This window comes from Pontibacter chinhatensis, assembly GCF_900113285.1.
In the GTDB taxonomy this organism is placed as follows: domain Bacteria; phylum Bacteroidota; class Bacteroidia; order Cytophagales; family Hymenobacteraceae; genus Pontibacter; species Pontibacter chinhatensis.
Genome location: NZ_FOOT01000004.1, coordinates 1 through 230,686 on the forward strand (window position 1 = coordinate 1; position 230,686 = coordinate 230,686).

At 52.3% G+C, this 230,686-nt stretch carries 194 protein-coding genes, 1 tRNA gene and 1 pseudogene (1 of these 196 cut by a window edge); 98 read left to right on the forward strand and 98 right to left on the reverse strand.

Annotated elements, in window-relative coordinates; translation table 11 throughout:
• Positions 1 to 464: 464 nt before the first annotated feature.
• Together BM040_RS12005 and gcvT are read right to left on the reverse strand one after the other, a co-directional pair.
• Positions 465 to 1,193, reverse strand: coding sequence for a 2-phosphosulfolactate phosphatase (locus tag BM040_RS12005; protein ID WP_092101524.1), 729 nt, complete (start codon positions 1,191 to 1,193; stop codon positions 465 to 467).
• A 97-nt stretch (positions 1,194 to 1,290) separates the two neighbouring features.
• Positions 1,291 to 2,379 (reverse strand): glycine cleavage system aminomethyltransferase GcvT, encoded by a 1,089-nt coding sequence (gcvT, locus tag BM040_RS12010; RefSeq protein ID WP_092101527.1) that lies wholly within the window; start codon positions 2,377 to 2,379, stop codon positions 1,291 to 1,293.
• A gap of 335 nt (positions 2,380 to 2,714) precedes the next feature.
• Here gcvT and BM040_RS12015 point away from each other — a divergent pair, with 335 nt between their 5' ends.
• Positions 2,715 to 4,217 carry a sensor histidine kinase gene (locus BM040_RS12015; RefSeq protein ID WP_092101529.1) on the forward strand — a complete coding sequence of 501 codons (1,503 nt, stop codon included), beginning with the start codon at positions 2,715 to 2,717 and terminating at the stop codon, positions 4,215 to 4,217.
• Positions 4,218 to 4,240: 23 nt separating this feature from the next.
• Complete coding sequence (locus tag BM040_RS12020; RefSeq protein WP_092101532.1) at positions 4,241 to 4,675, forward strand: response regulator; 435 nt, start codon at positions 4,241 to 4,243, stop codon at positions 4,673 to 4,675.
• A gap of 151 nt (positions 4,676 to 4,826) precedes the next feature.
• Here BM040_RS12020 and BM040_RS12025 read toward each other — a convergent pair whose 3' ends face one another.
• The 23 genes and pseudogenes from BM040_RS12025 to lon all read right to left on the reverse strand — a co-directional run bounded on the left by BM040_RS12025 (position 4,827) and on the right by lon (position 33,929).
• Positions 4,827 to 5,417, reverse strand: coding sequence for a ribonuclease HII (locus tag BM040_RS12025; protein WP_092101534.1), 591 nt, complete (start codon positions 5,415 to 5,417; stop codon positions 4,827 to 4,829).
• An 85-nt stretch (positions 5,418 to 5,502) separates the two neighbouring features.
• On the reverse strand, positions 5,503 to 7,089 hold the full coding sequence (locus BM040_RS12030) for a RagB/SusD family nutrient uptake outer membrane protein (RefSeq protein WP_245756199.1): 1,587 nt from the start codon (positions 7,087 to 7,089) through the stop codon (positions 5,503 to 5,505).
• Positions 7,090 to 7,107: 18 nt separating this feature from the next.
• The gene (locus tag BM040_RS12035) at positions 7,108 to 10,236 is read right to left on the reverse strand and encodes a SusC/RagA family TonB-linked outer membrane protein (protein WP_245756200.1); all 3,129 of its coding nucleotides are present in this window, start codon (positions 10,234 to 10,236) and stop codon (positions 7,108 to 7,110) included.
• A 624-nt stretch (positions 10,237 to 10,860) separates the two neighbouring features.
• A protein-coding gene (gene prfB, locus BM040_RS12040; RefSeq protein WP_139217801.1) for a peptide chain release factor 2 occupies positions 10,861 to 11,938 on the reverse strand; the annotation gives its coding sequence in 2 pieces (ribosomal slippage) (positions 10,861 to 11,877 and positions 11,879 to 11,938; 1,077 coding nt in all).
• A 92-nt stretch (positions 11,939 to 12,030) separates the two neighbouring features.
• On the reverse strand, positions 12,031 to 13,104 hold the full coding sequence (locus BM040_RS12045) for a branched-chain amino acid aminotransferase (RefSeq protein WP_092101538.1): 1,074 nt from the start codon (positions 13,102 to 13,104) through the stop codon (positions 12,031 to 12,033).
• 42 nt (positions 13,105 to 13,146) lie between these two features.
• Positions 13,147 to 13,698: a cob(I)yrinic acid a,c-diamide adenosyltransferase gene (locus tag BM040_RS12050; RefSeq protein WP_092101540.1), complete on the reverse strand. Its 552-nt coding sequence runs from the start codon at positions 13,696 to 13,698 to the stop codon at positions 13,147 to 13,149.
• 141 nt (positions 13,699 to 13,839) lie between these two features.
• Positions 13,840 to 14,568, reverse strand: coding sequence for an ABC transporter ATP-binding protein (locus tag BM040_RS12055; protein WP_092101542.1), 729 nt, complete (start codon positions 14,566 to 14,568; stop codon positions 13,840 to 13,842).
• Positions 14,569 to 14,578: 10 nt separating this feature from the next.
• A complete protein-coding gene (locus BM040_RS12060) occupies positions 14,579 to 17,617 on the reverse strand; it encodes a tetratricopeptide repeat protein (protein ID WP_092101544.1) in 3,039 nt (1,012 codons plus the stop codon).
• Positions 17,618 to 17,633: 16 nt separating this feature from the next.
• Positions 17,634 to 17,921 (reverse strand): Asp-tRNA(Asn)/Glu-tRNA(Gln) amidotransferase subunit GatC, encoded by a 288-nt coding sequence (gene gatC / locus BM040_RS12065; RefSeq protein ID WP_092101546.1) that lies wholly within the window; start codon positions 17,919 to 17,921, stop codon positions 17,634 to 17,636.
• Positions 17,863 to 18,669 (reverse strand): lysophospholipid acyltransferase family protein, encoded by an 807-nt coding sequence (locus BM040_RS12070; RefSeq protein ID WP_092101548.1) that lies wholly within the window; start codon positions 18,667 to 18,669, stop codon positions 17,863 to 17,865. Before BM040_RS12070 ends, gatC begins: the two co-directional genes overlap by 59 nt.
• Before the next feature lie 99 nt (positions 18,670 to 18,768).
• Positions 18,769 to 19,332, reverse strand: a complete 564-nt coding sequence (locus tag BM040_RS12075; protein ID WP_092101550.1) for an NUDIX domain-containing protein — start codon at positions 19,330 to 19,332, stop codon at positions 18,769 to 18,771.
• A gap of 103 nt (positions 19,333 to 19,435) precedes the next feature.
• Entirely contained in the window at positions 19,436 to 19,765 is a 330-nt protein-coding gene (locus BM040_RS12080; RefSeq protein ID WP_092101552.1) for a DUF1801 domain-containing protein, read from the reverse strand.
• A gap of 115 nt (positions 19,766 to 19,880) precedes the next feature.
• Entirely contained in the window at positions 19,881 to 20,261 is a 381-nt protein-coding gene (locus tag BM040_RS12085; RefSeq protein WP_092101554.1) for a RidA family protein, read from the reverse strand.
• Positions 20,262 to 20,334: 73 nt separating this feature from the next.
• Entirely contained in the window at positions 20,335 to 20,850 is a 516-nt protein-coding gene (locus tag BM040_RS12090; RefSeq protein WP_092101556.1) for a hypothetical protein, read from the reverse strand.
• A gap of 207 nt (positions 20,851 to 21,057) precedes the next feature.
• Positions 21,058 to 22,956 carry an acetate--CoA ligase gene (acs, locus tag BM040_RS21920; RefSeq protein WP_217646783.1) on the reverse strand — a complete coding sequence of 633 codons (1,899 nt, stop codon included), beginning with the start codon at positions 22,954 to 22,956 and terminating at the stop codon, positions 21,058 to 21,060.
• 78 nt (positions 22,957 to 23,034) lie between these two features.
• Positions 23,035 to 24,927: pseudogene (locus BM040_RS21925) on the reverse strand (propionyl-CoA synthetase); the annotation flags it as partial.
• A gap of 97 nt (positions 24,928 to 25,024) precedes the next feature.
• Positions 25,025 to 26,716: a sodium:solute symporter family protein gene (locus BM040_RS12100; protein ID WP_092101561.1), complete on the reverse strand. Its 1,692-nt coding sequence runs from the start codon at positions 26,714 to 26,716 to the stop codon at positions 25,025 to 25,027.
• Positions 26,717 to 26,743: 27 nt separating this feature from the next.
• Entirely contained in the window at positions 26,744 to 27,007 is a 264-nt protein-coding gene (locus BM040_RS12105) for a DUF4212 domain-containing protein (protein WP_092101563.1), read from the reverse strand.
• 275 nt (positions 27,008 to 27,282) lie between these two features.
• Positions 27,283 to 28,011, reverse strand: coding sequence for an SDR family NAD(P)-dependent oxidoreductase (locus tag BM040_RS12110; RefSeq protein WP_092101565.1), 729 nt, complete (start codon positions 28,009 to 28,011; stop codon positions 27,283 to 27,285).
• Positions 28,012 to 28,086: 75 nt separating this feature from the next.
• Positions 28,087 to 28,530: a hypothetical protein gene (locus tag BM040_RS12115; RefSeq protein WP_092101567.1), complete on the reverse strand. Its 444-nt coding sequence runs from the start codon at positions 28,528 to 28,530 to the stop codon at positions 28,087 to 28,089.
• 325 nt (positions 28,531 to 28,855) lie between these two features.
• On the reverse strand, positions 28,856 to 30,250 hold the full coding sequence (hslU, locus tag BM040_RS12120) for an ATP-dependent protease ATPase subunit HslU (protein ID WP_092101569.1): 1,395 nt from the start codon (positions 30,248 to 30,250) through the stop codon (positions 28,856 to 28,858).
• A 69-nt stretch (positions 30,251 to 30,319) separates the two neighbouring features.
• Entirely contained in the window at positions 30,320 to 31,363 is a 1,044-nt protein-coding gene (gene porQ, locus BM040_RS12125; RefSeq protein WP_092101570.1) for a type IX secretion system protein PorQ, read from the reverse strand.
• Positions 31,364 to 31,445: 82 nt separating this feature from the next.
• Positions 31,446 to 33,929 carry an endopeptidase La gene (gene lon, locus BM040_RS12130; RefSeq protein WP_092101572.1) on the reverse strand — a complete coding sequence of 828 codons (2,484 nt, stop codon included), beginning with the start codon at positions 33,927 to 33,929 and terminating at the stop codon, positions 31,446 to 31,448.
• Positions 33,930 to 34,153: 224 nt separating this feature from the next.
• Between lon and BM040_RS12135 the strand changes: the two genes are divergently transcribed.
• Positions 34,154 to 36,127 carry an OmpA family protein gene (locus BM040_RS12135; RefSeq protein ID WP_092102843.1) on the forward strand — a complete coding sequence of 658 codons (1,974 nt, stop codon included), beginning with the start codon at positions 34,154 to 34,156 and terminating at the stop codon, positions 36,125 to 36,127.
• Positions 36,128 to 36,545: 418 nt separating this feature from the next.
• A complete protein-coding gene (locus tag BM040_RS12145) occupies positions 36,546 to 37,304 on the forward strand; it encodes a DUF4184 family protein (RefSeq protein WP_092101577.1) in 759 nt (252 codons plus the stop codon).
• 106 nt (positions 37,305 to 37,410) lie between these two features.
• Here BM040_RS12145 and BM040_RS12150 read toward each other — a convergent pair whose 3' ends face one another.
• From BM040_RS12150 to BM040_RS12170, 5 genes are all read right to left on the reverse strand, one after another.
• Entirely contained in the window at positions 37,411 to 38,598 is a 1,188-nt protein-coding gene (locus BM040_RS12150; protein ID WP_092101579.1) for a LysM peptidoglycan-binding domain-containing protein, read from the reverse strand.
• 14 nt (positions 38,599 to 38,612) lie between these two features.
• The gene (gene rseP, locus BM040_RS12155) at positions 38,613 to 39,926 is read right to left on the reverse strand and encodes an RIP metalloprotease RseP (RefSeq protein ID WP_092101581.1); all 1,314 of its coding nucleotides are present in this window, start codon (positions 39,924 to 39,926) and stop codon (positions 38,613 to 38,615) included.
• A gap of 59 nt (positions 39,927 to 39,985) precedes the next feature.
• A complete protein-coding gene (locus tag BM040_RS12160; protein WP_092101585.1) occupies positions 39,986 to 41,137 on the reverse strand; it encodes a 1-deoxy-D-xylulose-5-phosphate reductoisomerase in 1,152 nt (383 codons plus the stop codon).
• 1 nt (position 41,138) lies between these two features.
• Positions 41,139 to 41,321 carry a hypothetical protein gene (locus BM040_RS12165; RefSeq protein ID WP_092101588.1) on the reverse strand — a complete coding sequence of 61 codons (183 nt, stop codon included), beginning with the start codon at positions 41,319 to 41,321 and terminating at the stop codon, positions 41,139 to 41,141.
• Between the two features lie 537 nt (positions 41,322 to 41,858).
• Positions 41,859 to 43,361, reverse strand: a complete 1,503-nt coding sequence (locus BM040_RS12170) for a GH3 auxin-responsive promoter family protein (protein WP_092101591.1) — start codon at positions 43,359 to 43,361, stop codon at positions 41,859 to 41,861.
• A gap of 166 nt (positions 43,362 to 43,527) precedes the next feature.
• On the opposite strand from BM040_RS12170, the gene BM040_RS12175 reads away from it, so the two are divergent.
• Positions 43,528 to 43,962, forward strand: coding sequence for an OsmC family peroxiredoxin (locus BM040_RS12175; protein WP_092101593.1), 435 nt, complete (start codon positions 43,528 to 43,530; stop codon positions 43,960 to 43,962).
• Between the two features lie 60 nt (positions 43,963 to 44,022).
• Positions 44,023 to 44,532, forward strand: coding sequence for a hypothetical protein (locus tag BM040_RS12180; RefSeq protein WP_092101596.1), 510 nt, complete (start codon positions 44,023 to 44,025; stop codon positions 44,530 to 44,532).
• 91 nt (positions 44,533 to 44,623) lie between these two features.
• Here BM040_RS12180 and dnaA read toward each other — a convergent pair whose 3' ends face one another.
• The 3 genes from dnaA to BM040_RS12195 all read right to left on the reverse strand — a co-directional run bounded on the left by dnaA (position 44,624) and on the right by BM040_RS12195 (position 47,857).
• Positions 44,624 to 46,048, reverse strand: a complete 1,425-nt coding sequence (gene dnaA / locus BM040_RS12185) for a chromosomal replication initiator protein DnaA (protein WP_092101600.1) — start codon at positions 46,046 to 46,048, stop codon at positions 44,624 to 44,626.
• Between the two features lie 107 nt (positions 46,049 to 46,155).
• On the reverse strand, positions 46,156 to 47,088 hold the full coding sequence (locus tag BM040_RS12190) for a bifunctional metallophosphatase/5'-nucleotidase (protein WP_092101603.1): 933 nt from the start codon (positions 47,086 to 47,088) through the stop codon (positions 46,156 to 46,158).
• A gap of 13 nt (positions 47,089 to 47,101) precedes the next feature.
• A complete protein-coding gene (locus tag BM040_RS12195) occupies positions 47,102 to 47,857 on the reverse strand; it encodes a 5'-nucleotidase C-terminal domain-containing protein (protein ID WP_245756201.1) in 756 nt (251 codons plus the stop codon).
• A gap of 185 nt (positions 47,858 to 48,042) precedes the next feature.
• Here BM040_RS12195 and BM040_RS12200 point away from each other — a divergent pair, with 185 nt between their 5' ends.
• From BM040_RS12200 to BM040_RS12255, 12 genes are all read left to right on the forward strand, one after another.
• Positions 48,043 to 49,464: a T9SS type A sorting domain-containing protein gene (locus BM040_RS12200; RefSeq protein ID WP_139217802.1), complete on the forward strand. Its 1,422-nt coding sequence runs from the start codon at positions 48,043 to 48,045 to the stop codon at positions 49,462 to 49,464.
• 85 nt (positions 49,465 to 49,549) lie between these two features.
• Entirely contained in the window at positions 49,550 to 50,347 is a 798-nt protein-coding gene (locus BM040_RS12205) for a hypothetical protein (protein ID WP_139217803.1), read from the forward strand.
• A gap of 99 nt (positions 50,348 to 50,446) precedes the next feature.
• Entirely contained in the window at positions 50,447 to 50,827 is a 381-nt protein-coding gene (locus BM040_RS12210; protein WP_092101613.1) for a YkvA family protein, read from the forward strand.
• An 86-nt stretch (positions 50,828 to 50,913) separates the two neighbouring features.
• On the forward strand, positions 50,914 to 52,764 hold the full coding sequence (locus BM040_RS12215) for a methylmalonyl-CoA mutase subunit beta (protein WP_092101616.1): 1,851 nt from the start codon (positions 50,914 to 50,916) through the stop codon (positions 52,762 to 52,764).
• A 21-nt stretch (positions 52,765 to 52,785) separates the two neighbouring features.
• On the forward strand, positions 52,786 to 53,196 hold the full coding sequence (locus BM040_RS12220) for a YybH family protein (RefSeq protein WP_092101620.1): 411 nt from the start codon (positions 52,786 to 52,788) through the stop codon (positions 53,194 to 53,196).
• Between the two features lie 145 nt (positions 53,197 to 53,341).
• Positions 53,342 to 53,848 carry a GNAT family N-acetyltransferase gene (locus BM040_RS12225; RefSeq protein ID WP_092101623.1) on the forward strand — a complete coding sequence of 169 codons (507 nt, stop codon included), beginning with the start codon at positions 53,342 to 53,344 and terminating at the stop codon, positions 53,846 to 53,848.
• A gap of 79 nt (positions 53,849 to 53,927) precedes the next feature.
• Positions 53,928 to 56,081 carry a methylmalonyl-CoA mutase gene (scpA, locus tag BM040_RS12230; RefSeq protein WP_092101626.1) on the forward strand — a complete coding sequence of 718 codons (2,154 nt, stop codon included), beginning with the start codon at positions 53,928 to 53,930 and terminating at the stop codon, positions 56,079 to 56,081.
• 228 nt (positions 56,082 to 56,309) lie between these two features.
• Positions 56,310 to 56,852, forward strand: a complete 543-nt coding sequence (locus tag BM040_RS12235; RefSeq protein WP_092101631.1) for an REP-associated tyrosine transposase — start codon at positions 56,310 to 56,312, stop codon at positions 56,850 to 56,852.
• A 118-nt stretch (positions 56,853 to 56,970) separates the two neighbouring features.
• On the forward strand, positions 56,971 to 57,366 hold the full coding sequence (locus BM040_RS12240) for a hypothetical protein (protein ID WP_092101636.1): 396 nt from the start codon (positions 56,971 to 56,973) through the stop codon (positions 57,364 to 57,366).
• Positions 57,367 to 57,432: 66 nt separating this feature from the next.
• Positions 57,433 to 59,052, forward strand: a complete 1,620-nt coding sequence (gene treF / locus BM040_RS12245) for an alpha,alpha-trehalase TreF (RefSeq protein ID WP_092101641.1) — start codon at positions 57,433 to 57,435, stop codon at positions 59,050 to 59,052.
• A 153-nt stretch (positions 59,053 to 59,205) separates the two neighbouring features.
• Complete coding sequence (locus BM040_RS12250) at positions 59,206 to 59,436, forward strand: hypothetical protein (RefSeq protein ID WP_139217804.1); 231 nt, start codon at positions 59,206 to 59,208, stop codon at positions 59,434 to 59,436.
• Positions 59,437 to 59,580: 144 nt separating this feature from the next.
• Positions 59,581 to 60,705, forward strand: a complete 1,125-nt coding sequence (locus tag BM040_RS12255; RefSeq protein WP_092101648.1) for a WD40 repeat domain-containing protein — start codon at positions 59,581 to 59,583, stop codon at positions 60,703 to 60,705.
• A gap of 85 nt (positions 60,706 to 60,790) precedes the next feature.
• Here BM040_RS12255 and BM040_RS12260 read toward each other — a convergent pair whose 3' ends face one another.
• Positions 60,791 to 62,176: a DUF5723 family protein gene (locus BM040_RS12260; RefSeq protein ID WP_092101653.1), complete on the reverse strand. Its 1,386-nt coding sequence runs from the start codon at positions 62,174 to 62,176 to the stop codon at positions 60,791 to 60,793.
• Positions 62,177 to 62,423: 247 nt separating this feature from the next.
• Between BM040_RS12260 and meaB the strand changes: the two genes are divergently transcribed.
• Positions 62,424 to 63,404, forward strand: coding sequence for a methylmalonyl Co-A mutase-associated GTPase MeaB (gene meaB / locus BM040_RS12265; RefSeq protein WP_092101658.1), 981 nt, complete (start codon positions 62,424 to 62,426; stop codon positions 63,402 to 63,404).
• A 681-nt stretch (positions 63,405 to 64,085) separates the two neighbouring features.
• Here the strand turns inward: meaB and folB are convergent.
• From folB to BM040_RS12280, 3 genes are read right to left on the reverse strand one after another with little or no spacing between them, the layout of a single operon-like run.
• Positions 64,086 to 64,442, reverse strand: a complete 357-nt coding sequence (gene folB / locus BM040_RS12270) for a dihydroneopterin aldolase (RefSeq protein WP_092101661.1) — start codon at positions 64,440 to 64,442, stop codon at positions 64,086 to 64,088.
• Positions 64,443 to 64,454: 12 nt separating this feature from the next.
• Complete coding sequence (locus tag BM040_RS12275) at positions 64,455 to 65,426, reverse strand: DivIVA domain-containing protein (RefSeq protein WP_092101664.1); 972 nt, start codon at positions 65,424 to 65,426, stop codon at positions 64,455 to 64,457.
• A gap of 3 nt (positions 65,427 to 65,429) precedes the next feature.
• Positions 65,430 to 66,350 (reverse strand): WD40 repeat domain-containing protein, encoded by a 921-nt coding sequence (locus tag BM040_RS12280; RefSeq protein ID WP_092101667.1) that lies wholly within the window; start codon positions 66,348 to 66,350, stop codon positions 65,430 to 65,432.
• Positions 66,351 to 66,453: 103 nt separating this feature from the next.
• Between BM040_RS12280 and BM040_RS12285 the strand changes: the two genes are divergently transcribed.
• Both BM040_RS12285 and BM040_RS12290 read left to right on the forward strand, forming a co-directional pair.
• Complete coding sequence (locus tag BM040_RS12285; protein WP_092101670.1) at positions 66,454 to 67,095, forward strand: 4'-phosphopantetheinyl transferase superfamily protein; 642 nt, start codon at positions 66,454 to 66,456, stop codon at positions 67,093 to 67,095.
• A 24-nt stretch (positions 67,096 to 67,119) separates the two neighbouring features.
• Entirely contained in the window at positions 67,120 to 67,695 is a 576-nt protein-coding gene (locus tag BM040_RS12290; RefSeq protein WP_092101672.1) for a redoxin domain-containing protein, read from the forward strand.
• 84 nt (positions 67,696 to 67,779) lie between these two features.
• Here BM040_RS12290 and BM040_RS12295 read toward each other — a convergent pair whose 3' ends face one another.
• From BM040_RS12295 to BM040_RS12315, 5 genes are all read right to left on the reverse strand, one after another.
• Positions 67,780 to 68,412, reverse strand: coding sequence for a class I SAM-dependent methyltransferase (locus tag BM040_RS12295; RefSeq protein ID WP_092101675.1), 633 nt, complete (start codon positions 68,410 to 68,412; stop codon positions 67,780 to 67,782).
• A gap of 8 nt (positions 68,413 to 68,420) precedes the next feature.
• Positions 68,421 to 69,284, reverse strand: coding sequence for a transglutaminase-like domain-containing protein (locus BM040_RS12300; RefSeq protein WP_092101678.1), 864 nt, complete (start codon positions 69,282 to 69,284; stop codon positions 68,421 to 68,423).
• Between the two features lie 147 nt (positions 69,285 to 69,431).
• On the reverse strand, positions 69,432 to 71,060 hold the full coding sequence (locus BM040_RS12305) for an acyl-CoA carboxylase subunit beta (RefSeq protein WP_092101681.1): 1,629 nt from the start codon (positions 71,058 to 71,060) through the stop codon (positions 69,432 to 69,434).
• Between the two features lie 107 nt (positions 71,061 to 71,167).
• A complete protein-coding gene (locus tag BM040_RS12310; protein ID WP_092101684.1) occupies positions 71,168 to 72,250 on the reverse strand; it encodes an MlaD family protein in 1,083 nt (360 codons plus the stop codon).
• Between the two features lie 11 nt (positions 72,251 to 72,261).
• Positions 72,262 to 73,044, reverse strand: coding sequence for an N-acetylmuramoyl-L-alanine amidase family protein (locus BM040_RS12315; protein WP_092101687.1), 783 nt, complete (start codon positions 73,042 to 73,044; stop codon positions 72,262 to 72,264).
• 73 nt (positions 73,045 to 73,117) lie between these two features.
• On the opposite strand from BM040_RS12315, the gene BM040_RS12320 reads away from it, so the two are divergent.
• From BM040_RS12320 to BM040_RS12365, 10 genes are all read left to right on the forward strand, one after another.
• Positions 73,118 to 75,835 (forward strand): putative LPS assembly protein LptD, encoded by a 2,718-nt coding sequence (locus BM040_RS12320; RefSeq protein ID WP_092101690.1) that lies wholly within the window; start codon positions 73,118 to 73,120, stop codon positions 75,833 to 75,835.
• Between the two features lie 77 nt (positions 75,836 to 75,912).
• Positions 75,913 to 76,731 carry a 3-methyl-2-oxobutanoate hydroxymethyltransferase gene (panB, locus tag BM040_RS12325; protein WP_092101693.1) on the forward strand — a complete coding sequence of 273 codons (819 nt, stop codon included), beginning with the start codon at positions 75,913 to 75,915 and terminating at the stop codon, positions 76,729 to 76,731.
• A gap of 159 nt (positions 76,732 to 76,890) precedes the next feature.
• Positions 76,891 to 77,571: an RluA family pseudouridine synthase gene (locus BM040_RS12330; protein ID WP_092101696.1), complete on the forward strand. Its 681-nt coding sequence runs from the start codon at positions 76,891 to 76,893 to the stop codon at positions 77,569 to 77,571.
• A 168-nt stretch (positions 77,572 to 77,739) separates the two neighbouring features.
• Entirely contained in the window at positions 77,740 to 78,510 is a 771-nt protein-coding gene (locus tag BM040_RS12335) for an acyl-CoA desaturase (RefSeq protein ID WP_092101699.1), read from the forward strand.
• 875 nt (positions 78,511 to 79,385) lie between these two features.
• Complete coding sequence (locus tag BM040_RS12340) at positions 79,386 to 79,925, forward strand: 30S ribosomal protein S16 (RefSeq protein WP_092101702.1); 540 nt, start codon at positions 79,386 to 79,388, stop codon at positions 79,923 to 79,925.
• Between the two features lie 11 nt (positions 79,926 to 79,936).
• Positions 79,937 to 80,515, forward strand: a complete 579-nt coding sequence (gene rimM / locus BM040_RS12345; RefSeq protein WP_092101705.1) for a ribosome maturation factor RimM — start codon at positions 79,937 to 79,939, stop codon at positions 80,513 to 80,515.
• Positions 80,515 to 81,195, forward strand: coding sequence for a tRNA (guanosine(37)-N1)-methyltransferase TrmD (gene trmD / locus BM040_RS12350; protein ID WP_092101708.1), 681 nt, complete (start codon positions 80,515 to 80,517; stop codon positions 81,193 to 81,195). Before rimM ends, trmD begins: the two co-directional genes overlap by 1 nt.
• A gap of 171 nt (positions 81,196 to 81,366) precedes the next feature.
• Positions 81,367 to 81,720, forward strand: coding sequence for a 50S ribosomal protein L19 (gene rplS / locus BM040_RS12355; protein ID WP_092101711.1), 354 nt, complete (start codon positions 81,367 to 81,369; stop codon positions 81,718 to 81,720).
• Positions 81,721 to 81,849: 129 nt separating this feature from the next.
• A complete protein-coding gene (locus BM040_RS12360) occupies positions 81,850 to 82,428 on the forward strand; it encodes an inorganic diphosphatase (protein WP_092101714.1) in 579 nt (192 codons plus the stop codon).
• A 99-nt stretch (positions 82,429 to 82,527) separates the two neighbouring features.
• Positions 82,528 to 82,881 (forward strand): hypothetical protein, encoded by a 354-nt coding sequence (locus BM040_RS12365; protein ID WP_092101716.1) that lies wholly within the window; start codon positions 82,528 to 82,530, stop codon positions 82,879 to 82,881.
• 139 nt (positions 82,882 to 83,020) lie between these two features.
• On the opposite strand, the gene BM040_RS12370 is transcribed toward BM040_RS12365, so the two are convergent.
• Both BM040_RS12370 and BM040_RS12375 read right to left on the reverse strand, forming a co-directional pair.
• Positions 83,021 to 83,488 carry a hypothetical protein gene (locus BM040_RS12370; RefSeq protein WP_092101719.1) on the reverse strand — a complete coding sequence of 156 codons (468 nt, stop codon included), beginning with the start codon at positions 83,486 to 83,488 and terminating at the stop codon, positions 83,021 to 83,023.
• Between the two features lie 53 nt (positions 83,489 to 83,541).
• On the reverse strand, positions 83,542 to 84,246 hold the full coding sequence (locus BM040_RS12375) for a DNA repair ATPase (RefSeq protein ID WP_245756202.1): 705 nt from the start codon (positions 84,244 to 84,246) through the stop codon (positions 83,542 to 83,544).
• Between the two features lie 212 nt (positions 84,247 to 84,458).
• On the opposite strand from BM040_RS12375, the gene BM040_RS12380 reads away from it, so the two are divergent.
• The 3 genes from BM040_RS12380 (at position 84,459) to BM040_RS12390 (ending at position 86,555) form a co-directional block, all read left to right on the forward strand.
• A complete protein-coding gene (locus BM040_RS12380; protein ID WP_092102852.1) occupies positions 84,459 to 84,866 on the forward strand; it encodes a 6-pyruvoyl trahydropterin synthase family protein in 408 nt (135 codons plus the stop codon).
• Positions 84,829 to 85,524, forward strand: a complete 696-nt coding sequence (gene folE / locus BM040_RS12385; RefSeq protein ID WP_394333084.1) for a GTP cyclohydrolase I FolE — start codon at positions 84,829 to 84,831, stop codon at positions 85,522 to 85,524. Before BM040_RS12380 ends, folE begins: the two co-directional genes overlap by 38 nt.
• Before the next feature lie 113 nt (positions 85,525 to 85,637).
• Positions 85,638 to 86,555, forward strand: a complete 918-nt coding sequence (locus BM040_RS12390; RefSeq protein WP_092101725.1) for a TIGR01777 family oxidoreductase — start codon at positions 85,638 to 85,640, stop codon at positions 86,553 to 86,555.
• A 75-nt stretch (positions 86,556 to 86,630) separates the two neighbouring features.
• On the opposite strand, the gene BM040_RS12395 is transcribed toward BM040_RS12390, so the two are convergent.
• Positions 86,631 to 88,973: a penicillin-binding protein 1A gene (locus BM040_RS12395; protein ID WP_245756203.1), complete on the reverse strand. Its 2,343-nt coding sequence runs from the start codon at positions 88,971 to 88,973 to the stop codon at positions 86,631 to 86,633.
• 339 nt (positions 88,974 to 89,312) lie between these two features.
• Here BM040_RS12395 and BM040_RS12400 point away from each other — a divergent pair, with 339 nt between their 5' ends.
• The 4 genes from BM040_RS12400 (at position 89,313) to BM040_RS12415 (ending at position 92,311) form a co-directional block, all read left to right on the forward strand.
• Positions 89,313 to 89,954 carry a hypothetical protein gene (locus BM040_RS12400; protein WP_245756204.1) on the forward strand — a complete coding sequence of 214 codons (642 nt, stop codon included), beginning with the start codon at positions 89,313 to 89,315 and terminating at the stop codon, positions 89,952 to 89,954.
• A 119-nt stretch (positions 89,955 to 90,073) separates the two neighbouring features.
• A complete protein-coding gene (locus BM040_RS12405; RefSeq protein ID WP_092101730.1) occupies positions 90,074 to 90,862 on the forward strand; it encodes a hypothetical protein in 789 nt (262 codons plus the stop codon).
• 16 nt (positions 90,863 to 90,878) lie between these two features.
• A complete protein-coding gene (locus BM040_RS12410) occupies positions 90,879 to 91,796 on the forward strand; it encodes a UbiA family prenyltransferase (protein WP_092101733.1) in 918 nt (305 codons plus the stop codon).
• A gap of 41 nt (positions 91,797 to 91,837) precedes the next feature.
• Positions 91,838 to 92,311 carry a DUF6789 family protein gene (locus BM040_RS12415; RefSeq protein WP_092101736.1) on the forward strand — a complete coding sequence of 158 codons (474 nt, stop codon included), beginning with the start codon at positions 91,838 to 91,840 and terminating at the stop codon, positions 92,309 to 92,311.
• 441 nt (positions 92,312 to 92,752) lie between these two features.
• Here the strand turns inward: BM040_RS12415 and BM040_RS21765 are convergent, their stop codons facing one another.
• Together BM040_RS21765 and rho are read right to left on the reverse strand one after the other, a co-directional pair.
• Entirely contained in the window at positions 92,753 to 92,890 is a 138-nt protein-coding gene (locus BM040_RS21765) for a hypothetical protein (RefSeq protein ID WP_175491055.1), read from the reverse strand.
• Between the two features lie 166 nt (positions 92,891 to 93,056).
• Positions 93,057 to 94,796 (reverse strand): transcription termination factor Rho, encoded by a 1,740-nt coding sequence (rho, locus tag BM040_RS12420; RefSeq protein WP_092101739.1) that lies wholly within the window; start codon positions 94,794 to 94,796, stop codon positions 93,057 to 93,059.
• Between the two features lie 287 nt (positions 94,797 to 95,083).
• Between rho and serS the strand changes: the two genes are divergently transcribed.
• Positions 95,084 to 96,358, forward strand: coding sequence for a serine--tRNA ligase (gene serS / locus BM040_RS12425; protein ID WP_092101742.1), 1,275 nt, complete (start codon positions 95,084 to 95,086; stop codon positions 96,356 to 96,358).
• Between the two features lie 104 nt (positions 96,359 to 96,462).
• On the opposite strand, the gene BM040_RS12430 is transcribed toward serS, so the two are convergent.
• The 4 genes from BM040_RS12430 to polX form a co-directional block, all read right to left on the reverse strand.
• Positions 96,463 to 96,816, reverse strand: a complete 354-nt coding sequence (locus BM040_RS12430) for a hypothetical protein (protein ID WP_245756205.1) — start codon at positions 96,814 to 96,816, stop codon at positions 96,463 to 96,465.
• 60 nt (positions 96,817 to 96,876) lie between these two features.
• Positions 96,877 to 97,479 carry a hypothetical protein gene (locus BM040_RS12435; RefSeq protein ID WP_139217805.1) on the reverse strand — a complete coding sequence of 201 codons (603 nt, stop codon included), beginning with the start codon at positions 97,477 to 97,479 and terminating at the stop codon, positions 96,877 to 96,879.
• A gap of 11 nt (positions 97,480 to 97,490) precedes the next feature.
• Positions 97,491 to 98,474 carry a glycosyltransferase family 9 protein gene (locus BM040_RS12440; protein WP_092101751.1) on the reverse strand — a complete coding sequence of 328 codons (984 nt, stop codon included), beginning with the start codon at positions 98,472 to 98,474 and terminating at the stop codon, positions 97,491 to 97,493.
• Positions 98,475 to 98,665: 191 nt separating this feature from the next.
• The gene (gene polX / locus BM040_RS12445; protein ID WP_092102858.1) at positions 98,666 to 100,369 is read right to left on the reverse strand and encodes a DNA polymerase/3'-5' exonuclease PolX; all 1,704 of its coding nucleotides are present in this window, start codon (positions 100,367 to 100,369) and stop codon (positions 98,666 to 98,668) included.
• 186 nt (positions 100,370 to 100,555) lie between these two features.
• Here polX and BM040_RS12450 point away from each other — a divergent pair, with 186 nt between their 5' ends.
• The 6 genes from BM040_RS12450 (at position 100,556) to BM040_RS12475 (ending at position 105,225) form a co-directional block, all read left to right on the forward strand.
• Positions 100,556 to 100,948, forward strand: coding sequence for a hypothetical protein (locus BM040_RS12450; protein WP_092101754.1), 393 nt, complete (start codon positions 100,556 to 100,558; stop codon positions 100,946 to 100,948).
• 119 nt (positions 100,949 to 101,067) lie between these two features.
• Positions 101,068 to 101,472 (forward strand): hypothetical protein, encoded by a 405-nt coding sequence (locus BM040_RS12455; protein WP_092101757.1) that lies wholly within the window; start codon positions 101,068 to 101,070, stop codon positions 101,470 to 101,472.
• A 62-nt stretch (positions 101,473 to 101,534) separates the two neighbouring features.
• Positions 101,535 to 101,945, forward strand: coding sequence for an EVE domain-containing protein (locus BM040_RS12460; RefSeq protein ID WP_092101760.1), 411 nt, complete (start codon positions 101,535 to 101,537; stop codon positions 101,943 to 101,945).
• A gap of 110 nt (positions 101,946 to 102,055) precedes the next feature.
• Complete coding sequence (locus BM040_RS12465; protein WP_139217806.1) at positions 102,056 to 103,546, forward strand: hypothetical protein; 1,491 nt, start codon at positions 102,056 to 102,058, stop codon at positions 103,544 to 103,546.
• 194 nt (positions 103,547 to 103,740) lie between these two features.
• Positions 103,741 to 104,289, forward strand: a complete 549-nt coding sequence (pyrR, locus tag BM040_RS12470; protein ID WP_092101766.1) for a bifunctional pyr operon transcriptional regulator/uracil phosphoribosyltransferase PyrR — start codon at positions 103,741 to 103,743, stop codon at positions 104,287 to 104,289.
• A gap of 12 nt (positions 104,290 to 104,301) precedes the next feature.
• Positions 104,302 to 105,225 carry an aspartate carbamoyltransferase catalytic subunit gene (locus BM040_RS12475; RefSeq protein ID WP_092101769.1) on the forward strand — a complete coding sequence of 308 codons (924 nt, stop codon included), beginning with the start codon at positions 104,302 to 104,304 and terminating at the stop codon, positions 105,223 to 105,225.
• 937 nt (positions 105,226 to 106,162) lie between these two features.
• On the opposite strand, the gene BM040_RS22125 is transcribed toward BM040_RS12475, so the two are convergent.
• The 4 genes from BM040_RS22125 to BM040_RS12495 form a co-directional block, all read right to left on the reverse strand.
• Positions 106,163 to 107,644 (reverse strand): OmpA family protein, encoded by a 1,482-nt coding sequence (locus BM040_RS22125; protein WP_175491056.1) that lies wholly within the window; start codon positions 107,642 to 107,644, stop codon positions 106,163 to 106,165.
• 378 nt (positions 107,645 to 108,022) lie between these two features.
• A complete protein-coding gene (locus tag BM040_RS12485; protein WP_092101774.1) occupies positions 108,023 to 109,315 on the reverse strand; it encodes an aminopeptidase P N-terminal domain-containing protein in 1,293 nt (430 codons plus the stop codon).
• A gap of 125 nt (positions 109,316 to 109,440) precedes the next feature.
• Complete coding sequence (locus BM040_RS12490) at positions 109,441 to 109,974, reverse strand: hypothetical protein (RefSeq protein ID WP_092101777.1); 534 nt, start codon at positions 109,972 to 109,974, stop codon at positions 109,441 to 109,443.
• 17 nt (positions 109,975 to 109,991) lie between these two features.
• Positions 109,992 to 110,996 carry a glycosyltransferase family 9 protein gene (locus tag BM040_RS12495; protein WP_092101780.1) on the reverse strand — a complete coding sequence of 335 codons (1,005 nt, stop codon included), beginning with the start codon at positions 110,994 to 110,996 and terminating at the stop codon, positions 109,992 to 109,994.
• A gap of 204 nt (positions 110,997 to 111,200) precedes the next feature.
• Between BM040_RS12495 and BM040_RS12500 the strand changes: the two genes are divergently transcribed.
• From BM040_RS12500 to BM040_RS12520, 5 genes are all read left to right on the forward strand, one after another.
• Positions 111,201 to 111,944 (forward strand): hypothetical protein, encoded by a 744-nt coding sequence (locus BM040_RS12500; protein ID WP_092101783.1) that lies wholly within the window; start codon positions 111,201 to 111,203, stop codon positions 111,942 to 111,944.
• Positions 111,945 to 112,067: 123 nt separating this feature from the next.
• Positions 112,068 to 112,493: a hypothetical protein gene (locus tag BM040_RS12505; protein WP_092101786.1), complete on the forward strand. Its 426-nt coding sequence runs from the start codon at positions 112,068 to 112,070 to the stop codon at positions 112,491 to 112,493.
• A gap of 974 nt (positions 112,494 to 113,467) precedes the next feature.
• Positions 113,468 to 114,700 carry a M16 family metallopeptidase gene (locus tag BM040_RS12510; RefSeq protein ID WP_092101790.1) on the forward strand — a complete coding sequence of 411 codons (1,233 nt, stop codon included), beginning with the start codon at positions 113,468 to 113,470 and terminating at the stop codon, positions 114,698 to 114,700.
• Positions 114,701 to 114,780: 80 nt separating this feature from the next.
• Positions 114,781 to 115,425 (forward strand): O-methyltransferase, encoded by a 645-nt coding sequence (locus tag BM040_RS12515; RefSeq protein WP_092101793.1) that lies wholly within the window; start codon positions 114,781 to 114,783, stop codon positions 115,423 to 115,425.
• Between the two features lie 308 nt (positions 115,426 to 115,733).
• Positions 115,734 to 118,031: a LysM peptidoglycan-binding domain-containing protein gene (locus BM040_RS12520; protein ID WP_092101796.1), complete on the forward strand. Its 2,298-nt coding sequence runs from the start codon at positions 115,734 to 115,736 to the stop codon at positions 118,029 to 118,031.
• An 882-nt stretch (positions 118,032 to 118,913) separates the two neighbouring features.
• Here BM040_RS12520 and BM040_RS12525 read toward each other — a convergent pair.
• Entirely contained in the window at positions 118,914 to 120,236 is a 1,323-nt protein-coding gene (locus BM040_RS12525; protein WP_217646780.1) for an MFS transporter, read from the reverse strand.
• Positions 120,237 to 120,516: 280 nt separating this feature from the next.
• Between BM040_RS12525 and dnaE the strand changes: the two genes are divergently transcribed.
• From dnaE to trxA, 3 genes are all read left to right on the forward strand, one after another.
• Entirely contained in the window at positions 120,517 to 124,140 is a 3,624-nt protein-coding gene (gene dnaE, locus BM040_RS12530) for a DNA polymerase III subunit alpha (protein WP_092101802.1), read from the forward strand.
• Positions 124,141 to 124,448: 308 nt separating this feature from the next.
• Positions 124,449 to 124,994 (forward strand): REP-associated tyrosine transposase, encoded by a 546-nt coding sequence (locus BM040_RS12535; RefSeq protein WP_092101805.1) that lies wholly within the window; start codon positions 124,449 to 124,451, stop codon positions 124,992 to 124,994.
• Between the two features lie 221 nt (positions 124,995 to 125,215).
• Entirely contained in the window at positions 125,216 to 125,581 is a 366-nt protein-coding gene (trxA, locus tag BM040_RS12540; protein WP_342749965.1) for a thioredoxin, read from the forward strand.
• Between the two features lie 66 nt (positions 125,582 to 125,647).
• Here trxA and BM040_RS12545 read toward each other — a convergent pair whose 3' ends face one another.
• From BM040_RS12545 to BM040_RS12555, 3 genes are all read right to left on the reverse strand, one after another.
• Positions 125,648 to 126,316, reverse strand: coding sequence for a hypothetical protein (locus BM040_RS12545; RefSeq protein WP_092101811.1), 669 nt, complete (start codon positions 126,314 to 126,316; stop codon positions 125,648 to 125,650).
• An 85-nt stretch (positions 126,317 to 126,401) separates the two neighbouring features.
• Entirely contained in the window at positions 126,402 to 126,911 is a 510-nt protein-coding gene (locus tag BM040_RS12550) for a DUF421 domain-containing protein (protein WP_245756206.1), read from the reverse strand.
• A 42-nt stretch (positions 126,912 to 126,953) separates the two neighbouring features.
• The gene (locus BM040_RS12555) at positions 126,954 to 128,885 is read right to left on the reverse strand and encodes a hypothetical protein (protein WP_092101817.1); all 1,932 of its coding nucleotides are present in this window, start codon (positions 128,883 to 128,885) and stop codon (positions 126,954 to 126,956) included.
• A 127-nt stretch (positions 128,886 to 129,012) separates the two neighbouring features.
• On the opposite strand from BM040_RS12555, the gene BM040_RS12560 reads away from it, so the two are divergent.
• Both BM040_RS12560 and BM040_RS12565 read left to right on the forward strand, forming a co-directional pair.
• Positions 129,013 to 129,423 (forward strand): DUF5329 family protein, encoded by a 411-nt coding sequence (locus tag BM040_RS12560; protein ID WP_092101820.1) that lies wholly within the window; start codon positions 129,013 to 129,015, stop codon positions 129,421 to 129,423.
• 76 nt (positions 129,424 to 129,499) lie between these two features.
• Positions 129,500 to 129,868: a SpoIIAA family protein gene (locus BM040_RS12565; RefSeq protein WP_092101823.1), complete on the forward strand. Its 369-nt coding sequence runs from the start codon at positions 129,500 to 129,502 to the stop codon at positions 129,866 to 129,868.
• A gap of 800 nt (positions 129,869 to 130,668) precedes the next feature.
• Here BM040_RS12565 and BM040_RS12575 read toward each other — a convergent pair.
• Positions 130,669 to 131,700: an isoaspartyl peptidase/L-asparaginase family protein gene (locus BM040_RS12575; RefSeq protein ID WP_092101829.1), complete on the reverse strand. Its 1,032-nt coding sequence runs from the start codon at positions 131,698 to 131,700 to the stop codon at positions 130,669 to 130,671.
• 434 nt (positions 131,701 to 132,134) lie between these two features.
• Between BM040_RS12575 and BM040_RS12585 the strand changes: the two genes are divergently transcribed.
• Positions 132,135 to 132,845, forward strand: a complete 711-nt coding sequence (locus BM040_RS12585) for an OmpA/MotB family protein (RefSeq protein WP_092101835.1) — start codon at positions 132,135 to 132,137, stop codon at positions 132,843 to 132,845.
• A gap of 153 nt (positions 132,846 to 132,998) precedes the next feature.
• Here BM040_RS12585 and BM040_RS12590 read toward each other — a convergent pair whose 3' ends face one another.
• Positions 132,999 to 133,541: a DUF6141 family protein gene (locus BM040_RS12590; protein ID WP_245756207.1), complete on the reverse strand. Its 543-nt coding sequence runs from the start codon at positions 133,539 to 133,541 to the stop codon at positions 132,999 to 133,001.
• 134 nt (positions 133,542 to 133,675) lie between these two features.
• Positions 133,676 to 134,815: a cystathionine gamma-synthase gene (locus BM040_RS12595; RefSeq protein ID WP_092101838.1), complete on the reverse strand. Its 1,140-nt coding sequence runs from the start codon at positions 134,813 to 134,815 to the stop codon at positions 133,676 to 133,678.
• A gap of 211 nt (positions 134,816 to 135,026) precedes the next feature.
• Here BM040_RS12595 and BM040_RS12600 point away from each other — a divergent pair, with 211 nt between their 5' ends.
• The 13 genes from BM040_RS12600 to BM040_RS12660 all read left to right on the forward strand — a co-directional run bounded on the left by BM040_RS12600 (position 135,027) and on the right by BM040_RS12660 (position 151,372).
• Positions 135,027 to 135,749, forward strand: coding sequence for a TVP38/TMEM64 family protein (locus BM040_RS12600; RefSeq protein WP_092101841.1), 723 nt, complete (start codon positions 135,027 to 135,029; stop codon positions 135,747 to 135,749).
• A 64-nt stretch (positions 135,750 to 135,813) separates the two neighbouring features.
• Positions 135,814 to 135,887, forward strand: a tRNA-Arg gene (locus BM040_RS12605).
• An 872-nt stretch (positions 135,888 to 136,759) separates the two neighbouring features.
• A complete protein-coding gene (locus BM040_RS22160) occupies positions 136,760 to 137,059 on the forward strand; it encodes a DUF6660 family protein (RefSeq protein ID WP_394333085.1) in 300 nt (99 codons plus the stop codon).
• Between the two features lie 85 nt (positions 137,060 to 137,144).
• The gene (locus tag BM040_RS12610; RefSeq protein ID WP_092101844.1) at positions 137,145 to 139,331 is read left to right on the forward strand and encodes a TonB-dependent receptor; all 2,187 of its coding nucleotides are present in this window, start codon (positions 137,145 to 137,147) and stop codon (positions 139,329 to 139,331) included.
• An 8-nt stretch (positions 139,332 to 139,339) separates the two neighbouring features.
• Positions 139,340 to 140,134: a cation efflux transmembrane domain-containing protein gene (locus BM040_RS12615; protein ID WP_092101847.1), complete on the forward strand. Its 795-nt coding sequence runs from the start codon at positions 139,340 to 139,342 to the stop codon at positions 140,132 to 140,134.
• Between the two features lie 230 nt (positions 140,135 to 140,364).
• Positions 140,365 to 140,682, forward strand: a complete 318-nt coding sequence (locus tag BM040_RS12620; protein WP_092101850.1) for a DUF6660 family protein — start codon at positions 140,365 to 140,367, stop codon at positions 140,680 to 140,682.
• A gap of 109 nt (positions 140,683 to 140,791) precedes the next feature.
• Positions 140,792 to 145,180 (forward strand): CusA/CzcA family heavy metal efflux RND transporter, encoded by a 4,389-nt coding sequence (locus BM040_RS12625; protein WP_092101853.1) that lies wholly within the window; start codon positions 140,792 to 140,794, stop codon positions 145,178 to 145,180.
• Between the two features lie 50 nt (positions 145,181 to 145,230).
• The gene (locus BM040_RS12630; protein ID WP_175491057.1) at positions 145,231 to 146,403 is read left to right on the forward strand and encodes an efflux RND transporter periplasmic adaptor subunit; all 1,173 of its coding nucleotides are present in this window, start codon (positions 145,231 to 145,233) and stop codon (positions 146,401 to 146,403) included.
• A gap of 10 nt (positions 146,404 to 146,413) precedes the next feature.
• Positions 146,414 to 146,824, forward strand: a complete 411-nt coding sequence (locus BM040_RS12635) for a Fur family transcriptional regulator (RefSeq protein ID WP_092101859.1) — start codon at positions 146,414 to 146,416, stop codon at positions 146,822 to 146,824.
• A gap of 62 nt (positions 146,825 to 146,886) precedes the next feature.
• Positions 146,887 to 147,252: a DUF3703 domain-containing protein gene (locus BM040_RS12640; protein ID WP_092102864.1), complete on the forward strand. Its 366-nt coding sequence runs from the start codon at positions 146,887 to 146,889 to the stop codon at positions 147,250 to 147,252.
• Between the two features lie 19 nt (positions 147,253 to 147,271).
• Entirely contained in the window at positions 147,272 to 149,299 is a 2,028-nt protein-coding gene (locus BM040_RS12645) for a heavy metal translocating P-type ATPase (protein WP_092101862.1), read from the forward strand.
• Positions 149,300 to 150,137: 838 nt separating this feature from the next.
• Complete coding sequence (locus BM040_RS12655; RefSeq protein ID WP_092101868.1) at positions 150,138 to 150,944, forward strand: winged helix-turn-helix transcriptional regulator; 807 nt, start codon at positions 150,138 to 150,140, stop codon at positions 150,942 to 150,944.
• Positions 150,945 to 151,030: 86 nt separating this feature from the next.
• The gene (locus BM040_RS12660; RefSeq protein ID WP_092101877.1) at positions 151,031 to 151,372 is read left to right on the forward strand and encodes a helix-turn-helix domain-containing protein; all 342 of its coding nucleotides are present in this window, start codon (positions 151,031 to 151,033) and stop codon (positions 151,370 to 151,372) included.
• 67 nt (positions 151,373 to 151,439) lie between these two features.
• On the opposite strand, the gene BM040_RS12665 is transcribed toward BM040_RS12660, so the two are convergent.
• Positions 151,440 to 152,372, reverse strand: coding sequence for a hypothetical protein (locus BM040_RS12665; RefSeq protein ID WP_139217807.1), 933 nt, complete (start codon positions 152,370 to 152,372; stop codon positions 151,440 to 151,442).
• Between the two features lie 1,717 nt (positions 152,373 to 154,089).
• On the opposite strand from BM040_RS12665, the gene BM040_RS12670 reads away from it, so the two are divergent.
• Positions 154,090 to 154,287, forward strand: a complete 198-nt coding sequence (locus BM040_RS12670) for a hypothetical protein (RefSeq protein WP_092101883.1) — start codon at positions 154,090 to 154,092, stop codon at positions 154,285 to 154,287.
• Positions 154,288 to 154,504: 217 nt separating this feature from the next.
• Here the strand turns inward: BM040_RS12670 and BM040_RS12675 are convergent, their stop codons facing one another.
• From BM040_RS12675 to BM040_RS12695, 5 genes are all read right to left on the reverse strand, one after another.
• Positions 154,505 to 155,044 (reverse strand): hypothetical protein, encoded by a 540-nt coding sequence (locus BM040_RS12675; protein WP_092101886.1) that lies wholly within the window; start codon positions 155,042 to 155,044, stop codon positions 154,505 to 154,507.
• 58 nt (positions 155,045 to 155,102) lie between these two features.
• Positions 155,103 to 156,650: an IS1182 family transposase gene (locus tag BM040_RS12680; RefSeq protein WP_092101889.1), complete on the reverse strand. Its 1,548-nt coding sequence runs from the start codon at positions 156,648 to 156,650 to the stop codon at positions 155,103 to 155,105.
• Positions 156,651 to 156,801: 151 nt separating this feature from the next.
• A complete protein-coding gene (locus BM040_RS12685) occupies positions 156,802 to 157,401 on the reverse strand; it encodes a hypothetical protein (protein ID WP_092101892.1) in 600 nt (199 codons plus the stop codon).
• Positions 157,402 to 157,482: 81 nt separating this feature from the next.
• Positions 157,483 to 158,490 (reverse strand): S41 family peptidase, encoded by a 1,008-nt coding sequence (locus BM040_RS12690; RefSeq protein ID WP_175491058.1) that lies wholly within the window; start codon positions 158,488 to 158,490, stop codon positions 157,483 to 157,485.
• Between the two features lie 89 nt (positions 158,491 to 158,579).
• On the reverse strand, positions 158,580 to 159,326 hold the full coding sequence (locus tag BM040_RS12695; protein ID WP_092101898.1) for a hypothetical protein: 747 nt from the start codon (positions 159,324 to 159,326) through the stop codon (positions 158,580 to 158,582).
• 1,054 nt (positions 159,327 to 160,380) lie between these two features.
• Here BM040_RS12695 and BM040_RS12705 point away from each other — a divergent pair.
• A complete protein-coding gene (locus BM040_RS12705; protein ID WP_139217808.1) occupies positions 160,381 to 160,926 on the forward strand; it encodes a hypothetical protein in 546 nt (181 codons plus the stop codon).
• 207 nt (positions 160,927 to 161,133) lie between these two features.
• Positions 161,134 to 162,417, forward strand: coding sequence for a hypothetical protein (locus BM040_RS12710; RefSeq protein ID WP_092101904.1), 1,284 nt, complete (start codon positions 161,134 to 161,136; stop codon positions 162,415 to 162,417).
• 237 nt (positions 162,418 to 162,654) lie between these two features.
• Here the strand turns inward: BM040_RS12710 and BM040_RS12715 are convergent, their stop codons facing one another.
• The 6 genes from BM040_RS12715 to BM040_RS12740 all read right to left on the reverse strand — a co-directional run bounded on the left by BM040_RS12715 (position 162,655) and on the right by BM040_RS12740 (position 173,937).
• Positions 162,655 to 165,045: a glycoside hydrolase family 95 protein gene (locus tag BM040_RS12715; RefSeq protein ID WP_092101907.1), complete on the reverse strand. Its 2,391-nt coding sequence runs from the start codon at positions 165,043 to 165,045 to the stop codon at positions 162,655 to 162,657.
• A gap of 196 nt (positions 165,046 to 165,241) precedes the next feature.
• Positions 165,242 to 166,402 carry a glycoside hydrolase family 27 protein gene (locus tag BM040_RS12720; RefSeq protein ID WP_217646781.1) on the reverse strand — a complete coding sequence of 387 codons (1,161 nt, stop codon included), beginning with the start codon at positions 166,400 to 166,402 and terminating at the stop codon, positions 165,242 to 165,244.
• 190 nt (positions 166,403 to 166,592) lie between these two features.
• On the reverse strand, positions 166,593 to 167,441 hold the full coding sequence (locus BM040_RS12725; RefSeq protein WP_092101910.1) for a DUF5018-related domain-containing protein: 849 nt from the start codon (positions 167,439 to 167,441) through the stop codon (positions 166,593 to 166,595).
• A gap of 29 nt (positions 167,442 to 167,470) precedes the next feature.
• A complete protein-coding gene (locus tag BM040_RS12730) occupies positions 167,471 to 169,342 on the reverse strand; it encodes a RagB/SusD family nutrient uptake outer membrane protein (protein ID WP_175491059.1) in 1,872 nt (623 codons plus the stop codon).
• A 29-nt stretch (positions 169,343 to 169,371) separates the two neighbouring features.
• A complete protein-coding gene (locus tag BM040_RS12735) occupies positions 169,372 to 172,644 on the reverse strand; it encodes a SusC/RagA family TonB-linked outer membrane protein (protein WP_175491060.1) in 3,273 nt (1,090 codons plus the stop codon).
• A 264-nt stretch (positions 172,645 to 172,908) separates the two neighbouring features.
• The gene (locus BM040_RS12740; protein WP_092101919.1) at positions 172,909 to 173,937 is read right to left on the reverse strand and encodes a FecR family protein; all 1,029 of its coding nucleotides are present in this window, start codon (positions 173,935 to 173,937) and stop codon (positions 172,909 to 172,911) included.
• Between the two features lie 209 nt (positions 173,938 to 174,146).
• On the opposite strand from BM040_RS12740, the gene BM040_RS12745 reads away from it, so the two are divergent.
• Positions 174,147 to 174,707: an RNA polymerase sigma-70 factor gene (locus tag BM040_RS12745; protein ID WP_092101922.1), complete on the forward strand. Its 561-nt coding sequence runs from the start codon at positions 174,147 to 174,149 to the stop codon at positions 174,705 to 174,707.
• A 797-nt stretch (positions 174,708 to 175,504) separates the two neighbouring features.
• Here BM040_RS12745 and BM040_RS12750 read toward each other — a convergent pair.
• Both BM040_RS12750 and BM040_RS12755 read right to left on the reverse strand, forming a co-directional pair.
• Positions 175,505 to 175,990, reverse strand: a complete 486-nt coding sequence (locus BM040_RS12750) for an META domain-containing protein (protein ID WP_092101925.1) — start codon at positions 175,988 to 175,990, stop codon at positions 175,505 to 175,507.
• Between the two features lie 68 nt (positions 175,991 to 176,058).
• Positions 176,059 to 176,949 carry a DMT family transporter gene (locus BM040_RS12755; RefSeq protein WP_092101928.1) on the reverse strand — a complete coding sequence of 297 codons (891 nt, stop codon included), beginning with the start codon at positions 176,947 to 176,949 and terminating at the stop codon, positions 176,059 to 176,061.
• Between the two features lie 569 nt (positions 176,950 to 177,518).
• Here BM040_RS12755 and BM040_RS22130 point away from each other — a divergent pair.
• Positions 177,519 to 178,103: an antitoxin Xre/MbcA/ParS toxin-binding domain-containing protein gene (locus tag BM040_RS22130; protein ID WP_175491061.1), complete on the forward strand. Its 585-nt coding sequence runs from the start codon at positions 177,519 to 177,521 to the stop codon at positions 178,101 to 178,103.
• Positions 178,104 to 178,136: 33 nt separating this feature from the next.
• Here BM040_RS22130 and BM040_RS12765 read toward each other — a convergent pair whose 3' ends face one another.
• Positions 178,137 to 178,856, reverse strand: coding sequence for a recombinase family protein (locus BM040_RS12765; RefSeq protein ID WP_175491062.1), 720 nt, complete (start codon positions 178,854 to 178,856; stop codon positions 178,137 to 178,139).
• A 636-nt stretch (positions 178,857 to 179,492) separates the two neighbouring features.
• On the opposite strand from BM040_RS12765, the gene BM040_RS12770 reads away from it, so the two are divergent.
• From BM040_RS12770 to BM040_RS12785, 4 genes are all read left to right on the forward strand, one after another.
• Entirely contained in the window at positions 179,493 to 179,741 is a 249-nt protein-coding gene (locus BM040_RS12770; RefSeq protein WP_092101934.1) for a type II toxin-antitoxin system HicA family toxin, read from the forward strand.
• 59 nt (positions 179,742 to 179,800) lie between these two features.
• Entirely contained in the window at positions 179,801 to 180,142 is a 342-nt protein-coding gene (locus BM040_RS12775) for a type II toxin-antitoxin system HicB family antitoxin (RefSeq protein WP_092101937.1), read from the forward strand.
• 595 nt (positions 180,143 to 180,737) lie between these two features.
• The gene (locus BM040_RS12780) at positions 180,738 to 181,136 is read left to right on the forward strand and encodes a KilA-N domain-containing protein (RefSeq protein WP_092101939.1); all 399 of its coding nucleotides are present in this window, start codon (positions 180,738 to 180,740) and stop codon (positions 181,134 to 181,136) included.
• Between the two features lie 181 nt (positions 181,137 to 181,317).
• On the forward strand, positions 181,318 to 181,731 hold the full coding sequence (locus BM040_RS12785; protein ID WP_092101942.1) for a KilA-N domain-containing protein: 414 nt from the start codon (positions 181,318 to 181,320) through the stop codon (positions 181,729 to 181,731).
• 159 nt (positions 181,732 to 181,890) lie between these two features.
• On the opposite strand, the gene BM040_RS12790 is transcribed toward BM040_RS12785, so the two are convergent.
• Positions 181,891 to 183,159 (reverse strand): tyrosine-type recombinase/integrase, encoded by a 1,269-nt coding sequence (locus tag BM040_RS12790; protein ID WP_092102870.1) that lies wholly within the window; start codon positions 183,157 to 183,159, stop codon positions 181,891 to 181,893.
• Positions 183,160 to 183,664: 505 nt separating this feature from the next.
• Between BM040_RS12790 and BM040_RS12800 the strand changes: the two genes are divergently transcribed.
• Positions 183,665 to 185,353, forward strand: coding sequence for a mechanosensitive ion channel family protein (locus BM040_RS12800; RefSeq protein WP_245756208.1), 1,689 nt, complete (start codon positions 183,665 to 183,667; stop codon positions 185,351 to 185,353).
• Positions 185,354 to 185,458: 105 nt separating this feature from the next.
• On the forward strand, positions 185,459 to 186,217 hold the full coding sequence (locus BM040_RS12805) for a DUF2490 domain-containing protein (RefSeq protein WP_092101947.1): 759 nt from the start codon (positions 185,459 to 185,461) through the stop codon (positions 186,215 to 186,217).
• 71 nt (positions 186,218 to 186,288) lie between these two features.
• On the opposite strand, the gene BM040_RS12810 is transcribed toward BM040_RS12805, so the two are convergent.
• Entirely contained in the window at positions 186,289 to 186,633 is a 345-nt protein-coding gene (locus BM040_RS12810) for a hypothetical protein (RefSeq protein ID WP_092101950.1), read from the reverse strand.
• Positions 186,634 to 186,963: 330 nt separating this feature from the next.
• Here BM040_RS12810 and BM040_RS12815 point away from each other — a divergent pair, with 330 nt between their 5' ends.
• Complete coding sequence (locus BM040_RS12815) at positions 186,964 to 187,377, forward strand: BrxA/BrxB family bacilliredoxin (protein ID WP_092101952.1); 414 nt, start codon at positions 186,964 to 186,966, stop codon at positions 187,375 to 187,377.
• A gap of 83 nt (positions 187,378 to 187,460) precedes the next feature.
• Here BM040_RS12815 and purD read toward each other — a convergent pair whose 3' ends face one another.
• Positions 187,461 to 188,753, reverse strand: a complete 1,293-nt coding sequence (purD, locus tag BM040_RS12820; protein WP_092101955.1) for a phosphoribosylamine--glycine ligase — start codon at positions 188,751 to 188,753, stop codon at positions 187,461 to 187,463.
• Positions 188,754 to 189,055: 302 nt separating this feature from the next.
• Positions 189,056 to 191,236, reverse strand: coding sequence for a DNA helicase RecQ (gene recQ / locus BM040_RS12825; protein WP_092101958.1), 2,181 nt, complete (start codon positions 191,234 to 191,236; stop codon positions 189,056 to 189,058).
• A gap of 65 nt (positions 191,237 to 191,301) precedes the next feature.
• Here recQ and BM040_RS12830 point away from each other — a divergent pair, with 65 nt between their 5' ends.
• Positions 191,302 to 192,273, forward strand: coding sequence for a KpsF/GutQ family sugar-phosphate isomerase (locus BM040_RS12830; RefSeq protein ID WP_092101961.1), 972 nt, complete (start codon positions 191,302 to 191,304; stop codon positions 192,271 to 192,273).
• Position 192,274: 1 nt separating this feature from the next.
• On the forward strand, positions 192,275 to 193,351 hold the full coding sequence (locus BM040_RS12835; protein WP_092101964.1) for a mannose-1-phosphate guanylyltransferase: 1,077 nt from the start codon (positions 192,275 to 192,277) through the stop codon (positions 193,349 to 193,351).
• Positions 193,352 to 193,577: 226 nt separating this feature from the next.
• Here the strand turns inward: BM040_RS12835 and rlmB are convergent, their stop codons facing one another.
• From rlmB to BM040_RS12860, 5 genes are all read right to left on the reverse strand, one after another.
• Positions 193,578 to 194,420 (reverse strand): 23S rRNA (guanosine(2251)-2'-O)-methyltransferase RlmB, encoded by an 843-nt coding sequence (gene rlmB / locus BM040_RS12840; protein WP_092101967.1) that lies wholly within the window; start codon positions 194,418 to 194,420, stop codon positions 193,578 to 193,580.
• Positions 194,393 to 195,628: a GWxTD domain-containing protein gene (locus tag BM040_RS12845; protein WP_245756209.1), complete on the reverse strand. Its 1,236-nt coding sequence runs from the start codon at positions 195,626 to 195,628 to the stop codon at positions 194,393 to 194,395. The genes rlmB and BM040_RS12845 overlap by 28 nt, the downstream gene beginning before the upstream one ends.
• A gap of 95 nt (positions 195,629 to 195,723) precedes the next feature.
• The gene (locus BM040_RS12850) at positions 195,724 to 198,672 is read right to left on the reverse strand and encodes a glycosyltransferase family 117 protein (protein WP_092101973.1); all 2,949 of its coding nucleotides are present in this window, start codon (positions 198,670 to 198,672) and stop codon (positions 195,724 to 195,726) included.
• 127 nt (positions 198,673 to 198,799) lie between these two features.
• Positions 198,800 to 199,342 carry a T9SS type A sorting domain-containing protein gene (locus BM040_RS12855; protein ID WP_245756210.1) on the reverse strand — a complete coding sequence of 181 codons (543 nt, stop codon included), beginning with the start codon at positions 199,340 to 199,342 and terminating at the stop codon, positions 198,800 to 198,802.
• A 331-nt stretch (positions 199,343 to 199,673) separates the two neighbouring features.
• On the reverse strand, positions 199,674 to 200,423 hold the full coding sequence (locus BM040_RS12860) for a biotin--[acetyl-CoA-carboxylase] ligase (protein WP_092102879.1): 750 nt from the start codon (positions 200,421 to 200,423) through the stop codon (positions 199,674 to 199,676).
• Between the two features lie 51 nt (positions 200,424 to 200,474).
• Here BM040_RS12860 and rsfS point away from each other — a divergent pair, with 51 nt between their 5' ends.
• The 5 genes from rsfS (at position 200,475) to BM040_RS12885 (ending at position 205,290) form a co-directional block, all read left to right on the forward strand.
• Entirely contained in the window at positions 200,475 to 200,849 is a 375-nt protein-coding gene (gene rsfS / locus BM040_RS12865; protein WP_092101979.1) for a ribosome silencing factor, read from the forward strand.
• A 72-nt stretch (positions 200,850 to 200,921) separates the two neighbouring features.
• Entirely contained in the window at positions 200,922 to 203,051 is a 2,130-nt protein-coding gene (gene ftsH / locus BM040_RS12870; RefSeq protein ID WP_092101982.1) for an ATP-dependent zinc metalloprotease FtsH, read from the forward strand.
• A gap of 11 nt (positions 203,052 to 203,062) precedes the next feature.
• Complete coding sequence (locus tag BM040_RS12875; protein ID WP_092101985.1) at positions 203,063 to 203,716, forward strand: LutC/YkgG family protein; 654 nt, start codon at positions 203,063 to 203,065, stop codon at positions 203,714 to 203,716.
• The gene (locus BM040_RS12880) at positions 203,700 to 204,470 is read left to right on the forward strand and encodes a UDP-2,3-diacylglucosamine diphosphatase (RefSeq protein WP_092101988.1); all 771 of its coding nucleotides are present in this window, start codon (positions 203,700 to 203,702) and stop codon (positions 204,468 to 204,470) included. The genes BM040_RS12875 and BM040_RS12880 overlap by 17 nt, the downstream gene beginning before the upstream one ends.
• The gene (locus tag BM040_RS12885) at positions 204,460 to 205,290 is read left to right on the forward strand and encodes a hypothetical protein (protein WP_245756211.1); all 831 of its coding nucleotides are present in this window, start codon (positions 204,460 to 204,462) and stop codon (positions 205,288 to 205,290) included. The genes BM040_RS12880 and BM040_RS12885 overlap by 11 nt, the downstream gene beginning before the upstream one ends.
• Before the next feature lies 1 nt (position 205,291).
• On the opposite strand, the gene BM040_RS12890 is transcribed toward BM040_RS12885, so the two are convergent.
• From BM040_RS12890 to BM040_RS12905, 4 genes are all read right to left on the reverse strand, one after another.
• Complete coding sequence (locus BM040_RS12890) at positions 205,292 to 205,621, reverse strand: DMT family transporter (RefSeq protein WP_317040179.1); 330 nt, start codon at positions 205,619 to 205,621, stop codon at positions 205,292 to 205,294.
• 50 nt (positions 205,622 to 205,671) lie between these two features.
• Positions 205,672 to 206,550, reverse strand: coding sequence for a GNAT family N-acetyltransferase (locus tag BM040_RS12895; RefSeq protein ID WP_092101991.1), 879 nt, complete (start codon positions 206,548 to 206,550; stop codon positions 205,672 to 205,674).
• Positions 206,551 to 206,647: 97 nt separating this feature from the next.
• Complete coding sequence (locus tag BM040_RS12900; RefSeq protein WP_092101993.1) at positions 206,648 to 207,682, reverse strand: polysialyltransferase family glycosyltransferase; 1,035 nt, start codon at positions 207,680 to 207,682, stop codon at positions 206,648 to 206,650.
• Positions 207,682 to 209,103 (reverse strand): lipopolysaccharide biosynthesis protein, encoded by a 1,422-nt coding sequence (locus tag BM040_RS12905; protein ID WP_092101996.1) that lies wholly within the window; start codon positions 209,101 to 209,103, stop codon positions 207,682 to 207,684. The genes BM040_RS12900 and BM040_RS12905 overlap by 1 nt, the downstream gene beginning before the upstream one ends.
• A gap of 349 nt (positions 209,104 to 209,452) precedes the next feature.
• Here BM040_RS12905 and ricT point away from each other — a divergent pair, with 349 nt between their 5' ends.
• From ricT to BM040_RS12920, 3 genes are all read left to right on the forward strand, one after another.
• Positions 209,453 to 210,859 (forward strand): regulatory iron-sulfur-containing complex subunit RicT, encoded by a 1,407-nt coding sequence (ricT, locus tag BM040_RS12910; RefSeq protein ID WP_092101999.1) that lies wholly within the window; start codon positions 209,453 to 209,455, stop codon positions 210,857 to 210,859.
• Complete coding sequence (locus tag BM040_RS12915; RefSeq protein WP_092102002.1) at positions 210,852 to 211,334, forward strand: gliding motility lipoprotein GldH; 483 nt, start codon at positions 210,852 to 210,854, stop codon at positions 211,332 to 211,334. The genes ricT and BM040_RS12915 overlap by 8 nt, the downstream gene beginning before the upstream one ends.
• Before the next feature lie 184 nt (positions 211,335 to 211,518).
• Positions 211,519 to 212,616 carry an endonuclease/exonuclease/phosphatase family protein gene (locus BM040_RS12920; RefSeq protein ID WP_092102005.1) on the forward strand — a complete coding sequence of 366 codons (1,098 nt, stop codon included), beginning with the start codon at positions 211,519 to 211,521 and terminating at the stop codon, positions 212,614 to 212,616.
• A gap of 70 nt (positions 212,617 to 212,686) precedes the next feature.
• Here BM040_RS12920 and BM040_RS12925 read toward each other — a convergent pair whose 3' ends face one another.
• Together BM040_RS12925 and BM040_RS12930 are read right to left on the reverse strand one after the other, a co-directional pair.
• Entirely contained in the window at positions 212,687 to 212,878 is a 192-nt protein-coding gene (locus tag BM040_RS12925; protein WP_092102008.1) for a cold-shock protein, read from the reverse strand.
• Between the two features lie 474 nt (positions 212,879 to 213,352).
• On the reverse strand, positions 213,353 to 213,622 hold the full coding sequence (locus tag BM040_RS12930; RefSeq protein ID WP_092102010.1) for a hypothetical protein: 270 nt from the start codon (positions 213,620 to 213,622) through the stop codon (positions 213,353 to 213,355).
• Here BM040_RS12930 and BM040_RS12935 point away from each other — a divergent pair.
• Positions 213,621 to 215,132: a hypothetical protein gene (locus BM040_RS12935; RefSeq protein WP_092102013.1), complete on the forward strand. Its 1,512-nt coding sequence runs from the start codon at positions 213,621 to 213,623 to the stop codon at positions 215,130 to 215,132. The genes BM040_RS12930 and BM040_RS12935 overlap by 2 nt on opposite strands.
• A 94-nt stretch (positions 215,133 to 215,226) precedes the next feature.
• Here the strand turns inward: BM040_RS12935 and BM040_RS12940 are convergent, their stop codons facing one another.
• On the reverse strand, positions 215,227 to 216,102 hold the full coding sequence (locus tag BM040_RS12940) for an SDR family oxidoreductase (protein ID WP_092102016.1): 876 nt from the start codon (positions 216,100 to 216,102) through the stop codon (positions 215,227 to 215,229).
• 99 nt (positions 216,103 to 216,201) lie between these two features.
• Entirely contained in the window at positions 216,202 to 217,044 is an 843-nt protein-coding gene (locus BM040_RS12945; protein WP_092102019.1) for a hypothetical protein, read from the reverse strand.
• Positions 217,045 to 217,546: 502 nt separating this feature from the next.
• Here BM040_RS12945 and BM040_RS12950 point away from each other — a divergent pair.
• On the forward strand, positions 217,547 to 218,482 hold the full coding sequence (locus tag BM040_RS12950) for a toxin-antitoxin system YwqK family antitoxin (RefSeq protein WP_092102023.1): 936 nt from the start codon (positions 217,547 to 217,549) through the stop codon (positions 218,480 to 218,482).
• On the opposite strand, the gene BM040_RS12955 is transcribed toward BM040_RS12950, so the two are convergent.
• Positions 218,460 to 222,419, reverse strand: coding sequence for an AAA domain-containing protein (locus BM040_RS12955; RefSeq protein ID WP_092102026.1), 3,960 nt, complete (start codon positions 222,417 to 222,419; stop codon positions 218,460 to 218,462). The genes BM040_RS12950 and BM040_RS12955 overlap by 23 nt on opposite strands.
• A gap of 135 nt (positions 222,420 to 222,554) precedes the next feature.
• Between BM040_RS12955 and BM040_RS12960 the strand changes: the two genes are divergently transcribed.
• From BM040_RS12960 to BM040_RS12980, 5 genes are all read left to right on the forward strand, one after another.
• On the forward strand, positions 222,555 to 223,322 hold the full coding sequence (locus BM040_RS12960; RefSeq protein ID WP_092102029.1) for a hypothetical protein: 768 nt from the start codon (positions 222,555 to 222,557) through the stop codon (positions 223,320 to 223,322).
• Positions 223,323 to 223,476: 154 nt separating this feature from the next.
• Positions 223,477 to 224,565 (forward strand): alpha/beta fold hydrolase, encoded by a 1,089-nt coding sequence (locus BM040_RS12965; RefSeq protein WP_245756212.1) that lies wholly within the window; start codon positions 223,477 to 223,479, stop codon positions 224,563 to 224,565.
• A gap of 52 nt (positions 224,566 to 224,617) precedes the next feature.
• Entirely contained in the window at positions 224,618 to 225,097 is a 480-nt protein-coding gene (locus tag BM040_RS12970) for an NUDIX hydrolase (protein ID WP_092102032.1), read from the forward strand.
• A gap of 44 nt (positions 225,098 to 225,141) precedes the next feature.
• On the forward strand, positions 225,142 to 225,981 hold the full coding sequence (locus tag BM040_RS12975; protein WP_092102035.1) for a class I SAM-dependent methyltransferase: 840 nt from the start codon (positions 225,142 to 225,144) through the stop codon (positions 225,979 to 225,981).
• 1,060 nt (positions 225,982 to 227,041) lie between these two features.
• Positions 227,042 to 227,923, forward strand: coding sequence for a hypothetical protein (locus tag BM040_RS12980; RefSeq protein WP_092102038.1), 882 nt, complete (start codon positions 227,042 to 227,044; stop codon positions 227,921 to 227,923).
• A gap of 71 nt (positions 227,924 to 227,994) precedes the next feature.
• Here the strand turns inward: BM040_RS12980 and BM040_RS12985 are convergent, their stop codons facing one another.
• The 3 genes in view from BM040_RS12985 to BM040_RS12990 are tightly spaced (at most 9 nt apart) and all read right to left on the reverse strand, a layout consistent with a single transcriptional unit that may run on beyond the window.
• A complete protein-coding gene (locus BM040_RS12985; protein ID WP_092102041.1) occupies positions 227,995 to 228,927 on the reverse strand; it encodes a ComEA family DNA-binding protein in 933 nt (310 codons plus the stop codon).
• Between the two features lie 9 nt (positions 228,928 to 228,936).
• Positions 228,937 to 229,095 carry a hypothetical protein gene (locus BM040_RS21775; RefSeq protein ID WP_175491064.1) on the reverse strand — a complete coding sequence of 53 codons (159 nt, stop codon included), beginning with the start codon at positions 229,093 to 229,095 and terminating at the stop codon, positions 228,937 to 228,939.
• Positions 229,096 to 229,101: 6 nt separating this feature from the next.
• Positions 229,102 to 230,686, reverse strand: partial view of a sodium-dependent transporter gene (locus BM040_RS12990; RefSeq protein WP_092102044.1) — the 3' portion only. Its footprint extends 68 nt past the window's final position; the window shows 1,585 of its 1,653 coding nt (coding positions 69–1,653); the start codon falls outside the window, past its right edge — the gene reads right to left on this strand; the stop codon is at positions 229,102 to 229,104.

Genomic DNA, 230,686 nt, shown 5'->3' on the forward strand with positions numbered 1-230,686 from the left:
TTTTTCATCTTATGTAAGAGTTAAGTGTGAATTAAAAGGTAGCTCTTATCCGCTGCTTTTTAAAACCCTTTACCAAAGGTTTAGTGCAACAAAGTGCATAATTTAGGCTCGGCTACGCCTCACTCATAGCCTGTACTAAACGAAGCCTGCCAAAGTATAAATTGTTTGTTGACATCATCAACAACGGCGGGAATGGTGAGAAGAGGTTTTAACTATACTTTATACTTTAGCCATGGCTAAAGTATAAAGCACTGCTAACCTATACTTTTCTGCTCCGCAGAAAGCAAGTTGTAAACTTGCCTCATGCATAGCCACAAGTTATGCTAGCGCCAAACTTGCGGCAGGCACAGCAAAGTATAAAATGAGAGCGGCTGGCACTTTATGTAGTGCCAGCCGCTCTCATTTTATACTTCAGAAAGTTAACTCTCTAACTTCCCAACTTTTTAACTCAACTCCTCAACTCTCTAACTCTCTAGCTCTCTAACTCTCATCAGGTCCACCAGCCTGTCGTGGCGCCAAACGGGCAGCACATCGTACACGTCGTGGCGGAGGCAGAACTCGATGTCTTTGTGGATCTCCAGGTGCTCGAGGCGGCGTACATGCGAGGACTGGCGCAGAAACTCCACCAAATCCTGCTTAGCCGTTTGGTATAAGTACAGCGCAGCCAGGGCACTGTCGTGTTCGTAGCCGAAGGCATCATTCAGTCGCTCTACCAGGGCACCGGCAAACAGGGTATCCTCCAGGTTAAACTGGCCTTTCCAACCGGCACAAACCACCAGCACATCCAGGTTCAGCTCCCTGAGGTGATTGGCTACCGCCTGCAGGTTTAGGAAAGCACCTACTACTATCTCCTCTGCCGCCTCCGACAGCCGGATGGCACGCGTACCGTTCGTAGTCGTGATCGCAATATCGCGCCCCGCCACGTTTCCGTTCATATAAGCGAATGGAGAATTGCCCAAGTCAAAGCCCTCCGCTTTAATGCCGTTACGCTCCGCAGCCGTTAGGCAACCGCGCCCGGCAAATCCACGGCATTCCTCCAGCTCCATTACCGGGAAGATATGAGAAGCCCCCTCCGCAAAGGCTGTTACCATGGTTGAGGTAGCCCGCAGCACATCCACGGCCACCACGGCCTTTCCCTTCAGATCATACAAGTGCAGCAGCTCCGGGCTGAAGCACACATCTATACTTGGCATTATTTAATTGCTGATAGTTAAACTACTGGATTACTGGTTGTTAATTGGTGTCCGGTAATGCGAACAACAATCAATAACCAGCAATCAACAATAAGTATTACTTTTTAACGAAAGGCAGCTTTACCACTTGCGCCTTCATGTCTTTGTTGCGCACGCGGATGCTGATCTCGGTGCCTACCTTGCTGTAGTCTTTGGCCACGTAGCCCAGCCCGATGCCCTTGCCGAGCGATGGCGACATGGTGCCGGAGGTCACTTCCCCTATCTTCTCACCTTCAGCGTTCACGATCTCGTAGTGCGCGCGCGGAATGGCTTTCTCCAGCATCTCAAACCCAATCAGTTTGCGGTTTACGCCCTGCTCTTTCTGCGCCTTCAGGTTCTCAGCGTTCACAAATTCTTTATCAAACTTCGTGATCCAGCCTAGGCCAGCCTCCAGTGGAGAAGTCGTATCGTCGATGTCGTTGCCGTAGAGGCAGAAGCCCATCTCCAGACGCAGTGTGTCGCGGGCACCCAGACCAATTGGCTTAATGCCATGCGCCTTGCCAGCCTCCATAATCGCGTCGAACACCTTGCGGGCATCCTCGTTTTTCACGTAGATCTCGAAACCGCCCGCGCCTGTATAGCCTGTTGCAGACACCAGCACATCCGGCACACCGGCAAACTCGCCGCGCTCAAAAGTATAGTAAGCCATGCCAGCCAGGTCAATCTTGGTCAGCGGTTGCAGCGCCTCGATGGTTTTAGGACCCTGCACGGCAAACAGGGAGGTTTCATCAGAGATATTTACCATCTCCGCGCCCTCGGTGTTATACTTGCTTATCCAGTTCCAGTCTTTCTCGATGTTAGAGGCATTTACCACCAGCAGGTACTCTTCCTCGGCCATGCGGTACACCAAAAGGTCGTCTACGATGCCGCCCTCCTCGTTTGGCAGGCAGGAATACTGTATTTTTCCGTTCGCTAATTTTGAGGCATCGTTCGTGGTTACGCGCTGGATCAGGTCCAGGGCTTTCGGGCCACGAAGTATAAACTCGCCCATATGCGACACGTCGAAGATACCCACTGCCTCGCGCACCGTCTTATGTTCTTCTATATCTGATGAGTAGCGCACAGGCATGTTATAGCCGGCAAAAGGCACCATTTTAGCGCCCAGCGCCTCGTGCACATCATTTAAAGCGATTTTCTTAAGTTCCATATCAGATTGAGCTATTCATTATTATATGGCAAAATTAAGTATTTTTCGGCCTCATCCTAAATTAATCCCCTGCCGCTGGCGAGGTTTGCCGCCTGTGGAATAATTGGACCATCGTTGTAACCATTACCTGCAGCTTTCGTATGAGCTTAGACCAGAATAATAGCCAAAGGAAATATATGTTTACCCAGATACATTTTGCCAACACTGCTGGCCCAGCCCCGCTGTGCCGCCCTCTAAGCTCCCTATCTCCTGATTTGTCTACGCTACTGCAGGCTTAACGACTGTCAACTCTTCCTTCACAGGAGCCAGCCAACTTATAGCCTCAGCCCTTACACATGAAACTATCTGTAAAATTATTTGCCGGATTCCTGCTGATTTCGGTGCTCTTTACAGCCGTAGCCATTGTTAACTTCCGCTTGTCGGAGGCCGTTATCGAGAACTCGAAATGGGTGTCGCGCTCGCAGATTGTAGTGCGTAACTCTGCCGCGCTCCAGCGAAATATCATCGACATGGAAACCGGCCTGAGGGGCTTCCTGCTAAACGGTAACGAGACTTTTCTGAAGCCGTACTGGCAGGCCCGCGATCAAATGCCGAGCCTGATGCAGGAAACGCGCAACTTCGTAACCAACCTGCCTGACCAGCAAAAGAAGCTGGATGAGATAGCCGAACTGCAGCAGCGGCTGGAAAAGGATTTCGCGACGCCACTCATCCAGATGAAACGCTCCCATCAGGACACGATCATGACGGACCGGGAGCTGGACCTGCAACTGGAGGAGCTGGTACTGGGCGAGCAAATGGTGATGGACTCCATCCGGGCTGCCTTCCGTGCCTTTAACGCCATCGAGTACCAGGTGCGGGCCGACCGGAGCGAGCGCCTGAACAAAAGTATAAACAATACCCGCCAGCTTTCCACCATACTTACCATCCTTTCTGTGATCATCGGCCTGAGCTGGGCATACTACATCACCCGCCTCATCAGTAACCGCATCATGAAGATGGTAACGCTGGCCGAGCAAATTTCCAGGGGCGACTATAAAACCCAGATTGTGGATACGGGCCAGGACGAGCTGAGCCGCCTGTCGCACTCCCTGAACCGCATGTCGGCCACCATCGATGAGACCTTTACCGAGCTGGATCAAAAGAACAAGGAGCTGGATCAGTTTGCCTACGTGGTGTCGCATGACCTTAAAGCCCCCTTGCGTGGTATTGAGGTGGCATCGCGCTGGGTGGAGGAGGACATGGGAAGCCAGCTGCCCGATAATATAAAGGAATACCTGAAGATGATGCGCGCCCGTGTGCACCGGATGGAGAACCTTATCAACGGCATTCTGGCCCTCTCCCGCATTGGGCGCACCAGCCAGGCAAAGGAGCAGGTAGATACGAATGAGCTGCTGGCGGAAGTTGTGGAGCTGCTCTCGCCGCCGCCGGGCTTCAGTATAGATGTGCAGCGTAACTTACCCACCCTCCATACCGTTCGAATACAGTTACAGCAGGTCTTCAGCAACCTGATCAGCAACGCTATCAAATATCACGATAAGGAGAATGGGAAAATTACAGTTCGGCACCACGAAACAGAGGAGTTTCACGTTTTCTCTGTAACCGATGACGGCCCCGGCATAGACCCGGAGTACCATGCACGGATATTCGTGATATTTCAGACGCTGCAGGAACGGGATGCCTTGGAGAGCACCGGCGTAGGTCTAAGTATAGTAAAGAAGATTGTTGAGCTGCAAGGGGGAACCGTGTGGGTAACTTCGGAACCAGGTTCGGGATCTACTTTTACTTTTACGTGGCCGAAACATACTGTAATTGAACAAGAAATTAGTAGCTTTGTCTAATACTCTGAAGGGTTTAAAGTATAATGAGCGAGAAAGAAGTTAATATCCTGCTAGTAGAGGATGACTACCTGGATACGATGAATGTAGAGCGGGAGCTGAAGAAGATTGGCGTGAATCACCCGGTATTTGAGGCACGCAACGGCAAGGAAGCCTTGAACCTGCTGCGCGGCGTAGGTGTTCCCAAAATTTCGCCGCCCCCGAGCGTTATACTCCTGGATATAAACATGCCCAAGATGAACGGCCTGGAATTTCTGACCGAGTTACGCCACGACCCGGAGTTCAGCCATATCCCTGTCTTTATCATGACCACCTCCAACGAGGAAACTGACCGCTTGGCCGCGCAGAGACTCAACGTGTCGGGCTATATCGTTAAACCCCTTTCCTTCGACAGCTTCGAGCGCAGCGACTCTTCCCTCGACAGCTTCAGCCTTTTCCTGGACCTGATCAAGCTTAAGTAAGCACCTGCTTTCTTAGTAAATAAGTATAAAAGCCGCTGAGCATCTGCTGTTCAGCGGCTTTTATACTTTCGTATACTTTAAGACATCTTTATACTTCACTCCGGGTGAGCATTTATACTTTGTAGCAAGTATAAACGCAGAGCAAGTATAACTACTGCGGTTGCTTTGGCAATAGTGTAAAAGATTGCCGGTGATGTACCGTTGCGCCGTGGCTGGAGATACCCAGCCGATGCGACTTAGTAGGGTAGCCTGCATTTTGTTCCCAACCGTAATGCGGGTGTTCCTGCGCCAGGCGGCTCATCAGGTCGTCGCGGTGGGTTTTGGCCAGCACGGAGGCTGCCGCGATAGACAGGTAGCTGGAATCGCCCTTCACAATGCAGGCGTAAGGTATTTGGTTGTATGGCTTAAAGCGGTTCCCATCCACCAGCAGGTACTCCGGCTGCTGCGGCAACGCCTCCAGGGCACGGTGCATGGCCAGGTAAGTGGCGTTCAGGATATTCACCTCATCTATCTCAGCTACGGAGGCCTCCCCTATGGCCCAAGCCACGGCATCGCGGGTAATCTCGCCGCGCAGCTGCTCCCGAAGTTTTTTTGTGAGTCTCTTAGAGTCGGTGAGGAGTTGGTGCTGGTAACTAGGCGGAAGTATAACAGCTGCCGCCACCACCGGACCGGCCAGGCAGCCTCTCCCCACCTCGTCTACGCCTGCCTCTAACGTGTAGCCACTGTAATTTGGTAATAGCATTTGTATAAACTTTGGCACAAGTATAAAAAGAAAAGCCCGCCAGTCAAACGACCGGCGGGCTTTAAGGTTAAACTCTCACTTTAAACTAGTATCCAGGGTTCTGCTGAGCAGCTAGCACCGGGTTGGAGCTTATCTCTGAAACAGGGATAGGCCAAATGAAGCGGAAGTCCTCGTATGGGATGAAAGGTATAGCAGAAGTATCTACAGCTTTGCCAGTACCCGCCTCATACTGCGGGATGTGGTTAGAAGAGGACGGTACCTTAGCAGGTATACCAGCCGGTCCGAACTTACCTTCTTTGGCCAGACGGTGGATGTCCTTCCAGCGGATGCCTTCACCCAGGAACTCGATACGACGCTCATTAACAATAGCCTGTGTTAAAGCATCACCTGACAGGCCAGAATAAACCTCATCAGTAGCGCGGCCACGAACTGCATTCAACAGGTCAAGTGCTCTGTCGCTGTTACCTAGTCTTGATTCAGCCTCGGCTACGTTCAGCAGCACTTCTGCATAGCGCACTATCGGAGACCAGTCTGTTTGGGTCTGGGCATCTCTGTACTTGTTAGTGAAGATAGCACGAGCAGTTTTTACTGTGTTCTCACGACGGATATCCTCTGCTGGCCAGAAAGTAGCGTTCCAGATAATCGGGCTAATTGCTACCAGGGCACGGCCACCAGTGTTGGCATTGTACATCTGGCCCAGGGAGCCGTTCACACTGGCGTTATCATTGGACGTGTTCATAAATGAGAAGATGGACTCTGTGTTGCTTGAAGCGGCAGATCCCCACATGCCGTTCGGAGAAGCTGTTAAGGCATAACCACCAATTGGGCTTGTGAACTCCTCGTCACCAGAAATCAGCTTGTCGCCTTCAGCAATTACCCCTGCCCAATCCTGCATGTGCAGTTTCACACGAGACTTAAGGGCAATAGCAGCACCTTTGGTAGCTCTCGAGATCTTGGCACCGGCAGCACGGGTTTCAGGCAGGTTCTGCTCTGCGTAGTCCAGGTCAGCCAGGATGGCAGTATAACCTTCCTTCACCGTGTTTCTACCCTGCTGGCTTGCCTCTTCCACACGCGCAGGCGTGTTCACAGGGATTGTTCTGATTGGAACACCTGGGTGTGAAGCATCCGGGGTATGGTTATAAGGACGGGCAAAGTGCACTAACAACTCATGGTTAGAAAGGGCACGCAGCATACGAACCTCACCCAGGTAGGCATTACCTACTTCGGCAGTAATCAGGCCATCTTTCACAGCCTTCTCAACGCCTTCAATTACAATGTTTGCCTTGTTGATTACAGAATACAGTGTCTCGAACTGATAGACGTTATTGGCAGAGGCTGCATTGTAGGTAGAGCCGTATGTGATGGCATAGAACGCCTCCAGGTTCAGCATGTCCTCACCACGCATATCCCCCTGCTCTACGTGAGCAGCACCAAACGGATAACCACGCACAGCACCACCAGCATAGAAACCGCTTTGAGCAGCATCATATACACCGGCTACGGCAAGTTCTACACGCTCAGGCGTAGTAAAGGCACTCGCTTCAGTAAGGCGATCAAACGGATCCAGCTCAACTGTTTCCTTCTCGCAGGAAGTCAGCATCAGCGAAAAGCAAATCGCCGGGGCAAAGAGCGCTAACTTCAGTTTATTTTTTATGAATGATTTATTTTTCATTTTCAGGAAATTAAAGAATTAGAAGCCAAGGTTCAAGCCAACTGTAAATACACGCTGCTGCGGCTGGCCGTTCCAATCAACACCGAGGTTGTTGTTGTTCAGGTTAGTGTAGGTTTCAGGGTCAAGGCCAGTATACTTCGTGAACACGAAAGCGTTCTGCAACTGCGCGTACACTCTCAGGCGGTCAATGCTCAGACGCTCAGTGATTGTCTTAGGCAGTGTGTAACCAACAGCCAGGTTGCTCACTTTCAGGAAGTCGCCGTTCTCTACGAAACGAGAAGAAGACTCGCCGTTCGTGTTGATAAAGTTACCGTAGTTAGCACCTGCAGCCAGTCTTGGAGTCTGACCATCGCCTGGGTTCTCAGCAGACTGCCATCTGCCAAGGATTTCGGTACTGTTGTTCTCGAAAGCCATTGTCAACAGGTCCTGACGGGTACGGTTCATGATCTTGTTGCCACCAGAGAAACGCACGAACACGTTCGCATCGAAGTTGCCCAGCTTAAAGTTGTTGTCCAAACCACCAAACCACTTAGGCAGTGTAGTTCCTAAGATAACCTTGTCAGCTGAAGACAGAGAAGATTGTGCGCCAAGAGCGGTTGGGTTAGCAGGGTCATAGCCATAGTACACACCTGCTGAGCCACCGTTGCCAGTGATGTTGCCTTGCACAAGCGTACCATCAGCTTTGCGGTAGATTGGGTTACCGTTTGCTTTATTTACACCCTCATACTGGTAGCCGTAGATAGAGTTGATAGACTCTCCCTCGCGGTGAATAGTGTATTCATAGATAATGTCGTTGCCATCAACCAGTTCTTTCACTTCGTTACGCTGGGTAGAGAAGTTGAAGTTGGAGTTCCAACTGAAGTTTGACTTATCGATTACTGTACCAGAGATGGAGAACTCAATACCGCTGTTGTGTACGCGACCGATGTTGCGGGTGATAGAGTTGTTTGGCACACCCAGTGATGGAGGGGTTGGTGCAGCAAGAACAACGTCAGAGTTATCCTTAATCCAGTAAGCAAGCTCCAGGTTCAAACGGCCGTCGAACAAGCCCACGTCAACACCAACGTCAGTGATTTTCTGAGCTTCCCAACGCAGGTCAGGGTTACCCGTGTTGCTGAAAGCGATACCATTGAAAGATCCGTACTGAGCTGATGCAAATGAACCCAGGTAAGGATAGTTACCACCAGTGATACCGCTGTTACCTACCTCGGCAAAGCTACCGCGGATTCTCAGGTCAGAGATGAAGCTAAGAGCAGAAGAGTTCTTGAAGAATTCTTCCTCAGAGATTCTCCAAGCAGCAGATACGCCAGGGAAGTAACCCCAACGGTTTTCAGGAGAGAGCTTGGAAAGGCCGTCAGCACGCATAGAAGCACCAACATAGTACTTACCAGCATAGTTGTAGTTGAAGCGGGCCAGGTAAGATGCCAGACCGTTTTCGCCGATACCACCGAAAGCAAATTGGTTAGCAAAGGTACCACTCACCAGGTTCTCGTTGAAGAAGCGGTCAGAAAGTCCAGTACCTTGCGCCTGGAAGAAGCTGCTTCTATACTTGTTGTATTCCTGCACTGCCGTCACATCCAGATTGTGTACTTCGTTGAACGACTTGTTGTAGCTCAGGATGTTTTGCCAGTTCCAGGCTTTAATTGGAGAGTAAGCCTGTGAAACTATACCACCAGAACCCTGGCCGTCACCGTGCCGTGGGTCGTTGAACAGGTAGTCGTCTACCAGCGTTAAGTCGGCACCCAGCTGCGTTCTGAAACGCAGGTTGTCCACCAATTTGAAATCCAAGTATACGTTACCCAAACCACGGTAAGTAGTAGCCTTACGGATGTTGTTGTCAAGCACAAAACGGATGTTCGGAATACCGTTGGCGATAATACCGGAGTTAGGACCGCGGCCCAGTGCTCTTGGCTCGCTAAAGTCGATGTTGTACCCGGTTGGGTGCTCTGGGTTGAATACTGGCACGTTAGGGTGCATACGGATAACACCGAAGATGTTACCAGACAGGTTGTTAGATCCAGTAAGTGGACCTTCGTTGATCTGGTTAGTTAAACCAGCCTGCAAACCGAAATCCAGGAACTTGGTTACTTTAGTAGACAGGTTTGTACGTACTGAGTAACGCTCCAGGCTGTTGGCACGGCCGATACCTTCTTGGTTAGAATAACCTAAAGAGAAGTAGTAGTTAGTCTTGTCTGTACCACCGCTTGCAGAGAAAGCATGGCTGTGCTGGAAAGCAGTACGGAATACTTCTTTGTTCCAGTCAGTGTCCCACTCACCCATCTTGGCAGGCGAAGTTTGGCCAAGATTAGCATATTTCTCGTTTGTGATGTCAACGAACTGCTGCGCGTTCAGCAGGTCATGCAGCTCGATAGCCTTCGCTGTACCAGCCCAGCCATCATAAGAGAACTTAGCCTGACCAGATTTACCTTTCTTAGTAGTGATAAGGATTACACCGTTAGAAGCACGTGAACCGTAAACAGCTGTTGCGGCACCGTCCTTCAGAATTTCGAAAGACTCGATGTCGTTAGGGTTGATGTCAGCAAGTGCGTTTGAAGGCGTAAAGCCACCCAGGTTTCCTGAAGTAGCAGGCACACCGTCGATTACGATAAGTGGCTGAGTGCTAGAAGAGATGGAGTTAACACCACGGATGTTGATTTTTGGAGGCGCACCCAGGATACCGGAAGGCTGTGTAATCTGCACACCGGCAGCACGGCCGGCCAGCTGCTGATCGAAAGATGGCGTTGCCAGGTTTGCCAACGCGTCACCTTTTACAGTGGCAATGGAGCTGGTAACGTCTTTCTTCTGCTGTGTACCGTAACCTACTACTACAACCTCATCCAGAAGCTTCTGGTCTGTGCTCAGGCCAATGTTAACTACGCTTGAGTTACCAATCGCTCTTTCTGCAGTTTCGTAGCCAATAAATCGGAACACGAGCGTATTCCCCCCTTCCGGCACGTTGATAGAGTAAGATCCATCAGCGCCTGTGGTGGTACCCACAGTAGTGCCTTTCACAATCACCGCCACGCCTGGCAGCCCTTGCGATGTGCTCTGGTCCGTAACCGTACCAGACACCGTTCTGCTTTGGGCATAGGCATGCTGCAGCAGCGCCAGCACCATCACAAAACTCATTAGTAATAGTTTTCTCATTTGTTGTTAGAATTAAGGTGAATAGAATTGGTTGTTTTAAGTTTTTAGTTCATATAATAAAGGTTAGACAAAGCTCTGCCAGGCTCATAAAAAATGAGCTTTTAAATCTTATGCACAGCACCAGCGCTACTTTACCAAAGCAGCCTGCCGGCATAGGAAACAGTTAAGTGATATGATTTTTTAAAGCAATGTGCCGCGAAAGACACCAGCTGCTCTTTGTTAAGAATTAAGTTACTAACCTATCCAGCCACTGGCCTTTGTGAGATGAATTAAGGGATAGTTACTTATTCTGCTCCAATAATAGGTAGATAAATATTTAAAAACAACAGTCCCCAAACAAACTTATTTGATGTCAAAACACAGTATTTTAGGCTTTTACGCCTCCCAAGTTCCAGCCTAAATTCTTACAAGTACAATTTAAAAACACCTACAATGTGCCCTAAAATGATTCTGGAACCATTTTTTCCAAATTTGAACTATTCAGTGTTACAACGCAGATATATGCAGGTTGGTAATTCTCATCAGCTTTTGCACTGAAACCTTTTCTACAAAATTTCGTTGGGAGCCGAAAAAAAAAACGAGGCACCTGGGAGAGGTGCCTCGTTTCAGCCTTATTTAGTTATGCTATACCTGCATCAGGTAAGCTTTTATGTAATCGTCTAGGTCGCCATCCAGCACGTTCTGTACATCCGTACGCTCCACCCCCGTGCGCACATCCTTTACCAGCTTGTAAGGGTGCAGCACGTAGTTGCGGATCTGCGATCCAAAATCAATCCGTTTCTTGGTGCTCTCGATGCGGTCGCGTTCGGCATTGCGCTTGTCAAGTTCCATCTGGTAGAGCCTGGAGCGGAGCATGCGCAGGGCGTGCTCCTTGTTCATAAGCTGCGAGCGCTCTATCTGGCACTCTATCACAATGCCTGTTGGCTTGTGCTTCAGGCGAACGGCCGTCTCTACTTTGTTTACGTTCTGCCCGCCGGCACCACCTGAGCGGAAGGTATCCCACTCAATGTCGCCCTGGTTCACCTCTACCTGAATCGTGTCATCCACTACCGGGTAGGCAAACACGGAGGCAAACGAAGTATGGCGGCGGCCACCGGAGTCGAACGGAGAGATGCGCACCAGGCGGTGCACCCCTATTTCAGACTTCAGGTAGCCGTAGGCAAAGTCGCCGGTTATCTCCAGCGTGGCCGATTTTATACCGGCTCCGTCGCCGGCCTGGTAGCTCACCTGCTTCACGCTAAAGTCATGCGACTCGGCCCACATAATGTACATGCGCATTAGAATCTCAGCCCAATCCTGGCTTTCGGTGCCGCCTGCCCCGGCGTTTATCTCCAGTATAGCGCTCAGCTGGTCTTCTTCGCCGCTCAGCATGCGCTTAAACTCCAGTGCTTCCACAGCCTCCTCGGCCTTCTTCAGCTCCTGCTGTATGTCCTCCTCCGACACATCACCTTCCTTGAAGAAATCGAAAAGCACCTCAAAGTCCGACACGGTTTTCTCCACCTCCTCATAGTGGTCGGTCCATACTTTCACAGATTTGATTTCCTTGAGCACCTTCTCGGCCTCCTTCGGATCGTCCCAGAAATCAGGGGCGGTGGTTTGGGCCTCTGTCTCCTTTACCTGCTCTTTCTTGGCATCGTAGTCAAAGATACCTCCTCAAGGCCCCTACTCTGGCCTTTAACTCTTTTACTTGCTCAATTGTCATTAGCGTGTTGGTTATACTTTCTTTAAACGTGAGATGCTGAAGTATAAACGGCCACGCCCATACTTCAGCATCCTCTTTTTATACTTTATACTTTAAAGGCTGATGCGATGCACCCAGTGATGCGTGTCAGGTGCCTGCCCTGTCTTTATCTTGTCAAGTTCTGCGGCGACGTGGTTTGAGATTTTCCTATCTTCTATCGCGGGCAGATCCATGTCCAGGCCGTTATGGTGGATGGTGGCAATTTGCGCGATGGTGGCAGCCGTGCCAGTGCCAAACGCCTCCTGCAGCTTGCCGGCCTTGTGCGCCTCCTCCAACTCATCTACCGATACCTTGCGTTCCTCCACTGTGTAGCCCAGGTCTCTGGCTACTTGTAGTACGCTGTCGCGGGTAATGCCGGCAAGGATGGTGGTGCTAACAGGCGGCGTTACCAGCTTTCCGTCCAGCACGAACATCAGGTTCATGGTGCCTGACTCCTCTATATACTTATGCTCTTTGGCATCGGTCCAGATGAGCTGGTGGTAGCCGCGCTCCTGCATCTGGCGGGCAGGGTAAAGCGCAGCGCCATAGTTGCCTGCCGCCTTGGCATATCCGGCCCCACCCTCTACTGAACGTACATAGTGCGGCTCGATAGCTACCCTGAGCGGTTGCCCGTAGTAGGCCCCGACAGGGCAGGTGAAAATGGCAAAGCGGTAGCTCGACGATGGGCGCACGCCGATAAACTCATCGGTTGCGAACATGAACGGGCGGATGTACAACGCACAGCCGGCGGTGGGCGGAACCCAGGCGGCATCCAGGCGCAGCAACTGCTCCAGCCCCTGCATGAAAATATCCTCCGTAAGCGCCGGCATGCACATGCGCTCGGCAGACTTGTTCAGGCGATGGAAGTTATCCAATGGCCGGAACAGCAGGATATCACCGTTGGCATCCCGGTAGGCCTTCATCCCCTCGAAAATAGACTGGCCATAGTGCAGTGACGAGGTGGCAGGGCTCAACGACATATTGCCGTATGGGCGGATGTGCGGGTTTTCCCACTTTCCTTCTTTGTAATCGGCCACCAGCATATGGTCCGAGAAAATCTTACCGAACTCGATGTTGTTATAGTCCAGTTCAGCGATGCGTGAGTTCTCCACGCACTGTGCCGGTATCGTGAGCATATCCAGTGACATTTTAAGTTAGTTTTTAATCCAGTTAGGTGTATGGTACGGTAGCTATAGTCTTGGCTTCCAGGCAATCTCCTCGGCTCCCAGCTCCTGAGACATTACGCGGCAAAGGGCAAAGAGGTAATCCGACAGCCTGTTTAAATATTTTATCACCAGGTCATCTACCGGCGACTCTTCCTGCAGGCCAATGGCCAGGCGCTCGGCGCGGCGGCACACGCAGCGGGCAACGTGGCAGAAGGAAACCGACTGGTGCCCGCCCGGAAGTATAAATGCACGCAGTGGCGGCACGGCAGCAGTATACTTGTCTATTTCCTGCTCCAGCAGCACCACATCTTCCTCATGCAAGTCTGGGGTAACCATTTTGGTATGCTTGTCCGGATCTGTGGCCAGTGTGGAGCCGATGGTAAACAACCTGTCCTGTATCTCTTTCAGAATATCGGCCCTGGACCTGTTCACTTCCTGGTCACGCACCAGCCCGATGTAGGAGTTCAGCTCATCCACCGTGCCGTATACTTCAATACGCAAGTGCGACTTCGGGACCCTGGTGCCACCAATCAGTGCGGTGGTGCCTTTATCGCCTGTCTTGGTGTAGATCTTCATGTAAAGCTTTAGAGAGTTGAGGAGTTAAAGAGTTGTAAAGACGCAATGCCTTGCGTCTATGGAGTTAGAAAGTTAAAAGGTTAAAAGTTAGAAAGTTTTGACCTAACCACTATAACCAGTAACAGTTAACTAACATCCAATTTAATGTTGTTGCTCTGCCTGCATACGGGCTGCAGTGGTTACGTCAGGGTTTAGCGTGTCGGACTCTACCAGGCCGTCGCGGAGACGCACAATGCGGTGGGCGTACCGGGCAATGTCCTCCTCGTGCGTTACCATGATAATGGTATTGCCTTTGGCGTGCAGGTTCTCGAAGAGCTCCATGATCTCGTAAGAGGTTTTGGTGTCGAGGTTACCGGTCGGCTCGTCGGCAAGTATAATGCTGGGGTCGTTAATAAGCGCTCTGGCAATGGCCACACGCTGCCGCTGGCCACCCGACAACTCATTAGGCTTGTGCTTGCCGCGGGTGCCCAGGCCCACGCTCTCCAGCGCCTTTTGTGCCCGCTCCTCGCGCTCGCTTTTGCTATATCCCGCGTAAATCAGCGGTAGCGCCACATTCTCCAGCGACGACTGGCGCGGCAGCAGGTTAAAGGTCTGAAATACGAAACCGATCTCCTTGTTACGCACCTCCGCCAGCTCGTTGTCCGTCATGTTGCTCACATCCTGCCCGTTCAGGATATAAGTACCGCCGGTGGGTGTATCCAGGCAGCCGATGATGTTCATGAACGTGGACTTGCCGGAACCCGAGGGGCCCATGAAAGCGACATACTCTCCCTTGTTTATACTAATGGACACAGATTTAAGGGCATTGATTGTCTCAGCGCCCATGCGGTATACTTTCGAGATGTCGTGGGTTTCAATTATGATGCTCATACAGCCTTTATCATAGTTGCCAGTTTTCGACGCGGTTCTCCACTTCCTGGCGTTTTTGTTCAAGTTCTTCTATAAATGTAGCATATTCAGCGGGAGGAAGCAAGTCCCGGAGCGTTTCTGCAGCCTGGTTGGCGTAAGAAACCAGACCTTGCTCTACGCTTTCCAAAGCATAGGCTTTGTACAATTGGGCGGCATACGGGTTATAGGTGATGCCATCCAACAAAATATTGTATGCTTTGTCACCGTCGGGGTCCTGTTTCTTGAAGAAGTTAGCGGCGGCCAGCAGGGTCTCCTCGTCGTAGGCCAGCATTTTCACGGCCTGATCGTAGCGGGTAGCAGCCTCTTCCGTGCGGTCCCTAACCTCGGCAACGCGCGCCTTAAAGTATAAGCCCATGCGTTTATCGCGGTCGTTCAGGTGCAGGCGGTCCATTCTGTTGAGCAGCACATCATACTTCTCGGTGTAAAGCCACAGCTTTAGCTGCAGCAGGTTCAGGGCTGAGCGCAGCTCTCCCTCAGGCCGCAGCATGTCGCCTGCTTCTTTGATAGCATCGTAAGCCAGCTTCCACCTTCTCTTGTTGAGCAGGTACTCCACACGGGTCACCAGGGCGTGCCGCTTTAGGTCTTTCTCCTGTATGGAGTTAACCATTGTGTTTACCTGTTCCAGGGTAAGCGTAGGCAGGTAAGTAAGAAGATACTGCAGCTTTTCCTTGTCTGTTGCTTGCACCAGCACCGTATCCAAATCCTGGCGCAGCAGGATGGCTATACTCTGTGCCACTGCAATCGCGGCCTCGTTCTCGGTATAGGCCACCTCCTCCAGCGCCCCTACAGCTGCTTCCGGCTGATGTGCCATGGCCAGTGCATAGCCATGCGCCAGGTAAGCCTGTGTATACCCGTGGTCTTTTGCCTGCTTAAAGTAGGAGGCCGCCGCACGGTAGTTCTTCTCCTCCATCATCCAGAGGGCAAGGGTGTTGTAGTAATAGCCACTCTGGTTCTCCATCTGCAGGGCCAGGTTCTCCACCAGGCGCCTTCCTTCACGCGGCAGGCCGTTGTAGTGGTGTACCAGTCCCTTCAGGAAGGTTAGATCGCTGAAAAATAGCTGATTGCCCGGTGCAGCTAAGTAATCGTTTATGTGTTTCAGGCGGGCTGTGTCTCCCTTGCTCAGGCTGCTGATGGTCTGGTTGTAAAAAAGGGTGAAGTCCTCCACCTGTTCCAGCGAGTCGGGCATAAAGCGCTCCCTGTCCTGCGGCTCCAGGCCGAGCAGTTGGCGCAGCACAGCCTGGTTGCTGCGCAGTGTTTTATACTTCCCTTTCCTGGACTCCTCCAGCACTAGTTTCGCCGGCTCCAGCATCGCTTGGCGGGTGTAGTAGGCCAGGCGGTTGCTGCGTACTACCTCATTGCCCGGGCCGTACTCCTGCGCCAGGTTAAAGTAGTACTCGGTGCTGTCCTGCACACTGGTCTGGGTGTATAGCAGGGCCAGGTTGTTGTAAATCTCAGAACTCTCCGGAAACCTCTCGGCCCCCTGCTGCAGCACATACAGCTTCTCAAAGAAGTATTGCTTCTCGTCATAGAGGTTGGCTAGCCGGATGTATAGCTTGGGGTTAGGCCTGCGGTCGATGGCCTCCTTCAGGAGCAGGATTTCCTGGTTGCGCTGATTTTCCTGCCTGTACATGGAGGCCAGGCTGTAGTTTGCCTTCACGTTGCCGTTGTCGTACACGTTGCTCTCCTCGTAAAAGCGCTTGGCCAGGATGTTGTTGCCGGAAGCACGGTACAAATCGCCGATATAGCTATAGTAGCCTGCCTGCATCTGAAAGTATGAGCGGTACTGGGTGCGCATGATCAGGATCACGCAAATCACCAGGCTCATGATAAAGAAGGAGAAAAGCGAGAAGGTCCTGGGCTCATACACCACCTTGTACACCTGCAGGCGCTGCTCCAGCAGTCGCCCGAAGTTAAGCATCACATAGGCGAAAAAGCCAAAGCCAAAGGCCAGGTGCGTGTACACGATCAGGTTGCGGTAAAGCAGCGCGAGCGAGTCGTTGGCCGTAGCAAAGGCGTAGCCTATGCTCAGAAAAGCAAGTATGGCAAACACCAGGTATAAAACTGCGCCTGTGGGCCTGAACGGGAAGAGCTTGCCGTAGAACGCCTCGCGCTGCCGCATGCCCCAGAAACCGGCTACCGTGGAGAGTAGCAGGATAACGTATGGGTTGATTGGAATCAGCTCTGCGTCGAGGTAGCCCAGGTGGCGCAGGTACAACAGCACCAGGGTAAGCAAGTATAAAATGCTGATAAGTATAAACTGCCACATGCTGAAGCGGCGCTCCGGCGACTTGGCCTGGGTGTTTATCCAGAGCAGGGCGTTTACGTTCTCAAAGCTCACCCACAGCATAAAAATAACCGTGGCCGCAAGCAGCCCCAGCGAGCTGTAGCTAACCAGGTGCAGCGTGATCAGCTCCGGTGTAAAATCGGCCTCGGTGTAAATAAGCAGCCCCAGCACCGCGACCACGCCCAGCATGGCCAGTACCCGTAGGCCAAAGCCCGTGTTGGGCAGGAAGGCCTGAAAGGCGTAGCTGCCCAGCGCAAAGAGCACAATGCTTACCAACAGGGTGGTTTGGCCAGCACCGCCAAAGATCTCGAGCAAGTCGAAGTTAAAGGTTGCCAGGAACAGCATGAGCAGCAGAATGCCCGCAAAGTAGGGCAGCTGCCGCATGGTGCTGATGGCCGCCGTGTAAAAGGCCAGGCTCACGCCCAGTATAAGCAACAAGATGCCCGCTGCCGCCGTGTTGGCCTCGGGCAGGGCCACGTCGTACTGCTCCAGCAGCAGGTACCCATCGGCCGAGAGCGTGAACCCCTCCAGCAGCGCCGGCACCTCGCTTACTGGTACCGGAACCACCTGCAGGTCGGTTAGCTTATCCCAGGCAAACAGGGAGCTATCGCCGGTGAAGAAGTAGTACACCCCCAGCGCCAGCGCCAGCACACCCAGCAGCAGTAAAAAAAGATAGGGATACCTGGTGTGCGTATCCCATTTCTCCCAAAACTTTATCTTACTCATATGTTAAGCCTGCGATTTACTCCAGCACTTTTGGCACACGGAAATAATCGGAGTCTTTTTTGGGTGCGTTCTGTAAGGCTTCCTCGTGGGTGATGGTGTTGCGGGGCTCGTCCTCGCGCAGCACGTTCACCTCCTCCGACATATGGATAAGCGGGGCCACGTGCTCGGTGTCGAGCTGGCGCAGCTGGTCTACCCAGTTGAGGATCTTATTCAGGTCCTGCAGCACCTCCTGCTCCTTTTCCTCGTTAAACTCCAGCCTTGCTAAGTGCGCTATCTTGCGGATGGTTTGAATATCTGTTGACATGTACTTTAGTATGTTTCGAAATTTCAGCCTGAATAATATTAAATACCTGCTCTTTTAGCCGTGGCAGGTCTTCCATCGTCATGCCCTTGGTCTCAATTGGCTCGTGCAGCACGATCTTGAGCGGGTGCCAGCGCACTTTCAACTTGCCGTCCAGGTCAGGCAGGAAGTGCTGGTTATAAGGCATGGTTACCGGCACCACGGGCACCTGTTTCTCAATTGCCAGTTTAAAGGGACCGTCCTTAAAGGCCATTAGCTTCTCGCCAGCGGTTTTCGGGATAGTGCCTTCCGGGAAAATAGCCAGGCTACGCCCCTCCTCCAGCGTTTTTGCCGACTTTATATAGCTTTTGGCACTGCTGATGGCGCTTCTGCGGTCTACGGATATGTATAGTTTCTCATACACCTTGCCCCACAGCGGCACCTTACACAAATCGGCCTTACCCACAAAGTTAAGAAATCCGGGAATGGCGTGCAGCATGACCGGGATATCGAGGTACGAGCTATGGTTTGGGGCGAAAATGTAGCGTTGCTTCGGGTTGTGCCTGAAGTGCCACTCTACCTGCAACGGCACTAGAAACATGCGCAGCGAGGTGGAGGACCAGAACCTGTTGATGCCATGCAGCCTCCTGTACCACTGCTCCCGGCGCATCAGCACGGCCTGCAGCGGATAGGTAACCACGAAAGGAAGCACAAACCAGGTAACGCACCAGGTAGTATAAATCCGATGTGATAGATATTTTATGGCCTTCATCTGCTCAAATGTAAGTATAATCCCTCGGTTTGCCGCCGCACGGCGTGCCTGTATAACGCAGAAATTTCCTGCTTTTATACTTTGGCAAAGTATAAAGGGCTACAGCCGGCCCTGCTGCTGCAGCAGAAACGCTGCTTTCAGGATTCCGGCCACGCTAATGGCATCCGTTATTTCGTTATTGGTGGCCATGCGCACCGCCTCCTGAAAGGGCACCTTTTTGATGTGCAGCACCTCAGTTTCTTCAAAAGCAGTTTCGCCGGCGGTTAGTTCCTCGGCCAGAAAAACAAAGCCTTCTTCATCGGTTACAGAGTTGGAAGTATGTAGCCGGCAGATATTCGTCCACTTGGCGGCCGTGAAACCGGTTTCCTCCTTCAGCTCGCGTTTGGCCGACTCCAGGATGTCGTTCTCCACCAGTCCGCCGCCCATGGGTATCTCCCAGCTATACTCGTGCAGGGGGTAGCGGTACTGGCCGATCAGATAAGTATAGCCTTCGTTATCGATGGGTATAATACCGATGGCTTTGTTTTTCATGCTTACCACGCCGTAGATGCCTTCGCTGCCGCCGGGGGTAAGTACTTTGTCTTCGCGTAGTTTAATCCAGGGATTCTGGTATACTTCCCGGCTGGATAGGGTGGTCCAGGGGTTATGTGTTTCGTCGATCATAGCTTAATATGTTGCCAGTGCAAAGATAGGAAAGATGCGGGTCTTCAGGCTACCTTGGCCTGGCTGTATAATTGTTCCTGTAGCTTTTAGAACTCCAGCTGCACTAAGCCGAAGCCGCTTTAAACCACTCCCGCAGCAGATCCTTATCGATAGCTGCTGCAGATTTGAGCTTAATGTGGCGCATATCCTTGCCTGTGCCTTCCAGCAGGTTGTGCTTGTCGGTTAGTTTATCTAACTGGAAGAAGCCCAGCGTCACGTAGGCTTTGGCTGTTTTGAGGTAGGCAAAGTCTTTCGCTGCTTTGAAAACAGGCCGGCTCCACTTAAATTCCTCTACCACATTTGGCACACTTTCGTGGATGAGTTGGCGTACCGCCTCCATGATCTCCTGGTGCTTTCCGGCATTGGTGATGTATTCTGTTACCTGTGGGTTCATGAAGTATAGTTTATACTTTGGTTTGGTGAAGTAACAAGACGTATAGCTTTAAAACTACAGAAATTATACTTTATACTTACTCGTAGCTACATACAAGTAAGTATAAAGTATAAAATTAGCCCTTACGGGCTATCATCTCCATCTCTACCTGCGCGCCCAGCGGCAGCGAGGCCACGCCGATGGTGGTGCGGGCAGGGTATGGCTCAGAAAACTGGGTCTTGTATACTTCGTTCATGGCGCTGAAATTGCCCATATCGGTCAAAAACACATTTACTTTCACCACATGCTCCGGCGTAAGCCCGGCCGCGGCCAGCACCTGGAAGAGGTTTTTAAAGCACTGCTCCGTCTGGACGCTGATGTTTCCCTCCACCAGTTTACCGGTTGTGGCATCTATCGGCGTTTGCCCGGACAGGAAAACCAACTCGCCGGCCTCCACGGCATGGGAATATGGGCCTACAGCTACGGCGCCTTCGGCGGTAAATGCTTTTCTGGGCATGGTAGAACTTTGAGGTTAAATAAACGTGAGTCTTAAGATAGCATTATTTCCGGGTTAAGCGGTGAGAAGTAAGTTACAATTTGCTTTCCTCCAGGTCTTTTTTCAGGCTCGCGATCTTCAGCCTTTTATTTGTCAACAGGTACCGCAGGTCGGCTTCATTATCAATCATCAGCTGCCTGTGGTAGTAGTTGATATGCTCCAGCACCGCAAAAGCATTGGCGCAAACCGCCCAGATCATCAGATTATCAGGTATGGTTCTCCAGTCTGTGATGGATAGCTGCAGGAGGAGCACCAAAGGCATCAGCCCGATTAAAACGATGTTCACGCGCTTGGATTTCCTGAAAAACTGAAGGCTTTTTACCTGGCTGAATGTTTTGCCGCTTAACCGGTGCAGCTTGAGTTTCCAATAGTGCTGGCCCTGCAGCAGGATGACGATGCACACCAGAAGCCCGTAGATCAGCAAAAGGATATCTGCCAGGGCGTAATGATACAGCAAGTAAACCACCAGCAGGGGAAACGTAACCAAAGCGTGGAACTTCTCGAGAGGGTAATACCAGCTTAGCCGCTTAATTAATGCTTTTTTACTCATGCTAAAGGGGAAGGAACAATTGCCAATTCAGCGCGTTTTTGCTTACCGGCGTCCACATATACTTTCGCACTAACCGCACTGTACCGGCAAATATAACCCCAAGCTATTGTATTGCTATACTTCCAGGCACATATAAAAAGCATGCAGTCCTACAGCCGGAGCCGCAGAACTGCATGCCTTCCATCATACTTTCCGGAGGTTACTCTTCTACAACGCCCCAGCCTTGATTTCATCCACCACATCCGGGTCGAGCAGCGTGGACGTGTCGCCCAGGTTGGACGTTTCGCCTTCGGCTATTTTGCGCAGGATGCGGCGCATGATCTTGCCAGAACGCGTCTTAGGCAAACCGCTGACGATCTGAATCTTGTCCGGCTTGGCGATCTTACCGATCTTCTCCACCACCGTCTCGATGATCTCAGCACGCAGGTACTCCTCTTTCTCCGGAATTTCCTTGCAGATCACAAACGCGTAGATGCCCTGCCCTTTCACATCGTGTGGGTAGCCCACCACAGCCGACTCTACCACGTGCTCGTTGTGGTTGATAGCCTCTTCGATCTCAGCAGTTCCGAAGCGGTGGCCGGACACGTTGATCACGTCGTCCACACGGCCGATGATGCGGTACAGCCCGTTCTCATCGCGCTTGGCACCGTCACCGGTAAAGTATAAACCTTTGTAGGTAGAGAAGTAGCTCAAACGGCAGCGCTCGTGGTCGCCGTAGGTGGTGCGAATCATACCCGGCCATGGGAACTTCATGCACAGGTAACCCTCTACCCCATTCTCGGCGATTTCGTTGCCTTCGCTGTCTACCAGTATCGGCTGAATACCAGGCAAAGGCAGCGCGGCATGGCTCGGCTTCATAGGCGTTACGCCGGCAAGGGTCGAGATCATGATGCCACCGGTTTCGGTCTGCCACCAGGTATCCACCACCGGGCAGCGCTCCTTACCTACGTGGGTATGGTACCAGTGCCAGGCCTCCTCGTTTATCGGCTCACCCACCGAGCCCAGCACCTTCAGGGAGTCGAGGCTATAGGAAAGCACATCGTCAATATCACCGGCCATCAGCGAACGGATAGCTGTTGGGGCCGTGTAGAAAATCGTCACGCCATACTTGTCGCACACCTGCCAGAAACGACCGTTGTCCGGATAGGTTGGCACGCCCTCAAACATCAGCGTGGTGGCGCCGCTCAGCAGCGGACCGTAGAGCAGGTAGGTATGGCCCGTCACCCAGCCAATGTCGGCCGTACACCAGTAGATGTCGCTTTCCTGGTACTGGAACACGTTCATGAAGCTATACTGCGCATAGACCATATAACCGCCGCAGGTATGCACCACGCCCTTCGGTTTACCCGTAGAGCCAGAAGTATAAAGTATAAAGAGCATGTCCTCGGCATCCATTTCTTCGGCAGGGCAGTCTTTGCTTACCGTCTTCACCTCATCATGGAACCACACGTCGCGGCCCTCCACCATGTTCACGGCCCAACCCAAACGCTCCACCACAATCACGCGCTGCACCGATGGGCAGTTCTCCAAGGCCTCGTCCACCACGCGCTTCACAGGAATCTGCTTGGCGCCGCGGTTCAAACCATCAGAGGTCAGTACCATGGTAGCCTGCGCATCGTTAATGCGGTCGGCCATACTTACTGCCGAGAAACCGGCAAAGATCACCGAATGGGTCGCGCCAATGCGGGCGCAGGCCAGCACCGCGATCGCCAGCTCCGGAATCATCGGCATGTAGATACAGATGCGGTCGCCTTTCTTGGCGCCGTTTTTCTTCAGCACGTTGGCAAACTGGCATACTTTCTCGTGCAGCTCGCGGTATGTATAGCGGATAAAGCGTTCTTTCGGGTCGTTGGGCTCCCAAATCAGGGCCAGCTTGTTGCCGCGTGTTTTCAGGTGGCGGTCGAGGCAGTTCTCTGTGATGTTCATTTTACCGCCCTGGAACCACTTCACGTTTGGCTCGTCAAAGTTCCAATCCAGCACCTTGTCCCACTTCTTGCGCCAGGTAAAGGTGTCGGCTATGTCAGCCCAAAACCCCTCGGGGTCCTCTGTGCTGCGTTTGTAGGCCTCCTGGTACTCCTCGTAGGACTTAAGTTGATAATTCGTCATGGCAAGATTTAATTCTTGGTTAGATAGTGTTTTAAGGTTTATAAAAGCATTCCCAACTCGCCTGCTCTTCAGGCGGTCGCGTATCTCGGTCAGTATGGCCGGGTCGTCAATCGTAGACGGCACAGCGTACGGGGTGCCATCGGCGATGTGGCGCAGGATGCGCCTGAGTATTTTGCCGGAGCGCGTCTTGGGCAGGCGCTGCACTTGCAGCACCGTCCTGAAGTAGGCCACCGCCCCAATCTTCTCCCGCACCAGCGCCACCAGCTCTTTCTCCAGCTCCTGCTCCGGAATAGTCTGTCCGTCTTTGAGTACCACCAGCCCCACAGGCCGCTGCCCTCGCAGTTCGTCCCCTATTCCAATCACGGCACATTCGGCCACGGCAGGGTGCGAGGAGACCATCTCCTCCATTTCGCCGGTCGAAAGCCTATGGCCCGACACATTAATCACATCGTCGATGCGGCCCATAATGTATACGTAGCCGTCCTCGTCGATGTAGCCGCCGTCGCCGGTCATGTAGTAGCCGGGGAAGCGCTCCAGGTAGGACTTGCGGAACCGCTCGTCGTCCTCCCACAGCGTGGGGAGGCAGCCCGGCGGCAAAGGCAGCTTCACGGCCACAATGCCCTCCTGGCCCGGGATGAGTTGTTGCCCCTCCTCGTTGAGGATGTGCACCTTGTAGCCGCTCACGGGTTTTCCTGCCGACCCCGGTTTAGCCGGGAAAGGCTCTATGCCCATCATGGTCGCCACCATCGGCCAGCCCGATTCGGTTTGCCACCAGTGGTCAATAACTGGCACTTGCAGTAGGTCCTTGGCCCAGTAGTAGGTGGCCGGATCACAACGCTCACCAGCTAAAAATAGGTATTTTAATGAAGGAGTGCCGTATTTTTTCTTAAAATGTCCGTCCGGGTCTTCTTTTTTGATAGCCCGGAAAGCGGTTGGCGCCGTGAACAGTACTTTTACCTCATGCTCCTGGATAATACGCCAGAAAGTACCGGCGTCGGGCGTGCGCACGGGCTTGCCCTCGAAAAGGATGGAGGTGCAGCCGTGGATAAGCGGCGCGTATACCAGGTAAGAATGCCCCACAGCCCAGCCCACATCCGACGCTGCCCAGAACACATCGCCCGGGTCCACGTCGTACACTGCCTTCATGCTATACTTTAGCGCCACGGCATGGCCTCCGTTGTCGCGCACGATGCCCTTGGGTTTGCCGGTAGTGCCCGAAGTATAAAGCATGTACAGCGGGTCGGTGGCATCCACGGGTACGCATGCGGCTGGCTCGGCCTGCTCCAGAAGCTCCATGTAGTCCAGGTCGCGGCCCGGCTGCAGCGCGGCCTGCACCTGCGGGCGCTGCAGGATGATGGTATGGTCCGGCTGGTGCGTGCTGCTGGCCAGTGCCTTGTCCAGCAAAGGCTTGTAGGGAATCACGTTGGAAAACTCGATGCCGCAGGAGGCGGAGATAACAACCTTGGGCTTGGCATCGTCAATGCGGACGCTTAACTCATGCGGCGCAAAGCCCCCGAACACCACTGAATGGATAGCTCCCAGCCGTGCGCAGGCCAGCATCGCCACTACCGCCTCAGGTATCACCGGCATATAAATTACCACGGTATCGCCTTTGCCAATGCCCAGGTTTTGCAGCGCCCCGGCAAAGCGGGCTACCAAATCGCGCAGCTCGGCATACGTATACTTGCGGAGCACCCCCGTTACCGGCGAGTCGTAGATGAGGGCGTGCTGCCCCGCACGGCCGTTCTCGACATGGTAGTCCAAGGCCAGGTAGGCGGTGTTAAGCTTGCCGCCCTTGAACCAGCGGTAGAAGCCCTTTTCATCGGTACTCAGGACTTGCTCAGGTTTCTCGTACCAGGCAATCTGCTCGGCCTGCTCGCCCCAGAAGCTTTCCGGGTCGGCTATACTTCGGGCATACTCCCGGGCATAGCTTTTTGGTTTTCGTTGTGAGGTTTTCATAGTTCCAGCCATCTCAATTTCTGTTTAAGCATCAAGGTTCATCCCATTCATCAAAACGCATAAAAGGAGCCTTTGGGATATGCCAACCTGCCTGCCGCATCAAAAATTATCAGTGGTGCGCCACCGCAGCACCTGACCCTCTCGGAACGCGGATGTCTTCTATCAATTCCTGAATATGCATCGGCGGTGGCGGCGTCATGCGCGATACCAAAAAGGAGACGATGAAGTTAAACAGCATCCCCAGCGTGCCGATGCCTTCGGGAGAGATGCCCATCCACCAGTTTTCCGGCAGGTTCGCCTCCGGGTTGATGAACTTAAAGTAGGAGATGTAGGAAATGGTGAAGGCAAGCCCTACCACCATGCCCCAGATAGCTCCCTGCTTATTCATACGCGTAGAGAAGATGCCCATGATGATGACCGGAAAAAAAGAGGCCGCCGCCAGACCAAAGGCAAAGGCCACCACCTCGGCCACAAAACCGGGTGGATAAACCCCGAAGTAGCCGGCCACCACCACCGCCAGCATCGCGGCCAGACGTGCCGCCACCAGTTCGCGCTTCTCCGAAATTCCGGGCATAAACGACTTTTTGAGCAAGTCGTGGGAGATGGAGGTGGAGATAACCAGCAACAGACCGGCCGCCGTGGAAAGGGCGGCTGCCAGGCCTCCGGCTGCCACCAGGGCAATCACCCAATTGGGCAGGTTGGCAATTTCCGGGTTAGCCAGCACCATGATGTCTTTGTCAATGGTCAGTTCGTTGGCCTCCGGGTGGTTGACATACTGCACATGGCCGTCGCCGTTTTTATCATCGATGCTGATGAGTCCGGTTTTTTGCCAGTTCTGCACCCACTGCGGCATTTCAGCTACAGGGCGGTTGCTGATGTTGTTGAGCATGTTGTAGAGGCCGAAAGCGCCGATTGCCGGAGCTGTGGTGTAAAGTATGGCAATAAACGCCAGCGCATACCCGGCAGATTTCCGGGCATCCCTTACCTTAGGTACGGTAAAGAAGCGCACAATCACGTGGGGCAACCCGGCAGTGCCCACCATCAGCGCTGCGGTGATAAAAAATACATCGATGGTTGACTTGGTACCGCTCGTGTAGGGGGCAAAGCCCAATTCACCGAGCATGCCATCCAGCTTCTGCAGCAAGGGTGTTCCGTCTTCCAGCGTGCCCCCTAAGCCGAGCTGCGGAATCGGGTGACCGGTGAGCATGACGGAGATAAAGATAGCTGGCACCATGTAGGCAAAAATCAGCACACAGTACTGTGCCACCTGAGTATAGGTAATGCCTTTCATGCCGCCCAGTACGGCATAAAACAGCACAATCACCATCCCGATAATCACCCCCGTCTCTATCTGCACCTCCAAAAAGCGGGAGAACACGATGCCCACGCCGCGCATCTGCCCTGCCACGTAGGTAAACGAAACAAAGATGGCACAAACCACCGCCACCAGGCGGGCTGTTTTGGAGTAATAACGCTCGCCCACAAAATCGGGCACGGTAAATTTGCCGAACTTGCGTAGGTACGGAGCCAGCAGCAAGGCCAGCAGTACGTAGCCGCCCGTCCAGCCCATCAGGTACACCGAACCGTCGTAGCCCATAAACGAAATCAGGCCGGCCATGGAGATAAAGGAGGCCGCGCTCATCCAGTCGGCGGCGGTGGCCATACCGTTTGCCAGCGGGCTCACCCCGCCCCCGGCCACGTAAAATTCTTTCGTAGATCCGGCACGCGACCAGATGGCAATGCCAATGTACAAGGCAAACGTGAGGCCTACAATCAGGTAGGTCCAGGCTAAAATACTCATGGGAATTATGTTTAAGGTGAGATGGGATTAGTCTTCGTGCACGTCAAACTCGCGGTCGAGCCTGTTCATCAGCCACACATAAGCGAAGATAATCAGCATGAAAAAGTAAATAGACCCTTGCTGTGCAAACCAGAAACCCAGCTTAAAGCTGCCCAGCGTAAACTGGTTCAGCTCCTCGACCAACAGTATCCCGAACAGGTAGGATACGGCAAACCATATCCCAAGCAGGAAGAGTAAGATGCGGAGATTTCGTTTCCAGTAGGCCTGCAGCTTTTGTCTTTTATTATTCATCTTTTAGCGGTTAGAAGTGTGTAGGCAGTGTTTTGTGTGTTCGGGTTGATGCTCCTGCCTATACTTTGGCAGGTCACCTTCTCCATGCCTCTGCAAACCTGTATCCTGTATAAGGTGGACTTAGGTTTAAGTATAGCATTAAGAAATTAGTGAATTTGAAATATAAGAAAAAGCTTTTATACTTCAACCTCTGCACTTTAACGATCGCAGGTATTAGAATAAAAAAGGCTCTGCCATGTAGCAGAGCCTGAATAAGGAGTATGTCTGAAACCGGATTACATGTCCCGCACTGATACCACCACGTCGTTATACTTGCCCGTGTTGTGGAGGAAGTCTTTGATCTTTAAAGCAACTTCTTCCGGAGAGGCCAGCTCGTTATTGGCTTTGTACTGCCGGAACTTCTCTACCGTGCTGAAGCGGCCGGCGTCGCTGGAGCGTATCTGGCCCTGCATCTGCGTATCCACCACGCCCGGCGAGAGAGCGTATACTTTCACGCCGGTGCCGCGCTTGTCCTGCTCCAGTTGCACGGTGTGGGAGAGCATGTCAATAGCGGCCTTGGAGGCGCAGTAGCTCGCCCAACCGTCCACAGGATACTTGCCAGCGCCCGAGCTGATGTTGACAACGACTTTCTGCGCCTGCTGCTCCTGGTATACTTCCAGAAAGGTGTTCATCAGCATGGCAGGCACAATCACGTTAACGTCGAACACAAACTGAAAGCGCTCGTTGGGCATGCCCTCCCCTACATACCCTATATCGCCCAGCACGCCAGCGTTGTTAATTAGCACAAGCTTCTCGGCGTCCGGGTAAGGCAGGAATATCTTCTGCAGGTTGTGTTCCACGGCAGGGATATCGGAGAAATCGAGGGGCTGGTGGCGGTAGTTCGGGTGCTTGATGCTGCAGCTGCGCGATACGCCCACCACGCGGTTATTCTCGTCTTTCAGCAGCTCTTCGGCCAGCGCCTTGCCTATGCCCTTGCTGGCCCCGGTGATGATGTAGATGTTCAAAATTAGAAAGTTAGAAGGTTAAAAAGTTAGAAAGTTGGAGTTAGAGGTACGGAGGTGGTTTGGTTTAAGGTTGCCCTAATGTTGTATGGGCTCTCTATCCCGAAGTTCATTGAATAAGTTCTCTATAGTTCGTTCTCCAAGTTTTTCGTCAAGCAAATCATCCATCTCAAGATTGTAGCATTTATGAAATGGTGAGTAAACATCTCCAGTGTAAATAACATCTATACCGAAGTCCTCCTCAAGCTGCCTGTAGAAGTTATACGGGAAACCGTTGGGATGCTCCTCTACAGCATCATTACTAAAGTACATCCTAATTACTCCTCTTTCGAAGTCTACTTTAGCCTTCCTCTCAGCTTCACCACAGGTTTTAACAGAAAGATTGAAGTTTCTCGCCTCCTTCCAATCAGCAGGGTGAGATCTTTCATCTACTATCCAGTAAGTCAGTATTGTTGCAAACAGCAGCAGTATCACCAATGCTACTACCACAGGCAGCCTTTCATCTATACTTTTCTGGGTCATCCGTTAAACTTTATACTTTCTTAAAGTATAAAATTGCCGCCAAAACAAAAAGCCAGCGCCTCTGCCTTTGCAGAAACGCTGGCTCTGAAAGTATACCCAAAGTATAAACTTGTTCAAAAGCGAGTCTGGAGACTCGCGGCACACCGGGCGGCACCGGTTGGATACCGGCGCCAGTGGCACCTTTTATACTTGGGCACGAAAGTAAATCCGCCCCAACTATAGTTTATACTTTCTAACCTTCTAACTTTTTAACTTTCTAACTCCAGAGACGCAAAGTATGACGTCTCCACAACTCTCTAACTCCTCAACTCCCAAAATCTCTAACTTAAAGTATATACTGACTCAGGTCGCGATTTTTCACCATGTCGGCCAGCTTTTCCTGCACCATTTCACGGGTAACCACGATGCGGGCGTTTGCACCAATTTTGTCTGGCACGTCGAAGAGGATGTCGTTAAGCAGGCGGCTCATCACGGTGTGCAGACGGCGGGCACCGATGTTCTCCACCTCCGTGTTCACCTCATAGGCAATAGAGGCGATTTCATCCAAGGCCTCGTCGTTAAAGGTCAGCTCCACGTTTTCAGCCGACATCAGGGCCTCGTACTGTTTGGTTAGCGCGTTTTTCGGGAACTTGAGGATCTGGTAGAAATCGTCTTTGGTCAGGCTGCTCAGCTCCACACGAATCGGGAAGCGGCCCTGCAACTCCGGAATCAGGTCGGACGGCTTGGCTACGTGGAAAGCACCGGCCGCAATAAACAGAATATGGTCGGTATTGATGACGCCATACTTGGTGTTCACCGTGGAACCCTCTACAATCGGCAAGAGGTCACGCTGCACGCCCTCGCGGCTCACATCAGGGCCTCCACCGCCTTTGTTGCTGGCGCTGGCTACTTTGTCAATCTCATCGATAAAGATCACGCCCGAGTTCTCTGCCTTAAAAATGGCCTCTTCCTTCACCTCGTCCATGTCAATCAGCTTAGAGGCTTCTTCCTCCAGCAGGATCTTGCGTGCTTCGGCGATGGTAACTTTGCGCTTCTTGGTTTTCTTAGGCATCATGCCGCTGATCATCTCCTGGATGTTCATCATGGAGGCCTCGTCCATACCTGGTCCCATTACGCCTACGCCTGGCATGGCGCTTTGCTGCACCCGAATCTCAATCTTGCGGTCTTCCAGCTCCCCGTTGCGGATCTTCTCACGGAATTTGTCGCGGGTGCGTTCGTTGAGCTCGTAGTCGTTGTCTGGCATGGCGTTCGGGTCAGCCGTGGTGGTGTAGGACGGGGTGGCGCGGCCTTGGATTGGCGGAATCAGCGCGTCAAGTATGATATCCTCTACAACCTCAGCGGCTTTCTGCTTCACCTCCTCCTTCTTCCTGGTCTTCACCATGTTCACCGACTGCTCTACCAGGTCGCGCACCATACTTTCCACGTCGCGGCCCACGTAGCCCACTTCGGTAAACTTAGAGGCCTCTACCTTGGTGAAAGGCGCATCGGCAATTTTGGCCAGGCGGCGGGCAATCTCGGTTTTACCTACACCAGTGGCTCCTATCATCAGGATATTGTTTGGTACGATGTCAGCCTGTATACTTTTGTCGGCGTTCATGCGGCGCCAGCGGTTGCGCAGCGCGATAGCTACGTTGCGCTTGGCGTCTTTCTGTCCGATGATGTATTTATCCAGCTCCGCCACAATCTGGGCTGGTGTTAAGGATGCAATATTATCTAACATGTCTTCTTCTTGTGTTTATACTTTAAAAACCGGCTCCGGCTTATAACAAGCCGCTACGCCATGGGTTTTTCAACTATTCTTCTTTCTCAAAAAGGCGCCGGTGTTCGTTGCCAGGGTGATGTAGTGCGTGGCCCCCGAGGGGTGAAAAAAGGCGCTGCCGTAGTTCAGTTCGAAGTTACGCACCCGCACCATGGCCCCCACGGAGAAACCTGCTCCCCCTGCTTTAGTATCTAAACGTAGTTCTTTGCGTCGGAGGTGATTGTAGCCGGCCCGCAGCTGAAAATTTTTGCTCAACACAAACTCCGCACCCACCACAAAGTGCCGTGCAATCTTGTCGCCCAGCTTCTTTTCCTCCTCTATTTCGTTGCCGTTGGCATCCAGCTTTCCGGGTGCATTCGGGTCCAGGTACACGATGTCGAACTGGTAGAGCCGGTGCGCCGTGAGCGAGAGTCGCACGGGCATGTGCTCGGGCTTATAGCTCACCCCCAGTTGTGCGTCCCAGGGCATCTGCTGCCGCTCGCCGCTGTCGAAGGGCTTAATCTGGTAGCCCACGTTCTTAAACGCCAGCCCCACCGTAAAGTCCTGCTCCGGGTGCCGAAACACCGCCCCCGCATCAGCCAAAATGCCCACTGCCTGGTCGCCGGCTATACTGGACACGGCCACTTTCGCCGTGGCACCTATCGTAAAGGCCTCCATTTCGCGGGAGTGCGTCAGCGCCAGCGCATAGTCGTTCACGTTAAAGGTGCCCAGCTCCAGTCCCGTAGGGTCGCGCTGCACAAAGTCCCCGTAGTGGAGGTAATTTATACTTGCCGCCCAGCGCCCCAGCTTCTCGGAGTTAAAAGCATACACCGCATGGCTCTGCTTGATATCAGCCAGATAGCCCACATAACTCAGGCTCACCTGCCCGTCCATCTCCTGGTTCAGCAGTGCCGGGTTAGCCGTTACCATGTTCACGTCGTGGGCGCCTGCCGTTACGTTCACCCCGCCCAAAGCTGCCTGCTTGGCACTGGCCGGAAGCTCCAGAAACGGGAAACCCCGCTGGCCGCCCACCTGCGCCTGCGCCGTGAGCGACAGGCTCACCAGAGAGCAAAGTATAAAGGCGGCTTTTTTCATACTTAGTTTTGAGTGAGCGAATGAGTGATTGAGTGAATAATATGTAGAGTGTCTGTTATCATTCGCTCATTCGCTCAGTCACTCATTCAGCATTTTTCTCCTCCCGCACCACCAGCTTCAGTGGGTGCTTCACTTTTTCTTTCAGTAGGGCGATTTTCACGACTTCATCCACACGGTCTACATAGTGAATGTGCAGCCCCTTGATGTACTGCTCCGGAATCTCGTTGATGTCCTTGCGGTTCTTCTGGCTAAGGATAATATCGCTGATGCCGGCGCGCTTGGCTGCCAGAATTTTCTCTTTGATACCGCCAACCGGCAGCACTTTGCCGCGCAGCGTTATCTCGCCAGTCATCGCCAATCTGGATTTTACCTTGCGCTGGGTAAACACCGAGGCAATGGACGTAAATATTGCAATACCTGCCGACGGGCCGTCTTTTGGCACAGCGCCCTCCGGGAAGTGAATGTGCAGATCATACTGGTCGAAGAGGCGGTAGTCGATGTCCAGCAGTTCGGCGTGCGCTTTTAAGTAGGAAATCGCCGTCATTGCCGATTCCTTCATCACATCGCCCAGCTGACCGGAAAGCGTTAGCTTGCCCTTGCCGCGGCTAAGTATACTTTCGATGAAGAGGATATCCCCGCCCACCGAGGTCCAGGCCAAGCCTGTCACTACGCCAGCGGTGTCGATGTCCTGGTAAATCTCCTTGTCGAAAATCTCCGAGCCCAGAATCTTGGTCACATCCTCCGGCTTGATGGCAGGGGTAAACTTCTCCTCCATCGCCTTTTGTTTGGCGGTGTTGCGCACCAGCTGTCCAATCTTCCGCTCCAGGTTCCGCACCCCAGACTCGCGGGTATAATCCTCGATTACCTTATGGAGGGTAGTTTTCGACACCTTCACATCTTCTGGCTCCAGCCCGTGCTCAGCAACCTGCTTGGGTACCAGGTGGCGCCTGGCAATCTCGGTCTTCTCCTCCAAAGTATAGCCGGTCAGCTCAATGATCTCCATGCGGTCGCGCAGGGCGGGCTGTATGGTTTCCAGGGAGTTGGCGGTGGCAATGAACAGCACCTTCGACAGGTCGTACTCCACGTCCAGGTAGTTGTCCATAAAGGTATGGTTCTGCTCCGGGTCCAGCACCTCCAGCAAGGCCGAAGAAGGGTCGCCACGAAAATCAGAGGCCAGTTTATCGATCTCGTCAAGTATAATCACCGGGTTAGAGGAGCCCGTTTTCTTGATTTGGCTGATAATCTTGCCCGGCATGGCACCCACGTAGGTGCGGCGGTGCCCGCGAATCTCGGCCTCATCGCGCACCCCGCCCAGCGACATGCGCACGTAGTTGCGGCCCAAGGCTTTGGCAATGGAACGGCCCAGCGAGGTTTTACCCACGCCCGGAGGTCCGTACAGGCACAGAATAGGCGCCTTCATGTCGTTTTTGAGCTTGAGCACGGCCAGGTACTCCAGAATGCGCTCCTTCACCTTCTCCAGCCCGTAATGGTCGGCGTCGAGGATCTTTTTGGTGCGCTTCAGGTTGAAATTATCTTTGGTGTACTCGTTCCAGGGCAGATCCAGCAGGAACTCCAGGTAGTTTACCGCCACCGGGTACTCCGCGGCCTGCGGGTTGAGGCGGGCAAGTTTGTCTATTTCTTTCTTGAAATGCTGCGCCACCGGCTCCGGCCACTTTTTCTTGGCGGCACGCTCACGGAAGCGCTCAATCTCCTGGTCGGGCCCCTCCTGCCCCAGCTCGTCCTGCAATACCTTTATCTGCTGGCGCAGGAAGTAATCACGCTGCTGCTGATCCAGGTCGGTGTGTACTTTGGAGTGGATCTCCTGCTTTAGTTCGAGCAGCTGTATTTCGCGCAGCATGAGCTCCAGCAGCTGGGTGCCACGCTCCTTGCTGTCGTTTACTTCCAGCAGCTCCTGTTTCTGGGCCACCTCCACGTTCAGGTTGCTCGACAGGAAGTGTGTCAGGAAGCTTGGGCTATCGATGTTGTCGAGCGCCACCTGCGCCTCCTGCGGTATTTCCGGGTTCAGCTTCAGCATCTTGGCCGCCGCATCCTTGAGCGAGTGTACCAGCGCCTTCACCTCGCGGCTCTGCTTGTCCATCGGGGTCTCCTCGCAAAGGCTAACCTTAGCGGTTAAGAAAGGATCCTCCTGGGTAACTTCGTCTATTTTGAAGCGGCTCTGGCCCTGTATGATGATGGTCGTGTTGCCGTCGGGCAGCACCAGCATCTTGAGTATCTTGGCCACAGTGCCTACGCCGTACAGGTCTTCGGCCGTTGGATCGTCAGAGTTCGTATTTTTCTGCGCCACCACCCCTATCACGCTGCCGCTGCTGTGTGCCTTGCGCACCAGCTTGACAGATTTTTTGCGGCTTACCGTAATCGGCAGCACCACCCCCGGAAACAGCACCGTGTTGCGCACCGCCAGAATCGGCAGCTCGTCGGGCAGGTTTACGGATTTGATATCGTCCTCTATTTCAGCGGTTATCACAGGTATTAGCTCCATGCCGTCGTCATCTGAAGCGCTACTGAGAAGTAAGTTTTGAAGAAAATGCTTTAGTGTTTGGTTCATATGTAGATCAGTGCCAATTTGGCAGGAAAACGCATCAGTCCCCCCGTTTCCCTGCGTTGCTGATATTGTTCAAGTCTTGTGCCAAGGGTGCCGCCCTGCTGATTTGTCTGCCTTTAAGCGGGGTATTAGTCTTCCCGCAAAAAAATAGCACTATCCAACTGCACTATTACAATAATATAGCGCAAAATAAATATCTTTGAGCGTTGGGCAAAATTACATCGCTGATGAAACGCTTGTTCCTGTTGGTATATCTCCTGCTCACGTTCCTGCTGCCTGCGGTTGTGCAGGCACAGCAAATCACCAATGTAGAGCCCGAGGCTATTACTGAGGCAAAAATCCAGGTTTCAGAGCTTCAGCCAACCTCCGAGTTGCACCTCGATTTCCCCAATTTAAACAAAATCCCTTATTATCACGACCGTAAAAAGCTCTCGCTTATCAACCGGCTGGAGAAACGCAGGCAGTATGCCAAGGTGCTTCCGCTGCTGGAGGAGTATGTGCATAACTTTGGGGTAGAGAATTTTTACAAGGACACCGAACTGCTGTGGCGCCTGGGCCAACTGCTGGAGCGCCAGGGCAACACAGAAAAAGCCAAGGCCCTTTACCGCCTCGTGCTCAAGCACCACCGCTCCAACGTACGCAGCATCATGTCTTACTACGACTCGCTGGAGCAGAATACCAAAGACTATTACGTGCCGCTGGACTATTATTACGAGCTGGTGGAGTATAGAAAATCCATTGCCACGTTTAAGCCGCCGCAAGGGGTATACCTGAACATGGGCTACGCCATCAACTCGCCCTACGCCGACTACGGCCCTACCCTGAACGACGAGAACGAACTGCTCATTTTCACCTCCAAGCGCAATGTGGTGGGGCTGCATAACCGAGCCAACGAGGATTTATACTTCAGCAAGCAGAACAACGGCTTCTGGGAGGAGGCGCAGTCGTTTGGCAAACCCATTAACAGCATTTACAACGAGGGCTCTGCCTGCCTGAGCCGCGACGGTAAGACGCTATACTTTGCCCGCTGCGAGGCGCCCGACAGCTACGGCAACTGCGATATTTATGTGGCCACGCGCCAGGAGGACGGCAGTTGGGGCCAGATCCGTAACCTGGGCCAGAACGTGAACAGCCCCGCCTGGGACTCGCAACCCACCCTCTCCCAAAACGAGGACACGTTATACTTTGCCTCCGACAGGCTGGGCGGTTTCGGCCTCTCCGACATCTACTTTACCCATAAAACCAAGTCCGGCAACTGGGCACCGGCGCAGAACCTGGGGCCGGTTATCAATACCCGCGAGAGTGAGGTAAGCCCTTTTCTGCACCCCAAGTTTCAGGTTTTATACTTTAGCTCGCGCGGGCAGCTCAACCACTTCGGCGACTTCGACATCTACAAAACGTACCAGTCGGGCGGGCACTGGCAAGAGCCGCGCAACATTGGCCCTTTGGTGAACGGCCGTGGCAGCGAGTATTATTTCACCATCGATGCCGCCTCGCGGAACCTGTACTATGCCCGCTCGGAAGCCAACGACATCCAGAACCTGGATTTATACTCCTTCCCGCTGCCCATGGAGGCCCACCCGCTGGCCGTCACCAAGGTGGAGGGCACGCTGCTGGACTCGGTTACGAACAAGCCGCTTTCCGCTGTTGTGTCGGTGATTGACCTGGACAATGGCATTGAGATCTCGAGCAAGTATGTGCGCCCGGACGGCTCGTTTGAGTTCAACCTTATCGACAATACCCGCTACATGATCCTTATCCAGAGCCCGGATTTCTTCACAATTGAGCGGGAGTTGGAGCTGCGCGGCGACACCTCGATCGACTTCATGACATCAGTGATTGACTACAGCATTCCGCTGGTGTTCAAGAACATTGAGTTCGACCCGATGCAGTCGGATATTACGCCGGAGATGGAGCCTATCCTGGATGAAGTAGCCTACTTCCTGATTGACCACCCTACTTACCTGCTGGAGATTGCGGGCCATACCGACAGCGCCGGAGATGCGGAGTTTAACCAAGTGCTCTCGCAGGACCGTGCGGATGCCATCAAACGCTACATCGAGCGCAAGGTAAACATCGGCAGCGACCGCATTGAGGCCATTGGCTACGGCAGCAGCAAGCCTATCCGGGAGGAGCAAACTGAGGAAGACCGCCGCATTAACCGCCGCGTGGAGTTCAAGATCATCAAGCTGAGGCAGTAAGCTGTCTCTGTTTGTGTAGTTATACTTTGACTGAAACGCTAAAGTATAACGGCCATACTTTATACTTAAAATAAGATGATAGAGGATATTTTCTCAGGCTTTTCGTTGCTCGAACGTCTAGGAGCCGCTACGCGCTGGCTATACTATTTTCTGCATAGTGCGCTTACCGGCAGCAAGCGCCGGAAGTATGGCGAATTCTACGAAGGCAAAAAGGCTGGAGATTTTCCAGGAAGACCCACAATGCCATCTATAACAACGTAGTTGGTACGCTAGCCCTGCTTGTTATCATCGTTGTGCTGGTGTTCCTCTCCGACAACTGTTGTGCTGGTGTTCCTCTCCGACAACTTTTATTGAAAGTATAAAAGTGAGCCTCATTTCCAGAATTTGCGTTAGCTTGTAGGGGAACACCAGAAGTCCTATGCCCTTTACAGCCGCCCACCCTGCAATCATACTTCCGCTGCTGCGCCGCCGCTGGCTTTCTGCCACCGCCCTGGTAATGGGCAGCATCGCCCCTGACTTCGAGTACTTTTTCCGCCTGGAGACGCTGAGCCGCATCAGCCATACTTTACCCGGTCTGCTGCTGTTTAACCTGCCCGTCACGCTGCTCCTGTGCCTGCTCTTCCATACGTTTGTGCGGAACCAGGCCATCCGGTACCTGCCGCCATACTTTAAGCAACGGGCACTGGCTATAAACTACCCGGCAAACTGGCTGCACTACCTGCGCAGTAACTGGTTGGTGATCGTTGCATCGGCCCTGATTGGATCATTCTCTCACCTGTTCTGGGACAGCTTCACCCATCAAGGTTTATACTTTGTGAACCTGTTTCCCATCCTGTCAGAATCCATCGCCATACCCTTTACCAGCGAGGAAATAGCATTGCACCGCGTGGTGCAGCACGTCAGCACCTTAGTAGGAACTATACTTATACTTTGGTACGTGCACCTGCTGCCCGCAAAGCCCTTGCCCGAAGAGGAAATGGATGCATGGCTCTGGTTCTGGCTCCTGATTGGCACCATGGGATACTTCTTCCTGCTGTTTAACCTGATGGTGCGGAGGCACCTAGAACGGAAGCCCGGCCATATGATCGTTACCCTGATTAGCGGCTGGCTACTTACGCTTCTGCTATACGGCCTGGTGGCCTGGTTGCAGCGGCAGCTGAGAATGAGAAAAGGCTGAGCCCCTCAACAGGAACCCAGCCTCTTTATACTTTATACTTTATACTTTATACTTTATACTTTATACTTTATACTTTATACTTTATACTTTATACTTGTAATTGGCTTTACTTACGCGCCGTTGGCAGGTCGGAGAGCACGCGCTTGGCCATATTAGGCATACTGTCGCGCACAATGCGGTTCACGTCGTTGATGTTGGACTCGTAAGGCACCTTTACTTTGTTGCCCGATACCAGTTCCCCTTTGCTGTCGTAGATGCTGTAGTGTACTGTAAAATCGCGCTGGTAGTTCTGGGCGGCTCGATCCAGGCAGTTTTCGTAGATGGTCTGCACCTCAAACTGGTTAATGAAAACGTAGTAATCGATGCCGTACTGGTTGTTAAAGTAGCTGAAGAAGTTAGGGTCCTTCACCGTTACGCCGAAATGCTTGTTCGGGTCCTGGGCTACAGGCAGCACCGCAGGCTGTCCTTTTATCCCCAGTTTTCCCTTCTGCTCTTTCACCCAGTTCAACATGCCGCTTTTGTCCTCCTTAACGGCAGGTTGATGGTTAAACCTGCTTTGCTTGTTATCGGCATAGGCATAGTTGAGTGATTTGTAGAGGCGGCTCAGTTCGCTCACGCTGTCGCGGTACACGCCCCCCAGCAGATGGATGGTTTCGTAGCCATCCGGTGCCATCATGGCGTTCAGGCGACCACGGAACACGTGGCGCACGTTCTGCAGCGGTATCCTGGACTGGCGCGCAATCTCCATGTCGGCATCGGAGAAGTATAAATGCGGGTCGAAAGGCACCACCAGGATGCGGCTCTTGGTTTTATAGGCCGCCGTTGTTGGCCCGGGAGCCGGTGAGGCAGAGGTACTTTCCGCCGCTTTCTGAGGAGCAGCTGTTCTGGCAGGTTGTGCCGCGTTGCTGGCCGCCTTAGCCGGTGTGGCCTGAGGCGCAGGACCTTGTGCCGCAGGAGCCGCCTTAGCCACGGCAGGCTTAGCCTGTGCAGCAGTGGCCGCTGGCTTGGCAGCTACCTTCTTTCTTATACTTGGGTTAGAGAGGTACAGGGTCTGCCCGATCTGCAGTTTATGCTCGTTCCAGGATTGCAGCGAGTCTATCGGGATGTTGAAGCGGCGGGAGAGGCTATAGTAGGTATCTCCTTGCTGTACCTGGTAAACGCTGTCGCTTTGGGCAGCGACAGCGTTCAGGTTTATATTTTCCAGGTCAGCTAAAGGTGCAGCCGAGACCTGGTTTAGTGCAATAAAAACAAAAAGGATTAAGTTTGCTAAAGCTACGCGTACGATGAAATTCATGAGAAAAATCTTTGTTAGAAGATTATCTTAAATACATCGTTAAAGATAGCGAATGCCATTAAGCCTAACAATAAAACCATACCTACTTTCTGGGCATTTTCCAAAAAGTTATCAGACGGCTTGCGACCGCTGATCATCTCATAGGTCAGAAAAACCACGTGGCCACCATCCAGCGCCGGAATCGGCAGGAAGTTCATAAAGGCCAGCACCATCGACAGCATCCCCGTAATGCTCCAGAACTTGTACCAGTTAAAAGTATCGCCGAAGATTTGCGCAATGCCTATCGGGCCGCTCAGGGACTTGGAGGCCGAAACCTCGCCGCGGAAGATTTTCCCGAAGCCTTTCAGGTTAGCAGTAATCACACTAAAGGCCTGGTTAGTGCCAATCGGAATGGACTCACCCAGGGAATATTCTTTGGTGGCAGTCTGCAGGAGCGGCACCGCCTGGAAGCCAATCGTACCGTCTTCGCTCACATTCGCCCGCAGTTTTACCAGCTTGTTGTCGCGCTCCACCGTCATGGTAACGGCTTTGCCAGCATTGGCTTTCAGCGCCTCCTGAAACTCATGGAAAAACTTCACGGATTCCCCGTTCACCATCGTAATGAAGTCGTCCTGCTTTAGGCCAGCCTTGGAAGCAGCACTGCCGCCCACTACCTGGCCCACCTTAAAGGGCGTGCGCGGTTCTACAAAAAACACCTGGCTTTTGTTATCCGCCAGCTTATCCATCAGGTTAACGGGCACTTTGAGGTCTACCAGCTGGCCGTTTCGCTCCACGGTGTAGTAGGAGTTGTTGCCCAGCAGGGCATCCATAGAGCGGATATCCTCGAAGCGCTCGAGCTCTTTTCCGTTCACGGCCACCACTTTATCCCCTGTCTGGAAGCCGATTTCCTGGCCAAGCTCATTGGCTACCACGCCATACTTTACTTCTTTGGCCGGGATGTACTGCTCGCCATAGGAATAGGTTAGGGCGATGAAGATGACGATACCTGTGATCACGTTCACAATAATGCCGCCCATCATTACAATGAGGCGCTGCCAGGCCGGCTTTGCGCGGAATTCCCAGGGCTTGGGCTCCTCTTTCAGGGCTTCCGTGTCCATCGACTCATCCACCATGCCCGATATCTTCACGAATCCGCCCAGCGGGATCAGGCCCAGCATATACTCTGTTTCACCTATTTTTTTGCCGAAAATCTTCGGAGGGAAGCCTATTGCATACTTTTCCACACGCATGCCGAACCACTTGGCGGTCAGCATGTGTCCTAATTCGTGTAATCCAACTAAGATTGTAAGGCCCAGTATCAGCTGGCCCACCATGATCAATATATCCATCTAATAAGAAAAGTTTCTGTTTTTATAGCGCTGCCGTCAGGTGCAACAGGAAGTATAAGTTACTTGTTCAACAATAATGTGGCCAGTTTTCGTGCCTCCTCATCTGTGTTAACATAGTCATCATAAGAAGGATTCGCAATATACGCAACTTTCGTCATACAGCTTTCGATGATGTCGGACATCTGCAGAAAACCCACCTCATCACGCAAGAACGCACTGACCGCCACCTCGTTAGCTGCATTTAGAATACAAGGCATGTTGCCGCCGCGCTCCATGGCATCGAAGGCCAGTTGCAGGTTGCGGAAGGTCTTCAGGTCGGGCTGCTCAAAGGTCAGTTGGGGATAGTCGAGAAAGCTGAACCTGGGGAAATCGGACCGGAGGCGCTGCGGGTAGCCGAGCGCGTACTGGATCGGCAGCTTCATGTCGGGCAGACCGAGTTGCGCCTTAATGGAGCCATCCTCGAACTGCACCAGCGAGTGAATGATGGATTGCGGGTGCACCACCACCTCTATCTGATCGTTTCTTAGCCCGAACAGCCACTTGGCCTCGATGACCTCCAGGCCTTTGTTCATAAGGGAGGCTGAGTCGATAGTGATTTTAGCGCCCATGTCCCAGTTCGGGTGCTTTAGGGCCTGCGCCTTGGTAACACTGGCCAGCTCCGCGGCTGTTTTTCCGCGGAAAGGCCCACCCGAGGCTGTTAGGATGATTTTCTCGATCGGGTTATGGAATTCGCCGGCCAGGCACTGGAAAATAGCGCTGTGCTCTGAGTCCACAGGGTAAATGTTCACGCCTTTCTCCCGGGCAAGGTTGGTGATTAGTTGGCCCGCCACCACTAGCGTTTCCTTGTTGGCCAAGGCAATCTGCTTCCCTGCCTTGATGGCATGGATGGTTGGCAGCAAACCGGCATAGCCCACCATAGCGGTGAGCACCATGTCCACGGTACCCATCTCTACTACGGAGCAAATGGCCTTGGCGCCGGCGTATACTTTGATATCCTCGTGCTGCAGCGCTTCCTGCACCTGCTCATACAGGTCTTCGCGGGCAATGACGACTACGTTTGGCTTAAACTCCAGCGCCTGCCGGATGAGCAGGTCGGCGTTGCTGTGGGCGGTGATGACCTCCAACTCAAAGCTCTCCGGGTTTGCCCGAATCACGTCGAGTGCCTGCACGCCGATGGAGCCTGTGGAGCCAAGTATGGCGATTCTTTTCATTTTATGTTTTTTGCGTCCGAGCAGCCTTTTCTGATGCCCGCTTTATACTTTGCTGTTTGCTGTTCCGGACATCCGTGTCTGGAACCTTTCTGCTGCGGATTTCAAAATCCGTGATAGTTATACTTTTATACTTGCTGCTATACTTTAGCTGGCGCAAGTGTCCGCTTGTGCCGATATACTTCATCCCTGTCGCTGGCGCGGATTTGCAGCCCGTGCATACCTATATTGTTGGGTTTGTAACCTAACTGGCATGAAAAGCCAGACCTTATACTTCGGCTATACTTTATACTTTGCTAGCTTATACTTCTATGGCCACTGCTTCTCGCAACCGGAACCAGGCTATTCTTATTAGCTACCGTTCCTCCTCCAGCCCCACAAACCTACTGTTTCATCTCCAGCTTTGGAGCTCTCAAGCCCGAGAGGGCTCGCCTTCGGGCATCGCGCTGCTTTCGCTTCCTTTGCTCCTGCGTCGCAATGCCTCGCTGCCGCTCGTCACCGGAACCTCTCGAGGCGCTCAACCCAAAGGCTGGGAAAGAATCTATAGCCTCAGCTTTTTGTCATCTCGACCTTCGGGAGAGATCTGAAGAGAATTCCAGCCAGATCTCTCGCGCTGCTCGAGATGACAGTATAAGTTACACAGCTCCCTCCCCTGTTTTTAGGGGAGGGTTGGGGTGGGGTTTATACTTAGCCAGAAGTATAACTGCCGGCTGTAGAACTCTCCTTACCCTTCCCTACTCACCTCCAGCAGGCCGTCTGCCAGCTTTCGGTCGTTGCTTAGCCGGGGCACCTTGTTCTGGCCGCCCAGCTTTCCCTGCGACTTCATGTATTTCTGGAAGCTGCCCTTTGGTAGTGAGGTCAGCTTCAGTCGCTTCAGAATATTGCCTGTAATCAGGTCGTCATAGTAGGAGTTGAGTTTGCGCAGCTGCCTATCCAATTCCTCGGCAAAGGCGTCCGGGGTGTGTGGCTTTTGCGAGAACTCCACCAGCCACTCGTGGTACGAGGCGCCCTGGTCCTGGCTCACGTAAGGGGCCACGGTAAACTCGATCAATTCCACCTCCTTAAACTTCTGCATGGCCGCTTTCATTGCCTTTTCCACCTCCTCGCCGATTACGTGCTCCCCAAAAGCCGAGATGTAATGCTTAATCCGGCCGCTCACCACCAGCTTATAAGGTTTTACGGACACAAACTTCACCGTATCGCCGATGGAGTAACTCCAGAGGCCGGCGTTGCTGCTGATCACCAGCGCATAGTTCACGCCCGTCTCCACCTGGTCAATAGTCAGGCGGGTGGGGTTTTCGCTGAAATACTCGCTGGTCGGAATAAACTCATAGAAGATGCCCGAGTTGAGCAGCAACAGAAGTCCCGGGTCTGTCTGGCTGTTCTGATAGGCAAAAAAGCCCTCCGAAGCGGGGAACGTTTCAATCGAGTCCACCTGCCGGCCAATAGACTCGAACAGCTTTTTGCGGTACGGCTCAAAATTCACGCCGCCGTACACAAACAGTTTAAAATTCGGAAAAATGTCCTTTATCTGCTTGCCAGTCTGACGGGTCAGCTTATCGAAGTACATCTGCACCCAAGGCGGAATACCCGAGATCAGCGTCATGTTCTGGTCTATGGTTTCCTCAATGATCTGGTCCAACTTGGTTTCCCAATCCTCAATGCAGTTGGTGCGGTAGCTGGGCAGTTGGGTGGTGCGCAGGTACCCCGGCACATGGTGGTTGGCAATCCCTGACAGGCGGCCTGTCTTGATCCCCCCTACCTCTTCCAACTCCGGACTGCCCGACAGAAAAATCAGCTTGCCATCCAGAAAAGCAGAGTTACCGGTTTCGTGGATGTAGGCCAACAGGGCGTCGCGGGCACCGTTAATGTGGTTGGAAATAGAGTCGGAGGAAATGGGAATGTACTTTGTGCCGGAAGTGGTGCCGGAGGTTTTGGCCAAGTACAGCGGCTTTCCCGGCCACAGCACATTTGGCTCCCCCTGCTTTACCCGGTTAAAGTAGGATGCCAATCCCTCGTAATCCCGTACCGGAACGGCTTTTACATAATCGGAGTGCGTTTTTATACTGGCAAAGTGATGGTCTTGTCCAAACTTAGTATCCTTCGCCTTGCTTATAATCTTATGAAATATGGCCTGCTGCGCCTCGGCTGAATGCTCTATCCAGATTTGGTTCTGCCGGTGCACATAAGCCGCAAAAGGCTTACTCAACAACGCTCTAACACCCATACTTTCTGTTTTAGTAGGGAGTAAAGATAACCAGATAATGCTGCATTACCACAACCTAAAGGCAAGAATAGCGTGCTCCGGCTTAATTTAACACCATATAAACCTAAATACAGAAAACCAGTATGAATGACACAGAAACACTTAAAACTATAAATATTTACGAATCATGAGAAAACACAGAGCAGAAGCACGCTGGACCAAAGGCCTCAAAAACGGCGAAGGAGAGGTAAAATCAGCAACTGGTTCCTTCCAATCAAAGTATAGCTTTGCCTCCCGTTTCGGCGACAGCACCAGCGCCACCTCTCCCGAGGAACTGATCGGGGCCGCGCACTCTGGTTGCTACTCCATGTTCCTGAGCGCCTTGCTGGAAAAGGAGAACCTGACGCCGGAGTATGTGCACACACAGGCTGAGGTAACGCTTGGAGAGCAGGACGGCGCCCCGACCATCCTCAAGATCGAGCTCAACACCGAGGTGAAAGCGGACGGCCTTGACAACGACAAACTGCAGCAGCTGGCGCAGGACGCCAAAAAAGGCTGCCCGGTTTCCAAAGCCCTAAACGCCGTACCTGAAATCACGCTACAGGCCACGCTTAAAGAATAAATTTATTATCTTGCGGAGAGGCCGTGCCTGGCCACTTATGTTTCACGAAAAAACCCTGTGATGGCAATATCCGGTAGTAGCGCCCGATCGTCGTTGATTGTGCAGCTTAGCCCCACGCGCAATGCGAAACTTTCTTTTACAGTGCAGCTCATACTTACTCTGCTCTGGATGGCCTGGGCCGCTATGCTCCTTTTCTCTGCTGACCGCACCTATGAACAGAACTACCTGTACTATGCTTTCTTCGGGTTAGCGCTGATTTTCTTTGTCTATGTGATGCTGCAGAACACCTCCATATTCGGGGTGCAGTCTTATATTGAGGTTACGCCGCAGTACATTGTGCAAAAGTTTGGGGTTTTCCGCACCAAGCAAATCCTGCAGATACCTGATATCAAGGCCGTGCACATTTCTCCGCTGGCCCTGCGCTTTACGCTGAAAGATGGACAGCAAGTATACTTGGACCTGAAGCAGGTGCGCAAGAAGCGTGACCTGGCCCAAATCAAGAACAAGATAAGGGATTTGGCCGAGGCCCATCAGTTCGAACTGACCGATAACGTAGCCAACAACGTGTAACCCCGTCCGGCGAAGTATAAAAAAGCGGCGGCCATACTTTCCGAAAGTATGGCCGCCGCTTTTTTATATAGATGTATAGTTACCTCATGCGTTATCCGGCTTTGGATTTAAATTTCTTCTGCAACTCCTGAATGCTGGCCTTAAACTTTTTGTCTGTGTCGATCAGGTCGGAAACGGTTTGCACGGAGTGGATCACGGTACTGTGGTCGCGGCCGCCGAAGTGGTAACCGATAGACTTAAGCGAGTGGCTGGTAAACTCCTTGGCAAAGTACATGGCCACCTGGCGGGCTGTTACAATCTCTTTCTTGCGCGTCTTGGCTTTTAGCGAGTCCAGGCTTACCTGGAAGTACTCGGCCACGGTTTTCTGGATGAAGTCGAGGTTCACCTCTGTCTCCACATCCTCAATAATATGCTTCAGGGCCTGCTTGGCAAGCTCCAGGTCAATTTCTTTTCTGTTAAGCGATGACTGCGCGATGAGCGAGATCAGCACGCCTTCCAGTTCACGCACGTTCGTGTCCACGCTGTAAGCCAGGTACTCCACCACATTGTCCGGGATGTCGATGCCGTCGCTCTGCATCTTTTTGTGGATGATGGCCATACGCGTTTCAAAGTCTGGGCTCTGCAGGTCGGCCGTCAGTCCCCACTTAAAGCGCGACAGCAGGCGCTCCTCCAGCCCCTTCAGGTCGCGTGGCGGGCAGTCGGAGGTCATCACGATCTGCTTGCCCGACTGGTGCAGGTGGTTGAAGATGTGGAAGAACATCTCCTGCGTTTTTTCCTTGCCACTCAAAAACTGCACGTCGTCGATGATGAGGATGTCCACGAGCAGGTAGAAGTTGGCAAAGTCCTGCACGTTGTTCGTCTTCAAAGACTCGATGAACTGGTTCACGAACTTCTCGGAAGAAACGTAGAGGACAAACTTCTCAGGGTTGCTGTTCTTGATCTGGTTGCCGATGGCCTGCACCAGGTGCGTTTTGCCCAATCCCACACCGCCGTAAATCATGAGCGGGTTAAAGGAAGTAGTGCCCGGCTTGTTAGCCACCGCATAGCCTGCCGAGCGCGCCAGGCGGTTACAGTCACCCTCAATGTAGTTTTCAAAAGTATAAGCTCCGTTCAGCTGCGAGTTGAGGAAGTTGCGGTCAATCGTCTTTGACTCGAACGGGCTCTTGATGAAGTTCTGCTCCGGGCGGTAAGAGTTAACCACGGCCGCCGGAATCTTTTTGGTGGGGATGTTCACCGTCTGAGGCTTGTTCACCTCATTGCCCCTGTCCACGATAATAGAGTACTCCAGGCGCCCCTCGCTGCCCAGTTCCTGGTAAATAACCTTCTTTAGTAACTGCACATAATGCTCCTCCAGCCACTCATAGAAGAACTGGCTGGGCACTTGTATGGTCAACACGCTGTCGCGCAACGACACAGGCTTAATTGGCTCAAACCAAGTCTTAAAACTTTGCTCGCCAATGTTTTCCTTGATCGCCTGCAGACAGTTATGCCATACAGTTGAACAGTCTTTGATCATCCAATTTTCCAAATCTACATAAGAATTGCTGCGTGTAACAAACGGCGCCTCGTACTGGCGGGGGGTTACAAATTTGCTTAATAATCTGTAAACAAAAAATTATTTTTTCACGAAGCTGTTACAGGTCTGCTGATGGGCAGAAGTGCCGTTTTCAGACTTGTTTTTTGCATTGTTTTTTTGCTGAAAGTAAAATCGAGCCGCCCCAGGAAAATACCCGACCAGCCCACCTGATTCACAAGCGTTTCGTGGCCAGAGGCATGGCGCACGAGCTCCGGCGCATCCAGGAAAGTATGGGTGTGCCCTCCCAGAATCAGGTCGATGCCCTCTACCGCTTGGGCCAGTGTTACGTCGCTCACCTTGCCATCCTCATATTTGTAACCCAAGTGTGAAAGACACACCACCATGTTACACTTCTGATTCTGGCGCAGCTCCTGCACCATCTCACGGGCAGTAGCCACGGGATCCAGGTAGGCTGTCTCGCCATACTGCTTTTTGCCCACCAAGCCTTCCAGCTCAATTCCTAACCCAAACACGCCGATGCGCACCCCCTGCTTCTGAAAGACCTTGTAAGGCGCAAAGCGATTTTGAAGTATAGTTTTGCTGAAGTCGTAGTTGGCGCTCAGGAACGGGAACCGGGCGTGCGGCAGCATTTTCTCCAGCCCCTCCAGGCCGTTGTCGAAGTCGTGGTTGCCCAGCGTGGCCGCGTCATACTTCATCTGGCTCATGAGCTTATACTCCAGCTCCCCTCCGAAGAAGTTAAAGTAGGGTGTGCCCTGCCAGATGTCGCCGCAATCGAAGAGCAGCACGTTTGGCTCCTCTTTGCGGATTTGCTCGATCAGCGTGGCGCGTCGGGCCATGCCACCCATGCCGCCATACTTTCTGCCATCGTCCGGGAAGGGGTCGATGCGTGAGTGCTGGTCGTTGGTGTGCAGGATGGTGAGGTTTATACTTTGCGCCGCCTCTGCCGAAAAAGGAACGCCCATCAGACTGATGCCAGCCGCCCCTACTGCCGTGGTTTTCAGAAAATCTCTTCTTCTCATTTTTAAAGTATGCTTAAGGGAGAACGGTCACGCGTTGGGTGGTGTCGGCCGTTACAGGCTTGCCGGCCGCCGTGAGCTGGCGGATCTGCAGCAGGATGACATCACGAAGCAGCAGGCCAAGTCGTTCGGTTTGCATTGCCTCTTTCAGCATGTGCAGGTTGTCGCCTCCCCCGGCCAGGTAATCGGAAGTGACTAACGTATAAGTCTGGTTTGCATCGAAGGGTTTGCCCTTGATTCTGATGTCAGTGGCCTTGCCGTTTTGCACGGTATAGGTGGCGTTGCCGATGGGGGCAAACTTTTTCTCGGCGGCATAGTCGAAGAGTTGCTGCACGGTCTCGCCTTTGAGCGTCAGCACCACCAGCTCATTTTCGAAAGGCATGAGTTCAAACACGTTGCCGGTGGTAATATTGCCTTCGGGCAGCGGCACGCGCAGGCCGCCATTGGTGGTCAGCGAGAGGTCGATAGGTTTGCCGTAGATCGGCTCGGCTTGCGCCAGTTGCAGGTCCACCACAAAGTTGCCCAGCGGCGACTCATAGTCTCCCTTGCCCAGCGCGGCAGGGGCTTTGCCTACTACCTCCGACATTTTCAGGGTTACTTCCTTGCGGTAAGGGGCAATCTGCGCCTCCAGTTGCGGGTCGGCGGAAAGGGTTTTATCTACCGGCACATCGGTAGTGCCCAAGGTGGGCGAGGCTGCCCAGGGGCGCTGGCATCCGGCTATACTCAGCGAGAGCGCCAGCACCGCCAGGCCCTTAGAAAAGTGCTTGTTCATACTTTAATTCAGTAGCTGGCCCCAAAGGTACCAGCCTCCCCAACATGAACCAAGCTGCATGGGTTCGGCACAAGCAAGCGTGATGGTAAAACCTTGATTAAAATCTTATAAATATTCCAATATTATCCTTACATATCTCGTTTATACTATGTAACTTGATCCGCAACTCCAAATTTCCTCCGCTCATGAAAACAAAATTGTTACTCAGCGTCTTAGCTATCCTACTCCTGCCCGTAATGGCACAGGCCACACACATCAAAAGCGGCTACATCAGCTACACCAGGGATGCAGAAAATCCAAGAAAATTTGACTTTACCTTAACGGTTTATACCCACCATTTCTCGTCGGCCGAGGACCCGGAGGTGAGCATGTTTATGGGGGATGGCAATAAGGTAGTTGTCCCCCGCGTTTCGGTTACAAAGTATAGCTCAGATCTTGACGTAGAACTCTTTCAGTGGAGTTATACTTATGACACGCCAGGCCTTTATACCGTAGCCTGGATTGGCGAAAACAGAGACCACAACATTCTTAACATCCAGGGCTCCTCGGACATCTACAGCTTCTATGTCTCTACCACCGTTAACGTAAACCCGCTGAATCCCAACCGCCATGGCATCCAACTAGCTGGCATTCCCATCTTAGATGGGTATGCGGGCCAGCCAATAAAGCACAATTTCGCTGCGTTCGACGCCGACAACAACAAGCTCACCTACAAACTTGTCACGCCTAAAAAAGCTTCTTATGAGTATATTGGGATAGGCATCAACGCTCCACGAGTAGTTGACATTCCGGGCTTCCGCATACCAGATGGGCTGACGATTAACGAGCACGGAGAGTTGAACTGGAATGCGCCTGCCTCTGCCGGCAGGTATACCATTGCAGTAGAGATTACAGAGCACTGGAATGGGGTTGCGCAGGGAACTACCCTAGTGGATATATCCATTATCATAGCAGACCCGGAACAAAACCTGCAACCGCAACTGGAACTCCTTAATAAAGCACAGCTTGCCCTAGACGAAAAAGGGGCTTTAAGGCTGATGCCTGGCCAAACGTTAAAGCTAAACTATTTTATGCGCCGCCACCTTGGCAACGATTTTCCTGTAAAAACGAAGTTATACAGCGAGCTTGACACTCTGGAACTGACTCCCATCCACATAACTACCCGTGATTCAGCCGGTGGTTGGGCAATTACCGTTGCCATTACACCGGGAGAAGCATTAGTACGGGAGCAGGCTTACATACTTGCCATGTCAGCTTTACTACTATCCCCCCTAGGGGGCTACTACTACAAAAACAACACTGATTGGGAATTTACTTACGTCTATGTCGGAAATGCCCAACCCACCGCTGCTGACGATGAGCTGAAAAAGGCCGGGTTTATACTTTACCCTAACCCCGTAGCCGATAAATTTGTGGTGGAAGCCCCGGATATGCCCGGTATGTTTGTGCACCTGTATGATGCTACCGGTAAAAGGGCGGGCGCCCTGAGGCTACAGCCAGGAAAGAACCACTTCACAAAGCCAGCCTCCCTTTCCAATGGCCTATACTTTTATACCATCTACAGCCGCCACAAGCCCGTGGGGACTGGTAAGATGGTTGTGAGGTAGCTGGATGTATACTTTAGGTGAAAAAGTTTGCGCCTTACATATAATTTTCATACTTTTTACCTCTGTATCTTCTAAAAATACTACTATGATAAAAACTGGAATCTCCTTTTGTGCTGCCGCGGTCGCTCTTCTTCTGGTGTCAGGTAGCGCCGAGGCGCAATCTATACTTTCAGGCAAGGGCACTTCCATGCCGGCTTACATTGGTGATCTGGCCACTAACGTTGGCACCGGCTACGGCCAGTACCGCCAGGTGCGAACCGATGCCCTGGAAGTATTGGCACCGGCAACGGTAGGCAATGCCTACCTGACGGACAACTGGACGTCCGGAGAGTTGTTCATTACCCAAAACCGCCTGCTGGAGGCCGAGAGCTTTAAGTATGATATCGAGAACAACCTGTTTCTGCTTAACTCCGACAAAGTCGCTGAACCAACGCTGGACCAGCTCAGGGTAATTAACAGCAGTTTGGTAGATGCCTTTAAAATAGCGGACCCTATACTTGGGGAGAGGCTTTTTATCAACGCCATCAACGCTAGCCTTACCTTAAAGGGACAGCCCCTTATTGGCTATGTGGAGGTGCTCGTCAGTGACAACGGCATGAGCCTTTTCCGTAAAACGGAAATCGAAACCATCCGTGCCAACTATAACGTGGCTTTTAACGCAGGCGATAAGCACGACCGTCTCGTGAAGCGGGAAACATACTTTGTAAAACAGCCGAACCAGCTGGAGCTGCTGGAAATATCGAAAAGCAAAAAGCAGAACTTAAGCTATTTCTCCCATAACCAGGCTGCCGTACAGGACTTCGTTAAAAAGAATAACATTGACTTTAACCGGGCGCCGGATCTGGTGCGGTTAGTCAGTTACTATAACTCCTTAGCTAAATAAGCCCGCAGCAATGGCAGCCTCTGGGGCTGCCATTGCTGTTTTAGGAATATAGCGTGTGCTTTCCCGTATAACCCAGTAGCCGCAGTCTTTTAATGACCTATGCTACAAAAATGGAAAGCGTTTGTGCGCCGGCTGAAGGAGGACATTTATACCCTATACTTTGCCGCCAAAGATCCGCGCATGCCCTTTAGGGCGAAGGTGGTAGTCGTGCTGACGGTGGCCTACGCCTTCAGCCCCATCGACCTGATCCCCGACTTCATTCCCCTGCTCGGCTACCTCGACGACCTGGTGCTGCTGCCGCTGGGCATCTGGCTCTCCATTAAGCTGATTCCCAAAGAACTGCTCCTATACTACCGCCAGAAGGCTAGGGAACAAGTTCACCGGCATAAGCCCAACTATATCATGGCCGGGGTTATTGTGATTATCTGGCTGTTGGTGGGCTACTTGTTTTACCAGGCCTACATAGAGCAGCTGGAATAAGTATAGACCGGAACGGATATAGCCGCCGGCACGCCATACTTCGTAAAGTATAATAAATTATCTTTACAAGAAATTAGAGCTAAAGCATGACGACTGACGAGCAGCAAAACCAACAGCCCTTGTTTACGGAGTTCAGCCCTGCCTCCAAAGCTGATTGGGAACTGAAAGCACGCGAAGACCTGCGCGATACCCCCCTCGAGAGCCTGACCTGGCATACCTACGAGGGCATCGATATAAAACCCTACTACGCCAAAGAAGATATTGCCGACCTGCCGTTTACCAGCCAGAACCCCGGTGATTTCCCGTTTCTGCGCGGCGACAAAACCGGCAGCAACAGCTGGCTGAATGTGCAGCAGGTAGAGGCCCATGGCAACGGCAAGCATGCCATCGACAAGGCGCTGGATGCCTTACATCGTGGTGCCGATGGCATTTACTTTGTGGTGCACCAACAGGAGCTGTTCGACGTAGCACACTTGGTTCGCCAGATAGACCTGGGCAAGTATAGCGTTAGCTATGCGGTAAAGGAACAGCCGGATTGCTTTCTGCAGCGGCTGTATGCGGAGCTGGAGCGTTGCAATGTGTCGCCCCTCAACCTGAGAGGCTTCCTCAACTTCGACCCCATCTCGGTACAAAGCAAAATCGACCCCGAGGAAAGCAGGGACATCATCAAGATACTGGACCTGACCAAAGATAGCCCGGACTTTTACGGCATCACCGTCAACGGCACCAGCTTCAGCAGCATCGGCGCTTCCATTACCCAGGAGATTGCCTATACGCTGAGCGCTGCCGTGGCCTATGCAGACCGGCTGACCACCGCCGGCCAGCCGCTGGAGTCGGTGCTGCGCAACATGCAGTTTGTGATGGCTTCGGGCACCAACTATTTCTTCGAGATTGCCAAGCTGCGTGCCCTGCGCCTACTGTGGGCTGCCGTAGTAGAAGCCTATAAAGCGGAACCGGCACTGGCCGCCAGCCTACGCATCCACAGCACGACCTCCAGCTGGTACCAAACCACACTCGACCCCTATGTGAACATGCTGCGCACCACCACCGAGGCCATGTCGGCCGTAATCGCCGGCTGCGACTCGCTGACGGTAACGCCCTTTGATAGCACCTTTAAAGCGTCAGACGAATTCTCGGAGCGCATCGCCCGCAACGTCTCCATCATATTGAAGGAGGAGGCTTACCTGGACAAAGCCATCGACCCGGCTGCCGGCTCTTATTACCTGGAGTCGCTGACCGCGGCGCTGGCCCAGCGGGCCTGGGAGCTGTTTCAGGAGGTAGAAAGTATGGGTGGCTTTGAAAAAGCTTACGGCGAAGGGTTTATACTTGGCGCTGTCACCGAGGTGAGCCGCCGCAAGTTCCGCAATATCGCCACCGGCCGCGAGGTGCTGGTGGGCACCAACAAGTACCCGAATCCGAAAGAAAGCCTTAGCTTCGACCCGGAGGAGCTCATTCAGAGCGCCGCCTTTGATACGACCCGCGGCGCCTACCCTACCGAAGTGATGCGTATGGCCACCGAGCTGCACCTGCGCAAGCGCCAGCGCCGCCCGAAGGCTATTGTGGCCGTGATTGGCGGCAGCGAGAAGCGCCAGGTAAACGCCTCTTTTGCCCAGGAGTTCTTCAGCTGCGCCGGCTTCGAGACGACGCAGGAGCACTTTGCTACGGTGGAAGAAGCTTCCGACAAGCTAAGCAACACGGCAGCAGAGGTGGTGGTGGTTTCTTCCCCGGAGGCGGCCTACATCCGGGAGTTTGGGCCACGCATCCGCAACCACCACGCCAAGCCAACCCTTATACTTGCCCAGGACCCGCAGCACATGAAAGACGAGATGCTGGCCAACGGCTACAACGAGTTCATCTTCGAGGACTGCGACATGTCGACGATACTGCAGCTGGTGCAGCGGCGCCTGGCCCAGGACGAGGACCAAAAAAATGCTTAATCATACTTGCTTATACTTCTGATGACTACTGCTACCACCCTCCCTGCTTTTGCCATGCCCAAAGGCGATGCCGTGCAAGCCGTTAAACAAGCGCTGGAAGGCCAGATTTCCGCGTGGAACAAAGGCGACCTGGAAACAGCCATGACTTTCTACTGGAATTCTCCGGAAATGCTCTGGATTAGCAAAAACGGCATTGAGAAGGGCTACCAGGAAGTATTCGAGATGTTCCTGCAGGATTTCCAGGACCGCAGCCAGATGGGCGTGTATACCTACGAGCCGCTGCACATCGAGCAGGTATCAGCGGAGGCGGTATACTTTGTTTTCCGCTGGAAGATTGAACTGGAGGGCAAGCGGCTGATGGGCGGGGTGTCCTCGCAAGTATGGAAAAACATCGCTGGGCGCTGGGTTGTTACCTCAGAACACGCGAGCTGATACAATGACTGAATTAGTGAATGAGTGGTTGAGTGAATCAAGGCACTTCATCACTTATTCCAAACTATAAACACAATGCTTTGGATTGAGCGTATGAATTGAAAAAGATTCACTCATTCACTCAACCACTCATTCAAAATTAAACATGCAACTGAGTGACCTTACGTTCCGAACGGAACTGAAACCAGGTGACCTTGGCTACATCACGTACCGCCACGGTGCCATTTACAAAGAAGAATGCAATTATGGGCTGGAGTTTGAGAGCTACGTAGCCCACGGCCTTTACGAATTCTACAGCCAGTACGACCCCAAAAAAGACCGGGTATGGCTGGCAGAGCACGAGGGCAGGATTGTAGGAAGCATTGGCCTGATGCACCGGCCCGGAAACGCGGCCCAACTACGGTTCTTTTTACTCGAGCCGGAGTATAGGGGCATCGGCCTAGGCAAGAAACTGATGAAACTGTGCATGGATTTTTACAAAGAGAAAGGCTATACTTCCGCCTACCTCTGGACCACCCATGAGCAGGAGCCGGCCATTGCCCTGTACGAGCGCTACGGATTCAAACTAACGGAGGAGAAGCCTTCCGAAGCCTTTGGCAAACCTCTGATAGAACAACGCTACGACCTGGTTACTGATACCAAAAGCACGTAAAACAGACATAAGAGTGATGAAGAAGTGGCAAGCCTGACTTATTCACTCATTCACTCAATCACTCATTCAAAATTAAACTATGAAGCCTGACTTCTCAAGTATAGACATCAGCAAGGTAGCTGCCGCCGCGCACGGCCCTAAGGCCCCGGCCACAGCCAAAGTATGGAAAACGCCGGAGCGGATAAAAGTGAAGAGCTTTTATACTTCGGAGGATGCCGCCCACTTTGAGCACCTGGACTTTGCCGCCGGTCTGCCGCCCTATCTGCGCGGACCCTACAGCACCATGTACGTGCAAAAGCCCTGGACCATCCGCCAGTATGCCGGCTTCTCAACCGCTGAGGAAAGTAACGCCTTCTACCGCCGCAACCTGGCGGGCGGGCAAAAAGGCCTTTCGGTAGCCTTCGACCTGGCCACCCACCGCGGCTACGACTCCGACCACCCGCGTGTGGTAGGCGATGTGGGCAAGGCCGGTGTGGCCATCGATTCGGTGGAGGACATGAAGATTCTCTTCGACCAGATTCCGCTGGATGAGATGTCGGTGTCGATGACGATGAACGGGGCCGTGTTGCCGATTATGGCCTTTTACATTGTGGCCGCCGAAGAGCAGGGTGTAAAGCCGGAGCAGCTAAGCGGCACCATCCAGAACGACATCCTGAAGGAGTTCATGGTGCGCAACACCTACATCTACCCGCCGGAGCCCAGTATGAAAATCATTGCCGACATCTTTGCCTATACTTCCCAAAAGATGCCGCGCTTCAACTCCATCTCCATCTCGGGTTACCATATGCAGGAGGCCGGCGCCACTGCCGACATTGAGCTGGCTTATACCCTGGCGGATGGCTTGGAGTACGTGCGTACTGGTTTGCAGGCAGGCATGGACATCGATGATTTCGCGCCACGCCTGTCCTTCTTCTGGGCCATCGGCATGAATCATTTTATGGAGATTGCCAAGATGCGCGCCGCCCGTATGCTGTGGGCCAAGATGCTCAAGCAGTTCAACCCGAAGAATCCGAAATCACTGGCTTTAAGAACGCATTGTCAGACTTCCGGCTGGAGCTTAACCGAGCAGGACCCGTTCAACAACGTGACCCGCACCTGCGTGGAGGCCCTGGCCGCTGCCCTGGGCGGCACGCAAAGCTTGCATACCAATGCGTTAGATGAAGCCATTGCCCTGCCAACCGACTTTTCGGCCCGCATTGCCCGTAACACGCAGATTTACCTGCAGCAGGAAACCAATATCACCAAAGTGGTAGACCCGTGGGGAGGCTCGTATTACGTGGAGGCGCTGACGCATGAGTTGGCGCACAAAGCCTGGGCCCTGATTGAGGAAGTGGAAGAACTGGGCGGCATGGCCAAAGCCATCGAGACAGGTCTGCCAAAAATGCGCATCGAGGAAGCGGCTGCCCGCAAACAAGCCCGCATCGACTCGGGCAAGGACATCATTGTGGGGGTGAACAAGTATAAACCCGAGCAGGAGCAGGAAATCGAAATTCTCGATATCGACAACACGGCCGTACGCGAAGCCCAGTTGCGCCGATTGGCAAGTATAAAACAGACCCGAGACGCAGCGGCGGTAGCCAAGGCACTCGACGCTTTAACCGCAGCCGCACAATCCGGGCAGGAGAACCTATTAGAGTTGGCCGTGGAGGCAGCCCGCCACCGCGCCACCTTGGGTGAGATTTCCGATGCCCTGGAGAAAGTATACGGCAGACACAAAGCAGTAATCAGAGCCATATCAGGAGTGTATTCAGCAGAAATAACCGACGACGAGAACTTCGAGCGCGCCAAGGCCATGGCCGACCAGTTTGAGGCACTCGAAGGCCGCCGGCCACGCATCATGGTCGCCAAGATGGGCCAGGACGGCCACGACCGCGGCTCCAAAGTAATCGCCACCTCCTTTGCCGACCTCGGCTTCGACGTGGACATCGGCCCGCTGTTCCAGACCCCTGCCGAAGTAGCCATGCAGGCCGCCGAAAACGACGTGCACGTGGTGGGCGTATCCTCGCTGGCAGCCGGCCACAAAACGCTGGTACCGCAACTCATTGAAGAACTCCGCAAACTGGGCCGGGAAGATATTCTGGTGATTGTGGGTGGTGTGATTCCAGCCCAGGATTACGATTTCCTCTACCAGGCCGGTGCCGTAGGCGTTTTTGGCCCGGGCACCATCATTTCAGTGGCTGCGCAGAATATTCTGGAGAAGTTAATTGCCGGAGTTAAAGAGTTGGGGAGTTAGAACGTTTAGGAGTTAAAAGTATACATCCGCAGTTGATTTGGTTCAACTGCGGATTTTTTTGTTACTAGCGCGGAGCTTGGCTCCGTGACAAAGTATAAAAGCGAATCTGTGATTCGCGTGCTACTTAAAAAGTAATGCGAATCACAGATTCGCTTTTATACATAGGCACGGAAGAGACTTCCGCACCAGGTTTGAAACTATAAATTCATACTTTTCGTGCTTTAAGGCATGAGCGAAAAGTATAAAACCAACGATGCAGCTGGTATCTACTTTATCACCATATCAGTTGTGCAGTGGGCAGATGTGTTTACACGCCGGGAGTATTGCGAGATAATCTGCAACAGCCTAAGTTACTGCCAAAAAGAGAAGAATCTAACCCTCTACGCCTGGTGCATCATGACAAATCACGTACACCTAATCTGCTCCTCTTCTACTTTAGCGAACACCATCAGGGATTTTAAAAAGTATACAGCCAAAGAGCTCTATAAAGCTATTCAGCAAAACCCACAGGAAAGCAGGAAAACCTGGCTTTGTTGGCTAATCAAATCAGCAGGTGAGTTAAGCAGCAAGCACGAAGAGTATAAACTCTGGCAGCCAGGATACCACCCCATACTTCTGCACAACAACTACCTAGTGGATCAGAAACTTGACTATTTACATAGAAACCCAGTTACAGCAGGTTTTGTGGAGGAGCCGGTGCATTGGTTCTACAGCAGCGCAAAAGATTACGCTGGGGATAAAGGGCGGCTTTCCATCACCTTCATCCAATAAGGCTTTATCTGGCGCGGAAGTTACTTTCGTGCCTCGCCTATAAAAGCGAATCAGATTCGCCCACTAAACAATCCCCTCCCCCGCTGGTTTATACCAGCAGAATTATTTACTTCACCCCATGAAATTAAAACACATCCTCATTGCCCTCTCCCTTGCCCTCCTAGGCTGGTTCATTTACGATACCATGTCCATACCCAGTGTAGATGATTTGGAAGGCGATTTTAAAGAGGTAGCTTTTTACCGCAATGAGAACAATACCGGACCCGTTATCCGGGTGTACGCCGTTACAGTGGACGATACGCTGTGGGAGCAGATGCAGACCTACGGGGATTACATGCCACACACCAAGTATGGCAACACCAAAGTATACTTCTTCCTGAAAGACAAGCCCTTCCCCACGGAGGTACAGCCTGGTGAGAGCAACTTTGAGGCACGATTCCAAGAATTTGCTGTAGCCAAATATGAAAAAGATGCTATGAGCCAGGTTTCGTTTGTGCGTTACCCGTTCGAGTAGTATACTTGCCGCCACGCTTCTAGATTACGTATGAGTAATGAATCACTCATATATTTCAGAAAGCGTATGAAGTATACTTTTAGCACTTTAACTTTTAGCCTTCTGTTACTACTACCGTTTACCTTTGTGGTACAGCCGCTGCGGGCGCAGCAGCTGTACAGGCCAGAGCAGGAGTTAGGCGAGCTGTTTGAGCAGGTGCAGCTGCAGCATGTGTTTCCGGACTCCAAAACTTTTCCGGATGCCGTGCCGCTGGCGCCGCCTGCGCAGATTCTGGAGGCTTACCGGCAGCAGCAAAACCAGCCTGGCTTTAGCCTGGAGGCGTTTGTGAAGGCATATTTCCTGCTGCCCTCCCAGCCAGAGACCGGCTTTACCTCTGATACAAGCCTTTCGGTAACACAGCACATAGAGCGCCTGTGGCCTGTGCTGACCCGCGAACCCGGTGCCGACGGTGGTTCCCTGATTCCGTTGCCGAAGAAGTATATCGTGCCGGGAGGCCGCTTCCGCGAGATTTATTACTGGGATAGCTTCTTTACCATGCTTGGCCTGCAGGCCAGCGGCGAAACGGAGCTCATCCAAAGTATGGTCGATAACTTCACGCACCTCATTAACACGGTTGGCCACATCCCCAACGGCAACCGCACCTATTACCTGAGCCGCTCGCAGCCGCCGTTCTACGCGCTCATGCTGCGGGTGCTGGCGCAGCAAAAAGGGCGCGAGGTACTCAAAACCTACGCCCCTGCTCTACGCAAGGAGTATGATTTCTGGATGGACGGTGCTGACCAGCTATCAGCCGCAAACCCGACGCACCGCCGTGTAGTGCGCCTGCCCGATGGCAGCATCCTGAACCGCTACTGGGACGATGCGCCGGAGCCACGGCCGGAGTCTTACCGCGAGGATGTGGAACTGGCGCAGGAGTCGGGAAGAAACCCCGAGGAAGTATACCGCCACATCCGGGCCGCCGCCGAGTCGGGCTGGGACTTTAGCAGCCGCTGGTTTGCCGACGCCCAGAACCTGAGCACCATCCATACCACCGATATCATTCCCGTAGACCTGAACGCGCTGCTCTACCACGTGGAACTGACGCTACAGGAGATGGCCGTGCTAAACGGCAATAGAAAGGAAGCTAGGGAATTTGAGCGCCGCGCCAAAGCCCGCCGCGACGCGCTGCTAACGTATACCTGGAGCGAGGAAGCAGGCTTCTTCTACGACTATGATTTCGTGAAAGGCACTACCACCAACATTCCGTCGCTGGCTGCCGTGTTCCCGCTATACTTTTCCATGGTTAATAGAAGGCAGGCTGATGCCGTAGCCCAAAAGCTGGAGGAGGATTTTCTGCATGCAGGAGGGCTGGTTTCCACACTGCACCGCACCGGCCAACAGTGGGATGCGCCAAATGGCTGGGCGCCGCTGCAGTGGATGAGCATCCAAGCCCTGCGCAACTACAGGCACGACAGGCTGGCCGACACCGTTGCTAGGCGCTGGGTAACCCTGAATGAAGCGGTATTCCACAACACGGGCAAGCTAATGGAGAAGTATAACGTGGTAGACATGGGGCTGCAAGCAGGCGGCGGTGAGTACCCCAACCAGGACGGCTTCGGCTGGACGAACGGGGTGCTGCTCAAGCTACTCTCCCTAGACCCGCAACTGCTGGAGACAGAAACTTTGGAACTGGAAACACAACATTGATTTCAAATACAGGTCTGATTTTATACTTATAGAGACGCAAAAAACTGCGTCTCTATTTTTGTTTATACCTCTAGCTTATGAGCAGACAAACTTTTCAGAAACCAGAACAAAGACTAAAAACGTACAATCAGGAAGTACAAAACGATGAAAACGATGAAAACTAAACCTATAAAACTAGCCTCTGCCATTTTTGCGGGCACCTTGTTCTTCCTGGCCTCATGCGAGACCGGAGCCAATAACACCGAAATGCCGCCTGAGTCCACACAAGGAAATACACAGGAAACAGGCGCTCCCATTGATGGGGACAAACCCGGCACAGGCGATGACTCTACCAACGTAAACGATGTGCTGGCAGGCGAAGACACTGCCTCTGCCACGCAGTAGTAAAGTATAAACAGGAAAAAGAAAGCAGGTTAGCGCCTGCTTTTTTTGTTTGTGGCCAGTGTCATACTTCTTTTTTGAGCAGGAAGATTTTGGTTGGCACTCCTTTTGTACTTTACGCTGCCGTAAGACGTTTATCAAGGTGATATGATTAGACTAAGACTCTTTGCAGCAACTGCTCTGCTTGCCCTCGGCAGCTTCACCGCACAGGCACAGGGCGAGCGGAACAACTGGTACTTCGGCAAGGGGGCCGGCATCATGTTTAAGGGGGATTCTGCCATCGCCACTAACAGCAGGCTCTTTACCGAAGAAGGTAGCGCCACCATCTCCGATGCCGACGGCAAGCTACTTTTCTACACCAACGGCATCACCGTCTGGAACGGCGAACACCGCGTCATGCCGAACGGCAACGGGCTGATGGGCGGCAAGTCCTCCACGCAGTCGGCGCTTATACTTCCCAAACCCGGCAGCAGCACCATCTACTATATCTTCACCACCGATATCCAGGCGCAATCCGATGGCCTGCGCTACACAGTGGTAGACATGAGCAAACAGGAGGGTAAAGGCGACATCACCTCGCGCAACAACTTCCTGATTGCCCCGGCCACCGAGAAACTAACCGCCGTGCGCCACAGCAACAACAAAGACTGGTGGGTGATAGCGCACCGCTGGAACAGCAACGGCTACATGGCATTTCTGGTGAACGAGGAAGGCGTGGCGACCAGGCCTGTTTTGAGTCAGGTGGGCACCGTGCATGGCGGCCCCAACCGAAAGGCAATCGGTTACCTGAACGCCTCCCCGGATGGCACCAAGCTGGCCTCCGCCCTTTGGGACGCAGACAGTAACTTCGAAATCCTGAACTTCGACCGCAGTACCGGCCAGGTTTCCAACCCTATTCTTTTAAAAGGCTTTGAGGAGGCCTATGGAGTTGTTTTCTCGCCGGATGGCAGCAAGCTGTACGGCACGGCCAACGGCATAGGTGGTGGCAAAGCGCAGGTAGTGCAGTTCGACCTGAAGGCCGGTAGCCCAGAGGCCGTCGCTAAATCGGCCGTGGTGGTGGGTACTTCCAAGAGCCCGCGCATCGGGGCGCTGCAAGTGGGGCCGGATGGCAAAATTTATGTGGCCCGCCAGGACAACTATTATCTGGGCGTAATAAACAACCCGAACGCCAAAGGCGAGGCTGCTAACTATGTGGACGACGGTTTCCATTTAGGCAAGCAGAAGAGCGACTTGGGCCTGCCTAACTTCCCGCAGGGTATCAGCAAAAAGTAAGGTATAAAGTATAAACTGACAAAGAGCCAGCTCCTGCGAAGTATGCAGCGGCTGGCCCTTTTTATTCAATGACTGATTCTATACTTTAAAGTCTGCCCAACTTAAAGCGAAGGAAGGCAAAAGCCATGGAAGCACCTGGATTTTCGTCGGAAAGCGGACCCATAATATCTTTGGTGCTCAGGCCAAACTCATAGATTGGGGTTACAAAGGCAACGCCAAGCGGCAAATTCATTTTATCGCCCATACCGGCAGAAACCCCAGTGCTAAGGCGCAAGTTTCTAGTCGCCATCACGTCGATGCCTACGCCGAGAAAGTCTTGAGAAATATTGCCTGGCGCATCATTCAGGGCATGTACATAGTCCAGGCCCAGCTCCACATCCCGGGTTACATTCAGGCCGGCACCTAACCGCAGGCGGGTCGGTAGGTTAGTCTTCAATTCCTCCTGAGGAGCAAATTCCATCGACGTATTTACCAGCTGCTCGGCCATGTCCAGGGCGCTCTCAAAGCTGTTGCTTTCCTTGCTTTCCAGCTCCGAAAGTATAAATCCCTTATCCTGGCCAGCCATCAAATTCTCTGTCCACCGGATTGAACCTATATCCGTAACCGACACGGCTAACTTCACCTTCTTGGCCAGTTCGGCAGAAAGGCCAATATCGAAGCCATGCCCTGTGCCAACCGGCGTCAGCTCCTTCCGGATGTCGAGCAGTGTAGACAGGGGATTTGCAAAATAGTCGTCATTATCGACTGCCAGCGTTGGCGAAATGGCACCATAGGCGTTCACCTGCCCGTTCTTCACACTGAAGTCGCCAAGCGCCAGGCCCTGCACATAGCGGTAGCCTAGACCACCAGAAATAGAGACGCCGGAGAGGTCAACAATGGTGCGTCCGAAAGCGACATTCCATTCCTGCACCCAGGATGCCTTCAGCTCGGTTCCATCGAAAATATCGGCTACGTACACCAATTCATTCTCTCCGGTCTCTTTCGCAATAGCAGCATTTTGTCCTAAAAACAGGAGCTCTGAAAAGTTCTTGTTAAAGCCTGCGTACCCCAGCATGCGCTGCCGGTTGCTGAAGGCAAAGCCTCCAATTTTCGGGAAGTGCACCGATACGGCAAACGTATTCAACTCTCCCCCCAGGTTCAGCACATCGTCCGAGGTAAATGCCTGGGCATAGCTCTTCCTTTGTGCTAAGCTCTCGCCAGCAGGCTCTGCTTTCGCTCTAAAATCCCGGATCTTATCCTTTGTAAAGGCTTGTGAGCTGATTCCGAACCCTCCTTCCAGAAAAGTGAACGATAGCCGATGGCTGCTGCGGCCAAGGTTAGCAGGGTTAACCCCGATGGTCTGGTAGTCGCTGGCAAAGGTATTTACCACACCACCTCGCCCTGAGGCGCTTGTGTTACTGTACTCTGTTTGTGCAAATACTGAAACGTGTAGAGTTAGGCTTAGGAGGGCCAGCATCCAGATTTTTTTCATAGATGGGAAACTGGTAAAATTAGAAATATGCAAATCTGTTATAAAGAAAATGTGATTGCAGAACCAACCTAAAACTTTCCGAATAGGTTCAGAGTCAAGCCTGTTTGTTTTAACATCGTTCAGAAAAACTGCAGCCGGAATGGACTCATTTATACTTCATGGCCTATCATACTTCTGAAACTGGCGCAGCAACCTTTAAATAGTAACTTTGTAGAAGAGTATAATCTGCAACCAAACCCTTAGCTCCTTGGCCAAACGTTTTAGCTCCGAGACCTATGTAAAAGGCATTTTGGCCGGCGACCGCGTCATGCTCAGCCGCGCCATCACGCTGGTAGAAAGCCGCCTGGCCGCTGACCAGGAACTGGCGCAGCAGGTGGTCAGCCAGGTGCTGCCGCATGCCGGCAAGTCCGTGCGGATAGGCATAACCGGCGTGCCGGGTGTGGGCAAGAGCACCTTTATTGAGGCCTTCGGCAACTACCTAATCAAGGAGCAGGGCAAGAAGCTGGCAGTGCTGGCCATAGATCCGACCAGCCAGCGCTCCGGGGGCAGCATCCTCGGGGATAAAACCCGCATGGACTCGCTTGCTACCAACCCACAGGCCTTTATCCGGCCATCCCCGGCGGGCAAGTCGTTGGGAGGCGTGAGCCGCAGCACCCGCGAGAGCATAATACTTTGCGAGGCGGCAGGCTTTGACGCCGTTATTGTGGAGACGGTGGGTGTCGGGCAATCGGAAACGGCCGTGCACGCCATGGTAGACTTTTTCCTGCTGCTGATGCTGGCCGGTGCCGGCGACGAGCTGCAAGGCATAAAACGCGGCATCATGGAAATGGCCGATGCCATTGCTATCACCAAAGCCGATGGCGAGAACGTGGGTAAAGCCAGCGCCGCCCGCGCCGAATACCAGAGCGCCCTGCACCTCTACCCGCTGGGTGCTTCGGGTTGGTCGCCCAAGGTCAGCACCTGCTCCGCCCTCCAAAACACCGGCCTCGACACCATCTGGCAAACGATAGCCGATTACCTGCAGCTTACCCAAAGCAACGGCTACTTCGACAAAAAGCGCCACGACCAGAACCTGCAGTGGATGTACGAAGCCATTCGCCAGGGCCTGGAGGATAACTTCTATGCCCATGAGCAGGTAAAGCAGCAGCTGCCAGGTATAGCTGAACAGGTAAAAAGCGGCCAGAAATCGGCCTTCGCCGCTGCGGCGGAATTGCTGAGGTTGGTGTAGGAGTTACCGGCTTATTTTAAAGTATAACTTCTTCCTTTAAAAAGTTTGCGGCACTAAATCCAACCACCCCCTACCCTCAGAGCTACGCTCGCTACCTTCGAACTCTCGTTCTCGGTAGTCCAAGGAGGGGAACTCTGTCATTGCTTTGGCTGAAGTGTAGGCTTCATAGCCTTGGTTCTCGTGCGGACAGGTCACGACCTTTCCCTACAAGTATAAACCCACCCCTAGCCCCTCCCAAGAGGGGAATTGTCCGCAGGCGATTCACATCCCCCTACGCCCTTCGAAGGGGGACTTTGGCTAAAGCTGCAACAGCAGCGGCTATCGGACTGCTTCCCAGCCTTTGGGTTGAGCGCCTTGTACATGTTGCGGTGCCGAACGAAGTGAGGCAGCCGGAGCAGAGCGGAGGCAGCTTCAGGCACACCGCGCGATGCCCGAAGGCGAGGCCTCCCGGCCTAGGAGGGCAGAAAGTATGAAATGCAACGATAGCTCGTGTAAACCTGGAGGATGAACGGAAGCTAGTAAAGATAGCTTGATTCGAGTTGAGGTAAGCTGTGGCTATGAAAGTATAAACCGAAAGATAAAAGTATGGCTTTCTAAGCCAGCACGGGTACATACTATAAAACAAAAGCAGCCAGCCCATTTCTGAACCAGCTGCTTTCAAATCAATAAGTAACTCTTTAATTATCGCGCCTCCTCCAGGCTCACTTTTGCCCATTTGCAAATGCCGCCCAGCGGAGGATTGAACTTGTACACGTTCACTTTTACTAACTGCACAAACGGAAACCGCTCATACACCTTGTCGATGATGCGGTGGCCCAGGTGCTCCAGCAGGCGCGCCGGAGTTTTCATCTCCTCCAGCACCAGCGCGTACAGCACCTCGTAGTTTACCGTCTCGCCCAGGTTATCGGATTCAGCGGCGCGGCGCAGGTCGGTGTTGATGATCAGGTCGATGCCATACTTGTTGCCGATCTTCTGCTCCTCGTCGTAGTAGCCGTGGAAGGCAAAGAACTCCATGCCCTCCAGTGCAATCTGCCCCATCTCCCGCGCTTATTAGCCTATCTCGTCGAAGAAAGAACCGCCGGCAGCAGGCTTTACTGCAGCGCCATTGGCAACGAAAGAGTTACGCGATGGCTCAGTCAGCGGCGGCTGGATCTCTGGCTTATCGGGCTGCACCGGCTGAATTTCCGGTACCGGCCGCTCAATATCCGGGGCAGGCACGCGGCCCGGGTAGTCCGGCTCTGGCTGCGGTATCTCCGGCGACGGCACGTTCGGTACGATAGGCTCAGAAGGGCTTGGCACTTCTGGCTTAGGCTGTGTTACGTCCGGGGCCGGGTCTCCGATGGTGTCTGCTACAATGGCAACAGGTGCGTTGGCTGCCGTAGACTCTGGCAACTGTATTGTGTTGTTATTTGATGCTTTATCCATATCTCTCAGGTTTCGGAGCAGCTCCGAGGCACTTACCTCGGTGTTGGCTGCTTTTGAGAGAATACTGTGTGTGCCGGCTTTAGGTTTTGATCTGGCCTTCTCCGCGTTCTCCAGCGTCTCGGTGGCCAAGTTGCGCAGGTCGCGCACCAGGTGGTCGAGGTGGTTCTCCATCTGGCGGCACTCCTGGTCGAGCTGCTTTACCTGCTGCTGCATCTCGGCAATCACCTGTGCCGACTGGCGCTGGGCTTCCTCCAGCATCTGGCGTGCCTCGTTGCGCACACGGGCCATCAGTTCATCGGCCTTCAGCTCCGACTCGCGGGCCTGCAGCTCAGCAGACTTTTTAGCCTGCTCCAGGATGCTGTTGCCGGTATCCTCGGCCGTTTTTAAAGTCTTGTATAGCGATGACTCCACCTCGCGCAGCTTCTGGGTTTCGCGGTGGGCGGCTTCCAGCTTCAGGCGCAGGTCTTTGTTCTCATCCTGCAGCTTCTCCCACTGCTGCGAGAGCGTCAGCAAAAACGCATTTACCTCATCCTTGTCTAGTCCTCTGAATGCTTTCTCAAACGTTTTTTGCCTGATCTCTAACGGTGTAATCTTCATAACTCAAAAATTTATATCCCAAACCGAAATGGTGCGGTCATCGCTACACGAAACTAACTGATTCTGGTGAGCTGACCAAAATAATTTATTTACCGAGGTGCCGTGTCCGCCATGTCGCACTTTATCAATCACTTTCAGCAACTTAAAAGTATGGGCATCCCACACCTTTATGGATTTATCCATGCTGCAGGTGGCAAAGTAATCGCCGCTGGGGCTGTAGGTGATGTGGTTGATGGCATACATGTGCGCTATTACATATCCCTTCTCGGTATAATTCTTCCCGGCGTTCCATACCCGTAGGTGGGCGTCGCGGCCAGCGCTCAGCAGCAGTTTCCCGTCCGGCGAGAAGGCCACAGAAAACACCGAGTTGGTATGCGATGCCAGTTCATACTTGAGCTCCATACTTTGGGCGTCGAAGATGCGTATTTTATGATCGCTGTAGCCCACGGCAAGCTCGTGGCTATACTTGTTGTAGGCCAGGGTGCGGGCGCTCTTGTCGGTTTTGCGGATGATAGTCTGCAGCTCAAAGGTTTCCAGGTCCAGCACGGCTACCCCGCCGCTTCCCAGGCCCACGTATACTCTGCCCTCTTCCGGAACAGCTTTGATATCAAAAATGGCCACCTTAGGCAGCGGCACCGATTTAAGTATACTTTTGCTCGCAAGGTCTATCACCTGCACCCCTTCCTGGTTTTGCCCGATAAGCAGCAGGTTCCGCTGCGGCACGTGGTGCAGCGCGTACACCGAGGCGCTTACCCGCGCCACCAATTCGCCGTTTTCAGGAGCCGTAAGGTCCCAGGCTACCACCATCCCGTCGCCGGCAGCAGAGAAAAACAGGTGCTCCTCGCCGGCCGGCACCAGCGTGTACACGCTGTCGCGGTGCCCGGTAAGGGTTGCCAGTTTCGCTACCTGAACTTTACTCGCCATAATGTCTGTTTCTGGTGTTAGATAAATTTAGCCTAAATTTACGATAATTAACCTGAATGGCCCGGGCATACTTTCCTAACGCCCTGTTTATACTTTATTGCCTATGCCGCTGCTATACGCTAAACAACTGAACCCACACACCCGCCTGGGCATTTGGGAGTTAGCCGAGCCGGCAGAGGAACTAAGGGCAGCCTTGCCAGCACATGTGGCCGTGGAAGCCGGTCTGGAGCAGGTGCACCCCAAACGGCAGCTGGAGTGGCTGGCAAGCCGGGCGCTGGCTTATAAGCTTTTGCAAGAGTTCAGCACCCACCCACTCCAGCTGCTGCGCAACCAGCACGGCAAGCCCTACTTTCCGGATTCAGGCCTTCAGGTATCCATTTCTCACTCGCCCAAACTGGCGGCCGTTATACTCTCCGATAAGTATGAGGTTGGCATAGATATTGAATTGATATCTGCAAAGGCGTTGCGGGTACAGGACAAGTTTTTGACTGATGCGGAGAAAAGCCATACGTTGGCCAATGAGCAAAACACTTGCCTTTACTGGAGCGCAAAGGAAACACTGTACAAACTATACAGCCGTAAGCAATTGATTTTTAAGGATAACCTGGAAGTAAAACCAGCTCCTGACCCAAATTTACTGTTGGGCCGTGTGAAAACTGAAAATTTTTCTAAATTGTACCGTATTAACTTCGAGTTGCTCCAGAGCCATGTGCTGACTTACTGCATAGACGACAGTGCAACCTGATCCCGCCACCTAAACACAAAAGACATGAAACAGTTATTCACGCTTGCCACCGCCTTACTCGTCTCTGTGGGAGTTTATGCCCAAGGGTATAAGGTGGGCGACAAAGTAGCCGATTTTACGCTGCAGGGCGCCAATAACCAAAGCGTCACCCTCAGTGAGTTGGCCAACGCCAAAACCGTGGTGCTGGTGTTTACCAACAACCAATGCCCCTACGCCAAGCTTTACGAAAACCGCCTGGTAACGCTGGCCAGCAACTACAACGCAAAGGGCACGCAGTTTATCTTCATTAACCCTGGTGCCGGCGACGCAGGCGAAACCCTGCAGGACATGGCGAGCCGGAAGTATAGCCCTTACCTGGCCGATGTGGGGCAGAAGGTAAGTAGCCAGTTTGGAGCCACTAAAACCCCCGAGGTGTTTGTGCTGCACAACACCGGTGAGGAGTTTATCCTGAAGTATAAAGGCGCCATTGACGATAACCCGCAGATGGAGAGCGGTGTGAAGAACTTTTACCTGCGCAATGTGCTGGACGAAGTAATAGCAAACCATCCAGTGTCCACCAGCGACAAACGTGCCACCGGCTGTCTTATCAAGAAATACTAAAGTATAACAGCAGCATAAAACACAGCGGCCGCCCCTGAAGGATAGGGGCGGCCGCTGTGTTTTATGCGTTAAAGTATAAACCGGCTATACTTTCTTGCAGCAGGTCGCCAGGTAAAATTTGAGAGCCGGTTTGCCAGGCTTGTTTTTCATGGGCTCCTCAACCTCCGTGACCTTCGCCAAGCCATACTTCCCAAACTCCTGCTTTACCGAATCTGCATTGTAGAAGAACATCTTCACGCCTTCCATGATCTCAAAGCGGTTCCGACTCACTTGTCTGCCTGTGCTATAGTTAGGCGATTTCGTTGAAACTGCCGAGAAAACCATGTACCCTCCTGGCCTAAGCTGATTATAGCAATCGTTCAGCAGCTTTCTTCTCTCCCTTTGATTGAGCAGATGGATGAGTGCGTGGCAAAAGATACCGTCATAGAGCACCGCATCGTAGGGCATGTCGGTTACAGAGCCGTGGTGGATTTTTATACTTTCTCCGTAGTGGGTTTTAGCCAGATCTATTGCCGTTCGGGAAATCTCTATGCCACTCACGTCCATCCCGCTTTCCCGGAACAACTGTGCATTCCGGCCATACCCCATCCCTGGAACAAGTATACGCTGGAGCTGCTTCTCCTGGAAAAGGTCCTTTGCCGCCAACGCGGATTCGCTGGGCTCAAAACCCCACATCGTCTGTTTCTCCACAAAACTTGACTCCCAGAACTCCGCCATCTTCCGGTTTATAAGGTTTCTCTCTGGTTAGGCTGCTCCTCGTCCGAGATAATTTCCAGCAGCTTGGTCACTTCGGTGGCCTTCTCCGGATCATCCATTTTCTCGAACGAGAAGGCCAGGTTCCGCAGTGCCCGCTTGATGATGTCGAGGTTGCTGCAGGGCTCGTAGAAAATATCGACCGGGTTCAGGTTCAGTTGCAGGATGTAGCTGTCTATGTCGGCCTTGGAAAGTATAAGTCCCTTGTTGTACACGTTGATGTAGAACTGCAGCCCGTTCATTTTATAGGTAAGTATAAACAGGTTGGGCAGGTTTACGCCATACACGGGCATGTTCAGGCGTTGCGCCAGCGTCATGTAAATAACGCATAAGGTCAGCGGGTTACCGCGCTTGCTCTCCAGCACCAGGTGCAGCATAGAGTTAGCCGGCGAATGAAAGTTCTTGGTGTTGGCCGAGAAGCGCTTCTCCCGGAACAGCACGTTATTCAGCGCCTTCACCTGGTCGTAAGGGTGCATATCATCCTTCATCTGCGTCCAGGCATCAAAGTAGAGCTGGTCCATGGTTTTACCGATGCTCGCAAAGTCCACATCCGGGTACAGGTAGGAGTTCACCAGGAACATCCCCTCCAGCAGGTTCTCCGCACCAGCATCCCTCCACTCCAGCAAGCGCTTTTGCAGCGCCTCAAACTGCAGGTTGTGTATCAGGTCCTCTATCTTCTTCTGAAGGCTGGAGTTCAGGGTTTCCTCCCACTCCTCTTCCAAAAAAGGGATAATCCCCTCGCCTAAATAAGCAATCTGCTTCTCCACATGCGACACTACCTCGAAATCACTATCATCCAACAGTGAGATCAGTGCCTTTATTTCTCCCTTTGTCACTACAAAAATATTCGGTAAGTAAGCTAATCAACATCACAGCAGATCAGGCTGCAACATGCCTCTCAGAGGCTTTCATGAAGATAACACACCTGATCTGCTTTATAATTCATTCCTGGTGCTTCACCACGATTTCATTTCCAACCAACCTCACGTCTGTATAACGCCTACATTGTAGGGTTTTTCGATGGGGGCGTGGTTGGCCGCCTCAATGCCCATCGAGATCACCTTGCGCGTCTCCAGTGGATCGATGATACCGTCTACCCACAGGCGGGCAGCAGCATAGTAGGGCGATAGCTCCTCGTTATACTTGTTGGTGATGCGCTCCAGCAGTTCCTGTTCTGCCTCCGGAGTAATCTCCTCCCCTTTTGCTTTCATGGCTGATACCTGAATCTGCAGCAAGGTATTGGCCGCGGCCGCCCCGCTCATCACGGCCAGCTGGGCCGTAGGCCAGGAATAGATCAGGCGCGGGTCGTAGGCTTTGCCGCACATGGCGTAATTGCCGGCCCCGTAACTGTTGCCGATAAGGATCGTGAACTTGGGCACCACCGAGTTGGCCATGGCATTTACCATTTTAGCGCCGTCTTTTATAATACCGCCGTGCTCCGCCTTGCTGCCCACCATAAACCCGGACACGTCCTGGAGGAACAACAGCGGAATCTTCTTTTGGTTGCAGTTCATGATAAAACGAGCCGCCTTGTCGGCAGAGTCGGAGTAGATCACGCCGCCCATCTGCATCTCGCCTTTCTTGCTTTTCACGATCTTGCGCTGGTTGGCCACAATGCCCACCGCCCAGCCGTCGATGCGGGCCAGGCCGCAGATAAGCGTCTGGCCGTAGAGGTCTTTATAGGGCTCGAACTCCGAGTTATCCACCAAGCGCAGGATGATGTCCATCATGTCGTAGGGCTTCACGCGGTCGGCCGGAAGTATACCGTAGATCTCCTGCGGGTTCAGCTTTGGCGCGGCGGGCTCCACCCGGCTAAAACCAGCCTTTGGGTTGTCGCCTAGTTTGTCGAAAATGGTGCGGATATGGTCCAGCGCCTCCTTATCGTCCTTGCATTTATAATCCGTAACGCCGGAAATCTCGCAATGGGTGGTGGCGCCGCCCAGCGTCTCGTTGTCTATACTTTCGCCGATGGCGGATTTTACCAGGTAGGAGCCCGCCAGGAAAACCGAGCCGGTTCCCTCCACAATCAGGGCCTCATCACTCATGATGGGCAGGTAAGCGCCCCCGGCCACGCAGCTGCCCATGATGGCGGCAATCTGCACGATACCCATCGAGCTCATGACGGCGTTGTTGCGGAACATGCGGCCAAAGTGCTCTTTATCAGGGAAAATCTCGTTTTGCATCGGCAGAAACACGCCGGCACTATCCACCAGGTACACGATGGGCAGTCTGTTTCCGATGGAGATCTCCTGGGCGCGCAGGTTTTTCTTGGCCGTGATCGGGAACCAGGCACCGGCTTTTACGGTAGCATCGTTGGCCACCACCACGCACTGGCGGCCTTTGATGTAACCGATGCCGGTCACCACCCCGCCACTGGGGCAGCCGCCTTCTTCCTCATACATGCCTTCACCGGCAAAAGCACCGATTTCCAGAAACTCGCTGCCTTCATCCAGCAGGTAGGCAATGCGCTCGCGGGCTGTCATCTTGCCTTTCTGGTGCTCCTTCTCGATGCGTTTCTGGCCACCGCCCAGGTATACTTTCTTCAGTTTGCTCTGCAGCTGAAAGACCTGCTGCTTCAGGGAGTCCTCGTTCTTATTGAATTCAATGTCCATCCAGGGTTAGATTAGTTTTTAGGGGTTTAAGGGAAGTATAAAATGCGAAAATCCGCCCATAAAAGCGGATTTTACAAATATATAAATTTCAAAAATAGCGCACGGCATTAATCTCTTATACTGTCGGCCCCGGTTGCGCCCTTGCCTGTACTTGTTTCTGGCACAGGCACATACACCGTATCCGGCACGGTTCTAAACTCCTGCGGGTGCCTGTCCTGCAGCTCTTTTACTTCTTCCAGGGTAATTACACGGCCTGTCTCGTCTACTTTATACTTGTCTTTGCGGCCAAACACAGAGAAACTCACATAGCGCTTGGGGTAGGCCTGAATGTCGCGCAGCAGCAGGTTCAGCGCCTCCGTGGAGCGGTTCATGTTCTCATACAGCTGCTCGTCGTGCATGAGCTTACCCAGCGATCCATCAGGGGAGTTCAGCTTGGCCACAGCCGACTGAAGTTCCGTTACAGCCAGGTTGGCATTATCTACCAGCTTGATTATCTCTACCTGCTTCAGCGTATCGGTTATCTCCACCATGTTGCTGCTCAGATGGTTCAGGTTGCGCTGCGTTTGCTTCAGGGCTGTTGTCAGCTCGCTCACGTTGCGCGTTATCTGATTGATGTTATTTTGGTTGGCATTGAGCATCTCATACAGGGCGGCCGTACTCTTGTTGGTATTCTCCAGAATCTCCTGGATGTTGCCCTTGGTCTCTGCGTCGAGCAGGCGGTTCACACGGGCCAGCGTGGTGTCCACTTTGTCAATGATGGGCACCGTTTTGGTGGAGATCATCTCCGTGATGCTGCTCTGGGTGAAGGGGATGAGCGTTTCGCCGCCCTTATAGGTAGTAGTGCTGTTGCCCAAGTATAGCGTGATGGCCTTGCTTCCCAGGATGTCGGAGCTCCCAAGCGCCGCAATCGTCGAGTCACCTACCTGCAGGTCTTGCATCACCTCCAGCTCTACCTGCACTTTGTTCTGGTTGTCTGTCATCAGCCGGAGCTTTCGGACAGAGCCAACCTGCACACCGTTTAAGATAACAGGATTGGATACATTCAGGCCGTCCACGTTATCGTAGATTACAAAGTACCGGTGTGTGTCAGAGAAAATATCCGACCCTTTCAGGTACATAAACCCGAAGTATAGTAAAACGAGCGCCACAATTCCCAGCAGCGCCACTTTTGTTTCCTTTGATATCTTCACGTAGGAATGTCTTAGTTCATCGCCTCCATTTCTTGTTTGTACTCCTTGAAGGCGCGATATATACCTGATGCAATATACGCTTGCCCGGTCTTATCGTTAAGAAATTTTTCCTCGGTGGGGTTGGTCAGGAAGCCGCACTCTATCAGCACGCTCGGCATATAAGACTTCCAGAGCACCAGAAAGCCCGCCTGCTTCACGCCACGGCTCTTGCGGCCGGCGCGGGTGCTGAACTCGCGCTCCACCTTTTCGGCAAAACGGAGGCTGTTATCCATGTAAGCGCTTTGGTGCAGGGCAAACAGGATGTGGCTCTGCGGAGAGTTCGGATCGAAGCCGTTGTAGTTGGCCTCATAGTTATCCTCCTGCAAAATTACGGAGTTTTCGCGCTTGGCTACCTCCAGGTTTCCGTTGGAAGTATGGAGGCCCATGGTATAGGTCTCGGTGCCGTAAGCTGTGGGAGGGCCTGCGTTCAGGTGGATGGAAATGAAGAGATCTGCGTTGTTTTTATTGGCGATGCCGGCGCGGTCTATCAGCTCCACAAACTTATCTTCGGTGCGGGTGTAAACCACTTTCACGTCCGGCACGTTCTTCTCAATCAGGGCACCTACCTGCTTGGCAATATCAAGGGCAACGTGTGCCTCGTGAGAGAATTTACCATTACACCCCACATCCTTGCCCCCATGACCAGCATCGATTACAACAGTACGGACTTTGTACTCTTTCTTAAATTCAAGGGTATTCGAGGAGCACAGTAAAAAAACAAAAGCCAGAATGGATACAGTAACAATATTTTTCACAACGCTCGTTAGTTAAAAGCTAAAACAATAACTTTGTACAAATTAAGTAAACTTTTAGGGAACTCTGAAGAAGTTGCGCTACTACATTCTGTTTTTTTTGCTGCTGTTGCAGACCGCCATATTCATAGCCCCGTCGGCTCATGCCCAACGCGGACTTAGACGTGCGGGCACCGTTGCACAACAGGATACGCCCACTGTAGCTTCGCAGGATACAGCCCTTGTTGCCGGGCAAGACTCTGTTAGCCTAAACCCGCCTCAGGGCGATATTGCGACCACCATCAAATACTCTGCCAGAGACTCGATGCAGTTTGAGGTGGACAACAAAGTCGTACACCTCTACGGCGATGCCAAGATCGTTTATGGCGACATGAACCTGGAGGCGGCCTACATCCAAATCAACTACGAAACCAACACCCTTACCGCCACCACCCTCCCCGACTCCACAGGCAAGGAAGTCGGAACGCCGGTATTTACGCAAGGCGCCGAGACTTATGCTGCCAAGCGTATTGCCTACAACTACAAGACCCGCCGTGGGCGCATATCTGAGGTAGTAACGCAGCAAGGCGAGGGATATATACACTCGGAGGTGGTAAAGCGTAACGAAAACAACGAATTTTTCGGTCTGCACAACAAGTATACGACCTGTAACCTGGAGCACCCGCACTTCTACATCAACGCCGGCAAGATAAAGGCCATCCCGAACGACAAGGTAATGGCTGGTCCGTTTAACCTCGTGGTCGGAGATATCCCCACCCCGCTGGGCTTCTTGTTTGGCCTCTTCCCCACCCCCAAAACAAAGCGATCGTCGGGGGTGATAGTGCCTAGCTACGGAGAAAACTCGGCCAGGGGTTTCTTCCTGAACGACGGTGGCTACTACTTTGCCTGGAACGATTACATGGGCACGCGCCTTACCGGCGACATTTTCTCGCTGGGTGGATACGAGGTGCAGGCCAACACGGACTACGTGAAGCGCTACTCCTACCGGGGTAACCTTAACTTTTCCTATAGCAACTTCAAGAACGACGAGGCAGACAGGGCAGCGGCAGAGGGCCGGGCGCGTACCACTGACAATATCTTTGCGCAGTTGCCCAAGTCGCAGAAAACCTTCTGGATCAGGTGGAGCCATAGCCCTACGACCAAACCGGGGCGCGGCTCTTTCAGTGCAAGCGTGAACGCCGGTAGCCAAACCCACCAGCGCGTTAACTACCAGAGCCAGGCACAGTACCTGAGTCCGTCTTTCAGCTCGAACGTGTCTTACCAGAAGACAGTACCTAACTCACCGTTCAGCTATACGGTGAAAGCCAGCCAGAGCCAGAACACGACGAGTGGCAGAATGGACTTTATACTTCCGGACCTGAGCTTCAGCATGTCGCAGGTCTCGGTGTCTGAGTTGTTCTCCAACGGCCCCTCCACCACCAATAACTGGTATGACAAGTTCACGCTGTCTTACAACGTGCGTGCCTCTAACACCGTGACAAATCAGACGCCGGCCCGCACACGCTCCGATATTCCGATACTGGAGCCCGCTGCTGCCGACACCATTCCTATCAACTTCAGCAACCTCCAGCGCTTGTGGGAGAGCGGACAAAAACAAGCGGTTCATACCTTTGGCATCGGCTTAGGTAACTATAAGATTGCGCGCTTCTTTAACTTCAGCCCTACCGTAAACTACAGCGAAACCTGGCTCGACGAGAAGTATAGCTTCCGCTTCAACCCGGACTCGCAGCGCGTTGATATCGACACCACCAGCTTTGGCAGGGTGTACCAGTACAGTGCAGGCGCCAACCTGAGCACCACCGTCTACGGTACGGTTAACTTCCGAGAGGGCGGCAAAGTGGAGGCCATCCGCCACCTGGTGCGCCCAAGCGTTAGCTACAGTTTCCGCCCTGACTTTGCCGACGAGCGCTTTGGCTTCTACCAACGCACCCTGGTGGGCAGGGACCAACGCACAAACGAGGCCCTGTACCAGGACCTGGGACGTTTCAGAGCCGGCCTGCCCGGAACCGGGCTCAGCTCTGCTTTGAGCTTCAGTATTGACAACAGTGTGGAGATGAAGGTGCGCACGGAGAGCGATACCGCTGGGGTGAAGTCGGAGAAGGTAAGTATCATCGACAACCTGCGTCTCTCTTCCGGCTACGATTTTGCACGCGACTCACTGAAGCTTTCCCCAATCAGGATATCCCTGAACACAAAGCTCTTCAAGTTCATCAACATGAACTTCAACTCCACGCTGGACCCTTACGAGAAAGATACGCTAGGTCGCTCTATCGACACTTACTTCCTGGATATATCCAAAGGAAGACTGGGTAGGATTGCGAACGCCGGCCTAAATCTGACCGCCAGCCTGACACCGGAAACCTTCCGGTCCGGTACGGATGCTGCCCCGCCGGACAACCTGCCCTCGCTGGAGCAAGAGCCGTTCGCGCAGATGCTACCCGATTATGTGGACTTCAAAATTCCGTGGACGCTGAACCTAAACTACTCGCTCAACTATAATAGGTCTTTCGGCCTGAGAGGGCAAACGAACGTAATTCAGACAGTGGGTATTGACGGCTCGCTGAACGTAACGGAGAAATGGAAGGTAACCTATAACGCCACTTACGACATCTCGAACCAGAACATCTCCTACGCCAACGTGCAGATTTACCGCGACCTGCACTGCTGGGACATGAGCATCGGCTGGGTGCCGTTTGGACTGCTCCGGGGCTACAACCTGACGATAAACGCCCGCTCGGCACTGCTGCAGGATTTGAAACTCACCAAGCGCAGCTCTACAGGGTATAACTACTAACATGCAACAGCCACAACAAAAGGTGGCTGTTGTTGTTTTTATATTTTATAGCTTTACATTCCAAACAACCGAAAGCTATGTCTGTACATAAAAACGACATCAAGAAAATTACCACGCACCAGTTGCAGAACATGAAGGAGCGTGGTGAGAAGATATCCATGCTTACCGCTTACGACTTCTCCATGGCCACCATTCTGGATGCCGCTGGGGTAGACGTGCTGCTGGTAGGCGACTCTGCCTCCAACGTAATGGCAGGACATGAGACCACACTCCCCATTACCTTGGACCAGATGATTTACCACGCCTCGTCGGTGGTACGTGGGGTGAGCCGGGCCTTTGTGGTAGTAGACCTTCCCTTTGGATCTTACCAGGGCAACTCGTCGGAGGCGCTGCGATCCACCATCCGCATCATGAAAGAGTCCGGGGCACACGGCGTGAAGATTGAAGGCGGTGCCGAGATAAAAGACTCTGTAACGCGTATCCTCAGCGCCGGTGTGCCGGTGATGGGGCACCTGGGCCTGACCCCGCAGTCTATCTATAAATTTGGCACCTACACGGTGCGCGCCAAGGAAGAAGCCGAAGCGCAGAAGCTGATTGACGATGCCCTACTGCTGCAGGAACTTGGCTGCTTTGCCATTGTACTGGAGAAAATTCCGTCAGAGTTGGCCAAGCGCGTTGCCGAGCAGCTGCAGATTCCTATTATCGGCATTGGTGCCGGGCCGCACGTGGACGGACAGGTGCTGGTGGTGCACGACATGTTGGGCATCAACAAGGAGTTTAAACCCCGTTTCCTGCGCCGCTACGCCGACCTGCACACCATCATGACCGATGCCGTGCAGCACTACGTGAAGGATGTGAAGAGCAAAGACTTCCCGAGCGAAAAAGAAGCATACTAGTTTGAGTTAAGAGTTATGAGTTAAAAGTTAAGAGTGGGATGATTCTCTTAAGCATTAAAGAATCAAAAAAACATACTGATAACGCGGCTCTTCCACGCTCCCCCTATTCAGCATAATCAAACTTTTAACTCATAACTCTTAACTCTCAACTAAACCTCCATGGCTTCTTTAGATGTTCTTTTTGAGGATAACCATGTGCTGGTGGTAAACAAGCCAGCGGGACTGCTGGTGCATGGCGACGAAACGGGAGATGTAACGCTGGCAGACCTGGCGAAGGAGTATATTAGAGAGAAGTATAATAAGCCGGGCAACGTGTTTGTGGGAGTAGTGCACCGCCTCGACAGACCTGTAAGTGGTGTGGTGCTGCTGGCCAAAACATCCAAAGCCCTTGCCCGCCTGAACGAACTGTTCCGCAGCAAGAAAACCATCAAAACCTATTGGGCCGTCGTACAGAACCGCCCGAAGCAGGAGCAGGGCAACCTGGTGCACTGGCTCGTGAAAGACAGTAGCCGCAACGTAACCAAGGCCTTTGCCAAAGAAAACCCTAACGGCGCCCGCTCCGAATTGAATTATACGTTGCTCACCTCACAACAGGGAAAGTACTTGCTTGAGGTTAATCCCATTACCGGCAGGCCGCACCAGATACGGGTGCAGCTGGCCTCTATGCAATGCCCTATACTTGGCGATTTGAAGTATGGCGCCCCGCAGCCCCTACCAGATAAAAGTATAGCCTTGCACGCCCGCCAGCTCCGGTTCACGCACCCGACGCTTAAGACAGAGGTTAAGGTCAGCGCGCCTCTTCCGGATGCACCCGTCTGGAATCCCTTCAGGCATCTTTAGCACGCTTCAGAGAAGGCTGGCAAAAATGATATTTGTCATTTTTCTGAACTTTTACGCTGCTAATGTTATTTTACTTTTAATTTCGTATGTAGCTTTGCGTAAGGCAACTCGTGCGCATTAATACAGCTGCCCTCAAACCGAACAAATCACTAAATACCTGTTACATTAATGGCAATCCTTATCTTTTTTGTGGTGCATTGGTACCTGTCGCTGTTCGTACAGACGTTTTACCTCCACCGCTACGCAGCACACAAGATGTTTACCATGAGCCCGTTCTGGGAAAAGGCATTTTACCTGCTGACTTACATAGCCCAGGGCTCCTCGTTCCTGTCGCCGCGTGCCTATGCCATACTTCACCGTATGCACCACGCCTTCTCCGACACCGAGCGCGACCCGCACTCGCCGCATTACTCCAGCAACGCCTTCTCGATGATGTGGAAGACGAAGGAGATTTACAACAACGTGCTCAACAACCGCGTGGAGCCGGAGCGTCGTTTTGAGGGCAACTACCCGGTTTGGCCATTGATAGAGAAAATTGGTGACTCCTGGTACTCAAGAGCGGGTTGGGGTGTAGCTTACGTGTTGTTTTACATCGCCTTTGCCACGCAGTGGTGGATGTTCCTGCTGCTGCCAATCCACTTCCTGATGGGTCCGGTGCACGGCGCAATTGTAAACTGGAGCGGCCACAAGTACGGCTACCAGAACTTCGATAACAACGACAAGTCGAAGAACTCCCTTTTCTTTGATTTCCTGACAGGCGGAGAACTGTTCCAGAACAACCACCACAAGCTACCTAACCGCGTGAACTTTGGCGTGAAGTGGTGGGAAGTTGACCCAACCTGGCCGGTAATCTGGACACTGAACAAGCTCAGCATCATCAAGCTGAAGCCTGTGAAAGTAAGAGCTGCCAAGCCACCTAGAGTTAAAGCAAATGCTTAATCATATCGAAAGCCCTCCCGCAACGGAGGGCTTTTTTTATACTTTATACTTCAGGTTGCAATTGAGCTTTTGCAGTACCGGGTCCAACCACCCCTACCCCTCAGAGCTACGCTCGCTACCTTCGAACTCCCGTTCTCGGTAGTCTAAGGCGGGAAGTCTGTAATTACTTTGGCTGAAGTATAAATTTCGTAGCTGCTGTACTTGCGCGGACAGGTCGCGACCTGTCCCTACAAAGTATAAACCCACCCCAGCCCCTCCCGAGAGGGGAATTATACTTGCCACGTCCTCTGTCATCTCGAGCAGCGCGAGAGATCTCTCGGGAGTCCTCTTCAGATCTCTCCCGATGCTCGAGATGACAAAAGCCGTGGCTATCGACCTTATCCCAGCCTTTGGGTTGAGCGCCTTGTAGATTTCTGGTGCCCGCTAAGGGCATTGCGACCGAAGGGTAGCAAAGGAAATGTACACCGCGCGATGCCCCAAGGCGAGGCCTCCCGGCCTGGGAGGGCAGAAAGCCAGAGATGCAACAGTCGCTTACGTAAGTCTGGAGGATGAACAGCAGCTAGTAAGGATAGCTTGTGTCTTGTTGCTTGAAGCAGTTGATATGAAAGTATAAGCTGGCAAGTATTAAAGTATGATGTATGTAGATGCGGGGTCCCAGAACAGCGAACAAAAGTATAAACAATAGCAAAACACAAGTTAGAAAAAACCCAACTGCAGGCTATTGGTATACCACGATCCGCAATTTGTACTTTACCCTGAGGCACAACCCATTAATAAAAAGCCACAAGTATAGATTATCAGAAATTATTTCCCTACTTTTGCGGTTCTAAAAACTGGCGGACGGGTTCCGCCGACTTACAAAACACATTCAAGAAATGGCAGTAAAAATCAGACTGGCCCGCAGAGGCCGCAAAAAAGCCGCTATCTACGATATCGTAGTAGCTGACGCTCGAGCACCACGTGATGGTAAATTTATCGAGAAATTGGGTACTTACAACCCAAACACTGTTCCAGCCTTCATCGACTTTAACGAAGACAAGGCGTTCCAGTGGCTGATGAACGGTGCACAGCCGACAGACACTGTAAAAGCCATGCTTTCTTACAGAGGTATCCTTTTCAAGAAGCACCTGCAAATCGGTGTTAACAAAGGTGCCATCACGCAGGAGACTGCTGACCAGCGCTTTAACGAGTGGAAAGAGGCAAAAGATGCCAAGGTAGAAGCTAAGCGCCAGAAAGTTGGTTCTGAGAAAGAAGCCAAGCGTGCTGCTGCCCTGGAAGCTGAGCGTAAAGTGAACGAGGCGCGTGCAGAGGCTATCCGCCAGCGCGCTGCTGAGAAAGCTGCTGCAAATGCTCCTGCTGAAGAGGCTCCAGAGGCCGCTGCAGAAGGTGGCGAGGCTACAGAAGAGCAAGCATAAATTGATGTGCCATGCATGTTGATGAATGCTTCCTTTTAGGCTATATCGTCAAGACCCATGGCACCAAGGGCCAAGTAGTCGCGTTTTTTGACGTAGACTACCCCGAAGATTATGAAGATTTGGAATCAGTTTTCCTGGAGCAAAAGGGAAGACTGATTCCTTTTTTTATAACGTCCATGGAGCCGCAGGCCAAAGGCCGCTTTATCATCAAGTTTGAGGATATCGACACCATCGCCCAGGCAGAGACGCTGCGCAACACCTCCCTGTACCTGCCGCTCGACGAGCTGCCGGAGCTGGAGGAAGGCCAGTTCTACTTCCACGACGTGATCGGTTACCAGGTGGTAGACGAGCAGCATGGTGCCCTGGGCACCGTGAAGGAGTTTTACGACCTGCCCAACCAGCAGCTGATGGTGATGGAGTACCTGAACCAGGAAATGCTGGTGCCGGTGATGGACGAGATCTTCCTGCGCGCTGACCGCGAGACAAAGCAGCTGCATGTAAGCCTGCCGGAGGGACTGCTGGAAGTATACACACAACCCTCCAGCCCTGATGACGAAGACGAGGAAGACACAGAGGAGGAGAAGAAGTAATGCGCTTTGACATTATCACCTGCCAGCCAAACTTGTTGGAAAGCCCCTTCAGCCATTCTATCCTGAAAAGGGCGCAGCAAAAAGGCCTGGTGGAGATTCACATACACGACCTGCGCAAGTACGCCGTGAACAAGCATGGCCAAATTGATGACTATGCCTTTGGCGGCGGTGCAGGCATGGTGATGATGATTGAGCCGATTGACGCGTGCATTTCAGAACTGAAGGCGGAGCGTGCGTACGACGCTCTTATTTACATGACGCCGGACGGGCAAACGCTGAACCAGCGCATCGTAAACCAGTTCTCGCTGATGCAGAACGTGATTATACTTTGCGGCCACTACAAAGGCGTGGACGAGCGTGTGCGGCAGCATTTCATTACCCACGAGATCAGCATCGGAGACTACGTGCTGTCGGGTGGGGAGCTTGGCGCGGCTGTATTGGCGGATGCCATCATCCGGATACTGCCCGGTGTGCTGAACGACGAAACCTCTGCCCTGACTGACTCTTTCCAGGATGGCCTGCTGGCCCCGCCCGTGTATACCCGCCCCGCCGAGTATAAAGGCATGAAGGTGCCGGACATCCTGATGTCGGGCGACACGCCGAAGATCGAGCAGTGGCGCTTTGAGCAGGCCGTAGAACGCACCAAACAGCGCCGCCCGGACCTACTTGGCGAGGAGTAACGCACTGGCCTGTGCCAGCTGAACAGATATTTTTAAGGCCTTCCGGTAAAATCTACCGGGGTGGTCGTTAGGTTTTACATTTTTTTTCTGCAAATGTTCTTATGTAATAAATATTTACATATCTTTGCAGTCCGAATTTTGAAGAAGATACTTTAAGAGAACATAGCCATCATGAGCGAACTAATTAAATTCATCGAGCAGGAATCTACTGACAAGCGCGCCTCTTTCCCTAACTTTCAGGCGGGTGATACTATAAACATCCACGTTAAAATCCGTGAGGGTAACAAAGAGCGTATTCAGCAATTCCAGGGTGTTGTGATTCAGCGTAAGAACGTGAACACAAACGGAGAGACGTTCACTGTAAGAAAAGTATCTAACCAAATCGGTCTGGAGCGTATTTTTCCACTTCTTTCTCCTGCTATCGAGAAAATCGAGCTGGTGAGAAGAGGTCGTGTTAGAAGAGCAAGACTGTACTACCTGAGAGGTCTTCAGGGCAAGGCTGCTCGTATCAAGGAAAGAAGATAAGAATACCTGTTTTCATAAGTTTTCCATAGTTTTAGTAAGAAGGAGCCGACGACCTCGGCTCCTTCTTCTATTTCTATACTTTTCCTCTGCTGCTTATATTTACAAGTATAACCGCTAGCTCATTGCACCATGATCCGCCATACTTTATACTTGCTGTTGCTGCTTGCCTTGGCTTCCTGCCAAACCGATTATACTAAATTGCCCACCTTTACCGCCAACAAGCAGCTAAAGGCAGTAATAGAAACGCCGGCCGGCAACACCCGCACGCTGGTGTATGACAGGGAAAGAAAAGAGTTCGTGCCCGACTTGAATGCAGGCCAGGAGCGTGAAATAGGTTTTCTGCCCTACCCCGGCAACATGGGCTTTATCCCCTCCACAGAGATAAACAAGAACGGCAGAGGCCTGGAAGTGCTGGTGCTGGCAGAGCGGCGCGAGGCAGGTTCCGAGATGGAGGTGATTCCGGTGGGCCTGGTGCAACTAGAAAAAAACGGCGAGCTGCGCCATATTGTAATAGCCGTGCCTTCGCGGCCAAGCGAGCGCCGGATCGACGCCACCAACTTTGATGCGTTCAGCAAGAACTACCCGGGAGCCAAAGCCATACTTCAGATCTGGTTCTCGAACTTCAATAAATCGGGCAACACGAAGTTCGTAGGCTGGCGCGATGAGAAGTTCGCGGAAAAGGAGATACAACGCTGGATGAAGCTGTAGGCAAATCCTAGAAGTATAAGGGGCGCCATACTTTGCGCCTCGTGCGGGTTATACTTTATACTTCTGCTTTATACCTTACAACAGGCTGAATTCCTAAGTATGGAATTGATTTTAGAAGACGTACCTCTCAAGCTATTTCTAAAGCTGTTTCGACCAGAAGACAAGGTTGAAGTGAAAGAGTTGGGTGACAGTTGGCATCCGAGCAGCGGTTTTGTGAATGAATCAATTTTAAGGGAGGCAAGGCAAGTAAACCAAATCATTAGCCATGAATACGACTTCAAGGGTTTAGTCTATTTCGAAGCATTGATTTCAGGAGTAGAAGTAAAGTATCAGGATGAACAGTATATATTGAAAGGCTCAAGGCAAGAGCTTGACAAGGTTATTAGCAGCATAAAAGCTTTAGATGGCAGCAGCGACTTCCCACCGTACAACTACAAACTCTTAACACCCTAAGCAACATAGATTATCAAGGCTCATAGCTTGTGCTGCGGCTTCACCTTGCCCATACAATATACAAGCCTATAAAAAAGAGACGCAATATGTTGCGTCTCTACAAGTATAAATTCCTTCTTGAAATAAGCCGGTTGAGTAACTACGGAATGGTAGCGATATACACCAACTCCACCATATCGCCTTTAACATCTACCTCTCCCTCTTCAATCTCAATGTGAACCGTAAGCACTAACTCGTCTGCTGTCAGCCTAGAAATCTTAAACTTGACCTGCTCCCCGAATTGCTCCATCACAAGGGCATTGTCCCTAACTTGGTATGAGGCACTGCGCATCCTTCGCTTCTTGTGCGTATTGTACCGGAAAGTGTTCCTATCCCTTAGATCCAAGGTTGTAAATGGTTCTACGCTATAGATGCCACTCCCATTCGCGAACATATGCGGGAGATTATTAAAGGTCTTATACTTCCATACTTTGTGCAGGGTAACCTCCTCTTCATTTTCCAAAGTAATGGTTTTAAGTTCATCACTGCGCACCACTTTCATCCGGCTGTCCGAGTGAGAAAATGAGGCGAGGGGCAGCATTGCCAGGAGTAGAAGATAAAGAGGCATCGCACAAGCTTTTTAAGTTATCGCTTCAAGTAAAGAAAAAAAGTATACACCTGCTACTTACTTACCTGCAGCAGCTTGGCCCGCACGGCATCCACCGCCTGCTCCATCTCCTGCACCCGCTGGCGGCTCAGCTCCTGCTTCTGCTGGTTTCGCTGCACCTCCTGCTCCAGTTGCTTCAGGTCCTCGGCGTTGCGCACCAGCTCGGCCTCCAGCTCTTTGCGGCGCTGCTTGTTGCGTTCTATACTTAGCTGCAGGCTGTTGGCTTCCTTCACCACCCGGTCCTGCTCGGCTTTAGTGGCCCTGAGCACGTCTTCTGCGGCATTAATCTGCCGGAACACATCATCCCGGTACAGCTTGCGGGCGAAGCCTCTCAGAAAGCCCTCTGCGGCAGCATACTCCTTGGGCGTGGAAGCCTGGCTCATATAATCGGTGCCAAAGTCCAGCGCCCACCACACGTTACTGCCCGTGGCATCGCTGCTGACCATGGACACCAGGCGCATCGGCACGCCTGAAATTGTATCTACCTTGGCAGCCTCTACTGTAATCAGCCCCTTACTTACCTTTACACGCCCTGCCTGCTGCCCCAGGTACTCCCTCCACGACCGCTCCACGGTTTTAGGGTCCAACTGCACCGACAGCTGCTGCCCGCGTCGCTTTACGCCCTGCACCTCCTGCTCTACCTCTTTTACCTGAACCGACTGCGCCTGGCACACCGCTGCCGTTACCAACATAAACATGGCAAGTATAAATCCCCTCATAGGTCTGCTACTTTTTGTACTCTGATAGGTTTGACTGATACACGAAGTTAAAAAATAGCCGGCAGAAAGCGCGAGGGCAAAACGAATTAAATTAGCCTGTTTTTGGTTTGGGAATAGGGTTAGCAACGCTAACTTTGCAAACTTATGGCACTCGCAGTGGATTGGTGGAACAAGAGGCCAAACTTTACCGCACCTTAGCTGTTACAAGCACTATGAGAGTAACCGTTTGCCGGAAAGAACACTTTAACGCCGCCCACAGGCTGCACAACCCCGCCTGGACGGAGGAGCAGAACGACGCGGTGTTCGGCTTGTGCAGCAACCCCAACTACCATGGCCATAACTATGAGTTAATTGTGCGGCTAACGGGTCCTGTAAACCCTGAGACCGGGTATGTGTATGACATGAAGAAACTCAGCGACCTGGTGAAGGAAGAAGTGGTTAACAAGTTTGACCACAAAAACCTGAACCTGGACACTGAGGAGTTTCGCCAGCTGAACCCCACCGCCGAAAACATTGCGGCCGTGATTTGGAACAAGCTGCGTGGCAGGATCAGCCCGGACTATGATTTAGCTGTAACACTGTATGAGACAGAACGAAACTTTGTGGAATATAATGGATAACCACGACCTGGAGAACCAAGAGGCGATGGATGACCATGTAATGGGCTCTCTGGAGACTCCCATGCGTGCGGATGCATTTGACCTTTCCGATGACGAGAAGATCACCATTATTGAGGGGCACTTCCGTGAGATTATGCATACCCTGGGCCTGGACCTGAAGGACGACAGCCTGAAAGGAACGCCGCACCGCGTGGCCAAAATGTTTGTGAAAGAGATTTTCAGCGGCCTGCACCCGGACAACAAGCCCCACGCCCGCCGCTTCGAGAACAAGTACAAGTATAACAAAATGCTGGTGGAGCGGGACATTACCGTGTACTCTTCCTGCGAGCATCACTTTGTGCCGATCATTGGGAAGGCGCACGTGGCTTACATCCCCAACGAGCACGTTATTGGTCTGTCTAAGCTGAACCGCATTGTGCAGTACTACGCCCGCCGTCCGCAGGTGCAGGAGCGCATGACCATGCAGATTGCCAACGAGATGAAGCAGGCGCTGCAAACGGAGAACGTGGCTGTGTTGATAGAGGCCGATCACCTGTGCGTGATGAGCCGTGGCGTAAACGACGTAAGCAGCAGCACCATCACCGCCGAGTATTCCGGCCTGTTTGAGCAGGAGTCTTATCGCGCTGAGTTTCTGGGGCATATCCGCACCAAGCGCTAAGCCATACCTGTAGCACCTCGTAACGCACTCCTTTTACTACTACCTAATATAAGTAAACTTAAATATACCTAAGTTTCGTATAGGTTATCTCACTGTGCTAACACAAATAAGCTATGCCAGGAAAAATACTCATTACAGGTGGCTCAGGGCTTGTGGGGATGCGTTTGTCGGAAATGCTGATAGATCAGGGGTATGAGGTAGCGCACCTCAGCCGAAAACCGGAAAAAATGTCCACCTACAAAGCCTTTAAGTGGGATGTAAAGCAGGGCTACATCGATGAGAACGCCCTCAACCATGCAGACTACATCGTAAACCTGGCCGGGGCAGGCGTCTCTGACGAGAAATGGACAGAGGAGCGCAAAAAAGAAATCCGCAGGAGCCGGGTAGAAGGCATCAACCTGCTGCATAAGTACCTGAGCAGTGCCAAACACCAGGTAAAGGGGTTTATCTCTGCCTCTGCCATTGGCATCTACGGTGATGCCGGCGACCAGCTGATGTCGGAAGAGAGCCTGTACGGGGATGATTTTCTGGCAGAGGTATGCAAGGCCTGGGAGGCAGCCGCCTGGCAAATGCGCGATCTGTCGCTGCGCACCGTCATCTTCAGGCTGGGTATTGTGCTGAGCCCGAAGGGAGGTGCCTTACCGCAAATGGCCAAGCCTGTTAAAATGATGGCTGGTGCCGCACTTGGCTCGGGCAAACAGTATATGTCCTGGATTCATATTGACGACGTCTGCCGCCTGTTTATCCGTGCCATTGAGGACAAGGAGTACGAGGGCGTGTACAATGCCGTGGCCCCCCACCCGGTAACGAATGCGAAGTTTACCAAAGAACTTGCCGAGGCCATGCACAAGCCGCTGGTACTGCCTAACGTGCCTGCCTTTGCGCTTAACCTGATGCTGGGCGAGATGAGTGAGGCGGTACTGGCCAGCCAGCGTGTCAGCGCCAACAAAGTGCTGCAAACGGGCTTCACGTTTGAGTATACTTACCTGGAGGAGGCACTGGATTCGTTTTACAGTTCTGAGAAGGACTAAGGTATAAGATAAGTATAAAAAGAGCGGGGCCGGCTATACTTTAGCCGGCCCCGCTCTTTTTATACTTTATACTTCTTACAGGATATCGCCTATGTTCAGCAGCTCCAGCATTGGGTCCAGCAGAGTAGAGTCTGGCTGTGCTTTTGGCAACACCGTGGTGCAGTTATACTTCTTGCTGATCTTCACGGTTGGTTTCGGGAAGCGGCCCATCGTATAGCCCAGTTCCTCATCCTGGTAAATGCGCTCCATATACAAACCATAGATAGGCAAGGCAGTTTTAGAGCCCTCCCCCAGCTGCGAAGTACGGAAGTGTATACTGCGGTCCTCGCCGCCTACCCATACTCCGGTCACCAAATCTTTGGTTACGCCCATAAACCAGCCGTCGGAGTGGTTGGAGCTGGTACCCGTTTTGCCGCCAATTTCGTTGCCTTTCCACAGGTCATACTCCCACAGCGCCTGCGAGGTGCCGCCTGGCTCCTCGATGCCGCCCTTGAGCATGTGCATCATCAGGAAAGCCGTTTCCTCGCTCAGCACCTTCTTCTGAATCGGCGTGAACTGGTGCAGCAGGTTGCCGTTATGGTCCTCGATGCGGGTGATAAACATGGGCTCTGTATGGAAGCCGTAATTCGGGAACGTGCTGTAGGCACCCACCATCTCAAAAACCGACACGTCACTAGGGCCAAGGCCAATGGAAGGCACTGCCTGCAGCGGACTCTTTATCCCCAGCTTGTGCGCATACTTCACCACCGTTTCCCAGCCAATAAGCTCGGTTAGCTGGGCCGTCACCGAGTTCACCGACTTGCCCATGCCACGCCGGAGCGTCATCGGGGCGCCCGTATACTGCCAGTCGGCGTTGGTAGGCGACCAGCTCTTCTTCTCCCCTTTCTCCACATAATTTATAGTGATGCGCTGGTCCACGATTTTGTCGCAGGGCGAGTAGCCGTTGTCGATGGCGGCCACGTACACGAATGGCTTGAAGGTAGAGCCCGGCTGGCGGCGCGCCTGTTTCACGTGGTCGTACTTAAAGTATTTGTAGTTGATGCCTCCTACCCACGCCTTGATGTGGCCCGTGAAAGGATCCATTGTCATCATGCCGCCGTGCAGGAAGTGTTTGTAATAGGCCAGCGAGTCGAGCGGGCTCATGGTCACGGTTTTCTCCAGCGAGTCGTTATCCCAGGTAAACACCTTCATCTCGCGCGGGCGGTTGAGCTCTTTGTTGATGGCTTCCATGTCATCGCCATACTTTTGCTTCAGGCGGCGGTAGTAGGCCGTACGCTTTATCGTTTCTTCTATGAAGCCAGGTATCTCGCGGTTCTTCTCATCCACCCAGGGCTTCTTACCCTCCCAGTGACTGTAGAAACGGCGCTGCAGCTTGCGCATTTGCTCCTCCATGGCCGCTTCGGCGTGGGCTTGCATGCGCGAGTCGATGGTCGTATAAATTTTAAGCCCGTCGCGGTAGAGGTCGTAGCCGTTCTCCTTGCACCACTCCTGCAGGTAATCGGCCACAGCCCCTCTAAAGTAGGTGGCCGGCCCGTCGTAGTGGTTCTCCACGCTATAGTCCAACACTAGCGGCAGTTGGCTCAGCGAGTCGGCTTTGGCCTTGTCGAGGTAGCCATACTTTACCATCTGACCCATCACCACGTTGCGGCGGCGGGTGGCATTCTCCGGGTTAAAGCGCGGACTGTAATAAGTGGGGGCTTTCAGCAGGCCCACCAGCACGGCGGCCTGCTCCGTTTTTAGTTTTTCGGGTGTGGTATTAAAGAAGGTTTTGGAAGCCACTTTGATACCGAAGGAGTTGGAGCCAAAATCCACCGTGTTCAGGTACATGGTCAGGATCTCCTCCTTGGTATAACGCTGCTCGAGCTTGATGGCCGTCAGCCACTCCTTGGTTTTGGAGATTACAATGCTGAGTCCCGGGATATGCCCCAGAACGCCTTTGGAGTCGTCGGTGCGGGTTTTGTAGAGGTTTTTGGCCAGCTGCTGGGTAATGGTACTCGCGCCGCGCGCCTCCCCCTGAAAGCTGCCGTACACCGCCGACACAATCGCCTCCGGGTCTATGCCGGCGTGCTCGTAAAAACGGATGTCTTCGGTGGCCAGCAGCGCCTGCACCAGCTCCGGCGACAGCTCCTGGTACGTGACCGGGCTGCGGTTCTCGCGGAAGTACTTGCCAATCAACTTCCCGTCGGCAGTATAAAGTTCGGAGGCCTGGTCAGATCGCGGATTCTCCAGCCTGTCCAGACTTGGGGAGGAACCGAACAGGTACAGCACGTTATACTCTACACTGAACAAGTACCCCAGTATCACGAAAAGGCCCAGAAAAAATATTTTCCAGGTAAAGCTAATCACCTTAGAGGCAATGGAAGACGATGTTTTCTTAGGCTCTTGTACTTTCTCTTGCTCTTTTGGCATCTTCAGCATGTGCAGAGGCAGCTATGGTTTAAATTCCCTATCAAGCACTTCATTCTTTAACGGTCACAAAGATACTTTTTGTGCACAACATCTAAGAAGTACATCTTCTATTACTTAGTAAATAAAATCACTATTTAGTAACACCATGCGTCGCGGAAGCCCCGTACCACTAACCAATTTATTATCAGTCAATTGTCACCTAAATCTATAAAATTGTTCTATCTGGCCCACCCTCACAGCAGCATTGTTAAGCGACAGGGCAGGCTTATACTCCTGCCTCCTTACGAAAAAAAGGGAGGGATAGCGGTATAAATTTCTAAAAGCCAGCCTTGCTGCCGATTAAAGCAAGTGCAAAAACCGACCACGGCTGGTAGGGCACTGGCTATACTTTATACTTTGCTGCGGCGCATAACACGACAGGCAACGGCTATACTTTGGCTTGTAGTGCCTATCTTTGCGAGGCAGACGCACCAAAACAGAATCGGGATGCAAGAGACAATACAACAGGTATTCGACAGGCTGATTGGGCTGCCGCTTACCAAAACTACCCGCCAGGAAACAGTGCAATTCTTCCACTTCGGGCACACACATTATACTACCCCGCAGGGGCTTGTGCTGGATGTGGGGGAGATAACGCTGGCCGTGAACTGCCCCTGGGAGTTGCAAGAACCAGATGGCGGCACCATCCGCCACAGCGAAGTATACATCCGCAAGCGCGAGGCCGGACTACCTACTCCGGTCTGGGACTGGAAAAAGCCCGGCTCCAGTATGCTCGACCAGCGCATGACGGAGCTCATCAACAATAACCCCAACCTGGTGCTGGAGCGCGCAGAGCAGCAGGACAACTACGGGCTCATGCTATACTTTAGCGACGGCTCCACGCTTTCTGTACTTCCCGACCCGGCCAAGCCGGCGGCCGAGTACTGGCAGTTCTTCAGCAACACCGGCGACGGCCTGCGTGTGGGTGCCGGCGTGAACGGACTGATTTGATTATACTTTTATAGGTCGGCGCAAGTATAAACCGGCTGCTTTTATACTTGCGCCTATACTTTCAGCTGTCCGGAAAACCTTTGTTGCTGTAGCAGAGTACTTCAGCAAAAAAGCAGCCCTTGAACATTCGCCTTCAGCTTTTCGAGTTCGAAGACCAGCCCTGGTTCCCGCACGTTATCCGGCAGGGCATGCTCGATTTCCTGCGCTTCATGATTACGCGGCTAAATGCCTATGAGGCGGCCATACCCCTGTTGCAGGAACTGTTGGAGCGCACCCGAAGTAGCCACCTCACCGACCTTTGCTCGGGGGCCGGGGGCGGCATTGCCTCGGTACAGCAGCAACTAACACAGCGAATGGGAAAGCCCGTACAGGTCACGCTTTCCGACCTCTACCCCAACCTGGGCGCCTACGAATACATCCGCCACGAATCCGGCGGAGCCATCGATTTTATACCCGAGCCGGTAGATGCCACCGCCGTACCCGAAAGTATAAAAGGAGTGCGCACCATCTTCTCTTCTTTTCACCATTTCCCGCCGGCTGTGGCCAAGGCCATCCTTCAGGATGCAGCCACTAAACGCACAGCCATCGGTATTTTCGAGGGATCAAAGAAAAGCTGGCTGGAGATGCTCCTGCTGTGGCTGTTTTTCCCGGTAATTATACTTGTGGTGACGCCTTTTATCCGGCCCTTCAGTATCAGCAGGCTCTTTTTCACGTACATACTTCCGCTCATCCCACTGGGCATTATCTGGGACGGCACCGTATCCCTGCTGCGGATTTATACCCCGGAACAGCTGCGGCAGATGGCCTCAGAAGTACAGGCGCCCGGGTATACCTGGCGCGCTGGTCGCGTTGGGGCGGGGGCAGGCAAGTACGTCATCTACCTAATCGGGTATCCGGAGGAATCATGAATAAGTGAATAAGAGCATGTCGCGGATAACAAACAACGCTAAACAAGTAACACCAACGCATAGCTACCGCGATGCCCTAACGCTGATGCGGATTCCGTTTTCGGTGTACCTGATGCCGGTTTACTGGTTTGCTCTGAGCACCTTGCCGCAGGCCAACCCATGGCGGGCGGCGGCGGTGTTTCTGGTGCTGCATGTGCTGGTGTACCCTGCCAGCAACGGCTACAACTCCTACTACGACCGCGACGAGGGCAGCATCGGCGGGCTGAAGCATCCTCCCCAGCCAAACCAGCAGCTGCTGCACCTGGTCTGGCTGTTCGATGCACTGGCCATACTTCTGAGCCTGATTCTCTCGCCACTTTTTGCCGGGTTGGTGGCGCTTTACCTGCTCATTTCCAAAGCCTACAGCTACGAGGGCATTCGCCTGAAGAAGTACCCCATCCTCAGCACTTTTATAGTTACGTTTTTTCAGGGCGCCTATACTTTTGCGATGGTGCAGGTGGGTATAGGCCTGCCGGTGCAGCAGGTGCTGCAGGAGCCAAATGTGTGGTTTGCCTTGGTAAGCACGCTGTTTCTCTGCGGCTCCTACCCCCTTACCCAGATTTACCAGCACGAGGAAGACAGCCGCCGCGGCGACCGCACCTTAAGCCTGCTGCTGGGCATCCGGGGGACCTACTTTTTTGCTGCTATCAGCTTGCTGGCTGGTGCCCTGCTGCTACTCTGGTTATACTTCAGCACGGGGCAGATTCGCAATATTTTCATATTCCTGCTATGCATGGCGCCCATCTCCTTCTTCTTTATTGGCTGGGTACTGCGGGCGCAAAAAGACCGGCAGGAAGCTAATTTTGAGAACACCATGCAAATGAACAAAGTCTCCTCGCTCTGCATCAGCGCCGCGTTTGTGTTGATGATGGTGGTGAGATTGTGGCCAACTTAATAGAGGCTTCGTAATACGGTATACTTGTAAACTGCAAAACTATGAAGTTCTTGGATGCCGTAGTGGCAGGCATAGCCGGTACCATCGCCATGACTGCCTTTCTGTACCTGCTTTCCTTTGTCACGCACCGTGTGATGAAAGTAGTGCGTATTTTAGGCACAATGCTGCTCAACCGCACACACCCGGATGGGAGCCTTTCGGAGCTGACAGGCACAAAAGTAGCCGGCACGCTGGCCCACTATGCTGCAGGCATTTTCTTTGCGATTATTTACCTGGCGCTGTGGAACTCCGGCGTTGGATTGCCCACTGCCTCCTGGGGCTTGCTGTTTGGGCTGGCGCACGGCCTGGTCGCTATGGTGATTTGGTACTTTTTCTTTATGGTGCACCCACGGCCACCCATCATCCGACTTAGAACCTACCTCACCACCCTTATCTTTGCCCACATCATTTACGGCTTCGTCATGAGCTATACTTTCTACCTGCTCACACAGCCCGATTACAGTTTTTGGCAGTAGGTGTGGGGCACCCCTCCCCAACCCTCCCCTAAAAACGGGGATGGAGGATTCAGCAGTGCCGGGTCCAACCACCCCTGCCCCTCCTTAGCCAAGGAGGGGAGTCTGTAACTGCTTTGGCTGAAGTATAAGTGCTATAGTTTCTGTTCTTTTCTGCGAAAGTATAAACACCTCTATAGTCCCCTTAAGGGGACTATAGAGGTGTTTATACTTTCCTTTCCAGTAGCAAAGGCAACAGCTACCAATTCTGTTCCCAGTTTTTCTGAGAGGCGCCTTGTGAGATCCGGTGCCCGCTAAGGGCAGCCCGAGGTACGAGGGCAGGAGGGAACACAGCGCTGAGCAGGAAAACGAGGCCTCCCGGCCTAGGAGGGCAGAAAGCAGGAGGTGAAACGATAGCTTATGTAAGCCTGGAGGATGAACGGTCGCTAGCACGAATAGCTTGGTTCAAGTTGACGGAAGCAGTCGCGATGAAAGTATGACCGGGCAAGTATAAAAGTATAGCAAAGTATAAAACGACACGAGCTGCCAGATTGCGCCAGCGGTTAGGAAAGTATAAATCAGCAGGAATAAAAGTATAGCCAAAGTTTAAGTATGGCTCTTCGAGCCAGTCGAGTCAGAGACTCGACATCATATTTAGGCACAAGTCTGAAGACTTGCGCCAGAGAAAGTATAAACAGTACAAAACAAAGCAGCCTGCCAAACGCAAAGTCTGGCAGGCTGCAAGTATAAGTTAAGCTAACCTCTCTCCTTACCCGTTCATCGAAATCAGGAACTCCTCGTTGCTCTTGGTGCCCTTCATTCTTTCTTTCAGGAATTCCATCGCTTCTATCGAGTTCATGTCGGACATGAACTTGCGCAGGATCCAGATGCGGTTCAGCTCGTCGCGGTCCATCAGCAGGTCCTCGCGGCGTGTGCCGGAAGCCGGAACGTCGATGGCTGGGTAAACCCTGCGGTTGGCCAACTTGCGGTCCAACTGGAGCTCCATGTTACCGGTACCCTTGAATTCTTCGAAAATCACCTCGTCCATTTTAGAGCCTGTGTCAATCAGGGCGGTGGCGATGATAGTGAGCGAGCCGCCGTTCTCTACGTTACGGGCAGCACCGAAGAAGCGCTTAGGCTTGTGCAAGGCGTTGGCATCCACACCACCCGATAGGATTTTACCGGAAGATGGCACCACTGTGTTGTAGGCTCGCGCCAGACGCGTGATAGAGTCCAGGAGGATAACCACGTCGTGGCCGCACTCCACCATGCGCTTGGCTTTATCCAGTACAATGCTGGAAACCTTCACATGGCGCTCGGCCTGCTCGTCGAAGGTAGAGGCAATTACCTCTGCTTTTACGCTGCGGGCCATGTCCGTTACCTCTTCCGGGCGCTCGTCGATGAGCAGGATCATCAGGTATACTTCCGGGTGGTTCTCAGAAATAGCATTCGCTATCTCTTTCAGCAACACGGTTTTACCTGTCTTTGGCTGTGCCACAATCATACCGCGTTGGCCCTTACCGATTGGGGCAAACAGGTCCAGGATACGGGTGGAAAGCTGGCTTGGCTTGGTGGTCAGCTTCAGGCGCTCCTCCGGGAAAAGCGGCGTCAGGTGCTGGAACGGAATGCGGTCGCGGATCTCCTCCGTGGTGCGGCCGTTTACGGTTTCCACCTTCAGCAGTGCAAAATATTTCTCCCCTTCTTTCGGCGGACGGATCTGGCCTTTTACGGTATCACCCGTCTTCAGTCCGAAAAGTTTGATTTGTGAAGGAGAAACATAGATATCGTCCGGGGAGGCGAGGTAGTTGTAGTGCGTGGAACGCAGGAAGCCATAGCCATCCTGCATCAGTTCCAGTACCCCTTCATTCAGGATTATACCGTCGAACTCCTTGAAGTTGTTAGCGTTAGCTGCGTTCTGTTGCTGCTGTTGCTGTTGGTTGCTACGGCGCGTGTTATCGTTGCGCTCGCCACCTCGGTTATCAGCTTGATTATCTCTGTTATCGTTTCCGCGGTTGTCGTTGCGGTTCTCTCTTTCCCTTCTGTTGTCGGCGGGGCGAGCTTCGGTGCTACGGGCCTCAGGGCGGGCTTCGGCCGTGCGGGCTTCAGAGCGGTTTTCCTCTCTGTTGTCGCGGCGCACGCGCTCGCGGTGGTTTTGCGCCCCGTGGTCTTTTACGGGTGCCTCAGCAGGCACAGCCACAGGTGCTCTTTCCTCGCTGCGTGGGGCTACCTGTATGCGCTGGCGTCTTTCCTGCCTGGCGGGAGCCTCTGGCGCCTGTTCCTCCACCGCAATTGCAACTTCAGGGGTTTCTGTACTACCAGCAGATTCTTTTCGGGTTGCAGTATTGGACTTTCTGGAGGAGTTTTCGAGAGGGGTAACGGCTTGTTGATCGAGGATTTTATAGATAAGGTCTTGTTTGCTGAGTTTCTTAAAGTTTTTAACGCCCAGTTGCTCAGCAATTTCCTTGAGTTCTGAAAGAAGTCTATCTTTCAATTCTTCAATTTTGTACATAAATAATGGTATGGTAGTTAACTTAACTTGCCAGGTTTCGCAGTGCGCGAACAAAGCGAGAGATTTTCGTTTATTTCAGGAAAAAAGAATAGGTTGCGAAAGAGTCAGAAAGGCACGGGAATCAGAGCCTTCTTCAAATGCACCGCAATGTTATTGCAATGCTCGTTAATTAACAAATATTACCGTTTGTTTTAGATAAAAAGTTTCAATTTTTGTTTAAAAGATTTCGTAAAAGCCGCTAAATAGTTTAAAAGCGCTATTTTTGCGGTTATACATTATACTTTATTATGCTACAGCTATCAGTTTTAAGAGAGCAGACCGAGCAGGTGATTGCCGGGCTGAACAAGAAAAACTACAAAAACGCTGCCGAGGAGGTAGCCGCTCTGCTGGAGCTCGATCAGCAGCGACGCCAGGTTCAGAACGAGCACGATACACTTCAGAGCCGCGCCAATTCCCTCTCGAAAGAGATTGGTATGCTGATGAAGAACGGAGAGCGCGAGAAGGCCGAGGCCGCCAAAGCCGAAACCTCCGAACTGAAGCAGCAAACCAAAGCCTTAGCTGAGCAACTCTCGTCCCTGGAGGACCAGATTCAGAGCGCCCTGTACAAACTGCCTAACCTGCCGCACGAGAGCGTGCCTTTCGGCAAAAGCGCCGAGGACAACGAGGTGGTGCTGGAGCATGGCCAGATTCCGCAGCTGCACGAAGGCGCGCTGCCACACTGGGAGCTAATCCAGAAATACGACATCATTGATTTTGAGCTGGGCAACAAAGTATCCGGAGCCGGTTTTCCGTTTTACAAGAAGCAGGGAGCACGCTTACAGCGCGCGCTTATCAACTTCTTCCTCGACGAGGCCATCAAGGCCGGATACATGGAGGTGCAGCCACCGATTGTGGTAAATGAGGCGTCTGGCTATGGTACGGGCCAGTTGCCCGACAAGGACGGACAGATGTATCATGCCACGGCAGACAACCTGTACCTGATCCCAACAGCAGAGGTTCCCATCACAAACATGTACCGTGATGAAATTGTTCCGGTGGATCAGCTGCCTATCAAGAATACGGGCCATACGCCTTGTTTCCGTCGTGAGGCCGGTTCCTGGGGTGCTGACGTGCGCGGCCTGAACCGCCTGCACCAGTTCGATAAGGTGGAGATTGTGCAGGTAACGCTGCCGGAGAAATCGTACGAGGCGCTGGAGGAGATGAGCAGCTACATACAGGGGCTGTTGCAGAAACTGGAGCTGCCTTACCGCGTGCTGCGCCTGTGCGGCGGCGACATGGGCTTTACCTCCGCCCTTACCTACGACATGGAAGTATACTCTACCGCTCAGGGTCGCTGGCTAGAGGTAAGTTCTGCCTCTAACTTCGAGACCTACCAGGCCAACCGCCTGAAGCTGCGCTATAAAACCGAGTCGGGTAAAACGCAGCTGCTGCATACGTTGAACGGTAGCGCCCTGGCCCTGCCACGCATTGTAGCGGCTATACTGGAGAACAACCAAACGCCGGACGGCATCAACATGCCAAAGGTGCTGCACCCATACTTAGGGTTCGAGAAGATCTCTTAATTCTTAAACGCGGAGATGTGACGATGCTCCACGAATAAACGAAACGCCGCTGAAGTATAACTTCAGCGGCGTTTCTGCTTTCAAACAATTTCACTCCGATTCTTTTACTCTTCCCCGCCAAACTGCTCCAGATAAGCCTGGTACTGGTTCTTGAGTTTATACTTTTTGATCAGGATTTTGGGCTCGTCCATACCTTCAGGGGTTAGTTCCTGGCTTTGGAGCAACTGCTGCAGGGCCTCCGCTTCGTTTTCAGAGCCGTCTATACTTTGGTAAGCCTCCAGAAAGGCTGGCATCAGTTGCAGCTTGTTCTTTTTTATCGCTACGTAGCCCACCGACATCAGCTTCTCCAGCCCCTGCTCCACTTCCTTTCGCGTCAGCACGGTTCCGTCCTGCGCATCGGCCATAAGCAGAATCTCAGCCAACGGCGCGCTGCCATCTTCGTCAGATGCTAAAAGCATGGCATTTAATAGCTGCACATCTGATTCTTCCCATGTTAAATTATATTTAGGCATAATTTGTTATTCAATATTTATCCAGCCGTAGCCGGTGTCTTTTTTATAAATGATGCCTCCGCCACATGCTTCAGCTAGATGTAGAAAAATACCATCCGACTTTAACAGTACAGCATTTTGCAGATCTTCGCCTAGTATATCTCCTGTTTCTTCTTCGATCAGCGTTGGCGCAATTGTCTGTCCGGCCTCAACCTTTTCAAAAATCTCTATCCAATCCATGTTGCGCATGTCCTCAAACAAAGTACCTGCCCCGAATACGCTGTAGGACTTCTGTTCATCCTGAAACACGATCATCACCCCTTTCTCATCGGTAGCAGTGTTCACGATTAAAAAGGCTACATCCTCCTGTTTATCCCCGTCAAAATCACCTGAAAGAATATTTGGTTGCACCCAGTTACCAACCCTATACTTCTGGTTTAGACCCTGCGCCAGAAAAGCCTCCTCGGCCCAACCGGGCAATACTACAAAGGTTTGATCTTCTGGTGCTGTTTCCGTCGCCTCAGTAGCACTTCCTGTCTCCAAAACATCAGGCTCAGCTATACTTTGCTGTGCCTCGCTGCAGCCCTGCAGAAGTATAAAAGCAAGCAGGCAAGTATAAATTCTTCTCATTGGCCTTACATTCATACTTTCAGATCCTCAAACGAAATGTCGCGCATGCACTTAAAATGGCCTTTGGGGCACTTGCTGTAGCCGATTTTGGAGCAGGGGCGGCAGCTGAGGCCCTGCACTTCCAGCACTTTATACTTTGTGCGGAAGGGGTACATGCCGAACTCTGGGATAGTGTTGCCCCACACGCTGATGATGTCCTTCCGGAAAGCCGCCGCAATGTGCATCAGGCCCGTGTCGTGGCTTACTACCTGCGTGGCCTGCCGCACCAGGGAGGCCGAGCCGTTGAGGCTATACTTGCCGCAGGCGTTGTAAATCGTTGTTCGGTGTTCGGTGTTCGTTGTTTGCTTTTGGAAATATGATGCTATTTCCTCGCCGGTGGCGGCGTCTTCCTTGCCTCCCAAAAGTATAACCGGCTGCTGCAGGCGCTCACACAGCTCGATGATGCGCTCGGTGGGCAGGCGCTTGGTGTAATGCTGCGCGCCGATAGCGAAAGCCACATAGCCCTGCTGAAAGCCTTCCGGCAGAGTATGAACGCCTACCTCATCCTGGGCAGGAATAAAGTAATCCAGCCCGCCTCCGTCGTCTTTTACGCCCAATGCGGCAGCGGCATCGAGGTAGCGTTGCACAATATGCACGTCGGGCAGGCGGTTGAGCTTGAAGTTCACCATCAGCCACTTCTCGTAGTTGAGCTTGTTAAAGCTGCGGCTCGGCTTGCCCAGCCTTGTTTTGATGATGCGCGTGCGCAGGTTGTTGTGCAGATCCACCACGTAGTCGAAGTTCTCCGCCTTCAGCTCCTGCACCAGGTCGCTCAGCTTCTCCCCCAGCACATGCACCTTGTCCACATACGGGTTGTTGGCCAGTATACTCTGGAAGGCTTTTTTGGTGCAATAGTGTACCTCCGCCCCCGGCACCTGCTGCTTGATGCAGCGGATAACGGGCGTGGTCAGCACGATATCGCCGATGGAGGAAAAACGAAGTATGAGGATTTTTGGCATTTTATACTTTAGGAAAACGCGGCCGCAAGTTTTCAACTTGTGGCTATACTTGGGCTACCTGGTTTGCATACTTACCAGCACATGTGCTTTATGAAGCCGCTGGCTTCAGTGGAGTCAGAGACTCCACATCACTTTTTGGTCACGAATCTGAAGATTCGCGCCAGTAGAGGTTAAGATTGATTCTTTGCCCGCTACTTTATCTTCTCCTTCCGCTCCCTGAAATACTTCTCCACTTCCTCCAGCGACTTGGCGTTGAAGGTCATCTCCTTCGTGAGGCCTCCTTTTCTGCCAACCAGCACGCCGTACTTCATGTCGTCGTAGCCACTGGTGTGGTGGGCATCGGGGTTTATACTTAGCATCACGCCTTTTTCCAGTGCATACTGCACGTAACGCCAGTCCAGGTCCAGGCGCCAGGGGTTGGAATTTATCTCGATGATGACGTTGTTGGCGGCGCAGGCGTCGATCACCATTTTGTGGTTGATCGGGTAGCCCTCGCGGCGCAGCAGCAGGCGGCCGGTAGGGTGTCCCAGCATGGTGGTGTAAGGGTTCTCGATGGCCGTGATCAGGCGCGCGGTTGCCCTCTGCTCGTCCATGTTCAGCGTGCTGTGGATGCTGGCCACAATGAAGTCGAAGGTCCTGAGGATGTCTTCGTCGTAGTCCAACGAGCCGTCGCCCAGAATATCTGACTCAATGCCTTTGAAGATCCGGAACGGAGCCAGCCTCTTGTTCAGCTCATCTATTTCCTTCTGCTGGCGCAACACATCGCCCTCGCGCAGGCCACCAGCGTAGGCAGCTGTTTTGCTGTGGTCAGATATGCCCAGGTACTCGTAGCCCATGTCGCGGCAGTAGGTCGCCATCTGTTCCAAAGTATGCGCACCGTCGGAGTAGGTGCTGTGGTTGTGCAGAATGCCTTTCAGGTCGGAAAGCTCGAGCAGCTGGGGCAATTTGTTTTGCAGCGCCAGTTCCAGCTCGTTCGTGCCTTCGCGCAGCTCGGGCGCAACGTAGGCCATGCCCGCTGATTTGTAAATGTCTGCTTCCGAAGTATAGGCTTGCCCGCGCACAACCGTTAGCAGGTTGGTGCTGGCCGTAAACAGCTGCGCCAGGTGCTCCACGCTTGCAGAGGTCAGCAGCAACTCGTTGGCAAAGCGCTCTGTGGGTACCAACCGCACCTCCACCGGCATACCGGTTTCGGCCAGCCAGCCGCGCCAGGCAAACGGACCGGAGGCTTTTTCATCCTCCCGCAGCTCGACCATACGTTGCAGCGCCTCATGCGCCTTCACCGGGGCACCTGTGGCAAGTACAAACTGCAGCTGGGTGATGATCTCCATGCGGCGGCGCATCTCCCCCACCAGTTCTACCTGCGCCTCGTGCACAGCGGCTTTTATACTTTGCAGGAGGCCTTCAGCTACCAGTTCCGCCTCTGCATAGAGCAGTTTGCCACGGTTCTGCTGGGTAAAGAGCAGGGCCTGCTTGATGTTCTCCTGCGTTTTGGCGCCGAAGCCTTTCAGTTTGCTCACTTTATCCAGCTCGCAGGCCTCCAGCAGCTCTTCCACGGTCTCGGCACCGAGCTCTTTCCAGAGGTTGCGCACCTTTTTAGGGCCGATGCCTTTGATGCGCAGCATCTCCACCACCCCCGGCGGCGTTACCTGCAGCATCTGGTCCAGCTCGGCAAAAGTGCCTTTTTCGTTTATCTCCAGAATCTTGGCAGCAATGCCCTTGCCCACACCCTGTATGCCCTCCAGCTGCGCCTGCGTCAGCGTTTCCAGCGGTTCCTCTACCAGTTCCAAGGCCGCTACGGCGTTGGCGTAAGAGCGCACCTTAAACGGATTTTCGTCGTGGAGCTCCATGAGCTCGGCAGCCAGCTTAAACTGTTTTATGATCTTCTTGTTTTCCAAAGCCTGCGTCTTGTCGGTATGCTGCAAAGATAGCGAAAACCACCCGAACCATTGCTCCTCTCTTAGGCTCTCTGTAGCAGCTTCTTGTACTTAATTAAGATGCGGGGCAGGGAGAATAGTTGCCCTTCTATACTTCGATATACGCGCTAATTCTCTATCTTAGCATGTAACCAGACACGCATATTTATGAGAAATGCTTTTGTGTTTTGCCTGTTGTGCCTGCTTTTTATGGCTGTTACCTGCAAGCCAGACGACAAAGTGGTGGCCCAGCTGGCCGGTAAAGTATGGCTGCATTCCTTTGAGGAAGACGAGGAGGGCTTGTGGGTATACCGCCCCAATACTTATGACTTTCCGCCTTCCAGAGGGCGAACCGGCTTTAGTGCAGAAGCTGGCGGCGTATTTAAGCGCTACGAAATTGCCCCTGCCGACGGCCTGCAGGAGGAAACAGGCGAGTGGACGCACCTGAAAAAGAACCTGGTGGAGGTCCGCATGGCCGAGGGCAGCAACCCTCCGTTAGAGTACCGCATCGAGATTGTGTCGATCAGCGACAGCCTGCTGAAAGTAAAGCGGCTGGAATAAATTTTAAACGTTCGCTATACATTAGAAGTATAGTATATACTTAAGCGGGCATAGCCTGAGCGCTAATACAAGTTTATACTTTAAACTATGGATTACACCTCAAGATAAAAGAAAGCCTGATGCTCAGTTACGAAAAACTATCCAGATCAACCCGAACCAGAACCGCCTTGCTGCTGCTTTTGCTGTTCATGGTGCTTGCCGTAGTTGACCTGTTCATCAGCTTTTTCGGAGGTTTGGTGCTGGGCGTGCTGCTGGTGCAATTCGAGTGGGAGGCACACCGCTTCCTGAAACGCGCGGCAGGAAGCATCCCCAGGTTGTACCGCATGTTCACGGGCATCAGCAAGCAGTACCTTTCCCTGAGCCGCTACCACAAACTATTACTGAAGGCCGCCCTGCTGGCACTTGTTTTTATACTCATGCTATCGGGTGTGCTCCATACTTTTTGGGGCGGGCTGCTGAGCGGCATACTGCTGGTTCTTCTCACACACGATGTCCTGCGCTACCAGCAGCAACAAGGTAAATAAACCACACTAACCTTTTAACTTTCTAACTTTACAACTTTCTAACTTACATCACCCTTACCGTAATGCAACACTGGTTAGTTAAATCAGAACCTGAAACTTACTCCTGGGCCGACCTGGTAAAAGACGGCCGCACCATGTGGGACGGCGTGCGCAACTACCAGGCCCGCAACAACATGCAGCAGATGCAACCCGGCGACCTAGTGCTCTTCTACCACAGCGTATCCGAAAAAGCTATTGTGGGCATCGCCAAGGTAGATAAAGCCGCCTACCCCGACCCTACCGCCAAAGACGACAAAGGCAACTGGGTGGTGGTAGACCTGGTGCCCTTCCGCGATTTTAAAGATGCTGTAACACTGGAGCAGATAAAGAAAGATGAACGCCTGAAGGACATTGCCCTGCTGCGCCAGTCGCGCCTTTCGGTTATGCCGCTCAAGGCCGAGGAATTTGACGTACTACTGGCATTAGGGAACTAACCCGCAATTAGTCAGGGAATATAACAACGAATAGCAGCTTTTTGTAGTAAACATAAAAGCTGCTATTTTTATACTATTCCTCCAGAGTATAGGATTTACGCCCTGATGCTATGCGATACGTCCGCTACCTTCTCGCCCTGATGCTTCAGGTAACACTGTTGCCGCTGCTACTGGCCCAGCAGCAACCTACGCAACCGGTGCGGCTGGAGCTTCCCTTTAAACCGGCCGACGTAGACGTAGACCTTATCGCACTGCCCGACAGTAGCCTGCTGCTGTACCATAAAACAGCCAATCTTTGGAAAACAGAGGCCACCTTCCACTTCACCAAGTATAACGCCCAACTGGAGGAAGTATGGACGGACACCGCCAGCCTCGGCGCCGACTTCGACTACATGCGCTGCTACACGGTTTATCCCTACACGTATCTGGTGTTCGGTGGTGACAACCTGCGCGATTATACGTTCGTGCGCCTCAACTATAAAACAGGAGACATCTGGCACAAGAAATTCATTATCGAACAGCTGGACGATATCTATGAATTCGCCGTGCTGCAGGGCAACTTCTTTTTGATAGGCAACGATGTTAAAGAGGATAAGCCCCTGCTGCTTCACTTAAACCCAAAATCCGGTGAGGCCACGCCCCTGCCCTCCCTCATTGGCCAGGAGTCGTCTTTTTCAGACCTGCTGGCCGACCATGAGCAGAACCGGGTGGATGTGGTCATCTCTGAATCGAACGGGCGGGTATCGCGGCTGCAGGTAAAGAGCTTTGATGCCAACGGCAAGCTGCTGAATAATTATTTTATACTTCAGCGGGAGGATAAAAGCCTGCTGAATGCGGAGCTTAGCCCCGGCGACACCACCCGGAAAATGCTGGTAGGCACTTACGGCGCCCGCGACCTGCGCTTCTCGCAGGGCTTTTTCGTGAGGCCGATGGCTTCTAACCTGGAGGAGGGAAAGTTTTACAACCTGCTGCAACTCCGCAACTTCTTCAAGTACATGAGCCCACGCCGGGAGGAGCGCACCCGCCGCCGGGAGCAGGCCCGCATTCAGGCAGGCCGGAACCTTGGCCTCAACCACCGCCTCCTCCTCCACGACCTTATCTTAACGCCCACCGGCTACATTCTGGCTGCGGAGGCCTATGTGCCGCAGTACGGGGACGGCACAAGCCGTAATATTCGTTTCTCGCCGGCTTTTATTCCGCAGCGCACCGAGTATGGCTACAAGCGCAGCCACGCCATCGCCATGGGTTTCGACCACGACGGCACACTGCTCTGGGACAACGCCATGCCCCTGAACGGCATTACAACTACCTACCTCACGCACCTGCTCGAAGCGCAGCTTCTGGCGGACGGACGCCTGGTAATGGCCTACCCCGATAACAGCAAAATCGTGTACCAGCTGATGGATGAGGATACTTTTGTTGATGAGAAGACAGAGCTGGAGCTGCTGCCCTACGATGAGAGCGAGAAAATCCAGACAACGGAGTACCCCGGCCTCATCTCCTGGTACGGCAACAGTATGGCCGCCTTCGGCTTCCAGCGCATCAAGGCAAAGGGAGGAGACATCCGCCAAGTCTTCTATATCAACAAGATAACCTTTTAGCTGTTGCCTGTCAGACACAGGAATCTCAGCGCATAAAAAATACCTAGGATTATAAAACCAGGAACAGCTAAGGCGTACGCCACGCTAGTCTCCTAACTTTTTACCCCTTCAACTTTCTAACTTTTTAACTCTTTAACTTTCTAACTTTCTAACTCCCCCAATCCTTTCTATATTTGCATGTAATTATCACAGCCATGCAGAAAAGACTCATCGTAAGCCACCAATTGCTCGAGATCATGGTGATGCGCCTTTGCCACCAGCTAATCGAGAACCATGGCGACTTTTCCGATTCTGTGATCCTGGGCCTGCAGCCGCGCGGCAAGTTTGTGGCGCAGCGCATCCAAAGCACCCTGGCCAGCATCCTTGGCAAACAGGTACCCACCGGCCTCCTGGACACCACCTTCCACCGCGACGACTTCCGCCGCCGCGACACCCCGCTTACGGCCAATGCCACCGAGATAAATTTTGTGGTAGAGGACAAAAAAGTGATTCTGGTGGATGACGTGCTGTACACCGGCCGCTCGGTGCGCGCTGCCCTCGATGCCATGATTGCCTACGGCCGCCCCGCCAACGTGGAGCTGCTGGTGCTGGTAGACCGCCTTTACACGCGCCACCTGCCCATACAGCCTACTTATGTGGGCCGCAAGGTAAACTCGCTGTTGAGCCAGCGGGTACTGGTGGAGTGGAAAGGGCAGCAGGCTGAGGAAGATGCCATCTGGCTAATTACCAAAACCGACGAATAAATTTTCCCATACATGCAAGAGCTCAGCGTCCGGCACCTGTTAGGTATCAAAGAAATCACCCCTCAAGACATTCAGCTCATTTTTGAGACCGCTGATAACTTTAAAGACGTACTGAACAGGCCGATCAAGAAAGTGCCTTCGCTGCGCGATATTACCATCGCCAACGTATTTTTCGAGAACTCCACGCGCACGCGCCTCTCCTTCGAACTGGCCGAAAAGCGCCTCTCCGCCGATGTGATAAACTTCAGCAGCAGCGGCAGCTCGGTAAAGAAAGGCGAAACCCTGCTGGACACGGTCAACAACATCCTGGCCATGAAGGTGGACATGATCGTGATGCGCCACTCCAGCCCCGGCGCGCCGCACTTCCTGAGCAAGCACATCCCGGCCAACATTGTAAACGCCGGCGACGGCACCCACGAGCACCCCACCCAGGCACTGCTCGACTCCTTCTCTATCCGGGAGCGGTTGGGAGAAGTGGCGGGTAAAAAAGTAGTTATCATTGGGGATATCCTGCACTCGCGGGTGGCGCTATCCAACATTTTTGCCTTACAAAAGCAAGGTGCCGAGGTAATGGTCTGCGGCCCCATGACGCTGCTGCCCAAGTATATTCAGCAACTGGGCGTGAAGGTGGAAACCAACGTGCGTAAGGCGCTGGAGTGGTGCGATGTGGCTAACGTGCTGCGCATACAGCTGGAACGCCAGCAAATGAAGTATTTCCCGTCGTTGCGCGAGTATACGCTGTACTATGGAATCGATAAGAAACTGCTCGACAGCCTGAACAAGGAGATTGTGCTGATGCACCCGGGACCAATAAACCGTGGCGTGGAACTCAGCTCCGATGCCGCTGACTCGCATCACTCCATCATCCTGAACCAGGTGGAAAATGGTGTGGCCATCCGCATGGCAGTGTTATTCCTGCTGGCTCAGAAAGGGTAACAAAGTATAAAAAAGCATGTAACTCATATAGTATGAAGCCCGCTCTTTTAGGTAGAGCGGGCTTCATACTATAACTCCCCTTCGTTTGTCTCTGACAAGTGTAAGCTATACTTAGATCTTCGGAGGTATACTTCAATTATACTTTATACTTGCTTGGCTTGCTGTAGACTTCTCCGCTGGCGCGAGTTTACAACTCGTGCCTACTTATTAGGTTTTCAACCTAACTGGCTCGCAGGACCATACTTATACTTTGGCTATACTTTATACTTGCCTGCTTATACTCTCCTAGCCGCTGCTTCCTTCAACTTGACTCAAGCTATCCTTACTAGCTTCCGTTCCTCCTCCAGACTCACATACCTATAGTTCCACCTATACTTTGGCTCCCTCAAGGCCGGGAGGCCTCGCCTTCGGGCATCGCGCGGTGTACATTTCCTTTGCTACCCTTCGGTCGCAATGCCCTTAACGGGCACCAGAAATCTACAAGGCGCTCAACCCAAAGGCTGGGAACAGAATCGATAGCCGCTGTCTTTGCTACTGGAAAGTAAAGTATAAAATAGTAAGTATAGAACTGTCCCCTTGAGGACAAGTGAGAATGGGAGTTCGAAACTTGCGAGCGAAGCTCTGTAGGGGTGTAATGCTGGATTTATACTTTGCATAAAAGGTCACTACGAAGCTTATACTTCAGCCAAAGTAACTACAGGCTCCCCTCCTTAGATAAGGAGGGGGTAGGGGTGGTTGGACCCGGTGCTGCAAAAAATCCCTCTCCTATTTTTAGAAATGTAAAAGCTCCCCTTTGAAGCCAAGGGAATAGATGCTACCTGACAACTGCGTTGAGCACATAGAAATCAGTCTAAGAGCCATACTTTATACTTCAACCTAAAACAAAACGGCCGCAGGCGAATGCCTGCGGCCGTTTTGTTTTTCTAATTCGGATACGTTAATCCAAATCAAGTTGCATATCCGGCGTGTTCATTTCGAAGCCTACCCTTCTGTTCTGAGCACGCTCTTTCTCAGTTCTACGCTTAGACAGACGCTCGTTCACTTTTACAAGTGGCTGCGTTTCGCCATAGCCCTTCGTTACCAGTCGGTCTGGGTTCTGTACGCCCTGCTGAATCAGGTACTCCTTCACCGCCTCGGCTCTCTTCTCAGAAAGCGCTTGGTTGTACTCCTCAGAACCGATGTGGTCAGCGTGGCCTTTAATCAGCAGCACGTGTTCTGGATATTTCTGCAGCGCTACAGTGATGCTGTCGAGCAGTTGTTTGTAGCTATCCTGCACACGGGCTCTGTCGAACTCGAAGCGTACTTTCTCTTCGATCAGCTTCTTAGTAGCAGCGTCGATTTCAGGGCAACCGTTCTCTGTGCCTGGGCCAGGTGTGTTAGGGCAAGCATCCTCGTTATCTGGCACACCGTCACCGTCAGAGTCTACAGGGCAGCCATCTGGGCCAACCTGAACACCGGCAGGAGTATCAGGGCACTTATCCTGTGCATCAGCTACACCGTCGTTGTCAGAGTCAGGGCAACCGTTAGTAGCAGCAGTACCGGCCTCATCAGGGCACTGATCGTCTTTGTCGGCAATACCGTCACCGTCGCGGTCAGGGCAACCATTCAGGTTCGCCACGCCAGCCTCGTTAGGGCACTCATCCTGGTAATCAGGAACTCCGTCGCCGTCAGTATCAATAGGGCAACCGTTCTTGTCTACCTGCACGCCAGTTGGGGTGTCAGGGCACTTGTCACGTCTATCCGGCACACCGTCACCGTCAGTGTCTTTCGCTTTGCCAAGGTTAAAGCCCAGACCTACGTTGTGCATCAGGAAACGATCGTTATCGCCGGTGTCGTAGCCGTCGATTTTATCCTGTCCGATGATCATGTAGTTAGTCTCCACGAAGGCGCTAACCGCATCTGAGAAACGCAGGCGAATACCGGCGCCACCTCTACCAGCAAGGGTAAAGAACTTGTCGTCGTTGTGCACAGCAGGGCCAGCAGGAGGCGCCGTGGCATCGGTCTTAGCCCAGGCACCGCCACCCGCAATCTGCAGGTATGGGCCGATAAAGGCATCCTCTTTCAGGATGGTGCCATACATTTTAAGACGCAGGCCGAGCATAACGGTACCCATCTGCGCATCAAACTTACCACCTTCATACAGGCCTTTACCAGAATCCTCGGTGCTACCGTAGGTCAGGTGCAAGCCTGCGTCAAAAGAAGGGCTGATGTAGCGGTTCAGGGATATGCCTCCGCCCCACTCCAGGTCGCCAAATTTATCATCGCCTGTGATGTCGCCTTTATACTGCAAGGCGCTTCCGTATATCTGCAGGTTTGTTCGTTGGTCGCTGCTCTGCGCTATTGCGTCTGTTCCTGCTGCTACGAGCAAGGCCATAAGCGCGAAAGCAATTTTCTTAATTCTTGATAAATGTGTTTGCATGATTCTACAAAGTATATGTTGATATGAAGATACGTGCATGTTTGGATACGAGTTTTTTTTGTGCCAAAAAATTTGCACTCGTTCCCTAGGTCGGGTGCAGCCTACTAACATGCTTTTTCAAGGGGAGGAAATGTTCGCCCATAGGCACTCAATTGATTAGGTTGAACATAAACTACTGTATACCACTATTTAAATTGCACCTGTTTCGAGTCAGGCAGTTCGCACAGTTTCTGTTTTATACTTCAAACTGAAACGACAGAGCAAGGTTGTTTACTTCAATTTTTTTTGACTTAAGGCCCTTAATTTTTGTGTAAGCACAGTAAAAAAGGCCGTCAGCATACACTGACAGCCCTTATACTGCCAGTACAATCTAAAATGTTACCTGCCCTGCATCAGGCGCTCAATATCATCAGCCTCGATGGGGATATGCGCCATTAGGTCTTTCGGCCCATTGTGCGTCACCAGGATGTCGTTCTCCAGCCTTACACCAATGCCCTCCTCGCGGATGTAGATGCCCGGCTCGCAGGTAAACACCATGCCTTCCTCAAAGGGGCGGTACTTGTTGCCTACGTCGTGCACGTCCAGGCCCAGGTGGTGCGAGGTGCCGTGCATGAAGTATTTTTTGTACAGTGGTTTCTCGGGATCCTGATTGCGCACGTCGCTCTCGTTAAGCAGGCCCAGCTTAATCAGTTCGTTCTCCATCACCGTGCCCACAAATTGATGGTACTGGGCCAGCGTATTACCGGGCACCAGCATGCGGGTGGCTGTTTTCATCACCGTCAGCACGGCCTCGTATACTTCGCGCTGGCGTGGGGTGAACTTGCCGTTTACCGGCACGGTGCGCGTCAGGTCGGCGGCGTAGTTGGCGTACTCCGCCCCAAAGTCCATCAGCACCAGGTCGCCATCCTTGCACTCACGGTTGTTGTCGGTATAGTGCAGGATACAGGCGTTGATGCCGGAGGCGATGATTGACTCATAGGCCGCCCCCTTGGAGCGGTTGCGCAGAAATTCGTGGTAAATCTCTGCCTCAATCTCATACTCCATCACTCCTGGCTTTATAAAGCCCAGCAGCCTTCTGAAAGCTTTGTCGGTGATGTCGCAGGCCTGCTGAATCAGTTCTATCTCACGTTCTGACTTAATGGCCCGGAGCTGGTGCATGATGGGAGCGCTGCGCTCATACTTGTGCAGCGGGTATTGTTCCTTGACTTTTTTGATGAAGCGGGCATCGCGGGTTTCTACCTCTACCACGGCACGCAGGTGCTCGTTGGTGTTCAGGTAGAGGTGCTCGGCCTCAAAGGCCAGCGAGTGCAGCACCTGATCAAATTGGTGCGTCCAGTAAATAGTTTGGATACCCGAAACTTCGCGGGCCTGTTCTTTGGTGAGTTTGTAGCCCTCCCAGGTCAGGATATGGTCGTTGGTCTCGCGGATGAAGAGGATTTCCTTTAGGTGCTCTTCCCGGCAGTCGTGGAACAGGAGCAGGATGCTTTCTTCCTGGTCTACGCCGGAGAGGTAAAATAAATCGCTGTTCTGCCGGAAGGGCATCGTACCGTCGGCATTGGTGGGCATGATGTCGTTGGCGTGGAAGATAGCGATGGACGAGGGCTTGAGCTGCTTACAAAAGCTGTGGCGGTTGCGCACAAAAAGCTCCTGCCCTATCGGAAGGTATTTCATGTAGTTTTATTTAGTAGGGTTAAGCGCGTACTTTTTATACAACGAATATAGTATAAAACCACTGGGTGGGCAAAATTAGTATGTAGAGGGGTGAGAATTGAGCTTTATTCTGAGGCAAGATTTGCCTAATCTGCTTTTACCCAAATCCCTATACTTATACCCAACCCCACCAATACTTGCCAGCAGATGAAGAACAGAGCCGGGTCCTCTACAAGACCTGCCGAGGAGTTTATGCCAGGCAGGTATAACCTAAAGAACTGAGCAACGAACGGAGCGATACCTCCTAAAACCGCTGTTATTGCCAAACATGCTTTAAAGCTCCTTATGTTAAAGTATAAGCTATTGACCAAAAACAGGAGACCTGCCGACAAGGCTGAACCTAAAACTATTCCTAGCTGTGCATCTTTCACTATTTTTGTAAACGCAACCACAGCTAAAGCTGAAATGAAAAACACAGGCAGTGCCAACATCAGCCCCAATCCTAAAGCTTTTAATTTATTTACCCTTACTTGATCAAGATTAGTCAGAATAATGACTACAATAAAAAGGAATGGGCTATAAAGTGCAGCTTGATTGTTTTTATCAGTATAAAAAGCACAAACTACAGTGATAAGGCAGGCTATAATTGTAGCTAGTATTCTTAAAACTTTAGCCATCATGCCCACTCCCAAACTCTCTAACTCCCCAACTCTCTAACCCTCAACACCTCCAGCAACTGCTCATTCTTAATTTCGCGAGCGCACTTAAAATGGCCTTGCGGGCAGGCCTTGTGGCCGTGCAAACCGCAGGGGCGGCAGTAAAGCGGTTCCTCGCGCTCTACCACCTGGGCAAAATCGGCCAGCGGACCGAAGCCGAAGCGCGGCACCGTGGAGCAGTAGATGGCGCAGGTGGGGGCATTGAGCGCGGAGGCCAGATGCATCGGGCCGGAGTCATTTACATAGTTGAGCACCGCGTCGCGCATCAGGGCAGCAGATTGCAGCAGGTTCAGCTGTCCGCAGAGGTTCTCCACACGCTGGTTTATACTTTGGCTGATGATCTCTTCGCAGTGCTGCTTGTCGGCGGGTGAGCCGAGCAGGTATACTTTATACTTTGGGTCGAGGCTGTTGATTAGCTGCACCCACTGCTCCTGCGGGTATTGCTTGGTGAACCATACCGAGGTGGGCGCCATGCAGATAAACGGTTCCTGCTTCCACTGCTCTACTTTGGCAAAGTCGGCTTGGCTGGGGTACAGCTTTGGCTTGGCAGGCTTGGCGTTGGTTATACTTTGGATGAGCATGTTGTTGCGCTCCACCTCGTGGGTACCTGAGCGCACATCGTGCACATAACGCCGGGTAAACAGGCGCGAGAACGGGTTCTTCTCAAAACCCACTGTCTCCTTTGCCCCGGAAAATGCGGTCAGAAAGCCCGTGGCCCCGAAGCGCTGCACGTTTACCACCAAATCATACGTTTCGGCGCGGATTTGCGAGAGCAGCCGCAGCAGGCTTTTATACTTTCCCTCCTGCTTGTTCCAGATAAGCACCTGGCGCAGCAGCGGGTGGTCCTTCAGCAGTCCCTCGTTGCCTTTACGAAGCAGGAAGTCGAGTTGTGCCTCCGGGTAGTAAGTATGCAGCTTCTCCACCAGCGCCGTCGCCAACACTACGTCGCCCAGAAAAGCCGTTTGTATGATCAGTATTTTCTTCATGCTGCCGACAAAACTACGCGAAACGAGCTTTAGTTAAAAATGCAATATAAATCCGCAGCTTTTAACTTAATAATCTGAATATTTCACTAAATCTATCGTTAGCTGCTTGTGAATGCAGCGGCCATTACTTAAGTTGGCAAACTTAGCCTGCAAGAATATAACTTTATGAGTACACTTTTTCTCTCCTCCCCCTCTTTTAAAAGTATGAAATACCTGGTTCTGCTGGCCCTGCCCCTGCTGCTGGCCGGCTGTGGCACCTCGGCCTACATGCCCAATGTGCCCAATGTGCCGATGTTCACGCAGAAAGGAGAGCTAAGTGCCGGAGGCCACGTTACCCCAAAAGGGAACATCACCTTTAACACCGCCTATGCTGTGTCGGACCACTTTGCCGTGCTGCTGAACGGCTCCATGCTGAGCAGCGAGCGCCGCAAGCGCGACATACGCCACAACCTGCTGGAGGCTGCCGGCGGCTACTTCACCACCTTCGGGCCGGAGAACAACCGCATCCTGGAAATTTACGGCGGCTTTGGCGGCGGCAGCTCTGAGCGCACCGAGAAAAAGGAGGACAAGGAGACCGGCGAGATGACCTACGAGCGCCACGACGCCAACTTCAGCAAGTACTTTGTGCAGGTAAACTTCACCTCCAAGCGTAAAAGGTCGCTGCGGCTGCTCAACCGGGAGTTTCCGCTCAACTACGGCACGGCCCTGCGCGCCAGCTACCTCAACATGCACGACTATACTTTGAACAACGTCCCCGGCGAAACGGAGGACAATATTTTCCTGGAGCCGATCTTCTACACCCGCCTCACCCTGAACCCTGCCGTGCAGTTGCAGTACACCACCGGCACCACCATCGGCCTCAAGAACCGCGATGTGCTAACGGCAGCTTATTCCGTATTCTCGGCGGGCTTTGTAATTAATGTGGGGGGATTGCAGAAGGCGAGGTAGCGTTTGAAGTGGCCGTTTAGCGCAGTGCTCTATAAATTGGAATGGGCGGATGCAACCATCTTTCTATGCAATGGGTCATACCAGCACAAACCAACTCATAACCAACCACCTATCAAACGCTCCGTGTTCGCACTCCTATGCCTGCTCTTCCTGCTGACAAGCTGCGAGAAAAACGATGCTGATTTCCCTGAAGCGACCGAGACAGAAAACAGCCTGGTAGGCACTTGGGAGTTACGGTCCGTCACGAATGGTTGGGGAGGGGCAATCGAATACAAGCCTGGGAATGGCAATATTTACAGGTTCACCAAAGATACCTACGAGCGCATCACCGACGGCACCAAATACTCTGGTAAGTATATTCTGAAGGATGAGGTCTCCAAACTCACCAACATGCCTATCAAGCGCATTATCTTTTATGAAGCCCATACCACCCCAAATCTGGATGATGACTTTGGAGTGCTGCACGTAAAAGTTGAGAACAATATACTTATAATAGCGGCTGATGCTTATGATGCTGGCTCTTCTACCTATGCCCGGAAAGTCCGGTAACAAGCGTACTTGTCTTTTTCTTTTTTCCCCTATCTCTATGGTGAGCTTGTAGTCAACCTTCTATACTTTAAACTTTTCCTGGTACAAGCGTCTGCTTGCATCTTTCCCTCTTTCCTGGCGCAAGTCTTTAGACTTGTGTCCTACGATGGTGTTGGGTTTGTAACGCAACTGGCTCGCAGAGCCATACTTACTCTGGCTATACTTTATACTTGCTGATTTATACTTCCGCTAACGCGAGCTTGTAGCTCGTGTCCTTTTATACTTCATACTTTGATTTCATAGCCTCGGCTTACTTCCATTTGAAACAAGCTATCCTTATTAGCTGCCGTTCATCCTCTAGTTCCCACCAACGGCTCGTTGTATAGCATACTTTCTGCCCTCCCAGGCCGGGAGGCCTTGTTTTCCTGCTCAGCGCTATGTTCCCTCCTGCCCTCGTATCTCGGGCTGCCCTTAACGGGCACCGGATCTCACAAGGCGCTTCACAGAAAAACTGGGAATCAGTTCGATAGCCACGGCTAATGCTGTCATCTCGACCCTCTTGAGGCGAGAGCCGAAGAGAGCCAGCGTAGCTGTGAGAGATCTGTTTAGAGTTTCATAGATCTCTCGCGCTGCTCGAGATGACAAATAAGGGAGCAAGTATAGCTCCCTCCCCTGTTCTTAGGGGAGGGTTGGGGTAGGGTTGAACCTGTAGGGACAGGTCGCGACCTGTCCGCGCGAGAACTGTGGCAATGAAACTTATACTTCTGCCACAGCAATAACAGGCTCCCCTCCTTGGCTAAGGAGGGGTAGGGGTGGTTGGACCCGGAACAGCAAAATAATTCCCTCCCCTGCTCTTAAGCTAGAACACTATTCAACGGGTATAACTCAGCCTATCCTCTACAACACCAGCCCTACTTTCCCCAGCGCATTACATCCGCGATTCTCCGGAAAGTCCGGTTCTTTTTCCATACCTTTGCAGGCTAATTCAGAATTGAATGCTTGATTACCAAATATATACTTTACCCAACGGCATAAGGGTAGTACACAAACAGGTGCTGCACACCAAGATAGCCCACAGCGGCTTTGTGATGGACATTGGCAGCCGCGACGAATTGCCGCACGAGCAGGGGCTGGCCCACTTCTGGGAGCACATGGCTTTTAAGGGCACACAGAAACGCAAGTCGTTCTACATCCTCAACCGATTGGAGGCCGTGGGCGGCGAACTCAACGCCTATACCACCAAAGAGAAAATCTGCTTCTACAGCTCGGTGCTCGACAAGCACTTCGAGAAGTCGTTCGAGCTGCTCACCGATATCACCTTCCACTCTGTTTTCCCAGAGAGAGAAATTGAAAAGGAGCGCGGCGTGATTTTGGAGGAGATGTCGATGTACCTGGACACGCCCGAGGAGGCCATTGTGGACGAGTTCGATGCGGTGGTATTCGACGGCCATGCGCTGGGTAACAACATTCTGGGCACCAAGGAGAGCGTGTCTGGTTTTCAGAAGCAGGACTTCCTCAACTTCATCGGCCGCAACCTGAGCACCGACGCGTTGGTGTTCTGCTCGGTGAGCAACCTGCCTTTCGAGAAGGTGGTGAAGCTGGCCGATAAGTACCTGAGCGACATCCCAAGTATAAAAAAGCAGCGTGAGCGCGTGCCGTTTACGGGGTATCTGCCTAAAATCGTTACCCTGGAAAAGCCCATCTCGCAGGCGCATTGTGTGATTGGGTGCCCAGCCTACCCTCTTAGCGACGACCGCCGCATCCCGTTCTTCATGCTCAACAACCTGCTGGGCGGCCCGGGCATGAACTCGCGCCTGAACCTGGCGGTGCGCGAGAAACACGGCCTGGTGTACACCATCGACTCCAACTATGCCACCTACATCGATACCGGCCTGCTGTCCATCTACTTCGGCACCGAGAAAAAGCAGCTCAAGCGCACCACGGCCCTCGTGTTGAAGGAGCTGAAGAAGCTGCGCGAAAAGCCATTGGGCTCGCTGCAACTGCACACGGCCAAAGAGCAACTGATGGGACAACTGGCCATGGCCGAGGAAAGCAACATGGGGCTGATGATGATGCTGGGCAAAAGTATACTCGACCAGGATCGTGTGGAATCGCTGAACGAAATTTTCGACAAGATTAAAAGTATAACGGCCTCCGACCTGACCGACATCGCCAACGACGTGCTGCGCGAGGAGAACCTGAGCATCCTGAATTATGTACCTAATTAATGGTTACATTGCTGTATTGTTAAATGGTTAATCTATACAAACCAACAATTTAACCATCAACAATTTAACAATTTAAAACTATGGAGTTTATAGACGAGGAACTGCTGCATTACGCCGAGGACCATACTTCGCCGGAAAGTGAACTGCTGCACAAGATAAACCGCCAGACGCACCTGAGCGTGATGAAGCCGCGCATGCTGTCGGGGCACCTGCAGGGGCGTTTGCTGTCCATGTTTTCCAAAATGATACAGCCGCGCCAGATCCTGGAGATTGGCACCTACACCGGCTACTCGGCGCTGTGCATGGCTGAGGGGCTGCAGCCGGGCGGCACCCTGCATACCATCGACATCAACGAGGAGTTGGAGGAGCGCGTGCGGGGGTACTTTCAGGAGTCGGGCTATGATGAAAGTATAAAACTATACATTGGCAACGCACTGGAAATTGTGCCTACCCTGGATACGGAGTTCGATTTGGTGTTCATCGATGCTGACAAGATCAACTACGGCCGCTACTACGACATGGTGATTGACAAGGTGCGCCCCGGCGGCTACATCATTGCCGACAATGTGCTCTGGAGCGGCAAGGTACTGGAGAAGTTCCGCAAAAAGCTCGACGAGGACACCCAGGCCGTGATGGACTTTAACCAGCAGGTGCAGCAGGACGAGCGGGTGGAGAACATCCTCCTGCCTGTTCGCGACGGGCTGATGGTGGCCAGAAAAAAGTAAGGTATAACATCCAGTAAAGTATAAAGAGAGGTCCGCAGCCTCTCTTTTTTGTTTCCATTTTAGCTAACCTGCTATACTTCTGCAGCTTAGCTCCCGTCCATCCTGGCAAAGAAATATTTATACTTTCCGGCCCGAAAAAATAATGCAGGAACTTGGCCGCGCGTTTTAGAATACAAAGGTTTTTCCTTTAATTTTGCATTAACTATATTCTATGCTAAACACATTAAAATATAGTCATTTAACTATAGTTAACTCAACCGGAAGTAGAGCCCCCGTTTTATAATTAATCAAACTTAAGTACCCCTGTTATGAGGAGACCGCTTGCCACCCTGCTTGTCCTGCTGCTTTTGCCCCTTCTGGCGCTGGCGCAATCTGTTACCGTGCCCCATAATCTCTATTTCGCTGACATCCACCTGAAGCTCAACAACAGGGCCCAGGCCGAGATTCAGAAGAAGGTAGATGCCCTGCACCGCAGCAAGCTATACTTCCAGATGAAGGTGGACCTGGCAGACGCCTACTTCCCGATTATTGAGCGGGTGTTTAAGGAGGAAGGTGTTCCGGACGATTACAAGTACCTGGCCCTGCAGGAGAGCGGGCTGATTGGCGATGCCGTGTCTACTTCCAACGCCGTGGGTTACTGGCAGTTTAAGCGGGAGGCCGCACAGGATTTTAACCTGCGCATCAACAACGTGGTGGATGAGCGCCGCCATATTGTAGAGGCCAGCCGTGGCGCTGCCAAGTATTTTTTGCGCAGCAACAACCACTACGATAACTGGCTCAACTCCCTGCTCTCCTATTACCTGGGGTACTCAGGCGCCAAACCCTACACCAAGCCTTCCGACAAAGGTGCCCGGCAGATGGACATCACCGAGCGCACGAACGACTACATCCTGACCTTTCTGGCGCACAAGGTGGCCTACGATGCCTTTGTGGGCAAAGCCAATCCGCCAGCCGTGTCGCTGCAGGAGCACCGTGCCAAGCCTGGCCAAAGCCTTTCGGAAATCGCGCTGGCCACCAAAACCGATTACAGTGAGTTGGAGCGGTATAACAAGTGGCTGCTGGGCAACTCCATCCCATCAGACAAGGATTACTATGTGATGATACCTGTGCGCAACGGCAACGATGGAGGCCTGATGGCATCGGCCAAGGAAACTACCCAGCCTGCCCCGCGCCAGAGCAGCACCCGCAAGTCCTCAGCAGCCATGGTGAAGCGCAACAACCTGAACGCGCTGGTGGCTCGCCAGGGCGACACCAAGGATAAACTGGCACTCCAGGCCGGCATCTCCACCCGCCAGTTCCTGAAGTATAACGACATGCAAAGTTTCGACAAGATTGAGGAGGGCACGGCCTACTACATCGAGCCGAAGCGTATGAATGCCGATACAGAATACCACGTGGTGCAGCCCGGCGAAACCATGCAACTGATATCGCAGCACTACGGCGTACGCCTGAGCTACCTGCTGTTCAAGAACCGCATGAAGCGCAACGAGGTGCCAGTGCCGGGCCGTGTGCTGTGGCTGCAGAAGCGACGCCCTGCCCACACGCCGGTAGAGGTGCGCGATGTAAATAAAACAAATGTAGCCACGGCCTCTAAGGAGAAGTATGAGCCGGTTACCACTACGCCTACCCCTCGCAAAGAGAACTTCTTTACCCGCCTAGTTAGCAAGCTTAAGGGCGAGCCGCAGCCGGAGCGAAATGTAGTTGTACCTACAGAAGCAGTAGCCGAAGAAGAGGAATTTGAGGAAACAGTTGTGGTAGAAAGAGCACCGGACCCAGAGCCTGTCTCTACAAAGGCTCCAGCCGAAAAAAACACAAACCTGTACCCGGGTGCAGCTAAAACTGAAACTGCCCAGCCAGCCGCAAAAGAAGAGGAAACATACTTTGAAGAGGAGCCGGAATTAGAGCCAGCCCCAGCGGTAGAAGTCGATCCGTTTGTAACCGAGTCTGCCCCGGTTGAAGAAAGGGCTCCGGTTACGGCTGCACCAACGAAAGCTGCAGAACCTGTAAAAGAGCCAGCGCTGGCGATCCAACCGGCAGCTAACGCTACCACGCATATTGTGAAGCAGGGCGAAACACTTTGGGGCATCGCCAGGCTGTATGCTGTAAGTATAGACGAGCTGGTAGCCTGGAACAACCTGGGCGACGCGCCGCTGAAACTGGGGCAGGAGCTGTTGATTGCAGAGCCGCTGCAGCAGCCGGCCGCCTCTCCTTTTACCGAGGATGCCGCGGAGACACCGGCCACCATGCTCAGCACCGACAACGCTTACCACTCGGTAGCAGCAGGCGAGACGCTGTACCAGATCTCCAGAATGTATAACGTGTCGGTAGACCAGCTGCGCCAGTGGAACAGTCTGCAGGGCAGTGCCCTGAGTCTGGGCCAGGAACTGCGCGTGAAGGCTCCTGCCGCACCTTCCGCCAATACACCAGCTGCTACCGGCAATACCACGACTGCCAAGGGCACCATTTACCACACCGTAGCCGCCGGCGAGAGCATGTACCAGATCTCCCGCAAGTATGATGTAACCATCAAGGACATCATGGAGTGGAACAACAAGCCGGACTTCTCGGTAAGCGTGGGTGAGAAACTTGAGATTAGGAAGAAGTAGCCTCCTTGTTGGTTGATAGTATAAAGCAACTATCGACTACGAGCTCAATATAACTTAAAAGTATAAAGCCGGCCTAAAGGGTCGGCTTTATACTTTTAAACGTCCTTCGGTATCGGGTCTAACCACCCCTTGCCCCTCAGAGCTACGCCCGCTACCTTCGAACTCGCGTTCTCGGTAGTCTAAGGAGGGGAGTTTGTGATTACTTTGGCTGAAGTATAGGTTTTATAGTTACTGGTCTCGCGCGGACAGGTCACGACCTGTCCCTACAACTATAAACCCAGCCCTTGCCCCTCCGAGGAGGGGAATTGTCTGCACACGATTACATCCCCCTACCCCCTTCAAAGGGGGACTTGGTTCAATCTCCGTCAGCAGCGGCTATCGATTCTTGTCCCAGCCTTTGGGTTGAGCGCCTTCTAGATTTCTGGTTTCGCCTAAGCGAAATTGCGACGTTAGGAGCGAAGGAAATGTAGACAGCGCGATGCCCGAAGGCGAGGCCTCTCGGCCTTGAGAGCACCAAGGTCAGAGATGCAACAAGACGTTTGTGGGAACTAGAGGATGAACGGAGGCTACTAAGAATAGCTTGTGTCAAGTAGAAGGAAGCAATGGCTAGGAAAGTATAGCTAAAGTCTAAACTGGAGCCAAAGTATAAAGTATGGCTTTTCAAGCCAGTCAAGTTGCAAACTTGACCTCATTATAGGACACAAGTCTGAAGACTTGCGCCAGAAAAGAGGCAAAGGCACAAGCCGAACAAGCGGACGCTTGCGACAGATAAGTATAAAGTATAGATCAAGTATAAATCCTGCTAATCCTTTAATCCTGAAAATCCTGATTCAGACAAGGATGTCCGGAATACCGGAAGTATAACCTATAACAACCTCCAAACTACCGCTTCTCCTGCGCGGCAGTCAGGTTAGAGGCAGTTTGCAGGCCGGTGGCAATCTCAGGCAGAATGCCGAGCCGCTGGTAGATGGGCTGCACCATGCGCCGCAGCTTAGGGCGATAGATGGCAAAAGGGATAATGCTCAGCACACATAGAAAACCACAGCCCGCCAATGTATATCCCACCCCAATCTGCTCCGCCACCGAGCTGGCCAGCATACTACCAATCGGCGCCATTCCCATAAAAGCCGTCGAGTAAAAGCTCATCACGCGGCCACGCTTGTCATCGTCCACCAGGGTTTGCAGCAGCGTGTTGCAGGAGGCCATCGTAACAATCATTCCAAAGCCGGTGAACAACATGAGCGCCAGCGAGAGCAGCAGCATTTTAGAAAATGAGAACAGGATGAGTGCCACCCCGAAGATGGTCATGGTGGCGAGCAGCACCTTCCCCAGGCCCACCACCGACTTCCGCTGCGCCAAGAACAAAGCCCCGGTCAAGGCGCCAAGGCCGGAGGCGCCCATCAGATAGCCCAGCGTATTGGCGCCGCCGTGCAGAATATCGCGGGCAAAAACAGGTAGCAGCACCGTAAAGGGCATCCCGAACAAACTCAGCAGGGCCACAATGATGATTAGGGAGCGAATGGGTGCAAACCCGAAGGCATATTGAAACCCCTCCTGCAGCGATTTCCATACTTTGTGCTCCTGCTGCACCCGCTCAAAGGGCTTCAGGCGCATGAGCAGCAGCGAGGCCAGCACCGCAATATAACTCACCGCGTTAATCAGAATACACATGCCCTCTCCTACCGCAGCAATGAGCAAACCAGCAATGGTTGGCCCCACCAGGCGCGCCATGTTAAACAGCGAGGAGTTCAGCGCAATGGCATTACCTAGGTCCTCACGCCGCTCCACCATCTCCACCACGAACGACTGCCGCGTAGAAATATCAAAGCCGTTGATGATGCCCAGAAAAGCGCTCAGCGCCAGTATATGCCAGATTTCGATGGTATTGGTGAGCACCAGCGCCGCCAGCGTAGAAGCCTGCACCATGGAAAGCGTCTGCGTGACGAGCAGCACTTTGTGGCGGTTAAACTTATCGGCCAGCACCCCGGCGAACGGACCAAGTATAAACGAGGGAATTTGGCTGGAAAAGGTAACCGCCCCCAGCAGGAACACCGAGTCAGTCAGGCGGTACACCAGCCAGCTCAGGGCAATCTGCTGCATCCAGGTGCCAATCAGGGAGATGCCCTGTCCCACAAAAAACAATCTATAGTTACGCGAGCTCAAGGCCCGGAACATGCCACTCAATTTTGCTGCTGCTGTTGCCATAATTTATACTTCGCTGCGCGCCCTCCAGCACAAGTCTATCATACGAGAGGCCCAAGTTTAGGAGTTATACTTTGTGCGCGCCATACTTTTCTCAGAAAATTCATCCCCTGCTGAAGGGACAATATCTGGCCCACAATTGTTATGTAAGGCCGGCTTAGCGTTTGCGGGGCGGGCCTATTTTGTGTAATTTTAACATCCCGAAGATGGTCCGAAAGTAAGGTTTGTATTTTGCTTCGGAGCCATTGTTAATTCTTCATTCGTCATTCCTAATCCCGTATAAATGCCTGTTTTTTCGCATTTACATACCCATACGCAGTACTCGCTGCTCGACGGCCAGGCCAGCATCGGCGCGCTCATGAAAAAGGCGCAGGCCGATGGCATGCCCGCCGTTGCCATGACCGACCACGGAAACATGTTCGCCGCCTTCAACTTCGTGAACGAGGCCAACAAGTATAACGTGAAGCCGATTGTGGGCTGCGAGTTTTATTTGGTGGCCGACCGCCACCAGAAAACCTTCAGCAAGGAAGTAAGAGATAACCGTTACCACCAGCTGCTGCTCGCCAAAGACCAGGAAGGCTACCAGAACCTGGCCAAGCTGTGCTCTATGTCTTACATCGAGGGGATGTACAGCAAGTGGCCGCGCATCGACAAGGAGCTGCTGCTAAAGTATAACAAAGGCCTGATTGCCACCAGCTGCTGCATCGGCGCCGAGGTGCCGCAAGCCATACTTTGGAAAACCGAAGAGGAAGCCGAGGAGATATTTAAGTGGTGGCTCGATGTGTTCGGAGAGGATTATTACATCGAGATTCAGCGCCACGGCCTGATGAACATCGACGGCACCGGCAAAAGCCAGGAAGACATCAACCAGGTGCTGCTCAAGTGGGCCAAAAAGTATAACGTAAAGGTTATCTGCACCAACGATACGCACTACGTGGACCAGGAAGACTGGAACGCGCACGACATCCTGCTGTGCGTGAACACGGGCGAGGACCAAAGCACGCCGGTGGGCGACTTTACGACCAAATATTACCGTTTCCTGTCGGATGACCAGAAGGTGATTTACGATACGGTGGAGAATGTGCGTCAGAAGTATGGCCACCAGTCGAGCGTGCGACAGATGCTGAACCGCATTGACGAGGCCGGCCCCAAAACGCGCTTTGGCTTCCCCAACGACCAGTTCTACTTCAAGACGCAGGCCGAGATGAACGAGCTGTTCAAGGATGTGCCGGAGGCTGTGGACAACACCAACGAAATCGTTGACAAAATCACGCCGCCCAAGCTCAAGCGCGACATCCTGCTGCCTAACTTCCCGATTCCGCCGGAGCATGCCGGGCCTGATGCCTATCTGCGCCACCTGACTTACGAAGGAGCTAAGAAGCGCTACACCGACATCACCCCTGAAATTGAGGAACGACTGGACTATGAACTCCGCATTGTGGAGACGATGGGTTTTGCCGGTTACTTCCTCATCGTGCAGGACTTCATTAACCGTGGCCGCGACATGGGCGTGTTCGTGGGGCCTGGCCGTGGTTCGGCGGCAGGCTCGGCGGTAGCCTACTGCATCGGTATCACCAACATTGACCCGATTAAGTATAACCTGCTCTTCGAGCGATTCCTGAACCCGGAGCGTGTGTCGATGCCCGATATTGATATTGACTTTGACGACGTGAACCGCCAGCGCGTGATTGACTACGTGGTGGACAAGTATGGCAAAACGCAGGTGGCCCAGATTATCACCTTCGGTACCATGGCTGCCAAGTCGTCAATTAAAGACGTAGCGCGCTCCACGGCCCTGCCGCTTGCCGAAGCCAACGAGCTGGCCAAAATGGTACCCGATGCGCCGGGCACCACGCTGGCTAAGGCCTTTATGGAGAACCTGGAACTGGCCGCCATCCGCGAAGGCGACGACCACCGCGCTGCCGTACTCAAGCTAGCCGAGAAACTGGAAGGCTCGGTGCGTAACACCGGTATCCACGCGGCAGGCGTTATCATCGCCCCGGACGACATTACCAACTACATCCCGGTTTCCACTTCCAAGGACTCCGACCTGCTCGTAACCCAGTTTGACGGCAAGGTGATTGAGAGCGCGGGCATGCTGAAGATGGACTTTCTAGGCCTGAAAACCCTGACCATCATCAAAGATGCGCTGGAACTCATCAAAAAGAACCACGGGGTGGAGATTGACATCGACACCATTCCGATTGATGACGAAAAGACCTACCAACTCTACCAGCGCGGCGACACGATTGGCACGTTCCAGTTCGAGTCGGAGGGCATGCGCATGTACCTCAAGGACCTGCAGCCCACCAACATTGAAGACCTGATTGCCATGAACGCCCTCTACCGTCCGGGCCCGATGCAGTTCATCCCGAACTTCATTAACCGCAAGCACGGCCGGGAGGAAGTAGAATACCCGCACGAGCTGCTGGAGCCAATCCTCAACTACTCCTACGGTATCATGGTGTACCAGGAGCAGATTATGCAGACGGCCCAGATTCTGGCCGGTTACTCACTTGGGGGCGCCGACTTGCTGCGCCGCGCCATGGGTAAGAAGGACATGAAGAAAATGGCTGAGGAGCGTGAGAAGTTCATTGCCGGAGCCGCCGAAAAGCATAACATCCCGGCCAAGAAAGCCTCCGAGGTGTTCGACGTGATGGAGAAGTTTGCCCAGTACGGCTTCAACCGCTCCCACTCCGCTGCATACTCGGTTGTAGCCTACCAGACCGGTTACCTGAAGGCCCACTACCCGGCTGAGTACATGGCGGCCGTACTGACCAACAACATGAACGACATCAAAAAGGTGACGTTCTTTATCGAGGAAGCCCGCAAGCAAGGGGTTGCCGTATTGGGCCCGGACGTGAACGAATCTTTGCTGAAGTTCAACGTGAACGAGCAGGGCCAGATTCGTTTCGGTTTGGGCGCGATAAAAGGTACCGGCGAGGCGGCCGTGGAAGCTATCATCTCCGAGAGGGAAAAGAACGGCCTCTACCAGGATATTTTCGATTTTGCCAAGCGCGTGAACCTGCGTGCTGTGAATAAGAAGACCTTTGAAAGTATGGCCCTGGCTGGTTGTTTCGACTCCTGGGAGCTGTACCACCGTGCCCAGCTGATGGAGATTCCGGAAGGCGAAAGTATGAGCGTACTAGAGAAGGCCGTGCGTTACGGTAACAGCTACCAGGCAGAGCAGCAGGCCGCGCAGCAGTCGTTGTTTGGCGGCAGTGCCGCTGTGGCCGCTCCACTGCCCAAGATTCCGGATGTGCAGCCGTGGACGCAGGCCGAGATGCTGCGCCGCGAGAAAGAGGTAGTAGGTTTCTACATGTCAGGCCACCCGCTCGACCAGTTTAAGCTGGAGATTGATTCTTACTGCACCTGTCCGCTGGACAGAATTGAAGAGTATAAAAACCGCGACGTAAACGTGGCCGGCATGGTGACGGACGTGGTAATCCGCACCGCCAAAAACGGCAACCCGTTTGCGCTGTTCACCATCGAGGACTACGACACGTCGATGCAGATGGCGCTGTTCGGGGAGGATTATATGAAGTTCTCGCCTTACCTGAAGATGGGCTTATACTTGTTTATCCGGGGCAAGGTACAGCTGCGCTACAAATCCGAGGACCAGTGGGAGCTGAAGCCGCAGAACATCCAGTTGCTGGGCGATGTGATGGACAAGATGGCGCAGGGCGTACAGCTTAACATCAACCTGCAGCACTTCACGCCAAACCTGGCCGAAGCGCTGGAGAATGCCATTGTGGCCAGCGCCGGTCAGAAGCGCCTGGAGATTACACTGCACGTGCCGGAGGAGAAAATCGCCCTACCAACCTACTCGCGTAAGTATAGAATAGACCCGAAAGTGTTTTTGACCTCTATTAAGGATATGGGACTGGGCGAGTGTAAATTGATTTAAGATCAGGATTTACAGGATTATCGGATGAACGGGATTTTATACTTGTGAATCCTCCTAAGTATAGAAAGAGGCATACTTTGCAGTGTGCCTCTTTTTGTTTTCATACATACTTTTTGCTCATCCGCTGATACTGAAGGACTGCTTCAGGCAGAACCTTTGCTCATCCGGACATCCTTGTCCGGATGCACTCTGCCGGGGACATCCTTGTCCCCGTTCTGTAACCTTCGCGGACGTGGACGTCCGCAGCAGAGGGGTTTCGGACACAGATGTCCGAAACAGCAAACTAATGTATAAAGTATAAACCTGGCATGGGACTCAAAAACAGAATTGTACCCGGCGATTTATACTTTCTGACGATGACAGTAGTGGATTGGGTGGACATTTTTACCCGGCCGGTTTACAAGCACATCGTAGTGGATGCGCTCAGGTTTTGTCAGGAGAAAAAAGGCCTGAAGCTTTATGCGTGGGTACTGATGAGCAACCACCTGCATATGATCGCCGCTGCAGAGGAAGGCAAGAATTTATCTGACCTACTTCGGGACTTCAAGGGGTATACCAGCCGAAAAATTGTGGCTACGGTACAGGAGGAGCCGGAAAGCCGCAAGCAGTGGCTACTGCACCGATTCGAATTCAATGCCAAACTCAACCCTAAAGTAAGGCATTACAAAGTATGGCAGGAGGGCAACGAGGTGAAAGAGATTTACAGCAATGGCTTTTTAGATCAGAAGTTGGAGTACCTGCACCAGAACCCCGTGCGGGCAGAGTGGGTGAATGAGCCGCAGCATTACCGCTACAGTTCTGCCAGCAACTATGCCGATACGGGTGGGCTGCTTCAGGTAGAACTGCTGGAATAGACCGCAGATTTATACTTCCACTCCTCCATTTCTTGCCACCGCATCCTCCGAAACTTTTAGCAACAACACTTGTTTATACAAATATGGCAGTATCTTACAGGGCTTTATGCCGTAAGTATAACAAATGCTGCTCCCGGCTGTTCTTGCTTCCACAAAGCACGACAGCCTGTCAGGCTTCGTAAGTTTGGGCAGATCTTTGCCAAACCTGTAATTGTTACTATATTTATAACGCAGAATTTAACCAACAAAACGCTAAAGTTATGGCTAACAAAGCAATTGAAATCACAGACGCGAACTTTGATGAGATCATCAATTCAGATAAACCGGTGCTGGTAGACTTTTGGGCAGAGTGGTGCGGACCGTGCCGCATGGTAGGCCCGATCGTAGAGGAGCTGGCTGGCGAGTACGAAGGCAAAGCCGTTATCGGTAAGGTAGACGTAGACGCTAACCCGCAGACTTCTGCCAAGTTCGGCATCCGCAGCATCCCAACCCTGCTGGTGTTCAAAAACGGTGAGGTGGTAGACAAGCAAGTAGGCGCTGTGCCTAAAAACGTACTGGCTCAGAAACTGGACGCCCAGATGGCCTAAGCAGCCACTTAGTATGATATAAATAGAAAGCCCCTCCAGGAAATTGGAGGGGCTTTCTATTTATACTTATTTAACAGACACTTCCAGCCGCACCATCAGGTTCTGGTTAAACCTTTCTTCTTTCTTCTCGCTCGATTTTGCACGCTGATCCGCTTGGTCTACCTCTATCCAGACAGGCTCGTCTGTCATAAAGCGGTACACATAAAAGGGGCAGGTATCACACTCGTTTGTCATGCCCACATAGGGGCCACTGTCGTAGCGGCCGGCGTTGGGCCAACTCACAGCGGCAAACACCCCCTCCTCCGGAAGCGTCAGGTTATACTTCGAAATGTCGATCCAATGCCAATAGGTATTGTTTTTGGGCTTGAACGTGATGGGCTCCGGGAGTAGCGGCTTTCCTGGCCCTCCTGTGCTGTCTACAGCATATAGGTATACTTGCAGGCTGTTGGCTTTCCGGAAAAGGTCTAAGGCGGTGCGCTTATGGTAAATGTAAATGCCTACCTTATCTATAAAACCCTGACGCCCTTTGGCCGGAATATGAAAAGCCGTTTGGTAGTGCGGGTACTCCTTGCTGCCGCCGTGTCCGTAGTCTGCCTTCTTCTGCTTGGTGCCCAGTACCTCCTTGCGCAGGTCCGGCCTTACCACCACTTCCTTCAGCTTTACCTCATTCTGGGCATAGCCGCTTATACTTGCCAGCAACAACAACAGCAACAACCAGATAGAATTCGGTTTCATGTGGATTGCAAGATTTAGAGTTGCCCCAATAAAGCAGGTTTTATCATACTCACCAATTTCATTAACAACCTGAGCGGGATACTGTTTACGGCTCCTCCCCGCTTTTCAGGATGACGCTGATTTTCCCGCTCCGCTCTAAATACGCATACTTGATGCGGTCCACTCCGGCAGAGTTTCCGGAACTCCGGATAGCCTCTGTCAGGTCGTTTTCGGTAATGCTGTTCTCTTCCATGGCCTTCTTTTGCAGCTTCCCGTCCTTCACCAGCGTTCTGGGCGCGCCTTTTATAAACGAGCTCAGTCCGAAACCGGAATGAAACGTGAAGTAGGCCAAAAGCTTGTGCAGCATAACCAGCACAAAGGCCGCTACGATGGTAGGCACAAAGGGAGAGTTTCCTGTAATGGCCCGGCTAAGTATGGAGCCGTAAATGATGCCCAACACAATATCGAAAGCGGAGTTTTTACCGAAAATGCGGTGGTTGCCCATCCGGATAATGAGAAGGGCGGCAAAGAAAACCCCTACCGCCCTCGCAGACATTTGCCACCAGGTCAATGTCTCTTCCTCTATTCCGAATAGCAATGCAACATGCTCTCCCATACTTTAGAAAACGCGCCGTATGGGGAGCAGGTTATACTAGGATTAACTGGCGTCCTCGCAACTATAGAGGTTCTTATCCAGGGTTTTAATTACCTCAAACCCCTGCTCCACCTCTTTAATCTGGTGCTGCAGACGCGCGTTATACTCTTGCACCTTGTCCAGTTGCTGGTCTTTAAAATCTACTTTGGACAGTGAATCGAGCATTTTGATGGATTTGCCCAGTTCGGTGTTTCGCTCGTAAATGCGGCTGATGTACTGGTCCAGGTTATTGTTGGCGGAGGCGGTGGCCAGTTGCAGGTTGTTCTCGATGCAAACCTGGCGCTTCAGATACTTGAGCACTGTTGCATCGGCCTGCAGTTTCAGCTCATCCTTCTTCTGCAGGGCCTGCTTCAGCCGGAAGCCATCGTAGCGCTTGTTATACTCTGTCACGGCCTCGCGCACCTTCTCGCGGCAGCTAACGCATTTGCTGGCCCCCACTTTCTCCAGCAGCGCATTGCGTTGCGGTATAGTTTCGTCGTTGGCCTCTGAGCTAGTCAGCTTCTGCACGTCTTTCTGAAACACCTCGGTATACTGCAGTTCCTCCAATCGCTGCGTCAGGCGCACAATGGCCTCCCCTTCCACAGAGGCCGAGAGCACCTCTTTCTTCGGCAGTTCGATGGCATGCAGGCGGGTCAGGGCAGCCTCACGTTTCTCCGGCGTGTTCCACGACTTGGGATCGTTCTCCAGCTCGCGCAGGGTGTTTACCAGCAGCTTGCCATTTTTCAGGTTGTGGTCGGCCTCCAGGTATAAATCGGCATTGGTCAGGATGGACTCATACTCGGGGCGGAAGATGTTCTGGTACGTGCTGTTTTTGGCAAACTCCTTCTCGCGGGCATCGAAGATTCCCTTCAGGCGCTTGTACTCCTGCACGATGCTGAACAGATTCTTGGCATTGATGTCTGCGCTGTTGTTGCGGTAGTTCAGGCGGTAGGTATTCAGATTCTGCTTCATGTCGGCAAACGTGCGCAGGTACTCCACAAACAGCTTCTCCTGGCGGAATGTCTCGTCGTTAATCAGCTGCTTGTCGTAAGCTGTCTGAATCTTCAGCTTGCGCTTCTCTATCAGGTCCAGCGTTATCTCGTCGCCGGTCAGCACATCCATCTTGTAGAGGGACTTGTAGTTGGCCACGATCATGTAAGGGTAGTCCTTGTAATTGGTCATCTCCTCCAGCATGCGGCGGTCCAGTTTGTTGGGGTTCTTCTGCAGGTAATCGGCCAGTTTCACCGATTTGATGTCCACCTTCTTCACATCGTTTGGCACGAACACGTAGATGCGCACCGAGTGCAGGCGGGTGTCAAAGTCCTGCCCCTCGTAGAGGCGGATGGTGGAGCTGAACTTATACTCTTTGCGGTTGGCTCTGGAGTTAAGCAAGTTGCCAAACTCCCCCACCAGCGACAGTACCGCACCGCTTGGGGACGTGAGTTTGGAAATGGCCACCAGCTGGTTGGCCACCAGGTTAAACACCTGATCGCTTTGCCCATTCGTAATTGCCTTGGCGTTAATAACGGCGTCGATGCTGTTGCTGGCAGAGCCGAGCGGCATCTTATCGATGATGCGCACTACCTCCTGGTGGTCGCTTACCTGCGTTTTGTAGTTGCTCTTGTCCTGGTCAATGGCAAAGTTGTAGAGCGGGTACACGATGTCGTCGTTACCGAAAACCTTCATGTTCTTCAGCTGGGCCGTAATCATGAGGTACTCCAGCACGTTGCCATACTTCTCCTTGGGTTTGCGCGCGCCTGTCTCCAGCTCGTTCAGCACGCGGGTAAACCTGTTGCCGTTAAAGAGGTAAATGTCTGTGGAGAGGTACTGCCACTCATCCGAAAACTGAAAATCGTCGTTGTAACTATAGCCCAGGCGGGTCTCTATGTTGCGTTGCGCAAATGCTGCCTGCTGGCAAACCAGAAGTGTAATTAAGGCTAAAACTATTCTTCTCATAAAATTCGTTACTGCCAAGTGGGGTAGCTGTTGTTATGGCTCCCGCCGGATGAGCATACTTAACGCTAAAGGTTGAACATAAGTGCATTAAAATTGCTAATAATAACGCTATAATCATAAAATTAATATGAAAACAAAGTCCAAGGCCTGCGTGCTGTTGAGTTTTATACTTTGTACCGGTTTTTTATCGCTGGAAAGCGCCCTGGCACAATCGGCCACGGCCGTCGGACCGCAGGAGCGCACTACCAAACTTACTGAGGACGAGAAGGTAGAGCGCCTGATACAGCACGTGGCGAAAATGGAGGGAGCCACCTTTATCCGCAACGGCAGTGAGCATACCTGCCGTCAGGCCGCCGAGCACCTGGAGTCGAAGTGGGAAAAGCACCGCGATAGTGTTAAAACGGCCAGGGATTTTATAGCCGAACTCGCTTCCCGCTCGGGCCTGTCGGGCAAGGATTACCTTATCCGGTTCGCTGACGGCACCACCCGGACCACAAACGAGGTGCTGATGGCTGAGTTGGAGCTTTTGGAGCAGTAACAGGCGCAGAACGTTGCCTAGGCTGAGCACGTATGGCTTAGAATAATCCATATCCAACCTTCACATTCCTATACTTATGATACAGCTACTTGAGGGAGCCAAGGACGATCTGGTAGCCTTCCGGATTTCGGGCAGCGTCGATATCCACGACTATAACGTCATGCTGCCCCTGCTGCAGGAGCGCATTAACCAGCACGGCAAAATCCGGGTGTATGCTGAGGTGCAGGATGTGGAGGACTATTCGCTCCGGGCGCTGTGGCAAGACATAAAGTTCGACATCAGGCACGCCACCGACTTTAGCAAAGTAGCCGTGGTCGGGGATAGCCAGTGGATAGACTGGCTCACGGTAATGGCCAAGCCTTTTACCTCTGCCGAGGTGAAGTACTTCAGCTTCGCGCAGAAACAGCTGGCCTGGGATTGGATTATGGGCGATCAGGAAGTATAAGTATAGCTGCAGGGGCGCTGCAGTTGAGCTAATCTGTACGACTTATACTTTTATACTTTAACTATACTTTTATACTTGCCATATTTCCGCTGTTCCAGACATCCTTGTCCGAAACCACTTCTGCTGCGGATTTCCCACCCTGCGTACGTAAATTATACTTCTTGTACTTGCTGGTATATACTTCCATAGCCAACTCCTTCTGCACCTGGACACAAGCTATCCTTGCTAGCCACCGTTCATCCTATAGTTCGCAAATACGTCTCGTTTCACCTCCAACTTGGCTCCCTCCCAGGCCGGGAGGCCTCGTTTTCCCGCTCGGCGCTGTGTTCCCTCCTGCCTTCGCTGCGCTCCGGCTGCCCTAGACGGGCACCGGATCTCACAAGGCGCCTCCCAGAAAAACTGGGAAACAGAATCGATAGCCTCTGCCATCACTGTTATCTCGACCACTCTTGAGGCGGGAGCCGAAGAGAGCCAGCTTAGCTGTGAGAGATCTGAAGAGAATTTCAGATAGATTTCTCACTGCTTTCGAGATGACAGCGAAAAGGGCAAGTATAAATTCCCCTCCTCGGAGGGGCAAGGGGTGGGTTTATACTTGCAGGGACAGGTCGTGACCAGTCCGCGCTATGCTAGCAACAATAAAACTTATACTTCAGAAGTAGTAATAACAGGCTCCCCTCCTTAGACTACCTAGAACGCGAGTTCGAAGGTAGCGAGCGTAGCTCTGAGGGGTTAGGGGTGGTTAGACCCGATACTGCAATTATAACTCCCTCCCCTGTTCTTAGGGAAGGGGCAACCCCCACCTAGTCCTTATAAATCGCTACCTCAGCTTTGCCGTTTTTGATGTAGCCGCGGTACATGCCTGTGGAGTTGAATGGCATGGCGATGTTGCCTTTTCTGTCCAGCGCAATCACACCACCTTCACCGCCGCGTTCCACTAGCTTTTTCATCACCACTTCCTCTGCGGCTTTTTTAACGGAGTATTTCTTATACTCCATCATGGCGGCGATGTCGTGTGCTACCACTGAACGGATGAAGTATTCGCCGTGGCCTGTGGCAGACACGGCGCAGGTGTTGTTATCGGCATAAGTTCCGGCTCCGATAATGGGGGCATCGCCCACACGGCCAAAACGCTTGTTGGTCATGCCGCCGGTGGAGGTGCCGGCAGCCAGGTTGCCGTAGGCATCCAGGGCCACGGCGCCAACCGTGCCAAACTTGTTGCCTTCAATAAAGATGTTCTCGGTGCTGCTGGTGCCGCCATCGTGGTCGAGCTGGGTTTTCTCTTTGTCCTTTATCTTCTGCAATTGCTCGTAGCGCGTCTCGGTATGAAAGTAAGACGGGTCCACGATTTTCAGTCCGTTGATTTTGGCAAACTGCTCCGCGCCGCTGCCAATCATCATCACGTGCTCCGACTTCTCCATCACGGCGCGCGCCGCAGAAATAGGGTTCCTGATGGTGGTTACGCTGGCCACAGATCCGGCCTTCAGCGTTTTGCCGTCCATCACGGCGGCATCGAGCTCGTTTTTACCCTCGTTGGTAAACACTGCCCCTTTGCCGGCATTAAACAGCGGCGAGTCCTCCATCACATGAATGGCTGCTTCCACGGCGTCCATACTTGTGCCACCTTTTTTCAGGACAGCATAACCTGCCTGCAGGGCTTCGTTCAGCTTCTCGCGGTAGGCCTTCTCCTTCTCTGGCGTCATGTTCTGCCGGGTAATGGTGCCCGCGCCGCCGTGAATCACCAGCGTAATTTTGCTATAGTCGGGATTGCCCTGCGCCAGGCTGATGAAACCGGACAGCAAAAACAGGCACAGAAAGTATAAACTCTTTATCATGATAAGGTACAGGTGAGAGGTTTGGTTATAGTATGGCTAAGATAATGCTTTTTGATTTACACAAAATAAATTTGTAAATCTGTGCAATTACAGCAGAACTCATATATAGTATGGCCCAGTTATTGCTTGTTAAATTGAAGCAGAAAAGGAGGCTGACTCCTTCTTGCGTTTCGAGCTTAGCTTTAGGAGAAGTTAGCTGCAGGATGGCTATTTCATCAAAATTGCCTGGTATTATATCTCTCAGATAAACAGAAAGATACAGACCTCGCATTAAAAAATATAGCTAACATAAAATATTTTAAAGAATTTTGCGTTTTCGGCAGAAAGTACACCTAAAATATTGGTTTTAATATAGTTTTCTTAGTTTACTGACTTATCTTTTACCATATTTGCAAAGTATTCTCAAACATTATCCAAACAAATAACAATCACCCATGAAATCCAATTTCTTCAAAGCATCTCTTGCCCTGGTGATGTGCTCTACCATGATGGCATCTTGTGTGTCTTCTAAGAAGTACGAAGACCTGAAGGCAAGCAAAGAAGCGCAGGAGCGCGAACTGGCTGCCTCTAAAGCTAAAGCAGACGAGCTTGCAAACTCTCTTAGAGAGCGCGAGCAAAAACTTGCTGACATGGAGCGTGCCATGAACGAGCAGAACAAGATCCTCGACAATCTGAGAAACGAGGTGAACACTGCCCTGAAAGGCTTCAACGAGAGCGACCTGAGCGTAACTATCAAGGATGGCAAGGTTTACGTTTCTATGTCTGATAAGCTTTTGTTTGCAACTGGTAGCACTAAAGTTAACAACAACGGCAAGAAGGCTATCGACCAGTTGGTTGACGTGCTGAAGAAAAACCAGGAAGTTGGTGTGATGGTGGAAGGCCACACGGATGATGTTTCTGTAATGAGCGGCATGCGCTACCTGACAGACAACTGGGACCTGAGCGTGCTGCGTGCCACTGAGATCACCCGTCTGATGACAGACAAAGGCCTGTCTCCTGACAGAGTAACTCCTGCCGGCCGTTCTTACTACATGCCAGTTGACACAGGACGTACTGCTGAGGCGAAAGCTAAAAACCGTCGTACTGAGATCATCCTAACTCCGGATTTCTCTGAGATTTACAAAATCCTGGGCATCAAAGCCTAGTTTCGACTTTAAGTTGATATACAAAGCGCCGGCAGCTCCAAAGCTTCCGGCGCTTTCTTTTACCAATAAGTATAAAGTATAGCCAGAAGTAGTACTGAGGCCAGAGCAAAGTATAATCATTCGCCCCAATAACTAACAACTAACAACCAACAACTACCTCCTACCCTTCTTCGCCTCCGTCAGCGCCCTGAAAAGCTCATCGGCACGCTGGGAGCCAATAAGCAAAGGCTTACGGTTGTAAAAGTATAGCTTCACGCCCTCATTGCCCGACATGTTGTAGGCTTTGCCCTTAAAGCCCCACCTAATACCCCAGCCCCCGTAGTCGCCGATAGGATTGTAGACCACCTGCTCGTAATCGCGCACCAGGTGCAGCGGAATTTCCCTCGGCTTTACATGAAACGGCCAGAAACGCACCTGCACCACTCCCGGCCGCACCTCGGTGGTAAGCGACATACGGTAGAAAAAGTATGGCAGCCCCAGCCCCACCAGCACGAAAAGTATACTTAGCTGCACATCCGATACCGGCCTGTTGCCATACTGCCCGCCTAGCAGCACCTGGTACACAAAGCCTACCCAGAAGATAGAAGCCACGCCCAGCACCACCACCCACAGCCAGAACTGCCTGAAATGCTGTTGCTCCCGGTAAAGTATAACTTGGTCGTCTACCATTTTCTTAACAAAGGATTTCTTTGACATAAGACAAAGGACTTATAAGTTAAGGAAAAATCAACATCTTAAATAAAGAAAGCCGCCTGCAGATTAGTTTTGCAGGCGGCCTTTATTAGTGCAATCCTTTGTCAAATAGTCTTTTGTCCTTTGTCAAAGAAAGACTACCCAATGGCCTGCTCCAGGTCGGCAATCAGGTCCTCGGCGTCTTCTATACCCACACTCAGGCGAATCAGGGTATCGCTCAAGCCGCCTTTTATGCGCTCCTCACGCGGGATGCTGGCGTGCGTCATAGAGGCCGGGTGGCCGCACAGCGACTCCACGCCGCCCAACGACTCGGCCAAGGCAAACAGCTTCAGGTTCTCCAGCACGCGGGTCGCGTCGTCCAGGTTATCGCCTTTCAGCTCAAAGGATACCATGCCGCCAAAGTCACGCATCTGTTTTTGAGCCACCTCGTGGTTCGGATGCTCAGCAAAGCCAGGCCAGTATACATTGTTTACCTTCGGGTGATTCTTCAGGTATTCGGCCACTTGGCGACCGTTTTGGCAATGGCGCTCCATGCGCAGGTGCAGCGTCTTGAGGCCGCGCAGCACCAGGAAGCAGTCCTGAGGGCCGGGCGTAGCGCCACTGGCGTTTTGAATGAAGGCCAGTTGCTGGTGCAGGTCATCGTCTTTCACTATAAGGGCACCCATCACCACATCTGAGTGGCCGCCCATATACTTGGTCAGCGAGTGCATCACAATGTCAGCGCCCATATCTAGGGGTGTTTGCAGGTAGGGTGTGGCAAAGGTATTGTCGGCTACCAGCAGCAGGTTATGCTTCTTGCAGAGCTCACCGTAGGCCTTTATGTCGATGATGTTAAGCAGCGGGTTGGTGGGCGTCTCCACCCAAATCATCTTCGTGTTCTCGTTTACCAGTTTCTCCACATTGGCTACGTTCGCCATGTTGGTGAAGTGGAATTTAATGCCGTAGTTCTGGAAAATTTTGGTGAAGAGACGGTAGCTGCCGCCATATAGGTCGTTGGTGGAGATCACCTCATCGCCGGGCTTGAGCAGCTTCATGATAGCGTCTTCTGCTGCCATACCCGAGGAGAAGCACAGGCCGTGCTTGCCGTTCTCCAGCGCCGCCAGCGCGTTCTGCAGCTGCGTGCGGGTAGGGTTGTGCGTGCGGGAGTACTCGTAGCCTTTGTGGTCGCCAGGTGAGCGCTGCACGTAGGTAGACGTTTGGTAAATAGGCGTCATGATAGCGCCTGTGGATGGGTCTGGCTCCACGCCAGCATGTATAGCTTTCGTCCCGAATCTCATAGTGTATACTTTTAGTATCTGAAAACGTGTTATCTAGCTGCGTTGGCTCTGCAGTACTTAACCAACGGGCTTTCTTATTGTTGTAAGTTAGAAAATTACCAGTGAAGTATAAAAGAACGCCTCCCGCACCAGGTTATACTTTTAAAGCCGCCAAAATCTTTTGTCCTTTGTCCATCGTCTACATGCAGACAAAACAAAGTATACTTGCCCCATGAAATCACTCCCGCTGCTACGCACCTTTATACGCGAGAATGCCTCAACGTTTATCTCAATGCTATTGCTGGTGGTGGTGCCCGTGGTGGTAAGCTCTACGGCGGCGGTCGTGCTCTACAACTACGAAGGCCTGTTGCAGGACCTGTCGGCGTGGGAGATGCTGCTATACTTTGCCGTCATCTCCATAACAATGGCGCTGGCCCTGACGCCCACCACCTTTATAGCGCTCGTAAGCGGCTTTTTCCTGGGCTGGACAGGCTTCCCGGGCATTGTGGTCTCCTATGGCATTGCAGCCCTTATTGGCTACAGCATCGCCCGGCTAATAGACCACGGCAAGATGATGAGCTTCCTGAACCGCTTTGAGAACGCCCGCAACCTGATGCAGGAGCTACGGAGCGAAAGCTGGAGCCTTATCTTCCTGACGCGCATTTCGCCGGTGCTGCCTTTTGCCCTGATGAACTTTGTGCTCTCGCTGCTGCAGATAGACAAGCGTAAGTTTTTTCTGGCCAGCATTGTGGGCATGCTGCCACGCACGCTCTTTTTCTTTTGGGTAGGCACCCAGGCCCGCGATGTGGTGCAGGCTCTCCAGAACCCCGACAGCGGAAAAGGCGGCCAGATCCTGATGGTGGCCTTAATTGTGATTTCTATTGGTGGGCTTTACTTCCTGTTCGACAGGGCTTTAAAGCGCGCCCTGCGCAAAGCTGCCGCAAAAAACGAATAATTTTTCACTTGGGGTCTTGCGTATAAAGAAAAAACAGCGTTACTTTGCATCACAATAACGGAATGGTCTCGTAGCTCAACTGGATAGAGCATCTGACTACGAATCAGAAGGTTAGGGGTTCGACTCCCTTCGTGACCACCTCAAAATCAGCCACTTACGAGTAAAATCGCTAAGTGGCTTTTTTTATGTACATACAATTTGCATACATCTGTATGTTATTTCCGCTGCTGCAGATCCTGCTTCCGGCAATAGTTACCTACCTCATCCTCTAATCTGTAAATACCGGTTAACAATTAACCGACCGGCCTGCTCGGCTACAAAGCAGACTTAATCAACTATTTTGGCAGTTATTGAGGACTGACTACTATTAAACGGCAGCTCGTTAGTACTGCATTGCAGGAATAGGAGAAACTATAAAGTGGTTATTCTATCTGCATGTATGTACATTTTCTCTAAATGTATGCACAAAGGAACCCGAGGAATAACCACAGCTAGTCGGATAAGGTAGATCGGGGTAACAGACTTTTGCTCCCTCTTCTGCACCCTATAGCTTATAACATGGCCTAACTGGCTTAGAACAAAACTATTACAATCCTATGTAGATTGTAGGAAGACCACTGTCAAGCCATTATCGATGGAAGTGCAGGGCAGAATGTTTGGACATGATGTTTCTGAGCCATCTTTAGCCTTCTGGGCTGAAGAACTACTGATTAGCTAGAGCAACCCCTCCCAGTCTAGCTAAAAGCGTTTCAATTTGTTTCAAGCGCCCCCGCCCTTTATAAACAAGATTCTTACACCGAAGTGTCTAAATTTTGTTGGGATTTTCAGATAACTCTTCTAGTCTTTAACCCTCCGATCAGGACAAATCAAATGAAGAACGCCTGGAACCGAAGTGCGATTTTATTTAGATTCTTAACGAAGAATGACTCCTATTCCTCCGTATTGCTTACCAGCCAATCTGCCTCATCAACCGTATTGGAAACCTAGAGCAGATGTAGTATTTTTGCATTGTGAAAGTCTTAACTATCATATTAGCCTTGTTAGTCGTAATGCTCTCGGTTTCGCCTTGTTGCATCACCGACAACTGCGCCACTGAAGTTAAGACCGAGCAAGCCGACAGCCATGAAGATGAAGCCGATGTCTGTTCGCCCTTTTACAGTTGCTCGTCCTGTCTCGGTTTTACACTGACAGACTTTACAGCAAAGCCAGCTTCGCCTTCTACCCCGAGCCACAGCCTCTTTGCGGAGTTCAGGCAGGGATTCTTCCCTCAGTACTACCATTCCATCTGGCAGCCTCCGAGGCTAATCTAATGCCCATAGCCGTGACCTCGGTCACCTGATTGCGATGCATTCACTGTATCGTACTTAATCCTATTGTAGCATTAGATTAAACCAAATGAAGAAGTACATTCTTGTACTGCTCGGATTTCTGGGCAGCACGATGGCGTATAGCCAACATACACTGAAAGCTATCATCAAAGATAGCGAGACAAATCAACCGTTAATTGGAGCGACCGCTGCCGTTCAGGGAACAGCGTTAGGTGCCAGTGCCGATGCCTCAGGCGAACTTGAACTAAGCAACATACCCGAGGGAACGCAAGTAATCAGGTTCAGCTATATCGGGTATGAAGACAGGCTGGATACGCTTCGCTTTCCGCTTGCCCAGGCAACCCCGCTGGTGGTGCTGTTGGAGCCAGGCGGTGAAGAACTCGAAGAAGTAGTGGTCACCACCACCCGCAGCAGCCGCACAATAGAGAATATTCCGACACGGGTGGAAGCCATCACGCTGGAAGAACTTGGCGAGAAGGCGAACATGAAGCCAGGCGACATCCGCATGCTGCTCAGCGAAAGCACGGGCATCATGACACAGCAGACATCCGCTACCAGTGCCAATGCCAATATCCGTATCCAGGGCTTAGATGGTCGCTACACGCAGATACTGCAGGATGGTTTTCCCCTGTACTCGGGCTTTTCCAGCGGGCTGAGCATCATGCAGATTCCACCGCTCAATCTCTACCAGGTGGAGGTAATCAAGGGCAGTTCATCCACGCTGTACGGTGGCGGTGCGATAGCTGGTCTTGTTAACCTGATTACCAAAAAGCCGACCGAGGAAGGAGAACTGAGCTTTATGGCGAACGTTACCAGTGCGGGCGGGCTTGACCTGAGCGGTTTCTACGGCAAGAGGTTCGGGAAATTCGGGGTCACCGTGTTCGCTTCCAGAAACGCCAACCAAGCCTACGACCCTGCCGATATCGGCTTCTCCGCTATACCAGAGTTTGAGCGTTACACAGCAAACCCCACCCTCTACTATTATCCAAGCGACCGCACAACGCTTTCCTTGGGTGTTAACGCATCGAAGGAAGACCGCCTGGGAGGCGATATGCGCTTCATTGACAGAGAGGAAGGAGACTTCTACTTTGAGCAGAACAACACGGAACGCCTGTCCACGCAGTTTAACCTGGAACACCGCTTGTCAGAAAACTCGCTCCTGTCGGTAAAGAACAGCCTGAGTTTCTTCGACCGAGATATCGCAGTGCCTGGCTTTGACTTCGATGGAAAGCAAACCGCCAGCTTCAGCGAGGTAGCATACAACCTTGACAGAGAGAGAATGGATTGGGTGATAGGCGCAAACCTCTGGACAGACAACTTCTCCGAACGAAGTGCCGAAGCCGTTGGGGCAAGGGATTATGACAACACCATCGTTGGCGCTTTTGCCCAGAACACTTTTACCCCTGCGGAGTGGTTTGTGTTGGAATCGGGACTAAGAACCGACTATGTCACCCCATCACCAGCCAACAAGACCAAGGGGCTTTTTGTGCTGCCCAGGGTATCGGCTCTGTTCAAGCTAAGCGACCGCTTGACTTCCCGTATCGGGGGTGGCATGGGCTATAAGACACCGACCATCTTCACCCAGGAGGCAGAGGACATCACCTTCCGCAACATCCTTCCGCTCAACATCAGCCAGACAGAGGCAGAAACCTCCATAGGCGGTAACGCAGACATCAACTACAACACCTTCATCGGGGAGAACGTGACGTTCAGCATCAACCACATGTTCTTCTACACCTACCTGGACAACCCGCTTATCCTCACGCTGCGACCAGACAACCTGTATGAGTTTCGGAATGCCAGCGGCTACGTGGATACCAAAGGCGTGGAGACGAACATGAAGTTTGGCTATGAGTGGGCGAAGCTGTTCCTTGGCTATACCTACACCGATGCCAGACAACACTACAACGGAGAGGTGACCGACATGCCGCTTACACCCAAGCACAGGGTGAACACGGTGCTGATGCTGGAAAAGGAGGACAACTTCCGCATCGGGCTGGAAGCGTACTACTTCTCTCCGCAACGGTTGACTGATGGCAGCCGAGGGCGTGATTACTGGATAAACGGGGTGATGGTGGAGAAAATGTTCGAGCGGTTTTCCCTGTTCGTCAACTTCGAGAACATCTTCGACACCAGGCAGACCAGGTTCGGCAGTATCTACACGGGCAGCATGCGGAACCCCGATTTCAATGAGATTTACGCCCCGATGGATGGCAGGGTAATTAACGGAGGCATAAAACTGAACATTTTATAATTATTGACATGGAAAAATCAACTTTTAAAATACAACACATGGACTGCGCATCAGAAGAGAACATGGTGCGCATGAAGCTCGATGGCGTAACGGCAGTAAAAGGCTTGGACTTTGACTTGCAGAAGCGGGAGCTAACCGTTTTTCACGCAGGAGAACTTGATACCATAAATGCCCATATCAAAGAACTCGGCTTAGGCTCTTCGCTACTCTCAACCGAAAGCACAGAACAGGATGTAGTGGTCGAGGATGCGAAGGGGCAACGGAAGCTATTGTGGACTGTGCTTTTGATAAACTTCGGCTTCTTCGTTGTGGAAATGGCTACGGGATTCGTGTCGAAGTCGATGGGGCTTGTGGCGGATAGCCTGGACATGCTTGCCGATGCACTGGTCTACGGCTTGAGCCTGTTTGCAGTAGGCAGCACTGTCACCAGAAAGAAGAACATTGCCAAGGCAAGCGGGTACTTTCAGCTTACGTTGGCTGCGGTCGGATTTGTTGAGGTGGTTCGCAGGGTTGTCGGGGATGAACCGATGCCAGACTTCCGAACGATGATAGTCGTGTCGATTCTTGCCCTTATTGCCAATGCTTTCTGCCTGTACCTGCTGCAAAAGAGCAAAAGCAAGGAAGCCCACATGCAGGCAACGATGATTTTCACATCGAACGACATCATCATCAACGGAGGCGTGATTTTGGCTGGTTTGCTGGTGCTATTTACAGGCTCTGCTTTACCAGACTTAGTGGTAGGTGCTATCGTCTTTGTTGTCGTTATCAGGGGAGCGTTCAGGATTCTGAAGTTGGCGAAGTAGCCTTGATCTTTTCCTTTGGCTTGATATTGCAAACTAAAAAACAGCAATTAGGTATGTCATTGAGTGCCTCGATGAATGCATCATTCTACATTGCTATGATGAAACTTCGGTGATATAAAGAACTGTCTAAAGCAGTAAAACATGATTCAACCTGTTCTAGATTGCCACCAGAATCTCTGTGGAATCAAAAGTGGTATGAATTCGTAGGAATAGTTTTTACCTTTGCAGAAATGAAGTACCTGACTATTATATGGGCCATGATCATTCTCACCCTGGCGTGCCTTCCTTGCGCGGACAGCGGCACGGCCTATGCAGCAGGTTCGGCAACTTCCATTTCAGTAGATGACCTTCACAACGATGCCGGGCAAGAGGCTGACCTGTGTTCTCCTTTGTGTGAATGCAACTGCTGCGGCGGCATTTCACTATTTTTGTCAGTCGCCTTTGAGGCTTCCTCCCCAGAGCGGGTAGACATTGCTTACAGCAGCCCCTATCACGCGGAAGAGTTCTCTTCGCCTTTCTTCCCTTTCTGGCATCCGCCTAAAGCCTAGTTTTTAGTTTTCCCTTAGGAGTAGTATGCTTTTCCCGCTGCCAGGCACGCGGTTGATTTCGGCATGTACCTGCTCCTTTGTGTCCATTTGTGTACTAAAAACAGTAAAGGTGTTAGATAAAATCATTCATTTTTCTATCTACAATAAGCTCATCATCGGCATTTTAACGCTGGGGCTTATTGTATGGGGCGGCTATTCCCTGACGCAGCTGCCCATCGATGCCGTCCCGGACATCACCAACAACCAGGTACAGGTCATCACCTCCAGCCCTTCGCTGGCAGCCCAGGAAGTGGAGCGGCTCATCAGTTTTCCGGTCGAGCAGACCATGGCCACCATTCCCGATATCGAGGAAGTGCGCTCCATTTCCCGTTTCGGGCTCTCGGTGGTGACCATTGTGTTCAAAGAGAAGGTGGACGTCTACTGGGCCCGCCAGCAGGTGGCAGAGCGGCTCACGGAAGCTTCCGAAAACATACCGCCTGGCGTCGGCAGCCCCGAGATGGCGCCTATTTCCACTGGCCTGGGGGAGATTTACCAGTATGTGGTGCATGCCAAACCAGGCTACGAAGACAGGTACACGGCCATGGAGCTGCGCACCATTCAGGACTGGATCGTTCGCCGGCAGCTGCTGGGCACGCCCGGCGTGGCAGAAGTAAACAGCTTCGGCGGTTACCTGAAGCAATACGAGATTGCAATAAACCCCAACAGGTTGAAAGCGCACAACTTAAGCATTACGGATGTACTCACAGCCCTGGAACGCAACAACGGCAACACAGGCGGGGCCTACATCGACAAAAAACCGAATGCCTACTTTGTGCGCAGCGAAGGGCTTATCAAGAGCCTGGGGGAAGTAGAGAAGGTGGTGGTCAGCAACACCTCTGACGGCACGCCGGTCCTCATCTCGGATATTGCCCAGGTGCAGTTTGGCGCCGCCAACCGCTACGGCGCCCTGACCGATGCCCAAGGCGAAGCAGTAGGAGGCATTGTGATGCTGCTCAAGGGCGAAAACACCAACCAGGTGGTGGAGCGGGTAAAGGAGCGCATGGAGCAGATCCGAAAGACCCTGCCCGAAGGCGTGGCCGTGGAAGCCTTCCTGGACCGGAGCGAGCTGATCGGCAGAGCCATCAGCACGGTAGAGAAGAACCTGATCGAAGGAGCTCTGATCGTAATCTTTGTGCTCGTGCTCTTTTTGGGGAACCTGCGGGCCGGTTTGGTGGTGGCTTCCGTTATACCGCTGGCTATGCTGTTTGCCGTCATCATGATGCGCCTGTTTAATGTAACGGGTAACCTGATGAGCCTGGGGGCCATAGACTTCGGCATCATCGTGGACGGCGCCGTGATCATCGTGGAAGCCACCATGCACCACCTGGGTTTGCGTGGCGGCAACAGGCTCACCCAGGCCCAGATGGACGAAGAAGTATACGAGTCGGCCCGTAAGATCCGCACGTCGGCTGCTTTCGGTGAGATCATCATCCTGATCGTGTACCTGCCTATCCTGGTGCTGGTGGGGATAGAAGGAAAGATGTTCCGGCCGATGGCGCTGACGGTTTCCTTTGCCATTCTGGGTGCTTTTATCCTTTCCCTGACGTATGTGCCGATGATGTCGGCGCTGGTGCTGAGCAAGAACACGGCGCACAAGCGGAACTTCTCCGACAGGATGATGGACTTCTTCCAGCGCCTGTACAGTCCCGTCATCAAAGGAGCCTTACAGTTGAAAGCATTGGTGCTGCTGGTAGCCGTTGGCTTGTTTGCCCTGGCCCTGCTGCTCTTCTCGCGCATGGGCAGCGAGTTTATACCCACGCTGGACGAAGGCGATTTTGCCCTGGAGACCAGGCTGCTGACGGGCAGTTCCTTGTCCGAGACCGTCGAGAAAGTGACGCTGGCTTCCCGCATCCTGAAAGAACGGTTTCCGGAAGTAAAGGAAGTGATCAGCAAGATCGGGGCCGCCGAAATACCGACAGACCCGATGCCGATGGAGGCGGCGGACGTGACCATTATACTCAAAGACAAGGAGGAGTGGACCAGCGCCGACACGCGCGAAGAACTGGCCAGTAAGATGACCCAAGCCCTGGAAGCCATTCCCGGTGTCACCTTCGGCGTTTCCCAGCCCATACAACTGCGCTCAAACGAGCTTATTTCGGGGGTACGGCAGGATGTGGGCATCAAGATATTCGGGGAAGACCTGCAGGAACTGACGCGCCTTTCCCAGGAAGTGGGCCGTGTGGTGTCAACAGTAGAAGGGGCGGAAGACCTGTACGTGGAGCAGGTGTCAGGCCTGCCGCAGATCGTGGTGGACATTAACCGCGACCAGCTCGCCAAGTTTGGGCTGGATGTGGAAACGGTGAACCAGGTCATCAACTCCGCCTTTGCCGGGCAGAGCGCGGGCATGGTGTACGAGGGCGACCGCCGCTTTGAGCTGGTGGTCAGGCTTGCGCAGGAAGAGCGGCAAAGTATAGACGACGTGCGGCAGCTCTATGTCACAGCGCCCAGCGGGGTGCAGGTGCCGTTGGAGCAGCTGGCCAGCGTGCACTATCAACAGGGGCCGAACCAAATTCAGCGGGAAGACGCCCAGAGGCGCATCATCGTAGGCTTCAACGTGCGGGGCCGCGATATTGCCAGCGTGGTGGAAGAAGTACAGGATAAGCTTGACCGCGCGGTTCAGCTGCCAACCGGGTACTTTGTAACCTATGGTGGGCAGTTCGAGAACCTGGAGCAGGCCAACAAGCGGCTTTCGGTGGCCGTGCCTGCTGCCCTTGCCCTTATCTTTTTGCTGCTCTACTTTACCTTTAAGTCGGTACGGTTCTCGCTGCTCATCTTTACCGCCATCCCCTTCTCGGCCATTGGGGGCGTGCTGGCCCTGTGGGTGCGCGGCATGCCCTTCAGTATCTCCGCCGGGGTAGGTTTTATCGCTCTCTTCGGCGTGGCCGTGCTGAACGGCATCGTGCTCATTGCCGAGTTTAACAGGCAGCGGAAGGAATACCCCGACCTAAGCCTGCGCGATGTAGTGCTGGACGGTACATCGATACGTTTGCGCCCGGTGCTGATGACGGCTACCGTGGCTTCGCTGGGCTTTCTGCCGATGGCGCTCTCCACCACGGCAGGCGCGGAAGTACAGAAACCATTGGCTACCGTCGTGATCGGTGGCCTGATCACATCCACCCTGCTGACCCTGATCGTGCTGCCCGTACTGTATGTTTTATTAGAAGGTTATTACATGAAATATCAGCGTAAAAAAGCAAAGGGCGGGCTTTCGGCCGGGACGGCTTTTCTCTTCCTGCTGGCCGCTTTCACCGTGCTGTCGTTTGCCGCACCGCAGCAGGCAAAGGCGCAGCAAGGCGCAAAGGTGTACACGTTGCCCGAAGCGGTTTCCCAGGCACTTGACCGGAACCCAAGTGTAGGAGCTGCCAAGCTGGGTGTGAAAAGAACAGAGGCACTGAAAGGGGCAGCCTGGGATATGGAAAAAACCCAGGTGCAGTACACCACGGGCAAGCTTTCGACGGGTGCGTATGACAAGGAGATCTCCGTGTCCCAGTCGCTCCCGTTCCCCACGGTATACGCCCATCAGGCTAAGCTGGCGGAAGAGCTCACCCAGGTAAGCAGGCTCAACCTGTCACAGCGCGAGCGGGAAATAGTGCGGGATGTCAGGCTGAACTACTACGGCCTGGTGTACACCCTCTCGCAGCTGAGCTTGCTCCGTTACCAGGACAGCCTGTATGCGCAGTTCCTAAGAGCAGCCCAGGTCAGGCTGCGAACCGGGGAGACAAACCTGCTCGAAAGGGTAACAGCCGAGGCGCAGCTGTCGGAAGTGCGTAATAACGCCTTCCAGGTAGAGGCAGACAGGGCCATTTTCCAGGAGCGACTGCAGGCCGTTTTAGCGACAGATGCAGGTGTCGCTCCGGCAGACACCGTTCTGCAAAAGCTGCCATTCCCAACGGTTACCGAAGAGATGCTGGAGCAGCACCCACGCCTGCAGCTGGCACGGCAACAGGTAGAAGTGAGGCAGGCCGAGACAAAGGTGGAGCGGGCAAGGCTCCTGCCAGACCTGCAGGTGGGATACACCAACCGCACCTTAGGGGGCGCCCACGAAAGCGTCATTGCCGATGTGGAGCCGGCGCAGGAAGTATCGTTCGGTGTGGCCATACCCCTTTGGCCAAAACCGCAGCAACGGCGCATTCAAGCCGCCAAGCTGCAGGCCGACGCCGCCAACCTGGACCTGCAGCAAGCCCGCAATGAGCTGCTGGCAGATACCGAGGCGGCTCTGCAGCAGGGGTTAAAACTGCAAAGCAGCCTGGCCTATTATGAGGCAACCGCGCTGCCACAGGCGCAGCTCATCATCGAGCAGGCCACAAAAGCTTATCGGGTAGGGGAAATCAGTTACCAGGACTATGTGCTGAACCTGAACAGGGGCCTCCTCATCCGGACAAACTACCTGGAAACACTCCACGCCTACAACCGGGCCGTGATTGAGCTGCAGTTTCTTATCGAAAATCAAAACAACTAATCAATTTGAATCCATCCGAAATGAAAAGGATCAGCTATATAGTATATTTCATGGGACTATTCCTGTTTAGCGCCTGCGGCAACGAAGCAGAAACTGCTCAGGAGCCCGGGCACCGGGAAGAAGAAGCGCATGAAGAAGAGAGCCCGACAAGTGCCGAGCTAACGGAAGAACAGTACCAGGTGGCAGGCATTGCCTTAGGCAAGCCGCAGCTGCGCAACCTGAGCAACACCCTCACGCTCACTGGCAAGCTGGACCTGCCGCCGCAGAACATGGCTTCCGTAACGGCTCCGCTTGGCGGGTTCATCCGGAAAACCCAGGTGCTGGAAGGCACCTATGTTAAGAAAGGCGACCTATTGGCTACGATCGAGAACCCGGAATTTGTGACGCTGCAGGAAGACTACCTGAAAGAAAAGAACCGCCTGGATTACCTGGAACTGGAGTATAAGCGCCAGCAGGAACTGCACGCCGAGCAGGTATCCTCTGCCAAGACCTACCAGCAAACGGTGGCCGAGTACAGAAGTGTGCGGGCGCGGGTACAGGCCTTGGAGGAGCGGTTAGCCATCATCGGCATCACGAACGGCTCCCTTCGAAGCGGTAAAATCAGACGTATACTGCCGCTCCATGCGCCTTTAGAAGGCTATATCACCTATGTCAAGGCAGACGTGGGGCAGTATGTTGCCCCCACGGACGTGCTTTTCCGCATCGCCGATACCGAGCACCTGCACGTGGAGCTGACCGTGTTTGAAAAAGACCTGACCTCGCTCAGGAAAGGGCAAGTGGTGCGCTACGCTTTGCCTGGGGAAAGTGCCGCTCAGCGCGAAGCCACAATTTTCCTGATCGGTAAAGAGATCAGCCCGGAGCGCACCGTGCGGGTGCACGCCCACATGGAAGAGGAAGACAAGGACCTGGTGCCGGGCATGTACGTGCAGGCCCAGGTGGCGCTGGATGAAAAGCAGGTACTGGCCCTACCGGGGGCGGCGGTGGTGCAGGAAAACAACGCATCGTTTGTCTTTCTCTACACAGGCCAGGAGCAGGAAGGAGACGCCCTGATGAAGAAGTTTAGAATGGTACCCGTAGAGCGCGGGGTGGAGCAGGGGGGCTTTGTGCAGGTGGCGCTCCCAGCCAGCGTGGATACGGCTGCTGAAAATTTTGTAATAAAAGGTGCTTACTCGCTGCTTTCGAAGATGCGAAACGCTGATAATGAGGGCGGCCACGGCCATTAATTATAGAAATATGTTGAAAAATCTGGATAAACTACTGCAGGATAAAAACATACGTCCAACGGCCATGCGCCTGCTTGCACTAGAGTATATTTCTTCACAACAGACGGCTGTTAGCCTCAGCGACCTGGAGGCAGCTTTTCACCGTGCAGACCGCATCACCTTGTACCGTACCCTGAAAACCTTCGAGGAGAAGGGGCTGGTGCATAGCATCATGGATGGCACCGGATCGGTAAAGTATGCGCTCTGCGAAGAAGGCTGTGAATGCGCTCCGGAGGATATGCATGTGCATTTTTTTTGCAATAAATGCCAAGAAACAATTTGCCTGCCCAAGTCCCGCATCCCTAAAATCCCCCTGCCGGACAACTTTAAGCAGGAAGAAGTTAGCCTGGTGATCAAGGGGACCTGCGGCAGCTGCAGCTAAACAATGCAATGCAATTGCAGGCGGCTTGGCAGTACTTTTGTAAAAGAAAAAAGAGAAGGACCATGAAATTTAACTGGAGCATGCCCACACCTCTGCGGGCTTTTTACCGACAGGAGCTAACCTCTTATCGCATGCTATGGCAGCAGGGGCTTGCTGCTGAGGCATGGCGACATCTGGAGCGGGCGCACATTCTGGGGCAGCCTTACCCCATAGAGCACACTGCCGTACACTGGTATATGCTTTTGTTTGGTTTTAAAACCAAGAACGCTAAGGAGATAGTAGGGCAGTTTCCCCGCCTGCTGGTCGGGGGAGTGAAGTCATGGGCAGGGATGATACCGGTTGGAAACACCGGTGGTGCCAACGTGCCGCCGCTCCGGCCTATGCCGATTCCGGATGACTTGAAGCAGATCATCGAATCTGCACGATAACATTTAAAAGAATACGAACATGACAAAGCATATAGAGACAGCTAAAAACATAGAGGAAGATTTTAAGCCTCTTGAGATAACATCGCCCCGCACGGCGGAAGCTCCCGGCCCTAATGTGGGGGCCGAGTGCTGCTCAGTGGACGGAAAGACAAAGCAGGCAGGTGCCGTGGAGCACGAGCACGCCGAGGAGGAAGCCAAATCATCCTACATTCCCACAGCGCTTAGCCTTATCCTGCTATTGGGCGGCATCCTGCTGGACTACCTCGATATGCCTTGGTTTACGGGCTATGTGCGGCTGGTCGTGTACGGCATCGCCTACGTGCTGGTGGGCTGGCGCGTGGTGTGGCACGCCATAAGGAGCCTTCGGGGCAGTTTCTTCAACGAGTTCTTCTTGATGAGCATGGCCACGCTGGGGGCTTTTTACATCGGGGAATATGCCGAGGGCGTGGCCGTGATGCTCTTCTACGTGGTTGGAGAGCACTTTCAGGAAGCGGCCGTGTTGCGCTCCCGCCGCTCCATCAAGGCACTGATCGACAACCGGCCTGATGAAGTAGGGCTGGTGACTGAGAAGGGCATAATTAACGTGAAGGCCAAAGAAGTGCAGGTGGGCGACGTGGTGCAGGTAAAAGCCGGCGAAAAGGTAGCCCTGGACGGGGAATTGCTCTCCGATAGGTCCTCTTTCAACACGGCTGCTCTCACCGGTGAGTCGAAGCCTGACACGAAACTAAAGGGGGAGACGGTATTGGCCGGCATGATCAACCTGGATCGGGTGATAGAGCTTCGGGTAAGCTCTGCCTACGAGAACAGTGCCCTGTCAAAGATCCTGAAACTGGTGGAGGAGGCTGGCAGCCGGAAGGCCAAAACGCAGCAGTTCATCACCCGGTTCGCCAAAGTCTACACGCCCATCGTGTTCTTCCTGGCCGTGGGCCTGGTGTTCATCCCATACTTTTTCGTGGAAGCCTATGACTTCAACCAATGGCTGTACCGGGCCTTGATCTTCCTGGTGATCTCCTGCCCCTGCGCACTGGTGATTTCTATCCCGTTAGGCTACTTCGGAGGTATTGGGGCGGCCTCGCGCAATGGTTTGCTCTTTAAAGGCTCTAACTTTCTGGACCTGATGACGCAGGTGGATACGGTGGTCATGGACAAGACCGGCACTTTGACAGAGGGGGTGTTTAAGGTACAGCAAGTGGAGACGGTTTTGGATGACAAATCCTGGTTCCTGACGGCCGTGGCTGCGCTGGAGAGCAAGTCCACGCATCCAATCGCGCAGGCCATTATGGCCGAGGCAGGCCAGGCATATACACAACACCGTGTGGAGCAGGTGGAGGAGATATCCGGGCATGGGCTGAAAGGTAAGGTGGACGGCAAAGAACTGCTGGTGGGAAATACCAGGTTGCTGGAGAAGTTTCATGTTGCTTTTGACCCGAGCCTGAAGGAGATCGTGGAAACGATCGTGGTAGTAGCTGTGGACGGAACCTACGTCGGCTATATCACCATCGCCGACAAGGTCAAGGAGGATGCGCCGCTGGCTGTAAAAAGGATGCGGGAGCTAGGGGTAAAAAGGCTGGTGATGCTCTCCGGCGACAAGAACTCGATTGTGCAGAAAGTGGCGGGCGAACTGAAACTGGACGAGGCTCATGGGGGCCTGTTGCCACAGGATAAAGTCAGCAAGGTGGAAGAACTGAAAGCCGAAGGCAGAACAGTGGCCTTTGTAGGGGATGGGATCAATGACGCACCGGTGATCACCTTGGCAGACGTAGGCATGGCCATGGGTGGTTTAGGCTCCGATGCGGCCATAGAGACCGCTGATGTAGTTATCCAAACAGACCACCCTTCCAAAATCGCCACCGCCATTAACATCGGCAGCAAAACCAAGCAGGTGGTATGGCAGAACATTGCCCTGGCCTTTGGCGTGAAGGCCATCGTGCTCATCCTGGGTGCTGGCGGATTGGCCACGATGTGGGAGGCTGTGTTTGCTGATGTGGGCGTGGCTCTGCTGGCTATTCTGAACGCTGTTAGGATTCAGCGGATGACGTTCGAGTAGAAAACAGCAAAATTTGCTTTGAAGTAAAAGGGAGGCTTTAACAAGGCCTCCTTTCTTATTTAGGTAGCATTAATGAAAGCACAACTGCAAAACGGTTTAAACTGAATTGGCATTTCTATATAAACAAGACTCCTTGTCACTAAAAGATCGCTGTATCAAAATAAGTCTTCTCATTAACAGCAGCCTTGCAGCCGCTAAGAGAGGCAAACTGTAAAAGCCTTAAGGGTATCCCATAAAGCAGTAGCTTATCCTAATATACAACAAAGTTGTTTGAGAAGTCTTGTGTAACTCCATATACGAGTAAGTCCAAAATCAAAGCCTTCGATCCTTGGAAGCCTCTGCGGAATTACATATAATAAATTTTGCACCATAACCTGCTCCCTAAAGTTAAAAACATGGTGTAAGTAAAGTGGAGCTGTCAAAAATCTCTGGCTCCTAGCTTTTAGAGCATTGTATGCATCAAGGTAGGCTCGATACTAAGATATCATGAGCACTAATTGCCCTATCGTTCATCCCGTTCCACTTGCTGTGAATGTAGCTCTTAATTTCTGCGTAGGTGGCCTTGCCGTTCAAGGCACCAATAGCTTCGGCCACCACATTTGCCATACTGTAGGCCCTTCCATCCGAAGGTCTTATTGTCTTTATCTTCATATCAAGATAAGTACTATCTAAGGGAAGTAAAAAGAAAACAAATACATTAAATTTGGGGTATATAGTATATTAGTTATATCTGCCTGATAAACGGCAGTATAACGCTTTACTCTACATTGTTTTTCCCCAACCTTGGTTAATAATTAAGGCAAGCAATTCTGGAAATTGGAAAGCAGCAAAGGAAGCAATGAAAACTAGAATAGGTTTAACAGATTTTCTTACACTAGTAGAAGAAGAGGCATTCGATAGATTTGAAATTCTCGACTACATTGAAGAAGTCACAAACAACCATCAGCCATATAGGCTTAAAGCACTTCTGCACGAGGTTGACATCCATATTTGCGTACGCAGGGATGAGCTAGAGTCAGAATATTGGGACAAAATCGTTGAAGCGCTAAAACAATGCAGTCTGCAGGGGAAGGAACCTCCATACCAGGTCCTTTCCTTACCCGGTGATGAACCGAAAAAGATACTCGATAAGGACAGACTTTTAAATGGAGCTATCTCAATGGCACTATACCCTCTATATCAGCTTAAACAAGAAATTGTATCCATATTAAAAAATTCCTTGCCGAACGTAACTCCTAAGCAAGGTCAGGCGCTACAGGAACTACAAACGCAACAAATACTATCGCAGCAAGATCTAACACCCTCTTCAAATGGAGATTTCGGTTTTTATTACCACCTCACAGAGAACGGGAAAAAGGTGTATCCCATCGTGAAAGAGCTATACTCAAAAGTAAAATTAAAAAAAGAGTATGCTATTATGCTTGTTGTGTTAAATGAGCTAGGGTATTTAATGAACAAGCATTTTACCAATAAGGAGCAGCTAACTAATGCCCTAAGAACTACTTTTGGGAATATTATCGGTAGCAGACAGAACCTCTTTAACTATGTAGAAAGATACAGTGACGCGCCCGGACCGGCGGAACGTGAAGAAATTAAACGCCACAAACAAAGGTTACTCGATGCTATAAGCAATGCATCTCAATAATAATCTGCAAAAAATACGCAAGTAAAGCGCAAATAACACAGGGCACCTCCTTTATATATTTGCATTGGAACAAATGATAGAGGCGTATGATGGAGAATCCTTTTGCTATTATTGAGAAGCGCATAGACCGCATCGAGTCTATCCTGCTGGACATTCAAGAACGACTGGACAAAACCGATAGTACTCAGTCAACTGGAGATTTCTTAACAGTAGATGAGGCTGCCGCATACCTCAACATATCGAAGTCAGCCATCTATGAAAAAACCAGCTCCAGATCGATACCTCACATCAAGAAAGGCAAGCGGTTATACTTTGTCAAGCAAGAGCTGGCGGATTGGGTTAAAGCTGCACGTCAAAGGACCGTTGCTGAGATCGAGGCTGAACCAGCATCCATTATGGTTGTCAGCAAAAGCAGAAGAGCTTCATAAGACTCTAAGGGGCGCTTTATGAATGCCATGCCATATTCAAACAGGTAGTAAATCACTCTTCTAGTTACTACCTAACGGGCTTGATATGAACATTTGGCTCACGGCCCAGCCTCTCCCTAAAGCCCTGCAGTATAAGTTGTCGGATTGCCTCTGCATCTTGCAGCTGGCATATCACGCCGTCGTGCCTGGTGATGAAGACAAGCCCCAAGTCCAGCGCCCGGGGCACCAGGTACTCGACCATGACCGAGCTTTCCAGCCTTGTAATGGTGCGGTAGACGACAGCGTTGTCCTCGCGGTTAAGCCGCTCCACCTCCCCGAACACGGTGGGGAAGAACTCCCGGGCCACGCGGTACAGGGACCGGTGCTGATTGCTGGCGCTCAGGTTGCTCTTAGGCCTTTTGTTGAGGGACCTGAGCATTGCCTTCTTCACCAGCTCCTTGGTTCCCCCGTACCTTTCCTCCAGTTCCTCCACCTCCCCCACTCTCCCCTGCTTCATGAGCTCGCCCAGGCAGTAGTCGTAAAGAACCGTGTAGAGGTCCCCGCCGTTTGCCATCGCGTTGAAGCGCACTAGGTCCTGCCCCTTGTGCCCCTCCAGGGCCAGGTAAGCTCCGAAGATAAAGAAGTAGCAGGCCGACACGTCCACCTCCACCCAGTCCGGCTGCTCCGGCCTGTTGTCGACCCTGAGGAAGCGGCGCAGGCCGTTGCTCAGGCTGTTGAAGGGATGGTAGAGCCTGCCCTCCCCGTCGAGCTTGAGGTAGTCCCTCCGCCTCTGGTTATAGACCGGGTAAATCTCCCGGTAGAACTCCAGCGTCTCATATTCCCCCTGTCTCGCCAACAGGCTCTCCTCCGCCTCCTCGCTCAGCGACACTCGGCTGAGCACCTCCCGCCTGTAGCGGTGCAGGTAGTCCGGCACCTGCCCCACTTTGGCGGAAGTCAGTTTCCGGAGCAGGTGCGGGTCAGAGAGCTTCACCCTGGTGATAGAACGAGAGGAATGGAACACGCCTACAAGCCTGTAGCCCTTCGTGAAGGAGTCCCGCTTCCTCTCGGGCTGGCCCGTTGAGTACGCCTCGTTTACCTCAAGGACAGTGATCTGCTCCAGGAACCTCCTGATGCTGTAGTAGTGCGTGCTCCCCCCGTAGCGGGCGAGCTCGTCGCGGTGGATGTTGACAAACTCCCTCAGGCTTGACTTCTCCCGGAGCCGCTCCCCGTTTTCCCCCTTGGCGGGGAAAAGGCGCCTGGTGATGACGTACCAGATCAGGAACAGGGCCCTCTCCCTTAGCCGCTTCTCTACGGTGCGGCTCCACTTCCCACCGCCTTCTAATACGAGCTCCTTTAGCTTATTGAAGTCTCTGTCGACCCAGTCGATGACCTCCTGCGGAAGATAGATATACATAGCAAAGTCTTGATCCCTTTATACCTTTACGTCCCTTGCTTGCGCCCTTAGGGACACTGAAAAAGTGAACAGATATATGGTGGTGAGGAGGGAGTGGAGGGGTATATAATACAGTACATTAAGTACTGATAGAGTACGTAAGCGATTCCGTACGCAAAGGGCCACCTTACACACCAGGAAACGTACGGCACCACCCCCAAGCGCCACTCCGTCACCACAGGGCGCAGCGCGCCTGTTTGGCAGCACAATTTACGCCTATGTCCAAAAAGGCGCAAGAGACAGCGTCGCCACATTGAGCTGGCGCGCAGAAGGACAAGTCCGTCAATCAGGTACGGCAGTACTAGTAAAAAGCCTTTCAGGGCCGGTTTCCAGCCCTCTGGAGGGTCTTCTCCCTTAAGACATTATTTACTCCCACCCGGCACATGAAATCACTATATGCGCTCTTTTTGCGGCAGCCCTTTGACCTTTCAGGGCGCTCTGCCGTCGCTGGCCCTGCTTCCTTCCCGCACTTCCTGGTCCCCTGCTACGAAACCGTTTGCCCCAGCATCTCCCCTGACTGTAGGGAAGCGCCCCTAGCCCCTCTCCCCCACGCACCTGTAAAAAAATTTAACTCCCGCACTAACCTCCCGCACCCTTTTTTCCTATACTGTACCGAAAGGCAAGAGGAGTTTGGTTGGATTCGCTCAGCTTTAGGCTAAACATCCAACATGTTCATGTGTACCTGTCCGTAGTCTCTGTTCCGCATGAACATCACCCGTGGCTAGAAGCGCTCAGAGCCACAGCTGAGAACAAAGCGAAAGCGGCGAGCAAGGTGCGCAACAACCGACGGACGGCGCAACGATTCGCAAGCCCTGGGATTTTAGGTTGTTTGTCCCTGGGTGCGTGTGGAAACCTCAGAAATGTTTCCCCCGACAGTTCCCCCACCCCTAAGGGAGAACTGTGTGTGTATTCCTAGAAATGTCCCCCCTGTTATAGGGACGAAGAGGTACGTTGAAGGACGAAGAAGGACGTGATGTGACTGTAGTGGTGAGTATCGAGTGACGTTGACTTAGGCGAGGTGTACTTGAGAGCATTGTGGGTTTTGTAGCGTACGTGTGTCGGGTGTATTGGAGCTAAGTGGATGTGGTGTTGACGGTTGAGCACGGGCTTGTACTATAAGGATAAGAGCGAGAATAGACAACGCGAGATGGAGCGACTAGAAGCATGACGTGGAGTTGCGGGTAGATGTAGTGCGGTATGTAGGCAAGTGACCTGAGAAGGAAGAAGCGAGAGCGTGTAACGGAAGAACAGTAAAACTTTGTTGTAACCTTAAGTTTTGACGGAGATGAGAGCATTTTATTCGGTAAGAGAGTTTAGAGCAGAGCTAAAGAGCAGAGGAGTCGACGTGACGGACAAAGCGATCCGCCACTACATCGAGAGGGGCAGGTTGAAGGCGCAGAAGGACGTGCTCCGGCCGAGCCGCTGGCTCATCCCATCCTCCGAACTGGACAGGGTGGCCCCTCTGGCACAGCAGGCTGCGTGACCTAGCCTTGAAACCTTAAAAGCGGGCCTGTAATATATGCGCTCTAACGGCCCTCAACAGATACCCCCATCATTATTTTTTCAAGGGAGGGGGCACCTGCCCCTAGCCCCTCACTCTGTTTAACACATTGCATGTATAAGTAGCCACTGGGCAAGGTACTTGGAAATATACCCCTGCCACTTCATGATTTTGAACGCAGCTTGGCTTATTTGCGGGGTTAGCGAAAGTAACCTTCTTGCTCTACCATGATAGTCCTCCCGAAACCATAGCCCTCCATTGCGTCAAATAGAGAGCTATTCCCAGGCAGCCACATACCACCAAAGCTCACTTTAAGTTCTCTGCATTTTGGTTTCTTTAACCTATACACTCGTTCGTATCCTTCTATTTCTAAGGCTAATGAGTCGACGGAGAATGCACGAAGCACGGCTCTCATTTTATAAGTTAAGGAATCGCCCTTACTAAGGTAGTGCACCTCATAGTTATGACCTTTAGAAGTTGGGTTTTTAACTTCACTCCTTAGTAACTCCTCATCACAACGAAAAAACAAGTTGAAGAACAAGGACTTCTGAACTTGCTTGTCAATTGTTAATTTCGTCACATCCAAACTGTCATTTTTTAGAACAAGCTCGAATTCGAAAGGCTGGTCAACAGTAATTGTGTCTTGTAACCGGACTATTTTGGTTACAGTATAAAAATCATCCTGCTTCCCGCAGCTTGCTAAAACAAAGAGGGACAGGAAAAAAATCGTTCTTATCATTATTCATAAATATGTGTCACCGCTAACGTCAGTTTGTCTAAAAACCTCTGCTTGGTGCTTAGTTAAAGATAGTGATTTGAAGATATATTGTCCTAAGGGTGTGGCATTTTATTCGTTGGCCAAAGCTTGGCCACTGTGTTCTAAACATGGCATTTAGGGTCGACAACATGCCTAAAGAGGCTGCCCAGTAAGCCCGCAGCCGCTCTAGGCCAATAGTGTTGAAGATGCGGCGCAGGTTGTAGGCCACCAGCATCAGCCCCACGTCGGCCGAGGCCCGCTCTATCCCCTTCTTGGTGAGTACATAGCTATACCCCCACTGCCGCTTGATGGTGCCGAAGGGGTGCTCGACAATGGCCTGCCTGCGCCTGTAGAGCTCTGGATTGGCGGCAATGCGCTGCCGGTTCTCTTCAAAGAGCGGGGTGTAGGTGTTGCGTTCGATGAGCTTGCCGTTTTTGGCGGTCGTGCAGCGCGCCCGCGCCTCGCACGTCTTGCAGGCTTTGGTGCGGTACTGATAGAAGTGGGTCGGGTGAGAGCGGTTCAGGTTCTTGGTGTAGACATGCCCGTTGGTGGTGAGCGTGTGGCCTTCAGGGCAGGTGTAGGTGTTCGTTGTGCTGTCGTAGACAAAGTGCTCCAGGTTGTAGGCCGGGTCCGGGGCGCTCGCGGCTGGCGCCGGGATGGCCACCAGCGCTGTCACGCCCAGCTTTTGGGCCACTTCCAGCTCTGAACCCGTGTAGTAGCCCTTGTCGAAGAGCGCTGTGAAGGAGCTGTTGCCCACGATGCTCTTGGCCCTTCGGAGCATATTGCCCATGGCCTTGGTGTCATTATGGTTGGTGACCTGGTAATCAATCAACAGGCAGTACTTGGCGTCTACCGTAGCCTGCACGCTATAGGCCACCTCGGTGATGGTGTTGCGGATGATCATCTGCCGGCTCTCCGGGTCTGAAATCGAGACCTGGTCTTCCCCCGAGTCCTGGAGCTGCTGCAGGAGCTGGAGGTAATATTCCCTCCGCAAGGCGTGGCGGGCTATGGCATCTAAAAGGCACTCTACCTGGCTGGCCTCGCCTGTCTGCCCCAGGCCCAGCTGGCAGTCGGTGAGCCTGTCCTCGATGTAGGCCAGGTGGCGGGCGATCTTGCCCCGGTTGAAGTTGTTCTTCTTCGAGTTCTGGGCCCGGAGCTTGGTGGAGTCGCCGGCCAGCAGCTCCCCTCCGACCAGGTCAAAGTGGCGGGCCAGCTTCACGGTGGCGCGGAAGACGCGGGTGATGGCGCGGGCGTTGTTCTTGCGAAAATTGGCAATCGTGTTGTGGTCAGGCGCCAGCTGGCCCAGCAGCCACATCACTTCCAGGTTGCGGCCACACTCGCGCTCCAGGCACCGGGAGGAACGGATGCGGTTGAGGTAGCCGTAAACCAGCAGCTTGAGCAAAACAGTGGGATGGTAAGCCGGACGGCCGTTTTCGGGAAAATCGGTGCGGAAGCCTAATTTTTCAAGAGGAAGAGAGTCAACGAAGGCATCGATGAAGCGCACCTCGTTGTCCGGGGCAATGAGCTCCTCCAGAGAGGCCCCGCCACCGGGAGGCTCATCCCGGCTGTAGGCTTGTTTGAATTTCATAGCTAAGGCAGAGTAGTATCTTATGCTTTAGCCACTTAGCCAGCTGAAAGTTGCGAAATGCAGGAGATTATTAGACAGTCTGACGTGCTGGTGCAGCCGAAGACCGAAGCGTAGCGAGGGTTAAAGCTGCACTTTGTTATCTGTTGTACTGTTAATATCCGAGGGTGTCACACTTATTCAAAATTGGGTCTTCTACTGCATTTCTATAAAGCAGAAGTGCAGCTTCGATAAATTGGAAAAGCAAAGGGTAAGTGTCTCTTCGAGGTGAGACAGCATAAAGTTCATATTCAGGTCCACTTTCATGGCGGACCTTCACTTTTACTCGTGTTCCATCCAAGACAAACCTGCTCCTGTTGGTTTCATCAACATTTAAAATGCTTTCCCTTGATAAAGAATCACTGATGCAAAGCAAAAGGTGGTTTGAGGGAATGATTAAGCTGTCTTTTTCATAGCTTTTATACTTTTCGAAAATTTGGGATAGCCGCTTTTGCGCCTCCAAATCATTCATGAAGGCTTTTGTTAGTTCTTGGATTTCTAAGCTGTCCTGCTTCGTGGGTTGTAAGTCATTCTGCTTTCTTTTAGAATAAATAACCTTTGCTGTGTCTACACCTTTTGTGAGGTGAATCTTAAACTCTGACTGACTGGCCGATGCATTTGCCGTGATTTCGATTTGGTAACTCCCAGTAGTCTGCGAATAGGAATTTAAAGTTGTAAAAGGCAGCAGCAGAAGTAGAAGCAGGATTGTTTTCATATCTTAAATTTAGCTTGTATTGTTGCCAACGGGTTAGGCTAAACCTAGACATAGCTTGAGTTTAGCTGTGGTTGACTGTTGTTATTCTTCCTTCAACCATTGAAGTGCGGCCTGTACCTTAGAATCCTCGCGCAAGTCAGTAAAGTTGTCTCCTTCTATTATTTCTACATCTGGCTCTACATGATCAAAGTACACTCTGCCCTTTCTGTCCGTAATAAAGCCTGATGCTATTCCCAAATAGTGCTTCCCGATTCTAAATTCTGAATTGATAGTGGTAAAGCCGGCTGTCTTTTCTCCAATAAATATTGTTTTTTCCCTGCCCTTGAAGGCAACGGCTAGCATCTCGCCGGAACTAGCGGTGATTTGGCTGAGCAAAATCGCTATCTTAAGGTCTTTGTTGGGCTTACATCCGTTCTTGACTACTACCGCTTGTCGCCCTCCCTGGAGGAAAGCTCCTTTCCTGACTGACCATGCCGATTGAGGGGACCCATCCAGATTAGCTGAATAAGCTACCAGCTCGCTGCCAAACAACTGGTTTAGTCCACTGAACCCAGGATAGACGCTGCCTCCTTCATTCAGCCGTAAATCAATGACAATACCCTTCAGATCCTTAAGTTCGAGGCTGCAGAGGCTATCCTGGAGTTGCTGACACGTCCTCTGATCATAGTTACTTGTTCCTGGAACTGAAATGTAACCATAGCCGCTTTCCAGAATGACTGCCTTCACCTCGGGTTTACCAGCTTCGAGTGCCTTAAGCAAAGAGGGGCGTACTTTGAATTCAGAATTATTACCGTAGCGGATTCTCCTGCCATTAAAATAGAAGGCACCATGCGTATCTCCCATAGCCTGAAAAATAAGCTTCATCTTTCGGACGAAATCATCAGTTGACAGGATGGTATTGTTACGCTGTAATACTTCAGCCTCTAATGCCGTCCAGTCTACTCGTGAGCTATAGACTGAATACTGCTTTGCTTTTATGAGAACGTCTTGAAGGAGAGGTTGCAAATTCTCTGCGTTGCCTTCCCTTACCTGAGCATAGGAAAGCAATGAAACAAACATAAAAAATAGGGTGGCAATGGCTTTACGCATTTCTGTTAGTTTAATTAAAGGCAACGGACTGGTGCAGCTGATGGGTGAGGCGAAGCCGAACATAAAAGCTGCACGTGGTTGGTGGTTAGTTATTCTTTGAACCTGTACAAAGTGATTAGATTATCATCTATTTCTAGATACCCTTTCACTTCTTTGTTGTTGAAGAAGACTATGTATTGGTCATTCTTAGTCTTGATTACTTCTGGGTTATATGTCCAAATGCCTTCATTAGAAACTGTATCAATAGTCACAAATCTTTTGTTTTCAATCTTAGAAACAAACGTCCTTTTGAAATCAGTTATGATATGAAACAGGTCGCCTTGATAAGGAAAACTCGCAAGCGTCAGCACACCGACACTATCTATGAGTTGTATTGTTCCTTTCTTTGATTTTGATTGATTGTCACCAACATAGCGAACAATAGTCTTCCCTTTCTTTTGTCTGGGTTTAGGTAGTTCGAATATTTCCAAAGAGTCAGGGTTGCTAATCTCAAGCACTTGTGTGAAGCCACTTAAATGAGCGAGGGTGTTTGTTACTATGTATTTCCCGTCAAGTTTGTTTACAACAACAGGACAAGTTGCTTCAGAAGCGTATTCAATTCCTGTCTTTTTATTTTTGAACCAGATTGAGCCACCCCATTCTCCGCTACAAGTTTTCCTGACGGCATAGTTGTCGTCTTCGAATAGAAAAGCATTCTTTGTTGCTAAGTAACTTTCATGGACCTGTTTGAAATCTTTTGCAACAGTAGAATCTTTAATAACAAATAGGCTTCCTTGTTGAGCACTACAACTAATCGCCACTATCCAAAAAGATATTATTGAGAAAATCTTCTTCATCTATTATAAAAATACCACCAACTACCAGACATACGACAACCTACGCTTATCTGCACTTTGTATGTAATTGCTGCAGCGTGCCTTGGCGCTCAGTTGCTGGAAGGTTCGTGTAGAAGTGAGTGAAGCGTGCATGGCCATATATGGTAAAGCTAATATAAGAGTTTACTAGAGATTATCCAGTGGGCTGGTGATTTTATCCAAGCCGTGGGAGGTCATGCGGGATGTAGACCTCGGCGGTCTTGCTGCTTCGATAACCCAGCAGCACTTGGATGTAGCTCTAGGTCCGTCCCCTACTCCAGCAGGTGGGTAGCAAACGAGTGGCGCAGCGTGTGGGCGTGGCGGGCGCCTTCACCCCGACTTTCTCCTTGCTGGCCCGGAACACGCTGCAGAAGCTATCCACTGTGTACTCCCACCTGCCTGACTCTCGAAGAGCCACATCTTTGGCCTGTACTGCTTATAATAGGCACACAAGTTCTCCAGGAGCTTCTGCAAGAGCAGCGTGCTGAGATCTTTTCTGCCCTTCCCTTTTCAACAGCAAGTTCGTATGCATGCCTTTGAGACGATGGCTGTGAACAGGCTAAAAATTGGAACGGGCCAGTATTATACATAATACATACCATTACGGTTTTCAATGGGTACCCCAGTCATTATTCTCTTAAGAGAGGTATACCTGCTGGGTTACTGTAGCCTATACTTTCCTACCCGAGAAAGTAGGACCCATTGTAGCGCAAGCAGCAGTACTCTTCGCCCTATACTTTCCCAGGCGATGTTCATGTTTAGCACCATTCCTCACATGCCGCAGTAGTGAGACACTTCCGATCCTAATGGAGTTGAGCGTGACATACAATTCTATGAAAAGCCCTATATTGCCGAGGATTGCTCAGACACACTACCTGCTTACACCGCTATGCAACGAACTTCCTTCCTGGTCATCCTTTCCCTTAAAGCAGTCACCCTGTTGCTTCTGTTAAACTTCATCACTGGGTGCATTCCTTCCACCAGATATACCTCCTATATTGGAGGTTGCCCCACATCTCTGGCGTCAGGGGATAGCTTGCTGCTAGGTGAGGCGGCGGGCGTACCGGCTAATCAATCGTATGAACTATACCAGATGCTGGAGCCCCAACTCCGTGAGGCCGGGCTACAGCCAGCCTATGCTGTGGAGCAAGACATGGACCTACGTATGCACGGCATCAGGCCGGAGACAGCCACAGACGCAAGCAGCCTGGCCAAGATGGAGCAGATGGGCTATGCCTATTACCTGAGGTGGGCAGTAGGCAACCAGGCAGCGGGCTTAGGCTACACCTCGGTTAGTGCCGGGGAGAGGCAGGAAGTGCAGCAATTTGGCGGCAAGCTGGAAAGCGGCAACACCAAAGCCAGCGTTACCTTTGAGCTTTACTCCACCCAGACAAGGAAGCTGGTTTATACCCTCACCGCTACAACGGAAATGGCCGGCCTGACCGTGCCTAATAAAGACCAGGAGAACGGGCATAGGGGCAGCAGCTCCGTGAACGTGTCCACCATCAGCATGGCGGTGAGCAGAGCATCATTGAAGGACGTAAAGCGGCTTCTTGAGAATTGCAGTTGCTGTCACAAGTAGTTTCTTTACGACCTATCACCTATTCTTTTGGCTCTATTAAGCCCCGTTTAGACATACTCGACTTTCGGGTGAGGCCAAAGCAGCCTCTGTTGTCCCATGCAAGAGCACGCATCTTCACTAGGAATAACTGCCGCAAAGAGCTTTCAATTAGCTGAGCGACATGCTATATTTAGGTGAGCTATCAATGTATACCTTCCATTATACTACATGAAAACATTCACCTTCGAGCAGGTTCAGCAAATTCAGGATTTCCAGTTCTTGACAGACTCCCTTGGGTATTTTCTAGACACCAAGGGGCAACTATATAAGTTCTATGGGAGCAGCGTGACTCTCGTACAAACGCCCCCAGATTTTAAGGTCTCGCATTTCCATTTCATAGACGAAAGCCACGGTGCTGTCATCGGCAACGGAGGTGTCTTACAAAAGGAAGCAATCAACGCCTCGTTACTAGACATGGGGTTGCTGGCGATTATGGCGTTGCTGCTCATGCTGGGTAGCAGGCTCCATAAGACCAAGCAAAAACCCCTTGCCCTTGCAGCCTTTGCGATAGCCTTATCCCTGGCGGGCGTCTCCTGCAGTAACAGCTGGCAGGCATACAAGACGGCTGACCCAGACTCCGGGTATGTAACAGTAATCACCAGCAACCAGCTTGCCTCCAGCTCAGGATTCCACTCTTACTTGGCCAACAAAGGACAGACATCGTTCATCGCCATGACCGCAAACGAGGGCAAATCTTGGACTACCCACAAGGTGCCGACTAACTTCTATCTTACTGCCCTCACAGCCGTAGGGAAAAACTATGTGGTGGGCACCTTTGCCAACGAGCACACATCCAAAGAGCGCCCCTATCATGGGGACGGGAACATATATTTCTTTGGGAACGACTCCTCCTACTCCGCAAGCTTAGGCAAGAACACCGCCCTCGGCTCTCCTTTCTCCATCAATGTGCAGCGCGGGGTGAAAGGCTTTACCTATGCTCCAGGGGACTCGTTGCTGTATGTTTTCGGCAGCGAGACAGAGCCCCAGTTTCCTAAGGATGAAATCAGCACAACCCCTGGGAATATATACCGGATACCAACCAGCCTTCAGCCGGAATATAAAATAATCGACGTGCCTGATTCCCTAGTAGTGCAGTCCCTGTCCGTATCCATGTCCGGGGATCTGTGGGTAACGCTCGATGACAGGAGAAAGCGCGTGAACAAAGGCTACATAAGTTTTGTCTCCGTTGGCCGTAAAAGCATGCTCCGCTTCAAAGACGGGAGTTGGACCGGTGTAGAGTTCGGCGGTATCAGCAGTTTCAAACAGGTCGAATTTATCCCAGACACCAATGTGGGCTACGCGCTGGCGGAAACGGGGACACTGTTCAGGACAGTAAACGACGGGGAAGACTGGGAGCAAACAGGCTTGACTGATATAAGGAAAATTCGCTGCGGGAAAAACGTCATCACGCTGTTGAAGGGCACTAACCAATTAATACTACAAGCGCTTTAGTTTGAAAGGATGACACACTGGCGTATACTGGTCTTTGAGTCATTAGGTCATCCTTTCAAACTAAATAAAGCCCGACGTTATACATGCCATTACGGCTCTAATCGGGCACCCTGGCCATTATTTTCTCACGGGAGGACACGATCTCAACCAGCCATAAGGCATAGCGCATCTAATAGTAGAACACTCTACCTACCTGAGGAAAGCAAAGCCTACTTAGCTCCAAAGGCAGGCGTAAGTTTACATACCTATTTTAAAGTTCTTTAGGCTTACCTCGTGCTTTTCTCCTGCTGAAAGTTTTAGCAAGAGTTCTTTTCCCTGGTAGCTGAGGGTGGCGGTGCCCTCCTTGTCGGCTTTTATACTTGCCCGGTGCAGCTTGCCCTCCTTCCAGGCGATGTCTACGGTATAACCACCCCTGGCCCGCAGGCCTTTCACCTCACCGGACTGCCATACTTGCGGCAGCGCCGGCAGCAGCTCGATAGAGCCCGCCTGCGACTGCAGCAGCATCTCGGCCACGCCGGCCGTGGCGCCCATGTTGCCGTCGAGCTGGAAGGGCGGGTGGGCGTCAAGCAGATTGGAGTAGGAACCCGAGCCGCTCGTAAAGGACTCTCCGTTTATGTTTCCTCCGGCTGGCTTGATAACCATTTTGTAGAGCCTGTGCGCCCGGTCGCCGTCCTTCAGGCGCGCCCAGAAGTTTATCTTCCAGGCCAGCGACCAGCCGGTGCCCTCATCGCCCCGTGCCTCCAGGCTTACCTGGGCCGCCTTGGCCAGCGCAGGGGTTTCCAGCGGGGAGATCTGCCTGCCCGGGTGCAGGGCGAACAGGTGCGAGACGTGACGGTGCTTGTTAGCCGGGTCGTCCACATCCTCTTTCCACTCCTGCAGCTGGCCCCAGCTTCCAACCTGCGGCGGCAGGATTTTGTCGCGCACCTGCTGTGCCCGTTGGGCAAACGCTGCGTCTGTTCCTAATACCTCAGCCGCCTGGATGCAGTTGTTGAGCACGTCCCAGGCAATCTGGTGGTCCATGGACGCCCCGCCCGAAATACCGCCGTGCTCCGGTGAGTAAGAGGGCGAAGAAACCAGGTAGCCGCTGCTATCAGGAGTGAGGTAGTCTATCCAGAACAGGGCGGCCTCCTTCATCACCGGGTAGGCCTGCTTTTTCAGGTACCCGGCATCCTGGGTGTACTCATAGTGCTCCCACAGGTGCTGGGCCAGCCAGGCCGCCCCGCCCGGAAAGAAGCCCCAGGGTACTTCCCAGCCAGGCGCGGTATAGCCGTAGGCATTGTTCATGGTGTTCACGATCCAGCCCCGGGTGTTGAAGAAATCCTTGGCGCTTTGCCTGCCAGGCGCTACGAGCGCCTCGGTATAGTCCAGCAAGGGCACGTGGCACTCGGCCAGGTTGGTTACCTCGGCGGGCCAGTAGAGCATCTGCAGGTTGATGTTGGTGTGGTAGTCGGCGGCCCAGGGCGGGCTGGTGCTGTTGTTCCACTTGCCCTGCAGGTTCATGGGCATGGTGCCGGGGCGCGAGGCGGAAATCATCAGGTAGCGGCCATACTGAAAGTATAGCTCCTCCATCCCCCGGTCCTCTGCTCCGGCAAAATAATTTTGCTGCCGGATGTTGGTTGGCACCTCGTTATACTTGCTGCCCTCCAGGTGGAGGGCTACCCGGTTAAACAGGGAAGTATAATCGGTAGTGTGCTCTTTCAGCAGCGCGTTTATAGGTTGGCTTTTCACAGCCTCCAGCCGTTGGGAAACGATACGTTTGTAGTCGGTGCCTTTGTACGTGGGGTACTCCCAGCTATAGTCGGTGGCGGCGGTGTGAATGAGTTGTACCGATTTGGCATTGCTCACCTGCATGGCGCCGTTTTCATAGGTCACTTTTCCGTCGGTGACGAGGCGGTAGGCTGTCTCGAACGCCTGCTTGTTGTCCTTCACGTGCCCTCTGAAAGTATAAATGCCGTTCTCGAAGCGTTCCTCATCTTTTGGGTGAGGCGTTTTATAGGTGATGGTATACTTCTCGGGGCGGCTGGAGGTGAAGTGGTACACCATCACGCCTTTGGGATAGTTGCCAAAGTATAGGCGCTTATACTTTGTCTTGCCGATTCGATAGCTCACGCTGCCGGTGGCCGTGTTCAGGTCCAGCTCGCGGCGGTAGTTTTGCGGGGCTGCCTCGCCGTGGCCGAGCTTCACGTACAGGTCGCCCATGGTTTGCTGCGCACCGTAATCGCCCCACTCGGTGCTGCCCTCCAGCTTGGCCGGTGCGGTGCCCGTCAGGTGTTTTTGTACCACCTGATTGGCTTCTTTCAGTTTGCCTTCCGCAATTAGCTGCCTGATTTCGGGCAGGTACTTCCAGGCTTCGGGCTTATTGCCATAGTTATACTTTGGGTTCGAGTGCGGGCCACCCGACCAGAGCGTGCCTTCGGTAAACTGCAGCTGCTCCTCCCCCACGCCCCCGAAAAACATCACGCCCATGTAGCCGTTGCCAATCGGCAGGGCCTCCCGCATCCAGTCGGTGGCAGGCTGGTCGTACCACAGCTTCAGCGTCTTGTCCTGCGCCCGGGCCGGCAACAGCAGCAACAGAAAGTATGGCAGCAGGAGAAGCGTTCTTTTTAAGGAGGTCAGGTGATTTATCATTTAAAGGATATAGGTTAAATATAATAAGTGTCAGCCTTTAGTTGTCCCTATTCTACTTAGAAGTGTACAGACAGCAGGCTACCCTCCATACTGGTTCAATTTATACCTTGCCGGGCACAATTCTCCTTTGCATGAGATGACTGATGTCCCTGCAATGGCAGCACGTAAACCTTAGCCATGCTACTTTACTGTGGCTTTATATTTTCTTGAGGCGGAAAAGCTTCGTTTCATGCGGTTGCACGAGCCCCTTCCAACCCTTGCCTTTGCCTACAGTTTTATGCTCCCACAGGTCGCGCACCTCATACTTTCCATTCAGGCCCAGATTTGCCCAGTCGATGCTGTAGTTCTTTGCCGCATCACCCCGATTGAGAATGGCCACAGCCATATCACCATTCTGGAGCGGCTTTACGAACACATTCCAAGTATCATCCTTTACTTTTCTCTCCGCTTGTTTGCCCAGCGGGTCTTGGTTCACAGCTATCACCTCCTTATTCAGCAATATGCGCTTGGTAGCCTCGTTCATGTTACGCACGTCGTTTGTGGCCGTCAGCGGCGAGGCCATCACGCTCCAAAGGCTCATCTGGCTCTGGTACTGCATATCGTTCATGCCTACCCCGCCCAGGTCACCCGAGGGGCCTGGCTTGCCATAGAGCCCCACCACCAGCATATCGGCGTCATTCCAACGGCCCGGGCCGGCGTAAGCATGGAGGTCGGCATTAATGTCAACGATGTCAAGGATGCCGTAGCCTGCCTGATCTGGGTGCCTCTTATCCAAATTGCGCCACTTATCACGTACGTCGAAGGTAGAGCGCCACAATTGCCCGCCGGCATTGAGTGCCCAGTGCCAAGGTTGGAGTTGCCCCCACTCACATACCCCGAAGACGATGTCGCGTCCGCTCTTGCGCAGGGCTTCGCCCATCTTGGTATAGCGGGCCACTGCAATGGCAGAGTCCTTGGGGGCATAGCAGTAGTCATACTTGAGGTAGTCAATGCCCCAGGAGGCGAAGGTTTTAGCGTCCTGTTCCTCGAAGCCCAGGCTGCCGGTATAGCCTGCGCACGTCAGCTGAGCCGCATCAGAGTAGATACCCAGCTTAATACCTTTGCTGTGCACGTAATCGGCCAGGGCCTTGATGCCAGAGGGGAACTTCTTCGGGTCAGCGATGATGTTGTTGCGGTTGTCGCGGCCACCCTGCCAGCCGTCGTCAATGATAAGGTAATTATAGCCAGCCTCCACCATGCCAGAGGCCACCATCGCGTCAGCCATCTCCCGAAGGTCCTGCTCATGAATTTTGTCGGCAAAGAAGTTCCATGTCATCCAGCCCATGGGCGGTGTGGGTGCCAGACGCTTGCTTTCCACATCAAGGCTTTGTGCGAGAGCCGCAAAACAGGAGAAACAAAGGGTGAGTAAGGCGCTAAATATTCTAGCATGAAAAGACATATTAATTTTTAGCTGCATTATTATGTGCTTTAGAAATACGGTAAAGTTATGTGAAGCAAAATGCTCCCTCCCGTTTAGTCAATTTGTACTCCCAGGGAGGGAGCTATGCTTACTTGCCCATCAGCTCATGCTCCACCAGCCTGAACGTGCCGTCGGCATTGGTATACTGATAGTATAATTTAAAGGCTCTTCGCTCAGGATCATAAGTGCTTACTTTTCCTGGTGTTGGCTCCAGGTTAGACAATCCTGTGTCGCTCGTAGCCACTACTTTGACCGTGTTATCAGAATTTACAACAAGGTTTATACTTCCGAAGTCTCCGTTGGCATTGGCTGCGTGCACTTTAGAAGTGGTCGCGTCCACAGAAGACACATAGGTGTCAAAAGCCCAGGGGGATTCGGAGACAGGATTATCCGGCGCATCTGCTTTAGAGGCAAAATTATAGCGCTTCCCGGTAGAGGCGTAGGTCCCCTCATACTTGTTTATCACCGGCAGTGGGTCCACCTGGATTGTCCATACCCGCTTGTCGCCATTAGCTGCTATCACCTCATACTTCTGAGGCACCGTCAGGTCGGTCGGTTCCCCAAGCTTTGGAGTCCCGCTAACAGGCTTTACTTTGGCGGCTGTAGACACATCAAAGTACATCCACAGACGACGCTGGTCTACTTTCTGGCGCTCCTCGCTTGTAAAGGAACCGCTTGGCCCCGGAACTGTCAATTGCAAGTGAATAGTGCTGTTAGCCTCATCCACGGTCTTAGCGACGGTCAGTCGCTGATAAGCCACGACGGGTGCGTCTCCATAAGTCTTTCCGCCCTCGTACCGGTGCTCCACATACACATTGTCTATACTGTTGCCCTCCCAGCTAGGATAGGCCGGCAGGTCTTTCTCCAGACATGAGCTGAGTAAAGCGATAGCCAGGAACACCCCTAGCCTTACACCATTGTTTATTAGCTTTTTCATAAAGTCAGTTTTATAATGTTGAGCAACAACTACCAACCGGGGTTCTGTGGTCCAAAAGCAGCGTTCCTGTCCAGATAACTCTGCGCAATCGGCATTAGGTACCTTCTGGAGGGATCAAATATCCGCACGTTGTTGGCGCCAAAGAACGAGCCTTCTACAATAGAGTATGCTTTCCTGTTTTTGCTGATATCGATTACTCTCGGCACTTCGGTGAGCTCCGGAATAGTGCCTCCAGGCGCATTGCCGTGATTAGCTGCCCCGCCATATCTTCCCCAGCGCAGCAGGCTCCAGTAATAGTCGTTCTCCAGCGTCAGGTCTACCCTTCTCTCTCGCTTGTAGTCTTCCCATGCCTCGGCTATTGTAATAGCTGTGGAAGCAGGCAGTTTCCCATGCACCGTGCGTGTTTGGTTAAAGGCGGCCAAGGCATTGGTCAGATCTCCCTTCAGCAGGTAGGCTTCTGCCAGGTTCAGGTATACCCTGCCCAGACGAGTTATCACGTAGTGATAGTCTGTCGGAATGCCCACGTAAATTCTGGGGCTAACATTATTGTAGATTCCTTTGCGCCAATACATATTGCTTAAGCTCTGGTAATAGGCATACCCGTTCATTTTCAACCAGCGGCTGGCATTACCCTGAACCCCCATCGTCAGCGTCTCACCGTAAAACTGGGCAGAGGAATCACTGAGGATAGAGGCACTCCAGCGGGCATCACGCCCCATATTGGTCAATGTCCACACTGTTTCGGAGCTACCAGGCTTTATAACGCCACTTTGCACCGATGCCTCGCCATTTGCTTGTGGTATCAGACTTGTCGGAATGGAGGCCATTTCATCCACAGCCTCTTTATACTGTGAGGTCTGATCCCAGGGCAGCGCCAGGTTTGGATTGGCCTTATCTATCACTAAGTAGTCTTGGGCTAGGTTCTGCGTAGGCCCATGCTGCACCCAAGCTTCGAATATCCTGATTTGGGAATTCAGCAGCGGGCTGCCATTACCCCGCTTAATCTGGTCGTTGCTCATATTCGGCACCATGTTTTGCATCGGTGTATTATGAGAGGCAGTGTTAATTGCCTTGCGGTAGATGGCAAAGATTATCTCAGAAGAGTTGGGGTTGATATCATTGAACATAGACCCGTAATCGCTTTCCAGCGTATAGCCTCCCTCGTTTATCACTAAGTTAGCATACTGGATTGCCTTTTCCAGCAAAGGGTTGGATGCATCAATATTCGGAGCCTGCGGGTAGTTCTGGTACGCCAGCGCTTGGAGGCACACTTCTGAAAGCATGGCAGCTGCAGTATACTTGTTGGCTCTTCCTCTGTCTTTAGTGGCAGGCAAATCCTTCACTGCATCTTCCAAGTCCTTTATAATATGTTCATAAGACTCTGCCGGAGAACCGGTGCTTGGCAACATCATGTCATCATCAGGGCCCAGTACCCTGTCAATCCACACAATGCGGCCAATATTGCGAGCCACGGAGTAGTAAGACATGGCTCGCAGGAATTTGCCCTCGGCAATCAGCGCTTTCTTGTCTTCTTCAGAAATACCTGGTGACTTAGCCACTTTCGTAATGATCATGTTACAGCGCCTGATGGCACCCCAGTTGTTGAAGCCGTAATCGGCATTTCTGTCTACCCGCTCATTGAACACCGTGGCCGGTCCATTATACTCTCCGTCGAAAGCAAGCAGGTTGGTGGTGCGTGCATCCGTTGAGGGCCCTCCTGCCAAATTATTCATGATGCCATAGGTCGAGAAGATAAAGGTTTCTGCGTTGGCTTTGGTGCTCCACACCACATCCTCACTTATCTTATCAAATGGCTCCGTGTCCAGCGCTTTTTCACAGGATCCAACTGTAAGGGCTGTTGCCAGAAGCAGTGATATTCTGAATATTCTGATATTTTTCATCTGTAAATCCATTTAAGTTAGCTGAATCATTAAAACCCTACAGTTACCCCCAAAGCGAAGGTGCGCTGGATAGGATAGTCCTCGTTATTTTGGTTCGATTCAGGATCGATGAAATAATCCATACTTTTTGAGCTTGTGAGCAGGTTGGTGCCGGAAACAAACACACGCGCCTGCTTGAAGGGGGAAACTTTCAGGAGAGTGGATTTCAGGTCATACCCCACCTGCAGGTACTTCAGCCTCACAAAGCCGGAGCGGAGAATCCAGAAGTCGCTGCTGGTATAGTTGTTGTTCCCGTTTACACCCGCCGAGGACACCTGACGCGGATACAGGGCATCCGTATTATCCGGCCTCCAATAGTCTCGCTGAAAATCGTAAATAAGCATATTCTCTACGTTGCTTCCCTGAACCACCCCGCCTATATAGCGGTCTCTGTTACCTGTGCCCATTACAACGGCACTCAGGTTAAGGCCTCTGTAGCCCAGGTCAATAGTAGTACCAAAGTTCATGCGCGGGAAGCTGTTGCTGCCGATGCGTCTAAAGTCGCTTCCGTCAATCTTACCGTCTCCGTTCACATCCTCATACCTTAAATCACCGGCCACTACGTCAACCGAGCTGATACGCCGCGCGCCAGCAAGCAAGTCGCTGTTGTTCGTGTAGAAGCCTGAGCTGATATAGCCTGTGGTGAGGGCAGCCTGACTAATACCCGACTCCCGGGTATAGGGATTCTTAAGAGCGGCCTCATCCTCCCAGTAGGTTTTTTCCCACAACTGGTTAAAGTAAGTATAGTTCAGGCCCACCCTGTAAGTAAAGTTGCCCACGTTATCTGCCCATGCGATGTTAAACTCGGCACCTTCTCTCCTAAGAGCGGCGTCTGTATTATTGATAGGCGGTAAACCTATGCCGAGCGGAGCAGCATACCTGGTATCGGCACTGACATACCCAGTAGTTCGCATGTAGAAATAGTCAACTGAACCTGTCAGGCGGTTGTTCAGGCTGCCAAAGTCTAAACCTATATTCCTGCTCCGGATGCTAAACCAGGAAAAATTAGTGCTTGGCAATGTTCCTGGCTCCGAGGTGCCTTGCACCGGCTGGTCATTTATAACCCAGGCGTTGGCATTCACATTATAACCCGGCACATACTGGAAGGGTGCAATGCCATCTAATATACCTGTGAGGCCGTAAGAACCCCTGATTTTCAGGAAATCCAGGATATGGCTGTCTTTAAGTGAAGACATGAAGCTTTCTTCTGACAGTGCCCATCCACCGGAAACGGCGTAGAACGTGCCCCACTGCTTCGTGGCCGGCAGCAGGTCGTTGCCGTCGTAACGCAGGGTACCCTCCAGGAAATACTTAGACTTAAAATTATAACCTAAGCGCGTTAAAAAGCCTGCACGGGCATTTTCACTCTCCGAGCCGCTCGCAAGTTGATCCACCGTGGGGCCTGCCACAAACTGATCGAACTGGAGTTGGTACCGCTGGCGAGTGGCAGTAAGGGAACCGCTCTTGTTATAGGCTTGTTCGTAGCCCCCGGCAAAATCAATGTTATGGTCTCCGAAAGAATTATTGTAGGTGATAAAGCCCTGTAACAGCAGGGTGCTGCCATCACCTCGACCTGCCGTCAGACTAGGGGGATTACCTAGGATTGGCGTACGGCTGTTGAGGGCATAAGAAGGAGCCGTCGCGTTCCAGGATTTGCTCATCGAGTTCCACATATTGTAGTTACCCGTCGCTCTCAGGCCTAGTCCCTCCAGAAAAGGGGCTTCATACTCTAGCCCTAAAATACTGTTAAACACACGAGAGGTGTTTTTATGGTATCCTGAAAACGGGGAGAGTTCGACAGCCGGGTTGTCTGTCGTACCGTTGTACGGAAGTCCAAATTCGTTATATGCCAGCTGGGTAGAGCCCTTTTGCTGTATGTGCTGAAACAGTTGGCCATAGCCACCGGCAGTAGAGGAGTTCGGAACTGAATTGGTCTCAACAAAGCCATCTATACCTGTGGTGACCTTCAGGTGGATATTGTCAAAGTTTCCAACAGTATTCAGACGGTAGGTGATCCTGTCGTTGTAGTTGTTGTCTGTATTAAGGTTAGTACCCTGATGGTAGTAGGAGCCCGATGCATAGTAGGACAGCATTTTCCCTCCGGCTGAGAGCGATAGGTCGTGCCGCTGCTCCGGTGAATAATCTTTCAGGGCTATCCCTTGCCAGTCTGTATTTGGGTACTCAAATGGCCTGGACTGATCTCTGTAGTAACCCAGCTCTTCTTCAGATACAGGCACCTCCCTACCTTCTGCGCGGTACACCTCATTGATGGCCGCCAGATTTTCGTAGGAGCTCACCCTGTCCGGGAAAATTGTAGGCTGCGAATAGATCTGGTTGAAGGAATAGTTGATATTCAATTGGCCATCCTTACCTTTTTTGGTGGTCACCAGCACTACCCCGTTACCGCCCAATGCTCCATACAATGAGGTAGCGGCGGCATCCTTCAACACGGAATAAGATTCAATATCGTTGGGGTTCAGGTTCTGGAAGTCGTTTTGTGAACGAATAATATTATCAATCACATACAAGGGGGTGCCGCCACCCCTAATGGAGATACTGCTCTTGGAGCCAGGGGCACCGGTGGAAGAGGTAACAATCACCCCGTGCACCCGTCCAGCGATGGCATCGTTGACCGATTGGACAGGTATACTGGCAAGTTCCTCAACAGGGAGTGTGCTTACTGAGCTAGTTATTTTCTGCTTGCTTGTCGTGCCATACGCTACCACCACAACTTCCTCCAGCGCCCTGGCATCATCGACTAACGTCACGTCAATGCTGGCCCTGCTGTCGATGTCAACCTCCTGCGTCTGGTACCCGATGAAAGAGAAAACCAACGTGCCCTGCCCCTTTGGCACCCTGATAGAATACCTGCCCTCTACGTCAGTGGGAGAGGCGGTAGTAGTGCCTTTTAAAAGCACAGTTACACCCGGGAGGGCCACACCTTTCTTATCTGTCACGTGGCCTGTCACTGTCACCTGCTCCTGTGCGTTGCTGTTGCTGGCCGGAAGTGGCTTGGGTTGGATAGCCTGGCTACGAATGTGGATGTTGTTGTTGATGAGCCTGAACTCCAGGCCTGTTTGTGATGAAATTCGTTCCAGCACCTTGCTCAGGGGCTCTTTATAGACTCTGATAGTTATGTCGTTCTTGCCTGCCAGTTCCGCCTCGTCAAACGTAAACCGGAAGGGGGTCTGTGCTTCTACACGCTTGATAAATTCTAAAAGAGTAGATTTCTGTAAGGTTAAGGTGACTCTTTCACGCTGCATATCAGGTCCGGAGCTTGACGCATAGGAGGAAAAACTAAGACACCATACCGCGAGCAGCATAGATAAAGCTCTGGCCGGACTACCTTTTAGTAGGTAGTAAAGACTGTTTTCCATAAATTTGTGTGTTTGATTGTGAGAAGATTCCGATTAAGCAACAGCCTCCACAGGTTTAATTTGCGCCAACAGATTTTCTGGGAGGTATCTGCAGCCAGGCCTGCTTCAGGTCTGGCTGTATTTTATTCAAGCCCCATGTATATCCCCCTGTTATTGGTTTAACATAATCTTAACCTGATCGCCTGACCTGGTGTGTGTGAAGCCTTTCACAAAGCCAATGCCGTCCAATACACTTTCAAGCGTTTCCTGGTGGTACTCCCCCGTATAATTCCACGCGTCTACCTGTTCACCCTCGGTGTCCGCCTCGATGCGCACGCCATACCAGTTCTCCAGCTCCCTGATAACCTGATCCATGCTCGCCTTTCGGAAGGTGAGGACTCCTTCTTTCCAAGCCAAAACCTCACTCTTCTCGAATGGTGCCACAGCGTACTGCCCTGATGCCTTGTCGTAGGCCAGTTGCTGCCCCGGCGTTAGGTGAGACAACAACTGCTTGTGAGCCTGCCCATCCTGCTCCACTTTCACTAAGCCTGTCGCCAGTGCAACGGTGATGGTACCCTCATAAGAGCTATAATCTATGTTAAAGGAGGTTCCTAAGGCCTGCGTGGAGATGCCCCCAGTGCGGACAACGAAGGGCCTCAGGCTATCTTTGGCAACCTCAAAAAACGCCTCGCCCCTCAGGGTAATCTCACGAGATTCCTCTCCAAAATTCCGGGCAAAGGAGATGCTGCTTCCCGAATTCAGCTTTACTGTCGAGCCGTCGGCCAGGTATACTGTCTTCTTAACTCCAGGTGCTGCCTCTATCGTCTGGTAAACCACCTTGGCAGACCCTGCGCCGGAAGAAAAGAGTTTTAGTAGTCCAATCAGACATAGAGGCAGTAAAATGGCGGCTGCAACTTTTATCCAGAGCGGCATGTTGGCCGGTGGGCTGAGCTTGACAACATTCCCAGCTTCCATCTGTTCGTGCTCTTCCCCGATCTGCGCCCTTAACTTTCGAAAAACCTGACCCGCATCATGCCCAGGCACCTCTTCCGTCCGCTGGGCTGCCTCCTGCCAGATGGCGTTCAGTTCCTGCTCCTTGTGAAGATCCGGTTGCTGCTCCCCAAACCAATGCAGGACTTGCCGTACCTCTTTGTCTGAGCATTCCCCTTTATAGAACCGATCAAGTAGTCTGCTGTCCATTTCTTTGTATTAGGTTATACATATATATTACACTTAAGCCTGCCCTTGCACCACCTCCCTTCCGAAAATTAATTAAGGGCTCACTTTTGAGAAGTAGTTTTGACTCATTACATTTAGCCATGGCATTCCAATCTAAGCTGCAGCCGTTGCGCTTGGCTGTGCTTATGGAAGCCAAGTCTTGTCATCTCACCTTAGCATAGACTATTCACATGAAGCTGAAGGGCATCCACTGTCTGCCCGAGGCCATTGCGGCTCTCAGGGCAGGAGATATCGCTGTATTTGAAAAAATTTATGACCTTTTCGAGCCCAGACTCTTTGCATTTGCCATGCACCTTGTCGGACAAAAAGAAGAAGCAGAGGAAATAATACAGGAGGTTTTTCTCAAAATATGGGAGCGACGGAACCAGTTGGACCCGGAACAGAACTTTGAGGGTTATTTATTTAGCGTTGCCAAGAACATCGCCTATAATAAAGGCCGGCGCAGGGCCTATGAGTATGCCTTTGCCCAGTATTTTTCGGCTGTGGGCACGGAAAACAGGTGTTTTACGGAGGAAACAGTCGCTTACAGGGACTTGGAAAGATTACTCGAAGAGACCTATGCGGAATTGCCCCCTGTAAGAAGAAAGGTCTTTGTGCTCAGCCGCATGGAAGGAAAAAGCAACGGTGAGATTGCCCAGCTCCTCAACACCAGCATCAGCAATATCGATAACCACCTCCATAAAGCGTTGAAAGTCATCCGGGAAAAGCTCAGGATTAGCAACGCCCTATGAGCTTCTATGGTCAAGATTAAGAAACCCTTTCAACTGTCTCTTGTCACCTAAGCAACCTACTGATCTATTATCTGCGTTTAGAAAAACGGGCTATTATACTTTATGGCAACTTGGAATCTCTTGAAAGACAGGAGCAGTTGATGTAGGAAACAGGTAAAACGGCCTTGAAATAAGGTAATGATTTCAAAGAGTTTCCAATATTCGCTACGCAACTGAATTCACGCTCCTCTATTTAATAACTTGTATAGGGAAAGTTTATCTTTTAACGGCGCTTCCCATAACCCTCCCTCCTGCTCACTTGAAATTATATAGGTTATAGATTGTATTTACTTACAATAACTCGGGATATGTCAATACTAAGCAGAAATAGTATGGTTTGCAGTCCGCCTTAGAGAGGCCCCTAGGCAGGTACTCTGACATTGTTTTTAAGGAAAGGGTCGCTGCAAGGTGACCGTAGAGGATATTATCATACTGCTGGAGGCATTGTTGGAAGGAAGCAGTTGTCGCAAGAGTACCGCGATCCGGCTTAGAGTCTGAAAGGTGAAGAGGGGAAGTTCCATCACGGCTACTTGTTCGTCTCCGTGGCGGAATATCCTGCGTCCAACCCGTCTTAACCGGGCCGCTCTTATGGAACAGTTAAAAGCCTCTCTTGCGTTACACCCATAGGCAAGCGAAGCCAGACAGCGAGCAACGCTGTGGCTTCGCTTGCTGTCTTACGCATAGAGCAGTTCTTTACTGATAGGAAACCCTCTCAGGCAGTTCATTACCTGATCAGGGGAATGGTATGGCATGGCCTATTAACGCAGGTAGACAGCATGGAAAACAGCCAGCGGCGCCCTACGGCCTAGGTTCAGTGTCAGTGTGTCGCCGTGGAGGGTGTAGTTGTCGGTCAGCTCAAACACCTCCAGAAACTCCCCCTCCCGCTCCACTCCCGGGCAGTACATCATGGTTGTAGCCATCTTGGAGAAGCGGATGCGGTTTCCTTCGGAGAGGGTGTAAGTGCCGTTGATGACGTTGCAGCCGCCGTTTCCGCTTACCTTGTTGCCCGCTGTGTGGAGCACGAAGTGGGCCTCGGTTTGCTGGTTTTCTGCCATCGTAATGGGTTGCCCTCCCAGCTCCACCAGCTTCCAGCGCTTCTCGGTAATGGTGTTCTCCTGTTGGGTCATGTGCGAGGTTTGCTCAGTTTCGGAGCCATCTGTAGCGGCCTTGTTCGCATGCTTGCCCGTGTTGCACCCGCTCAGGGCCAGCGTAAAAAACGAGGCAAGGAAAAGGTATTTTTTCATAGTATATAGTTTTGTTTCGTGTTTCTAATGCGGCACAGGCCAGCCAGGGCAACGGTTATGCCACCCTGCTACACCTGTTTGCTCCTGCCCAGGATTTGCTTCAGCGAAATGTCCTTGGCATAGAACGTGACTCCGATGCCCAGCAAGAGTATCGCCCCGCCGACTATCATCCGCAGCGTGATCTGCTCGTCCAGGAACAGCCAGGCCAGGAAAGAGGCCAGCAGTGCTTGGCTGAGCAGGCTCAGCGAGACGCGGGTGGCGCGCATGTGCTGCGTGGCATAGCTCAAGAGCAGCCAGGCCACCAGCTGGCAGACTACCCCCTGCACCAGCAGAACCAGCCAGCCCATATCTGAAAAGCCGCTGAAAGGCTCATCGAGCAGGTAGGACACTACGCCTAGGAAAAGGGTGGAAGAGAGCAGGTTGACCGTCATGAACGAAAGGACTGGCATGCGTTCTAGCACGTGCTTACTCAGAAGGATATATACCGCGTAGAACACTCCCGACAGCACGCCAAGCATGAAGGCCATATCGAAGCGCAGCTCCAGGAAAAACTCAAACCCCACCAGCACCACCATTCCCAGCAGGGCAATCACCGTCCCGATCCAGAAGTTGCGTGAGGGCTTGCTCTCCAGAAACAAGAAGGAGCCCACGCCCACCCACACCGGTGCCAGGTTGGTGAGCAGCGTGGCCTGCGTAGCCGTGGACTGTTGGATGGCAATGTTCCAGACGGCCACATCCGAGGCGAAGAAAACACCTGACAGCAGTGCCAGCAGCAATACCGGGGTAGGCGGCATGAGGAATCGCCCGGTCAGCAGCACAAAGGGCAAAAGCAGCACGGCCGCAATAGCCATGCGGTAAAAGGCCGAAATCAGCCCCGGGGTGAGGTTGAGCTTTACCAGCACCGGGAAAACGGAGATGCAGATAATCCCGATCAGCAGGGCAAGGCGCGGCTTTGTCATGTGTTTAGGAGTAGAATAGAATTTTGTGCAAAAATATACAATTGCCCGCAGCCTTCCGGCTATGCTTCTGCTGCAGTATGGGCAAGTACAGCGGCTTTACGGCTGTACAGTAGCCTTTCCTTAGTAGAGACAGCGGTTTGCCAAGTATAGAGAAGCTAAAAGGTGAATCACGGAGGATAAGAGCTAAGTCATTGGCAGCGGAAGCTTATACTAAATAAGATATCGCTGCCATAGCCAAAGAGAGTATGGAACATTATTTCTTTACAAGAAAATATATGACAGACTAGGCATACAGCATTCAGTCTTATCCCATTGTTAAGCGTCGGGACTCATCCGCACAAGTAACAAATTCCCTAAAACGTTTAGAATGGCCCAATATTACACATGCCCTTACGGCCTTAAATGGGTATCCCGTCGTTTTTTTCTAAGAGAGGGGGGGGACCTGCAGCAAGGCGGTTCCTCCGAATCATGCTCTTAGTAGTTATTTGAAACGTGCTCTGGGACCAATCGTCCTTGAATAAAGAACCTCAAGGATTTGTCGTATAACAGGTGATTTAGGATATTTAGCTATGGAAATAAAACTGATCCGCAACGAAGACGATTACAAGGACGCGCTCAGGCAAATCAAATCGCTGTGGGACGCTGTGCCGGGCACACCTGACGGAGACAAACTGGAGATTCTATTCATGCTCGTCAACAGGTACGAGGAGGAGCATTCCCCCATCAATGAACCTGACCCAGTTGAGTACATCAAGGTCCGCATGGAGGAGCTGGGGCTCCGGCACGGGGACTTGGTGCCCTATATAGGCAGCAAGGAAAGCGTCACGGAGGTGCTTAATGGTAAACGCCCCCTTTCCCTGGAGATGATCCGCAACTTGCACTATGGGCTGGGCTTTTCCCTGGAGGCTCTCATCACCGCGCCTTCTGGACTAGGCTTGAATACTGAACCCCAGCCCCAACTTCTAAAGCCGGATGACCCTATCGCAATAAAGGGAATCGAGGTATTCGAGGACGAGGACGACTTTCAGAAGTGGCTCAACACCAAAAACAAATCCCTAGGGAATGTGAAACCTGTTGACTGGCTAGATACCCCCGAAAGAAGAAAGCAGATATTAAACCTGCTGGTGTGCATCGAGCACGGGATGTACTTCTGATAGCAACTGCCCTCCTCTCTCCCTGTGCTTATCTTATCTGGTCTTAACTGAAAGAGAGCAACTTCTTTCACATGTTAGCGCCTTCTTTACCCGCTGCACGGTGCTCACCCCCACTCCGCAGAGCTTGGCTGTCTCCCGGATGGACTGCCCCGCCTGGAGGTAGCGGACCACCTTCGGGTGCGACCTAACCAGATCTTTGGTGCTTCCCTGCGGCCTGCCCAGCACCTTTCCCTTGCGCCTGGCCTCCTCCAGCCCCGACTTCACCCGCTCGATCAACGTGATGCGCTCCATGCGCCCGATGTCGGCCAGGATGGTGAGCAGGAACTGCGCCATGGCGTTCACCGAACCGTCAGGGTTAAGTGTCTCTATACTGTAGTTCTTTACCACCACGCTGACTTGGAGCGCGTGCAGGGCTTCCATTGTAGCCAGCACCTGCGCCGTGTCACGACCGAGCCTGGTTACCTCGTGCACCAGTACCTTGTTGATCTTCCTGCTCTCTGCCAGCCTGAGCAGGCGCTGTATGCCCTTGCGCTCTGAGTTCTTTTTAGAACCTGAGACGGTCTCGGTGATAAGCTCTATGACCTTAAATTCCCTAGAGGCGGCATACTCCGTGAGCTCTGTCACCTGCCTGTCGTAGCTCTGGTCTGCCTTGGACACCCTGACCAATATAGCAACTCTGTTCATAGCTGTCATCTTGGTGTTGACGTGAGATGTTCTGGAGATGGGGCTAATATAGCAAAAGTATTCAAACATACTAGTGGTTATCTGAATACAGTTTTCTGAAACAAAGAACGGCCTCAGGAGAGCGTAAGTAAGGCGTATTTTCGGATACCTTTTTTTGAATACACTCCTGCCCTCTAAACAAAAGGCTGAAGGACTGGCGCCAGAGATTGCCATTCGAAAAGATTAAGCAGCTATTAAACACTCATAAGTGCCTCATTAAAGCTTGGATTAGAAGCTGATTAATCTTTCCAGGCACATGGTCCATTGCGCTCATGGAAAGTCGGAAGTATCAGTATGGCCTCCTGTTCGTGCCTGCCTGCAAGTGCTCTCAATATTGTTTCTTCTCAGTGCCTCTAAAGGCTCTTGTTGCTCTTAAAATCAGCTCTCTCCTGCATGCCCAATGGACGTATCCCTCCCCTTCCAACCAACTGCAACGTTCTAGGAAATTAATTTTAGGGATTTATTTACGTGGTGTATCAATGATTCTAAAGTATAAAGGTTTATTAATTAAAGATTAATTCATCCCATTTTTGATTTCCACTGGATTAACCTACTTGTAAGAAATTTATGAGAAATAAGTCCTTTCATTTTGGGGATGTTCAAAATACTTCTTTTACATTTGCAACTAAAATTCAGTTGCAAATGTAAACAGGAAGGAGTATATTAATGTCACGAAAAGACAAGTTGATAAGCCGGTTCTGCAGTTGCCCCTCAGATTTTACCTGGGCAGAGCTGGTCACACTATTGAATAGTTTGGGGTATGAGGAACATACAGGCGGCAAGACCGGTGGCAGTCGCAGAAGATTTTGGAACCAAACTACCGGCCATGTGATCAACCTTCACAAGCCACATCCGGATCCGATACTGAAGCGTTACCAAATCAGAGCAGTTATCGCTGAGTTGGGAATATGCTGATAGATAACTAAAGCGCGAAATATACAATAACGAAGAACACACAAGTAATAACCGTAAAAATGAGCAACACTATCAAGTACAAGGACTATATCGGCAGCGTCGAGTATAGCGCCGAGGACAGAGTGTTTTTTGGCAAGGTTGAGTTTATAAATGACCTGGTAACATTCGAAGGAACGACCGTAGAAGAACTGGAGGCAGCGTTCCAGGAAGCCGTAGAGGACTACCTGGAGATGTGCCGCGAAATCGGCAAGCAACCTGAGAAAGCTTTCAAGGGAACGTTCAACGTAAGAATGCAGCCAGAACTGCATAAACAAGCGGCGAGGGTCTCAATCGAGAAAGGTATGAACCTAAACCAACTAGTAGTCGAAGCTGTGAGCCAGTATGTGCAGCATGCTCACTAAGATTGTATAATCATTTATGGAGCCACCCCCAACCGGGTGGCTTCTTTATGTCCACAACGCCTATTTAATGAGTCGAGGGGTAATTTTATAGCTCTGCTCCTTCCGAGAAACCATCCCGCTCTTCCCGATGATGGCGTGTTAAGATTTCCTTGCAAAAAAGCTGCAAATAAATCGCAAATAATCCGGCTTGCCTCCTTATTAACTTTGTGTCGTACCAAATGAGAGAGGCGTATGACAAGCGAATTCTTAGCAGTTATCGGAAACCGTGTTAACCAGTTAACTATGAATAACTGGCCACAAGCAACAAACGACTTTCCAGCTACAGGCCAAGCAGATACTCATTGGTTTCCCCTAAGGCCGCTACTTTTGCTAAGACCAGCACAGGCTCCTCCCACTCCAACAAATTAACCAAAGGTCAAGCAACATCTATAAGCCGAGATTGAAGCTGAATAACTAATACCCATGAGCGTTTCAACTGCTAATGGCTGCCTGTGTCCCGCTCACAGGAACTGACTCCAATCGAGTATGAGTAATAAAAATTTACTATCAGACAAAGTCATTAATTTATCATTCACACAAAAGAAAGGAGGATAACATGAATGAACTTAATGTGCGCCAGGATGCTGTTAACGATTTTGAAATTAGTCTGAATAATTCATACGGTGAAATCCCATTTTGCCTAGTCGAAGAGGATATGGTAGAGGCTGATTTTATGGAGAGTAGATTTAAACATAAAAAAATCCGTGACTTCATAAAGAAAGAACATGTCAAGGAATTCATGCATGAGCTGAGTAGTGAAATATTAGGTCCAGCCTTGGTTAAGAGACACTGGGGCCCTGATTCTGAAACCTGGATGCACAAGATACTGGCTTTGAAGTATGCCGCATGGCTGAATCCAAGTTTTGAACTGTGGGTGTATAAGCAAGTAGAGAAACTATTATCGGCTGAACATAACCTTAAATGGGAAGACTTGGTCCTTCAGATTGAAGAATAGCTCTTTGCGTAGGCCAAGGGCAAGCAACATCCATATTCTTTAACCGGAGCTGAATCATCAGCGCTCGAGACTACTTCCATCAACTAGCAGGTGCCTGAAGTTGGTTACAGATAATGGAATTTGTTAATGGCTTAAAGCCAGTGTTTCACCTATCATTCACATAAAAAGAAAGGAGGAAAACATGAAAAGTCTTGCCGTAAAAGTATTTGATTCCAACAATATTGAGATTTACCCAGATGGTGATTCTAGAAGGCTTTTCCTTAACTTCAATAAAGAAAAGATGGTAAATGCCTCATTATTGGCATTCGAGTTTCCAGAAAAAAATATCAATGACTTCATCAAGGATAAACAAGTCATAGCATTCATGGAAAGGTTGGGCGAGGAAACAGGAAGACCTGTCTTAGTCAAAGAGTACTGGGGCTTCGAATATAGTATTTGGATGCATAGGGCATTAGCTTTTAAATTTGCAGCTTGGCTAACTCTAGACTTTGAACTATGGCTGTATGATGTTGCAGAGAATATGCTTTTAGCTGAAACTGACTATCCTGACACTGAGCCTTCAGAAGAAGGAAATAATAACCAGATTGACGACTGACTTTCAGTACAGAGTACTTAGGATAAATTTACCCAGGCGAACTTGTTCCCTTTGTGGGATGATTCGCCTGGGTATTTAAGTATCCGCAAAAAGCAATGTTCTGTAGCCTCTTTTGCTCTTTAGTAGTATTCAGGCTCATGACAGGTAAAATATCCCTATCTATTCTACCTCAGCTTCTTCCCTATCCTTTCTAAAAGCTGTTAGCTGAGCGGCAAAGTGCTTCTTAAGATCGCTCTCAAAGCTATCCAGATAGTTTTCGGTTGTTTTCATATCGCTGTGCCCGAGAGACTCCGATATAAGCTCCATTGAGGCGCCTGAACGTTTAAGTACAGTTGAGAAGGAATGGCGCGCGGTATAGGTAGACACGTTCTTTTCTATGCCTACTTCTGCAGCTATCCTCTTAATATACTTGTTTATGGCCTTGGTTGCGTATCGTACCTGAGCCAGCTCTTCCTCCGGAGATAGCCCTTTCTTCAGGATCGGGAAAATGTAACTATCGCTCTTAGCAGGTTTATTGCCCCAACGTTTAATGATTTGCTTCATCTCAGGGGTGAGTACAGCAACGATAGGTTTTATATTCTGCCTGTTCGTCCGTTCCGTCTTTGCCCTAACGAAGGTAATTTCGTCGCCTATGATATTCTCATACTTTAAGCGAGCCATGTCCTTTACATTGATACCGTTGCACAGGTAGGAGAAAAACCACAAGTCCCTTGCTTTGGCCTCTCCGTCATGCTTGGGCTCATAGGTAACGATCTTTTCAATGTCACTTAGAGTAAGCGCCTTTTTAACATTGCGGCTGGCCGGGATAGTGTATTTCCTTTTGCCAAAAGGGTACATTTCAGGATTAACCTCTCCAGATGCTATGGCGTCATTGAAGACGGCACGCAGGGGGCGTAGATATATACCGACGGTAGTCAAAGATTTACCAGATCCTACCATCCATTTCTCGTATGCCTGCAGGAAGGTTTTTGTAACCGAAGTGAACGGCAGGGGCTTATTTTTACAAAATTCAAGCAGAGATTTGTAGGAGCATTCGTAATTGCTTGCTGTTCCAGCCCGCCCCTCTTTTTTGATTTCAGCAATCTTGTATCGGTATGCGGCAAATACATCTCCCTTTTTATAATCTGTTACGTACCTGCTCTCGAAAGCTTCAAAGCTGAAGACAGGCAGCTTCTCGATCACCTCTAGTGCTGCGTGTTCTGCTTTGTCCAGGCTGATGCTAACTTCTTTGTAGCCGCCGCGAGCCTTGGGGTTGCGTATTTTCTCGAACTCAGCTAAGGTGTATCGATAGGGCTCCCCCCTCTCGTTAATAACCGGGTAGTACTTTTGCTTACGCTGGTAGGTGATCCTTAGCTTTACGGGATAGAGGCCATCACTATGTGATCTGCGTGTGTCAAGAATGATGGCAGTGGAGACTTTTTGCTTCATACTTTTCACCATTTGTTGTACATACGATGTACATACAATTTGCATACATTTCGCTAGAATGTCAAGAAACGACAGTTACTAACAAGAGTCAAAAACCGCCTCTACAGCTCAGAATCGAACATTTCGAAACATCTGGAATTTACTATATAGTACTTAGATAAAACTACGAATCAGAAGGTTAGGGGTTCGACTCCCTTCGTGACCACCGAAAAGCCTCTCAGAAGCATCTGAGAGGCTTCTTTATTTTACAGGGTACCAAATTAGACACTACTTGCTTGCCTCAGCATTAGCAACCCGGCTCCTGCTGTTATCTCTTGCACCTCAAAGCTTCCTGGTCCTGCTTAGCCAGGCGTTTGTATATCCCCCACTTGCCTTCTTGGCATTGTCTCCGCTGTAACCCCTCTCCCTTACAACCGTTACAAACTGAGGCAACAGGAAAAATAGCCCCAAGAGCTCCCCGGCCAGGCACTCAGCATGCCTGCCTTTTCCGTTAAGTATCGACCTTATGAATATCACGCATTTTGTTATAATTCCTAGTATTACGCAAAGAATCAGCACCCGTTTTCGCCTAACCCTGCTCATCAGTATACTTGCCTTACTGCCCATGGCCTCCTTCGCGCAGGAAGCTGAGCAGGATACAGTAGCAGCTGCACCAGCCTGGCCGGAGGACTCGCTGGGAAGGCGAACACCGCGCGGCACGGTTACCGGCTTCTTCAGCGCCGTGGCTGACCAGGACTATACAAAAGCTGCCTTCTACCTGAACCTCATCTCCCCTATCGACACCATTCAGGATGGCGCCGCTACGGCAAAAGCCCTGCAAAGGCTGCTGGACCAGAACAGCAGGTTCCTGCCACGCTCCTGGATAAGCAATGAACCAGATGGCCGCCTCGACGACGACCTGCCCCCTAACTTGGAACGGGTAGGCAGTGCCACGTTAGATAGCCTCAGGATTGACTTAATTCTGGAAAAGACTGAAGGTGCGGAAGGTGGCCCCATATGGCTCTTCTCTGCCGAGACAGTGCGCAAAATACCAGTGGCAGCCATTGGAACCGAAGCAACTGTTATAGAAAAAACGCTGCCCAATTTTCTGGAAGATAATAACCTGGGCGGCGTACCTGTTGGCCATTGGATAGGCATGCTGGTGATAGCCATCATCTCGTACCTGGCCGCCTGGGGGCTTACCGCGGCGCTTGCCTGGCTCATACATTATATCTGGCGCAAAACCCGGGAAGAGCCAACCTATGGCGTTATCAGGGCCTTCTCGCTACCCATCAGGCTATACTTAACTGCTGTTATTCTGGTCATGCTGAGCCAGCGCTTCGGCATCTCCATCGTGCTGCGGCAGCGTCTTAGTGAGTTTACAATCATTGTAGCTCTCGTTGCAGTACTCCTCCTACTGTGGCGCCTCGTGGATGCGATTGCCAACTTCAGCCGGCGGCGCCTTACCCACCGCAACAACATGGCGGGTATTTCCATCGTGCTGTTCCTGCGCCGTGCCGCCAAGGTTGCCCTGCTTGTAATAGGCACTATTGCTATACTTGATACGCTTGGTTTTGATGTGACGACAGGGCTTGCCGCACTTGGCATCGGTGGTATTGCGCTGGCGCTGGGAGCACAGAAAACGGTAGAGAACTTTGTCGGAAGCGTTACGCTCATTACCGATCAGCCTGTGCGGGTTGGTGACTTCTGCACCGTAGGCAACACCTCCGGCACAGTGGAACAGATCGGCATGCGTTCCACACGCATCCGCACTTCAGAGCGCACCATCGTCACGATTCCAAACGGGGATTTCTCTTCTCAGAAAATAGAGAACTTTGCCTTCCGTGACCGCTTTCTGTTTGCCCCCGCCCTCCGGTTGCGCTACGACACCTCCCCAGAGCAGATACAGGCGGTACTTAGCGCCCTACGCCAGATACTGGCCTCGCATGACAAAGTAGATAAGGGAAGTGCCCGGGTGCGCCTGACCGAGATCGGCACCGACTCCCTGAAGGTAGAGATCTTCACCTACATACTTACCAGCGATTTTAACGAGCAGCTGGAGATAAAGGAGTCGCTGCTGCTGCGCATGATGGAGGCTGTGAACACACAGGGCAAAGGCTTTGCGCTGCCGGCCCAGCAACTGCTGGTTACAGAAAATGGTAACGGTAAGGCAGATCACCGGAAAGACGTCAGTGACACCTCACCTGAAGTATAAACGACATAAGTTTACTGTGTACTCTGCCACTAAAATCGCATCCTAGCTACTATAAAGTATAGCGTATACTTGAAGTTTTTACTTTCCCATTTCTATTTTAAGGGGATGAACTCAAGACCTATACTTTCGTGGCTGGCAGGAGTGCTGCTGGCAGTAACGTTACAACCAGGAATAACCTTCGCCCAGGGCAGTGAGCGTGTAAAAGACCACAATACCAATGGCTGGTACATGTACTTCGGCGACCATAAGTTTGCAGAGAGGTGGGGAGTGCACACAGAACTGCAACTCCGGAGGCACAACACCCTTACAGACCCATTGCAACTGCTCCTTCGCACGGGCATTAATTACGACCTGGCCCCAAACGCCATGTTTACGCTGGGCTATGGCTTTATTGAGTCGCACCCGTACGGAGACTATCCCGCAGCAGGGAAATTTCCGGAGCACCGCCTTTACCAGCAACTGCAGCTAAAGGGCAACCTGGCCCGGCTTGGCCTCTCGCACCGCTACCGCCTGGAGCAGCGTTGGGTAAAGCAACCAACCACCTCCGACTATACTTACCTGAACCGTGCCCGCTACATGCTGAAGGCAACGCTGCCCCTGGCTGGCACTACCCTGGAGCCAAAGGAGTTTTTCCTGGCCGCATACGATGAGGTGTTTATGAACTTTGGCAAGCAGGTGAGGCAGAATATATTTGATCAGAATCGCGCCTATGGGGCTATTGGGTACAGGTTCAGCAATACCGCATCGCTGGAGCTAGGTTACCTGCATCAGCTGGTGCAAAAGGCCAACGGCATCGTATTCGAGCACAACCACACGCTGCAAGTCAGCTTTTTCCATACGCTAGACTTCTCGGGCAGGGAGTAAAATGCAAGCGCCGCAAAGGCATTGCTGCTTTTGCGGCGCTTGTTCAGGGCATGTTATACTTCCCACTTTGCTCAGGCTGCCAGTTCCTCATGCAGCTCAAACCGATCTCTAAAATTCAGGAGTTGCTGCAACTGCTCCTCCGGCAGGCCAAACTTAAGGTGATCCTGCCTTAACTCTTCCCATGAGCTAAAAAGCTTCCAGGTTTCGGATCTGCTATAAATAGAGGCTTCGCGCTCGGTTAAGGCCCGCTCAGAGAATGCCTGCAGCTCCACATCCTCCTCGCGCATAGGCACTGTCACCATGTCGGAGCAGCTGTTAAGCACCTCGATCACTTCTGCCTGACGCTCTTTGTTAGCCGGCAGATAGAAGTACCGCACCAGCGCGATTCTCGTTCGAGGGTTGGGCGAAAGCATCATAGTAAAACTAATTTTGCGCCGCAGCAGTGTTGGCTGCCTTGGCAAATTGCTGCACCAGGTGCAGTTGTGTAATTTATAAGCATAATCCCAATTCAGGGGCCCTTTTCCACCTGAGCGGAAAAGTCATGGAGGGTTAAATTTCTTATACTTTAATCAGGATACAGAGGTTTTGTATCGAATGCATTTACACGAAAAGGTACAAGAGTTCAGTTCAATTTTGCTATCCTGTGTTATGGCACCCCCCGCTAATGTTTGCGTGTTTGCAACTTTTGTAACTGGTATTTGTTAACTTTGCAGTGTATTAACCTTTAACGCTGATTTATTATGGCAATGTACCCTGAATATATGGTTGCCCCTATCCGTGAGGATCTTACCTCTGCCGGTTTTGCGCAACTGATGACTCCTGAGGAAGTAGAGCAGGCAGTTAAGTCTGAAGGCACTGTACTGCTGGCCGTGAACTCTGTGTGCGGCTGTGCAGCTTCTAAGGCACGTCCTGCCGTTAAAATGGCTGTGGCTGCCTCTGATAAAAAGCCTGCCAAGCTGGTTACCGTTTTTGCCGGCATGGAGCAGGAGGCAACTGCCAAGGCCCGCGAGTTTATGCTGCCTTACCCGCCGTCGTCTCCTTCTATCGCCCTGTTCAAGGATGGTGAGTTGGTGCACATGATCGAGCGCTACCACATCGAGGGCAACGATCTGAACCGCGTGGTGGAGAACCTGCAGGGCGCATTTGAGGCTTATTGCTAAGCTTCGCAAAGTATAAAAAGAGAGGGCCGGCAGATACATTCTGCCGGCCCTCTCTTTTTATACTTTCAACTGCAGTTTATACTTTACTGCACACGCTCCTTGCCTAAATCAAAGCCAATATCGCGGCGATAATAGCGCCCCTGCCAGGTAATAGCCTCTGCGGCTGCATTAGCCTTTGCCAGCGCCTCTTCCATGGTATCGCCCAGGGCAGTAACGGCAAACACGCGGCCGCCATTATTGAGCAGCTTTCCGTTTACCATAGAGGTACCGGCATGGAACACCATCACGTCCTTCGGCACATTCTCCAGCCCCGAGATCTCCTTGCCCTTCTCATAGCCTTCCGGGTAACCGCCAGAGGCAAGTATAACGGTAGTGGCCGTGCGCGGGTCAACCTCCAGTTGGTACTCCCCTAGCGTATGGTCGTGCAGGGCTTTGAACATCATGAACAGGTCTGACTGGATTCGCGGAAGTATAGCCTCTGTCTCCGGGTCTCCCAGGCGCACATTATACTCAATCACGTAAGGGTCTCCGTTCACGTTCATCAGGCCGATAAACAGGAAGCCCGAGTAGTCGAGCTGCTCCTCCTGCATACCTCGCAGCGTTGGCTCTATCACGCGCTCCTTCACCTTTTGCATGAATACCTCATCAGCAAACGGAACGGGAGAGATAGCGCCCATGCCGCCTGTGTTCAGACCGCTGTCGCCCTCGCCAATGCGCTTGTAGTCTTTGGCCTCCGGCAGCAGCACGTATTCTTTGCCATCGGTCAGTATAAATACCGACACCTCAATGCCTTGCAGGTACTCCTCAATCACCACTTTGCTTCCGGCATTGCCAAAGCGCTTGTTGCGCAGCATAGCGTCCAGCGCATCGAAGCCTTCTTCGTAGTCCTGCGCGATAATCACGCCCTTGCCTGCTGCCAGGCCATCGGCCTTTATCACTGCCGGGAAGCTTTGCTGCTTCAGGTACTCTACAGCCTCTTTGAACGTGTCCTCGGTAAAGGCCTGGTAGCGGGCGGTAGGGATGTTATACTTCTGCAGGAAAGCCTTGCAGTAGTCCTTGCTCCCCTCCAGCATGGCGGCGGCCTTTTTAGGACCTATCACCAGGATATGCTTCAGGTACTCCGACTGGGCAAAATAATCATGTATACCCTCCACCAGCGAGTTCTCAGGCCCCACCACCATCATCATGATGTTGAAGTCAGCGGCAAACTTGCCCAGTTCCTCAAAGTCGTGGATATCCACGGCGGCCGTAGTATGGAACTCAGCGGTTCCGGCATTGCCGGGCGCTACAAACACCTGGTCGCAAAACTCGCTCTGGCTCAGTTTCCAGGCGATGGCATGCTCACGGGCGCCAGACCCTATCACAAGTACGTTCATAAGTTAATCTCTTGTTGTTGATTGCTGTACTCTGAACTGCGAAGTTATGAATTTATACTTGCCCTCGCAGCACAAAGTATAGTTTTATACTTTCCGCTGTCTATACTTTGCGCGTCAGCCTTATACTTTACACCGGTGCCGGATTTTTAAGGGCAAAGCAACCCGACTGGCCCGAAAAGCCATACATTATACTTTGCCTATACTTTCCTTTTCCTGCTACTTATACTTTATTTTAAATAAAAAGACCGCTGTAGGTATACAACGGTCTTCATTTATACTTTATGCTGTAGAGCGATCAACAATTAGTTGGCATACTCGCTCAGGAACTTGATGCGCATCAGGCGCAGGTCCTCCTCGGTATAATCGTCGGTTCCGAGCTCCTTCACGGCCACGGCAATGTTGTCGGTGCTTGCCTGCATGAAGTACTCGTATATCTCCTCCTGGCGCTCGTGGTCCAGAATGTTATTGATATAGTAGTTCAGGTTCAGCTTGGTGCCTGAGTAGCAGATGTGCTCAATCTCTTCGATGAGCTCCTGCATGGTCAGATCCTTGGCGGCGGCAATCTCCTCCAGGTCCACCTTTTTGTCAATCTGCTGGATGATGTAGATCTTGATCTTCGACTTGTTTACCGTCGTCTTCACCACCACATCGGCAGCGGTTACAATGTCGTTCTCCTCCACATACTTGCCGATCATGTCCAGGAACGGCTTACCGAACTTCTGCACCTTGCCCATGCCCACGCCGGCAATATGCGCCAGTTCGTCGCGGGTAGTGGGGTAAACGGTGGCCATCTCCTTCAGCGACGGGTCCTGGAACAGCACGTAAGGCGGCAGTCCTTTCTCCTTAGCCAGCTTCTTGCGCAGGTTCTTGAGCATGTCGAACAGCACCTCGTCGTGGCCGGCAGCAGCCTGCGCCTCTTCCTTCTCCTCGTCCTCCTTCACTTCCTGGTCGTAATTATGGTCTTTGGTGAGCTGTACAGCGTGTGGTTTCTTGATAAACTCCTCCCCTTTCTGCGTCAGCTTTATCACCCCAAAGCTGTCAATATCCTTCTCCAGGAACTCCGACAGCAGGATCTGGCGCAGCACAGAGCTCCAGAACTGGGCGTCCTGCTCCTTGCCGGCGGCAAACACCTCCAGTTTGTCGTGGTCGTAGCTGGTAACGTATTGGTTGCGCAGGCCCGTGAGCACGTGCGTGATGTGGTCGATGCCAAAGCGCTCACCGGTTTGCTGCACGGCCTTCAGGGCTAGCAACACCTCGTTCTGCGCCTCAAAGCGCTCTTTCGGGTGCAAACAGTTATCGCAGAAACCGCAGTCCTTCTCAAAGGTCTCGCCGAAGTAGTGCAGCAGCTGCTTGCGGCGGCACACCGCCGAGTCGGCATAAGCAGCCATCTCCTGCAGCAGCAGCTTGGAGTTGTCGCGCTCGGTTACGGGCTTGTCCTTGTTAAACTTCTCCAGCTTCACGATGTCGTCGTAGCTGTAGAACATCACGCAGTCACCCTCCAGGCCATCGCGCCCGGCGCGGCCTGTTTCCTGATAGTAGCCCTCAATGGACTTTGGTGTATCGTAGTGGATCACAAAGCGCACATCGGGCTTGTCGATGCCCATGCCAAAGGCAATGGTCGCCACAATCACATCCGCCTCCTCGTTCAGGAAAGCGTCCTGGTTGGCCATGCGCACATTGGCGTCAAGGCCGGCATGGTACGGCAGTGCCTTCACGTCGTTCACGCGCAGCAGCTCAGCGATTTCCTCCACCTTCTTGCGGCTCAGGCAATACACAATCCCGCTCTTGCCCTTGTTCTTCTTGACGTACTGGATCAGCTGCTTCTTGGTATTGTGCTTGGGGCGCACCTCGTAATACAGGTTGGTGCGGTTAAACGACGACTTGAACACCGACGCCTCGTCCATCTGCAGGTTGCGCTGTATGTCGAGCTGCACCTTAGGCGTGGCCGTGGCCGTCAGGGCGATAATCGGCAGGTCGCCGATCTGGTCGATAATGCCACGGATGCGGCGGTACTCCGGGCGGAAGTCGTGGCCCCACTCCGAGATACAGTGGGCTTCGTCTATGGCAACAAAAGATATGTTAGAGGCACGCAGGAACTCCACCGTGTCCTCCTTGGTGAGCGACTCCGGCGCCACGTACAGCAGCTTCACCTCGCCGGCCAGCGTCTCCTTCTTCACCTTATTCATCTCCGACTTAGAGAGTGTGGAGTTCAGGAACTGCGCATTCACGCCGAAGGCGTTTAGCTGGTCCACCTGGTTCTTCATCAGCGCAATAAGCGGAGAGATAACGATGGCTGTGCCCGGCAGCGACAGAGCAGGTAGTTGATAACACAACGACTTGCCCGCACCTGTCGGCATAATCACGAAGGTGTTCTTGCCGTTGATAATGTTGTTTATTATCAGCTCCTGATTCCCTCTAAATTGATTATACCCAAAAACTTCTTTTAATTTGTTTTTGAGATTTACCTCTTGTTGAATAGACATGAAATCTTAAAAAAATAATTCTTGTTGCACGCACTCCTGAAAGGGTGCCCTAACACAAATTTAACTTGAATCTCCCTAATAATATAGCCCTTACCGCAAAAAAAGTATTAACCGCCGAAGCCGAGGCAATCGCCAGACTGGCGGATTTTATCGACGAAAGTTTTATTAATTGCGTTGAAGCCATTTTGCAGACCAGAGGTCGCGTTGTGGTGACGGGCATCGGTAAAAGCGCGAATATAGCCCAAAAAATCGTAGCAACCCTAAACTCCACCGGCACACCCGCTCTTTTCATGCACGCCGCCGACGCCATCCACGGTGATTTAGGCATGATTCAGCCGGAGGACTTCGTTATCTGCATCTCCAAAAGCGGCAACACGCCTGAAATTAAGGTACTTGTACCTTTGCTTAAGCGCAAAGGTTCCAGACTGGCAGCCCTTGTTAGCAGCACCGACTCTTACCTGGCACAGAGCGCTGATTTTATACTTAATGCCAACGTGGAGCGCGAGGCTTGCCCGCATAACCTGGCCCCCACCACCAGCACCACGGCGGCCCTTGCCCTGGGCGATGCGCTGGCCGTGAGCCTGCTGGAGGCACGCGGCTTTAGCAGTGCGGATTTTGCCACCCTGCACCCGGGCGGCTCGCTGGGCAAGCGCCTTTACCTGAAGGTGGAGGATATTTATACCCAAAACGAGGCGCCCTGCGTAAAGGAGAACGCCACGCTGCGGGAGGTTATTATTGAAATTTCGTCTAAGCGCCTGGGGGCCACGGCTGTCGTTAGCAACGACTCAGAGAAATTGGTGGGTATCATTACCGACGGGGACCTGCGCCGCATGCTGAACAAGTATGAAAAAGTAGAAGGACTCACGGCCGCCGACATCATGACGCCGTCTCCGCTTACCATAGAACCTGAAAACTATGCGGCCGAGGCCATGGCCAGAATGCAGGCAAAAAGTATAACGCAACTCATTGTCACAAAATCAGGTAAATTCGAGGGCTTTATCCACCTCCATGATTTACTAAAAGAAGGACTCGTATAACATGAACAACAACACCTATGTGGTGATTATGGCCGGCGGCATCGGAAGCCGCTTCTGGCCCTACAGCCGCACGAACTACCCCAAACAGTTCCATGACGTACTGGGCATCGGCCAAAGTATGCTACAGACCACCGTGCAGCGATTTGCAGGCATCTGCCCCCCCGAGAACCTCTTCGTGGTTACCAACCGCGACTACGAGGCGCTGGTGAAGGAGCAGCTCCCCGAATTCTCGGACAACCAGATTCTGCTGGAGCCCGTGGGGCGCAACACCGCCCCGTGCATCGCCTACGCCTCGTACAAAATCGCGCAGCTTAACCCCAAGGCCAACCTGGTGGTAACCCCGGCTGACCACGTGGTGCTGAAGCAGGATGTGTTTACGGAAGTGGTGAACGATGCACTGGCAGCCGCCGACAAAGACGATGTGCTGATAACGCTGGGCATTACCCCAAGCCGCCCCGATACGGGCTTTGGCTACATCCAGTACATCGACGATGAGCAGTCGAAGATAAAGAAGGTAAAAACCTTCACTGAGAAGCCCAACCTGGAGCTGGCCCAGATGTTCCTGGAGAGCGGCGACTTTGTCTGGAACTCGGGCATCTTTATCTGGAATGTGCAGAGCATCCTCAGGGCGTTCCACCAGTACCTGCCGGAGGTATCGGAAGTGTTTGAGGAGGGCATCAAAACGTACAACACCCCTCAGGAGCATAATTTCATTACCAGAGCCTACTCCCACTGCCGCAACATTTCCATTGACTACGGTATCATGGAGAAGGTGGACAACGTGTATGTGCTGCTGGCCGACATCGGCTGGTCTGACCTAGGCACGTGGAACTCGCTTTACACGATAAACGAGAAGGATGGGAACGGCAACGTGATAGACGGCAATGTGATGCTTTACGACACGACAGGCTGCATCGTTAAAACGCCTAAAAACCGCCTGGTGGTGCTACAGGGCATGCAGGACTTTATTGTGGCCGAGCATGACAACGTGCTCATGATCTGCAGACGAGAAGAGGAGCAGAAAGTGAAGGACTTTGTAGCCGACGCCAAATCCAGAAAGGACGGAGACTTTATCTAAGCTCAACTCGAAGTATAACTTGTAAAGTATAAAAGAGAAAGGGAAGCTGGCATCAAACCGGCTTCCCTTTCTCTTTTATACTTTGCTACAGCAGCTCTGAGTGAAGTATAAAATCCCTCATAAGCTCTTATACTTTGCGGATTACGCACTTCGTAGACTTTATACTTTGGGTAAGTATAAATTTATACTTTCTGCTGCTATACTTCTTATGCTGTCTGTGCTGCGCTTACATAGGCTCCAGCTTATTCAGGCTGGAGTACCCGCTGTCCTTGAGGCGCTGGCGCATAGCTTCGTAAAGTATAATGCCCGTAGCCACCGACACGTTCAGGGAACCGATTTGCCCCATCAGCGGAATGCGCAGCCTCACGTCGGCGCGCTTCAGGTACTCCGGCGAAATGCCGTCCTCCTCACTGCCCATCAGTATAGCCGTAGGGCCTACCATATCCACACCGAGGTCAGTTAGCAGGTGCTCTGTTTTCTCAGTACAGGCAACCACCTGAAAACCGTAGTCTTTCAGGTAATCGAGCGTTTCCTTCAGGTTTGGCTCGCGACACACTGGCACCAGGTTCAGGGCTCCGGCGGAGGTCTTCATGGCATCGGCATTTATCTGCGCCCCGCCCCGGCTTGGAATCACGATGGCATGCACGCCCATGCACTCTGCGTTACGGGCGATGGAGCCAAAGTTACGCACATCGGTTACGCGGTCCAGAATGAGCAGCAGCGGGTTTACGCCCTGCTCAAAAAGTGCCGTCACAATCTCGCTCAGCGGCTGGTACGTAATCGGGGAAATCAGGGCCACAGCCCCCTGGTGGTTCTTGCGCGTCAGGTTGTTGAGTTTCTCCACGGGCACTGTCACCACAGGTACCTCACGCCCTTTTGCCAGTTTTACAATCTCATCGGTGGTGGGATTCCGGGCGCCTCGCAGCAGGAAAATCTTCTCCAGTTCCTTTCCGGCCATCAGCGCCTCCAGTATGGGGCGCGAACCGAAAATCATTTCGCTCTTTTCTTCTTTCGGGCCTCTGGCAACTCCAAAGCGGTTGCCTACAAATTTGTCTTTCCTGCTCTCCATTTTGCAACAGAGCTGTACCAGCTTTCTTCGTACTCACGGCGCCGGACCAGCTCATAATAGTTTTTGGTAAATTTATTCTCTTTTTTGGTAAAAACGAACTTGATATAGGGAGAGGTCTCCGAGTCGCGGTAGATCCAGGTGATGTTGGGCCCCACCTGGCTGATGCTGCTCGGCCTTCCGTAAATAATGTAGATCATGCCACGGTCTGTGGCCCAGCCGGCCTTATGGGCGGTAAAGAGCTTGTTCGCCATCTCCACGCGCTTATAGTAGGTGCGGATCAGTTCCCTGGCCCGGCTCTCGTTGCCTCCCACCTCCAGCCAGAAGGCATCCACGGCCGCCTTGGGGTCCTGCGCCTTCATCAGCGACTCCCGCTCCTGCGCGGTGGTCAGGTAAATCAGCGGCGGGATGAGCTCGGCGGCTTGGGTAACGTAAGGGTACTTGCCCGGCAGCGCCAGTACTCCCCTTGCAAAGCTCGACTCCGGGTTGAACAAGTATAAGCCCTCCTGCGCAAGGCTCAGCGTATCGGACGTGGTAAGGGTATCTACGCCTACTGCAGCCAGTGTGCGCGGCACAGGAGGCTTGGTCATACTCATGGGTGGGGCCGCAGGCATGAAGTCCAGCTCATAGCGGCTTACGGGTATAATGCTGTCTGCGGCACTGTAGGAGCGCACCAGCAGCTTATCGGAGGTGGTGACGTAGTTCTGGTATAGCGGCTTGCCTGCGCTGGTGGTAAGGAGGTAGCCCTTTTGCATCATGGCGCGCTGAAGCGGCACCCTAAACTCCACCCCCATGCGCTCCTGGCTCGATAGCACCTCCCATAACTGCAGGTGAAGCACGTTTGGCTCCTGCACTACACGGCCCGGTAAAGAGAGTTTAATGTGCAGCTGCCCCTCTACATCGGTCAGCCTTCTGTCAGGCAGGTTTATCGAGTCCTCCAGGACCACGGCATCCCTGTCCGACAGGCCCGTTCTCACAGCATATTCATAGGAAGATGAGGCCTGCAGCACATCCAGCACCTGCCGCACATCCTCAAACTTGAGGAGCAGGTGCAGGCTGTCGTTACTTGCGTAGTAGCTGTGCTGCATGGTGATCTCTGGCATGGCCTGCTGCCTTACCTGGGCAGGTGCCGGGCTGGTGTAACTGCTGTAGCCGCTTCTGCCGCCGCAAGCACACAGCATGCAAAGCATGATAAAACACAAGTACCTCATCTTAAAGCAAGTATAAGTATGATTCTTTACAAAAGCCAAACCCGGACTGACAGAAGACAATCCGGGTTTTTGTACTGCTTATAGTTGAATTTTGTTTAGCGTCTCATGCGTTGCAAGTATAGCCTGAACTGCTGCTCCAGCTGCGCAGCCTTCTCTTCTTCGCCCAACTGCTGGGCAGCGCCAACCAGCTGCTGCATAATAATCATATTTACCTGTATCTCCTGCTCAAACAGAGGGCCTTCGGCAAAGTAATAATCCAGTGCCCGCTGCGACTCCTTCGCCATGAGATCCAGCAGCTCGGTAGCCTTCTCGTTCTCTCCGAGCGCATCGTAAATCGGGATGAACTGTGGCGTGTAGTAGTCGTAAGGCACCGTCTCCAGTGGCAGTACCTTAAAGCAATGATCCACTATCTCCTTGGCGCGCTCCTCGTTGCCGTCTTCCAGGTAGGCTACGGCCAAGGTGGCAAACTTATCCCTGGCGTTAGCCGAGAAGCGGTAGTAGTTCTCGTCGTAGAAGATGTCCTTGCGGTCAAAGTTGCGGAAGGAGAACTTCTTCATCAGGTTCTCATACATAACCTCCTTGTTCACATTGCCACCTTCTTCTTCCGTAGCCTTCACCGGCACCACGCGGTAAGCCAGGCCCTCCAGCTGGAAGAAGTCAGACAGGCCAATAAAGTCGGCGCTGTTCACGGTAGTAGAGAAGTAAATCGGGCGCTCCCAGTTGTTAGTAGCCAGCAGATCCAGTATCACCAGGTGCTTTTTCTCCAGCAGCGATTTGGTGATTGTCCACTGCATGCGGTCCACAATCTCATCCTCGCGGTCTGCCGACACGATGTCCATAGCGGCCACCTTCTCTTTGTCCACGTTGAGGAAGAAGTTGCGTGTTGGCATGGTGAGCAGGGTGCCGCTCGTGTACTGCGCCTGCAGGGCCGGGTGGTTTTGCTTTATCAGGTTGATGTACTGCTTCAGGTCGATGCCGGCAGCTACCTGCGGACGCTCCATGTAGGGCAGGAAGTCGTTGGTGCCCTGGCGATAGCTCTCCATTCCCAGCGTCAACGGCCACGGATCAGACTTGTAGGCCTGGTCCATCATCTGGTCGATGTACCAATCGGTGTTGAGGTAGCTGAGTACAGCCACGCGCACATCGGTACGGTAACCCTCTACCTCCTGGGCGTACCACAGCGGGAAGGTGTCGTTGTCGCCATTGGTGAAAAGTATAGCATTCGGCGCGCAGGAATCCAGCAGGTTCTTGGCCGAATCTACGGAGTGGTAGCGGTCAGAGCGGTCGTGGTCATCCCAGCCCTCGGCAGCCATAATGCCCGGCACCAGCAAGCCAATCACAGTTGCCAGCGCAGCACGGCTAGTGTGGCTCTTCAGCACCTTGCCCAGCAGCTCTGCCAGTCCCATTACCCCCAGGCCAATCCAGATACTGAAGGCATAGAACGAGCCGGCAAAAGTATAATCCCGCTCGCGCGGCTCCACCGGAGGCTGGTTGAGGTACAGGGCGATGGCCATACCCGTAAAGAAGAACAGCAGGCCGATGATAAAGGCATCCTTCTCATCTTTGCGCACATGGTAAATAAGCCCAATGATGCCCACTAGCAGCGGCAGCAGGTAAAAGCAGTTGCGGGCCTTGCTCTCCAGCACACGCGACGGCGCATTCGGGTCGTCCTTGCCAAACCACAGCACACCCGCATTCTGGATATCACTCTCGCGCCCTACGAAGTTCCACAGGAAGTAGCGCCAGTACATGAATCCAAGCTGGTAGTTAAAGAGGAAGCTCATGTTCTGGCCAAAGGTCGGCGTCTGGCCTTCCCGCAGATCAACCCACTTCTTATAGGCGGAGATATGCACGGGCTGGTCGCTGTAGATGCGCGGCAGGAGCACATTATCTTTGGAGGCGTAAACAGGCTCTATCTTTTTGCCGGCCACAATATACTTGTCTTTGCCCTTCACGTAGCGCGGTGCCCCTTCTTTCTGGTCCACTGGCTGGGCGTTATACTGCGGCCCAAACAGCAGCGGGCGGTCGCCGTACTGCTCACGCTTCAGGTACGACACGAAGGACATGATGTCGTCCGGGTCGTTTTCGTCAATGGTCGGCTCGTAAGACGAGCGGATCGGAATCATCAGGTAAGAAGAGTAGCCAATCAGCACGAACGTTAGGCTAAGCAGGGCCGTGTTAAGGATACGGTTGTTCTTCTTGATAGAGTACATGATGCCGTACACCAGCGCCCCCACAAACAGGATCAGGAAGAAAATGATACCGGAGCCGAACGGAAGCTTGAAGTCGTTTACAAAATGCACCTCGAACCAGCCAGCCACCGACGGCAGCCCCGGGATAACGCCCCAAAGAATGGCCACGACAATAACGGCACTGATGGCGAAGGCGATAACGCCTCCCCAGAAGCTTGGTTTGTATAAGCGGAAGTAGTAAATGAACGCCAGGGCCGGAATCGTTACCAGGTTCAGCAAGTGAGCACCAATAGAGAGGCCTACCAGGTAAGCAATCAGGATCAGCCACTTATCGGAGTGCGCCTCGCCTGCTTTGATTTCCCAACGCAGCATGGCCCAGAAAACAATGGCCGTGAAGAACGAGGACATCGCGTATACTTCTGCCTCTACCGCCGAGAACCAGGCCGAGTCGGAGAAAGTATAGGCAAGCGCTCCTACCACGCCGCTTCCCATGATCAGCCACACATTGCCTGCTGTTGGCTCCTGCCCCTGGTTTACGAGCACCTTGCGCGCCAGAATGGTAATTGTCCAGAAGAGGAACAGGGAGGTAAGGGAGCTACAGATGGCGGATAATAGGTTCACCCACCAGGCTACCTGGGTCGGGTCGGCGGCGAACATGGAGAACAGCCGGCCTACCAGGAGGTAAAACGGCGCCCCCGGAGGGTGTGGCACCAGCAGCTTGTAGGAACAGGCAATAAATTCGCCAGCATCCCAGTAACTGGCGGTTGGCTCCAGTGTAAGTACATACACGGCAGTGGCGATTAGGAACACGCCCCAGCCCACGAGGTTATTTACCTTCCGATAATCCGTCATAGTGTTTAGTGATTCAGCCCCGAAAATAATAAATTAATGTAAAGGGCTGGCTAATTTTAGAAGATTGTAATAAAAAAGCCGGCCCGAAGTGGCCGGCTTTCTGTTAAGCTGCTCCCGAAGGATTAAGTTATTTCTGCAGTACGAGTCGCTTTGTCTCCACGGTCTTGCCGTTTACCAGCAGGCTGTAGAAGTACACACCGGACGGCAGGCTAGACAAATCCAAATCGACGCGCGCTCTCTCGGACGGGGCTACCTCCTGCACGGCCAGCACCTTGCCTATGGTGTTGGAGATGCGGATTTTGTAGTTGTCGTTGCCGGGAAGCGTCAGCGCCAGCCTGGTAAAACCGCGCGATGGGTTTGGATAGGCGTTGATGGATGGCAGCGTTGACTTGATGTCATTGCCTGGGGCAAAAGCGGCCAAGGTAATGTTGGCATACATGCTCTTGCTCTGCTTTTTTTCTACCACATGGAACACCTGGCTCACTGCCGAAGCATATATTTTAGAGCAGGTATGGTCTTCCTTGTCCACAAAGTCAGGGCGGGCATTATTGGCAGAGACTGGCAGGCTGGCTGCCTTCTCAGGCATCAGCTTCCAGAGGGTGTTGCCGCCTTTATAGGTTGGAGTAACCCCCGCAAAGCTCACCAGGTGGGAGCTTACAAGGGTTGTCACTAATATCAGTTTAGTAAAAATTCTCATACAGTATCATCTTAGGAATTATAGTTTAGTCACTACAATTCCGATTTTTCAAATCAAAGATAGCCTAAAAAGCCAAATCTGTAAATTAAATTTAAAAAATATTTGTAAACGCTTTCCTTTCGGTTACAACAATTACACACGGGCCAGCTTTCACAAAAATTGTTCCTTTTTATACTTCAGGAACCTGTGTCAGCTCAAAAAAATATGAGGGGCACAAGGGAGGTGAAAGTATAAAGTATGAGAAGTATAAAAGCAGGAGGCAAAACCTCCCGTGCAGGCACAGTGGCGGCCGTTTTAGCCGAGCTTATATCACATGGGCAATTTCCTTCAGGTCGAAATACCGCAGCTCCTGCCCTATCTGCACGGCCAGCCTACCAGCCTCATCCACGCCCTGTATCTGCCCCTGCACCTGCTCGCTGCCAATTTTAAAAGGGTGCACTTCCTGGTAGCGGTACAAGCCCTGTAGGTACTCATACTTCAGGCGGGCGGTGTGGCCGCCGCGCAGCTGCAGGTAGCGCTTCTCCAGCAATTCGAGCAGGCGGACGGTTAATTTCTCCAGATCCAAAGTATGGCCGCATACGTTAGCCACAGAGGTTGCCGTTGAAGATGCAAAGTGCGTTTGGTTCACATTTAGGCCAATCCCGATGATACTGTGTTGCAAAGCCTGACTATTTACAGTGTTTTCTATCAGAATCCCGCCAAGTTTCTTATCTTCAAAAAATAAATCGTTCGGCCACTTAACACGTGCCTGCTGCAAGCCTTGCTCGAGCAACAGGTCGAGTACAGCCAGCGACACGGCCATGTTGAGGTAGAACTGCTGGCGCGCAGCCAGAAACGAGGGTGACAGAATTACAGAGAGGGTGATGTTCTGGCCCGGTTCCGCCTCCCAGGAGTTGCCCCGTTGCCCCCGCCCCTGCGTCTGCCGGTGCGTAACCACGGCACAGCCCTCTGTGGCTTCATTTTTGATAAGAAGCTGCTGAGCCTCTGAGTTAGTGGATGCACAGCTAGCGATAAAAAGCAGCTGTTGGCCTACAAACAGCGTATTAGGCAACATATAATTAGAGGAGAATTTAATACTTTTGTACATCAAATTTAAAGAGCACAAATGAAAGAAACCAAGGTTGAGGCTACTTCCGACATATTGGCAGAGCTGGTAGTGAAGGGCATGCAGGAGAAGAAAGCTTCCGATATTGTAGTGATGGACCTTAAATCACTTAAAAACGCTGTATCAGATTACTTCGTAATAGCATCCGCAAGCTCCGACACGCAACTTGATGCGATTGCCTCTTCCATAGAGGAAGAAATATACAAGGCGACTGGCCAGCATCCGTGGCAAACAGAGGGCCGCATTAACAAAGAGTGGGTGCTGCTGGATTATGTGGACGTAGTAGCACATGTTTTCCTGAAAGAGAAGCGAGAATTCTACGCGCTGGAGGAGCTTTGGGGCGACGCCAAGTTCAAGCACGTAGAGTCTGTCTAAAAACACATCGGGCGTGGCCTAAACTTTTGTAGCCACCCCCTTGTTACCCATACAATCGATATCTAACTATCAATGGCAGAAAAGAATAACAATAAAGGCAACAACAAGAAGAAAAAGCCTATCATCCCGAACACGCCTCCGCGCCCTACTATGCAGCTGTGGATGCTGGCCGTGCTGATACTGCTGATCTTCGGACTAACCTACCTAAACAAGAGCAACTCCTCCAGAGAAACCACCCAGCGCGACTTTGAGGAGATGCTGCTGAGCGGTGATGTGGACAAACTCACCATCGTAAACGGCAAGACCGTGGAAGTGTACCTGGACAGGGAGGCGCTTCAGAACGAAAAGTATAAAACCGAGCTAGGCGACCGTGGCCTGCTTACCATGGAGCAGGGTCCGCATTACCATTTTCAGGTAATTTCGGCTGAGTCTTTTAAAGAAGACCTGGACAAGCTGCAGGAGAACGTGCCGCGCGAGCAGCGCGTGCCGCTTACCCCGGAGACACGCACCGGCTTTGCTGACTTCTTCTTCCAGTGGGGCTTCCTGATCCTGCTGCTGTTTGGTTTCTGGTTCCTGATGCGCCGCGTAACATCCGGTGGCACAGGTGGACAGATCTTCAACATCGGCAAGTCTAAGGCTGCCCTTTTCGATGCTGAGAACAAGGTAAAGATCACGTTTAAGGATGTGGCCGGCCTGGAAGAAGCGAAGGAAGAGGTGCAGGAGATTGTGGAGTTTCTTAAGAACCCGTCTAAATTCACCATACTTGGTGGTAAGATACCAAAAGGCGCTTTGCTGGTAGGCCCTCCGGGAACCGGTAAAACCTTGTTGGCAAAGGCCGTAGCCGGCGAGGCCGACGTTCCGTTCTTCTCCCTGTCGGGTTCCGACTTCGTGGAGATGTTCGTGGGTGTGGGTGCTGCCCGTGTGCGTGACCTGTTCAAGCAGGCCAAGGCCAAAGCGCCTTGTATCATCTTTATCGACGAGATTGACGCTATTGGCCGCCACCGTAGCCGCGGTGCCACGCCAGGCGGTAACGACGAGCGCGAGAACACCCTCAACTCCCTGCTAGTGGAGATGGACGGTTTCGCCACCGACTCTGGCGTAATTATACTTGCCGCCACCAACCGACCTGATACCCTGGACTCTGCCCTGCTGCGCCCTGGCCGTTTCGACCGCCAGATCAGCATCGACAAGCCGGATATCAATGGACGTACCGAAATCTTTAACGTGCACCTTGGCCCGCTTACCCTTGCTCCGGACGTGGACGCAAAGAAACTGGCCGCCCAAACCCCTGGTTTTGCCGGTGCTGAGATTGCGAACGTGTGTAACGAGGCGGCCCTGATAGCTGCCCGCCGCAACAAAAAGGCGGTAGACCAGCAGGATTTCAACGACGCCGTGGACCGCGTAATTGGTGGTCTGGAGAAGAAGAACAAGATTATATCCCCTGAGGAGAAAAAGATTGTAGCCTACCACGAGGCAGGCCACGCCATTGCCGGCTGGTTCCTGGAACATGCCGATCCATTGGTAAAGGTAAGTATCGTGCCGCGCGGTGTAGCCGCACTTGGCTATGCGCAGTACCTGCCGAAAGAGCAGTTCCTGTATACCACCGAGCAGCTGATTGATGAGATGTGCATGGCCCTGGGTGGTCGCGCCGCGGAGGAGATCGTGTTTGGCAAAATCTCGACTGGTGCTTTGAGCGACCTGGAGCGTATCACCAAGATGGCCTACAGCATCGTGACGATGTATGGCATGAACCCGAAGATTGGCAACGTGTCGTTCTACGACTCCAAGCAGTCTGAGATGACGTTCAGCAAGCCATACTCTGAGGCCACTGCCCAGACCATCGACGAAGAGGTGCGCCTGCTGATAAAGGCTGCCTACGACCGTACCATAGCCTTACTTACTGATAAAAGCCGTGAGCTGGAGGTAGTGGCACAGGAGCTGCTGGAGAAAGAAATCCTATTCCAGAGCGACCTGGAGCGCCTGGTTGGCAAACGTCCGTTTGATACCCTGACTACCTATCAGGCCCATACGGCAGGCACCGACCGCAGCCAGACAAAGAGCGAGGTAGAGCAGCAGCACCCGGTAGAGTTTGGCCAGACAGAGCACCCGGAGCAAGAGCAGGGCAGCGTGCCAGGTACCCCTATCGGGAATAACGGCAGCCCTACTGCTGAACACGATAACGTAAACTCGAAAACAGCTTGATTTAAACAGGCATGTACGAAGCAAAATCGAAAGAAATTGTATTAAGAAGAGTGAGAGAGGCGCTGGCTAAGTCGGCGCCTTTTCTGCCTCCTACCCCAGACTTCTCCTCGCCGCTGCACCAGCAAGTACCGCTGGAGGATATGTCGATAGTCTTTGCGGAGAACTTCATCAAAAACGCGGGTGTGTTTGTGTACTGCGAGAACGAGGAGGATTTCTTTGACCAGCTCTATGTGTACAAGCAAGAGCAGCAGCTGCAGCACCTCTACGTATGGGAGCCCAACCTGCAAAAAGCCATTTACCAGGCAGGAATTGACTTTGTGGCCGATGAGGAAAACTTTGTGCCAGGGGCAGATGCCGGTCTTACCACCTGCGAGGCACTCATTACCCGCACCGGAAGTATACTGGTGAGCTCGGCCAACGCCGGCGGCCGCCGTTTGAGCGTCTACCCCACCACGCACCTGGTCATCGCCAAGGCCAGCCAGCTGGTTCCGGACATCAAAGATGGCCTGCAGCGCGTGCGCGACAAGTATAAAGAAAACTTCCCGTCTATGGTATCGCTGGTGAGTGGCCCCAGCCGCACCGCCGACATCGAGAAAACCCTTGTGATGGGCGCCCATGGCCCAAAGCAGCTAGTCTTATTCCTGATTGATGACCTTCCGCATTAACGAGTTAGCGCCAGGCAAAAAAGTATACTTCGCTTCTGATTTCCATTTGGGTGTGCCTGATGCCAAGAGCAGCCTGGCCCGCGAGAAGAAAATAGTGCGCTGGCTGGAGATGGCCAGACAGGACGCCGCCGCCATACTTTTGCTCGGCGATATCTTCGATTTCTGGTTTGAGTATAAACACGCCATCCCGAAGGGCTACGTGCGCCTGCAGGGTAAGCTGGCAGAGCTGACGGACGCTGGTCTACCAGTGCTGTTTTTCACGGGAAACCATGACATGTGGATGTTCGACTACTTTCCAAAGGAGCTCAACATTCCCATCATCCGGGAGCCCATCTCCACCCACATCGGCGGCAAGTCCTTTTACATTGGCCACGGCGATGGCCTCGGCCCCGGTGACCATACTTACAAAGTACTCAAGAAGGTGTTTGACAACAGGATGTGCCAGTGGCTCTTTGCCCGCATCCATCCCAACACCGGCATAGGAATTGCTAATGCATGGTCGAGACGGAGCCGCATCAGCAATGTGGAGAAAGACGAGAAGTTTTTTGGCGAGCGGGAGTGGCTGGTGCAGTATAGCCAGGAAGTGGAACAGCGGCAGCACCACGATTACTACGTGTTCGGCCACCGCCACCTGCCCCTGGAGATGCCCATCGGCGACAATGCTCTGTATGTGAACCTGGGTGAATGGGTAAACTTCTACACTTATGGTGTGTATGACGGAAATAAACTGGAACTGAAGACCTTTGAAGACTAGGAGAACTATACTTATACTTTGGCTGGCGCTGCTAACGCCACTGCTGGCGCAGGCGCAGGATACCCTGCTGGCGCCCATACTTTCCTTTAGCCATCGTATCAACATCAGTTCCCCCACCTCCATCTCCCAAGACCGCAACGGGAACATCTACCTACTGGACGAGCGGCAGAACCTGCTGCGCCTCAACCCGGCCGGTCAGCCTGTGGATACCTACTCCCCGCCCGCCCGTGGCCGCATCAGCAGCATCCACGCCTGGAACCCGATGAAGATTATGCTCTTTTATGAGGGAAGCCAGGAAATCACCTTGCTGGACCGCTTTCTGCGCCCCATCAGCACCACCGGCCTGCTGAACCTGCAGTACGAAGGCACTGCCAAAGTAGCTGCTCCCGCTGGTGACCTCGGTTACTGGCTCTTTGATGAAACAAGGCTGTCGCTAGGCAAGCTGGACCCCAGCACACGGCAGTTGTCCGTAGAAACCCCACTGAACCTGCTACTGAGCCAGGAGCAGTTTGATGTGCGCCAGCTGCGCGAGTACCAGAACCTGGTGTACCTGCTCGATTACAACAGCGGCATCCTTATCTTCGACAATCTGGGCAACTATAAAAAGAGGCTTCCCATTGACGGCTTACAACACATCGGCTTCCGCAACAACGAGTTATACTATGTAAAGGAGGGCAAGCTATACTTCCTCGACTTGTACTCCACGAAGGAGCGTGTGCTGGAGCTACCGCAGGAGCAGGCGTATACTTCTGCTTTGGCAGGCGACAAGCAATTGTTCCTGTTCACCAAGAACGCGGTGGACGTATACTTTCTGGAGTAACTTACTTTTCGCCGGAGAACACCTTCAGCCCCACCACACCGGCAATAATCAACAGGATGCAGATAATGCGGATAAAGTCGCGGGGCTCGTTGAGGAAGAAGATGCCCAAAATAGCCGTGCCTGCCGCCCCGATTCCGGTCCAGATGGCGTAGGCTGTTCCCAGCGGCAGCGTTTTCATGGCCTGGGCCAGCAGGATGAAGCTCAGGATCATCACCACGACGGTTACCACGCTCACGCCTATTTTGGTAAACCCCTCGCTATACTTCAGCCCGAAAGCCCAGCCAATCTCGCAAATGCCGGCCAGGATCAGGTAAAACCATGCCATGTTCATAGGTAATTCCTTTTTTAGTTAAGCCGCAAAGGTACGTAATTAACCCGTTTCTATACTTTCTCAGGGATAGGCATCAGCATTTCGTGCTGCTTTAGGAGCAGGTTTATGTCGCGGCCCTGCAGAAAAGAGATCATACTTTGGGCAGTGTCTTCAACGTTGATAAACATTAGCGATGGCGCTTCTACCTGCTGCATTGCCGCCCGCAGCAGCGCTGTGCCAATGCCTTTTCCGCGCCACTCCCGGCTTACGGCCAGTTGCGCCACCGCCCCATTCTTCCGGAAAACTGAGATGTAGCCAACCACTTCCCCGCTTGCGGCGCGGGCTTCCAGTGTTCTGTCCTGGTTTATACTTCTGTTCAGGGAGGCAATGCTGTTCTGCCAGGTCGGCTGAACGTCCCAAAAGCGAGAGAGGGCAGCAAAATCCGGTTGTGTCGCCTCAAGGATGTTGATCCCGGCAGGAGGAGAGGCTTCTTGAAGCAAGTCCTGTTTCAGCGCCCGGAAGCAGCTAAGGGTGCGGGTGATGTAAAAGCCAATTTTCTCATACGTTTTGAGCGCTGGCACATTTCCCTCAATCACCTCCAGCAGGCATTGCCTCACTCCTTTCTCACGCAACTTTGGCAGCAGGAAGGCATACATTTGCTGCGTCAGGCCCTGCCCTCTATACGTTGGCACCACGCCTGTGCCAGCATTGTATGCTGTTGGCATACCCTGCCAATCGCCTAAGGCCGTCAATATAAACCCCGCCATTTCCTCTCCGTCAAAGGCCGCCACGCAAAACTCCGGCACAATCCCCTCCCGCTCCACCTTGTCCCTCAACTGCTCCTCGCTCAGCTGCACCGGCACCACATAGTCGGCAAAAGCTTTCAGAAAAGTCGCGCGCACCTGCGGCAGGTCCTGCGGGGTAAGGAAGGAGAGGCGGAGGTTGGGCATATTATTTTTATACTAGTTATGATTAGATGTACAGCGGCAGAAGAAGAAAATGCCCATATGCTCTCATCTTAGTATGACTTCACTCTTATTGCCTTCACTAAACAACACTAACACTTCTCCAAAAGGCTGCTGGTAAATCATTTAAAGTGGAAGCATACTTTGCATCATACTTTGAAATTAAACTTGCGAACGAGTATACTTCCCTCCCACATAGCGAAGCATAAATGGCAACAGAACTGACAAATACATAAAACGTAAGCTCTTTCAATTCCACATTACCCGCCAAGAGTTCTAAACATACATCCTGTGGAATCTCAGTGATATTTATGCGACTTTCAAACGATTTAAATAGTTCATCATAAAACCGATACACACTTGGCTGTAAAAGCTGTTCAGGGTGATATTTAACCCAAAGCTCTGACACATTATTCTGTACTATCCGTTCTAGGCTTTCTTCCATTGCCGCTCTCATAGCCTCCTTTGATAATAAACCACTTTCCACACTAGCATCGAGCACTAGTATATGCTTGTATGGGTTACATTTTTCTGTATTATTAAAGGGCAAAGACAGCAGCTCTTTCCTAGGAAAAAACGGGAAAGAATAATCAGAAAGGCCATAAACTCTGGTATAACTGGAATCGAAGAATCGAATGGGGAAAGACAACCTCCCAAAGAAGTTTATCCATTTCAGTACATCATACCGCCAAGTTGACATTCCTGTAGGAAACAGTTCGTTATTAACTTTATCTAATGGCAGATACGATACAACGCCCTCTTCTATAAGGCTAAAACCAGAGCATTGCTTATGAGACATGAACAATCTAATAAAGTCCATGCTAGTTTGATGCGTGTATAGATGATAACTCTCTTCTTGCACCAGTTGTTGAATGAGCGAATCAAACTCTTGTAACTTCTTCCATCCCTTCCAGAACTTCTTCTCAACGGCAAACGAATTAACAGGCCGCTGCGTGAACTTAATATGGATTTGCTTTATAGGCAGGGTTGATATATTTGAAACAAAGCCTCTACCAAGCATAAATACACAGTCCTCAGAATTCAACTTGTTGAGGCCTATTACCTGAAGACTAGTTAAAAATGTAATATGACTATGAATATAGAATAAATGCTTCATTAGGGACTAGCAGCTTTCTTCTTCAAAATTATACCAGACACTACTCCAATAAGCCCCAAGACTGTACTTGTAACTATTTTGTAGTTTATACTAGAATCGGACATATAGTAAGCAAGTAACAAGGCAATAACTGTTAAAATAAACCAGAAAAAAGGATAAAAATTAACAGGAACAGATTGCCTGAACTCTTGAATAAAGTACCCGGCATATCCCATATACATAAAACATACAAATGTGGTGAACGCAGCTGCCTCATATCCAAACCATGGTATAAATACTAAATTAAGAACCACATTAGATAATCCCGCAACTAAAGAAATACGCCATAACTTACCAGTATACTCACGGAGCGTTAACCAATTGACAACCGCTAAATACATAGGCCGGAAGTTATAAGCCATTAAGATAATGATAGCCAGGGGGTAGGCCTGCTGTAAAACCACGTTTTGAATCAAGAGCTCAAAAATCTCTTTCATCCAAATACAAATGGCCGTAGTTGTTACTAAAAACAATATTTGTAAGGCGAAAGTTAAACGTCTAACTTGATAAGCCGCATCTATAGAGTTATTTTGAGCATATAGACTCATGTAAAACGGAGATGACGCTTGTACGATGGCCCCACTTACAGTCATATAGTAAGATCCGAAGTTTGAAGCTAAGTTATAATTCCCTATCTGCTTGATTGGCATACCTAACCAATTAAGCATTAATTTATCAGAAGTATCCAGCACAAAAAAGGAAAGTTGGTGTGGTACTACTGGCAAGGATATTCGTAACCAGCTTTTCCACTTATTGCGGTTCAGTTTTAGAATGGGCCATAACTCCTCCTTAAGATAAATGCTGTTGAAATTTATTGCGAAGCCAGTGAATGCTGCTATGAAACTAGCGTAAAACCACCCCATATAGCCTAGTTGCAAGAAGGCTATAGTATAAACATTAAAGCCAACGCTGACAACACCTACAATAAGTGAGCGCACTGCTACAGTAAGAGGCCGTTGAGAAAGTTGATAAAATAGATTGGTTTGTAATTCTGTTCCTGCAAATAACATTACAGGCAAACAGTTTAAGACAATTATCGCCCATTTGTTCTCCCCCGCCTCGTTAGGTATTCCTAGACACAAAACGGATGCAAGCGCCACACCAAACACAAACGACCAAACGCTCATTAATCCCCCTACCTGCCGCCATACCCATTTATACCTCGTCGGGTGCTTTACAAATGCATTTACCATCACTACACTCAGCCCCAGCGATTGCACCATCCCCAGTGCCGTTACATAAGCCGTTACCACACCCGCCACGCCGTAGTCGGTGGTGGTGAGGTAAGGGGTGATAATAGGTAGGGCCAGCACTCCGGCCACGCGCGGTAATTGCGCAGCCAGCCCGTAAATCGCCGCATGAGAGAGTAACTTCCGAAGCATCGGTTAAAATTATACTTTATTTTGCAGTGGGTAGCATTCTGAGACTTTTTTCGTAAATAGCTCCATTACTTTCGGGCGAACGCGGCACCATTGCCCGCGCAGCGTTGTTGCCATACTTGTACTTTTAGGAGGCACAAAAGCAAAAGCCTAAATTTTTAGTATATTTGTTGATTACTGATTTTGAAAACAAGAATTAGCCTAGCTATATAAAGGAGATACAATTGTGGGATGTAGTTCATGTTCTAGTGGCGGATGCAGCACCGGTTCCAAGCCGGGCGGCTGCAAAAGCAACGGCGGGTGCAGCACGGGAGGCTGTAACCGTTTAAACGTCTTCGACTGGCTCAGCGACATGGATATTCCAACGTCGTTTGAGGAGTTCGATATTGTAGAAATAAGATTCAAGGGAGGTCGGAAAGACTTCTTTCGTAATATAAACCGCCTGGACCTGACCACTGGCGACGCCGTGGTTGTGGATGTGCCCAACGGCCATCACATCGGCTTTGTGTCGCTGAAGGGTGAGCTCGTGCGCCTGCAGATGCTAAAAAAGAAAGTGGATAATAATGAGGAAATCCGCAGCATCTACCGCATCGCCACAGAGCGCGACATGGAGAAGTTTAACGAGGCCCGCGACCAGGAAGGCACCACCATGTACCGCAGCCGCGAAATTATTCAGCAGCTTGGGCTGAAGATGAAGCTCTCGGATGTAGAGTACCAGGCCGACAGAAGCAAGGCCACGTTCTACTACTCTGCCGATGACCGCGTAGACTTCCGCGACCTGATCAAGAAGCTGGCAGAAGAGTTCAAGATCCGCATCGAGATGCGCCAGATTAGCCTCCGCCACGAAGCGGGTCGTCTGGGCGGTATCGGCTCCTGCGGCCGCGAACTGTGCTGCTCTACCTGGCTTACGGATTTCAAAAGCGTTTCCACCACAGCGGCGCGTTACCAGAACCTCTCGCTCAACCCGAGCAAACTGAGCGGGCAGTGCGGGCGCCTGAAGTGCTGCCTCAACTATGAGCTGGAAACGTACATGGAGGCCCTGAAGGACATCCCGACCGTGAACCGCCCATTGCAGACACAGCAGGGAGACGCCATTCTTCAGAAAACTGACATCTTTAAACGCATGATGTGGTTTGGCTACAGGGGCGACAACAACTGGTATCCTGTGCCGGTAGAGCGCGTGCAGGAGATACTCGAGCAGAACGCGAAGGGCGTTGTGGTAGAGACCCTGTTGGTGGAGCCGGAAGAAGAGCCGAAGCAAAACGAGTTTGTGTCGCAGGTGGAGGGAAGCCTGGAACGCCTCGACGATAAGTTCAAGTCCAAGAAGAAGAAAAAGAAGAAAAAGAAAAAGCCGGCCAGCGCTGAGCAGGCACAGCCGCAGCAGGAGAAGGTAGCAGAGGCACAGCCGCCGAGAAAGGAAAGACAGGAGCGTCAGCAGGAGCAAGCGCCAGCCACGGGTGAGCAGCAGGAGCAGCGCTCGCGTCGCCAGCGCCCGCCGCGCAACCGCAACAAAAACAAAACGGCCCAGGAAGGCGGTGAGCCACGTGACAATGCGCCGGCGCCAAAAGAGCCACGCGAGCCCAGAGAGCGGCGCGAGAGGCGTGAGCCAAGAGCGGTGCCCCCGGCAGCTGAGGGTGCACCGGATGCAGGTGCCCAGCCACAGCAGGGTGGAGAGCAGAAGCCAAGGAGACGCTCACGCAAGCCTTTTAAAGGCAAAAAACAAGACCAAGGCAATAAACCACCACGCACTGATGCATAAAATAGTATGGATGTGGGCAGCAGCACTCGTGCTGCTGCTCTCCGCCTGCGACCCTGCCCGGGTATATGAGCAGAACATTGACTTGCCGCAAGGCAACTGGCAAATAGACAATGCGCCGGTTTTCGAGTTTGAGATAAAGGATACGACCCAAGTATACGATGTATACTTCAACGTGCGCTACAACCTGAAGTATGATTATTATAACCTATACTTAAGGCACCAGCTCTACGATCCCGATAGCGTACAGGTCTCCTCGAAACTGCATGAGGTGCTGCTGATGGACTCCAAGACGGGCAAACCGCTTGGCAACGGATCCAGCGATATCTATGACCTGCAGGCGCTTGCCCTCGATAACGTAAAGTTTCCTAAACAGGGCATATACAAGCTCCGCCTGACGCAGTACATGCGCCGCGACCCCCTGCCTAATATACTGGCAGTTGGCGTGCGCGTAGCCACCAGCTCAGAAGCCGAGTAAACACTCAAACAATAGCAACAATCGCCCCGGCGCCTATACTTGGCGACGCCGGGGCGATTGTGTTTTTATACCCTTCTTTATACTTACCACCCGCATCCCAATCACGTAAGAGATAGCATCGGCAACTTATAAGCGCCGAACAAAGTAATGCAAAAACACCTGCACTAAAGAACTCCTAACTCGGATGCAAAATACATTAATCATACTTGGGTTTGTTTTCTCCCTTTTTTCCTTTCTTCCCCTTATTTCGTCCCCACTCTGGTGGATACGTGTACTCGATTTCCCTAGACTGCATGTAGCTATTCTGCTCACGCTGGTACTGGTGGCCTATGTCGCCCAGTATGGCGTACAGGATATCGGTGATGGTCTGATGCTGCTGGTATGGGTGGTAGCCTTGGTCAACGAACTGCGCTTTATTATCCACTTTACGCCGATGGTAAAGGTGGAGGCGCTGCGTACTGAACACAAGATACCCGCCAATGCCTTCACGATGATGATCTCCAACGTGCGGATGGTGAACCGGGAATATGACAGGTTTCTAAAGCTTGTACAGGAAGTACACCCCGACATGCTGATTATGAACGAGCCTGACCAGGCCTGGCACGACCACGTGTGCAAAGTGCTCGACAAGCACTACCCCTACTCCATCAAAAAGCCGTTAGATAACACCTACGGCATGCTTTTCTGGAGCAAACTGAAACTGCACGAATCTGAAATCAGGTTTATGGTGGAGGACGACATTCCCTCGTTTTATACTTGCGTAGAGCTGCCCTCCGGCGATAAGTTTAGCCTGTTCACCGTGCACCCGCAGCCACCGCGCCTGATGCTGAACACCGAGACCCGCGAGGCAGAGCTGCTGCTGGTGGCCAAGCAGGCCAAGAAAGTCCCCTACCCTGCCGTGGTGGCCGGCGACCTGAACGACGTGGCTTGGTCTAATACGACGAAGCTGTTTAAGGAGATAAGTGGTTTGATAGACCCGCGCGTGGGCCGGGGCTTTTACAACACTTACAATGCCCACATTCCCATCTTCCGCTACCCCTTGGACCACGTGTTTTATGACCCGGCTTTCCGGCTGGTGAGTTTGCGGCGCCTGCCAGCGTTTGGCTCTGACCACTTTCCGATGCTTGTAACGCTAAACTACGAGCCGCACCGAGAGCACGAACAGGAGCACCCGCAAGCCGACCAGGAAGATAAGCAGGAGGCCAATGAGCTGATACAGGAAGGTTTGGAAAAAGGGGAAGAGCGCAACCAGGAAAAGCAAAACGGGAGCCGCGCCAAATAAAAAACCCGCCCAGGCTAACCTGAGCGGGCAAAAGACTTCTACAATGCCTTGCGGCTATTGACAGCTATACTTAGATTCTCTCTACGTTGATAGCGTTCAGACCTTTTTTACCATCTTTAAGCTCATAAGATACACGGTCGTTCTCACGAACCTCATGCGTCAGACCAGTCTGGTGCACGAAGATGTCCTGATTCGTCTCATCATCAACGATAAAACCGAAACCTTTTGATACGTTGAAGAATTTTACTTTACCTGTCTTCATTAGAATAAATAATTAATAAATATGAGCAAAGGTAAGTATAACTTCCGGATAAGTAACAAGCCTCGGTGTAAATAAACAACAAAAACATCATCAGGTACTTAGCTCTTCCCTACTCCTCCACTACTCCTACCAACCGTTTCAGCACAGTTATACTTTGCTTTGCCACTGATAGGCAGCGGCATTTGCCTTGCCTTTGCCGCGGCTAAAACCAGCTGCCTCAGAAAGAATACACATCGATATAGTAATAACCATGTGCCCTATGGTTCGTATAGCTAAAACGTTCTGTTACACTTGAAAACCGCTATTATCACGGAAACTTTAAGGGTAACGGCAACATAAATCCAGCGCCGGATTTTTACTCCCGACGGTGCTGGAGCAGTGCAAGACAGGGAGGAAAACAAACTTATTTAACGTCAACTATAAACTCTAGGAGATCAGAACTATGAAAGACACTGAGAAAAATCAGAGCACGGATCAGAATTCCAACCTGTCAGGCACCTCATCAAGCGGCAGCATGACACCAAGCTCTTCCAGCTCATCGGGCAGCTTGTCCGGTACATCGAGCGGCAGCTCCACTACAACAGGCAGCTCCAGCTCCACCCCTAAGAGCGGCAGCTCTTCCAGCAAGACAACCGGCTCAACCAGCAAGTCTTCTACCACAAAAGCCAAGTCTGGCTCCACCTCTAAAAAAGAAGGCAAGTCTACCAGCAGCACATCAGGTAAATCCGGCAGCTCTGATTCCATGTCAGGCAGCTCCGATACTTCATCAGACCGTAATAGAAACCTCTCCGACCAGGGCAACTACGGCTCTATGTCGAGCGGCTCTTCGCAGAACTTCCAGGGCTCCGGCCAGGGCAACCAGGACTGGAATAGCCAGAACCAGGGCCAAGGCCAGAACCAAAACTGGAACAGCGGCCAGCAAGGGTACGGCAGCCAGGGTGGCTATGGGTATGGGTCGCAGCACGGTAATTACGGAGGCCAGAGCGGCTACGGTTACCAAAGCGACTATGGCTCCCAGAGCAACTACGGTAGCCAGGGCTCCCAGGGCGGATACGGCTCGCAGGGCAACTATGGCTCCTCTCAGCAAGGAGGATGGGGCTCTCAGGGAGGCTATAACTATGGCAACCAGGGCGGCATGGAAGGAAACCGAATGCGCTCCCAAGACCAGCACTCCAGCGATATGTACGGCAGCCGCGGCGGCATGCAGGGCGGCTACCAGGACCGTGAAGGCGACATGCAGGGCGGCTACGGCGTAATGAACGACCAAGGCGGCATGGGCCGTTACAACCAGCAGAGCGGCATGGGCGGCTACGGCAGCCAGGGCCGTTACGGCTCGCAGGGCGGCTACGGCTCTTCCTCACAGGAGCGTGGCATGCAAGGCAGCCAGGGCATGGGCAGCGGTAGCTACGGCTCCGGTATGTCTGGCTCATCAGGCAGAAGCGGCGGCTACGGCCAGAGCAGCGGCCAGGGCCATCAGCAGAACTACGGCCAGGGCGACTATGGACAGCGCATGGGCTACGGACAGCAAAGCGGCTATGGCAGCCAAGGTGGCTATGGTTCCAGCTCAGGCATGTCGGGCAGAGGTAGCAGCAGCGGTATGCAGGGCGGCTACGGCGACAGAGACCGTTACGGCTCTATGGGCTATGGCTCCAGCAGAGGCATGAGCGAGTACGACAGAGACGACCGCGGCTCACAGCGCGGCTGGGATTCGCAGAGCTCTATGCAGGGCGGCTACGGCAGCCAGGGAGGTTATGGCTCCAGAGGCGGCTCCTATAACGATGAGTATCGCTCCGGCCGCTATGGCTCTCAGGGAAGCGACTACGGCCAGCAGGACTACGGCAGAGGCGGCAGCAGCTACGGCTCTTCTTCCTCTCACGGCAGATCCTCTTCCGACAGAGACAGAGGCGGCTACGGCGATAGCAACTATAGCAGCGGCATGAGCGGTGGCTATGGATATGGCTCAGGCAGTGGCATGCAGGGCGGCTACGGAGGCTCGTCAAGAAGCGGCATGGGCAGTGGCTCCAGCCATAGCGACTCCGGCCGTTACGGGCAGAGCGGCTACAGCTCTGGTGGGTATGGCCAGGGAGGCTATGGTGGCGATGAAAGCCGCTATGGGTCCATGGACAGCAGAACATCGTACTACAGCGATAACCGTGGCTCAAGCTCGCGCGAGAACTACCGTAACCAGGACGACTCTGACAGAGATCAGTTCCAGACACGCCGCAGCGACCGTTACCGTAACCTGGATGAATAGCATTTGCTAAACCATCATAAAAAAATCCCCTCCCGAAATTATCAGGAGGGGATTTTTGTTTTTGCCGTGCTGATGTTCCGCTAAATTATAGACCTTACACAAAGCAGTCCCGGTGGTCCTGCAGAAACTGGCGCATGGTGTGTGGCTTGCGGCCAACAAGTTTCTCCACCGTATCGGTGGTTTGGGTAAGTTTGCCTTCCTTTTGCAGCGTGTAAAGCTCCACCATGGCATTAGCCATAGTATCTGGCATGCCGGTGCCGGTCATCCCTTGCTTTATGGCGGCTTCCGTTAGGTCAATGTAGTCTACCTGCTTTCCGGTTACCTCGCTTAGCAGTTGCGCCACCTCGTAATTAGACAGCGCCTCCGGGCCGGTTATGTCATACGCTTTGCCTTCGTGCCCCTCGCCGGTTAGCACTTCTACTGCTACGGCGGCAATGTCGCGGGCGTCAACCAGACTCATCTTCCCATCACCAGAGGCACCATAAAACTTACCCTCTTCCTTTATACTTTCCGCGTTATAGTTCACGTAGTTTTGCATAAAGGAGATGGGCCGCAGGAAAGTATGGCTGATGCCGCTCTCCTCGATATACTGCTCCACCTCGTGGTGCCATTGGCCCAACTGCAGGCCGGGCTTGGCATCGGCCCCGATAACGGATAGCTTCACAATGTGCTTTACGCCTGCCTTCCTGGCTTCATCTATCAGCGTTTTGGCCATTTGTACCTGGTCCAGGGTGAATGGGGTGAGCAGGAACACTTTGTCCACGTGCGTAAAGGCGGCGTGCAGCGAACTAGGATCCTCAAAGTCCATCTCTACGATCTCCACACCCGGCAGGCGTTTCAGGTTCTCGCCTTTAATAATGGAGTGCACCCCTGCCCTCACCCGTATGTCGCCATCTAGCATGGAGAGTTGCTTTACCACCTCCCGTCCTACCGTGCCTGTAGCACCTGTTACTAATATTGTTATGTGCATAGTTTTATTCTGATGTAGTATACTCCTACTACGGCTGAAAACAGGTTGTTGATTGTTAAATGTTATCAGCCGGGTGTATTTATACTTTCTCCGGCAGCTTCATTTACTCAATGAGAGCCGGAACAACTTGCCGTTTTCGTTGGTGATGAGGAGCTGGTTGTTTGAAGTATAAAGGATGGCCTCGGCCTGTCCGGTTCTGCCGACCTTCAGGCAGTAGTGTTTGCCGCTGAGGTTGATGTTGCCGTTTTGCACTTCGAACAAGTATACTTTGCCGTAGCCAAGTATGGCAAACTGCCGCTGGTCCGGAGAGAGGGCAGCAGAGGTAGTCATGGCCTTGACGGGCAGCTGCTCCTGCAGCCTGGCCACAGCGGTGCCGGGCTCGGCGGGCAACGTATAAAGTTTGAGTTGCTTGTCTTTTCCCCGGCTCTTGGTGAAGAGGTAGAGCGAATCCTGATGATAAAAGAAGGCTTCCAGGTCAAAGTGCAGGTTGTTTTTGTACGGCGGAAAGGCGGCCTGATCCTCGAAGGAAAAGTATAAAGTGCCTTCCAGGGTATGGTTTTGCTTGCTGAGGATGTGGATTTGCAGGTCTTTCCGGCTATTCGCGTTGTTGCCAAATTCGCCGATGTATAAGTGTTCCTCGTTCTCGGCCAGCTCTTCCCAATCGCGGTTCCGCAACTCGAGCGGCAGCGTTTGCAGCAGTTCGCCACTCAGGTTAAACCGGTACAGTTCAGCCGGTGCGCCGCTGTCGCCGTGCGTCCAGAAGGTAGTGTCAGGGGCGTGAGCCAGGCCGGAGCTTTCCTGTATCCGGGCATCCAGCCGCGCTATTCGCTCCAGCTTATACTTATACTCCGGCTTCTCGAAACCGCCGCCGCGCCGGTCGGGCCCGCAGCCGCAAAAGAGGGTTTGTAGGTAGATGTAAGCGGTGAAGACTTTGTAGAGCAAGGCTTGGGAGTTAGAGAGTTAGAGGGTTTGGGAGTTAAAGAGTTCAGTTAGAAAGTTAGAAAGCCAGAAGGTTAAAAAGTTAGAAAGTTTGTACGGGTTAAAGTATGGAAAGTATAAAAGTATTCAGCTCCTGCGCAGCCGTCCGATTCTCTATTTAAAACATCTCCAGCGCAAGCGCCCACCCATGCAGGAAAGTATAGTTTAGCAGGCCTAACAGCTTTCTAACATTCTGCCCCCTTTCCAAGCAGCCCTGTTATTAATAACAATATCTGAATATTTACTTTCTTTGCAGCCTATAGTTCACCTAACGCTTTCTATGAGAATAAATTTACTTTGCCTGTTTCTTTTACCTCTTGCTTTTAACTCACTTGCACAAAATCCGCTTCAACGAACCATCTCGCTTAAGAGAGTTGGAAGCGACAGCCTCCACATTCCTTTTAACGCTAACTATCATCTGACAGAGGACAGTTGCGCCCTGATAACAAGGCAGGCGCGCTATAACATGCAGCAGCGTTTTTTCTACGGTAAATTTAAAGACATCAGCCGCCAGGACACAAGCTTGGTACTGGCAGAAGGCTTTTACAACGCTAACGGCCTAATACACGGAAGCTTTGTCTCTTACTACCTTAACGGCAAGCCGCAAGCCCGCGGCAGCTATAAAGAAGGGCAGCCCGACGGGGAGTGGCAGTTGTTTTACAACTCCGGCAATCCTAAGTTAACGTTTACGGCAGCAGACGGACGGCTTACCGTAAAAGAGGCCTGGAGTGAGGATGGCGCTAAAGTGGTAGACAACGGCACCGGAAACTACCAGGCACGCCAAGGCTTAATTATCTGGACAGGTAAGCTTCTAGAAGGCAAACCCGACGGCACTTGGGTAGCCACCTCGCATCTTGACAGGTCTAACAAAACGATGGCCACTGAGAAGTTTAAGGATGGCAAGTTTCTGAAAGGGACAGGCCCGCTCGGCAGCTATACCGACGCCTCCCGCATCGTATGGTTTGATAAAGCGATACTGCCTTTTCTAGCGGCCCAGGACATGCTTATTTCCTCAACTCCTTGCCATGTCCCAGCTCGCACGCAAATTGTGGGCGTTCAATATAAACACGGTCCGGATGGGTACAACGAAGAAATCAAAAAAGCTGTTGGTGCCTACCTACGCAATATTGACTTAAAGCCTTATGAGAACGAGCTTCACCTAGAAGGAGAGGTATCCGAAGAAGGAAAGCTGGTAAACTTCCGATACAAAATTGCTTTTAGCGATAAAATTGCAACCGGTTTGATGAGAGTTCTGGCCAAGCTGCCTGCGTTAGAACCGGCTCTTGCTGACGGCAAGCCCATCCGCCAAGGGTTTAAAATCTCGTTTAAGTTTTACGAAGGGGTATACAGTTTCAACTACCAGTTTCTCCCCATCAAGCTTACTCAACCCCAGGCTCTCTAACTCCCAAACGCTCTAACTCTATAACTTCCCCGGGTTTTTCCCAGAACTGGCGGCTGTAGATACGCTTGTAGGGCCAGTGGCGCTGGCGCAGCAGTAGCGGAATATCGGCGTGCGTGTGGCGAACCGAGAGGGCGCTAAAGTATAAATCATCGTCGGTGAGCACCACGCTTTGGTAGGTTGATTCCTTTACCACCGTCAGGTCGGCGAAGGGGACCTCGGGCTTCAGGTGCGGCACCTGTTGGGCGAGTATTTCCTTGAGCAGTGGCACGCGGGCAGGCATCCTTTCCTGCTTCGGTTCATACTCAAAATAGCGGCGGCTGACCTGCTGCGCATAGTGCAGGTAGTCTTTCAGGAGCTTTGGCCCGGCATGGGTGGTATGCTCTACCTGCAGCTGCTCTGCCCGGATGCTGCTGACGACCACTACCTGTTGCTTGGCGCGCGTCACGGCCACATTCAGGCGGTTCTCGCCCCCGCTCTGGTTCAGGCTGCCAAACTGCATCGCCATTTTGCCCTTATCGTCCGGCGCGTAGCCCACTGATAGGATGATTACTTCCTTTTCATCGCCCTGGATGTTCTCGATGTTTTTGACCAGCACCGAGGCAGGTATAGTTATACTTTGCTCCTGGGCTGCTTCCTCCAACAGGTCCTGCACCAGCATCTGCTGGTTGTAGTTGAAGGTAATCACGCCCAGTTCCTCCTGCCCGGCCTGCAGGTACTGCAGCACCAGTTCCACCACGCGCTGGGCCTCGGCCAGGTTCTGGTTGTCCTGCCACAGTCCGTGCACTTTCACAAAGGTGATGGCGGGCTGACGCGCGTTCGCGTCCTGCAATTCTGGTATGAGTTCCAGCTTGTTTTGGTAGAAGTAGCGGTTCGAGAACTCGATGAGCTCGGGGTAGCGGCTGCGGTAGTGCTGCGTGAGCATGGTCTGCGGCAAGTATAACCCGCACAGCTCCAGCAAGGATTCCGCCGACAGTTCCTCTACTTCGTCTTCTCCTTCGGCCCCGTTCCAGCGGGCGCGGTAGATGTCGGAAGGCTTGAGCTGCTGCGCATCGCCGGCCACTACCACCTGCTTGCCGCGCAGCATGGCCGGGATGCCGGTTTCGGCATAACACTGCGAGGCCTCGTCAAAAATCACCAGGTCGAAGCAGCGCTCCAGCGGCAGCACCGCCGACACGGTCTCGGGCGAGGCCAGCCAACAAGGCACTAAGTCCAGCATCTCTTCGGAGAACAGGGCAAACAGCTTACGCAGCGGGTAGAGGCTACGCTTCTTGCTCACCTGTGCGTGCAGGCGGCGGTAGGTCACCGGGTTACCGAGGCGGTTTAGCTCGATGTCCTTGTACGCCTGCTCCCGGAGCCGCGAGAGCACGATTTCCTGGCTCAGCTCCTGCTTTTGCTGCAAGAGTAGTTGCAGTTCTTCCTCCAGTCGCTCCAGTTCGCCATTGCTCGGCATGCGTAGTTCCGGGTGTTGCCCCTCTAGTTCGTGCAGCCAGGCCAGGTAGAGGCTATTGAGTAGCAGCGCCTCGCCTTCCTCCGCCGTTTTGATAGGTTGTTCCAGCAGCAGCTCGGCTACTTTTCGCTCTGGGCCGGTGAAGGAAGTCAGCAATGCATCAAAGGCCACCAGGGGCTCGAACACCTCCGGCAGCTCCAGCAGCAGGTCTTGTTTATACGTTTCGTCCTTTACGAGTCGTGAGATTTGCCCTTCTGTGAGCCATTGCAGCCACAATTTATACTTTGTTTCTGCCTCGTTTATACTTTGCGTAAGCGTCTGCAGGTGCTCGGGCAGCTGCACCAGACTCAACAGCTTTTCGTGCAGCACCTGCTCCTGGTGCAACTGGCGCAGCAGTTTGTGGGCCTGGATGGCGTCCTCCACCGCCTTCAGCTTTTGCAGTACCTCGCTGGGGTGTTGGGTAATCTTCAGGCCCAATTTTATGCGTTGGTTGATACCCTGCATCAACTCCACGGCTTGCTGGCGCAGCTCCAGGCGCCGCTGCAGTTCGCCTACGCCTGCCGCATCCAGCTCCAGTTTATACTTGGCCAGCGCCTTTTTCAGCAGCTGCTTCTCGGGGGCAAAGGCCCAGGTAAGGCGACCTAACAGCTGCTTTTGCTGCTCCTCATACTTGGCTACGGCAGATTTCACCGAAACTAAATCCTCGGTGGCAATGGCCGCGTCTGGGGCCGGACAAACCAGGTACAATTCCTTTAGTTGCAGCACCTGCTGCTGCAGTTCCTTTGGTTCTGCCTGTCGTTGCAGCAAAGGCCAAAGCGCCTGCTCTACCTCCTCCTGCGCCAGCAGCTCCTGCAGCCGGGTGACTTCGGCTAAGGCGGAAGTATAAGTCGGCAGCTCCTCCAGCGAGAACGGGTAGCCACTCAGGTCATTTATACTTCGCTGCAGCCTGGCATGCTCCTCCGGCAAGGACTCAATAACCTGCGCCAATTCCTGCCGCTCCTGGAAAGTATAGCTTTCCATGCTGCGGCGCTCTTTCCACACAAAGTCCTCCTTTTGCCAGGGGATGGCTTTTTGCAAATACTGGCGCAGGCGCGGCAGAAACTCCGTTACGGTCTCGGCAGTCAGGTTTTTAAAGTATGGGTTTAGCGGGATGTGCGGCTGTTGCAGGCTGCTGCGCAAGTATAACTCCTTGGGCGACCAGCCGCAGCGGCTCATGTTGAAGAGGGCGGTTTTAAAGGCTTGCAGCTTCTCCAGGTTTTTGTTGATGCCGCGGCTCACTTCCAGAAAGGTGCGGTCGGTGTAGATGCTGTTGAGCGCCAGGTTCTGCTTTTTATACTCTTCCAGACGGTCGATTTGCTCGCGCAGCTGGTTAAAAATCGCCTTGCGGTCGGCGTTGATGTCGTGCACAAGCGCGGCAAAAGCACCCAGCCCCTGCCGCGAGAGCCGCTGGTGCACGACATCAAGCGCGGCGCGTTTCTGGCTCACCACCAGCACCTTCTTGCCTCTGGCCGTAAAATCCGACACCAGGTTACAGATAAGCTGCGACTTGCCCGTGCCCGGCGGCCCCTGCACCACCACCGACTGCCCCTGCTTTACCGCCTGCAGCGCCGCCTCCTGCGCCGCATCCAGGGCAAAGGCCGTGAAGGTATGCTGCGCCTGCGTGCTCAGGGTTATACTTTCCTCAGGCATGCCGAACAGCTGCTCCATTTCCTGCAGCTCGCCCTGCTCCAGCAAGGTATCATAATCGGTCAGTAAATAGGAGGCTGCCTGCGGGAAGATGCCCAGCACCGCCTCCTGCTCCAGTTCCAGCTGCCCCGGTTTATACTCCGCCTCGTAATCGGCTTTTTTATAATCTGTAAAGCGCTTGAGTTTATCACCGAAGAACTCGCGGCCGGCGTTTATACTGAGCTGCTGCTCTTTCAGGAGCTCGTATACCTTGGTGCGGAACTCCAGCGGGTGCTGCGGCAGCGTGCTCAGGTCCAGTTCCAGCAGCTCCTCGGCCAGCGGCGTGCCCATGTAGTGCGCGTAGGCCAGCAGAAAGCTCTGGTTAAACTGCGGCGGCTGCGCCTCGTCGGGTTGCAGTTCCCACTCCTGCGCCGCGTTTACCTGCAGCTTTACCGGGAAAAACAGCAGCGGGCTCCGCACGGCCGTACCGTCCGAGAACTTGCCGTGCACAAAGGGCCAGCCCAAGTATAACTCGCGGCTGCCGCGCTCCTCAAAAATCATCTCGGCCTTGCGCTTGATAAACCGCAGGCGGCGACTCACCGCAGCTACGGGTGCGTGGCGGCTATCGGCGTAAGGACTCAGGGGGATTTTCTTTCTGCCACTCAGCAGCTTCTCCAGCACCTCAAAGGCAGGCTTGCCGTTAACGAAGTCCAGCGCCTCCACGTCCTGGTGCAGCTCCCGGTACAGGCGCAGCAAGACCAGGGCCCTGTTGCCGGAGCCGAGGTTGAGGAGTCTGCGTCTGTAGTGTTTGAGAATGTCTTTCATGAGGTACTGCCACGTAAACGAAAGAAGTCGGCGGAAAGTCTAAGCCAGCAAAGCAAGTTAGCAGGAAATAATGGGAGTTGGCATATAAAAACCGTGGCAAAAAGGTATCTTGCCTCCCCTTAATCAGTAACTTACATGCTTAGCTCTGTTTTATCCGCGATTATTTTTCTGCTGCTCCCCTTCCTGTTTCCCAGCAAACCCAAGCCGGTAAAAGACTACGATAAGCTGCTGCTGGTAAATGAGTACAAGTATAAAATCTACGAGGTCTTTTCCCTTATCCCGCTTTTCTTCATTACAGGCGTTATCTGTTACGTTTTCTACCTGTTGGGCAACGACGTGCAGGAAGTATACTTCCGGGGCCGGGAGGCAGATTTTGCCATCTACCCGCCGGCCTCTTTCTGGCTGGCGCCCGGCATGTGCTTTGGCATCGGCTTACTGATGCCGCCAATGGAGTTGCTCTACCGCCTGATGCTGAAGGAAGAGTACCCAGTATACCTGGAGTACACCAACCGCAAGTATGGCTTTGATGGATACAGGGTGGTGCGGTTTCTGGGCAGGGGCTGCCTGCTTGCCGGAATCATAGTATCCGTGCTGGGTCTGGGCTGGTACAAGGAAATCAAGGACGGCAAAATTATTATCGGTGATTTCGGCTCGCTCACACCACAGGCATACACGATGCAGCAAATTGAGTCTGTTACGCACTACAAGTATAAACGCAACTCTAAGGGCGAGGCAGTGGCAGAACCGCATTACAAAATCCGCTTCTCCGATGGCCGGGTATGGGACACGTCGCGCAATTTTCATGAGGTGAGCCAAGAGAAGTATGACGCCATTGTGGCGCACCTGCTCTCCCATACCGGCCTTGCGCTGGAGCGTCAGGAAACAGACGCAGCAGCGCAGTAGGCCGTTAGGTTTTAAGGCCGGTGATTTTTCGCCTGATACTGCCGATCCGTATTGGCGCTATGCAACATTTTTAGTAAGATGCAGTTCTTCTAAAAGTATAGCCAAATTCATTTATTACTGCTAAATCATACCTTTGCTCCATAAACCATCCAGAATGAAGATAAACTCACACCCGGTTATACTTCTGCTCCCGGTGCTGTTGTGCCTTGTGCTCTCGTCCTGCAACAGAGACAAACCCATCCCCCCTATTGCGCCCCTGGAGGGCTACACCACCACCAAGCAGTACCCCGGCAACGTGGGCGACGAAAGCCTGGATGACTGGAAAAAGGAGCTAAAGGACATTGAGGTGGTGCAGGTAAAATCCACGATGGATGGCAAGGTGGAGCCGGCGCTGTTCTACGAGTCGAAGTCTACCCGCAAGAAGCCATTGCTGGTGCTGCTGCACAGCTGGAGCAGCGGGTATTTACAAGTGCCCTCCATCCCGTTCGCGCTCTGGGCCGAGAAGTATGACTGGGCTTTTATCCAGCCTAACTACCGTGGGGTGTTCGAGCAGCCCGAGGCCATGGCCTCTGACGTAGCCATTCAGGATATTGTGGACGCCGTGGACTACGCCATGCAGCACGCCAACATCGACTCCTCGCGCGTGTACCTGGTGGGCTCCTCAGGCGGCGCCATGACAGCCCTGGTCACGGCCAGCCGTCACCCTGACATTTGGGCGGGCGTAGCGGCCTGGGTGCCGGTGTTCGACATCCCGGAGTGGTTTGAGTTTAACCTCTACTACCCGCACCGCAAGTATAACAGCCAGATTGTGGCGGCGCTGGGAGGCGAGCCCCTGCCCGGCACACCCGCCGAGGCCGAAGGCAAGCGCCGCAGCCCCAGCACCCAGATTCACCAGGCCAAGGAGGTGCCCATCTTTTTGGCCCACGGCATAAACGATTTGCTCGTGCCGCCGAGTCACTCCATCCGCGCCTTCAATATCTTAGCGGCTCCCTCCGATACCATCTCCAAGGCAGACATGGATTACATCGTGAAGGAGCAGGCCTTGCCGGAGAGCCTGCAGGGCCAGGCCGAAGAACCATACTTTGGCGCCTCAGACCCGGAGGTAGTCTTTAGCAGGCAATCCAATAACGTGAGGCTGGTGCTGTACGTGGGCGTGCACGACATGGCCTATAACTCGACCCTGCTCTGGCTCAACGACCAGCAGAAGCCACAGCCGCAGCCGGCCGTAACGCAGACCAGGTAAACCTTTGCACCGGTACATCAAGTATAAAGTTTACACATTTATACTTTAAACGATGCCCACTCAAGCCGATTCCCATCAGCCCAAACCCAAGTTTCCTACGGTAGACCAGGTATCCTCGGGCGGTGTGGCTTTTCGGACGGGTGAGGCGGGTGTGGAGGTGGCACTCATCTCGGTAGGGCAGCAGCAGCGCTGGCAGCTGCCCAAAGGCATTGTAGATACCGGCGAGGCGCCTGAGGCCACTGCGGTACGGGAGGTGCGCGAAGAAGCGGGCATAAACGCTGAACTCATCCAAAAGCTGGACACCATTGAATACTGGTATGTAGGAGACAAAGGCAAGCAGCGGGTGCGCTTCCATAAATTCGTGCACTTCTTCCTGCTGCGCTATACTTCCGGCGACATCAAAGACCATGACTGGGAGGTGAACGAGGCCCGCTGGGTGCCGCTGGACGAAGCCATACAGTTATTATCGTTTAAAACGGAACGGCAGGTGGTGGAGAAAGCAAAGGTCTTACTGGAAAGTATAACGTTGTAATTCGCGCACCAGCCTTTACTATAGCTCATTTTAATCAAGACGGAATGACAACAGCATCAAAAGAATCATCTGAAGAAAAATACCTGCACGGCTACTCGCCGGAGGAGCAGCAGCGCCTCTACAAGCAGGCCAGGTTTATGGAGAACAAGATTTACTCTGATATTGATTTTTCCACCGTTACCAAGCTGCTGGAGGTAGGCTGCGGCGTAGGGGCTCAGTCCGAAATCCTGCTCCGTCGCTTTCCGCACCTGCACCTGACGGGCATCGACTATTCGGAAAGGCAGATTACACAGGCGGGCAAGTTTCTCGCTACCATTCCGTATGCCACCGACAGGTATGAGCTGAAGCAGGAAAACGCCATGGACATGAGCTTCACCTCGCAGGCTGATTTTGACGGGGCTTTCCTGTGCTGGGTGCTGGAGCATATACCGGAGCCGGCCCGGGTGCTGTCGGAGGTGCGGCGCGTGCTGAAGCCGGGCAGTCCGGTTGTGATTACTGAGGTGCTTAACTCCAGCTTCTTCGTGGAGCCTTACTCGCCGAGCGTGCTGCAGTACTGGATGCGCTTCAACGATTTGCAGTACGACATGGGCGGCGACCCCTTTGTGGGCGCCAAGCTCGGAAACCTGCTGCAGTCGGTTGGCTACAAGCGCATCACCACCGAAACCAAAACCTACCACCTCGACAACCGCAACCCGGCCAAGCGCGCCGAGATGATCGCCTACTGGACGGAGCTGCTCCTAAGCGGCCTGCCGCAGCTGCTGGAAGCCGGTTACGTGGATGCAGAGGTGGCTGATAAGGTGAAAGAGGAGATGCAGGTGGTGGCGAAAAGCCCGAATGCGGTGTTTTTCTACACGTTTGTGCAGGCAAAGGCTTTTACGTCTTAAGTAGGGCAAATGGCTGTTGGGTAAAAGCCCCTCCCCTAAAACAGGAAGGGGCTTTTGTTTAAGTTAGAGATTAGGTTGTGATTGAGGGAGCGGTGGTTATACTTTTATACTTGCTGTTTTATACTTTATAGCTCCTGCTGGCGCAAGCATCAGCTTGTAACTTCTTATACTTCGGATTAACTTCCCTAGCCACCGCTTCCTGCAACCGGAGCCAAGCTATACTTTCAAACTACAGTTCATCCTCTAGTTCCCACCAATCTATTGTTTCATCTCAGACTTTGGTGCCCTTCTAGGCCGGGAGGCCTCGCCTTCGGTCATCGCGCGGTGTACATTTCCTTTGCTACCCTTCGGTCGCAATGCCCTTAGCGGGCACCAGAAATCTACAAGGCGCCCAACCCAAAGGCTGGGAAGCAGTTCGATAGCCACAGCCTTTGCTATGCAACAAGTATAGACTGTCCCCTTGAGGGGACTATAGGGGTGTAATCGTTAACAGAAACTCCCCTCCTTAGCCAAGGGGGGCAGGAGTGGTTGGACCCAGCACTGCTAGACATCTCTCCCCTGTTCTAACAAACCTGGGCAAAAGGTAAGGTTTTACACCTGTCTCTACAGAAAAGTGCTGATTAAACAGTTCTCTTTAGCAAAAATGAGGTAGCGCCGTAGTTATTGGCCTACGTTTAGTCGGAGAGCACGAGTATCACAAGGCACCTTACCTCAGAATAAACAGACATAGGCCCAGCCAAAAATTAAATACAATAAATAAAGCAATAAAACACTTATTACCAGCACTTTACAACCAAAAAGCTGCCGTATAATACACTGTAATCTTAGTGTTTCAGAATCTGTTGAGGTCTACTTGGAAGCACACCCCCAAGAGCAACATACTTCTACTCAATTTTGAACTTCTTCAAAGTTCCTATCCGCTCCGGATACCTGATGTGAGGACTTTAACCATCTCCGTCCCAGAAAGGAAGTTTAAGCATCTGGATACTTCCGCCGCTCTATAGACTTGATAGCTGTACCAGGCCGATTGTATTCCTCTCCTCTTCTTAATTCTATAGCTATGAAAAATTTTTATTTGGTTTCCCTCCTTCTCCTCTCCATCACTTTCATGTCATGTGATGACGATGATGAGTCAAACTCAATCCAACCAACAGACACGGAGCAACCGGAGTTAAACATTACGACTACTCTAGGCATTGATACTTTCCTGATAATTGAGAGCATCGAGTTAAAGATTAAAGTAGAAGACAATATGGGGATTAAGGATACACGGGTATACCTTGCCGATCCTGAAGGCACCAGAAGTATGGTCTTAGAGCGAACTGAACCTTATCTTCGCAATGCATTCAGGGAGTTGGATGTGAGCATTCCATTAGGTAAAGACTCCCCTACCGGAACCTACACAGTAATGGTGGAGGCCGTAGATCAGGCACAAAATATGGTAAAAGACTCAACCACGGTTACTGTGCACGCGTCTGCGCTGGGCCGATCCGAGTTTAGCCGGATTGTCTCCAACATAAATAATATAACCGTTCTGCATGCCATGGATTGGTTCGGTTATAATTTAATGGAAGGGATTCAGTTTAATGAGGCTGCGTTTAACCTCGGGTTCTTTCTTATAGCCAATACAAACCTTGTGGCAACTGAAAGGGACTTTGCCATTTCTCACACCGAATGGGAAAACTTCGTAACAGATTTCAATGTGGAAGGTGAGGATTGGGCAACATGGGATGCGGACAAGGACAACTTGCTGAACAATGTTGAGTTTGACCAGATGCTTAGCAAGCTAAACCTCTTCTCGGAATGGGATACAGACAAAAATGCCCTGATAAAAGGTGAGGAACTGGGAAGCGGCATATTCGACCATTGGGATAACAACCAAGACGGGTTGTTAACCAGATATGAGTATATGGATAAGTTCTATACCTACCTGGATCGCTGATGAACGGAGAGGGCCTTTAACGTCAAGGCTAAAGTGTAAGCCTTATACTCAAACTGTCGCTTCTGAGCCTTCTACAACGCCAGATAGGGCTTGATTTTCTCATACAGCTCCGCCGTTACCAGCTTCACCTGCCGCACGTCTTCCAGTTGCCCATACTTGCCGTGCTGCTCGCGGTAAGCCACGATGGCGCGAGCCACATTAGAGGAGATGTAGGGGTGGGTGCGCAGTTCATCGGCGGTGGAGGCGTTTATGCTTAGCTGCTGCAGCGTGTTGCTTTTCGGAACAAAAGTATACTTGTGAAGGCTATCCACCACCTCCGGCTGCAGGCCGTACACCTCGCGCAGCTGCTCCATGCTATGAAAGCCGCCCAGGCCATTTCGATACTTCACGATGCGGGCCGACAGTTTGCTGCCAATGCCCCAGATTTGCTTGAGCTGCGTAGTATCGGCGGTGTTGATGTTGAAGGGAGCAAGTATGAATTTCTCCCGCTTTTTGGTATGCCACTCCGGTTGCGGCGTGGGCCGCGAGGATGCCATACTTTCTGAGCGTTTATACTTAGAAGGGCGCTCTACGGGCAGCTCGATGTAGGGGTGCAGCCGCTGGAAAACAGAATCCGGCATGCCGTAGATGCGGCCCAGCTCGGCCTTATAGGTCAGGTCGCCTACTTTGCTGCGGTAATTGAGGATGCGCTGCGCCAGGTACTTCGGCAAGCCAAAGGCCTGCCACTCCTCCACGGTCAGTTGGTTAGGGTTAAAAGGCCGCAACGCCACCGTGGTCACTTTATACTTTGGATCGGGCTGGGCTGCCTCCAGCTGTGCCACCAGGCTATCAAGCAACTGGCGGTCCTGGGTAGAGGTAAACCCGGGCTCCGAAGTATACATCCTGCCTAAAAGAAAAGGTGCTGCCAAAAGCAGCACCAGTAAGGTGAGTAGCACCAGAAACGCATTTACCTCGCGCTGCGAAAAGCCAAAGTTCCTACGTATCCAGTGCTTTATGTTGTTCATCTATAGACGTTACGGTGTTGCCTGCCGGTCCGGGTCATCGTCGTTGTCGAGGTATGAGTCCGGTTCGGGTTTAGGCGGCGCATTGAGCACGCGCATGAAAAAGTATATCATTAAGCCGGTAACCAGTAGCATGGTTCCGAGCATCACAACAAGCGCAGATGTATTCATAGTTTCCTAAATTCTTCCTTCTCTAACTCTTTTTTTATACGCCATGTAAACCAAAGCCGCTATGCCCAGGAACACGGATATCAACAGTATACGCGAGGCGTTGACGAAGAACAGCGTTTCCTGCAGCTGCTCTATTATGGCCGGGTCGGTGGCCTCTGCCAGTTGGCGCTTCAGGCTGGAGTTCTTAATCTTGTTGATGATGGAGCTGTCGTCCAGCACCCAGTCACCGGAAAGTGCCTTGCCCCAGTCGCCACCTTTTGGTGTTACCAGCGAGCCAATGAACACCCATAGCAGCAGCACCGGCGTCACGAACTTAATAATAAACTTGTAGATATCCGGCACCTTGATATCGGCCCCGGAGTTAATCTCGCGCCAGCCTCTGTCCATACCGAATACCCAGGCAAACAGGATGGTCTCGACGAGGGCAAACACCACCAGCGACACCGTGCCGGCCCAGTAATCGTACTCGTCGAACACGCCGTAGTGGAAGAATAGCACTGTTGGCATCCCCAGTATCAAAACGATCAGGCCGAAAGACCAGGCAGCCGGCTTGCGCTTCCAGTTAAATTCATCCTGCAGGAAGCCGATCCAGGGCGTACCCATGGCCAGTGAGGAGGTGATACCTGCAAAGAACAGCAGGCCAAACCACATCACACCGGCAATGGCGCCCAGCACCTCGCCCCACTGCGTAAACAGGAACGGCAGTGTTTTGAAGGCCAGCCCCAGGCCGCCCTGCTGCACCAGCTCCTGCACGCGGTCGATGCCCAGGTAACCGATGGAGATCGGGATAAGGATAGAAGCACCCAGCACCACCTCCACGAACTCGTTCATCCAGCCAGCCGACATAGCGTTCAACGCAATATCATCTTTGGATCGCACGTAGGAGGCATAGCAATGGATGGTGCCCATCCCCACTGAAAGGGTGAAGAAGATTTGCCCGGCAGCTGCCAGCCAAACCGTAGGCGACCACAACTGGGTGTAGTCCGGCGTCCACAGGAAGTTGAGGCCTACAGCGCTATCGAACGAGGCGCCCGCCTCTCCGGCCTTGATGGTAAAGCCTTTGTAGGCCAGGAACATACCGAATACAATCAGCAAGGGCATGCCGATTTTAGCCACACGCTCCACACCTCCTGACAGGCCTTTGGACAGAATCCAGGTGTTGAGCAGCAGGCAGAGGATGTAGAAAACCACGGCCTCATAGGGTATGCCCAAAGTAGAGTCTCCGATGCTAACGTAAGTATCGAAGAAAGAAGCTACGCCTTCCTGGTCAAGGCCGTTGAATGTTCCAAGGATGGAGTGGAACACGTAAGAGAGCGTCCAGGACTCGAGGTAGCAGTAGTAAGCGGCCACCGCAATGTTAGTCCAGATACCGAACACGCCAATGTATTTCCAAAGGCGGTGTTTGCCCATGGTATCCACAATGTAAGGAGTGGAATGGTTTCCGAAGCGGCCCCCGAAGCGGCCCATCGACCACTCAATCCAGAGCAGCGGAATGCCCATCACCAAAAAACAGACCAGGTAAGGGATAATGAAGGCGCCACCGCCGTTCTGCACCGCCTGCACCGGGAAGCGCAGGAAATTACCGAGACCT

Excerpts from the sequence above, each read along its gene's own strand:
- BM040_RS12395 (WP_245756203.1), bottom strand. The coding sequence starts at position 88,973 with ATGCTGAAGATGCCAAAAGAGCAAGAGAAAGTACAAGAGCCTAAGAAA.
- porQ (WP_092101570.1), bottom strand. The coding sequence starts at position 31,363 with ATGAAAAAAGCCGCCTTTATACTTTGCTCTCTGGTGAGCCTGTCGCTC.
- BM040_RS12655 (WP_092101868.1), top strand. The coding sequence starts at position 150,138 with ATGAAAACTAGAATAGGTTTAACAGATTTTCTTACACTAGTAGAAGAA.
- BM040_RS12235 (WP_092101631.1), top strand. The coding sequence starts at position 56,310 with ATGAGCGAAAAGTATAAAACCAACGATGCAGCTGGTATCTACTTTATC.
- BM040_RS12550 (WP_245756206.1), bottom strand. The coding sequence starts at position 126,911 with ATGGGAGAGCATGTTGCATTGCTATTCGGAATAGAGGAAGAGACATTG.
- BM040_RS12595 (WP_092101838.1), bottom strand. The coding sequence starts at position 134,815 with ATGAGATTCGGGACGAAAGCTATACATGCTGGCGTGGAGCCAGACCCA.
- BM040_RS12030 (WP_245756199.1), bottom strand. The coding sequence starts at position 7,089 with ATGAAAAATAAATCATTCATAAAAAATAAACTGAAGTTAGCGCTCTTT.
- BM040_RS12640 (WP_092102864.1), top strand. The coding sequence starts at position 146,887 with ATGAAATTTAACTGGAGCATGCCCACACCTCTGCGGGCTTTTTACCGA.
- dnaE (WP_092101802.1), top strand. The coding sequence starts at position 120,517 with ATGCCTGTTTTTTCGCATTTACATACCCATACGCAGTACTCGCTGCTC.
- BM040_RS12835 (WP_092101964.1), top strand. The coding sequence starts at position 192,275 with ATGAACAACAACACCTATGTGGTGATTATGGCCGGCGGCATCGGAAGC.
- BM040_RS12600 (WP_092101841.1), top strand. The coding sequence starts at position 135,027 with ATGAAATCACTCCCGCTGCTACGCACCTTTATACGCGAGAATGCCTCA.
- BM040_RS12045 (WP_092101538.1), bottom strand. The coding sequence starts at position 13,104 with ATGTCACTGGATATGCTCACGATACCGGCACAGTGCGTGGAGAACTCA.
- BM040_RS21775 (WP_175491064.1), bottom strand. The coding sequence starts at position 229,095 with ATGAATACATCTGCGCTTGTTGTGATGCTCGGAACCATGCTACTGGTT.
- BM040_RS12925 (WP_092102008.1), bottom strand. The coding sequence starts at position 212,878 with ATGAAGACAGGTAAAGTAAAATTCTTCAACGTATCAAAAGGTTTCGGT.
- BM040_RS12225 (WP_092101623.1), top strand. The coding sequence starts at position 53,342 with ATGCAACTGAGTGACCTTACGTTCCGAACGGAACTGAAACCAGGTGAC.
- scpA (WP_092101626.1), top strand. The coding sequence starts at position 53,928 with ATGAAGCCTGACTTCTCAAGTATAGACATCAGCAAGGTAGCTGCCGCC.
- BM040_RS12545 (WP_092101811.1), bottom strand. The coding sequence starts at position 126,316 with ATGAAACCGAATTCTATCTGGTTGTTGCTGTTGTTGTTGCTGGCAAGT.
- BM040_RS12895 (WP_092101991.1), bottom strand. The coding sequence starts at position 206,550 with ATGCCCAACCTCCGCCTCTCCTTCCTTACCCCGCAGGACCTGCCGCAG.
- folB (WP_092101661.1), bottom strand. The coding sequence starts at position 64,442 with ATGGGGCAGATTGCACTGGAGGGCATGGAGTTCTTTGCCTTCCACGGC.
- treF (WP_092101641.1), top strand. The coding sequence starts at position 57,433 with ATGAAGTATACTTTTAGCACTTTAACTTTTAGCCTTCTGTTACTACTA.
- BM040_RS12255 (WP_092101648.1), top strand. The coding sequence starts at position 59,581 with ATGATTAGACTAAGACTCTTTGCAGCAACTGCTCTGCTTGCCCTCGGC.
- BM040_RS12860 (WP_092102879.1), bottom strand. The coding sequence starts at position 200,423 with ATGTTGCCTAATACGCTGTTTGTAGGCCAACAGCTGCTTTTTATCGCT.
- BM040_RS12660 (WP_092101877.1), top strand. The coding sequence starts at position 151,031 with ATGATGGAGAATCCTTTTGCTATTATTGAGAAGCGCATAGACCGCATC.
- BM040_RS12905 (WP_092101996.1), bottom strand. The coding sequence starts at position 209,103 with ATGCTTCGGAAGTTACTCTCTCATGCGGCGATTTACGGGCTGGCTGCG.
- BM040_RS12020 (WP_092101532.1), top strand. The coding sequence starts at position 4,241 with ATGAGCGAGAAAGAAGTTAATATCCTGCTAGTAGAGGATGACTACCTG.
- BM040_RS12980 (WP_092102038.1), top strand. The coding sequence starts at position 227,042 with ATGAAAAATTTTTATTTGGTTTCCCTCCTTCTCCTCTCCATCACTTTC.
- BM040_RS12765 (WP_175491062.1), bottom strand. The coding sequence starts at position 178,856 with ATGTTTGAATACTTTTGCTATATTAGCCCCATCTCCAGAACATCTCAC.
- BM040_RS12450 (WP_092101754.1), top strand. The coding sequence starts at position 100,556 with ATGAGAAATGCTTTTGTGTTTTGCCTGTTGTGCCTGCTTTTTATGGCT.
- dnaA (WP_092101600.1), bottom strand. The coding sequence starts at position 46,048 with ATGATCAAAGACTGTTCAACTGTATGGCATAACTGTCTGCAGGCGATC.
- BM040_RS22125 (WP_175491056.1), bottom strand. The coding sequence starts at position 107,644 with ATGCAAACACATTTATCAAGAATTAAGAAAATTGCTTTCGCGCTTATG.
- BM040_RS12195 (WP_245756201.1), bottom strand. The coding sequence starts at position 47,857 with ATGAACAAGCACTTTTCTAAGGGCCTGGCGGTGCTGGCGCTCTCGCTG.
- BM040_RS12500 (WP_092101783.1), top strand. The coding sequence starts at position 111,201 with ATGAAATACCTGGTTCTGCTGGCCCTGCCCCTGCTGCTGGCCGGCTGT.
- rseP (WP_092101581.1), bottom strand. The coding sequence starts at position 39,926 with ATGGATATATTGATCATGGTGGGCCAGCTGATACTGGGCCTTACAATC.
- BM040_RS12005 (WP_092101524.1), bottom strand. The coding sequence starts at position 1,193 with ATGCCAAGTATAGATGTGTGCTTCAGCCCGGAGCTGCTGCACTTGTAT.
- BM040_RS12085 (WP_092101554.1), bottom strand. The coding sequence starts at position 20,261 with ATGCCCAGAAAAGCATTTACCGCCGAAGGCGCCGTAGCTGTAGGCCCA.
- BM040_RS12290 (WP_092101672.1), top strand. The coding sequence starts at position 67,120 with ATGAAACAGTTATTCACGCTTGCCACCGCCTTACTCGTCTCTGTGGGA.
- BM040_RS12090 (WP_092101556.1), bottom strand. The coding sequence starts at position 20,850 with ATGAGTAAAAAAGCATTAATTAAGCGGCTAAGCTGGTATTACCCTCTC.
- BM040_RS12690 (WP_175491058.1), bottom strand. The coding sequence starts at position 158,490 with ATGCGTAAAGCCATTGCCACCCTATTTTTTATGTTTGTTTCATTGCTT.
- BM040_RS12715 (WP_092101907.1), bottom strand. The coding sequence starts at position 165,045 with ATGATAAATCACCTGACCTCCTTAAAAAGAACGCTTCTCCTGCTGCCA.
- BM040_RS12100 (WP_092101561.1), bottom strand. The coding sequence starts at position 26,716 with ATGAGTATTTTAGCCTGGACCTACCTGATTGTAGGCCTCACGTTTGCC.
- BM040_RS12585 (WP_092101835.1), top strand. The coding sequence starts at position 132,135 with ATGAAATCCAATTTCTTCAAAGCATCTCTTGCCCTGGTGATGTGCTCT.
- BM040_RS12440 (WP_092101751.1), bottom strand. The coding sequence starts at position 98,474 with ATGCCAAAAATCCTCATACTTCGTTTTTCCTCCATCGGCGATATCGTG.
- BM040_RS12985 (WP_092102041.1), bottom strand. The coding sequence starts at position 228,927 with ATGAACAACATAAAGCACTGGATACGTAGGAACTTTGGCTTTTCGCAG.
- BM040_RS12915 (WP_092102002.1), top strand. The coding sequence starts at position 210,852 with ATGCATAAAATAGTATGGATGTGGGCAGCAGCACTCGTGCTGCTGCTC.
- BM040_RS12725 (WP_092101910.1), bottom strand. The coding sequence starts at position 167,441 with ATGAAAAAGCTAATAAACAATGGTGTAAGGCTAGGGGTGTTCCTGGCT.
- gatC (WP_092101546.1), bottom strand. The coding sequence starts at position 17,921 with ATGTCAACAGATATTCAAACCATCCGCAAGATAGCGCACTTAGCAAGG.
- BM040_RS12955 (WP_092102026.1), bottom strand. The coding sequence starts at position 222,419 with ATGAAAGACATTCTCAAACACTACAGACGCAGACTCCTCAACCTCGGC.
- BM040_RS12260 (WP_092101653.1), bottom strand. The coding sequence starts at position 62,176 with ATGAAAAAAATCTGGATGCTGGCCCTCCTAAGCCTAACTCTACACGTT.
- BM040_RS12135 (WP_092102843.1), top strand. The coding sequence starts at position 34,154 with ATGAAACGCTTGTTCCTGTTGGTATATCTCCTGCTCACGTTCCTGCTG.
- serS (WP_092101742.1), top strand. The coding sequence starts at position 95,084 with ATGCTACAGCTATCAGTTTTAAGAGAGCAGACCGAGCAGGTGATTGCC.
- BM040_RS12515 (WP_092101793.1), top strand. The coding sequence starts at position 114,781 with ATGGAGTTTATAGACGAGGAACTGCTGCATTACGCCGAGGACCATACT.
- BM040_RS12935 (WP_092102013.1), top strand. The coding sequence starts at position 213,621 with ATGTCAGGCAGCTCCGATACTTCATCAGACCGTAATAGAAACCTCTCC.
- panB (WP_092101693.1), top strand. The coding sequence starts at position 75,913 with ATGTCTGTACATAAAAACGACATCAAGAAAATTACCACGCACCAGTTG.
- BM040_RS12975 (WP_092102035.1), top strand. The coding sequence starts at position 225,142 with ATGACAACAGCATCAAAAGAATCATCTGAAGAAAAATACCTGCACGGC.
- BM040_RS12415 (WP_092101736.1), top strand. The coding sequence starts at position 91,838 with ATGAAGTTCTTGGATGCCGTAGTGGCAGGCATAGCCGGTACCATCGCC.
- BM040_RS12190 (WP_092101603.1), bottom strand. The coding sequence starts at position 47,088 with ATGAGAAGAAGAGATTTTCTGAAAACCACGGCAGTAGGGGCGGCTGGC.
- BM040_RS12525 (WP_217646780.1), bottom strand. The coding sequence starts at position 120,236 with ATGGCAACAGCAGCAGCAAAATTGAGTGGCATGTTCCGGGCCTTGAGC.
- BM040_RS12105 (WP_092101563.1), bottom strand. The coding sequence starts at position 27,007 with ATGAATAATAAAAGACAAAAGCTGCAGGCCTACTGGAAACGAAATCTC.
- BM040_RS12630 (WP_175491057.1), top strand. The coding sequence starts at position 145,231 with ATGGGACTATTCCTGTTTAGCGCCTGCGGCAACGAAGCAGAAACTGCT.
- BM040_RS12850 (WP_092101973.1), bottom strand. The coding sequence starts at position 198,672 with ATGACGGATTATCGGAAGGTAAATAACCTCGTGGGCTGGGGCGTGTTC.
- BM040_RS12615 (WP_092101847.1), top strand. The coding sequence starts at position 139,340 with ATGGAAAAATCAACTTTTAAAATACAACACATGGACTGCGCATCAGAA.
- BM040_RS12145 (WP_092101577.1), top strand. The coding sequence starts at position 36,546 with ATGCCCTTTACAGCCGCCCACCCTGCAATCATACTTCCGCTGCTGCGC.
- BM040_RS12780 (WP_092101939.1), top strand. The coding sequence starts at position 180,738 with ATGAATGAACTTAATGTGCGCCAGGATGCTGTTAACGATTTTGAAATT.
- rlmB (WP_092101967.1), bottom strand. The coding sequence starts at position 194,420 with ATGGAGAGCAGGAAAGACAAATTTGTAGGCAACCGCTTTGGAGTTGCC.
- BM040_RS12900 (WP_092101993.1), bottom strand. The coding sequence starts at position 207,682 with ATGAAGCATTTATTCTATATTCATAGTCATATTACATTTTTAACTAGT.
- BM040_RS12160 (WP_092101585.1), bottom strand. The coding sequence starts at position 41,137 with ATGAAAAGAATCGCCATACTTGGCTCCACAGGCTCCATCGGCGTGCAG.
- BM040_RS12485 (WP_092101774.1), bottom strand. The coding sequence starts at position 109,315 with ATGAAATACCTTCCGATAGGGCAGGAGCTTTTTGTGCGCAACCGCCAC.
- BM040_RS12815 (WP_092101952.1), top strand. The coding sequence starts at position 186,964 with ATGTACCCTGAATATATGGTTGCCCCTATCCGTGAGGATCTTACCTCT.
- BM040_RS12890 (WP_317040179.1), bottom strand. The coding sequence starts at position 205,621 with ATGAACATGGCATGGTTTTACCTGATCCTGGCCGGCATTTGCGAGATT.
- rimM (WP_092101705.1), top strand. The coding sequence starts at position 79,937 with ATGCATGTTGATGAATGCTTCCTTTTAGGCTATATCGTCAAGACCCAT.
- gcvT (WP_092101527.1), bottom strand. The coding sequence starts at position 2,379 with ATGGAACTTAAGAAAATCGCTTTAAATGATGTGCACGAGGCGCTGGGC.
- BM040_RS22130 (WP_175491061.1), top strand. The coding sequence starts at position 177,519 with ATGGAAATAAAACTGATCCGCAACGAAGACGATTACAAGGACGCGCTC.
- BM040_RS12755 (WP_092101928.1), bottom strand. The coding sequence starts at position 176,949 with ATGACAAAGCCGCGCCTTGCCCTGCTGATCGGGATTATCTGCATCTCC.
- BM040_RS12845 (WP_245756209.1), bottom strand. The coding sequence starts at position 195,628 with ATGAGGTACTTGTGTTTTATCATGCTTTGCATGCTGTGTGCTTGCGGC.
- BM040_RS12280 (WP_092101667.1), bottom strand. The coding sequence starts at position 66,350 with ATGGCGAGTAAAGTTCAGGTAGCGAAACTGGCAACCCTTACCGGGCAC.
- BM040_RS12520 (WP_092101796.1), top strand. The coding sequence starts at position 115,734 with ATGAGGAGACCGCTTGCCACCCTGCTTGTCCTGCTGCTTTTGCCCCTT.
- BM040_RS12295 (WP_092101675.1), bottom strand. The coding sequence starts at position 68,412 with ATGGCGGAGTTCTGGGAGTCAAGTTTTGTGGAGAAACAGACGATGTGG.
- hslU (WP_092101569.1), bottom strand. The coding sequence starts at position 30,250 with ATGTTAGATAATATTGCATCCTTAACACCAGCCCAGATTGTGGCGGAG.
- BM040_RS12275 (WP_092101664.1), bottom strand. The coding sequence starts at position 65,426 with ATGAAGATTACACCGTTAGAGATCAGGCAAAAAACGTTTGAGAAAGCA.
- BM040_RS12965 (WP_245756212.1), top strand. The coding sequence starts at position 223,477 with ATGAAGATAAACTCACACCCGGTTATACTTCTGCTCCCGGTGCTGTTG.
- ricT (WP_092101999.1), top strand. The coding sequence starts at position 209,453 with ATGGATATTCCAACGTCGTTTGAGGAGTTCGATATTGTAGAAATAAGA.
- BM040_RS12465 (WP_139217806.1), top strand. The coding sequence starts at position 102,056 with ATGCGATACGTCCGCTACCTTCTCGCCCTGATGCTTCAGGTAACACTG.
- folE (WP_394333084.1), top strand. The coding sequence starts at position 84,829 with ATGAGACAGAACGAAACTTTGTGGAATATAATGGATAACCACGACCTG.
- BM040_RS12330 (WP_092101696.1), top strand. The coding sequence starts at position 76,891 with ATGGCTTCTTTAGATGTTCTTTTTGAGGATAACCATGTGCTGGTGGTA.
- trmD (WP_092101708.1), top strand. The coding sequence starts at position 80,515 with ATGCGCTTTGACATTATCACCTGCCAGCCAAACTTGTTGGAAAGCCCC.
- BM040_RS12285 (WP_092101670.1), top strand. The coding sequence starts at position 66,454 with ATGCCGCTGCTATACGCTAAACAACTGAACCCACACACCCGCCTGGGC.
- BM040_RS12430 (WP_245756205.1), bottom strand. The coding sequence starts at position 96,816 with ATGCTTTTAGCATCTGACGAAGATGGCAGCGCGCCGTTGGCTGAGATT.
- BM040_RS12800 (WP_245756208.1), top strand. The coding sequence starts at position 183,665 with ATGAATATCACGCATTTTGTTATAATTCCTAGTATTACGCAAAGAATC.
- pyrR (WP_092101766.1), top strand. The coding sequence starts at position 103,741 with ATGCAGAAAAGACTCATCGTAAGCCACCAATTGCTCGAGATCATGGTG.
- BM040_RS12475 (WP_092101769.1), top strand. The coding sequence starts at position 104,302 with ATGCAAGAGCTCAGCGTCCGGCACCTGTTAGGTATCAAAGAAATCACC.
- BM040_RS12785 (WP_092101942.1), top strand. The coding sequence starts at position 181,318 with ATGAAAAGTCTTGCCGTAAAAGTATTTGATTCCAACAATATTGAGATT.
- BM040_RS12535 (WP_092101805.1), top strand. The coding sequence starts at position 124,449 with ATGGGACTCAAAAACAGAATTGTACCCGGCGATTTATACTTTCTGACG.
- BM040_RS12875 (WP_092101985.1), top strand. The coding sequence starts at position 203,063 with ATGTACGAAGCAAAATCGAAAGAAATTGTATTAAGAAGAGTGAGAGAG.
- BM040_RS12685 (WP_092101892.1), bottom strand. The coding sequence starts at position 157,401 with ATGAAAACAATCCTGCTTCTACTTCTGCTGCTGCCTTTTACAACTTTA.
- lon (WP_092101572.1), bottom strand. The coding sequence starts at position 33,929 with ATGAACCAAACACTAAAGCATTTTCTTCAAAACTTACTTCTCAGTAGC.
- purD (WP_092101955.1), bottom strand. The coding sequence starts at position 188,753 with ATGAACGTACTTGTGATAGGGTCTGGCGCCCGTGAGCATGCCATCGCC.
- BM040_RS12735 (WP_175491060.1), bottom strand. The coding sequence starts at position 172,644 with ATGCAGCGTGAAAGAGTCACCTTAACCTTACAGAAATCTACTCTTTTA.
- BM040_RS12335 (WP_092101699.1), top strand. The coding sequence starts at position 77,740 with ATGGCAATCCTTATCTTTTTTGTGGTGCATTGGTACCTGTCGCTGTTC.
- BM040_RS12645 (WP_092101862.1), top strand. The coding sequence starts at position 147,272 with ATGACAAAGCATATAGAGACAGCTAAAAACATAGAGGAAGATTTTAAG.
- BM040_RS12495 (WP_092101780.1), bottom strand. The coding sequence starts at position 110,996 with ATGAAGAAAATACTGATCATACAAACGGCTTTTCTGGGCGACGTAGTG.
- BM040_RS12055 (WP_092101542.1), bottom strand. The coding sequence starts at position 14,568 with ATGAGCATCATAATTGAAACCCACGACATCTCGAAAGTATACCGCATG.
- BM040_RS12150 (WP_092101579.1), bottom strand. The coding sequence starts at position 38,598 with ATGAATTTCATCGTACGCGTAGCTTTAGCAAACTTAATCCTTTTTGTT.
- BM040_RS12940 (WP_092102016.1), bottom strand. The coding sequence starts at position 216,102 with ATGCACATAACAATATTAGTAACAGGTGCTACAGGCACGGTAGGACGG.
- BM040_RS12035 (WP_245756200.1), bottom strand. The coding sequence starts at position 10,236 with ATGAGAAAACTATTACTAATGAGTTTTGTGATGGTGCTGGCGCTGCTG.
- BM040_RS12220 (WP_092101620.1), top strand. The coding sequence starts at position 52,786 with ATGACTACTGCTACCACCCTCCCTGCTTTTGCCATGCCCAAAGGCGAT.
- BM040_RS12805 (WP_092101947.1), top strand. The coding sequence starts at position 185,459 with ATGAACTCAAGACCTATACTTTCGTGGCTGGCAGGAGTGCTGCTGGCA.
- recQ (WP_092101958.1), bottom strand. The coding sequence starts at position 191,236 with ATGTCTATTCAACAAGAGGTAAATCTCAAAAACAAATTAAAAGAAGTT.
- BM040_RS12590 (WP_245756207.1), bottom strand. The coding sequence starts at position 133,541 with ATGTCAAAGAAATCCTTTGTTAAGAAAATGGTAGACGACCAAGTTATA.
- BM040_RS12620 (WP_092101850.1), top strand. The coding sequence starts at position 140,365 with ATGAAGTACCTGACTATTATATGGGCCATGATCATTCTCACCCTGGCG.
- BM040_RS12180 (WP_092101596.1), top strand. The coding sequence starts at position 44,023 with ATGGCAATATCCGGTAGTAGCGCCCGATCGTCGTTGATTGTGCAGCTT.
- BM040_RS12370 (WP_092101719.1), bottom strand. The coding sequence starts at position 83,488 with ATGCCTCTTTATCTTCTACTCCTGGCAATGCTGCCCCTCGCCTCATTT.
- BM040_RS12565 (WP_092101823.1), top strand. The coding sequence starts at position 129,500 with ATGATACAGCTACTTGAGGGAGCCAAGGACGATCTGGTAGCCTTCCGG.
- BM040_RS12080 (WP_092101552.1), bottom strand. The coding sequence starts at position 19,765 with ATGAACCCACAGGTAACAGAATACATCACCAATGCCGGAAAGCACCAG.
- BM040_RS12775 (WP_092101937.1), top strand. The coding sequence starts at position 179,801 with ATGAGCAACACTATCAAGTACAAGGACTATATCGGCAGCGTCGAGTAT.
- BM040_RS12880 (WP_092101988.1), top strand. The coding sequence starts at position 203,700 with ATGACCTTCCGCATTAACGAGTTAGCGCCAGGCAAAAAAGTATACTTC.
- rplS (WP_092101711.1), top strand. The coding sequence starts at position 81,367 with ATGAGCGAACTAATTAAATTCATCGAGCAGGAATCTACTGACAAGCGC.
- BM040_RS12730 (WP_175491059.1), bottom strand. The coding sequence starts at position 169,342 with ATGAAAAATATCAGAATATTCAGAATATCACTGCTTCTGGCAACAGCC.
- BM040_RS12165 (WP_092101588.1), bottom strand. The coding sequence starts at position 41,321 with ATGAAGTATATCGGCACAAGCGGACACTTGCGCCAGCTAAAGTATAGC.
- rsfS (WP_092101979.1), top strand. The coding sequence starts at position 200,475 with ATGAAAGAAACCAAGGTTGAGGCTACTTCCGACATATTGGCAGAGCTG.
- BM040_RS12455 (WP_092101757.1), top strand. The coding sequence starts at position 101,068 with ATGCTCAGTTACGAAAAACTATCCAGATCAACCCGAACCAGAACCGCC.
- BM040_RS12305 (WP_092101681.1), bottom strand. The coding sequence starts at position 71,060 with ATGGACATTGAATTCAATAAGAACGAGGACTCCCTGAAGCAGCAGGTC.
- BM040_RS12675 (WP_092101886.1), bottom strand. The coding sequence starts at position 155,044 with ATGATAAGAACGATTTTTTTCCTGTCCCTCTTTGTTTTAGCAAGCTGC.
- BM040_RS12215 (WP_092101616.1), top strand. The coding sequence starts at position 50,914 with ATGACGACTGACGAGCAGCAAAACCAACAGCCCTTGTTTACGGAGTTC.
- BM040_RS12380 (WP_092102852.1), top strand. The coding sequence starts at position 84,459 with ATGAGAGTAACCGTTTGCCGGAAAGAACACTTTAACGCCGCCCACAGG.
- BM040_RS12360 (WP_092101714.1), top strand. The coding sequence starts at position 81,850 with ATGATCCGCCATACTTTATACTTGCTGTTGCTGCTTGCCTTGGCTTCC.
- BM040_RS12695 (WP_092101898.1), bottom strand. The coding sequence starts at position 159,326 with ATGAAGAAGATTTTCTCAATAATATCTTTTTGGATAGTGGCGATTAGT.
- BM040_RS12970 (WP_092102032.1), top strand. The coding sequence starts at position 224,618 with ATGCCCACTCAAGCCGATTCCCATCAGCCCAAACCCAAGTTTCCTACG.
- BM040_RS12920 (WP_092102005.1), top strand. The coding sequence starts at position 211,519 with ATGCAAAATACATTAATCATACTTGGGTTTGTTTTCTCCCTTTTTTCC.
- BM040_RS12250 (WP_139217804.1), top strand. The coding sequence starts at position 59,206 with ATGAAAACTAAACCTATAAAACTAGCCTCTGCCATTTTTGCGGGCACC.
- BM040_RS12770 (WP_092101934.1), top strand. The coding sequence starts at position 179,493 with ATGTCACGAAAAGACAAGTTGATAAGCCGGTTCTGCAGTTGCCCCTCA.
- BM040_RS12810 (WP_092101950.1), bottom strand. The coding sequence starts at position 186,633 with ATGATGCTTTCGCCCAACCCTCGAACGAGAATCGCGCTGGTGCGGTAC.
- BM040_RS12240 (WP_092101636.1), top strand. The coding sequence starts at position 56,971 with ATGAAATTAAAACACATCCTCATTGCCCTCTCCCTTGCCCTCCTAGGC.
- BM040_RS12610 (WP_092101844.1), top strand. The coding sequence starts at position 137,145 with ATGAAGAAGTACATTCTTGTACTGCTCGGATTTCTGGGCAGCACGATG.
- BM040_RS12710 (WP_092101904.1), top strand. The coding sequence starts at position 161,134 with ATGAAAACATTCACCTTCGAGCAGGTTCAGCAAATTCAGGATTTCCAG.
- BM040_RS12340 (WP_092101702.1), top strand. The coding sequence starts at position 79,386 with ATGGCAGTAAAAATCAGACTGGCCCGCAGAGGCCGCAAAAAAGCCGCT.
- BM040_RS12745 (WP_092101922.1), top strand. The coding sequence starts at position 174,147 with ATGAAGCTGAAGGGCATCCACTGTCTGCCCGAGGCCATTGCGGCTCTC.
- BM040_RS12410 (WP_092101733.1), top strand. The coding sequence starts at position 90,879 with ATGTCGCGGATAACAAACAACGCTAAACAAGTAACACCAACGCATAGC.
- BM040_RS12950 (WP_092102023.1), top strand. The coding sequence starts at position 217,547 with ATGCAGCAGCGTTTTTTCTACGGTAAATTTAAAGACATCAGCCGCCAG.
- BM040_RS12015 (WP_092101529.1), top strand. The coding sequence starts at position 2,715 with ATGAAACTATCTGTAAAATTATTTGCCGGATTCCTGCTGATTTCGGTG.
- BM040_RS12960 (WP_092102029.1), top strand. The coding sequence starts at position 222,555 with ATGCTTAGCTCTGTTTTATCCGCGATTATTTTTCTGCTGCTCCCCTTC.
- BM040_RS12635 (WP_092101859.1), top strand. The coding sequence starts at position 146,414 with ATGTTGAAAAATCTGGATAAACTACTGCAGGATAAAAACATACGTCCA.
- BM040_RS12205 (WP_139217803.1), top strand. The coding sequence starts at position 49,550 with ATGATAAAAACTGGAATCTCCTTTTGTGCTGCCGCGGTCGCTCTTCTT.
- BM040_RS12175 (WP_092101593.1), top strand. The coding sequence starts at position 43,528 with ATGAGAAAACACAGAGCAGAAGCACGCTGGACCAAAGGCCTCAAAAAC.
- BM040_RS12930 (WP_092102010.1), bottom strand. The coding sequence starts at position 213,622 with ATGGAATCAGAGCTGCCGGATTTACCTGATGTGCTGCTGGTAGACTTG.
- BM040_RS12555 (WP_092101817.1), bottom strand. The coding sequence starts at position 128,885 with ATGAGAAGAATAGTTTTAGCCTTAATTACACTTCTGGTTTGCCAGCAG.
- BM040_RS12025 (WP_092101534.1), bottom strand. The coding sequence starts at position 5,417 with ATGCTATTACCAAATTACAGTGGCTACACGTTAGAGGCAGGCGTAGAC.
- BM040_RS12390 (WP_092101725.1), top strand. The coding sequence starts at position 85,638 with ATGCCAGGAAAAATACTCATTACAGGTGGCTCAGGGCTTGTGGGGATG.
- BM040_RS12790 (WP_092102870.1), bottom strand. The coding sequence starts at position 183,159 with ATGAAGCAAAAAGTCTCCACTGCCATCATTCTTGACACACGCAGATCA.
- BM040_RS12510 (WP_092101790.1), top strand. The coding sequence starts at position 113,468 with ATGCTTGATTACCAAATATATACTTTACCCAACGGCATAAGGGTAGTA.
- BM040_RS12365 (WP_092101716.1), top strand. The coding sequence starts at position 82,528 with ATGGAATTGATTTTAGAAGACGTACCTCTCAAGCTATTTCTAAAGCTG.
- BM040_RS12680 (WP_092101889.1), bottom strand. The coding sequence starts at position 156,650 with ATGAAATTCAAACAAGCCTACAGCCGGGATGAGCCTCCCGGTGGCGGG.
- BM040_RS12375 (WP_245756202.1), bottom strand. The coding sequence starts at position 84,246 with ATGAGGGGATTTATACTTGCCATGTTTATGTTGGTAACGGCAGCGGTG.
- BM040_RS12075 (WP_092101550.1), bottom strand. The coding sequence starts at position 19,332 with ATGATCGACGAAACACATAACCCCTGGACCACCCTATCCAGCCGGGAA.
- BM040_RS12460 (WP_092101760.1), top strand. The coding sequence starts at position 101,535 with ATGCAACACTGGTTAGTTAAATCAGAACCTGAAACTTACTCCTGGGCC.
- BM040_RS12200 (WP_139217802.1), top strand. The coding sequence starts at position 48,043 with ATGAAAACAAAATTGTTACTCAGCGTCTTAGCTATCCTACTCCTGCCC.
- BM040_RS12740 (WP_092101919.1), bottom strand. The coding sequence starts at position 173,937 with ATGGACAGCAGACTACTTGATCGGTTCTATAAAGGGGAATGCTCAGAC.
- acs (WP_217646783.1), bottom strand. The coding sequence starts at position 22,956 with ATGACGAATTATCAACTTAAGTCCTACGAGGAGTACCAGGAGGCCTAC.
- BM040_RS12060 (WP_092101544.1), bottom strand. The coding sequence starts at position 17,617 with ATGAGTAAGATAAAGTTTTGGGAGAAATGGGATACGCACACCAGGTAT.
- BM040_RS12050 (WP_092101540.1), bottom strand. The coding sequence starts at position 13,698 with ATGAAGATCTACACCAAGACAGGCGATAAAGGCACCACCGCACTGATT.
- BM040_RS12170 (WP_092101591.1), bottom strand. The coding sequence starts at position 43,361 with ATGGGTGTTAGAGCGTTGTTGAGTAAGCCTTTTGCGGCTTATGTGCAC.
- BM040_RS12490 (WP_092101777.1), bottom strand. The coding sequence starts at position 109,974 with ATGATGGCTAAAGTTTTAAGAATACTAGCTACAATTATAGCCTGCCTT.
- BM040_RS12560 (WP_092101820.1), top strand. The coding sequence starts at position 129,013 with ATGAAAACAAAGTCCAAGGCCTGCGTGCTGTTGAGTTTTATACTTTGT.
- rho (WP_092101739.1), bottom strand. The coding sequence starts at position 94,796 with ATGTACAAAATTGAAGAATTGAAAGATAGACTTCTTTCAGAACTCAAG.
- BM040_RS12435 (WP_139217805.1), bottom strand. The coding sequence starts at position 97,479 with ATGAGAAGAATTTATACTTGCCTGCTTGCTTTTATACTTCTGCAGGGC.
- BM040_RS12210 (WP_092101613.1), top strand. The coding sequence starts at position 50,447 with ATGCTACAAAAATGGAAAGCGTTTGTGCGCCGGCTGAAGGAGGACATT.
- BM040_RS12115 (WP_092101567.1), bottom strand. The coding sequence starts at position 28,530 with ATGACCCAGAAAAGTATAGATGAAAGGCTGCCTGTGGTAGTAGCATTG.
- ftsH (WP_092101982.1), top strand. The coding sequence starts at position 200,922 with ATGGCAGAAAAGAATAACAATAAAGGCAACAACAAGAAGAAAAAGCCT.
- BM040_RS12670 (WP_092101883.1), top strand. The coding sequence starts at position 154,090 with ATGAGAGCATTTTATTCGGTAAGAGAGTTTAGAGCAGAGCTAAAGAGC.
- BM040_RS12070 (WP_092101548.1), bottom strand. The coding sequence starts at position 18,669 with ATGAAGGCCATAAAATATCTATCACATCGGATTTATACTACCTGGTGC.
- BM040_RS12750 (WP_092101925.1), bottom strand. The coding sequence starts at position 175,990 with ATGAAAAAATACCTTTTCCTTGCCTCGTTTTTTACGCTGGCCCTGAGC.
- BM040_RS12575 (WP_092101829.1), bottom strand. The coding sequence starts at position 131,700 with ATGATAAAGAGTTTATACTTTCTGTGCCTGTTTTTGCTGTCCGGTTTC.